The organism is Shewanella sp. VK101 (assembly GCF_056497865.1).
The window spans coordinates 2,524,117-2,754,802 of record NZ_CM151402.1 but is presented as its reverse complement, the minus strand read 5'-3'; the positions used below and the strand labels follow the sequence as shown (position 1 = coordinate 2,754,802).

The following is a 230,686-nucleotide window of genomic DNA, read 5'->3' as shown; positions in this document are numbered from 1 at the left end:
GGGGCTCCCTGTATTTCCCTGCACAGGCCACCTTAGGGTGGCCTTTTTTTTATTCACGAGCTTATCCATTGCATAGGACAAGGGAAACTAGATGCCATCAAGGACATGAGTCCAGGGTGTGAAGGAGACTCTGATTGAACAAGGAAAAGATGAAACTCAATAGTAAAATAATCGGGTTGGCCGTTACCTTGCTTGGCGGTTTTGGCATGACTGATGCCGGCGCATCGACTCAAATAGAAGCCGGATATCTGGGCTTTACGAGTGCTACCCGTGACGATAATCCCGGAGCTTTCAACCAAAGCTTTGCGGCGCTCAGTCATTTCAGTCGTGACGAGCGCAACACTTTTTATCAGATGCTCAAGGTGGAAAACCCCGGTAAATGGGTAGCGGATAAACGGGTCGCCTTCAAGTCATTGACGGTTTGGCATTATCGGCTCAACGAAGAGCGTACCGCCCTGTGGCTGCAAAACTTTCTCGGCACCCATAAGCACCTGACCGAGGGCAATTTTTATCTCGGCTTGAAGCAGCATTTTGACTGCGGCGCGCTGCGTTTCAACCTGGGATTGGCGGGGCATTATACTGTGAGTCAGTCCAATCTGACCGATAAAGATTACTCAGGATTATCCGGCGTGGTGCTCAATGGCAACAGTTATTACGATTTGCCAGTGCTCCCCAAGGGCTGGAAATTAAACCTGGATTATACTGCGGCTTTTGGGCGTGACCGCGAGCATGCGGCTGTCTTTGGTTATGACGACGATTATGGTCATCAATTGTTTGCCGCTGTTTCCGGCCCATTGGCACAAGACTTGAGTCTCAAGCTGCAACTGACGCACTACAAGAGTTGGGGCACTGCTCCCAACGATGGCCTTGAGTACAGCTTCTCGCTGCGCTACGCTTTTTAACGCCACTGGTATATGCGCTTTCAAGCCCGTCGATGCGACAAGATGCAACGGCAGCAAGGTGCAATAAAAAGGCCGAAAGTGATGACTTTCGGCCTTTTATGTTATTTTTCCCCGTCGGAATGAGCTTGCTCCTGTCCAGAGTCGTTTGCTATGTCCTGTTTCTAAACGATCCCCAGTTTTTTCATCTTGCTGCGCAAAGTATTGGGGTTGATATCCAACAGCTCGGCAGCGCCGCCGGGGCCGTAGAGCTTGCCGCCGGTCACTTTAAGGGCGTGCTCTATGTATTTACGGGTCATGGTTTCCAGCGGTACCAGTTGATTGCCCGCATGGCTGGGGTCGACCACTATGGTCTGGCCGCTGGCGGTGGCCACGGCTTCGGTTTGCGGCGCCAGGAAACTGAAGTCCAGTGGTCCGGCCGGGTTTTGAATGATGGCCCGCTCCAGCACATTGATCAGCTCCCTGACATTGCCGGGCCAATTGTACTGACTGAGAATGGCCAACTGCTCAGGGCGGATACAGGGCAGTTTGATCAACTGGAATCGGGCGCTCAGCTGTTCAATAAAATGCTGCACCAACAGAGGGATATCTGTGCGCCGCTGGCGTAAAGAGGGGATGTCTATCGGGAATACCGCCAGCCGATACCAGAGATCCTCACGAAAATCCCCCTGATGCACCATGGCTTGCAGGTGCCTGTGGGTTGCCGCTATCACTCTGATGTTCAGGTGTACCTGTTCATGGCCACCGACTCGGGTAATGGTGCTGTTTTGCAGTACCCGCAGTAGTCTCACTTGAGCCGAGAGTGGCAGTTCACCAATCTCATCGAGGAAGATGGTGCCGCCGTTGGCCTGTTCAAAATAACCGGCCTTGCGCGATTCGGCGCCGGTAAAGGCGCCTTTCTCATAGCCGAACAGCTCTGAGTCGATAAGGGTCTCGGGAATGGCGCCGCAGTTGACTTTGACAAAGGGTTTGCCGGCCCTGGCCGAGAGTTCATGAATGGCGTTGGCAATCACCTCTTTTCCGCAACCGGTTTCCCCCAGCATCAGTACTGTGGTGTTGAGATGAGCAATGGATTGCACTTGTTGCATCACCTGTTTCAGCCCCGAGTTGGCACCGACCACACCGTTTTGCACATCCAGCGTGCGTTTGAGGCTAACGTTTTGTTTGGCCAGCGCCTGATTTTCCAGCAGCAGATTACGGCCTCTGAGGTTGAGGGCAGTGATCAGGGCAAAGGTACTCATCTGCGGCGCCAACATATCTGCGTGTCGGGGGCGGAAGGTGCCGGCACTCTTGGAGTAAAAGCCTACTATGCCCAAATGGGTATCTTCCATCGACATACGTAAAATGATCAGCGAGCGGATCCCGGGGATCACCTTGGGGGCAACCTGGGATGTCACGGGATCATGATCAATGTCGTTAACAATCCTCACCCTCGGCCTATCGGGATCTTCCAGCGTTTTGGCCAGTCCCTCAGGGAGGGAAACCTGGACATCAAGCGTGCTTGCCTGCGTTTCGCTGGCCTGGGCGATAAATTGTATATCATTGAATTCTTTTCGATAAATATTAATGAACAGGCCATCTAGTGGCACTGAGTCACGTACATAGTCGAAGTAGTGTTTAAGCGAGGTTTCCAACTGCAGGCTACTACAGAGCCGCCTGGTACACTCGTAATAAAAGTGTTTTTCCATTGATATTTCAAATAAACCGCGAAGTTTCGTGATTGTAGATCTTTATATTTCGTGATTCTGTGGCCGTAATCATAAATCTCCCCCTGAACACCTCTTTTGGGTTAGTTGGCATGGCCAGTGCAACTGGTTGACTGAGTTCTTTCCCTGCATGAAAGGAAAATAAGTACATGACAGAAAAACAGAAAATAGACAGTGGTCGTCGTCAGTTGCTCAAGGGCGGCGCCGCTCTGGCAGTGACCGGGGTGGGGATGGCTGTCAGCAGTGGTGCCATGGCCCAGTGCCGCGAACAGGCGCCGGAATCCTTTGATGAACTGGTAGACGTATTGGTAGTCGGCAGTGGCTTTGCCGGTATGGCAGCAGCCCTGCAGGCCCGTGAAGCCGGTGTCAGCGTAATGGTTATCGACAAGATGCCGGTTTTTGGCGGCAACTCAACCATTAATGGTGGTGCCATGGCGGTTGCCGGTTCTCCGTTGCAAAAGCAGGCCGGTATTGAAGATTCAGTGGATGCCATGGTGGCCGACATGTTGCGCGCAGGTCGTGGCATGAATGATGTTGAGATGCTCAAGCTGGTATGTAACGGCACGGCAGAATCCTGCCAGTGGCTGATTGACTACGGCGTCAAGTGGAAGCCTTTCGTACAGCATTTCGGTGGTCACAGTGTGCAGCGGGTACTGCAGACAGTAGAAAGCTCCGGCGCCGGTATCATACGTCCGCTGGTCAAGGCTGCCCGCGCCAAAGGCGTGATCATGAAAAATCAAACCAAGCTCGAATCTTTTATCCGTGATGCTGAAGGCCGCGTGATCGGGGTCGAGGTTCGTGAAGGTTATTATTTCCCACGGGAGCGGACAGGTAAGATACGCACCATAGGTGCCCGCAAAGGGGTGATCATGGCGACCGGCGGCTTTGGCCGGGATATCGAATATCGCATGATGCAGCTGCCTGAGCTGAACAATGATCTGGACTCAACCAACCATCCGGGTGCGACCTCTGAAGCACTGAAGCAGATGATGCTTCTGGGGGCCAACCCTATCCATCTGGATCAAATTCAGCTGGGCCCATGGGCATCACCCGATGAGAAAGGTTTTGGTACTGCATCCCAGTTCAACACCATTGCCACTTATCCTCACGGCATAGTGGTGGATGTACGCACCGGTGAGCGTTTCTTCAATGAGCTGGCCGACCGTAAGGCGCGTGCCGATGCCATCATGACCCGCAGAGATGAGCACAACAACCCTGTGTATCCCATTGGCTTTACCAATGCCGAAGGTGCCAAGAATGCCCAGACACTGGATTGGGGTATCAAGTACAAGGTGATCACCAAGGCCGACACGCTGGATGAACTGGCCAAGGCCTATGGTATGCCGGCCGACAAGCTCAAGGCGCAGGTGGCCCGTTGGAACGAAGCGGTCAAAAGCGGTGAAGACAAAGAGTTTGGTCGTCCAATGCAGGAAGCCATAGTGTTGGATAAGGGCCCATGGTACGCGGTGCGTATGTGGCCGAAAGTTCACTACTGCATGGGTGGTGTCAAGGTTAATACCAATTCTGAAGTCCTGCATCTGGTCAGTAACCAGCCGATTGCAGGCTTGTATGCGGCCGGCGAATCCACCGGCGGTATTCACGGTGCCAGCCGCCTCGGTGCCTGTGCTGTGGCTGAAGGTATTGTCACCGGCCGTAATGCCGGCCGTAACTGTGCCGCTGCCAAGCCGGTAGCACTGAAGCAAGCGTAACAAATTCAATAACAAGGAGTAAGATGATGAACAAATCTCTAATGCTGGCGTCGCTGACGCTGGGCCTGATGTCAGGCAGTGCTCTGGCAATGGAACAAGTGGTTCTGGATGGCAAGCACATGACTCAGGAACAAGCCTGGGCCATTGCCGATGGCGCCAAAGTCAAAGTAGCCTCTCAGGCACGCACCAAACTGGTTAAGTCTCACGAGTTGCTGATGGAAGCTGCGCGTCTGGGTAAGCCTGTCTATGGTCTGACTGTAGGTGTGGGCCTGAACAAAGACCACAAGCTGTTTGATGCCAATGGTGAGCTGAGTGCCGCCGTTATGGATGCTTCCCGTAGCTTCAACTACAGCACGCTGCGCGCTCACAGTGCCGGTGTCGGCGAGCCTATGCCAGTGCGTCTGACCCGTGTGGCTCTGGCCGTGCGTCTGAACACCATTCTGGCCGGTCAAACCGGGGTTCAGCCTGTGGTTGCCGACCTTTACGAAGCCTACCTGAACAAGGGTATTACTCCAGTTATCCCTTCACAGGGTACTGTGGGTGAAGCCGACATTCTGCTGGCCTCTCACGTCGGTCTGGCAATGATTGGTGAGTGGGAAGTGTTCTACAAGGGCAAGCGTGTCAGCAGCCGTGAAGCCATGGCCGATGCCGGAGTTCCTTTGCTGGAGCCTATGGGTAAAGATGCTCTGTCCATCCTGTCCAACAACGCAGTGGCTGTAGCCTATGCGATGAAGGGCTATCAGGATGCCAAGCACCTGCTGGAAGTGTCTCCAACCGTATTCGGTCTGAGCCTTGAAGGTTTGAATGGTAACGTGGCACCTTTCCTGCCACAAACCAATGATATCCGTCCTTTCCCTTATATTCAGGCAACCACCAAGGATATTCTGGCGCAGCTGGATGGCAGCTATCTGTGGCAACTGAATGATGAGCGTCCGCTGCAGGATCCTCTGAGCTACCGCACCACAGCCTACACTCTGGCCAGTGCCAAGAAAGCCCTGGTGGATCTGGGCGAAGTGATCGATATCCAGATCAACCACTCAGACGATAACCCTGCCGTAGTTCTGGGCGCATCCAAGGACTACAGCCAGTTCCCTCAGGTAGCCAAGTACATGGTTGAAGGCAAGGGTGGTGTGTTCCCAACCACCAACTTCGAGCCTCTGCCTGTTGCCCTGGCGGTACAGAACCTGAGCACTGCTTTGACTCACGTGTCTCACAACAGTGTAATGCGCACTATCCACCTGTCTGATGCCCACTTTACCCGTCTGAGCCGCTTCCTGGCCGGTCCGGAAAACAATGGTCATGCTTTCGGTGCAATCCAGAAAGCCTTCGTTGACATGCAGGTGCGTAACAAGCAACTGGCTAGCCCGGTTTCATTCGATGGTATCCAAATTGCCGGTAACATCGAAGACACTTTCACCAACCTGAAACTGGCTTCTGACAACCTGATCCAGATTGTTGACAACACCAACACCATCTATGGTCTGGAGCTGTTGCACTCTACTCAAGCTATCGATCTGCGTAAGATGCACGACAAGAGCCTGAAGCAGGGTAAAGCCACAGGCGCCATGTATGAAGGTTATCGTCAGAAAGTGCCTTTCGTAAGCAAAGATCGTCCTTTCACTCCTGACATTCAGGCGTCACACGACTTTATTGCCAACTACTGATAGAAGAGCGGGGCAGGTAACTGCCCCGCAACAGGAAGCCCAAGATGTTGAAGATGATATCCACTGTTCTTGTAGCCTGCGCCTTGTTGCTGCCTGGAGCGGCCAACGCTATGAAGATCAAGGACTACCACAAAGAAGTCATGACAGCTGAAAATGGTCGTGTCGATTGCGCCGCCTGCCATGGTGATGCCAAGCGCAAGACCATTCCCGATGCGACAGCCTGTGAAGCCTGCCACGGCACTCCTGAAGATGTTGCCAAGCAGACAGCACGTCCGGCCAACGCCGGTCATGATGTTGAACCCAACCCCCATGACAGCCTGCACTATGGCACGGACTTGCCATGTACTTACTGCCATCAGGAGCACAAAGAGAGCAAGGTTTATTGCAATCAGTGCCATGAGTTCACTTATCCAGCAATGAAGCGCTAAGTCGGCGGTTCGAGTCTCCCTGTATTCTTTGGATTGGACCCAGTCCGTTATTTCCACCGCAGCCTTGGCTGCGGTTTTTTTTGGATAAAAAAAGGTCTGCCAAAAGGGCAGACCGGGACGACACCGAAACAAGTGTTTAAGCAAAGCGTCAATGGATGTGGAACCAAGTTCAGTGTGCGCTTTTAAAATTAACCCAAACTGAATTCACCTGAGCGCCTGGCCGCGATTGAGCGCAATCAGCTTATCGAGGATCCGCTCACCATCCATACGTATGCCATTGTGCTCATATTCAGAGGTCAACCAATACTTGAGGTTGCCGACTCTGGCGGCGGTTTCCAGGCTGTAGGCCTGCTCGACATACATATCTTCGCTGTAGATGGCAGCGGCGACAGGTACCCGGTTATTGGCGAGAATGTTCGGGTCATAGAGTGAAGGCCAATCGGCTTTGGCGGCCAGCAATTCGGCGCAGGCTTTCAGTGGCTTGAGGTTGGCAAACTGTTCGAACATCCAGGGGTAAATCATCTCGCCGCTGAAAAGCAGCTCTTCGGCGTCCGGGGCAAAAGCCGGATATTCGCCCCGCACCCTGTGGGCGGCCCAGTTTGCGGCTTGCTGCTGGCAGTAGATGGACTCGTGCATTATGGCAAACAGCGGGTTGGTATTGTAATCCAGCAATTGACAGAACTGCGCCTCAAACAAGGGATTGAGCGCCTTGCCAATTGGGGTATCTATCAAGGCTTGCTCCAGCAGATAGTAGACGGCCTCCGGCCCTTGCTCCATGCCTAAGTTGACCCCCAAAAGTTGCAGCATTTCCTGGGTCAGCCGCTCTCCTGTGGCCAGGCGCGCCTCATGGCTATTGATAAAGCCTCTGAGCTCGGCCAATAGGGCTTTGGCATCTTTGAAGCGGGTAAAGAAATCCTGATTTTTGGCCAGCAGGCGTTGATAAGTTGCCCGGTAAACCTCGGTAGCGGGGCGCTCAAGGGAAGGGATACCGCCGGTAATAAAGGCTTCCTTGAGCCCTTGCGGCGAGGCGCTCAGGTATCTGAGTACGCAAAAGCCACCGAAACTCTGACCGAGAATGCTCCAGGGAGTATCAGGGCTCAGTTGCGCCCGAATCGCCTCGGCATCGCGGATGATATTGTCGGCGCGAAAATGGCTCAGGTGCTCAGCCTGCTCGTCAGGCGTCATGCCGTCCAGTGTCTTGAAGCTGACCGGGCTTGAAAGACCAGTACCACGCTGATCCAGCAAGAGTACCCTATACTCCTTGAGCGCTCTTTTAATCCAGCCGCCATTGGCAAGGGGGCGGGCGGCACCAAAGCCCGGGCCACCCTGAAAGAACACCAGGAGTGGCAGGGTCGCGGCGTTATCCTGGGTGCCGATAATCTCCCGGGCAAAAATTTGCAGTTGTTCCCCGGTGGGGTGCTGATAATCCAGTGGCAGAGAGAAGAAGTGTTTGCGGCTCAGGATGCCAGCAAGACGGCTGTCTGTTATCATGTAGGGCCTTGGGCTTGAAGGTTGGATGGCTCAAAATTGTATACAAAAATCCCTGCGCTGCAAACCGGCGCCAGAAAAGCCGCTTATCTGTCGCTTTCCTGCCCGGGATCAATTTTTCTGTTGCCGGGTTGGTGGATCATGCATCGAGACGATCTATCGATCATGGAACGATAACAGCCTGCGAGTGTGTGTAATGAAATACCAGATCATCCCAGTGACCCCTTTCCAGCAGAATTGCAGCCTCATCTGGTGTGAGAAGAGTGGCAAAGCCGCTGTGATAGATCCAGGCGGTAACCATGAGCGCATCATGGATGCCCTGGCGCAGCACGGCCTGCAGTTGCAATATATTCTTTTGACTCACGGACACATAGATCATGTTGGTGCCGCCAAGGCTTTGGCCACCGAGTGTGACGTGCAGATTATTGGCCCGCATATCGACGATAAATTCTGGCTGGAGAACCTGCCACGCCAAAGCCAGAACTTTGGTTTCCCGGCCTGTGAAGCTTTCGAGGCAGACCGTTATCTCGAAGATGGTGAAGAGATTACATTGGGAGAGCAGGCATTGCAGGTGTTTCACTGTCCGGGGCATACACCCGGGCATGTGATCTTCTTTGACCGCGAAGAGAACCTGGCCTGGGTGGGAGATGTCCTCTTCCGTGGCTCTATAGGCCGTACTGACTTTCCCGGCTCCAACTATCAGCAGTTGATTGACTCCATTCGTTACAAACTCTGGCCCTTGGGCGAGCAGGTCAACTTCATTCCCGGCCATGGCCCTATGTCGAGCTTTGGTGAAGAGCGGCGAAACAACCCTTTCGTTGCCGATCAGCTACTGGCCGATTGAGGCTATCCCTGTTGCAACTGACCCGGGCATGCCCGGGTTTTTATTTGGCTGAAATTCACTCCATTATTGTTTTTTTACTACTAAATGTTTGCAAAGTGAGCCAGGTCTCGGCATTAATAGGCCCTTTTTTGGTGTAGATCCGGTTTTTGTTATCAAAAACGGGGTAATTTAACCAATAGTTACATTTTGTGGAGATACTCCTATGCAACAGCGTTGGCATGCAGCAATATCTGCCGGCCTCTTGGCCACTGTATGGTGTGGGGTTGCCGACACCTTTGGTCTGATCACCTGGATAGGGTTTCTGGGGTGCAGTACTTTCTTTGCTCAAGGACGCAGTGGGTTCGCCGGTTTGCTTCAGGCCTGGTGCACCAATACATCGGGAGTATTCTGGGCCTGGCTTATCATCAGCGGCAGCAGTTTCTTTGTCTCGCCGGTATTTGGCTGGATCTTCACCGGCATAGCCACCAGTGCCATGTGCCTGCAGGCCTGCTTCGGTAAACTTAACTTTATTCCCGGTGCCTTTATTGGTTGTTGCATCACCTTTGCCATGTCGGCGGATATTGCGGCTATTATGCCGCCGCTGCTGATTGGTGCCGTATTCGGTTATGCCATGAGTCGCTTGACCGATCTCATGGGCTATTGCCAAACCAGCCGCAGTCGTCAAACTCAAACAAAACCTCTGCCGGTCGAAAGGGTGGTGGAGTAATAGATTATACTGCCAGGGTCCTGTCCCGGCTTTTAGCTTCGCGCTGAGGAGCACTGATGAAGCAGATCCAATTTAGAAAAGTTGATGCCATGCTGATTAAGTTCAGTCTCAACGGTAAATTCTGGCTTGTGTGTTCGCTGGTTACCGCCATAACCGCCGCTATCGCACTGGCCAACTGGTGGCAGTTGGATGCCAGTGTAACCCAGGGCGCTGAGGCGCGTTTACAAGCCAAAGCCGAGACCCTGCTCCAGCTGGCGCCCGAGCCGGAGCGCGATCTTTGGCTACAGCAGCAAGGCCTTAGCCGCAATGAACCGCGCGCCGAGGTGAAAGTCATGCTCAGTAGCCGTGACGGCAACTACTGGCTCGGTGACAGCTTAACACTGCAGGAGCAAGAGATGCTCAGCCGGGCGAACTGGATGCTGCTGTGGGCTTTTGTCGGGCTGTTGCCACTGTTTCAGCTTAGCTATTGGATCTCCACCTCACTCGGCGGCGGACTCTGGGATATGTATATGGCAATCAAACGCCTGGCTGACGGCGATTTGAGCTTTAGGCTCAATTTCTTCGGCACAGATGATTTCAGCCTGATAGCCCGCGAGATTGACCGCTGCGCCGATAACATGAGCGAAATGGTCACCGCCATCAGCAGCAATGCCGAAACCTTGTCGATGGCGGCTTCCGAATTTGCCGAGCAAGCCGCCGCCGGTGATGAGATGGGCAAAATTCAGTGGCAGTTTCTCGATACTGTGGCCACGGCGATGGAGCAGATGAGCAATGCCATTACCGAAGTGTCCCATAACGCCGCCGAAACCTCTTCCCAGACCCGGGACAACGCCTCTCAGATGGGCCAGGGCGCCAGACACATAGCAGAAACGGTTGCCAGTATAGGAGAGTTGTCGGGCCGGATTGCCGAGGCTTTCTCTTCGGTATCGCAACTGTCGCGGGATGCCACCGAGATTGGCGCCGTGGTGACCACTATTGATGGTATTTCCGAGCAGACCAATCTGCTGGCGCTCAATGCCGCCATCGAGGCTGCCAGAGCCGGAGAACAGGGGCGCGGCTTTGCCGTGGTTGCCGACGAGGTGCGGACCCTGGCGGGGCGAACCCAGGAAGCGACAGTGGAAATTCAACGTATGATTGAGGGTTTGCAGGCGGGCAGCCGCAATTTGTCTCAGTTGACCGAGGCGATAGTGTCGCAGGCTGATGAAAGCCGCCAGGCGATCATTCAGGTGGGTACGGATGTTGAGGGGATGCGTGGCTCAGTGGATGCGGTATTTGATCGCAGCAGCCAAATCGCAGCCTCGGCCGAAGAGCAAAGCGTGTCGGCCCGGGAGATCAGCTCGCAGCTTGGCGATATCCGCAGCCACTCGGATCAGATGCGCCAGGCCAGCGAAAGGGCGATAGAGCTGAGTCAAAAACTGGCCCAGGCTTCTGCCGCTCTGACCCGGCTGTTGGCACAGTATAAAACCAGTTGAACTGCTAGAAGCTGAGCCATAAAAAAACGCCGGCATCATCAGATGTCGGCGTTTTGCGTTATAGCGTTTCCTGAGCTTTGTTTCTTGCTTCAGGCGTGCCGCTTGCTGTGGTCAGCATCAGCAGCGCCATCAGCGTTAGCGACAATGTCAGCGAAAACAGCTCCAGATAGGCGCGTGATCCGAGGGCTTGTCGATGCCGCGAAGCGCGTAATCCACATCGGCCTCACTCAAACGGCTTGCCAGCGACTCGGTTGCCAGGATCACATCGATACGCAGGCCGCGGTTATCATCAAAGCCACGGCTGCGATAATCAAACCAGGAGTAGCGTTCGCTACGCTGTGGATGCAACTGGCGGAAGGTATCCACCAAACCCCAATCCAGCAGGGTTTGCAACCATTCACGCTCTTCCGGCTGGAAGCTGCATTTACCTGTCTTCAGCCAACGTTTGGCATTGGCATCGCCGATGCCGATATCCAGATCCAGCGGCGAGATATTGATATCCCCTATGATGGCAATATCCTGATCCGGGCTGAATGAGTTTTGCAGATACTGCATCAGGTCGGCGTAAAACTTACGCTTGGCCGGGTACTTGGTCTCGTGATTGATATTCTCCCCCTGGGGGAAGTAGCCGTTGATCACTGTCAGCACGCGGCCGTTGTCCTGGATGAACTTTCCGGCGATAAGCCGGCGCTGGGCATCTTCATCGTCGGTGGGAAAGCCTTTTTGAACCTCAATGGGGGCCTGTTTGGATAACAGAGCCACGCCATAGTGGGCCTTGCCACCGTGGAAATGTACCTGATAACCCATGGCTTCCACTTCGGCCAGAGGGAAGGCTTCGTCGTGCACCTTGGTTTCCTGCAGCCCTATGATGTCCGGCTGGTGACTGTCTATCAACTGTTGCAGTTGATGCAGACGAGCTCTCAGTCCGTTGATATTGAAGGAAACGATTTTCATCAGGGCAGCACTCGCTTGAAGGGTTTAACGATAACACTCAGATAAACGCCGGCGGCAACATAAGGATCGGCATTGGCCCAGGCCTGGGCGGCTTCCAGCGATTCAAACTCGGCCACCACCAAAGAGCCGCTGAATCCGGCGTCCCCCGGGTTTTCACTGTCCACGGTGGGATGTGGACCGGCCAGCATCAATCGTCCTTCATCGGCCAGCAGTTGCAGGCGCTGTAGATGGGCCGGACGAGCGGCAAGACGTTTTTCCAGGCTGTTTTCAACATCTTGAGATGAGATCATATACCACATTATTTGAGTTCCTTGCGTTGCTCTTCGGGGATGTGTTTAAAGAGATAAACCACGGTTGCTATGGTGTTCAGTAGCGTCACTGCGGTCAAGCCAAAGACCTTGAAGTTGACCCAGGTTTCCTGACTCAGACTGAAGGCGACATAGATATTGATAAGGCCGCAGATAATAAAGAAACTGACCCAGTACCAGGTGACTCTGGCCCATATCTTGTCGGCGACCTTGAGTTCCTGCCCCAGCATGCCCTTGAGTACAGGCTTATTCAGCAATTGGCTGACACCCAGACCCAAGGCGAACAGGGCATAGACTATGGTGACTTTCCATTTGATAAAGGCATCGTCGTGAAACACCAAGGTCAGGGTACCGAATACGGCCACCATGGCAAAGGTGATGAGATGCATTTTCTCAAGCTTGCGGTACAGCAGGTAGGTCACCACGAGTTGCAGCGCCGTTGCGGCTATCAAGGCGCCACTGGCGACATAGATATCGTAAAACTTATAAACGGCAAAGAAGATGACCAGCGGCAGGAAATCCAACAGTTGTTTCATAGTAATCAGACTGAGTGAAAATTGCCTGTGAGTTTAGCACGGCGGGCTTTGAGGGATAAACCTCTTCGGCCCTTGCGTGGGTCAGTGCACAATTATTACAGGGAACCTGAGTTGATCTTGCCGGTTTCCGGGAGAATTTCCACTATCACCCAGGCCCGGCCCCGTTTATGCAGGCGAATGGTTCTGTCATCGACCCAGGGGCGGCCACCTCTACGGCCGGTAAATTTGACCACGACAGTCACGTCATCGGTGAACTTGCGAAAGAAGTCGATATCTATCTCTTCAATCTCCAGGGTGACATCTGTCATCTGTAGATTGAGCATATGGCGCTGTACAGAGGCGGCGATATAGTAACTTTTCAGCACCTCCTTCATCGGATCATCGACATAATGGGTTGCCTTCTCGACATCCTTATCTACGTAGATGGCCTGAAAGAATCCCAGGGCGACTTGTTCCGGGCTGTCTATGGTGGCTTTACTCGGGTCATCATTGCAGCCAAATAGGCCTAGCAGACAAAGAAAAAGTAAATATCTCATAGTGTTGACCCTAATGATTGGTGCCAAACAGTATCGGTTTTTTTAGTATTGATCGCAAGCCGATGCCGCACGCTTGACGGGATCGGCGATCCTGTGGCATATAAAGAGGATAGCGCAGAGATTCTTATCCACAGAATCTGTGGACAAGTGTGTTGAAGACTCGATAGATACTTCCTAAGCGATTGATATCGTCGTTAAATTGTCGCTGGTTATTTTTTGACGTTTGGCGCTTTTCCCTATCCGTTTCTCTCCTGATGACTCATTCCTGACTGAATCATAACTGGCGTAAAGGATCCTTTGCGTTGATTTTGTACAGCTTTTGCTGATAAAAGCCGCAGTCAGTATCCAATATCAGTTCTTATAGAGGTTTGAGCTGCCAGCTCCAAAGGGTAGGTTGAAAAGACGCGCAGGTGCGCAGGCCGGCATCGATTTATCCTGATAAACCTTTCATTACCCAATCTGTTCCCCGGCTTTTGATGCTCGCTGAGTGAGTACACTCCTATGTGAAATAGACCACAAAAAAGCGCCTGCCGGAGCAGACGCTTTTCTTGAATTGGCTATCGGACCATTAATTACTCTGAGTGGCCTGAATGGCGGTCAGGGCGATGGTGTAGACTATGTCATCCACCAAGGCGCCACGGGACAGATCGTTCACCGGCTTACGCATACCTTGCAGCATAGGGCCTATGCTGATCAGATCGGCGCTTCGTTGAACCGCCTTATAAGTGGTGTTACCCGTGTTGAGATCCGGGAACACAAACACGGTCGCCTTACCGGCAACCGGGCTGTCCGGCGCCTTGGAGCGAGCCACGTTGGGCATTACTGCGGCGTCGTACTGCAGTGGGCCGTCAATCACCAGATCCGGACGCTTCTCTTTGGCAATCCGGGTGGCTTCGCGTACCTTATCCACATCCGAGCCTGTCCCTGAGTCACCGGTTGAGTAGCTGATCATCGCCACTCTGGGCTCAATGCCGAAGGCTTTGGCCGACTCGGCCGATTGAATGGCGATATCGGCCAACTGTTCGGCATTGGGATCCGGGTTGATGGCGCAGTCACCATATACCAGCACTTGATCCGGCATCAGCATGAAGAAGATGGAAGAGACCAGGCTGGAGCCGGGCGCTGTTTTAATCAGCTGTAGTGGCGGACGAATGGTGTTGGCCGTGGTGTTGACCGCACCGGAAACGATACCGTCCACTTCATTCTGGGCCAGCATCATGGTGCCCAGCACCATGTTGTCTTCCAACTGTTCACGGGCAACCACTTCGGTCAGGCCCTTGTGACGGCGAAGATCCAGCATAGGTTCGACATAGCGCTCACGCACTTCATCGGGATCGATAATCTCGACATCCTCTCCCAGAATGACATCCTGCTGGGCTGCGATACGCAGAATTTCGTCACGTTTGCCTAGCAGTACGCAGCGGGCAATACCGCGCTCGGCGCAGATGGCGGCGGCTTTGATGGTGCGCGGCTCATCGCCTTCAGGCAGCACCACAGTCTTACGGGCGGCGCGGGCCAGCTCGGTAAGTTTGTAGCGGAAAGCCGGTGGCGACAGGCGGTGCTCGCGGGGCGAGTTTTCGGTGACGCTTTCAATCCAGCTCTGATCGATATGACCGGCAACATATTCCTGTACCAATTCAATGCGCACTGCATCGTCCACAGGTACTTCGTGGTCAAAGCGTTGAATATTGAGTGAGGTCTGCCAGGTATTGGTGTCGATAAGGAACACAGGCAGGCCGGTTTCAAAGGCCTGCTCACACAAGGCCATGATCTCAGGCTCAGGTTCATAACCGCCGCTCAGCAGCAAGGCACCAATCTTGACGCCGTTCATCGCTGCCAGACAGGCAGAAACGATAACGTCGGAGCGATCGCCAGAGGTGACCAGCAGCGAGTCTGTCTTAATGTGCTGCACCATGTTGGGAATAGAGCGGGCACAGAAGGTTACCTTGCGCAGACGGCGAGTGTTCATCTCACCGGCATTGATGATGCGGGCACGCAGGTGCTTGGCCAAGTCGGATGCTCTGGGGGACACCAGATCCAGGTTGTAAGGCACGCTGCCGAGGATCCTCAGTGGGCTCTTGCCCGGCAACTGGAACATACCGGCAGTATCGCTGCGCTGAACGTCCTGATGGTCGAATACTTCAGACAGATCCGGGCGGGCACGGCCTTCGTCGTCCACCGGCGCGCCAATCTTGTTAATGATGGCACCGATAAGACGTTTGTTCTTGTTACCACCCCAAGAGTTAAAGGCGATTTCGAGGCGGTTCATCAGCCCGGTCGGACTGTCGTTGCCTGGGGTTGCGACAAAAATCACATCGGCGTCGAGCGCCTTGGCAATGGCATAATTGACATCATCGGCAAACGGATGGCTACGGGTGTGCACCAGGCCTTCGATGATCAGGGTTTCAGTGTTGTCGGCAATTTCACTGGCGCGGGCGATGATTTGCTCCATCAGCACATCCGTCTGATCGGCACGGATCAGCGCTTCGGCGTGGGCCATTTCAAACGGCTCAAGCGGGTTGACCGTGGGGGACTTGCTGAGGATGGTAGTTGAACGCTCAGGGCCGTGATCCTGCGGGCGCAACTGGGAAATGGGTTTAAAGAATTGCACTTTAACGCCGTGGCGTTCCAATGCACGAACCATCCCCAGGCTGATAGACGTCAGACCGACGCCAGTGCCTATGGGGATCAACATAATGTTACGGGACATAAAAACCTCTTCGGAGTCGATGGTTTTCCGGTGAATCTTGTAAAGTCAAAAAACATGAAAGCCGCCAGGCTAACCAGGCGGCTGATTGGTCATATTATTCTTCTATCAAACTAATAGCGTCTTCGGCGATGACCCACTCTTCATTGGTGGGAATGACCATGGCCAGAGTGCCTTCATCTTTAGTGATAATTCCGCCATTGCCGAAGCGGGCGGCCAGGTTGCGTTCATCATCGACCTGGAAGTTGAAGATGGACAGTAGTTCCAGCACTTTCTTGCGGATAATGTCGGAGTTTTCACCTATGCCGCCGGTAAAGACCACGGCATCCAGACGGCCCAATGGCACAGTGTAGGAGGCGATGTATTTTGCCAGACGATAGCAGAAGATTTCCAGTGCCAGTGTCGCACCTTTGTGACCTTCGGCGTATCCTTCCTCAATACCACGGCAATCATTGGTCAATTCGCTGATCCCCAAAAGGCCGCTCTGCTTGTTCAGCAGGTTGTTGACCTCCTCCAGGGTGTAACCCAGTTGGTGCACCAGATGATAGATGATGGAGGGGTCGATATCGCCGCAGCGGGTTCCCATCACCAAACCTTCCAGTGGTGTCAGGCCCATGGAAGTATCCATGCTCTTGCCGCCTTTAACCGCCGTGACCGAAGCGCCGTTGCCCAGGTGAGCACAGATTACATTGGTATCGGCCAGCTCTTTACCCAGCACCTTGGCTGCTTCACGGCTGACAAACAGATGGCTGGTGCCGTGCATGCCGTAACGACGAATGCCGTGCTCACGGTAAAGCTTGTAGGGCAGGGCATAGACAAAAGCGTGCTCAGGCATACTCTGGTGGAAGGCGGTGTCAAACACGGCAACCTGAGGCAGGCTTGGGAACGAGGCCATGGCAGCGCGAATACCTATCAGGTGCGCCGGATTGTGCAGCGGTGCCAGTGAGGCACAGTCTTCGATACCTTTGATCACCTGGTCGTCAATGATAACCGAGCGGGTGAATTTTTCGCCGCCATGCACGATACGGTGACCCACCGCCAGGATCTGTGACGCCAGTTCAGGCAGGGGAGCCAGGATCTGGTTTACAATAAACTCCACGGCTTCACGGTGCGCAGTAAATGCGCCCAGTGCGGCTTCATGCTTTTCGCCATTGTGTTTCCATTTGATGCGGGAGTTTTCCAGACCAAAGCACTCGGCCAGACCTGAGATCTGATCATCGCCCGTGAGTGCATCCATGACTGCAAATTTCAAAGAAGAACTGCCGCAATTTAGAACCAATACCAGTTTTTTAGACATGTTAAAAACCTTTCGCCGTTTTTAATTAATGAGTTACGGGTGAACTGGACTCGCCTGTAACCTGTTTCACTGCGTTCCTGCCGTCAAGCCGTTGTTGGGGCCGAATAGGGAACTGTGCTAAGGTAAAAGCAATATTATGCTTGTTTCAGGTGCCTTGATTGAGCCTTAACTTTCTCAAAACCGTGAGGGAAGGTCATCGTTATATGAAGACCTGGCCCATGGTCAGACAACTGGGTTTCTTTTTTCCTGAGTTTCGCGTTATTCGTGCCACTCAGTTGGCGTTGCAGTTGATGCCTGTGTTGGCCATGCTATCGGCTGCCGCGCCACTCTATTTCTATGGTTGGGACTATCTTCCCCAGGCCATAGCTATCTTTCTGTTCTTTCTCAGCCTGCCTTTGCAGGGCTATCTGTGGCTGGGTTGGCGTGCTCGCCATCCCTTGCCGCTGTCCTTGCTCGATTGGGGAAATCAACTCAATGCCAAGCTTTCCGGGCTTGGGGTGAGCAGTCGCCCTTTAGGGGCCAAGGCCTGCTATATGGATATGGCGCAGATCCTTAAATTGGCCTTTGAACGTCTCGATGCCGGATTTTGGGAAGAGCTCTGAATCAGTAACCGGCATTGATCCCTTTCTGGATAAATATAGCCTTTATTCGCTCCATGGTTTCGCGATCCGGCGGCGACACGCCGTCGAGTTCATAGTGTTCACCCATGGCTTCCCACTTGTGTTTGCCCAGTTCGTGGTAGGGCAGTAACTCCACTTTTTCCACATTGGTCATTGGCTTGATAAATTCAGCCAGTTTTTCGGCCGAGGCTTCATCGTCTGTATAGCCGCCGACAACCACGTAACGGATCCAGGTTTTCTGGCCTCGTTTTGCCAGATATTCGGCAAACTGCAATGTTCGCTGGTTGCTGACCTTGGTGAGATCTATGTGCTTGGCATCATCCATCTGTTTGATGTCCAGCAGTACCAGATCAGTGTTGTCCAGCAACTGGTCGATCACCTCTGTGTATTTACGGACAAAGCCGTTGGTGTCCAAACAGGTGTGAATGCCTTCGGCCTTGCAGGCCTTGAATAGCTCGGCAACGAATTCAGCCTGTAACACAGCTTCACCACCGCTGGCGGTCACGCCACCACAGCTGGCTTCCAAAAAAGGTCGGTAGCTGACTATCTGTTCCATCAGCTCCGCGACCGTAACTTCCTTGCCGCCATCCAGATCCCAGGTGTCGCGGTTGTGACAGTATTTACAGCGCATCAGGCAACCCTGCATAAAGGCAATAAAGCGAATGCCGGGACCATCTACTGTGCCAAAGGATTCCACCGAGTGGATCCGTCCTTTTACTGTCATGTGCTCTCCTTGGAATGGCTGCAGCGGCGGCCGCTGCAGCCTGGTTTCAAACGCGGATTACAGTGCTTTGGTGAAAGTACGGGTAATCACGTCTTGCTGTTGCTCAGGGGTCAGTGAGTTGAAGCGCACTGCATAGCCTGAAACACGTATGGTCAGCTGTGGATACTTGTCAGGGTTGACGACAGCATCTTCCAGCATTTCACGGTTCATCACGTTGACGTTCAGGTGCTGACCACCTTCATGGCCTGGCTTGTGGGAGAAGTATCCATCCATCAGCGCAGCCAGGTTGGTGCGGCGGGCATCTTCATCTTTACCCAGTGCATTGGGCACAATGGAGAAGGTGTAAGAGATACCGTCCTGAGCGTGAGCGAAGGGCAGCTTGGCCACTGAGGTCAATGAAGCGATAGCGCCTTTTTCGTCACGGCCGTGCATTGGGTTGGCACCCGGGGCAAATGGTGCACCGGCGCGGCGACCATCCGGAGTGTTACCTGTCTTCTTACCATACACCACGTTGGAAGTAATGGTCAGGATTGACTGGGTTGGGATGGCGTTGCGGTACATCTTCTTGTCACGAATTTTGGCCATAAAGCCTTCAACCAGCATACAGGCGATGTCGTCAACACGGGCGTCGTTGTTACCGAACTTGGGATAATCACCCTCGATTTCGAAGTCTACGGCAATACCGTTTTCATCGCGAACCGGTTTCACCTTGGCATACTTGATGGCAGACAGTGAGTCGGCAGCAATAGACAGACCGGCGATACCACAGGCCATGGTGCGACGTACGTCTCTGTCGTGCAGCGCCATCAGCGCGGCTTCGTAAGAGTACTTGTCGTGCATGTAGTGGATGGTGTTCAACGCAGTGACATACTGAGTTGCCAACCAGTCCATCAGGCCATCGAGACGGCTCATGACGTCATCATAGTTGAGCACTTCGTCTGTGATAGGATCTGCCTTAGGAGCAACCTGAATTTTCAGCTTTTCATCCACACCACCGTTGATGGCGTACAGCATGGTCTTGGCCAGGTTGGCACGGGCACCAAAGAACTGCATGTGCTTGCCCACAACCATGGGGCTCACGCAGCAGGCGATGGCGTAGTCATCGGACTCGAAGTCAGGGCGCATCAGGTCATCGTTTTCATACTGGATGGAACTGGTGTCGATAGACACTTTGGCGCAGTATTTTTTGAATGGCTGAGGCAGCTGCTCGGACCAAAGCACAGTGATGTTTGGCTCTGGGCTTGGACCCATGTTGTATAGGGTGTGCAGGAAGCGGAAGCTGGTCTTGCTCACCAGTGGACGACCGTCCAGACCCATACCACCGATAGATTCGGTAGCCCAGATTGGGTCGCCGGAGAACAGCTCATCGTATTCAGGGGTACGCAGGAAGCGCACCATACGCAGTTTCATCACGAAATGGTCGATCATTTCCTGAGCCTGCTCTTCGGTGAGCACGCCATTTTTCAGATCGCGTTCGATATAAACGTCGATGAAGGTTGAAGTACGGCCCAGAGACATGGCAGCGCCGTTTTGGCTCTTCACCGCGGCCAGATAGCCGAAGTAGGTCCACTGGATGGCTTCTTTGGCATTCTTGGCAGGGCCGGAGATGTCATAACCGTATTTGGCTGCCATCTTCTTCATCTTGCCCAGCGCTCTGTGCTGCTCGGCAATCTCTTCACGCAACTGGATAACGTTGCTCAGATCTTCACCGGCTTCCATCTGAGCCTGCAGTGAAGTGAACTGGGCAACCTTGTCCTTCATCAGGTAGTCGATACCGTAGAGGGCTACGCGACGGTAGTCACCAATGATACGGCCACGACCGTAGGCATCGGGCAAACCTGTCAGTACACCTGACTTGCGGCAAGCGAGAATTTCCGGAGTGTAAACATCGAACACACCCTGGTTATGGGTCTTACGCAGTTCGGAGTAGACATACTTGATTTCAGGATCCAGCTCGCGATCATAGGCGGCGCAGGAGCCTTCAACCATGCGGATACCACCGTTGGGCAGCATGGCGCGTTTGAGTGGCGCATCGGTCTGCAAACCAACAATGGTTTCCAGTTCCTGATTGATGTAGCCGGCATCATGGGAATCTATGGTAGAGACTTTGTCTGTATCAAAGTCGACCGGAGCGTGGGTGCGGTTTTCCTGCTTGATGCCTTCCATGACTTTGTCCCACAGGGCTGTGGTCGCAGTGGTGGGGCCAGCCAGGAAAGACTCATCACCTTCATAGGGGGTGTAGTTCTTCTGGATAAAGTCACGTACATTGACTTCGGTCTTCCAATCGCCGGGAACAAAGCCTTCCCATGCGCTTGCAAACAGCTCAGTTTTCTCGGTCATAGTACTCATACCTTCTAGTTGAGATAAAGTTACTTGCTGGCCTCGCTGCCTTGCTTGGCCAGCAAGGGACGGCGATACACAAACCAGTAAGTCAACCCTACAAATAAAGCTCCCCCCACGATATTACCCAGAGTGACGGGAACCAGATTATGGAACACGAATTGGCTCCATGTGAGATCGGCAAACTGCTCGGGGCTGACCCCGGCGCTTGTCCAGAATTCAGTGCCGGCCATATTTTTGCTGATAATGGCCATGGGAATAAGGAACATGTTGGCAATGCAATGCTCAAAGCCTGCGGCGACAAACATGGCGACCGGCAACACCACGGCCAGCAGCTTGTCAGTGACCGAGCGACCGGCATAGGCCATCCATACCGCCAGACACACCATGATGTTACACATGATCCCGAGGGCGATGGCCTGGAAAAAGTCATGGTGCAGTTTGGCTTGAGCTGTCTTCATGTAACCAAGGCCTATCAAACCGTGGCCGGCATCATAGTGTTTGGCGGTGATCATCAGGCCTACCAGTAGCATGGCGCCGATAAAGTTGCCCAGATAGACCAGCCCCCAGTTGCGCAGTAAGGCCTTGGTGGTGACCCGTTTGCTGGCTCTGGCAGTAATGGTTAATACAGTAGAGGTGAAGAGTTCGCCGCCCAGAACCACCACCAACATCAGGCCCAGGCTGAAGCACAGGCCGCCGATGAGTTTGTTGAGACCGTAGGGAAGGGCGCTGCCACCGGCAGTGGCGACAACATAGAAGATAAACGCGAGGCCAATAAACACCCCCGCAGTCATGGCCAGCAACAGGGTCGACTGGGTATCGCGGCCGATTTTGACGACGGCCGCATCCTCGACCTTCTGCGCAGTATTGGCAGGGGTTGATGCATCAAATGGGCTAGGACTGTTGTTCATAGCTGCCTTCTTTCGCTCATTTGGTGGCTGGCCACCGGTTTAGGTTATGAAATTCATTTATCGCTTGTTCTGTGTGATGACCCTTGAGCCATCGAATTCGTTAACTATAAGCAAAATGTAATTAAATTACGTGATTCAGATCAATTTAATCGCCGTACAATCTGAATTATGAAATTAAACTACCTTTCGCCATTCTTTTTTGCCTGAAAAACCGTCTTGAAACAATTAACCGCAATCTTAATTATCTTGCAGTGTTATCTACCGCATCCTGTGCTTTCTATTTGGTGTTTAACCCAAGCATAAGCTTGTAACACGTTATAAAAGTCCAATCTGTGCTGTTGCTCGCGATGAATGGCTGCAAACTGGAAATGTTTACATCTCCCATGTTGCCGCAATCTCCATCTTCTTTACTTACAGAGCCCAGGTTGAGGTTTTAGCTACCCCGAGAAAGTCTGTTCAAAGAATCGCTCGTTACGCATCCAACCTTAAAATTGGTCTTACCAATTTACCACAAAAATATTAACACAGAGCCGCGCTGTCGGCATCTGATATCGGCCTTTCCCCACAGGGAAAAGCTAAATTTTGCGAGCAGGTTAACAATTGTATGCCATAGCACCGACACTGGGGGATCCGCCGACAGTCTATTTAAGTAAATCCTTATTCCTGCAGCCTCACAAACTGGTGTCAAAGTTTGAGTCAGGTCTTGAATTTTGGGCCGTTGTGACCTGTTCGGGAGCAGGCTCAGGGCTGTGAGTCCTGTCATGGTTAATTCGGCATGCAGTCAAAAAGTTAACGGAATATCATCAGGTAACCGGGTGATAACTTTATCCCACAACCAAAGCGTAACTTGAGTCATGCCTTGGCACTCGGGGGAAGAGTTGATTAGAATCAACGCTTTCTTTTTGCTGTCACGCTCCAACCCCAGGAGCAATCCAAGGAGGCCGTTATGCCATCCATGGCACGTCTGGCCATCATACTTACCCTGATCTACGCCCTGTTGTGGGCTTTGGGGCCCCTGTTGACCGATATGGGTGTCTGGGACTCAAAACCTGACTATTACGGCCTGCCATTGTGGTTTTGGCTGTCCTGTATCCTGACCCCGCTGTTTTTCATTATGGGACTCTTCTACCTGTTTGGCCGGGGAGGGCATAAAGAGTGACCACTCTTATCCCGGTATTACTTTATCTGTTGCTCAGCCTGGTGTTGACCCGCTTTATTGCCGCCAGACAAGACAAGGCCAGCCTCTATCAGGATAAGGCGGCGCGCTTTTTTATCGGTGGCCGTTTTCTCAATGGCCCCATGTTGGCCTTGACGCTGGTGGCCACCTATACCAGCGCCAGCTCTTTTATCGGTGGTCCGGGCGCCGCCTACAAGATAGGTTTGGGCTGGGTATGGCTTGCCTTGATCCAGGTGCCGGTTGCCATGCTGACCCTGGGAGTGCTGGGGCCGAAGATCCTCGCGGCCAAGGCGCCTTACGCCACCTTGATTGAGTGGTTGGACGCTCGCTTCGAACATAAAGGAGTCAGCATGTTGGCGCTGGGTTCCTTGGTGCTTGGATTTATCGCCATGATAACGGTGCAGTTTATCGGCGGCGCCAGGTTGTTTGCCGGGGTCAGCGGTATCGACTACAGCCTGGGGCTGGCACTGTTTGTGGTGACAGTGTTGGCTTACACCCTGAGCGGTGGTTTTAGGGCGGTGACCATCACAGATGCCTTTCAGGGAATAGTAATGCTACTGGGGCTCTTGCTGCTGTTTTTCACCCTGCTTGGCCATGGTGGGATGACAGAGTTGATGTCCAAGGTGGCCAGCGAAGATCCTGCCTTGTTGCAGCCCCACGGCAATGAAGGGCAACTGGGCTGGCCCATGATGCTGTCGTTTTGGGTGCTTATCTGTTTCGGCACCTTGGGGCTGCCACATACTGTGGTGCGTTTATTGGCGGTTAAAGATACCCAGGCGCTCAAGAAAGGCATTATTTGGGGCACCCTTATCAGTGTTTTGATGACACTGTTACCGCATCTTATCGGTTTGATGGGCAGGGCACTTTATCCCGATTTGCAGGTACCGGATGAAATCATGCCTACCTTGATCTCCGGACTGTTTTCGCCACTTTTGGCCGGGGTGTTGCTGGCGGCGCCCATCGCCGCCGTGATGTCGTCGGTGGACTCCATGTTGCTGCAGGCGGCGGTCAGTCTGGTGCGGGATGCCTGGGTTAAGGTGAGGCCACAAACCTCGGCGCAAAGCCAGCTGCGTTTGAGCCGCATTACCATGTTGATGATTGCTGCGCTCGCCTGTTACTGGGCGCTAGAGCCGCCGGCCATGATAGTCTGGCTCAATCTGGCGGCTTTCGGCGCGCTGCAGGCGGTGTTTCTCTGGCCAATATTGGCGGCGGTATTCTGGCCTTCATTGACTGGCAACTCGGTGTTTGCCGCGATGATTTCCGGATTGCTGAGTTATGGAATGCTGCAATGGCTGGCCTTGCCTTTGCCGCTTCATATTCACCCTGTGGTACCGGCCTTGCTGGTTTCCCTCTTGGCCATGTTGGGCTGTCAGGCATGGTGGCCGGTAAGGGAAGTTTTGGTTACCACACAGGACAAAGCGGAATGAAGCTCCATGCTTGATTGTTGAGGATGGAATTAAACAAAAAAAAGCGCAGTCAATGACTGCGCTTTTGGCTATTAAAGCGTTTATCAGAAGCGGATCTGATAACCCGCGTAGACTACGCGACCGATAATGTTGTGGGTATCGGCGTCATAACCTGGGTAGGACAGCTCATAGTTCACCGCAGGCATGGCATCGAACAGGTTACGGGCACCGACTGTGACTTTACCGAACTTGTCAAAGTCATAGTTCATGGCCAGATCCCAAGTGGTGAAGGAACCGAAGTCCTGCTTGTCGATGTTGGCAGCTTGCTGCTGTGGCGTTTCACCGGCATAGGAGTCTATGTACTTGGCGATCAGCGAGGCGCTGAAGGCATCGTACTCATAGCTGAAGGTGGAGTTGAAACGCAGCTCAGGATATCCCTTGGTACCCAGCACGTCGTAACGTGGGTCGACCGGGCTGGCCTGCTCTGTGTATTCCAGTGCATAGGTGCCTTCCAGTGCGAACTTCAGGTTGCCGTAGTTACCCAGCTCGAAGCGCGAGCTGAAAGAGACGTCCAGACCCGAGGTTTGTACCCCGTCCATGTTGATGTAGCCGGCGCCAATCTCTTCAATCTTGCCGTCGGTATCACGCTTCACATAGACATATTTAGGATCGTACGCACCGAGGCCGGTTGTGGCTTCCAGATCCAGAATAGTCTGGGCACCGACGTAGCTGACCTGGTTGCTGATCTCTATGTTGTAGTAGTCCACAACCAGAGAGATATCATCAGTGATGTTCCACACTGCACCGAAGGCATACTGATCAGACTCTTCAGGTTTCAGCTCCGGATTACCTGAACTCTTGCGCAGATACTGAGTTGATTCACACACATCAGCGCCTTCGCGTTGGTCAGCCGGCAGCATCTGACAGCCTTTGGTGTCGATCACTCTGTCATAACTGGTAGCGGCTTCGCCCAGCAGATCATCCAGTGACGGAGCACGGAAACCCTGGCCGTAAGAGGCGCGCAGTACCAGGTTATCCAACAACTGGTAACGCAGGTTGATAGAGCTGGACAGCTGGCCTTCGTCCGGCAGGCTGTATTGGTCATAACGGCTGGCCAGTTTGATGTTCAGATCGTCAGTGACCGGCAGTTCCAGCTCAACAAAGGCAGCCTTGTAGTTACGCTCACCGGCGGAGTCACCACCGTAAGTACCCAGTACTTTGCCGGCAGCTTGCTGCGCGTCGCGGCGATCGCTGAATTCCATCTTCTGGTACTCGGCACCCACGGCATAACCTATGTCACCGCCTGGCAGTGCGATAGGCGCCAGCGCAGCCCAGGAAATGGCAGTCGCTGTGGTCTTGGAGTCAGCTTGACGGGTGGCGGTGTGCAGGAAGCTGTCCAGGGTTGCCTGAGTCGCATTGCCGCCCAGAACAAATGGGTTGTACAGGCCGGCATCTACGGCTTGTTGCAGGTTGTCTTCAAACACATAGGAGTCAGTGCTTATGTCTACTTGCTGATCTGAGTACTGTACATACCAGTTCAGTGAACCGGCATCCAGCTCCAGGTTCAGACCGGTAACCACATCAATCACATCGGACTTGAACGTCGTGCTGCGATCGGCCACACCGGTAAGACGGTGATAAGCCTGTACTTCGCTGGCGTTGGCCGTGCCATAAGTTGGGTTCAGTGGGTTGTCGGCAGCTATGTACAGGTTAGGGGTCCATAGCGCGGTAGAGGAAGTCGTGGACTTGTCACGCATCACAATCGCCTGACCGAACCACTCCAGGTTGTCGGTAATTCTGTAAGTCAGGTTGCTGAACAAAGAGTCTTTGGTCTGATCCGGCAGGTAATCGGTGCCTTCATACATGCTATAGCCACAACGTGGACCATCTTTGCTCTGAACGATTTGATCGGCCGGACAGTCTTTACCCGGTACATAGTTACCTGTGTAGGTTGGCGTCTCAAAGGTTCCGTCTTCTTTTTTGCCTGGGCGGGCAGCCACAGGGCGCCAGGTACCTTCCGGTGCATACAGAGAGCTGCGGCCATAGGCCTCATCCCAGTTGGCGGTCAAATGATCACGCTGACCACCCTTGAGAGGATCAAACTTCTTGTGCTCTATGATTACCAGGCTGGTGCTCTTATCGCCTGTGTTACCGAAGGTCATCGACGCCGACATTTCATCACGGCCACCCTGAGTTGGGTTAGCGTATTTCAGATCGAATCCAAGACCGTCATAGTTCTTCTTCAGAATGATGTTGATTACACCACCAATGGCATCGGAACCATAGATGGCAGAAGCGCCGTCACGAAGGATCTCAATGCGCTCGATGGCGTCCATAGGGATCAGGTTAAGGTTGGTTGCATCGGCACCAAAAGTGGCTGATGGTGCGATACGGCGGCCGTTGATCAGGGTCAGGGTGCGGTTTGAACCCAGACCACGCATGCCCGAGCTGGCATGGTTACTGGCAGAGCTGCCGGCGTCGCTGATGAAGCTGCCCGCAGTGTTATATGGCATTTGTGCCAGTACCGCAGAAACATCTGTCAGGCCGGTTTTGGCTATGTCTTCAGAACTCATCACAGTTACCGGCAGTGCCGATTCCATGTCGGTACGCTTGATACGTGAACCGGTAACTTCGATGCGCTCCAGTTGTTCGTTTTCGTTGGCTTGAACTGCAGGTAGGCTAAGAGTGGCCGCTGCTGCGCCGCCAAAGAGGGCGAAGCGCACAGCTTTGCTGACACTGAGATTCATCATTTATATCCTTTTATGATATTTATTTTGTCTTTTTGTATTTATTCGAGCCGGCATAGAACAATTCGGCGACAAAATGTAACCATTAAGATACAAATAATACAAGCGGTTAAATGCTTGTTACCCGATTATTTATTGTAATAAAGATGTAATCAGATGTTTTGAAACTATTAAAAAACATCAGCAACCACATTTAAAAACATGATAAAAACATTTGATTAACATTTGCGGGGTTGGTTGAATAAATAATAAGCGGCGCAAAATGCGCCGCTTATTTACCGAATAATATTCAGTTTAAATGAGCTTAGAAGGAATAGCTCAGACTTGTGTAGTAGAAGCGACCGACGTTATCGTACGCTGCAGAACCTGCTGTGGTACCGGTCGTACCATAAGGCAAGTCTTTATCGAACAGGTTATCGATACCGAACTTAAGCGTTATACCGGAATCAAACTGATAACCCACGGCGACATCACTGATGAAGTAATCGTCGTACTGCATGTTTGAACTTGGGTTTGCGTTGCGGGCCAGTTCCTTATCTGTGTACAAGCTGACGTCATTGACGAAACGGGTACGCCAGTAGCTGAGCCAGTTTTCATACTTGTAGTTCAGGGTCAGGTTGGCCTGCCAATCTGCATATCCCAAAGTGCCGGCCAATTCTTCGTAATCGCTGGGATTATCCTGGAAGGAGAAGTTCCGGCGCTTAAGCAGGTGAGTCGCAATCAGGTTGGCACTGAAATCACCACCCAGAATGTCAGTCTTATAAGCCAGATCCAGGTCAACACCAGAGGCCTCCAAGGCTGCAACGTTCAGAGAGTGACTCTGAATCAACGTTATCTGGTGTGAAGATGGGTCACGGGTGATCAGCGCGCAATACTGGTTATCTATACCACTGGTCGAATCCAGGCAGCGATCTATGATGTCCTGAGCCGCAATAGAACTGATGGCATCATCAATCTTGATATTCCAGTAATCGAGTGTCATAGATAGACCTTCGATAAACTCAGGTTGATAGATAAGCCCTACAGTGTAGCTGGTGGACTCTTCAGGTTTCAGTTCCCGGTTACCACTGCTCTTGCCTTCTATGCTTTTGGCATCGTACTGATCATTGAAATCAGTAGGTACACCCAGCGCGGCACAGTTCTTGCGGCGAGTGGAAGAATCGGCCAGGTTATTGAGGTTATCAATACGGCATGAATCATCAACCCGGAAGAAAGTTTGACTTGGGGCACCAAACAGCTCGCTGATATTAGGCGCTCGAATGGCTTCAGCATAGGTACTGCGCATTCTCAACTCGTCGTTGATTTCCCAGCTCAGACCGGCTTTCCAGGTGGTCGCATTGCCAATGGTGCTGTAATCGGCGAACCGTACGGCCAGATCCATATCCAACTGACGGATCAGCGGCAAGTCGGCCAGCAGAGGTATTGATACCTCGGCAAATACTTCCTTGACATCGAAATCACCTTTGTCTTCACCCAAGGCGTTGAAGAATGTGCCTGCAGCATTCTCAGGCTCTTTGATCTCACTCTCTTCTTTGCGGTACTCAACACCGGTAGACAGGCCTACATAACCGGCTGGCAGTTCGAATAGCCCGGAATTGGTGATAGTGCCACCCAAAACGGTTTGCTTGATCACTGCGGTGCCAACAGAAGTGGTATTGATGTAGTCAATGGCTTCCTGGCTTGGGTTACCTGCACCAAAAATGTTGACCGGCACACAACCTTCAGCACGGGCGGTTTCGCTGCGACAGACTATGTTACCGTCGAGCATGACAGCATCGAGGGCATTTTGGTAGTTGGCATAGATGAGGTTATTTTTGTTCACCCGTTCCAGATCTGTCTGGCCATAGATGGCGTACAGGTCATAATCCCAGTCATCAGCCAAGACGCCTTCTAGACCCAGTACGTAGCGCTGGGTTTCACGGGTGTCGTCCTCGACACGTTGGCCCAGGTCGGCCATGAAACGGTTGATGACGATTGAATCCAGTGGCTGAGGGTTACCGTCCGCATCCTTGTTGCTCTTCATCAGAGCAACAAGGTTGGGATCCAGATAAGGGTTATCAACCTTAATTGTGTTTACCTTGTTGCCAAAGAAGAAGGCAGGCTGACCATAATCACTGGCCTGACTGTTGACATATTTGGCCTCAAAGTAGAGGTTCATATCGTCATTCAGCTGATAATTGCTCTTCAGGTTGAGGTTATAACGCTTGAATTCTGGTTGCAGATCTTCAAACTGTCTCAAGTTGGTGAAGTCACAGTCGACACAATAGTTCCCATCAACTTTAGGGCCGATGTAGACATCACGGATAGTCCCGTCTGGATTGAAGGTCTTCCAACCATCCAGGAAGAAGGTACCGGCGTTGCTGATCTTATAATGTCCGCCGTTTGGCAGGAAATACTTGTCTGGATCAGACGGATCATTGGAATCGATATAGTTACCGTCGGCATCCTTGGGTCTGTTGGTATTTTTCAGACTGGTAAATGAGGTTTTGGTTTGATCACGATCGAAAGCTCTGAGTCTATCTTGAGCGCTGTATTCTGCGGCGAAGGCGATATTACCGCGACCATCATTGATATCTGTACCGTAAGAAAGCGAAACTCTGTCTTTACCAAAACCACTGTCATCGGCCCGACCTTTGATAGCGGAAATATCCAAGCCGACAATGTCTTTTTTCAGAATGAAGTTAACTACGCCTGTTACTGCATCTGCACCATAAATAGCAGATGCACCACCCGTAATGACTTCCACTTTTTCGACCCAGGCACTCGGAATCGTGTTTACGTCAACCGAAGAGCTTCCCGCTGAGCTGGCAACATGGCGTTTACCGTTAACCAGCACCAAGGTTCTGTCGGTACCCATGGTACGCAGATCCAACAGGTTGGCTCCGGCAGTACCAATGTAACGTCCAGAGTTGGCAAGAGAATAGGTGTTACCTAGAGCAGGCAACTGGTTGAGGGCTTCACCTATGTTGGTAACACCGGTAGACAGAAGTTCTTCACCCGAAATTACTGTCACCGGGGTAGGGGCCACGGCACCTTCACGTACGATACGTGAGCCAGTGATAGAGATACGCTCAACGGCAGAATTAGCCGTTTGCTGATCTTGTTCTGCCGACAATGCTGGTGCGGAATAAGCTGCAGTTGCAACACCACCAATTAACGCAAAGCGCACTGCTTTGGCTAATTTAGAATTAGCTTGCATTATTTTCTCCCTGATACTTATGTGTGTTTTTATTTTTTTCATCCGAATTAATTAAAAAATGTTTCCGGATGTATCAGGAATATAACCTTAGTGAAATAAAAAGTGCAACAAGGATAATGCAGATGTAATTAAATTATACTGAAACCAAATATGCCCATCTTGTTATCATAAATATAACGTACAGCGTTTATTTGTTGTGGCTCTCGATCTTGCTGACTAATTAGTCACATTAATTAGCAAACTATTCTATGTTGTAAATTTATGTGGAGCTAAATGTTTTATTAATGTTTAAACTTGTTCGTAGTGAAGAGTTGAATTTGCTTTGTCTAGGAGCTTGAGTAGATTTCAATGGACCATTGAAGATCCAATAAATCGCAAAAGCGTGATTTGCGTCACGCTTTTGCGGGTTTATGTGTATGGGAATTTCAGTTTCCCAGAGACCAGGGGCGGTAGTGTCTGAGGTAACTGATAGCGACGAAGCCGACAATAGCACTGGCTATCACAAGCTCAATATTGCCAAGTAGCGCCAGTGGCCGGTGCAGCGATTGCAGCATGGGTTGGCTGTTGCACCAGGCGGCTGTTTTCAGTAGGGCTGTGGCTCCTATCACCATGGGGAAGGTGTAGGCAGCAAACCCAGGGCTGAAAGGGAGGCGCAGCAAGTGCAGGAAGGCCAGATAGATGACCAGGGTCATCAGCAGGGCCAGACTCAGCAGCAGTGCGACCAACCAAAGCTCAGGCTCCGGGGTCAGGGTCAGATAGCCGGCCAGAGACAGGCTGGCCGGTGCTGCCAGAATCGCTATGGTCGGCTTGGCTGCATCAGCGACCGGATTGCAGAAGATCAAGCGATAGAGCATCACAGGCAGCATCACCAAGTAACTGACCAAGCCGAACATCAGAATGATGTGAGCGATTTGGGCGCCTACCTCGCCGGCTTCGGCGCCGGGAAAGGTCACGGCGGCCACCACCATGCCGATAGGGGGCACAAACCAACTGGGCACCATATGCTCCAGGTTGAAGTCCATTGCTCTATGCAGCACAAAGGCCGCCAGTAAACAGCAGTGAATGGCGATAGCCGTCAACCAGATCAGGAAGCCACACAAAGGAAGATGGATCCCTACGGCTTTGGAGATCACCATCAGTGCCATGGCAAAGGTGGGCAGCACACTGCCGACCACAGGGTGGCGCAGTTCTTCATTCAGTAATTCAGGATGCAGAATGAATTTGACTGTCAGCAGAGACAGTAATATGCCGGCAATCGCCGCGCCCAATGCCAGGCCGGGAAATTCTGCTGACACGTTTTCCCAGGCCCAGCCCAGGCTGGCGATAGCCAGCGCCAATCCGGCCAGTGGGCTTGGCAGCCGCCTGAAGGCGGCTTTACTGAATTTGGACTCGCGAGTGCTGAGTTCTTCAGTGGTAGTGGCAACGAGTTTCATACTGTGACCTCTAGATTCCGATTTGATGGTCCTAGTCTAAAACCGGCCTTTGATTAATAAAATTGAAATTAAATTATTCATCGATTCAAATTTATTTAAGCTTGCAGCGTAGCAGAGTATGCCCAAGCCCTATGTCATCGATATCTTCATCGACATAGAAACCTGCCTGTTGCAGTAGTTTCAGCAGTATCTTGGAGTGATACATGCGACTGTTGCCATTGGCCATGGCGGTGAAGTAGAGCGAGGTGGCATTGACACAGTAGGCGGAGGCGGCATTGGGCTGCCTGTCCCAGAAGGTTTCCAGAATGCAGAGCTCGGCTGTCGCCGGCATGGCTTTGGCACAAGCCTGCAGGATGGCCAGGATTTGTGCCTCGCTGAAACAGTCGAGGAATTGGCTCATCCAATAGAGATCGCCGTCGGTCACAAAGGGGCCGTCCGGGGCTAGCAGATCGCACGCCAGGCCGGATATCCGCCCGCTCAAACCTGCGGCTTTTGCTGCCTCGGCGGCCAGCTCAAGCTGGGGAGCAAGATCCATTATGGTTACCCGGCACTGTGTGTTGTAGCCAGCACATTTCAAGGCCCATTTGCCGGTATTGCCACCGATATCCACCAAATGAGCCGGCCCTTTGGCAAATATGCGCGGCATCAGGCTGTCAAAGGCGTGATCTGAATAATAGTGATCGAAGGCGAACCAGCTGTGTTTGGCTTCTGTCGGTAACTGGCTCAGGGCTGGGTAAATAGTTGGCCAATCGCCGAATACTTTCAGTCCCTCGGGAGAGCCTTGCTCCAGCGCCTGTTGCAGATGAAACAGGCCTTGGTAACAGATGTCGTGGATAAAATTGAGGTTGGTGGCGGCCATATCGTCATGCAGCAGAAACCAGCCTGTCTTGTCGAGAATGTAATTGTCTCCCTTGTGCCAAACTAGCCCCATGGAGAGCGCCATATCGAGCAGAACGCCCAGGGCATATTCTGTCAGCCCGGTTTGTTCTTTGAGTATCTCAAGGCGTATGCCCTCATCGCCTGCGGCATCTATATGCTTGAGGATGTCGAACTGCAGCAGGCAGCGGGTCACCTGAAAACTGACCGGAGCGAAGGCGATTTTTTGTGCTTCAAATTTGGCTTCGAAGGCACTGAGTTTGGCGGGTTCACTGAAAAAGGGCATTGTCTTGGGAGCCGTGGGAAAGGTTCAAAAAAAGCCTTTATGGCCCAAAGCCCAAGTCAAGTACAGGCCAGTTGCATAAAACTTTGATCAAGAGGGCAAATATGTGGTTATTACCGCTTTTGATTTCAGGACGAGACGTTGGCATAAAAAAGCCCTCGTCATTAGACAGGGCTTTCAAGTTGCGGTTTATGCTTACTTATTGCACGTTTTCCTGATCGCCGAATTGGCCGACAAACAGGGCCGAGGACAGATAACGCTCGGCGGCAGATGGCAGGATCACCACTATATTTTTGTCTGCAAATTCTGGCAGGGCGGCGATGCGGTTGGCGGCAACGACGGCGGCACCGGAGGAGATCCCCACCAAAATGCCTTCTTCTTTCATCAGCCTGTGAGCCATCTCTATCGCTTCGTCATTGGTGACCAGCTCTACCTTGTCAATCAGCTCCAGATCCAGGTTACCCGGAATAAAGCCGGCGCCTATGCCCTGGATCTTGTGCGGACCCGGCTGCACAGGTTGGCCCGCCAGAGTCTGGCTGATCACTGGTGAGTCGGCTGGTTCAACGGCCACAGCAGTGATCGCCTTGCCTTGAGTGTTCTTGATATAACGGCTCACCCCTGTAATGGTGCCGCCGGTACCGACACCGGCAACAAATACATCGATTTGACCATCGGTATCGTTCCAGATCTCAGGACCTGTGGTTTTTTCGTGGATCTCAGGATTGGCCGGGTTGTCAAACTGCTGCAGCAGCAGATATTTATCCGGCGCCGATTGGCGGATTTCCTCGGCCTTTTCGATGGCCCCTTTCATGCCCTTGGCACCATCAGTCAGTACCAGGTTGGCGCCCAGTGCCTTGAGCAGCTTGCGGCGCTCGAGACTCATGGTGTTGGGCATGGTCAGAGTCAACTTGTAACCTCGGGCGGCGGCAACATAGGCCAGCGCAATACCCGTATTTCCCGAGGTGGGCTCAATCAGCTCTTTGTCTTTGGTCAACAGGCCTTTTTTCTCGGCGTCCCAAATCATATTGGCACCAATACGGCATTTGACACTGAAGCTTGGGTTACGGGCTTCTACCTTGGCCAGCACCTTGCCGTTGCTGACGCGGTTAAGACGAACTAGTGGAGTGTTACCAATGGTGTAGGAATTGTCTTCGAAAATTTTGCTCATGGCTTGCTGGCCTCCTTTGATTGCATCCCTAAAGCATAATCTCCATGAGATCAAAGAGAAGTGAATCTTTGTTCTTCTTTATTCTTTTTAGTTATTACATGAATCTCTGTTATTCGTAACTTCGGAGTAAGCCAGTTTAGCTTTATGTTAATCTCAACGCCAATTCGACGTTAACCAAAAATCAACATTCTATTCCAAATAGGAGAGCAGGCTTGGATCATAACTTCAATGCCGAGGAGGCAAATCCGAATCGAGCCGGGGAACAGAGCGGCTTTAAGCTGTATCCGGGCAAAGATCCCCGCAGCATAGTGACACCGGCCGCATTCAGTGTGGCGCCGGAGCTACTCTACACCCCCTTGGCAAAGCCTTGGAAACGGGCACTGGCTATCACGATAGACGGTTTGTTGATAGCAGTACTGGCCGAACAGGCCGGCCCGCTGTTTGTGCTTTTGGTCTGCGGTGCCGCAGATGATAAAAGTCAACGGCCTGCAAGAGCGTCGCGATAATGAAATTCAGGGGCAGACACTGCTGACCTTGACGCCGCAGCTGTTGCGTTTGAGTTTGTGTGAGGACAAGGCCTGTGCCCAACATGAAGCGGGTTTGCTGGTCAATGCCGCGGCTGAGGCAGGGCTGTCACGTACCCAGGCCGAGACCATGCTGCAAGGTGCATTGGATAACTTGCCGCTTGCTTCAGCCGATATTGCGGCGATAAATGCAGACTTGATGCCGCAGTTGGCTTCAATGAGGCCCGAGTCTGTAGCGGCACTCAATGCACAGACTAACGCACAAACCGATGCAAAAAACGATGCGAAAATCGACACACAAACCAAGCCGGCATCTGCCGAAGACGACTCAAGACAGGGAGCTGAAGAGGACGAGCAGGAGGAAGAAACACAATACAGTTTGCTCGCTTGGGCCAAGGGGATGCTCAATGACCTCGGGTTTGGATTTGGCTGGGCGGCATTCTATTTTACCTTGTTCACTGCCTGGTTCGATGGTCAGACTTTAGGCAAAAAAATCATGCGGTGCGGGTGATTGCCCTCGGAGGTGGTAAGCTTTCCCTATGGGACGCCTTTGGCCGTTACGGGGGATACGGTGCAGGCTTTGCCACTGGACTGCTGGGTTTCTTGCAGATTTTTTGGGATGCCAACAGGCAAGCCATCCAGGATAAGATCTCAGCAACAGTTGTTATCGATCTGAGTAAGCCACGCATGAGTCCAACAGAGACTGTGCTGCAGGCGGATCCGGTCACAAAACAATAAGAAGGTAGTTTATGAAGGATGCGATTGTCATTTCCGGTACCGGGCTGTTTACCCCTCCGGAAGGAATAACCAATCAAGAACTGGTGGACAGCTTCAATCAGTATGTTGACCTGTTCAATACCGAGAACCGTGCCCAGATAGATCTTGGCCATGTGGCGGCGCTGAATTACTCATCGAGTGAATTTATCGAGAAAGCGTCAGGCATCAAACACAGATTTGTGATGGTCAAAGAGGGGATCTTGGATCCTGAAGTCATGATGCCGCTGATCCCTGAGCGTGCCAGCGACAGCCTGTCACTGCAGGCTGAAATGGGCTTGCATGCGGCCAAGCAAGCGCTTGATAATTCCGGCCTCAAGGCGGATGACATTGACTTGGTGATAGTCGCCTGTGCCTACACCCAGCGGGCCTATCCGGCGATGGCGATTGAAATTCAACAAGCCCTCGGTACCCGGGGTTATGGCTTTGACATGCAGGTCGCCTGTTCCTCAGCGACTTTTGCCCTGGTAACAGCGGCCAATGCCATTCGCAGTGGTAGCGCCGGGCGCGTGTTGGTCATCAATCCTGAGATATGTTCGGCTCAGGTTAATTATCGAGACCGCGATAGCCATTTTATTTTCGGTGATGTGGCCACAGCCTTGGTATTGGAGCCGGCCGCGACTTGCCGCGCCCAGCAAGCCTTTGAAATTCTGTCGAGCCGCTGCTTTACCCATTACTCGAACAATATCCGCAGCAACTTTGGTTTCCTTAACCGTTGTGATCCGGCTACTTCCGGCGAGGCAGATAAGCTGTTTCATCAACAGGGGCGCAAGGTCTTTAAAGAGCTGCTGCCCATGATATACCAGCATTTGGATGCGCAGCTCGAAGAAGCAGGTATCACGCCGGAGCAGTTCAAGCGTCTGTGGCTGCATCAGGCCAATATCAATATGAACCAGTTTGTGGTGAAAAAGCTCCTGGGTGAAACACCCGAGCCTTTGAAGGCGCCCGTGGTGCTGGATCAATACGCCAACACGGCATCGGCCGGCTCGGTAATCGCTTTCCATAAATATCACCAGGACTTCAAACAGGGGGAGTTGGGCCTGTTGAGCTCCTTCGGTGCGGGTTACTCCATCGGCAGTTTAATTCTGCGTGCCTGTTAAGACAGAGCTTTCCTCAGCAATAAAAATGCCTGCAACTGCAGGCATTTTTGTGTCTCAATTGGCCTTATGGAGCTTAATCTGGTGCTATGGCCGGATTGCGATAGGCTTCGCGATACTTGTCGACCCACATGGAGGTGGCACCGCAAATGGCAACCGGCATTACGATAAAGTTGACAATAGGGATCATGGAAAACAGGGTGACGGCGGCGCCGAAGCTCATACTGCTGCCCTTGGTATTTTTCAGGGCAAACTTCATCTCTTTGAACGCCACCTTGTGGTTATCGAAAGGATAGTCACAGTATTGGATGCTCATCATCCAGGCACTGAAGATAAACCAGACCACAGGGAAAACGGTTTGGCCAATCACAGGAATAAAAAACAGCAGTAAGATCAGTATGGCTCGCGGCAGGTAATACACCAGCTTTTGCCATTCGCGGCCGAGGATCCGCGGCAGATCCTTGATTAAATCCAAGGTGCCGCCGGTATTGAGCGGCTTGCCGGTCAGTAGTTGCTCCACCTTTTCGGCCAACAGGCCGTTAAATGGCGCTGCCAGCCAGTTCATCACAGAGCTGAAGATAAACGACAGCAGCACCAGCAGGGTGATAATCGCCAGTGGCCAGAGGATCACATTAAGCCAGCTGAGGTAGTCGGGCAGTTGGCCTTCGAGCCAGGCAAACACATTCCCCAGTTGGCCTATGGCAAAATAGATGACTCCGGCAAACAACAGCAGGTTGATCATCAGCGGAGTAAACACAAAGCTGCGCAAGCCCGGACGTTTGATTAGGCTAAAGCCTTCGAGAAAATAGTTGACGCCGCTCTTGGCGGGTCTTGAAGATGCGGACATGTACCACTTACTCTCAATAAAAGAACACTTAGGGCCGATTTTGAGCAACCAAGGCCACGAAAACAAGGGAAAAACGCAGCCAAGGGAATAAAAAGCGTTACAAAATGCGGCCCGCTTTGCTAAAGTGACAGCGCTTATACAGCTTATTGGGCCAGGACGGCGGCGTTTCAATCAGGCTATTGAATTCCCTTCAGGATTGGCCCGCAAAACAAAAACAATCGGCACTGACATCCAACGGCAAATATGAGACTCAAACAGATAAAACTCGCTGGCTTCAAGTCATTTGTCGATGCTACCAAAATCCCTTTTCTCAATCCGCTGACGGCCATTATCGGCCCCAATGGCTGCGGTAAATCCAATGTGATTGATGCCGTGCGCTGGGTGCTGGGTGAAAGCTCGGCCAAACACCTGCGCGGTGACTCCATGGCCGATGTTATCTTTAACGGCTCCAGTGCCCGTAAGCCTGTTTCTGTCGCCGGCGTTGAGCTGGTATTCGACAACGCCCTTGGGCGTATCGGCGGCCAGTATGCCAACTACGGCGAAATTTCCGTCAAGCGCCAGGTCTCCCGCGATGGCGAAGCCCTTTATTTTCTCAACGGTCAAAAATGCCGCCGCAAGGATATTACGGATATCTTTATGGGCACCGGCCTTGGGCCGCGCAGCTACGCCATCATAGGCCAGGGCACCATCTCCCGCTTGATAGAATGCAAACCGCAGGAACTCAGGGTCTTTATCGAAGAGGCCGCAGGCATCTCCCGTTATAAAGAGCGGCGCAAGGACACGGAAAACCGTATTCGCCATACCCGTGAAAACCTTGAGCGCCTGGGGGATATTCGCTCCGAGCTTGGTAAGCAACTGGATAAGTTGACGATTCAGGCTCAGGCCGCCAAACGCTATCGGGAATACAAGCAAAGTGAGCGGCGCTTGCATGCCGAACTCTTGGTGATGCGTTTTTTGGAGCTCAATGATCAGGCCGAGGCGCAAAACAGCGAGATAGAAAGGCTGGAGACCGAGCTGGCCCAGCAACAGGCGCAGAAACAAGAGTTGGAGTTGAGCCTGACTCGGCAAAAGCTGGCTCAGGATGAACTCAGTGAAAAGGAGCAGCGCCAGGTTGCCGATTTTTATCACAACAACACTGAAATCGCCCGTATCGAGCAGCAGCTCAAGTATCTCAAAGAGCGGGATAAACAGCAGGCATCTGAATTGGGTGCGCTGCAACAGCAAATCGCCACATTGAATGAACAGTTGACTCAGGCCAAGCAGCAGGAGCAAACCCTGGATGACAGTTTGCAGCAACATTTGCCGCGCCAGGAAGAACTGGAAGAGCAGCAGTTTGAACTGAGCCAGCAGTATGAATCGGCGCTCTCGCAAAGTGAAAGCCTTGCCGGCGAGTTGCAACAGGCGGTGACTGCGGTCAGAGATATCAAGCATCAACAGGAGCTGGCCGCCACCCGGGAGCAGCATCTTAAGCAGCAACATGCCCAGCGCAGCGAGCAGCTTGATAAGCTCAGTGCAAGATTGCAGCAACCTGAGGCCGATAGCAGGGCAAACCCGGCTGAGCTTCAGCAGCAGGTCAGCTTGTGTGAGTCACAATTGGTGGAAGCTAAAGCCGATGTCGAACGGCATGGCGCAGAGTTGACCAAGGCCCAGAACGCGTTGGAGCAGGCAAGACAAGCGGAGCAGCAGTTGGTGCAGCGCCGCTCGGGGCTAACTGGCCGCCTGGAGCTGATAAGTCAGTGGCTCGAAGGCGCCGCTCAAGCAACGCAAGAAACACAAACTGCCTTGACTCAGCTTTGGCAGGAAATTCAGGTTGAGGCCGGTTGGGAGCAGGTGGTTGAGGCCTGGCTTGGCCCCTTGATGCGTGCCGCTGTCTATCCTGACTCCAAACCATTTGATGGCAAAGGTTTTGCTCATACTCGTCGCCAAAGTTGGGGGCCGGTCAGCGCTGGTGTCAACTTAAGTCCCTGGCTTAACAGGGTGCGCTGGGCCGAGTCGGCGCAGCAGGCATCGAACTTGCTCGAGCAGGGGCTGGCAGAGGGGGAGCTAATCCTCTGCCGCGATGGCAACCTTTTTGCGCATGATGTAAAGCTGACGCTCGCCGAGGATGGCCAGTCATTGGTGAAGCTGACCGCCGAGCAGGGCGCCATTCAGGCTGAGCTCGATAAGCTTGCAAGCGAGAGCCGGCAGGCGCAGCAACAAACCACTGCGGCTCAGGATAGGTTCAACGAATTAAGGCAGGCTCAGCAGCTCAAGTCCGAGGCGCTACAGCAACAGCAACTGGCGTTGACCCGCGCTGTGATGGCTTGTGAGGCGGCCACCGAGCAGGCGGCACGCGAACTCAGACAAAGGCAACAGATAGAAGCGGAAATCGCCGAGTTGAAAGAGCGACTCGAGCAGGAGCAGTTTGAGCTGGAGACGCTGATTGAGAGTCAGTTTGCTGCCGATGATACTCTGTATGAGCGCCAACGGCAGGAGCGATTGCTGAGTGAGCGCCACAATGAGGCCAATCAGCAAAAAAACAGCCTTAAAGTCAGCCTGAGCGAACTCGAGCGCCAGTTAAAAACCTTGAATGGGACTCTGGCGGAGCAGAAAACCGCCTTGGCGTTGGCATCGCAGCGGCGTAAACAGTTGACCGAGCAGTTGCAGCAGGCCGAGCACAAGCGCAGGGAATTGCTGGATAAACCGCAGCAAGATGCAGATAGTGCCGAGCTGCAACCGCTGGAGCAACGCCTGGAAGGATTGCTTGCGCAGCAACACGGGATGCAGACGGAGCTTGAGCGCACCCGGGCCCAACTTGCCGAGCAGCAACAGCAGTTGGATAGTACAGCTTTAAAGCAAAAACAACAGCTTGGACAACTGGAGCACTTGACTCAGACAATCAGCACGTTAAAGTTACGTCGCGAGGGATTGAAAGGTCAGGCCGACAGCCAATTGGCGCAGCTCAGCGAGCAACAGATCAAGCTGCATGAAGTGGCGGCAAACCTGCCGGATGAGGCGGAAATAACGCCCTGGCAGGACCAGCTGGAATCGGTTCGGCGCAAGATAAGTCGCCTCGGCGCCATTAACTTGGCGGCCATTGAAGAGTATGAGCAGCAAAAAGAGCGGAAGGCTTATCTCGATGCCCAGGATGAAGATCTCAACAAGGCGCTGGCCAGTCTCGAAGAGGCGATCCGCAAGATAGACAGGGAAACCCGCAGTCGCTTCAAGGCGACTTTTGAGCAGGTCAATGCCGGACTGGGCGAGTTGTTTCCCAAGGTATTTGGTGGCGGCAGTGCCTATTTGGCACTGACAGATGATGATTTGCTCGATACCGGAGTGACCATCATGGCCCGGCCACCGGGTAAGAAGAACAGCACGATTCATCTACTTTCGGGTGGAGAAAAGGCACTGACGGCTTTATCATTGGTGTTTGCGATTTTCAGGCTCAATCCGGCGCCTTTTTGTATGCTGGATGAGGTCGATGCACCCTTGGATGACGCCAACGTCGACAGATTCTGCCGCCTTTTGCAGGAGATGTCGGACAGCGTACAGTTTATCTATATCAGCCACAATAAACTCACCATGGAGATGGCTGATCAGTTGATAGGTGTCACTATGCATGAGCCGGGTGTCTCTCGCATAGTCGCAGTCGATATTGAAGAAGCGGTGGCTATGGCCGACGCCGGATAACCATAGGAAAACAGGTAACCAATGGAAAATTTGCAACTGGTATTGTTTGTGTTGGGTGCGATTGCCATCATCGCCGTGCTGGTTCACGGTTTCTGGTCTATCCGCAAACAACAGCCCAAGTCGCTGAAAGAAAATCCGCTGACAGGTTTCTACAAGGACCAGGCCCGGCGTGACAGCGAAGGTTTCGATGCCGATGGAATTGGTGAGGTGAGGGTGCGTAAAGTTTCGCCGGACGAGAAGCCACCCAAGCTCAAGAGCAGCAAGTTGCGTAAACCTGGTTTCCAGCCGCCTCAGCAGGATGAAGTTGAAGGCGAACAGTCGTTTTCCCTCTCAGGCGCCAAACCCGAGCCGAGAGTGAACAGCAAGCCACAACGGCAAGAGCCTGTGTTGCATATCGATGATGAAGAAGATACTGCCGAAATGCAGATGGAGCTTGGGCTGGGCGCGGATAATCACAGCGACACTCAAACCACAGCCCAGGCCGGTCATCAGGTAAACAGCCAGCCAGAGCCACAACTTGCCACTGAACAACAGACCCGCGAGCAGGCCAAGGAAGAATCGCGCCACGATGAGTTGCCCGATCCCACAGATGTTTTGGTACTGCATGTGGTTGCCAAAGAGGGCGAGAGCCTCAGCGGCGCTGAGCTGCTGCCTTGCCTGTTGGCACTGAACTTCAAGTTTGGTGACATGAACATTTTCCATCGCCATGAAGACAACGCCGGCACAGGTCGGGTGCTGTTTTCCCTGGCCAACATGGTTAAGCCCGGGGTGTTTGACCCGGACAACATGGAGCAGTTCAACACTCAAGGGATAGTTCTGTTTATGACCTTGCCTTGTCACGGCGATCCACTGATGAACTTTTCCATCATGCTCAATTCCGCCCATCAATTGGCGGATGATCTTGGTGCCGATCTGCTGGACGGCCAGCGTCAGCCATGGCATCAGGACACCAAACAAGCTTACCTGGGCCGTATTCGGGCTCAGGGCTGATATCCATCAGGGAGCCTGTGTGAGTCTCTCTATCCAAGGCCGCCTCTGCGGCCTTTGTTTTGTGCGGAATTTTTATGCAAGCCATTGAAAACGAAATTGATCAGCTGATAAGTACCATTAACGAGCACAACATTCGCTACTATGTGGATGACAACCCCAGCATTCCCGACGCTGAATATGACCGCCTGATGCAGCGGCTCAAGACGCTGGAGGCCGAGCACCCTGAACTGCAACGCAGCGACTCTCCAAGCCTCAGAGTCGGTGGTCTGGCGCTGGCCAAGTTTGAACAGGTGACTCACCTCAAACCTATGCTCAGTCTGGACAACGCCTTCAGTGAAGAAGACTTTGCCGCCTTCCATAAGCGGGTGACTGACAGAGTCGGCGAATTCAGCTATTGCTGCGAGCCCAAGCTCGATGGTCTGGCGGTCAGTATCCTCTATCGCGATGGCGTGCTGGAGCGCGCCGCCACCCGGGGCGATGGCGCGGTCGGTGAAGATATTACCGAAAACGTTCGTACCATTCGGGCGGTGCCGCTGAAACTCAGGGGCGATGATTATCCGCCGCTGTTGGAAGTGCGCGGTGAAGTATTCATGCCCAAGGCGGCCTTCGAGGCGCTCAACGAGCGCAACCGGGTCAAGGGAGACAAGCTGTTTGTCAATCCGCGTAATGCCGCCGCCGGCAGTTTGCGGCAGCTGGACTCCAAGATCACTGCCTCTCGGGCACTGGCGTTTTACGCTTATGCATTGGGTGTGGTTGAGCCGGAATCTTTCCCGCTGGCGGACACCCATCTTGGGCAGTTACAGCAGCTTAAAACCTGGGGATTGCCGGTCAGCAGTGAGATCCGCCTTGCCAAGGACCTCAGCGAAGTGGATGACTACTACCGGGATATTATGGCGCGCCGCAGTGCTTTGGCTTATGAAATCGATGGTGTGGTATTCAAGGTCAACAGCATAGAAGCGCAGCAGACACTGGGATTTGTCTCCCGAGCACCGCGCTGGGCTATCGCCTATAAGTTTCCGGCCCAGGAAGAGATGACTCTGCTCGAAGGGGTCGACTTTCAGGTAGGCCGCACCGGCGCCGTGACACCGGTCGCCAGGCTCAAGCCTGTGTTTGTCGGTGGGGTGACAGTTTCCAACGCCACTTTGCACAACGCCGACGAAATCGCCCGCCTTGGGGTCAAAGTTGGCGATACTGTGATCATTCGCCGCGCCGGTGATGTTATCCCGCAAGTGGTTGCCGTGGTGCCGGAAAAAAGACCTGAGGATGCCAAAGAGATCAGTTTCCCGGAGCAATGCCCGGTTTGTGGCTCTCAGGTGGAACGCCTCGAGGGGGAAGCCGTGGCCCGCTGCACCGGTGGCCTGTTCTGCGAAGCGCAGCGCAAGGAAGCCATCAAACACTTTGCCTCCCGCAAGGCGCTGGATATAGACGGCATGGGCGACAAGATAGTCGAGCAGCTGATCGATAAGGAGCTGGTGGAGAGCCCGGCGGATCTGTTCTCACTCACGGCTTCGGCCTTGACCATGCTGGAGCGGATGGGGCTCAAGTCGGCCACCAATCTGGTGCAGGCCATAGAAGCAGCCAAACAAACAACCCTGGCCAAGTTTCTCTACGCTTTGGGGATCCGTGAGGTGGGTGAATCCACCGCTGCCAACCTGGCACGGCACTTCAAAGAGCTGGATGCCCTGAAGCAAGCGAGTGTCGAGCAGCTTATTGAAGTGGAAGATGTCGGTGCCATAGTGGCTCAGCATGTGGCGCACTTCTTTGCTCAGCCCCACAACCTTGAAGTGATAGATAAACTGCTGGCCGCCGGGGTGACCTGGCCGGCCATCGAAGCGCCGTCTGAAGACGAGCAACCGCTCAAGGGGCAGACCTGGGTATTGACCGGCACCCTGAGTCAGATGAGCCGCACTGACGCCAAGGCGCAGCTGGAGGCGCTCGGCGCCAAAGTGTCCGGCAGTGTTTCCAAGAAGACAGACTGCGTGGTGGCCGGCGAGGCCGCTGGATCCAAATTGACCAAGGCCAATGAGCTGGGGGTCAAGGTGTTGGATGAAGCCGGCCTGCTGGCGCTGCTGCAGCCCTGAGCTTTATTTCTCTGTTTAAGCCCCGCCAAGCTGCGCAACGTAGATCAGATAAGGATCGGTTGACCGAACCTCCTGATGAGAGACAATCGGAAACCTGTTTGTAGGTTTCCGATTTTTTATGTCTATTCAAAACTGCTTTGCCGACTTTGGTTATAACTTGGTGTGACGAGAAGCGAGCCAAGCGGCAGTAGAGCATGGTCGAATGCCCAATGAAATCAGCTTTAAGTACGCTTGTCAGTTCATCGCAAGTCAGCTCAAAGTCATGAGCAAAGCGGTGTCACCAGGTAATACGCCGAAGCGTCTAAACAGTCTGCGAGGAGACTTGTCCATCCTTTTTATAGACAAACGCCCTAAGCCAAATCGGCCTAGGGCGGTAAAAATATCAAAGACCCGATATCCTGTTAATCACAAGGCAGCTCCGCTTATCTGATCTACGTTGCGCCAAGCTGCGGGGCTTTTTTATGTTCACTTAGCATCAACTGACCCGAGTTGATAAGGACTCTTAACATTTCAGACTCAAAAAAGCCAAACAGTCTGTTCAGGCCCCCCTTATTTAGCTTATTTGCCTTACACAACTTGAATTGCGCCGCCGCAGGACCCACCTCATTGTTTTGGAAGATGCTTCGGACTCAAGGCCTGTAGGTTCATCTGCCTAGAAGCCGGAGTCAGTCACAAGCGTGAGTGCTTTCGGTTATTTTTTATGATGGCTGCGCCAGGCCCTGTCTGGGTGAGTCACAATGATGGAATTCTGCCCTTGCTTAAATTTGAACATGTACGCTGGCTCGACAATAACGGTCATATCAAGCCGCCGTTACTGCTTTACATCATAGTGCTGTTTCTGGCCCGTGGCTGGTGTGTGTTTGCCGCGTCCCTTACCCAGGCCAGCGACAGGGCCGCTTTGGTGCGGCTATTTTATCCGGAAAAGAGCGACTTCCTATTGGCTCTGGCCGCCGGCGCCGGCGCCTTGCTGGTCTATGGTTTGATCGTGGCGGAACGTAAACGGGTATTTGAGGTGGTGATCCCACTATTTCGGCAAATTCGTTGGTGGTTGGCGCTGTTGCTGGGGATAGACGGCATGTTGCTTATTCAGCGTCTTGGTCACAGCGACTGGCTGTTCAGTTGGAATCTGGCGCTGGATGCTTTGCTGCTGTTCTGGTCTTTGCTGTACCTCGCCAAGTCGGCTCATTTGCGCCACTATTTGAACGACTGGCAAAAACAAGACAAGTTGGAGTGACATACAAGGCAAGGTTGGCGGTTTTTTGCTATATAAAACAGAGACCCATTGGCATATTTCGGCTTAAAGAGTTATCAATTGCAGCCATTTTGGATGAAATATGAACAGAAAAGGGCTTCAGCAGCCGTTTAGGAACTAAAACACTGTCAAATATGCTGTTTTTGTCATAAATTTGGCGCTGAAGTCTTACGCTTGGTTTTCAATGGTCTATAGTTAAGACTCTTGGGTATTGGTTTTTTAAAACCTTGTTTATCAAGTTGTTCTCTGGAGAAACTTTGAGTGGCCAAAGCTGAAAGGATCCATCTCCCGCTGTCACGCCTGCAAACCGGCATTACAGTCAAGTTGCCTCTGTCCTGGACAGATCATCCCTTTTTGTTCAATCGTATAGAAATCAAAGATGCCAGCCAGATAGAGATGATCCGTAATCTCGGGGTGCCCTATGTCATCTTGCTCTCCGACGAGGAGCTGCTCAATGATGTGATTGAAGAGGGAGACGAGGCGCAGCAGGCAACAGAGCAAACAAAGGACAATAAACCGGATCCCAAAGCCTCTGCCCGCAAGGCGATACGCAAGAGCCAGGGGCGTTTTTTGAATGCCATTAATGACAGTCGTACCGTGGTCAGTAAGTTGGTGTCCGATCCCGAAGGCGCCGTTCGTGAAGCCTCAGCTCTGGTAGAGCTGATGCTGGAGCATCTGTTGGAATCCGATAATCCCAAGTTGGCCTTGGTGTCCAGTGGTGAAGGTGCTCCCAGCGTGACTCAGCACGGGATATCGGTGGCGGTACTGGCCTTGATGATCGGTCATTCGCTTGAGTTGTCCAAGGACAAGCTGAGGGACATCGCTCTGGGGGCACTGCTGCACGATATAGGCAAACTCAAGGTGCCCGATGCCATCAGGCGCAAGCGCGGCCCCTTGAGCCCCCATGAAAGCAATTTTCTCTCCATGCATCCCAATTTTGGCTATGACATGCTCAAGCGCAGTGGCCTGTTCGGCAATGAGGTACTGCATATAGTGATGCATCACCATGAGTTTATCGATGGCTCAGGCTACCCCGATGGGCTCAAGCTGGCCAAGCTGCCCCTGACCACTCAGATAGTGGCACTGGCCAATGACTATGACAGCCAATTGGCGCGTCAGGAGATGGTGTCACCGCAAATTGCCCTGGGTTATCTGTTTAAAAATAGGGTCGGCCAACATCAGGAGCAGTTGATTTCGGCGCTGGTCAAGGTGCTGGGTATATATCCGCCTGGCACCCTGGTGAGTCTGTCTGACAACAGTGTCGGCAAGGTGATGATGACGACTGCAGAGGTGCGACAACCCCAGGTCTGGGCCTGTAAACGCGATGGCAGCGAGCCGAAGTTGCGCTTTCTGATGGATGAGGAGGTCAGCGTGGAGGCCGTGCTCAAGTCTGATGAACTGACCGAAGGCGCCTCAAAAACCCTGCAAACCGGTGCCAGCATCAGTTTCTATTTCAGCGCCCTGGAATAGCTTGCAACCCGCTTTCTCTTGCCGTGAGCGGCCAAAGTTTGGCCACTCATAGGCCCACCTCTGGTTTTTATTGTTATTTGTCTTATGCTTGAGCTCGGTTTACAACGGAGTAGGGCGATGAAACATATTGCGGTTTGGGGCTGCGGCTGGTTTGGTTTGCCACTGGCGAAGGAACTGCAGACCAGAGGCGTTAAGGTTTGCGGCAGTAAGCGTACCGAGGAGGGCGCGGATCTGTTGAGAAAAGAGGGGATGGATGCCGTAACCCTCAATCTTGCTGAGCCTGCACCTTTACCTTCGTTACCGGATGGCTGTGATGCCTTGGTGCTCAATATCCCCCCCGGCCTCAGGCGTGGCGCCAATGATTATCTGTCCTCTCTCGAGCGTTTATTGCCTGTGATTGCAGCAAGTTCCATCAAACGTCTGTTGTTTATAAGCAGTTCAGGGGTTTACCCACAGTCTCAGGGCGTGGTCACAGAGGCGACATCTGTTGATGCTCCGGCGGACAGCTATTCCGGCACCTTGGCGATGGCTGAGCAGAAGATACTGGCGCTTGCCAACGAAGGTCTCAAAGTCACTGTCATCCGATTTGCTGGCTTGGTCGGACCTGGCCGTCACCCCGGGCGCTTCCTGGCCGGCAAGAAAGGGCTGCCCGGAGCAAACGCCGTGGTGAATCTGGTGCATCTCGATGATTGCATAAATGCCTGCCTGCAGTTATTGACCGCCGCTAACCCCAGGGCCATCTATAACCTTTGTGCGCCGTGTCATCCAACCAGGCAAGAATTCTATCCGCTTGCCGCCAAGGCGCTTGGCCTGGCATCGCCTGAGTTTGCAACAGAGAGTGAAACCGGTAAGTGGGTGGATGGCTCTCTCATCTGCCGCGAGCTTGACTTTGAATACAGTTACCCCGAGGCTGATAGCCTTATTGCCGCTTGCCAATAAAAAGCGTGACTAAAAACAGAACAAGAGGAAACCCTATGTCTTTTTTATCCAGAATGGTGAGAGCCTTGCCGCTGATACTCTTGGCCTTCGGCAGTTTCAGTGCCAGTGCGGCCGATTTTCAGGAAGGGCGCGATTATGTCAAGGTGCCAGGGATCCCGGAAGCCAAGAGTGGCATAGTCAGAGAGTTTTTCTCCTATAACTGCCCCCATTGCTATCACAAGGATCCCTTGATGCAGCAAACTGCTGCCCTGCTGAAGGGGAAACTGGATTTTGAACGAACCCCGGTCGGTGCCGGGCGTCCCTCCTGGATCCTCAGTCAGGAAGCCTATTATCTGGCGCAAAAATTCAGGATAACCGATCAGGTGCATGGCAATATTTTCAACAGGATCCATGAGAAACATCAGGCCTTCGATCGGCCGCAGCAGTTGAAGGATTTCTTCTTGGCGCAGGGGGTCAATGAGCGAGAGCTTAACCAAACCTTGGGCTCGGCCGACAGCAAGCTGGCGTTGGCCAATTATGATACCCAGACTCAGCTCTCAGGGATCCGTGGTGTGCCTTCACTCTTGGTCAATGGCAAGTATTTGATCACCTCCCAAAGCTCAGATCCCAAGGAGCTGGCAGCGCTTGTCCTCTATTTGAACCAGGAAGCGCCATAGCGACCACTTTGCAAATGCAGTCAAGAAAATGCAATCAAGAGGCCGAATGGCCTCTTTTTTTTACGCTTTTTGGCATTAATCTGCCGAACAAATTCAGACAAGAGCCTGAATGGTCATAAGAGTTTATTCCTCCTCGGTTCGATAAAAGCGTTTATGGCAGCTTTGGGTTCTTGTTCGACCCTTCCCATGGCGGAGAAGGGCCGCTTCCTGATGCAAACCATCCTGAAAATCACTTCGACATTGGTCTAATAATAAGCGCCAATTAAACGAGCGTTTTATTGGCGTGTTTTGTTTTAACCAGCTGATAAATATTGGATTTTCACAATTGTTATTAATGTGTAAATTTGGGGTTAGACTAAGGTCTTGATTGTGGCACTCCCGGCGGTTGCTAGATTAACTGTGACTTAATAATTATTACCACAGGGGAGTCGCTATGGGTTTTGAAAACAATGACAAGGCAAAGGGGTACTGGCGCGAAAACTTGCGCTTGGTACTGGCACTACTGGCCATCTGGTTCGTGGTTTCCTACGGTTGTGGGATTTTGCTGGTGGATGTTCTCAATGAAATTCATTTTATGGGATTCAAGCTTGGCTTCTGGTTTGCCCAGCAAGGTTCCATGTATGTATTCGTAGTGCTGATTTTCGTATATGCGGCCAAAGCGAATGCCTTAGATAAAAAATATAACGTACACGAAGACTAAGGAGCGGGCCGTATGGATGTTCAAGCATTAACGTTTTTGATTGTGGGGCTCTCGTTTGCCCTTTATATAGGGATTGCCATCTGGTCAAGAGCCGGCTCTACCAAAGATTTCTATGTTGCCGGTGGCGGGGTTCACCCAGTGATGAACGGTATGGCGACGGCCGCAGACTGGATGTCGGCCGCTTCCTTTATCTCGCTGGCGGGGATTGTCTCTTTCGTCGGATACGATGGCAGTGTGTACTTGATGGGCTGGACCGGCGGCTATGTGTTGCTGGCTTTGTGCATGGCGCCTTACCTTCGTAAGTTCGGCAAGTTCACTGTGCCTGACTTTATTGGTGAGCGTTATTACTCCCAGGCGGCCCGAGTGGTGGCTGTGATTTGCGCCATCTTTATCTGCTTTACCTATATTGCCGGGCAGATGCGCGGTGTTGGGGTGGTGTTCTCCCGCTTCCTGGAAGTGGATGTCGATACCGGGGTGTATATAGGTATGGCGGTAGTGTTCTTCTACGCCGTACTCGGTGGCATGAAGGGGATCACTTACACTCAGGTGGCCCAATATTGCGTACTTATTTTCGCCTTTATGGTTCCGGCCATCTTTATCTCTGTGATGATGACAGGCCATATCATTCCACAAATCGGTTTTGGCGCTGAACTGATAGACGCCGCCGGGAATAATACCGGGGTGTATCTGCTGCAAAAACTCGACGGCCTGCAAACCCAGCTGGGTTTCACTGAATACACAGAAGGCGCCAAGAGCACCATAGATGTATTCGCCATCACTGCTGCGCTTATGGTAGGTACTGCCGGTTTGCCACACGTTATTGTGCGTTTCTTTACCGTACCTAAGGTGAAAGATGCCCGTATCAGTGCCGGTTGGGCGCTGGTGTTTATTGCCATTATGTACACCACTGTGCCTGCCTTGGCGGCGTTCTCCCGGGTGAACATGATAGAAACCATCAATGGTCCTGAATCGACAGGTGTTGCCTATGAGTCGGCGCCGCAGTGGATCAAAAACTGGGAAACCACCGGGCTTATCAAGTGGAATGATAAAAATGGCGACGGCAAGATGTACTACGCCAAGGGTAATCTCACCGACGACAGCAGCAATGAGATGAATATCGACCGCGATATCATGGTGCTGGCGACCCCTGAAATCGCCGATCTGCCGGCTTGGGTGATTGCTCTGGTTGCAGCCGGTGGTCTGGCGGCGGCGCTGTCGACTTCTGCGGGCTTGCTGCTGGTTATCTCAACCTCGGTATCCCATGACTTGTTGAAGAAAAACTTTATGCCGGACATCTCAGACAAGAAGGAGTTGTTCTATGCCCGAACCGCGGCGGCTGTTGGTATAGTGATTGCCGGTTACTTCGGGATTAATCCGCCAGGGTTTGTGGCGGCAGTGGTGGCCTTTGCCTTTGGCTTGGCGGCATCGTCACTGTTCCCGGCAATCGTGATGGGTATTTTCTCCAAGTCGATGAACAAGGAAGGAGCCATAGCCGGTATGGTGGTGGGGCTTGGCTTTACCGCGGCTTATATCATCTACTTCAAGTTCATTAATCCTGCCGATAACAGCGCTGAAAACTGGCTGTTTGGTATTTCGCCTGAAGGAATAGGCATGATTGGCATGATACTCAACTTTGTTGTGGCGATTATTGTTGCCAAGATGACAGCCGCTGTTCCGGAGCATGTACAGGAAATGGTTGAATCCATCCGTTTCCCCAAAGGTGCAGGCACGGCGCAGGAACACTGATAGTCTGATGCTGCATAAATGGAAGATCCCCCGCTTGGCCGGGGGATTTTTTTATCAGTGCAGTTTGGGTTGGATACTCAACTTTCTATTTTTCTTTGGTTTGGGCTTTCTGTTTCGGGCTTTCTGTTTCGGGCTTTCTGCCTTGGTTCTGGCTGTATTCGACTAAAGCCAGATAGCCAGCATGATACAGAGTGGGCAATATTGAGATTAGTCAGTCCAACTCTAAAGGCCGCCCATGGATGAGAGTGAACTGCTGCCTATTCGCAGCTTTCTGCAACAGACGGTTCCTTTCGATGAACTGCCGCAACCCTTGCTGGAGCAATGTTGCCGCGCCATCGGCATAGGTTATTACAGCAAGTCGATGAAAGCCGTGCCGCTGGATTCGGCCAACCCCATGCTCTATATCGTTCGCAGCGGTGCCTTTGAAGTGCGCGATGCCGAAGGCGAGTTGCTGGACCGTTTGGGGGAGGGCGATTGCTTTGGCTTTCCCTCTCTGCTGTCGGGCGAGGAGATCAGTAACAAGGTGCTGATCCTCGAAGATGGCTTGGTCTATCATGTGCCACCGGCGCTGTTTGACACTCTGCGCCTGGAGTGTCGCAGCTTCGACCGCTTCTTCAACCGCGCCTATGCCAAACGGTTGCGCCACCAAGGTCGTTTTCGGGCCAGGGATTTGACCACCACCAGCCGTATCAGCACCCTGATGACCCATGAGCCTGTCAGTGTCGATCACCGCCTTTGTATCACGGATGCGGCCAAGCTGATGCGCAAGCACAGGGTGTCGTCTGTCTTGGTTCTGGATAATCACAAACTGGTGGGGATCCTCACCGACAGGGATCTGCGTAATCGGGTGCTGGCCGAGGGGCTTACCGGCAATGAAGCCGTGTTTCAAGCCATGACCCGCCAGCCCGTATACATAGATGCCCAGGCCCTGGTATTTGAAGCCATGCTGCTGATGAGCGAGCACAACATTCACCATCTGCCGGTCATGGAGCGAGAGCAGCCGGTCGGGATGATCACCAGCACAGACATATTGCGAAGTCAGGCATCCCAACCTTTGCTGCTGATAGGCGAGATAGAGCGGCAAAAAGATTTGCAAAGCCTTATCGGGGTCAGTCGCCAAATACCGCTTTTGTTGCAAAACCTTATCAGCGCAGATGCCCGTGCCGAGGAGATTGGCCGAGTACTGACCTCAGTTACCGATGCGCTTACCCGCAGACTTATCCAGCTCCATCAGGCGCTGCTCGGGGAGGCGCCGATGGCGTTTTGCTGGTTGGCATTTGGCTCACAGGGGCGGCAGGATCAGGCCGCCTGCTCGGATCAGGACAATGGTTTATTGCTGGCCGAAGAGCCGGATGAGTATGCCAGAGGTTACTTTCAGGCCTTGGCCAAGGGGGTGTGCGCCGGGCTCAACGAATGCGGTTATGTATACTGCCCCGGGGATATCATGGCGCAAAACCCCAACTGGTGTTTGTCGCTGGCAAGTTGGCAACAGAAGTTTGCCTCTTGGGTCAATATCCCTGAGCCCAAGGCCTTGATGCATGCCAGCATCTTTTTCGATATGCGTTCCGTATATGGGCCGGACAGCCTGTTCGATGCGCTGCAAGACAAAGTGCTGGCGCAGACCAAAGACAAGGATATCTTTCTGGCGGCCCTGACCGGCAATGCCTTAAGTGAGTCGCCGCCATTGGGATTCTTCCGCCAATTCGTGCTCGACAGGGATGGCAGTGAGGTCAAGGGGATGGATCTTAAACACAGGGGCAGCGCCCTTATCAATGACATCGCCCGGGTATATGCCTTGGCCACTGGTATCAAAGAGGTCAATACCGCCAAACGGATCCGCGCCTTGATGGAGAGCAAGCTGTTGAGCCGCAAAGACGCCCTCAACCTTGCCGATGCCCATGAATTTATTGCCCATATGCGGCTGGCCAATCAGGGGCGTCAGTTTGAGCAAGGCCAGAAGATAAGCAATTTTCTGATGCCGCAGGCACTCTCTTCACTGATGCGTCATCAACTCAGGGATGCCTTCAAAGTGGTGCATGATGCCCAGGCGGCGCTGAGACTCAAGTTTACCCGGAGTTTCTAGGATGCCTTTGCTGCACAAAGCCCGCCTGGCCTGGCATTGTTGGCAGGCTAAGGAGCCACTCAAATCTTTTTACCAGGCCTTGAGTCCTGTGTTATCCAAACCTGTGGCAGAGGCGCCTTTGATGGCGCTGGACCTGGAAATGACCGGCCTAGAGCCGGGTTGCGATCAGATACTCTCCATCGGTGTGGTGCCCATCAACAAAGGCAGACTGGAGCTCAGCGGCGCCCGCCACAAATTGGTGAGTATTGCCGGCAGCGTCGGTCAGAGCGCCACCATTCACGGCATTATGGATCGCCATCTTGAACAGGGGGCGCTGGCGCCCGAACAGCTCTTGCCTTGGCTGTTACGGCAAAGTCAGGGGCGCATTTTACTGATGCATCATGCTCCTTTGGACTGCGCTTTTCTCAGCAGGCTTTGTCAGCAGGCATACGGTACTAAGCTGCATCTTCCCGTGATAGATACCCTGCTGCTGGAAAAGACCCGCCTGCAGCGGCAACAGGAGGTGCTGCCAAGCGGTAGTCTGCGCCTCGGCGCTTGCCGCAGCCGCTATCATCTGCCGCCGTATTCGGCCCACAATGCCCTGACTGACGCGCTGGCCTGTGGTGAGCTGTTTCTGGCGCAAAGCTGTGATGCTGCCAAAGAGCCTGTGGCCGATTTCCTCTCCTGGGTATAGCAGTCGGTGAGCACTTCCTGGGTGTATTCCCTTGGTTTGATACTGATCAGAGCGTTGTCAGAACTGAGCTTGGTCGAATTGAACTTTGCCAAGCGGCCCGAATTCGATTAATTTCAAAGTGCCACTCAAGGCGTTAAGGAGCAAAGCTATGGCACTTCCGTTACTCTGGCTCGGCTCTGCCGCACTCGGCGCCGTGTGGCTTGCCGATGAAGGGCAGAAGCGTAAGAAAGTCGCCCGCAATCGAGTACTCAAGGATATGCCGACAAAGGGGGCCAAGGGTCAGGCGCGGCTGACACCCAGTGAATGGTTTCACAGTCAGAGTGTCAAACGAGTGCAGCCCGGGATGCTGGTGTGCTGCCACGTATTCGGAGTCATTGAACACACAGGTATCTGGCTCGGTGACGGTATGTTGGCCGAACTCCACGGCAGCGGCCTGGTGCGGCCAGTATCGGTGAAGCGTTTCCTGGCCGGTCGCAGCGGCAGCAATGTGTTTGTTGCCTGCGATCATCAAAGAATGCCCTTGGTCAGTGAACAGGCGCTGGCCCGCGCCGGCGAGAGCCTGTTTCAGTATCGGGATTACGATCTGTTTGACAATAACTGCCACAGGTACGTGTGGCACTGTATCAGCGGTAAGCCGCAAAGGGTGAGCAGTTTTTCGCGGCTCAATCAACTGTTGGAAGACTTCTTCGGTCAGGGCATCTATTGGGATCAACTGCCGCTGGAACCCTTTTGGTACGAGTGAAGATGATTGTCGTCGCAAGGGCCTTAAATATTAACCATGAATTATCTTGGGTGGTTTGCCATTCATGCAACTCAATCGCTTTGAAAAATCGATAGTCAGGCATCCGCTGCGTTTGTGGCTGCAAAGACAGCTGGAGCGGCGGATGTTGTTGAAGCTGTTTGCCAAGCCTTTACCGGCTTTTAGTCGCGCCTTGGAGATAGGCTGCGGCTTTGGTGAGGGAATAGCGCTTGTGCGTCAGGACCTGGGGGCGGAAGAAGTGTGGGCGCTCGATTTTGATTTCGACATGGTCAGCCACTGCGCCGGGCGGTATTCGGATCAAAACTGGTTGCATCTGTGCCAGGGCGATGGCAGCGCCTTGCCTTTTGCCGATAGCCAGTTTGACCTTGTGGTTGATTTTGCCGCCTTTCATCATATTCCGGATTGGCAACAGGCGGTGGCCGAAGTACACAGAGTATTGCGCCCTGGCGGCTATTTCGTCATGGAAGAGCTTTATCGCGTTGCTATCTGTAATCCCTTGAGTCGGCGTCTGTTTGAACATCCCCAGGAAAACCGTTTCAATCACGCTGAACTCTTGGCTGTTCTTGAAGATACCGGCAATTTTGAGATTATCCGCCAACACCAGTTGCCGGCGCTGGCGGGTATCATCCTGGCCCGTAAAACCGTCGGCAAAACTTGAGCAGGATAATGACGGGTCAAGCCGGGCCTTGTTGTGCTTGGCGGTTTGGTTTTGCCCAGCTCCACTCTATAAGCATTTATGCGTTTAATCCTATGGAAGGTGCGAATCAGTCCTCGCGGCACTCTGGCTTACACAGCAATTGGCGTTCAAGGCATCTGACTGAAGGCATGCCGGGGCCTGTCGAAGTCGGATAACGCAGAGAGCCCGTTGCTGTGAAAGCCCCAAAGGGCGTGGCTTACCTGCCTGCTGTGTTATGCCTCTTGCAAAGGACTAGGGCCATTTGCTGCGAACCACGCCTTGCATCCAGGCCTGTAAGCCGACGCAGAGCACGCATGGGACTTGTTCGCACCTTCCCTATCTTTTGCAACCGATATAACAGCATCCAAGTGCGTATCATTTAAGACAATTTAGCCTAAATTTGCCCTGAAGCATGGTTTGTTGTGCCGCTTTACCACTATAATTTGCTCAATACTCCGAAGTTAAATTGGAAACGCAGTCGTTATGGCAAAAGTATTGGAATCCGTAGATCAACGTACCCAACTCGTGGGTGAGAACCGTCTGGAACTGCTGCTGTTCAGGATCAGTTCGACCCAGCTGTTTGCCATCAATGTATTCAAGGTCAAAGAGGTAGTTAAACTGCCGGAACTGTCTGCCATGCCCGGCAGTCATCCCGCCATCAGTGGCGTCGCCAATATCCGCGGTACGTCCATCCCTGTCATTAACCTGCGCAGTGCCATAGGTTTTTCGCCCATGCCGGTGGGCGAAGACGCTAACCTTATCATCACAGAATACAACCGCAGTGTGCAGGGTTTTCTGGTGGGCAAGGTTGAGCATATCGTCAACATGACCTGGGGCGATATCATGCCACCGCCGAAGACTGCCGGCCGTAATCATTACCTTACCGCCATTACCCGTATTGAGACTCAGGGTAAAACTGAGTTGGTGTCAATTATCGATGTGGAAAAGGTGTTGGCGGAGATCATCCACTATGACGTGCGTCTCTCTGAAGGTGTGCTGGATGAGACCTTGGTGGCCAAGATGCCGGGGCACAAGATTTTAATTGTCGACGATTCGCCCACCGCCAGACGCCAGGTTCGCGATACTTTGGGGCAGTTGGGGCTTGAAGTGATTGAACGCAGCGATGGGCGCGAGGCGCTGACGCTGCTCAAGTCATGGTGCGATCAGGGGCTCAAGGTGACAGATCAGATTTTGATGATGATCACCGACGCTGAGATGCCTGAAATGGACGGTTACCGTTTGACTTATGAGGTGCGCAACGACAAGCGGATGGCCGATCTCTATATCACCCTCAATACCTCACTCAGTGGCAGTTTCAATAAAGCGATGGTGGAAAAGGTGGGGTGCGATCGCTTTATTTCCAAGTTCCAGCCGGATCTGCTGGTGGAAGCCGTGCAGGACAGAATTCGTCAGCTGAGCTGATTAGCGGCTGTTTTCCTGCTCCAGTTCGCGGATAAGTTGCTTCTTGGTGCGTTTGTCCGCGGCTATGTTGAGTCTGGCCAGGCGCACGGCAAAGGCAAATCTGTCGCGGCCGCAGATGGCAGTCAAGGCCTGCAGAAAGTCTTTATCCAGTGCAAAGTTTTTGGCGTAGTGCTCTATGGCGGCAAACACCGAACTGTAGTGCAAACCGTCGAAGTCAAACCCGGTATTTGGCGTCTCGTCGCTCAGCGGAACCCCATCAATACACAGGGGCCAGCCCTTGGCATTGATCCTGTCTCTGGCCACTTCATACATAAACCAGGCGCTGCGTTTAAAGCCGCCAAGAATTTTGCAGGAAAACTCCGATTCTTCCAGCTCTTCACGGGTCCAATTCAGCCCTATGGCCAGATGTTTGGCGTAGCGCTTCATCAACGCATCTTTAACCGCAATACGGCACTCGTATATCGAGGTGAGAGTATGTTGGCGGGCCAGCGTCAGGCACTCCTTACAGGCGGGCACGCTCATTGAGGCATGCTCTGCATGGGGCGAGGCCTTAAAGGCAAAAATGTGCTCGCAGGGCTCGGCACAAAACCAGCAGCTGTGACGGCAATTAAAGGGGATGTCGACCAAGGGACAGGGCATAGGGTTGTGCAGATGCTGCTCTGAGTCTTAAAAGAAGTCGGGAGCCTTGGTGACTCCCGACCGGGTAAAGCTTATTCGGCTTCTACGTCTACCAGGAACTTGGCCAGCTCTACCGGCTCAACTTCGGGACATTCCTGCTCGGCGCGCCAATCGATACCAATCAATACGCCATCTTCGTTGAGATCTTCAATCCAGAACTCCAGTAACTCTTCCAGTGAAATAGCTACCGGTGCGAAGTTGACCCACTCCTCGGTGCAATGGCTCTGGGCCACTGCTTGATCAGACCAAAGAGGCATGACATCTGTGTCTTCATATTCACTGGAGTCACACACCACCCAGCCTTCGCCGGAGTCGTCCTGCAAGCCCCACACCTGCTGGTGCTCTTTGACGTTATCGATAAATTGGCTCAGTGCCGGCGCTAAATCAGTCATGATCTCTCTCTTGAGCAAGGGTTAGTGGCGCCATTATACGGCATAAGCACTGGAGTCCAAGTGAATCTTAACCTCAGATGAACAAACAGGAATAAATGCTTAAAAATCGGCTCAACGACAGGGAATTATGCCTGCGGGGCTTAAAAAACGCTGTGCGACTGGTTAGGATGGAGCTCGATGGGGTGTTTAATCTTTTAAGGAGTCGGAAGGTGTTCAGAGTATTATCCTGGTTTCCCCTGCTGCTGGCCACGCAAACGCTGGCAGCCCCCCAGAATGAGGATCCTGTAGAAGCCCTGATAAAGGCCGGAGAAGCGGCTTTTCCTCAGTGTATTGTGGAGTTGCAGGACAAGGCCCTTAACGAGGGCATCAGTCAACAGACCATCGACTCACATCTTAAGCCACTCAAGTTTGTCCCCAGAGTGATAGAGCTGGATCGCAGTCAGCCCGAGTTTACCCAGACATTTGCCAACTATTTCGATAAACGGGTAACAGATTGGCGGGTTTCCAAGGGCCGGGAGTTGCTGGTTGAGCACAAGGCGCTGCTGGACAAGCTCAAGCGCGAGTATGGCGTGCCGCCGCAATATCTCTTATCTTTCTGGGGCATGGAGACCAATTTCGGAGGCTACAAGGGTAAGATGCCGGTCCTGGACTCGCTGGCGACTCTGGCCTGTGACTCCCGGCGCTCGGGCTTTTTTACCCAGGAGTTGATGACAGCGCTGAAGCTGAGCCAGAAATATGGTTTTGCTGCCGCCGATATGCAAGGCTCCTGGGCCGGTGCCATGGGACACACCCAGTTTATGCCCAGTGCCTACGCCAGTTATGCCGTCGATGGTGACGGTGACGGCAAGGCGGATCTCTGGAACAGCATAGATGATGCCCTGACCTCGGCGGCAAACTTTCTTGCTCACCTGGGGTGGCAGCGCAACGAACGTTGGGGCAGGGAGGTTCGCTTACCTGAGGCGTTTGATTATCAGCACCTGGGGCAGAAAAAGTCTCTCGCCGACTGGCAGGCGCTGGGATTGACCCAGAGCAATGGCGAGGTGCTGCCACAGGCCCAGATGGAAGCCAGACTCTATCTGCCCGCCGGGCACGAGGGACCTGCGTTTCTCGGCTACGATAACTTCCAGGTGATCCAGCGTTGGAACCGTTCTGAGTTTTATGCCATCTCAGTAGGCCATTTGGCCGACAGAATAAGTGGCGCCGGACGGCTGGCCAAAGCACCGCCGCAGCAAACCCGCTTGAGCCGCGCCCAGATAAAGGCGCTGCAGCAAAAGCTCAATGAGCAGGGGTTTGATGCCGGAAAGCCGGACGGTATTCTCGGGCGTAATTCTCGCGCCAGTTTACAGGCGTTTCAGCTCAGCAAAGGCTTGGTGGCCGACGGTTTCCCCTCTGCCGAAACCTTTAAAGCTCTGGGACTCTAGTTCTGCTAATCAAAATGATTGCCAGCAGCCAAGGGATTGGCTAATGTTAGCTCATAAAGGCGCCAAGAAGCTGCCCGGATAATGCCGGCAGCAGAAATTGGCGTTCTCCCTCACCTATTTGAACTCAGGGAATGATATGAGCAGCGAGATGAGCAACATAGATAAGTTGAGTCACGGCCAGCGTCAGCGTCTGGCCTTTATCGATTTCAGTCTGCAGTATTTTGGCCAGGTCAGTCGTCAGGATCTGATTGCCAAGTTTGCCACCGGATTGGCGGCCGCCACCCGCGACTTCAGCCTCTATCGTGAATTGGCGCCGCAGAACCTCAAGCTGATGCACCCCAGCCGTCATTATCAGCGCCAGCATGAATTCAAGCCGCTGTTTCATCACGATCCCGAAGCCATTCTCTCGGGTCTGGCCCGTGGCTTTGGAGATGGTTTGTCACAGCCCCTGGTTCCCAGCCAGGTCTGTTTCGATGCGGTGCGGCTTATTCATCCGGATACCGAGATTATCGCGGCGCTGATGCGTTCAATTCAGCAAGGGCAGGCGCTGGCACTGCAATATGTTTCCACCTCAAGCGGTGAAACCCTCCGTGAAATTGTGCCCCATGCCCTGGTCAACAACGGCCAGCGCTGGCATGTACGGGCATTTGACAGACAGCATGGCAAGTTCAACGACTTTGTGGTGACCCGTATCAAGCAGGCCAGAGAACTTGAGGGCTCTCCCTTGCCCAAGGAGCAACCGGCAGCCGACAACAACTGGTTGACGCCGGTGGAACTGGTGTTGGTACCCCATCCGAGCCTGAAGCATCCGGAGGCGATTATGCTCGACTATCGTATGGAGGATGGTGAACTCAAGGTGGCCAGCAACGCAGCCTTGGCCGGATATCTGCTGCGCAGCTGGAGTGTGGATTGCTCCGCCAAGCATCAAATCGATGGTGGTGTTTGTCAGTTGGCACTTAAAAACCACCAGGTGCTGGAGCGACTCGAGCATCTGGCGATAGTGCCTGGCGCCGGGCGCTAATCCAAAGCAGTGGAGTGCAGGCGACAGTTTTGTTAAGCTGCGCCGGAATCATGAATACTGAGGACTCAGAATGAGCGTTAAAGAAGATATGGTGGTGCAGTTCAATTACACACTGCGCGATGAAAAGGGTGAAGTGCTGGAAACCAACGAGGGGCACGATCCCATCGCCTATCTGCATGGCCATGACAACATGATGCCTGGAGTCGAGAAAGCCATCGAAGGCAAAGAGATAGGTGCCAAGTTCAGTGTGACCTTGCCTGCCTCTGAAACTTACGGTGAGCGGGTTGAAGGCGCCGAGCAGCGTGTATCGGTAAAACACCTGATGGGCGCCAAAGTATGGAAGCCAGGCATGCGCGCGGTCGTCAATACAGATCAAGGCCAGCGTCAGGTGACTGTGGTCAAGGTGGGCAAGTTTATGGCCACAGTGGACATCAATCACCCATTGGCCGGTCGCGAGCTGACCTTTGATATCGAAGTGGTCTCAGCCCGTGAAGCCACCCATGAAGAGATAGCCCATGGTCATGCCCATGGCGTCGGAGGCCATCACCACTGAGTTTGGCTTTAACTGAATACGCCCGCTTTAGCGGGCGTTTTTGATTGAAAAACCATTGAGAGGAGAGGGGATGAAAATTGACTGCGAGCAGGGGCGATTGCTGCTGAGTCCCAATGAGCTGCAGGTACGCTTGCCGGCCATGCAGACAGTGTTGATGGCGCTGAGCGACGATATCCGTTTGCTCAAAGGCCCTTGCATTCTGCTGGCCGATGCCGGCGCCGTGCGTTGGCAGCTGCGGCTCGACTCAGATGAACAGCTCGAGCAACTGGCAGACTTTTACGGCCTGACGCCCGAGTGATTTACTATTCCAGTCTGTGGCGTTGATGGCTGCGCTGATAGTCTAACTCGGGGCCCTTGGGTACGATGCGACTGGGATTTATCTGCCCATGGCTGTAGTAATAGTGCTGTTTGATATGTTCAAAGTTGACCGTGGCGGCAATGCCGGGGTACTGATACAGATCGCGCAGGTATTGGCTCAGCGCCGGGTAATCTTCAATGCGGCGTTTATTGGTCTTGAAGTGGCCCACATAGACGGCATCGAAACGGATTAAGGTGGTAAACAAGCGCCAGTCTGCCTCAGTGACTTGTGAACCGGTGAGAAAGCGGCGTTCACTCAATTGCAACTCCAATCTGTCAAGGGCACTGAACAGCTGCTCAAAGGCCTCTTCATAGGCTTGTTGTGAGGTGGCAAAACCGGCCCGGTAAACCCCGTTATTGATATTGGGATAGATGAACTCGTTGAGCGTATCTATCTCCTCTCTCAGATGGGGCGGGTAAAAGTCCAGGTTATTGCCGGTCAGATGATCGAAGGCGGAGTTGAACATACGGATGATTTCCGACGATTCATTGCTGACTATGGTCTGATGATGTTTGTCCCACAGCACAGGTACTGTCACCCGACCGCTGTAATCGGCCGCGGCGAGCTGGTAAATTTGGTAGAGGAATGCTTTGCCAAACAAAGGGTCTTGCTCGGCGCCCTGGATATGGTGGCCGCCCTTTGGGCCCGCCGCCTCTGTGGCAAATTCCCAGCCGTTTTCCAACATGTGGGGCTCGACCACAGTGACAGGGATCAGCGCTTCCAATCCCTTCAAGGCGCGAAATATCAAGGTTCTGTGGGCCCAGGGGCAAGCGAGTGAAACATAGAGATGATAGCGGCCCGGCTCGGCCTTGAATCCGCCTTGGCCACTGGGGCCCGGACTGCCGTCCGGGGTGATCCAGTTTCGCAGCTTTGCATCTTCACGGACGAACTTGCCGCCGCTTTTGTCTGTCTGATACCACTGATCAACCCATTTGCCCTGCTGCAATAATCCCATCTGTCGCTCCTTTAACGGCTTTGCTTTCATGGCTCGCATCTCAGTCTAGGTGGTGGTTATTTATGGGTAAAGCGCGAAATACATGTGTTTTTATTCGAATTTTTAGAATGGTACTGGCAAGGAATCTTCAGCCTGATATGATGTCGGTCACATTTTTTGCCTATCAAGAAGGATGTTGTTATGTCGTCAGCCACCCTGGATGCCGTTGTTGTTGAACCCCGGGAGCCGGCCACGGCCTGTGTTATCTGGTTGCATGGTTTGGGTGACTCGGGTGACGGCTTTGCCCCTGTGGTGCCGGCATTGGGACTGCCTGCCGATCACTCGATACGCTTTGTGTTTCCACATGCGCCTGAGCAGGCTGTTACTGTCAATGGTGGCTATGTGATGCGCGCCTGGTATGACATCAAGAGCCTCAATCTCCATGACAGAGCCGATATGCCAGGGGTGTTGCAATCCGAGCGTTTGGTTCGACAACTCATAGAGCAGCAAGTCGCTCAGGGCATTGCCGCCAACCGTATTGTGCTTGCCGGTTTCAGCCAAGGTGGGGTGATGAGCCTCTTTACCGCACTGCGCTATCCCGAAGCCTTGGCTGGCATTATGGCGCTGTCCTGTTATTTGCCAGGGGGTGAGCAACTGCCGGAAGACTTGAGCAGCGCCAACCGTGATACACCTATTTTGCAATGCCACGGCGAGCAGGATGATGTGGTTGCCCTCAGTGCCGGGCTTATGGCTAAAGAGGCGCTCGAGCAGCGGGGATATCGGCTTGAATGGCACACTTTCCCAATGGCGCACGGCGTGGTACCGCAGGAGCTTAATCTCATTAGTCAGTGGCTGCAGGCGTGTTTGAGCTAAGTGGCCGTTAAGGGTTGAGCGCCTGAAAACTAAGCAGCCTGGGGCAAGAAAATTATCACCCGGGCTGTTTGTTTTGCCAAACAATGGCCATGTCTCATGGCAAGCTTTAGTTATTATCTTAAATAACAGCAAGATAACTATGGTTGGTTAGAGTTCTTAAATCCTGGTCCTGCAGCATATCCCGCTTTGATATCCCCCTCGTTTAGGGGGTTATTTGGTAACGTAAACAAACTGTATTATTTCCCGCCTTAAAATCACACATTTAGCTCACTTTTATTAATAAAAATGACACATGTTCGACTTAATCTTGCTAGTATGTCGGGCGCGGGAAGTTCGCTTCACCGCTTATTAATGATGATGGTAAAAATAAATAAAAACATGGGGTTGATTTAATTATGTCTAATAAACTGATGAAAGGACTTTTGGCGACAGCCATTCTGGCTGCTCTCGCCGGTTGTAACAGTGATGACAAGGATCCGGCACCGGAAGTCTGCGGCGCCGATAACTGCACCAAGTTCACCATTTTACACACCAATGACAACCATGGCCGCTTCTGGGAAAACAGTGACGGTGAGTATGGTATGGCAGCCCGTAAGACGCTGGTTGAGCGCTTACGCAACGAAGTGGAAAGCAACGGCGGCCAGACTCTGTTGCTCTCCGGTGGTGATATCAACACAGGTGTGCCTGAGTCGGATCTGCAAAACGCCGAGCCTGACTTTATCGGCATGAACCTGATTGGCTATGACGCCATGGCCGTGGGTAACCACGAGTTTGATAACCCACTGAGCGTGTTGGATATGCAGCGTGAGCTCGCCGAGTTTCCTATGCTGGCTGCCAACATCTACAAAAAAGATGGCACCCGTTACTTCGAGCCTTACAAGGTTTTCGATGTTAAAGGTCTTAAAGTGGCTGTCATAGGTTTGACCACAGAAGATACCGCCAAGATAGGTAACCCTGAGTTTATCGGCGAGCTTGAGTTTACTGATCCCAAAGAAGAGATCAAAAAGGTCATCAAAGAGATCAATGATAAGAAAGCCGCCGACATCATAGTGGCGACCACTCACATGGGTCACTATGCCGATGGCCAAAATGGCAGCAACGCCCCGGGTGACGTGGCCATGGCTCGCGCCCTGGAAGAGGGACAGCTGCAGGTTATCATAGGTGGCCACTCACAGAACCCGGTTTGTATGGAACCCGGTACCCAGAGCTATGCCGATTTCAACCCAGGTGATGATTGTCGCCCTGATCAGCAAAACGGCACCTGGATCATGCAGGCCCATGAATGGGGTAAATATGTTGGCCGCGCCGATTTTGAATATTATGGCGGTAAACTACACCTGGCCAGCTACAAGCTGATCCCGGTCAACCTGAGGAAACTGGATGCCGAAGGCAAGAAGACAGAGGAACTGGCCGGTGAGCCTATCCCTGCCGATACCACAGTGAAGGCTGTGCTGCAGCAATATCAGGACAAGGGTAGTGAAAAACTGGGCGAAATCATCGCCACTACCGATGGAAAACTGGAAGGCGATCGCGCCGTGGTTCGTGGTCAGCAGACCAACCTGGGCCGTTTGCTCGCCATGGCGCAGGCCACCAAGGTTAATGCCGATATTGGCGTGATGAACTCGGGGGGTGTACGTGACTCTATCGCCGCCGGTGATATCAGCTACCGTGATGTACTGACAGTGCAGCCTTTCGGTAACATGATCACCCTGAGCACTATGACAGGTGCCGAGCTCAGCGATTATCTGGGTGTAGTGGCGACCATGCAGCGCGGTTCAGGGGCTTATGCCCAGATCACAGGTGTGAAAATGACAGTTGACTGTCAGGCCAAGTCGGTCGCTATCAGCGAAGTCAACGGCAAGGATTACAGTGCAACAGACAGCTACACCTTCACTGTACCCAGCTTCAACGCCGCGGGCGGTGACGGCTATCCCAAGCTGGATCCTGTACAAACCGGCTATGTTGATGCCGAAGTCTTCTACAGCTTCCTGAAAGAGAAGCAAAGCATCAAGGCCGTTGATTACGAGCCGGTAGGCGATATCGTTTATGAAAACTCCAACAGCCCACTGGGTTGTGAAGTGCCTCAGTAAATAACATTTTAAGTCACTTTACAGGCAGCCCTTCGGGGCTGCTTTTTTGTGGCAAAAGAGCAGGGTGGTTATGTGGTTTTGTGTAAATTTTAACCAATTAATTCTACCGGGACTTGAAATACCATTGCCCGACCCTATCTATTGAGTGTCGGCAGGGGAAGCGCCTTGACCGATAAATTAAAGGCCGTGCCATTGGGCGGCCGTTTGAACCTAGGGTGCGATGATTCGGCCCGACACTACATATTGCTTAATTTATGAGGATATGACTATGCGTAACTATGATTTGACTCCCCTTTACCGCAGCGCTATCGGTTTTGATCGTTTGGCCCGTTTGGCCGAACATGCCGCCGCCAACAATGGCAATGCCGGTTACCCTCCATACAATATCGAACTCTTGGGTGAGAACCGTTACCGGATCACCATGGCGGTTGCAGGCTTTGCCATGGATGAGCTGGAGATCACCAGCGAGGGCGAAAAGCTGTTGGTGAAAGGCACCAAGGGCGAACAGGCTCCGGAGCGTAAATACCTGTATCAGGGCATTGCCGAGCGCGGCTTTGAACGTACCTTCCAGTTGGCCGATTATGTGACCGTCGAAGGCGCCCATCTGGAACACGGCCTGCTCAATATAGATTTGGTGCGCGAGATCCCTGAAGCCATGAAACCGCGCAAAATAGAGATAGGCTCAGGTAACCGCCTGATAGAAGAAACTCAGGCCTGAAACAGCGCTGATAAGCTCGGCCCCGGCTTGTAAAGCAGGCCGCTAAAGCAAAAAAGCCAGTCTGATACAGACTGGCTTTTTGTATTCAGGGTTATCACTCCCCAAGGCAGTGCTTAGAGTACCATGGCGGCAATCCAGCCGAAGAGCAGCAGCGGGATATTGTAGTGAATAAAGGTTGGGATCACGCTATCGCGGATATGGTCGTGTTGACCATCGGCATTCAGGCCGGCGGTGGGGCCGAGCGTTGAGTCCGATGCCGGTGAACCTGCATCCCCAAGCGCTGCGGCGGTGCCGACCAAGGCGATAACCGCAGGCACAGAGAAACCAAAGTTCAGTGCCAGTGGCACATAGATGGTGGCAATAATAGGGATAGTCGAGAAAGATGAGCCAATACCCATGGTGATTAACAGGCCCACCACCAGCATCAACAGCGCGCCCAGGCCCTTGTTGTCACCAATCAACTCACCTATGGCACTCACCAGAGTCAGCACTTCACCGGTTTGTTTGACCACGGCGGCGAAACCGGCGGCAGCTATCATGATAAAGCCTATGTTGGCCATCATGCGCACGCCTTGGTTAAAGATATCTTCATCGGCCACATGTTTGAGCGCGCCGCTGAATGAGAAGATCATAAAGCCGACCAGCGCGCCGAAGATCATCGAATCTGTCTGCAGTTGCACCAGCAGAGTCGCCAGAATGGCCAGCACGGCAATGATGATGTTGCGCTTGCTGAGTCCGGTTTCCTGCTCGGCGGCGAGGATCTGCTCTTCCCGGTACTCTCTTGGCTTGCGATAGCTGATAAACACGGCCGTCAACAGTCCGGCCAACATGCCGGCGGCCGGAATAAGCATGGCTTGGGGAATATCCCCTGACTGGGCCTCTAAGCCGTTGGACTGCAGGTTTGCCAGCAGTATGTCGTTTAGAAATATGCCGCCAAAGCCCACAGGCAACACCATATAAGTGGTGACCAGGCCGAAGGTGATAACACAGGCGACCAAACGCCTGTCCAGCTTGAGTTTGGACATCAGATGCAAGAGTGGCGGCACCAGAATGGGGATAAAGGCGATATGGATCGGCAGAATGTTTTGTGAGCTGATAGCCATGGCTAACAGGGACAGCAGCAACAGGCTGCGAACCCACTTGAGGTTTTGACTATCGGGATCTTTGCCAAGGGCCTTGATCACAGAGGTGGAGATCAAAGTGGTCAGCCCGGAATGGGACAGGGCCACGGCAAAGGCGCCGAGCAGGGCATAACTCAGGGCTATCTTGGCTCCACCGCCCAGGCCGGTATTGAATGCCTCTATGGTCTGGTGGATGTCCAGTCCTCCCATCAAGCCGGCGACCAGGGCGCTGATCGTCAAGGCGATCACCACATTGACCCGGGCCAGGCTGAGAGCGAGCATCAGACAGACGGCAATCACAACTGCGTTCATAGTAAAGTCTTATTCGCTAAACAAAGGGGCTATTTTTGACTGGGGGGGCTTGGATGTCCAGCTGCAATCAGTGTTTGCGGGAAAAAATCTCTCTTTGTGAACTGGATCCTAAGGTTATTGAGTCGCTTTGTGAGCCAGGTAATTGCGGTGGCCGCACACTTGCCGATTTCTTACCCAGACAAGCCTTAAAATGCAGCAAAAGCGTGATATTGATCCTAAATAGGTTGTCAGGTGCATGGCACCTCTTATAATGGCTTGTAGTTAAAACGGATTCTGTTTTATTCACAACTCAATCCATAGATGGAGGTATAAAATGAGCGTATTAGTAGGCCGTCCGGCTCCGGACTTTACTGCAGCAGCTGTTCTGGGTTCTGGTGAAATTGTTGACAGCTTCAACCTGACTGCAGCAATCAAAGGCAAGCCTGCGGTAGTGTTCTTCTACCCACTGGATTTCACCTTCGTGTGCCCATCTGAGCTGATCGCCTTCGATCACCGCATGGAAGAGTTCAAGAAGCGTGGCGTTGAAGTGATCGGTGTTTCTATCGATTCTCAGTTTACTCACAATGCATGGCGTAACACCCCAGTGGAAAAAGGCGGTATCGGCCAGGTTCAATACACTCTGGTAGCCGACGTTCGCCACGATATCTGTAAGGCTTACGATGTTGAGCACCCAGAAGCCGGTGTGGCTTTCCGCGGTTCTTTCCTGATCGACAAAGAAGGCATGGTGCGTCACCAGGTCGTTAACGATCTGCCTCTTGGCCGTAACGTCGATGAAATGCTGCGTATGATTGATGCGCTGCAATTCCACGAAGAGCACGGTGAAGTTTGTCCTGCAGGTTGGGAAAAAGGCAAGAAAGGCATGAAAGACAGCCCAGACGGTGTTGCTGCCTACCTGTCTGAGAACGCTGAAGAGCTGTAATTGCTTGTATAGCTTTATAAAGCTGCCCTCGGGCAGCTTTTTTTATACCTATCTAAACCTTTATTGCCCATTCCAGAGCTAAGAGCTTGACGAAAGGTTCTAGATAGTTGCTAATTGAACCGGAAAAATAGCAAGGAAAACAGGATGAATTCAATGGAGTTTGCTATTCCGGAGCAAGACAAGCAGGCCTTCGACCAATATTATGCGCAAAAGATTGCACCCAAGTGTCGGCGTTATGAGTCGGTTCGAGAGGCCGCTGCTGCCAGGTATAAAGAGCGTAGAAAGATAGTTGCGCCTCTCACCTTTATCGGCATTCCGGCATTTTTGCTGTTTTTTGCCATGGGTTTCTACGGCGCCTTGATGTTGAATTTTAAAGAAGGGGTGTTTTTTATCGGCTTTGGCGGCGCCGTGCTATCTCTGGCTGTGGTGGTGTTGGCCAACATCTGGGCTGGCAGTGAGATAAGTGAACTGCGTACCCAGATAGTCGAGGAGATCTATCCTCTGCTGCTGGGGTATTTCGGTAAAAGCTTTGCGTTCAACCCCTCGGGATTGCCTGAACTGGAAAGCTATAAAGACTATGGTCTCTTTCCCGACTATGACAAAGGTTATTTTCAAAACTCGGTCAGAGGCAAATATCTTAATGTGCCTTTTCTGCTTAGGGAACTGACGTTACTCGAACGCACAGGCAAGAACGATAATGGTCCCCAATATAAGACGCTGTTCGATGGCATAGTGATAGAGTTTGACTTGCCGAAGACATTTTCCGCGACCATCCAAGTGCGCCGCGATAAAGGTTTTATGGCCAATGGCTTGGCGCAGTTCAGAAACAAGCTCTCGAGGGTAAAGCTGGAAGACCCGGACTTTGAGCGTAGATTTGAGGTCTACAGTGACGATCAGCTCGAAGCCAGATATGTGCTCAATACAGCGACTATGGAACGTTTGTTGTCACTATCAGGATTTTATCAAGGCGAGCTGGAAGCCTGTTTTAAACAGGGGCGATTGTTTGTCAAAATAGCCTGTCAGCACAGCTATTTTGAGCCGCAACTGGATCTTCTCAAGCCGCTGGATCTCAGCGCAGACATAGAGCAAGTGTTCAAAGAAATCCATGAAGTATTCGACTTGATTAAAGCCCTGAAACTCGATAATCGCACCGGGCTTTAAACATGAGGCTCAAGACCTTGGTTTTGAGCCAGGCTATCTTTGGTTTCCGGTCACTGGCTTCTGGTTTCTGAACGGGTTTCTGAACGCTGGTCTTTGGTCGCTGGGTTTTGATGCGCCCTCACGTCAGATGCTCAAAGGATTTGGCGTGAGGACGGGACACTCTTTAGTTTGAGTCGGCTATATGTCTGAGCCGAGTTACTATGTTTGAGCGTATCTTTGAGCGGGTTTAGACCGCATCCTGTGGGGTTTCGGTTTCGGTTTCGGCAGCGGCAGGCAAAGGCCAGCCGCCAAGGGCTTTCCAGCGGTTGACTATGTAGCAGAACAGCTCGGCGGTGCGCTCTGTATCATAAAGCGCCGAATGGGCTTCTTTGTTGTCGAAGGGGATCCCGGCCAAGGCGCAGGCCTTGGCCAGCACTGTGTGGCCTATGGCCAATCCGGCCAGAGTGGCGGTATCGAAGGTGGCAAAGGGATGAAACGGCGAGCGCTTGATATCATTGCGCTCAATTGCCTTACTGACAAAGCCGTGATCGAAGGCGGCATTGTGAGCCACTATGATAGATCTGTGGCAATCGGCCGCCTTCTGCGCCTTCTTCACCGCCTTGAATATTTCCAGAAAAGCTTCTTTCTCGCTGACGGCGCCCCTGAGAGGGTTGTTGGGATCTATGCCGTTGAATGCCAGTGCCTCCGGCTCGAGATTGGCGCCTTCAAAAGGCTCGATATGGAAGTGCAGGGTTCTGTCTATTCCCAGATTGCCATCGGTATCCATCTTCAGCAGGGTGACGGCAATCTCCAGCAGCGCGTCGGTCTGCGCATTGAAGCCAGCGGTCTCCACGTCGATCACCACAGGGAAATAGCCCCTGAATCTGTGCTTGAGTTGGTTGGCTAGGCTTGGCTGAGTCATGCATTTCCCCTGGAAAATAACGAAGCGGCTATTATGCTAAAACATCAACAGGGTGTCATGTTCGATTGTTGTTTTTATAGGCTAAAGGAATGAATTTCTTTGCCGATAGAGACAACATGGTATGCGAAAAGAGAGATTTCTATGTGGCGTAAACTGTTCCTGCTGTCGACTCTTTGTCTGCCGCTGTCGGCGATGGCGGATCTCAGGCACTATGTGGCGTCACTTGACGACTCTCATTGGCGCGTGGCGCAAAATACCCCCATAGGTTGCAGCCTGGAGCACGACATTCCCGCCTACGGCAAGGCGGTGTTTTCCAGTCATGCGGGTAAAGAGCTGAATCTGCAGTTTACTCTGGATATGTGGCAAAAGCCTGATGCCGTGACCCATGCCCGCTTGATGAGCAAGGCGCCGGCTTGGCGTCCCGGGGTGACATCCAAGGCGATTACCGAGTTGAGCTACCAGAAATACTTCAATGGTGAAGTGCCGAAAAAGGCCGCCTGGTCGATGCTGGCAGAGCTGGATCGCGGTATGGAACCCACTTTCTACTACAGCGATTGGTACAATCAAAGCAACAAGGTGGCGGTCGGCCTTTCTGCGGCCAACTTTGCCCAGAAATACCGCGAGTTCAAGCAGTGCCTGGCCAATCTATTGCCTTACAGTTTCGATGATATCGCCTTTACCGTGCTTACCTATGAGATGGGCGGTACCGAGTTGACCCGTTATTCCAAGGCGCAGCTGGCGCGGGTGCAAGAGTATCTGGCCTATGATCCCGAAGTGGAACTGGTGCTGATAGACGCCTATACCGACAGCTATGGTGGTCGCAGTATCAACCAGAAGGTGTCTCAGCAGCGCGCCGGTTCAGTCAAAGAGTTCTTCGTGGCGCGGGGTATCCCGGGTGACAGGATCCACACCGAAGGGCACGGCGAGCGCCGCCATGTGGCTTCAAACGACTCCAGTGACGAGCGGGCCCGCAACCGCCGGGTGGTTATCCGGATAAGCAAACCGCTCCAGTAACGCCAGAGTACGCTTTAACAGACAGTAAAAAACCAGGTTCAAGCCTGGTTTTTTCATGCGTGGAATTTGGGGGGAGACTCAGGCGCGCATCGCCTTGTCGCCTCTGGCAAGCCCCACGACTCCGGAGCGGGACACTTCCACCACCTTGGTGACCTCGGTCAGCGCGGCAATAAAGGCGTCCAGTTTATCGCTGGTTCCCGCCATCTGTACTGTGTAGAGATTGGCTGTCACATCAACGATTTGGCCGCGGAAGATATCGGCGGTGCGTTTCACTTCTTCCCGCAATGCGCCGCTTGCCTTGACCTTGACCAAGGCAAGTTCCCGCTCCACATGGGTGGACTCTGTGATATTGGACACCTTGAGCACATCGATAAGCTTGTGCAGCTGCTTCTCTATCTGCTCCAGAATGCTCTCATCGGCGGCGACAGTGACCGTCAGCCGGGACAGGGTAGGGTCATCGGTGGGCGCAACCGTAAGAGTTTCAATGTTGTAGCCGCGTTGGGAGAAGAGACCGACAACTCTTGACAGGGCGCCGGGCTGGTTTTCCATCAATACAGATATGATTCGACGTCTCATCAGCTTTTCTCCGTCTTGCTCAGCCACATTTCATTCATAGCGCCACCACGAATTTGCATCGGGTAGACGTGCTCGGTTTCATCGACACTGATATCCACAAACACCAGCCTGTCTTTCATGGCCAGGGCTTGTGCCAGTTTGCTCTCCAGTTCATCCACATGGTCGATATTGATCCCCACATGGCCGTAGGCTTCGGCGATTTTGGCAAAATCAGGGACTGAGTCCATATAGGAGTGGGAGTGGCGGCCCGAGTAGATCATGTCCTGCCACTGTTTCACCATCCCGAGGAAACGGTTGTTGAGGTTGATGATTTTCACCGGCACATCGTATTGCAGTGCGGTGGAAAGCTCTTGAATATTCATCTGAATCGAACCGTCGCCGGTGACACACACAACGGTTTCATCCGGCATCGCCATCTTGACCCCCATGGCGGCCGGCAAGCCGAATCCCATGGTGCCCAGGCCTCCTGAGTTGATCCAGCGCCGCGGTTTGTCGAAAGGATAATAGAGAGCGGCAAACATCTGGTGCTGGCCAACATCCGAGGCCACATAGGCATCACCGTTTGTCAGGCGATAGAGGGTTTCTATCACTTGCTGAGGCTTGATCCGTTCGGCATTGCGCTGATACTCGAGGCAGTTGCGGCTGCGCCAGGAAGCAATTTGCTGCCACCAGTGTTGCAGCGCCTCGTCATCCTGAGGCGTTACCTTGTCTTCATCCAGCAATTGCAGCATCTCGTTCAGCACCTTATCGGCCGAGCCCACAATCGGAATATCCACCTTGATGGTCTTGGAGATGGATGAAGGGTCGATATCTATGTGCAGTATGGTGGCATCCGGGCAATATTTGGCGACATTATTGGTGGTTCTGTCATCGAACCTCACGCCAATGCCGAAGATTAAATCTGAATGGTGCATGGCCATATTGGCTTCGTACAGGCCGTGCATCCCCAGCATGCCCAGGTTGTTGTGATGAGAGCCGGGAAAGGCGCCCAGCCCCATAAGCGTATTGACCACAGGCAGTTTCAGTCGTTCGGCCAGTGTCAACAGTTGCTGGTGGCAGCCGGAGATAATGGCGCCTCCGCCCACATACAGCACAGGTTTTTGGGCGGCCATCAAGGCCTGCAAACCCCGGCGGATCTGGCCCTTGTGACCCGAAAGCGTCGGGTTGTAGGAGCGCATCTTAATCTCTTCCGGGTATTGATACTCGTGCAGTATCGCCGGGTTGAGGCTGTCTTTGGGCAGATCCACTACCACAGGGCCTGGGCGGCCGCTGGCCGCGATATAGAAGGCTTTCTTGATAATGGTGGGAATTTCGGTGGGATCTGTCACCAAAAAGCTGTGTTTCACCACAGGGCGGGAGATCCCTATCATGTCGCATTCCTGGAAGGCATCATTGCCGATCAGGTTACTGGGCACCTGGCCAGAAAGCACCACCAGAGGGACTGAATCCATGTAGGCGGTGGCGATGCCGGTAATGGCATTGGTCGCTCCCGGGCCGGATGTCACCAATACCACGCCGACCTTGCCCGTGGCTCTGGCGTAACCATCGGCCATGTGCACAGCCGCCTGTTCATGGCGGACAAGAATATGTTCGATATCGGATTTTTGATGCAGGGCATCGTAGATGTCGAGAACTGAGCCACCCGGGTAGCCGAATATATGTTTTACGCCTTCGTCAATTAACGAACGCACTATCATGCTGGCGCCTGAAAGCATCTCCATTTGGTACTCCTTGATAAGATACCGTTACGGTAAACAGTAACTTTTACAGCGACGGTTATCGCTCTAATTCGGGCCGGAAGGGTAGTTCCGGCCAGCTGTCGACCCGGCCTTGGGGCTCACTTCCCTGTAGGGAAGGGGTCTCTGTCACCAATGGACAGAATTTCATCATATTGGAAAGAGAGAAGTTTTCAAGACCCAGGGAGCGGCTTTTTTATGAGCATGAATAAATTTCATTTTTGCCGCCGAAAAGCGGCCCTGATTGCGGTAGGCTTTTGCTAAAGTGCTATTTATTAAGTATTGAATTTATTATATTTTATTCCTAATAGAGGATCTTTTTAGACTTTGGTCTAAAGCGCCGCTAATTCCTGGTGTATGAACCCAGTCTTTGAAAATTGTGGTTCTTGGGGTTGCGGAAATCGACAAACGGCGCTTTTCGCTCAAGCGGTTTCAAACGCTTGAGCATGCTTTATCGCCAGCTTTATTTTAGGAACCGGTACTGCGGCATTCGGGCACAGGGCGGCGACTGACAGCGAACTGGCACAGACCCACCAGTAGTACAGAGGCCAGCATCAGCGCGGCAAAGGGCACGGCAGTACCCGTGTAAAACAGCGCCAGCAGCGGTCCTGCCAGAGCACCAAAGCCAAACCTCAGGGTGCCGATAACCGCAGTGGCTGTGCCTGTTTCCTGCTGAAACTTCATCAGTACTATGGCATCGGCGTTAACCGACATTATCCCCAGACATCCCATCAGGGGGATCAGCATGGCCACGGTAAAGTGGTAACTCAAGTCGAGCAGGTTCACCAGTAACAGCCCGGTAGCGGCGATACTGCCGAGCATAGTGGCGGCAACCAACATGCGTCTTGAACCATAGCGACCAACAATGCGTGAGTTGATAATATTGGCCAGCATCAAGGCGCCTACGTTGGTACTGAATAGTATGGCAAACAGTGACTTATCCAAGTTAAATACCGACATATAGACAAACGGCGAGGCTGTCAGATAGCAGAAAAAGGCGAATGAAGTCAGCACGCCGCTGCCGATATGCAGCTTAACGCCTGGCCGGGTAAAGACGGTGGCATAGGCGCCAAAGAATGACTTGCGGCTGCGCTCGGCGCCTTGCATATCCGAAGGCAAACGTAGTTTCAGCAATACCAGCATGAGCAGCAGCAGGGCATAGAAGGCGAGAATAAAGAAAATCAAATGCCATTCACCCAGCTCCAGAATTAAGCTGCCTATGGATGGAGCCAGCAGTGGCGCCAGCATCATTATTAGGCTGACATAGGACATGCCCTTGGCCGTATTGTCACCATAGACCTCCTTGATATAGCCGGGGATCACCACGGTAGCGGCGGCGCCGATAAAGGCCTGGACAAATCTGAGGCTTAAAAACATTTCTATCGTTTGCGACAGCGCCAATCCCAGGCTGACCAACATAAATCCCGATAGGCCAATGATCACCAAAGGACGACGGCCGAAGCGATCGGCCAAAGGCCCAAAGGTAAGCATACCCAGAGAATACCCGGCCAGATACAGGCTCAGAGACTGCTGCACTGTAGTGATATCGGAATGGAAACTTTCGGCTATGGTAGCCATGGCCGGCAGATACATGTCGATAGCCAAAGGCGTTATCGCCACGATGGCCGACAGCATGGGAATAAGCAAGGCCAGATGCAGCCCTTGGGGCGTGCGCCTGGTTATCTGGGGTTGGGTATCCAATTTAACCTCATTATATTGGCCAAAAAGCATTGGATGCTTGGTCAGGAGTGTGATTCATGCCACGAAAAAGGGCTTGGGGTTTATGTTAAGTCGCGGCGGCCAATAAGGGAAGGTGCAAATAAGTCCTCGTGGCACTCTGGTTTACACAACAATTGGCATTCAAGGCATCTGACTGAAGGCATGCCGGGGCCTGTCGAAGTCGGATAACGCAGAAAGCCGGTTGCTGTGAAAGCCCCGAAGGGCGTGGCTTACAGGTCTGCCTGCTGTGTTGTGCTTCTTGCAAAGGACTAGGCCATTTGCTGCGAACCACGCCTTGCATCCAGGCCCGTAAGCCGACGCAGAGCACACATGGGACTTGTTCGCGCCTTCCTTAGCCAATCCCCCAAGTCGTTTCTTTACATTACTGACAAACAAAAGCGGAAATGTGAATAGTGAGAATATTTTATTTAGCCCTGGATGACTTCTTGGCATAAGCTCACTACATTATCCACTCAGGACAGTATGCGCTTAAATTGATGGAGTTGAGTGCTGAATATGCGAGTTAATTTTCCACAATGGAACACCAAGGAGTTGCTGACTCAATCACTTCCCGGGCTGGCAGGATTGCTGCATTACCAAAAAGAATGGTTGCGGGATGATCTGCGTGCCGCCTTGTCGGTAACCGCGGTGGCCTTGCCTGTGGCCATCGCCTATGCCCAGCTTACCGGGGTCAGCGCCGTGGCCGGGCTTTATTCCTGTATTTTACCAATGTTGATTTATGCCTTGTTTGGTACATCGAGGCAACTGATAGTGGGTCCGGATGCCGCGACCTGTGCCGTGATAGCCGCTGTGGTGACGCCACTGGCCGCCGGCGATGCCAAGGTGCACTGGCAGTTGGTGATGACCATGACCCTGATGACGGGCATTTGGTGCCTGCTGGCCAGTCGCTTTCGGCTCGGGGTGCTTGCCGAGTTTCTCTCGCGGCCGATTTTGATGGGGCTGCTCAACGGGGTGGCGATAACCATTATCGTCGGCCAGTTCTCGAAGATTTTTGGCTTTAGCTTCGACTCCCGCTATTTGCTGGAACGCCTGGCAGGCGGCGCCGAGTATCTGTCGCGCACTCACTGGCCAACATTGGGCATGAGTCTGGCCACCTTGCTGGTGTTCCTGCTGGTCAAGCGTCTGCGGCCGCAACTTCCTGCCTCCATGGTGGCGATTGCGGTGGCAGGATTATTGGTATGGCTGTTTGATTTGCAGCAGTATCAACTGGCGGTGGTCGGTACTATCGAAGGCGGTCTGCCGGAGTTTCAGGCACCGGTATTTGATTTGGGGCTCAGCCGTGAACTGGTGATGCCGGCGCTGAACCTTGCCATGGTGAGCTTCGTTTCCATGATGCTGACGGCGCGCAGCTTTGCCGCCAAAAACGGCTACGACATAGATCCTGATAAGGAGTTTCGCGCGCTTGGGGTAGCCAATATCGCCTCGGCGCTGTCTCAGGGTTTTGCCATCAGCGGCGCCGATTCGCGCACCGCGGTTAATGATGCCAATGGCGGCAAGTCGCAGTTGGTTTCTGTGATAGCGGCGCTGCTGATAGCCCTGGTGGCCCTGTTCCTGACTGCGCCGCTGCAATATATCCCTTCGGCGGCGCTCGGGGTGGTGCTGGTTATCGCATCGCTCTCTTTGATTGATATCAAGGGTATCTGGAAGCTGAGAAAGCGTGACAACGGCGCCTTTACCCTGGCGTTGATCACCCTGTTGGCCGTGCTCTTTATCGGGGTGATCCCGGGGATCACCCTGGCGGTGCTGCTGGGCTTGTTCCAATTTATCCGGGTAGTGATGAAACCCTCTGAGCAGCTGCTCGGTGTCGATCGCAAAGGGGTGCTGCGCAGTATCGACCGCAGTGACAAGGCCACGGCGATCCCGGGGATCATGATCTACCGTTTCAACTCACCTTTGACCTATTTCAACGCAGGTTATTTCAAACGCCAGCTGCTGGCCAGGTTAAAAGAGCAGCCCGAGCCGGTGGATTGCGTGATAGTCGATGCTGTGGCCTGTTTCAGTCATCTGGATATCAGTGTGATGGCCATGATTGCCGATTTGGCGCACCTGTTGAAGCGCCGCGGCGTCAGCCTGGTGCTGGCGGGCCGTAAACGTCAACTGCTCAGCTGGTGTGAAGCCAGTGGCATAGATGTGGCGGAGGATGGTTTGATCATCAGGCCTGATTTGGCCTTGGCGGTGCGTATGCATCAAAACTACAAACAAGCGGTCGCTGAAGGCCAAGCCCCCGAAGTGCGGCGTTTGGCCGGCGATGATACCAGCGCCCCCAGACCGTCCCATCTGTAAAACCTGGCGGGATCCCGATAGCACGCAAACGCTTGCCAAGATTGCTCGGCAGGCGCTAAAGCGGCTGTTGCTCGCCGCTTTCCAGCCACAGAGGCTTGGGTTTCATGGCGCGGATAAACCAGGGGTGCTCGAGCCAGGCCTGCAGCCATTGAGTCAGACAGGGCAGGGGGGCTGCATTGAACCTGGCTCTATCCACATGGGCAAATTGGCGCACAAAAGGGAAGATGGCGAGGTCCGCCGCGCTCATACGCCCGAGCAACATGGCTTGCTCTTGCAGCCCTTGAGCCTCAGCCAGTCTCTGCTCCAGTGGCAGCAAGTACTCGAGCGCTTGTTCGAAATAGCTTTGCTGGCTGAACTCAGGATAACGGTCAAAGTATTTGTATCTGTCCAGCAAAGGCTTGAATGCCCTGTCATTGGTTGCAATCAGGGCTGAGGTAAGGTTTTCTTCCTCAGGATTTTGCGGCAGCAATGAGTGGGGATCGGCTTGCGCCAATGCCCAGAAGAGGATATCCAGACTCTCGTCAAGCACCCTTCCATCGGCGAGTTGCATCACAGGCACTGTGCCCTTCGGCGATAGGGCCAGCATCTCCTGCGGCTTATTTTTCAGCAGAATTTCCCGCACCACGACAGACTGGTCGGCGGCAATCAAGCCCAGTCTGGCGCGCATGGCATAGGGGCAGCGGCGAAAGCTGTACAGCACAGTTTGACGGCTTACTTGAGTCACAAGATTCCCTTGGCATTTCAATAAAACAGCCATTGTAGGAATGACTCGGGTGACAGGCAAGGTCGCCTGCCCAAAGACGTGTATAGGATTAAGTCGTTACAATACGGCTACTTGATTCAGAAATCGCCTAATAACCCTACTTTTTCTGTCTATTTGCGCTACTGTGATTGGGGTAGAATGGCGCCCCCATTTTGGGAGGCCGATCACCTAAGGAAGGTTCCAGAAGGTGAGGCTGTTATGCACTGGAAATTAGGTTCCAGCCAGCAGAAGTTGAGGTGATGATGTCCAAAATAGTTGTATGCGCTTTATATAAGTTTGTTTCCCTGCCGGATTATGAGGCTTTGCGTCAGCCGTTGCTCGAGACCATGGAAGACAATGGCATTCGCGGCACCTTGCTGCTGGCTGCCGAAGGCATTAATGGCACAGTGGCTGGCTCGGAAAGCGGCATCAATACCCTGATGGCCTGGTTGGATGCCCAGAATGGCCTGGATAATATCGTCTCCAAGCGCTCATTTGATGATGAGATGCCGTTTTACCGCACCAAGGTCAAACTCAAGAAAGAGATAGTCACCATGGGGGTGGAAGGCATAGATCCCAGAGAAGTGGTCGGCACCTATGTCAAACCCCAAGATTGGAATGCGCTGATCTCCGAACCCGATGTGCTGCTGGTTGATACCCGCAACGACTATGAAGTGCAAATTGGTACCTTCAAGAATGCCGTCAATCCTGAGACCGAGACTTTCCGCGAGTTCCCAGAATATGTGAAGCAGCAGCTGGATCCGGCCAAGCACAAGAAGGTAGCCATGTTTTGCACCGGCGGGATCCGCTGTGAAAAGTCCACCGCCTACCTTAAGCAACAAGGCTTTGATGAGGTGTATCACCTCGAAGGCGGGATCCTCAAATATCTGGAAGAAGTGCCCGAAGAGCAGAGTCTGTGGCAAGGAGAGTGTTTTGTCTTCGACAACCGGGTTTCTGTGGATCACCAGTTGCAAAAAGGTCAGTACGATCAATGTAATGCCTGCCGGATGCCGATAACCGAGGCCGATATGCAGAGCCCGGCCTATGAGCAGGGTGTCAGCTGTCCCCATTGCATAGATAAGCTGGATGAAAAGCAGCGCCGGCGCTTTATCGAGCGTGAGCGGCAGATGCAACTGGCCAAGCGCCGCGGTGAGGCTCACATAGGCGCCGATGTCAAAGAAGTGATCCATAAGCGCCGTGAGCAAAAACAGCGTCAGAAAGAGCAGGCCAAGCAAACCTCTTGATAGCGGTAAAAGTTGAAGCAGGAAATGAGCAGTAGCTACTGAATTCTGTCGCTCGACTGTGAGTTCGGGCAAATAGTTTGGTCTGAGCTACTACAGCGAATGCGGTTTACTGCTCGTTTCCACGTTTCTAATATTGTCGCAGGCGCTGAATATCTTTTTGGGGCGGTAATCCAAATAAACGACTGTATTCGCGACTAAATTGAGAGGCACTTTCATAGCCCACCAGATTACTGGCTTGCGTCGCATCAAGACCATTTAACAGCATCTGCTCCCGCGCCTCTTGCAGCCTTAGGTTTTTCATGTATTGCAGCGGGCTGCTGCCAGTTAAGGCTTTAAAGTGCACTCGAAAGCTTGAAGCGCTCATGTGCGCCTGCCCCGCTAGCTCATTCATGCCGACGGTTTCGGTGAAGTTCTTCTTCATCCACGTCACGATTTTCAGAATGTGATTGCTGGGCGAACCGACAGAGGCAATATGGCGCAGTTGCGTGCCATGCGGCCCATGAAGCAAGCGAATCACGAGTTCCTTTTTTATCAGTGGCACCACACTCGCGAGATATTCAGGCTCTTGCTCCAACGCCAACAAACGGCTCATCGTCCGGTATATGCCATCGTCCATGTTTTGAATAGAAATCGATTGATACTCCATCTGACGATCGGGCTTGTCGAGCTGCAACTCCGTGCACGTTTGCATGATCAGGTCATAATCTAATTTCAGGGCGAGCGCCAAAAATGGCTGATGACGTGTTGCTTTTGTCACATGCGATACAATCGGAGTGTCAAAGGTGGTCAACATTGACTGCCCGGCTTCGACAGGGACTTGCCTGTCATCAATCGCCAGTTGCTTGCTCCCTTGTAAGATCAGCGAAAATCCAAGGCTATAAATGCAATGCAGCGGCGCTGTCGGCGTATTTCGAATATGCACTTCAAGCCCGGGGATATCGGTGACGTAACTGCCCTCTTTACTGTTGTAGGCACGTACTTGATCCACCAGCGCTTGATTGGCGTTATTGCTGTTCATCACGTTCACCTGCTCTGTCGGTGATTCTTTTCATATTGTATTTTTCATCGAATCGTTGGATTAACTCTTGCGAGGACATCTGGCTTCCCATTCTTCCCCGCTTCACGTATTGATGAGCAAAACTGATCGCGCCTTTCGAACGCACGAGTGCTTCAAATTCATCAATAAAATGCTGCTTAAATTGACTGTTAAACGTATTCACCAACACCACGTGCTTGTTGGTGAAATCGGTATTGTTCGCAAATTGCCAGATCGGTGGCGCTGGGCTGTATAACCAGATGGGCGAACCCAGATACACGGTGTCATAGCGCGAAACATCGATATGATTCGGCGTGATGTCCGCGAAATCGTTCCGTGCATCGCTCAATGCGTTTATCCAGCCAACCATCCCAAGCTGGTAGTCGTTTGCCACTAATTCATGGACATCCGCATCCAAGGTTTCAGCGATGTGATCGGCTAAAACGCCCGTATTTCCTGAACGAGAAAAGACCACAACGGCCACATTTCGAGGTTTTTCCGAAGCGCTGTGATGTTTTAACGTATCATGCTTGAAATCATCGTGCTTTAACGCGTGATTTCTTAACGCATGATTGGCCGCATCTTGTGCATTTTCAATACGCGTGACCACAAATGCAACCACGAACAAGATGAGAGCGAATGCCAACAGCAACATCAGGAACAAACGGATCATCAGTGCCATCCCTTACGATTTCAAACAAAGTGAATGATGCGTTCTTCACTCTCGCGAAGAACGCATTGAAGTCATTTATTGGAGATATTTCGCCAAGAATGGTGCCACGCGTTCCATGGCCAAACCCACCGCTTCCGGATGGTCATACAGCTCGTAGTGCGACCAATTCTCCAGATCCACCAATTGACGATCTTTCGAAGCCACCGCTCGACCATAAATTTCTTGCCCATCACGGAACGCGCCAAACGCGCCCACTTTCTGGCCAACCACCGCCATCATAGGTTGTGTCATCAAGGTTTCTGCAAATGCGAAGGCATCCCAGCTTAATGTTTTTTGAGCGTGAGAAAAGACCATGCGCGTTGCGCCGCCTTCCGACTGTCCCCGTGGTGTTTTGTAGTACTCTGTGGCTTCAAACACATCGCGATCGGTCAAACCGTTTTCTTTTGCAAATTCGAGGCTTGGTGGCAACAGTTCATTCACTTGTAACTCAGCACCACGAGCTTCAGCCGTGCGTTGCGTCGCCATGGCTTCCAATGTGCCGATGGGGTTGTACAAGCTAAACCCTTCGCGGAACAAACGACCCACATTAACCGGTGTAATGCCCACAACGGCTTTCAGACGTTTCTCGGTCAGGGCAGAATTGAGAATGTAACCGCCACCACCACAGATGCCCAATCCACCAATGCGGGTCTCATCCACATACGGTAAGGTCACGGCATAATCGATCACGCGGCTGATGTCTTCGACGCGTTGGGTAGGATCTTCCACATAACGGGGCATACCGCCCGACTCACCTTGAAAACTCGCATCAAAGGCAATCACGACATAGCCTAATTCAGCCAACGCCTTCCCATAAACTGCGCTGGAGGTTTGCTCTTTGCAGCTCCCAAATGGATGAACACTAACCATGGTCGGATAGCGTTTTGCTGCATCAAAGCCGTCTGGCAACAAGATGAATGCGGCCATATCCCAAGCCATATCGGCGTTTCGGAACGAGACTTTTTTAATATCCATCGTTTTATCCTCGCAGAAGGCTCAATGCATTGAGCCTTCGTTGACATTCATCGTGCGTGTTACAACGTGCGTTGGAAGAATGGTGCAAGTACGCCAATAGCTTCAGCAATCGGTGACTCGCCATCGTAGAGGTCCATGTGGTTAGCACCATCGACAATGTACATCTGTTTGTCGTTGCTCGCTGCACGCGCCATCAGATCATCACTCATCCACTTGCTGCCCGCATTGCTGCCCACCACGGTTAAAAGAGGCTGCGTGAGGAACGCTTCCGCTTTAAAGAATGCATCATACGAGATGATTTGAGTCAGGCTGCGAGCCGTCGCAAAACCCGGTGCGGTGCAATACGCCGCACGATCGGTATGGTAATACTCCCAAGCCTGACGCAGCTCTTCATTCGGTGCATCTTCTTCGTTCATCGGCGCCATTGGCATGGTTGCAGGCTCCGCGCCACTCGCATCAGCAGTGCGCGCACCAGAACCGGCTTCAAGGTAAGGAATCGCATCGCGGTCTTTCACGTTGTTATCCCAACCGTTGCGGAACATTTGGCCGATGTTCACCATGCTGACCGTTCCCACCGCTTTGATGCGACGATCATTGATGGCGGCATTGGCGGTATAACCCGCACCAGCACAGATCCCCATCGCACCAATGCGGTCGTTGTCGACGTAATCCAGCGTGGTGAGGTAATCAATCACGGCACTCACATCTTCCGTACGTACGTGTGGGTTTTCCAACTGGCGCGGATTGCCGGTACTTTCACCTTGATATGAGGCATCATAAGCAATGGCAACAAACCCGTGCTCTGCAAGTTTTTTTGCGTATGTGCCCGCGGTTTGTTCTTTCACACCACCACCCGGGTGCGACACCACAATCGCGGGGTAACGCTTGGTCGCATCAAAATTTTCTGGGAAGTTGATCAGCCCAGCGAGCGTAATGTCCAGACCGTTGGTATTAGGGAAGTAGACTTTGTTCATTTGGGTTGCTCCTAACTAGAATTGGTCGTTATCAGGAAGTATTGCTGAAACAGTGTTTGTCATTTGCTCCTGAATTAGCACCAGTATAGGCAGGGGATGCCGAGTAAGTTTGCCTAAAATGACGAGTTGCTTGCCTGATTTGCCTTAATGCCTGAAATAACGAATTGAAATGCTTTTGTGAAACGTTTCCTAATGATGAAATCTATTAATGCACTGATAAATAATGCATATTTTTATATATTTGAAGAGGGTGCCTTTGCGGGATCCAACAGGTTTTAGTGTTGGTTAAGTGCTTGCTCTGTCATTGTTTTCCCAAATTGCCAAACAGTTGCAACCAGTCGGTGACAAACACATAAGAACCAAATGGCTCTTTTATCATAGCTTTCCTGAGCTTTTTTTAGCGCTTATCTGGTGAATATTTAAGCTGTGGCCTGGTGGGTGCGACCACTGTTTTTCGATAGTCAGAACAAACACGTGTCTCCTTTAATGTATTTCCCATCCAATCCCCATTCAGGTTTCTTGGCCAAAAAGCCAGCTTTTCCTTTGATTTGTGTCGTTTAAACGCAGAGCTTCACATAACTGCAATCTTGATTAATCAAATCTGTCATCTGGATCCCTGACAATCAGGCCGCTTTATTTTTAATAGCGAACAATTTACTTCAACCCAATACGGATGATGAAAGTGATGAAAAATAGATTAGCTGCGTTGATCTCTTGCAGCCTGGTAACCATGGCGGCCAACAGCGCCGTGTTACCCAGTGTTCAAACTGACAGCCATTGGTATAAGGAAAGCGCCCAGCGGGTGTCAGACAAGGCTACATTAGAATCAAAAGCAAAAGCCAAAAACGTCATTTTGTTTGTCGGTGACGGTATGGGGATCTCCACCTTGACTGCTGCGCGTATCTACCAAGGACAGCAGCTGGCCGGTAACCAGGGTGGTGAAGAGAACTTCTTGAGTTTTGAGAAGTTTGACCATACCGCATTGATCAAGACCTATAACACCAACCAGCAAACACCGGACAGCGCAGGCACCATGACGGCCATTGCGACCGGGGTAAAGTCCAAAGCGGGGGTGATTTCGGTATCCGAACAGAGCCTTCGTGGCAACTGCCTGTCATCCAAAGGTAATGAGCTGGTGACTCTGGTGGATCTGGCCAATGCCAAAGGCTTATCTACCGGTGTGGTGAGTACTGCACGTATCACCCACGCCACTCCGGCAGCAACCTATGCCAATAGCCCGGAGCGTGACTGGGAATCTGACGCCAACCTGCCTGCCGAGGCGGTAGCCAACGAGTGTAAAGATATCGCCTACCAGATGGTGATGCGCGATAAAGACAATGCCCTGTCAGTCGCCCTGGGCGGCGGTCGGCGTGCCTTTATCCCTGAAACAGTGACTGATGGCGAGAACAAGAAAGGGCAGCGTAAGGATGGCCTGGACTTGACCATGGCTTGGGTCGACAACCTGGACAACGCCGCCTATGTATGGAATAGCGCAGAGTTTGATGCCATAGATGCCGGCACTACAGATCACCTGCTGGGCTTGTTCAACTCCTCCCACATGGAATATGAAGCGGACCGCGCCGATGATGTGGGCGGCGAACCTTCATTGACTGAGATGACAGCGAAATCTATCGAGATTTTGCAGAAGAACGACAAGGGCTATCTGCTGATTGTCGAGTCGGGTCGTATCGACCATGGTCACCACGCCGGTAACGCCAAGCGCGCCCTGGCCGATGCGGTGGAACTCTCCAACGCCGTTAAGGCGGCGGTCGAAAACACCAACCCGGAAGAGACGCTCATTCTGGTCACCGCCGACCACAGCCACGTGTTCACCATCGCAGGTTATCCGAAGCGGGGTAACCCCATTCTTGGTCTGGTACACGGCATAGATGGAAACCTTTCTACTGCCCTCGATGGTAAGCCATACACCACCTTGGGTTATACCAATGGCCCGGGCGCAGTTGTGGGGAACCGTGACGACCTGACCTCAGTGGACACTCAAGACAAAGACTTTATGCAACAAGCTCTTATTCCTATGGGAAGTGAAACCCACGCCGGTGAAGACATTAGTCTGCATGCCACAGGCCCCGGTGCCAACCTGGTGCAGGGTGTAATGGAGCAGAACGTGATTTTCCACATTATCAATCAAGCCCAAGAGCTTGGCGGTACTAAGTATTAATTGGGAGCAAGGAAATGAATAAGAAATTACTGGTACTGTCTTTGGCCGCGATTCTCGGTTTGGCGGCCTGTGGAAGTGACGGTGACAACGGCAAGGACGGCACCGCAGGTACCCCGGGCACGGATGGAAGCAACGGCAGTGACGGAAAAGACTGGACCGCCGTTAATCAATGGTATGTCGATGGTCAAAACCGCGTCACCAAGGCGTCCAATATGAGCAATAACACCCAGGCGGGGGCGGCGAAAAACATCATCTTGTTTGTCGGCGATGGCATGGGCGTTTCAACTGTGACGGCGGCGCGGATCCTCGATGGTCAACTCAAGGGGCAAACCGGAGAGGAAAACTCACTCTCCTTTGAGACTCTGCCTTATCTTGGACTGGCCAAGACATATAACGTTGATGGTCAAACCCCGGATTCGGCCGGCACCATGACGGCCATGGTCACCGGGGTGAAGACGGACGTTGGCGTGATCTCACAGGCTGAAGGTGTCGAGCGCGGTGTTTGTTCCTCCGCCAGCGGTCAAAACCTGGTGACTTCGCTGGAGCTGGCCGCCATGGCGGGTATGGCTACCGGTGTGGTTTCAACTGCACGTATCACTCACGCTACCCCGGCGGCCACTTATGCCCATGTGCCGGATCGCGACTGGGAAGCGGACAGCAACTTGCCGGCCGAAGCCGTCACCAACGGCTGTAAAGATATTGCCGCCCAGATGCTGGACTTCAATAACGGCAAAGGGATCAATGTGGTTATGGGCGGTGGTCGCCGCGCGTTTATTCCCAACACCACTATCGATCCTGAAGGCAAAGCAGGTAAGCGTAACGATGGTCGCGATCTGACCGCCGAGTGGCTGTCCCAGTACCCCAACGCCAGTTACGTTACCGACCGTGACAGCTTCCTGGCGATGGATACCGGCAGCACAGAGCATGCGCTGGGGCTGTTTAACTCCTCTCATATGGAATATGACTACGACAGAGTCGAGACCGGTGTTACCGGCGAGCCTTCCCTGGCAGAGATGACGGCCAAGAGTATCGATATTCTGAAAAAGAACGACAAAGGCTTTGTCCTGATCGTTGAAGCCGGTCGTATCGACCATGCTCACCATGCCGGTAATGCGGCCCGTGCCCTGCACGACACCATAGCCTTGTCTGAGGCGGTACGTGTCGCCATGGAGAAGACTTCGGCCAATGACACCTTGCTGATGGTTACCGCCGACCACAGCCATGTGTTCACCATCGCCGGCTATCCGACCCGAGGTAATCCTATCCTGGGCCTGGTGAAGAGTAACGATGCCAACGGTCAGCCGTCGGTCACCAACTCTACCGATGCCAACGGCATGCCTTATACCACGGTTGGTTATGCCAATGGCCTGGGCTTTGGCTCGTTGGCGACCGGTGGCGATGAGCGTTACAACTATGCCGCCGAGCCTGGTCGGGTGGATCTAAATTACATAGACACCCAGAGTGTGGGGTTCCATCAGGAGGCATTGGTGCCGCTGGAAAGTGAAACCCATGCCGGTGAAGATGTGGCAATCTTCGCTCGCGGCCCGGGTGCCAGTCTGGTTCAGGGGACGGTTGAGCAGAACCACATCTTCCATGTGATGAACTTTGCCGGTGATTTGGTCAATAAGGCCGAGGCCGCCGCGGCGCAATAAGGTTTAGCGTTTCGCAGCCTGATGCCCCTGCCTGCCCCTAGTTTCAGGCAGGGTGTCAGGCTGCTTCTTTGGTTTTAGAGTAATATCAGTAGGTTTATTATGTCCCGTGTAACATTCAAGCCAGCGTTACCCTTTTTTTCCCGCGTAGCGCTTCATATCGCTCCTCGTATAGCTCTTTGCACAGCTCATTGCACAGCCCCTCGCGTTCTTGGTCGCCCACTCGCATTGTCAATCACATTGTCACTCACGCTGTCACTCGCTTTGGGGATCACAGCTTCTCTGGGGCAGTTTGCCATGGCCAATACTCAGTCTGTCAGCAACCAGCCTGGCAGCCAGGAGCACGTCCATGTCAAAGCGGGCGGCTCAATTGGCGATGATGCTAATGTTTGTGCCGCCAAACCCGGTCGTTTTCAAGCCAGCTATCAGATCACTGTTGGCAGCGGTGAGCAGGCCAGGCAGCAGCAACTGACCCTGACGCGCTTTGACGATACCATCATCTATCAGCGCAGCCCTGTCAGCTATGAGGCTTGGCATAAAAATGGTGAGTATGTGCGTTATTTCCCCCAGGAGAAACGCTCTATCAGCTATCGCCGCGGCGATCTCTTGGCGCTGAATATTCACACCGATCTCGATAGGCAGTTTCACCTGATATCGCCCGCTGCCTTGAGTCAATTTGAAAAGGGCCAAAGCCTGCAGGATAGCTGCTTCACCCGTCAGAGCTATTCTTTTAAGAGCAAGAGTCATGGAGAAAGTCATGAGGAAAATCATAGTCACGCGAACAAAAGTGCCACCGAGTCGCAGTCTTTGCAACTGAGCTGGATAAGCGAGCTGGAACTGCCAGCCGAGATGACCATCACTCAAGGTGAGCAGCGTATTGTTTATCGGCTCAGCAAACTGACGCCTGTGAGCCAGGAGAGTTTCAAGCGGCTTACCTCAGGTTTCCAGGACCTCGACTTTGCCGATGTGGGCGACAGTGAGTCTGACCCTTTTATTGCCAAGATGATCACCCAGGGCTTTATTCAACATGGCAGCTCAGGCTTCTACTCGGCAGATGGTCAGCAGCTTGAAGGCGGGCATCACAGCCACTGATTAACCCCAGTTACCGATATAACAAGGGCCTAGTCACAGGACGTCAGTTGTCGGCATAACTTATCTGCAGCTCAAAACCCAACTGGGCGAGCTGCTTTTGCTCCCGCTGCAGGTCTTTGGCAAACAGGCTGATGCGTTGACGCGGCTCGGGCAGGCTTATCTGCATGCCTGTTGCCGTGGGTTTTACCCGGGTGATTTTCAAGCTGCGGGCGATACGGCCGAGATTCAGCAACACGGCGAGGCGCAGCAGCGCCATTAGGCGGATTAGGCGTAATTTCTGAGCGGGCTCCAGTTGTGCCAGCGCCTCCAGGTTGGGTTTCTTGCGCTGGTTGCCAATCAGCAGTGCCAGCAGCTGTTGCTGCTCTTGGCTGAAACCGGGCAGATCGCTATTGGCTATGATGTAGGCGCCGTGTTTGTGGTGAGCGCGGGAATTGATATGGATCCCTATCTCATGCAGTTTCACCGCATGTTCCAGCAGGGAGCGCCAGGGCTCGAGTTGCCAACCGTCGGCAACGGCATCAAACAGTTGTTTGGCGGAAGTGGCCACCTTGGCGGCATGGTTCAAGTCCACATGATAGAGTTTGGCCATGCTCTCGACAGTGCGGCCGCTGACATCACCGAATTGGCTGATCCCGGCAAGTTCGTATAGTACGCCTTCGCGCAGAGCCCCTTGCGCAAACTGCAACTCGGTGATCGGCAGCCTCTTGAAGAAGCTGATCAGGATAGCCAGCCCCGCCGGTAGCAAAGGTGCACGTTTACTGTCCACCTGCGGCAGTTCAATTTGATCCACATGCCCCCAGTCCAGCAACTGCTGTTTCAACTGCTTGAGCCTGGGCAGAGTGATGGTTTCATCGTTGAAGAAGTGCTGCATCGCTTCGCAGATGGCCTTGACACTGCCTGAGCTGCCGAGAGTGAGATCCCACTGGCCACTGAAATATTCCTTGGCCAGCGAGGCAAACTGTTTATCGGCCGCAGCCTGGGCGGCGCGAAAGTTCTCCAACGTCAGCTTGCCGTCGACAAAGTATTTCTGGTTGTAACTGACACAGCCACAGCGCAGGCTGGAGAGTATCTGCGCCTGAGTCTTGTGGCCAAGCACCACTTCGGTGGAGCCTCCGCCGATATCTATGATGAGGTTGCGCTCTGCCAGCTCCTGGCTGTGGGCTATGCCCTTGTAGATAAGGCGCGCCTCTTCATGGCCGGATACCACTTCGACCGGGTAGGGCATAATGGCCCTGGCAGCCTCGATAAAGGCCTCACGGTTACGGGCGACTCTCAGAGTGTGGGTGGCCACCAGTCTGACTCTGGCCTGATCCAGAGTGGAAAACCTGAGGTTGAAATCCTTGAGGCAGGCGAGACCGCGCGCTATGGCGTCATTATCCAGCCTGTTGTCCTGATCCAGCCCCTCGGCCAACTGTACCAGACGTTTCTCTTTATGCAGGATCTGAATGCTGCCATCCTGCTCGCGGGCTATCACTAGATGAAAGCTGTTGGAGCCCATATCCACAGCGACAAAATGCTTGGGTGTTGCAGTCAAGGTGGTCCTCATTTTGCTATTGCGTCGGTTCCTGGGGCTTGGCCAGATCCAGTTGCCGCTGTTTTTCGTAGTTGCCCAGATACTGATGTATGGCTATCTGGGATCTTACCTTACGCTTGTTGCCCCGCTTACGGTAGGGGTTGGATTGATCTTTGTTGATCACCCGCGCCTTGATGTTGTCGGTAAATTGCAGCGCCAGGGTATCGAGGATCATCTGCTTCAAGCCGGGATCATATACCGGGGTGCTGACTTCAATACGGTTATCGATATTACGCCCCATCCAGTCGGCGGAGCAGAGAAAGAGTTTGTTTTCACCGCCTGAGTGGAACAGCATCACTCGCGAGTGCTCGAGGAATCGGTCCACTATGCTGAAGACCTCAATATTGTTGCTGATCCCGGGAATATCGGGAATAAGCGCGCACATACCGCGAATAAGCAGACGGATTTTGACGCCGGCGCTGGAAGCTTCATACAGCTTTTGGATCATCGCCTCATCCACCAGATTATTGAGCTTGAGGGTGATGGCGGCCTTGATGCCGCTTTGGGCATTGATGATCTCCTGCTCGATAAGGCCGGTCAGCTTCTGGCGCGCATCATAGGGGGAAACTATCAGATGCTGGAAGTTATCCCGTCTGTAAGGGTGCTCAATCAACTCAAATACCTGCTCTATTTCGGCGGCAATTTCCTGATTGGCGGTAAACAGCGAAAGGTCGGTGTACACCCTGGCCGTGCCCTCGTTGAAGTTACCCGAGCCAATGTGGCCATAGAGGCGCATTGCACCGGCTTCCTCGCGGCCGATAAGGCACATCTTGGCATGGACCTTCAAGCTTGGGATCCCATGGTGCACCTTGACGCCGGCCTCGGCCAGCACCCGGCTCCACTCGATATTGGCCTGCTCATCGAAACGGGCCCTGAGTTCAATCACAGTGGTGACCAGTTTGCCGTTTTTCACCGCATCTATCAGCGACTGGATGATATGGGACTTTCTCGCCACCCGATAGAGGCTGATTTTGATGAACTTGACGGCAGGATCATAGGCCGCCTGGCGCACCAGCTCGGTAAAGTGGGAAAACTTGTGATAGGGGTAATAAAGCATGATGTCGCCGCGGCGAATGGCGTCAAACTTGTTGGCACAGACACTGAATCCGGCCGAGTCCAGTGCCGGAAGCTTGTCGTTTTCCAGGTATTTGCGTCCCGGATTGGGAAAGCCGATAAAGTCCTTGAAGCTGTGGTAACGGCCGCCGGGGATCAGGCACTCGGTATTGGAGATATTCAGCTGCGCCGTGAGCATACTCAGCATATGCTCCGGCATCTCTTTGTCATACACCAGACGTACCGGCTCGGCGGTGAGGCGCTTTTTCAGGCCCTTGGTGAGCTTTTCCAGTTGGCTCTGTTCCAGCTCATCGGTGAGATCGAAGTCGGCATCGCGGGTCAGCTTCATGGAGAAGACTTCAATCTCTTCATATTCGAAGAAAGGGGCGAATAGCTCATCGACACAGTGCCTGATTATGTTATCTAGCAAAATCAAATGCTTGCGGCGCTTCGAGGTTTCTGCCGGCAGTTGGATGAAACGCGGTACATTCTTGGTGGGTACTTCCACCAGGGCGTACTGACGCTTTTCCCGGCTGTAGAGGCACACTGCCAGATAGGTGGTGTCATCGTTGAGTTGTTTGAACAGCTCGGAGCGGTTGCTGAGGATAAGCGGCGTGATGTGACGCTTGAGCTGATCCTTGAAATGCTTTTTCAGCCACTGGCTATGAAAATCGCTCAACTGCTTCTCATTGATGAGAAAGATGCTGTGTCTTGCCAGTTCCCGCATTAACTCGCCGTAAATGGCGTCGAAACGCTCTTGCAGTATTAATACCTTGGTCTGGATCTTGGCCATCAAATGGCGGCTGGAGTTGCGACCTTCCTGCAGACTGGATAACAGAATCGAGCGGCGCACCGCAGCAACCCTGACCCGGAAGAACTCATCCATGTTGTTGGAAAATATGCCCAGAAAGCGAACCCGTTCCACCAGAGGAACCAGAGGATCGGCTGCTTCCTGCAAGACTCTTTCATTGAAAGACAGCCAGGAAAGCTCCTTATCCAGAGAAAATTTTTCGACGGACGGTGACACGGCAAAGACTCCTCGTGAGCAGACGCCGGACATAGAGAAAGACCGGCAGATATACAATAACACTCCGATATCCGCTTGTAATCAGAGAATAAAGGCGGGGCGCAGTTTCTTGGTTTGACGCTATTTCGGCCCGGCTCAGGTTTGAATTCGGGGTTGCGCCGGCGCTAAGGAAGGTGCGAACAAGTCCCATATGTGCTCTGCGTTGGAATATAGACCTGGATACAAGGCGCGGTTTGCAGCAAATGGCCTTAGCCCTTTGTCCTTTGCAAGAACGCAAGAAGCATTCCTTAAAGGTAGAGCGAATTTATGTCGAAAGAATGACAATACCCCCACTTTGGTCAAAGAGAGCGATATTGGCGATTGGGCTTTCTGCCAGGCTTATGCTATGTTGCGCTCTTTTTCTCGGCCGGTTTCCTGGCCGGGAGAGGGGCGCTGAGGCTTTGTCTTCAAAGCAAAAAGCGGCGCCCGGGCCACTTCGAGCCAGCGAAAGCAGGAGGACGGAATGTTTGCAGGTTTTGACTATGGCAGTGCCAACTGCGCCATTGGTGTGATGGATGGGGGCAAGACCCGGCTCTTGCCTCTGGCCGAGGATGGAAACTATATGCCGTCGACCATTTATGCCATGGAGCGGGAACTCATTTCCGAATCTGTGCTGCAGCGCTTGCCTTTGGCGGCCCAGGCTGATTTCAAACCCAAACGCGCCGCCGAGCTGAGTCGCGCCCGAATGGCACGCCTGGAGCTGGATTTGCTTGCCAACGAGCAAGCGGTATTCATCGGCAATCAGGCGATTGAAACCTATATGGAGATGCCGGAAGAGGGCTTCTATGTTCGCTCGCCCAAGTCCTTCCTCGGAGCTTCGGGCCTGCTCAGCAATCAGATGGCGCTGTTTGAAGATATCGTCACCCTGATGATGCAGGAAATTCATACCCGGGCGCAGCAGAGCCTGAAACAGGCTATTTCCCAGGTGGTGATAGGGCGACCGGTTAACTTTCAGGGCATTGGCGGCGAGCAGAGCAACAAGCAAGCCGAGGCCATTTTGACTCTGGGGGCCCGGCGCGCCGGGTTCACCGATGTGGCTTTTCTGTATGAGCCTATGGCGGCTGCCCTTGAGTTTGAGTCGACACTCACCCGGGAGCAGCGGGTGCTGGTGGTGGATATTGGCGGCGGTACCAGTGACTGCTCCTTTGTGCGCATGGGGCCTGAGCTTAAGGACAAGAAAGATCGCAGTGATGACTGCCTGGGCCACAGTGGTCAAAGGGTAGGGGGCAACGATCTGGATATCGCCTTGGCGATGGCCGGTTTTATGCCGCACTTGGGGCTCGGCAGCGCGCTGAGCACAGGCAAGCCTATGCCAAGGCAACCCTTCTGGAACGCGGTCGCCGTCAACGATGTCAGTGCCCAGCGGGAATTCTCTGCCTTGAGTAGTCGCAAGCTGATTGAAGAGCTGCTGCGGGATGCCAAAGAGCAGGCGAAACTTGCGCGCTTATTGAAGATGCAAAAAGATCAGCTGGGTTATCGTTTGGTGCGTAGTGCAGAGCAGCTTAAAATCGCCCTGAGCGACAGTAAGCAAGCCGCTATGGATATAGGTTTTGTCGAAGCGCCCAAACCGCAGCCCTTGACTGTGAATGTCGATGCCGCCACCTTTGTGGCCGCCATCGATGAATCGCTCGAAACGGTGCACAAGCTTATCACCCAGGCTTTGACGGAAGGGGGATGTCAGCCGGATGTCATTTATCTCACAGGTGGCAGTGCCAAGAGCCCGTATATTACCGAGCAGATCCGCGCGCGTTTCCCGGATGTGGCTTTAGTCAGTGGCGATCACTTCGGCTCAGTGGTGGCCGGCTTGACCCGCTGGGCCGAGCGCCTGTACCGTTAAATTGCACTTTAATTGAAAGAGGACTCTTCATGGCACTGAAAAAAACGCCACTCTTGGCCACCTTAGTCGTGACTGCGGCAACAGGCTTGCTCGCCGGGTGCGGCGATGATGTGGGCAAGGTCAGCCTGGGCGTATTTACCACCAAAGATGTGATCATAGATGCCAAGACAGATCCCAAACTGCCCGGTGTTACCTGTCATATCAGTCGCATAGAGGCCAATCTGGATTTTGCCGACCCATCGGATATGAGTATCAGCTGTCGCCAGACAGGACCGATAACCAAGGCGCAACTGGCCAGTATCGAACTGGGGAAGAAGGGCGAGATAGTGTTTACCGAGTCCTTGAGCATCTTGTTCAAGAGCCTCAAGGTGAGACGTATCTATGACAGTGAACACCAGACACTCCTGTATCTGTCCTATTCCACCAAAGAAACCAACGGCAGCCACAAGCACGCTCTGTCCACTGTGCCGCTGTGGGGAACCGATGCCTATGAGCCAAGGCCCCAGGCGGTAAACTGATAGGTCAAGATATAAAAAAGAAAAGCCTCGAAATCGAGGCTTTTTTGGGGTTGCTACTGGATTAGAACTTGTAATTCACACCCAGGGTGATGCGCTGACTAGTGAAACATCTTTTCTTTATATCAAGCACCTGAGTTTTTCCTGAACGGGATTAAAATAAGGGAACTTTCCGATAGGAACGGGCTCTTTAATAAGGCATGATGTGAGGGTTGCCGGTGTGTTTAATACCGGATGTGTCGTTTTTAACTCCGGGTTACCGGCTTTGCCCCAAGTGAGCAGGAAGCGCTCTTGAGACAGCTGGAGAGAACCGGCGTGAAGTTAAGGGAAGAACATGTCATTTAATCAATCTGTGAGTAGAGGCAAGAGCGAAGCGGCCCAAGAGGGAACACTGACATCCAATAACCGGGTCAGTAAAAAAGACATACGGATAAGCGCTGCACGCAGGCGAATAGAGGATATTCGTGAGCAGATGGCCTTATCCCGTGAATTGGGCGTAGGAGTGTCGGCAGATGAGCTGGACTTTGACTGACGCTAACAGCGATAAGCTTAAAAAGCCCGCATTCAAGCGGGCTTTTTGCTGATTAAGCCTGCATTGCGGCGTGATAACGTTCGAAGGCTCGCTCGAGGTCGGCAATCAAATCGTCCGGATCTTCCAAACCTATATGCAGTCTCACCAGGGGCTTGCTGCTGTCCCACTGGGTTGCCGTGCGCAATTTCTCTATACCGGATATCGCCAGAATAAGGCTCTCGAAGCCACCCCATGAAAATCCCATCTTGAAGTGCTCCATCCCTTCGACGAAGGCGGTCATCGCCTGGCGGTTACCCTCTTTGAGCACAAAGGAAAACAAGCCGTTGGCGGCGCTGAAGTCACGCTGGAAAAACTCGTGACCCGGGCAACTGGCAAACGCCGGGTGACGCAGGTGATCCACTTCCGGGCGCTGCGCCAGGAAATTGGCCACTTTGAGAGCATTTTTTTCATGTTGCGCCATTCTTACCCCCAGGGTTCTCAGCCCCCTGGCCGCCAGAAAGATATCGTCTGCAGAGGTGCATTGGCCCATGAGATAGCTGTTCTCCCTCAGGGTATCCCAGTGTGCTTCATTGGCGGTCGCCGTACCCAGCATCACATCCGAGTGACCCACTATGTACTTGGTGGCGGCCTGAATCGAGATATCGACGCCCATCTCAAACGGGCGACAATTGATGGGGGAGGCCCAGGTGTTGTCCAGCATGGTGACCAATTGATGCTCATGCGCGATACGGCACAGGGTCGGCACATCCTGGACTTCCATGGTGATGGAGCCGGGAGATTCCAGAAACAGCACTTTGGTATTGGGGCGGATAAGCTCGCGGATACCGGTGCCAATCAAGGGGTCATAGTAACTGGTTTCAATCCCCAGCCCCTTGAGCAGCTTGTCGCACAGATCCCGGGTGGGCTCGTAGACACTGTCTACCATCAGCAAGTGATCACCGGCCTTCAGAAAAGACAGCAGGGCGCCACTGATGGCCGCAGAGCCTGAAGGGTAGAGCGCAGTGCCAACACCACCTTCGAGTTCGGCAATGGCCGCCTGAAAGGCAAAGTGAGTCGGGGTGCCGCGGCGGCCATAGAACATCTCCCCTTTGGCGCGATTGGCCGTGGCGTGGCGCATCTGTTCCATGCTGTCAAATACAACGGTTGATGCTCGAAACACGGGAGGATTGATCACTCCCTTGCTCCACTTTTTGTCCCGGCCGAGTGAGACCAGCTTGGTGGCTTTCTTCATGGATGCAACTCTTGTTTGTGATAGCGGGGCGGGCGCCCCTTTGAGGCATATTAACATTGAATCTTGTCATTGCCAGTGCGGCGGGCTTGAGACTTGTTCAAGTTGTCCGCGGCTTAAAGCAGCGGCAGGCTGACCCGAATTTCGACACCTGAGCCGTCGCTCAGGTTGCTGGCACTGATATGGCCGCCATGGAAGGCGGTGATAAGCCTGGCGATATAAAGTCCCAGTCCCAGATGAGGTTTGGACTGCATCGTTTGTGGCCGCACTGAGACCATGGACTCGAAGATCTGCTCGGTCATGTTTTCCGGCAACAGTGGCCCTTGGTTTTCCACCCTGAGCAGTGCCTGTTTGCCCTGCACCTTGAGGCTGATGCGGATATCGGTATCGCCTTTGCTGAACTCAATGGCGTTGGTGACCAGCTTATCCATCAGCTGGGCGATATATTCAGGCACGCCGCGCATGGTCAAAGGTTCATCCGGCAACACCAGCACGAAACCTTGTTCCTTGTAAGTCATCTGATACCCGGCGACGCAGCCTGCCACTACCTTGGTCAGCGGGAATTCATCTATCTCGGCCTGGGACAGGGACTCCTCGAGCCGGGTGGCTTCGCTCATGTTGGCGAGGATCAGCCACAAGCGGTTGACCCCTTCCTGGGCGCGGTCGACGTACTTGGCCGTGTCTTTATCCAGTTGCTGCAGACTCAAGTGCTCCAATGAGCTGCGCACCACGGCCACCGGGGTTCTCAATTCGTGGGATAGCCGCGAGGACATGTTTTCCAGATAGTGGGTATATTGCCCCAATCGGTTGACGATATTGGCAAAACTGCGCGACAGATCGCCAATTTCATCGCGCACTTTTGAAGGAGGAATGGTGTCGCGAACCCGCCCCTGGCTGTCGATGGCGCGTTCAGCCTGATCCCTGAGTTTGCGAATGCGGCTGGAGATCCCGGAGGCAAACACAAACAGTGCCAGGGTTCCCATGGCCATCACGGTCAGGATCACATTGAACAGCTTCTCCAGTGCCCGGTTACGCAGGGTACGGATACCATGGGTGGTTTCCTCGGCAACCACGGCGCCCATCACCTTATCGTCAATCCAGATGGGGCTGGCCGCCGCCAACACCACCGCCTTGTTATCCGGTGTCAGGCGCCAGGTGGAGGCCATCTGGCCATTCAACGCCCGGCGAATATGGCTGCCGCCGAGTTCGGTCGAGTCCTGCAGTGAGTCGATAAAATCCATAGGCGGCTTGGTCAGCACTGTGTAGTAGATGGGGTGTAGATAGTCGTGTTCCAGTTTGCCAAAGAAGCTTTCCGGTTGCCGCTCCTCCTCGACCGAGCGGGTCCAGACACTGGAATCGGCGCGAATATCGCCCGACTTGGCCAGCACCCGGCCATGGACATCCACCACCCAGATCCGCGAGCTGTTATGCCCCATACCTTTGATAATACTTTCAATTTCCGGTGATGGTACCAGAACCGTCCCCAGCTTGTCGGCGCGGTCAGTGGCCGAGGTACCAACTATGGCTTCCAGCCTGCGGCTCTTTTTGTCGTTGACATCATGAATGGCGAAACTGAGTTTACTGCCCACCATCTCCAGCGGCATTCTGAGTTCAATATTGTAACCCTTATCGGTTTTCAACCACTGGCCCTGAATGCGGACCTCTGGTGTCACCGGGGCACTGAGCGCTGGATTTTCAGGCAACTCGAAGGCGCTGAGCCAGCCATCGTGCTTGTTGGCTATGGTGTAGCGGCGAAAACGGCCATCCGGGGCCAGGGTGGCGATAGCCAGATAGTCGTTGCGATCCACACTCAGGCTGTTGCGGCCGCGGTAAATCACCTTTGGATCCGTTACCTCGAAAAAGCCGTAAAGGTAGCCGCCATATTTACCGACCATATGGGTAAAGCTCAGCGTTGACTGGCTGTCACTCAAGCGCATCAGGGTGTGTTCTTCGCCATAGGTCATGGCGCGATGGCGGTAAGCTTCCCAATCATTGAGGCGGCCATCCAGCTGAATGGGGCCGTTGAGCGGGTAGGCGTAGAGATCGCGGCCCTTTTCCACTTGATTGAGGAAACTGGCCTGGCTGTCGAACAGCCTGGGTCTTTCATGCAGCGCCGTAGCCAGGGCCTGAGTGGTTCCTTCCAGGGTTTTCTCCTGGCCGTGACGCAGATATTTCTCCATCTCCCACACATACTGATAGCCAAGCCAGGGCAGGCACAGCAAAAACAGCGACAGTACCAGAGTCTTGGTTCTGAGGCCTATTGGCGGGTGATAGGAGGGAAACTTCAAGATTCGGGATCCCAGCGATAACCCATGCCATAGACGGTATCTATACAGTCAAAGGCCGGATCGGCGGCGATAAACTTGCGCCTGATCCGCTTTACATGGGAGGTAATGGTGCTGTCATCGACATAAATCTTGGCTTCTTGCATCAATTCGGTGCGGCTGCGCACATGGCCGGGATGTTTGGCCAGGGCGTACACCATCCAGAATTCGGTCACTGTCAATTCAATCGGCTGCTGTTGCCAATATACCTGAATTCGGTTGGCATCTATGGTGAGGGCGCCGCGCTCCATCAGAGTGTCGGCCGGAGCGCTGCTGCCGGCGAGTTCGCAGCGGCGAAACAGCGCCGCCAACCGCGCCAGTAAATGGGGAAAACTGACATCTTTGCTCAGGTAGTCATCGGCACCCAGACGCAGGCCACAAACCGTATCGAAGTCGCTGTCTCTGGCGGTGAGAAAAATAATCGGCAGGGTGCCCGACATCGCCCGCAGCGACTGGCACAAGGTAAAGCCACCATCGATTTCATGCTCCAGACCTATGTCAATAATGGCCAAATCCGGTAAGCGGGTGTTGAAGGCCTGCATGGCCTCGGGGCGGTTGGCGTAAGTCTGCACAGAGTAACCCTGTGATTGCAGCACATCTTTGTAGTTTTCTCTTATTGCAGCTTCATCTTCCACTATGGCAATGCGTTTCATCTGCCTCTTGTTCCTGCCGAGCCGTGAATAGCCGTGACTATACAGGATTTTAGCCGTGAAAAAAGCGATCGCTTCCAATTGCCATTTTGTTGCCACAATTGATAGCCAAAGTGCCATTTTTGCTCCCCAGACTTGCCATTTCAATGGGGTTTAATCATCTCAACGACGAGGAACGCTGCCAACTGGGCAGCAGGCTCTACAAGACAAAAGGAATCGAGATGATGAAAAAGACCCCCATAGCCTCCCTGATCATGGCATCACTGTTGCTGACTTCTTCTCTGGCGCACGCCGACAGCCAGCCAAACTTACCGACTCAGGAGAGAGACCACAACGAAGAGTTGGTTGGCTTTGGCACAGGCGCACTGCTGGGCGCCGTGGTTGGGGGACCTGTGGGGGCGGTTATCGGCGCCTTCACCGGCGGCATAGTGGGTAAGTCTGTGGGCGATGACGAGCAGCTCAAGAGTCAGCAGCAACAGCTGGCCGAGCAAACCGAACAACTGGCGAGTCTCAGTGAGAAGCAGCGAGCGCTGAAGGAGTTATCGTTGCAATACGCCGATGCCCAGAGTCGCCTCAATGCGCTTTCCCGCGACCGAGCTGACCAGCTCGAAGAGTTAATCGTGGGTATGAATGTGCAGTTTCGTACCGGCACCGCCGAAATCGAACCCCACTTTGCCCGCCAGCTGGACGATTTGGCCTATGCCATGAGCCTGTCGCCTGAGCTGATGTTGGATCTGACCGGTTATGCCGATCGCCGTGGTAATTCTGATTACAACCAGACGCTGTCCGAGCAGCGAGTTGAGGCGGTGAAAAGTTATTTGGTTAGCCAAGGCGTTGCCGAAGAGCGTTTGCAAACCCAGGCTTTTGGCGCCAGTTCTCCCCTCAGTGCCAAACAGAGCCGCGAGAGCGACTTCTTTGACCGTCGGGTCACGCTGAAATTGCAGACTCAGGGAGCTGCTCTGGCAGCCAATCAACAAAGCGGTAATTGAGAGGGAGCGGCAAAATGAATATGGATATTCCTCGGCAGGAAAACGAGCAGTTTCAGAGAATGCCCGCCGCCAGTCACAGCGATTCTGATACTTATTTATGCAGGGCCGTCAACGCCCTGCAATTTTCAGGCTTTGCCCTGCTGGCACTGCTGGTGTTCAATCTGGTGAGCTCGGTTGAAGCCTGGGCCGAGAATGGCCCCCAACTTGCCGAAGAGCCTGCAAGTGCCCAGGCTCAGGAAGGTACCCTTCAACTGATTGATAACCCGCAGTGGCCAGGTGCCGGGGTGCTCGCCTTCGGCGACACCCAGGCCCCGGCACTGGCAACCGAAGTCAGCATGAGCATCAGTGGCTGGAGTAACAGAGTCAGCGTCACCCAGTCATTCACCAATGATAGCCAGGAGTGGATCCACGGCCGTTACCTGTTCCCGCTGCCCAATGAGGCGGCGGTGGACAGCATGCAGCTGAGAATAGGTGAGCGGATCATCGAGGGGGTTATTCAACCAAAGGAAGAGGCCAAGCGCACTTTTGAGCAGGCCAAGGCTCAGGGCAAGCGCGCCAGTTTACTGAGTCAGGAGCGGCCCAACCTGTTCACCACTCAGGTGGCTAATTTGGCCCCGGGGGAAACCCTTAAAGTCAGCTTCAGCTACCAGCAAGCATTGGATTACCGTGATGGTCAGTTCAGCCTGCGCTTTCCCATGACCCACACGCCCCGTTATCTGCCTCAAAGCATGCTGCAAAGCTTCAAGGGCGTGGAAGAGGCGGCGCGGTTGTTGAGCCCTGTGATTGAAGCCGCGGGCCTTGAAAAGATGTTCACCGGCGCTGATAGCGAAAGCTCTGAGCCTATAAGCACCCAAGCGCAAAGCGGTGGCCAGGAGAATCGTCTCAGTTTGGATATTATCCTGGATGCTGGTTTTCCCTTGCTGTCGCTGGAATCCCCTTATCATGCTATTTCTCAACAAACCCTGAGTGATGGCCGTATTCGGGTGCAGCTGCAACAAGACAATACCAAGGCCGACAGCGACTTTGTGTTGCAATGGCAAGCGGATACGGGCGCCAAGCCCGCAGCGGCGCTGTTCAGCCAGCAAGGCCAGACCCATACCCCAGCACCTTCTTTAGCGCAGGCCGAAGGCCAAGCTGCCAGGGATGAATACAGTCTATTGATGTTGATGCCTCCACAGAGCAAAGAGGTGGCCAAGCCCTTGCCCAGGGAGCTTATTCTGGTGATAGATACTTCGGGCTCCATGGGGGGAGATGCAATAGTTCAGGCCAAACAGGCATTGCTGTATGCATTGAGCAGTCTCAAATCGGAGGACAGTTTCAATGTTGTTGAATTCAATTCTGCAGTGCAGACCATGGCGGCCAACTCTTTGCCGGCGACGGCCCACAATATAGGTCGGGCACAGCAGTTTATTCGTGCCCTGGAAGCCAACGGTGGTACCGAGATGGCCAAGGCGCTTGAGTTGGCATTGAACAATGATTTTGCCGCTCAAAATAAAGTCGGCACGCAAGGTGAGATTAAGGCGCTCAGGCAAGTGATTTTCATGACAGATGGCGCCGTAGGCAATGAACAGGCGCTATTTGAACTGATTAAAGACAGGCTCGGCGACAACCGTCTGTTTACCATAGGTATAGGCAGTGCGCCCAACTCCCACTTTATGCAGCGCGCTGCCGAGCTGGGGCGGGGCAGCTTTACCTATATTGGCAAGATGCAGGAGGTGGAGCAAAAGGTGGTTGCCTTGCTGGAAAAAATCTCTGCTCCCAGGATCACAGATGTGTCGCTGCGCTACCCTGACGGCACTGTGCCGGATTACTGGCCGGCACAAATTCCGGATCTCTATCAGGGTGAGCCGGTATTGGTGAGCATCAAACAGCGTAGCAATGCCCACAAGGCAGTTATCGTATCCGGTCTTATCGATGGCCAATTCTGGCAGCAGGAGCTGGCGCTCAATGCCAAGGCTGAGCCCAAAGGGCTGGATCTTATCTGGGCCAGAAAACAGATAGCCGCGCTGGAGTTGGCCAAAGATGCAGCCAACAGTGAACGCATTGAACGCCAGGTCACAGCGCTGTCGCTGAAGTACCACTTGGTCAGTCCGTACACCAGCCTGGTGGCAGTGGATGTCACCCCGGTCAATCCGGACGCCGCGGCGACCCGGGAAGGGCAAGTGGCCAGTCATGCGCCCAAGGGCTGGCAGGGTAAGTTGCCGCAGACCGCCACCGACAGCCGGCTGATGTTGCTGCTGGGGTTGGCAAGTTTGCTGGCGGCGCTGATGCTGGCGGCTTTCCCCAGGGCCTTTGGCCGCCGTGCTTGTGAGGAGGCGGGGCGATGAGCCAGGCTCATCAGGCCCTGACAGCAGGCGCTATGCTCTCGGTCAATAGGGGGCGCTTTGGTGATATCTGCTCAATAGTGATAGTTGTTCTGGTTGTGGCAGGTTCGGCCATGCTGTTTAAAGGAGGATATATGCAAGCCAAAGCCATGTTCGCCCAGTTCTTGATTGAAAAGGCCTGGGCCAAGAGTCTGACTGACGGCCAGGCGCACAAACCCTGGTCCTGGGCCGATACCCACCCCACGGCCAAATTGTGGATAGGCAAGCATGAGCCACTCTATGTGCTGGCCGGGGCCAGTGGCCGTAATCTGGCCTTTGGACCGGCGCAGATGCTCTCGGGAGCCGGCGCCGGAGAGACAGGCAATACCGTGATTGCCGGTCACAGGGATACCCATTTCGCGATTCTGGCCGGGGCCAGGGTGGGGCAGGAGATCCGCTTGCAGGGCATGGATGGCCAGATCCATTTTTATCGAATACGGGCTACCGCAGTTGTGCATGAATCTGAGACCCGTTGGTTGATGGGCAGTGATGAGCGGCTATTGACGCTCATCACCTGTTATCCCTTCGACAGCCTGAGCGGCGGCGCCGAGCTTAGATTTGTGGTGCAGGCAGAAGCCTTGCAAACGCTGGCGGTTTCAGCCTGATATCGGCATCACCCGATTGCGGCCCAAACGCTTGGCGTCATAGAGCAAGGTGTCGGCGCGTTCGGTAAGGGATTGGCGGGTATCCATTTGCTGCCACTCGGCAACCCCGAAGGAGGCGCTGATATTGCTGATGAGCTGGCCCTTGCGCCTGTCTCTTACGCTAACCTTCTCCAGTGCCCGTCTCATGGCTTCGGCCAGTTGGCGGGCCACTCTCAGCTGACTGGTCGGCACCAGAATAGCGAACTCTTCACCACCGAAACGATACAACTTGGTGCCGTCACGGCAACTATCCTGCAGACGCTTGGCCACCGCCTTGAGCACCTGGTCCCCCAAAAGATGCCCATATTCATCGTTGAAACGCTTGAAGTGATCCACATCCACCAGAATAAGGCAGCAGCCCTTCGGCGACTGACTCAACAAGCTATCGAAGTCGGCATCGAAGGCACGGCGGTTAAGGCAGCCGGTGAGGGCATCAAACAATATGTCTTTTTCGGTGTTTTGCAGCTGTAGCCGCAGACTGTCTATCTCCTGCTGGGCCTTGCTCAGTTGCGAGCTCAAATAATCCGTGCTGCTGCGAATATCATCCGAGTCTTTCACCAGGGCTCGGACCATGCCCATCACCTGCTCAAGATCCATGGCGTCCTGATCCAAGCGGCTGATACGGCCAAAGTTACGCTCGATTTTGGCGCGAAAACTGTCGGCATCGCAGCTGGTATCCTTGAGTGACTGAGACAGCTCGGTCGCTATCGCCTCCATACTCTGGCGCATATCTCTGACATCCAGTTCATCTTCCGGGGCCAGATGATGACGGTAGAGGAGTTCCGCCGTGGAGGGCGGACAGGTGTTGTACTGGCTGACGGCTTCATCCAGGCTGGCATTGAGTACCGGGTTGCGCTCGCTGACATAGGCATACCAGAGCGCATAGTTGACCGGCGTTGTCGGTATCTGATGTTTTAACATCAACGGCAAGGCTTTTTTCAGGTATTGGGCGGCTTGTTGAAGCAGAGTCATGGCCATAGGGGAACTCATTGTCAATGCAATTACCTATTCAGCTTGACATAAATTAAGCCGCTTGTGGATCCAAAGGCTCACAGAATGTCACCTTGATGCGCTGATTGCCGAATGCTGCCCCGCTGTTACAATGGCTGAACAAAATAGATAATAGCAAGGAATGAAGTCGTGAAATTTACCTCTGTGTGTGGCCTGTTGGCCACACTGTTAACGCCCGCTCTGGCGTTGGCCGCCCCCTTTGAACTGGATGAATCCAGCTATCGCCAGGATGTGAAAACCCTTGCCAGTGACGCGTTTGGAGGCCGTGCGCCTCTGTCGGCCGGTGAACAGCTGACCTTGGATTACCTTACCGAGGCCTTCAAGGAGATGGGGCTTGAGCCAGGGTTTGGCAACAGTTATCTGCAAGCCGTTCCCATGGCCAGGATTACCGCAGATCAGAATATGCAGTTAAAGCTGGGCTCAATGAGTTTCAGCAACGGCGAGGAGTTCACTGCCCGCACTCAAAGAGTGACACCCAAGGTGGAGCTGCAAGACAGCGAGGTGGTATTTGTCGGCTACGGTATCAATGCTCCGGAATACGGCTGGAATGACTTTGAAGGCCTGGATGTTCGTGGTAAGACCCTGATTGTGCTGGTCAATGATCCCGGCTTTGCCACTCAGGATCCCCAGGTATTCAAGGGCAATGCCATGACCTATTACGGTCGCTGGACCTATAAATATGAAGAAGCGGCCCGTCAGGGCGCCGAAGCCGTGTTTATTGTGCATGAAACTGCGCCCGCCGCTTACGGTTGGGGGGTGGTGCGTAACAGCAACACCAATACCAAGTACACCCTGGTGGATAAAGATAACAACGCATCATCGGTTGGCGTGATGGGGTGGATCCAGCACGATAGCGCCAAGAAGCTGTTCAGCCAGGCGGGTCTGGACTTTGATACCTTGAAGCAACAGGCGGTCAATAAAGGCTTCAAGGCGGTGCCGTTGAAACTCAAGGCCAATCTGACCTTGAACAACAAGATAGAGCTGGCGCAATCCCACAATGTGGCGGCCTTGTTGCCTGGAACCGAGCATAAAAATGAATACTTGGTGATGCACGCTCACTGGGATCACCTGGGAAAAACCATTGAAGATGGCAAGGAAGTGGTGCTCAACGGCGCTGTGGATAACGCCTCAGGTGTGGCCGGTGTTCTGGCACTGGCAAAGCACTTCAAACAGCAAAAGGGTATTGATGCCCCGAAACGCTCGATTCTGTTCAGCGCCTTTACTGCCGAGGAAACCGGACTCATTGGCGCCCAGTACTTTGCCGAAAATCCCCCGGTTCCCACCAAGCAGCTGGTGGCATTTCTCAATATAGACGGCATGAATATGGGTAAAGGCGTGGATTACATCCTGCGTTATGGTGAGGGTGTGTCAGAGCTGGAGCAGTATTTGAATGATGCCGCCAAAGGGCAGGGACGCAGCGTCAAGGCCGATCCCCGACCGCAAAATGGCTTGATGTTCCGCTCGGATCATTTCGCTCTGGCCAAGGAAGGGGTACCCGGCTTGCTGTTTATGAGTTTGGGGGATACAGACCCGGATTATATTGCCCACAAATATCATAAGGCAGCCGATGATTATGACCCAAGCTGGAGTCTGGATGGGGTTCGGCAGGATTTGGCCTTGATAAGCGATATCCTGGCGCGGTTGGCCAATAACAATGACTGGCCCAAATGGCTTGAAGATTCGGACTTCAAGAAGCGCCGGGCTCAGGATCAGCGCTGAGTTTGGTGGCAGGTGTGACTCAAAAAGGGTTACACCTGTCCATGCTTCTTGTCACTTGAAAGCGTAATTAATGGAATGCCTTGGTTTTTCATGGCTGCTCGACACAGGCATGCACCAGAAAACTGGAGTGGAAGTATTTGGGTATGTATTTGGACAGCAGATAATTGAAGAAACCTACTCGTTTCCACTCTTTGAAATCGGCGTAATGCGCGACTGAAATCACCTTTAGCTTTCCATGCCATTGCTCAATCTCCCGTGGCGAGTCGAGTGCCAACTTAAAACCGGCACCGGCATATTTTACGCTGTCGTGGTTATCTGAATTGTCCCTCATCCAGCGACTGATACCGTCGAATAGAATATGGCAACCAGGAAAGCGGTTGGCCAGTTCTTGAAGCAACTGTTGTACCTGACAATTGTCGAAGTACATCAGCAGGCCTTCGGCAATAAAAACAAAGGTTGCGCCCTGATGACGGGCATTGAGTTCATCCATCCAATCGCTATCAAATACAGAAGCACTGATGCATGTCTCACAACTGTCCGAAGGAAGGAGCTGCTCTCTGAGGGCAATCACTTCAGGCAGATCCAGGTTGTAAAACCAGGCCTTGTCCTCCATCGTGTTTCCCATCAGCTTTTGAATCCTCTGAAAGCGGGTATCGAGCCCGGCTCCGAGGTTGACTACAACACAGGACTGCGCCGCAGCGATAATATCCGCCGTGAGTCTGTCAAAGTAACCCGCGCGGATGGCAACCCCTACTGAGCTCAATACAGATTGGTCAAAACTTGAGAAGTCATAATCAAATTGTTCGATAAGCGCGCAGGCCCAAGGATCTGAGAAGAAGGCATCTTTCAGTTTGGATTGGCACGACTTCATATAGAGCGGGATAAAAAGTGTTTGGGCGATAGGATCATTTAGCCCTGTGACTGCCAGCTTGTTACTCATCTTTGCCTCCTCCCTCATTCTCCCTGTTAAATGATAACCATTATCATATGCGTGACTGTGAGCAAGAGTGGATTTTTATCAAACTCACTTTTTGAGAGGCTTGGCAGGCGAGAGGGCAGGAATACTTGGTGATTGTCGACAAAAGAATAGTGGATGACAGCTTTGACTCGATCTGCCAATAAGCGACTATGGTCAGGGAAAGGGGGCAGGAAAAAGCGTGATTGTATCGTCAAGCGGAGAACAAGTTCAGAAACGGTAGCTGATCGATAACATGGGGCCGATGAAACTATAGTAGAGGTTGTAGTCGGCCACTTTTACCGCGGCGTCCGATGCGCTCTGACGCACATCCACATCCACTTTGTAATAGTTGTAGGCCAAGGTGATGTCCCAACGATCACTCAGGGTGGTTTTCATGCCGGCTCTGATATCGACCAGTGAGCCCTTGAGATCATCGAGGCGCACGGAAAAATATTGGGCATGTAGATTAAATTGCCAACCGGGTGCCAGCTCATAGTCACCAAAGAGGCCAATATTCGGCAAAGGTGCGGTAACGCTTTCATCCACCAGTCTGGGAATGGGCTGAGCGCTGCAGATATTGCCGCTGAGCTCTGAGGTGGCACAGGCCCCGATTGAACCTTCGAAGCTGCTTTCAATGAACATAGTGTGCAGCCCTACACTGACCCCTATGTTATAGCCGTTGCCTTGAAACAGATCATAGCCATAGCCGATGCGGGCGATATCGATATTGAGCGTGGTGCCCAGCTGGCCACCGGCCTTGACATCATAGACGGTATCGTCAATCTGGACCTGAAATGGTCGACTGACCGCTTGAGTTTCGGCACTGCGGTGCAGTTGTTTCCAGTCAAAATAGATGTGGTGCCTATCGTTGAAACGGTATCCCAATTCAAACAGAGGCAGAAACTCGTTTTCCGCCAACTGCAGATCAGACTCAAAATCCAGATCGAAATCGTTGCCGACCAAGGGATCGGTAACTTGCATATTAGTGTCGGACTGAGAGTAGAAACCACCAATATTCAAGCTCCACTCGCCGGCTTGGGTTTGGGTAGTGGCGCAGCAGAGCAGGGCGAGTGTCAGCGACAGTCTCAAACCTGAATTGTTAATAGAGTGTGGTGTCAACAATGGGTAATCTCTTTTCGTTACTCAGATAATCCAAGTGCCTTCTCAGAGATTCCTTTTCCGGGATAAATCGGCACGTGCGCGGTTTGAGTGCTTGCCGGCTGTAGTTTGCAGGATGACACTTCTTGTATTTTCGAATGCTGAAAATCCGCGCGACTGCAGAGAGTCTAAACCAGAATGATGGTTTTTGTGAATAGAATGTTTACAAATGTGTGGTTTTTTATGATCTACCACAAAAAAGCGCCCCATAAAGGAGCGCTTCAGTCTGATATTAAAGCTTGTGTTCGGATCAGGCCTCGGACTCGCTGCTGTCGTTTTTCTTGGAGTCCTTGTTGAACATGCCCAAACGGATACGGATAAAGTGCAGTATTTGTGCTGCTATATCCAGGTGGAGACAGGACTCCAGTCCTTCAAAGCCCGGCGAGGAGTTGGCCTCGCAAATCTTGTAGTGACCGTTGTCAAACAGCAGATCTATCCCGGCAACATCCAGATCCAGTATGTTGGCTGTCTGGGTTGCCAGCCACTCGATTTCAGGTGTGACCGCAAAGGGGCTGGCTGAGCCACCGGCGCTGACATTGGCTTTGAAACTGTCCTCTTGGCCGCGTCTCTCGTAGCAACCCGCTACCCGGCCTCCTATGGTGAAGACTCGCAAGTCCCGGCCATGACTGTTGGAGATAAACTCCTGCAGAATGATGTTGGCATTCTTGTTGGTGGCCTCGATAAGCTGCATCAGATCATCGAACTCACGTGCCTTGTGTGACAGAAACACGCCGCTGCCTTGCGAGCCGGACAGTGTCTTGATCACCACAGGGAAACCCAAGTGGCGTTCAACCAAGTCAACATCAACCGGGAATTTCACCAGCATGGTCTTGGGCGTTGGCAGATTCTTTTCGGCCAACAGTTGCTGGGAAAACAGCTTGTCCTTAACGGTTTCTATCGCCTTGGAAGAGTTAAGGCAATAAACGCCAAGACGCTCCAGATGGCGGATAATCGCCAAGGCAAAATAGGTGGTACCCGAGCCCATACGAGGAATAATAAAATCGGGCAACTCTACTGGTTGCCCGTTCAGTAAAATACTCTTGTTGTCCTCTCGGGTCACTGTAAGGTCAAACTCGTCGGGAGCATAGACCTCAAGTTCGATATTGTCGGCCTTGGCGGCCTCCAACAATCGGTTAATCTCATACAATTCAGGTTTTAGCTGAGTCGCGGTCTCTTTATATAAAATCCAACCACGCATTTAGTCGCAAACCCTAATTTTCATTGGTCATCCTCAAGTTCAGGCTCATCCTGAACATCGTCATCTATCATATCGTCAAGATACTCAGTATCGGCCTTTTTCACCAAAGTGGTGCCGACAACTGCGTAGAAAGGCTTCCCTGAAGCCAACTTGACATACTTTACCCAGATCTTTTCCAACAAGCTACCGGGAGCGGAATTTCCGCGGACAACTTCAACAAAATGACTCTCCTCCGGATTTCGGGGGGCTTGGCGTCCCTCCGCCAGAGCCTGCATGGCAACGCCATGTTTTTCGAGTAATTCTGCTTCGTTGTAAGTAAAATCCCCGCTGCGGCGAAAGCCTTTGGGGAAGTTCTTGTCGTCATAGAAACGGCGTTCGCTGACGAAACTCTCATTGGCGGCTTGTTGCACAGATGCACTCTGCAGTGCCGATGGTGAAGGAGTCGTGGTCAACATGGCGATATTCCTTACAAAATGGTTCTTGAGGAGATTTGCAAGCAGAGTATTGGCTAGTATGATTGATTTATAAATCAAAAAAATTTGTCTATGACGATAAAGAATTTTTTATGGACACGGATTTACTCAAGACATTTCTGGAAGTTTCCCATACCCGCCATTTTGGGAAGGCCGCCGAGAACCTCTATCTGACCCGCAGTGCCGTATCTTTCAGGGTTAAGCAGCTGGAGAGCATTCTCGGGGTCGAGTTGTTTGAACGGCAGCGAAACAACATACAACCGACCCCGGCCGGGGTGCGGATGCTGGCGCATGCCGAAGCGGTACTGACCGCCTGGGAGCGGGCCAAACAGGATATCTCCCTGAGTGAACACCAATCGGTGCAATTGGTTATCGGCGCGGCGCCCAATATCTGGGACGCTTATCTGCAGGGATATATGCAAGGCTTACATCAGGGGCTTGCCGGAGTGGCGCTGCGCACCGAAATTCTGGCACCGGCGGCGATGACCAAACAGTTGATGGACCGAACGCTGGATCTGGCCATTGCCTTCGATCCCCCTAAGCTGGAAGAGTTTGAGTTGTTGCAGATAGGGGAGGTGTCGCTGCATCTGGTGAGCACAGAGGCGGCTTCCTCCGTCGATGAACTGACGGACAGGCATTACATCAAGGTCGATTGGGGCACGGCATTCAATATCCAACATGCCAGAGACTATGCCGAGTTACCCATTCCTGTACTGCATACCGGCTCGGCTCGTATTGCGCTGGACTTTCTGCTCAATAATGGTGGCAGTGCATTTTTGCCGCAAAACATGATTGAACCTTATCTGGCGAAAGGGGAGCTGTTTGTGATTGATGATAAGACACCGCTCAGGCGCAATGTTTACGTAGCCTACTTGCCGGGCAACGACCGCCTGGAGCAGATACTGCAAGCGGTCAACTACCTCAGAAGTCAGTTCTAAATTTGGCCGGGCATTGAGCGTTTTGCCTTGATGCCCGGTTGCCTCACTGAAACATTCAAAATACCAAAGCGTGCATTCAACATACCAAAGCGCTTTAGAGCACCAAAGGCCAGATAACCACGGCCCAGGTCAGGCCGCATAAACACAGGCTGATAAAGACCGCCGCCGAGGCAATATCTTTGGCCTGGCCGCTCAAGGGGTGAATTTCATCGCCCACTCTGTCGACCACGGCTTCAATGGCTGAATTCAACAGCTCGGTAATAATGACAATAAATACCGTCGCTATCAGCAGTATTTTTTCTGTCTTGGCCACATCCAGATATAACGCCAGCGGGATCATTAACAATGCCAGTACGGCTTCCTGACGAAAGGCGGCTTCATGTTTCCAGGCTGAGCATAAGCCCTTGATGGAAAAGCCGGTGGCGCGGAAAATGCGTTTCAGTCCGTGATTGTTGGCGGGTTTCATATTCTCTCAATTCTTGATCTGTGGCTATGGCCGGTTGCTGTATAAAGACCTGCTGAACCGTGAAAGGTTCCTGGGTTAATGGGGTTGTAACTTGTCGCTTCCTTTATTGACCTCGCGTTGGTCACTAGTGACTAATTTGACTATTAGTGCAGTGGCGCTGAGGTTTCCAAGGTGCGGCGGCATTATAGCAGCTCATCTTGCCGCTGATATAACAGTTACTGCATCTACCACGGGTGTTTGGCCGTTATTATGGGATGGCGGGAGGTTTGGCAAAGGGGGAGGGCCGTTTCGATAATCGTTACACTAGTTGTCACCATAACCGCCACAACTTTCTATACTCTTTGTAGTTTTGATCTTTGTAGTTTTGGTCTCTGCTATAGGATGTAGCAGGCAATTGGTCGATAGCCAGGGAGGGCTTATGCAATATCCGCAATCTTTACCGACAACAGCATACCTTAAACGTTTTCCGGCCATGCTGTTACTGCTGCAAACTTTTCTGCTGGCCTTGTCTTTTATGCTCTCGTTTCCGGCGGCCGGTGATAGAGAATTACCGGCCCCGGAGCTGGCCGGTCGTTGGCAACAACATAAGGCCGAAATCAAGGATTTTCTTGTCAGTGAAAAACTCGATGGTGTCCGCGCCAGATGGGACGGCAGGCGTTTGCTGAGCCGCTCGGGCAGAGTGATTCCTGCACCAATTTGGTTTGTGAAGGACTTTCCTGCCGTGGCACTCGAAGGAGAGCTTTGGGGCGGCTATCACAGCTTTAATACTGCATCGCTGCTGGCCAGAGGTTTAGGCGAAGCAGACTCCTGGCGCCAGCTGGGTTTTTATCTGTTCGATGCCCCTGGGCTGAAAATGGCTTTTGCTGAACGTTATCAGGCGTTCAAGCAGTATCACCAACTGACCCCTTATCTCTATGTCATCGAGCAGCGGCGTCTGAGCAGCACGCAAGAGTTACATCTGTGGTTACAACAGGTGGTGGCCAAAGGGGGCGAAGGCCTGATGGCGCACCGCATCGATGCCATGTATCTGGCGGGGCGCAGTGATGCCTTGTTAAAACTCAAACCAGTGGAAGATGCCGAGGCGCGAGTACTGGCGATACTTCCGGGAAAGGGCAAGTATCAAGGCATGATGGGCGCCTTGCTGGTGCAAACCGAGGCTGGGGTAAGTTTTCGTCTGGGAACAGGTTTCACCGATGCCGAGAGGGCTTCACCGCCACTTCCCGGAACCTGGGTGACCTTTGCTTTCTCCGGGCTGACCTCGGGCGGCAAGCCTAGGTTTGCCCGCTTCCTTAGGGTAAGATCCGACTATCGGCTCAGTTTCCCGGCAGGGGTTATCGAGGCAAAAGTCTCTGCCGCCGACCCGGCTGCGGAACGCAATCCTGCCGAGTCAGCCAATAAGGAACCTTAAGGTGGAATTTCAAAGCGTACCAAGTGTCAGTGAGGGTGAAATCAACCGTATCTTGATGGTTTGTATGGGCAATATCTGCCGCTCACCAACTGCTGAAGCTGTGGCCCGGGCCAAGGCTCAGGCCATGGGACTGACACTGGAGTTGGCTTCTGCCGGCACCATAGGTTATCACTCAGGGGAGTCGCCGGACAGGCGCGCCCGCGCCGCAGGTGAGCGGCGCGGGCTGGACTTTTCAGGGATCAAAGCCAGGCAGGTGTGTACGCGGGACTTTGCCCATTTCGATCTTATTCTGGCGGCCGATCGTGAGAATCTTCAGGCCCTACATGAGGCTTGTCCCCAGATTTACAAACACAAGCTGGCCTTGATGCTGGACTTTGCCGATACTCCCATCAGGGAAGTTCCGGATCCTTACTATGGTGGCGACAGCGGATTTGAGCAGGTTTTGGATCTGTTGGAGTTGAGTATTGCCGGACTGTTTGCCCGGATCCAGGCCGCCAGGCCCAGGAGTATCCTGCCGGCGCGGTGAGCTGTTCTGCAAGGACTAAAGTCATAGAGCTTATGCGGAATTTAGTAGGATAAGTGACAAACAAAAACAGGCCACAAATGGTGGCCTGTTTTCGCTAAGCTTGTTTCTTGAGGGTAACTTAACCCTGATGGCGTTTGCCGGAGCGCTTCAGCTTATCGGCTTCTTTCTTTGCCTGTTTGAGGGCTTCTTTCTCCGCCAGCAGCTTGGCCACTTCGACCTCTTCTGCCTGGGCCATTTCCGGCGTTTCCAGGGACAGCTGGCCGATTTTCCCTGAGCGGAACTCATGTAGTAGCAGTTCCGAGGCCTTGTGCAAATCGATATTACCGCCGCTTCTGAGGGCGCCACGCCTGCGGCCTATCTCTTCGAGCAGTTCGATATCTGTGGCGGGCAGGGAGGTCAGCTTATAACGCTCCATCATCGCCTCCGGGTAGGCATGCAGGAAGTAAGCTGCGGCAAACAGGGCCACATCCTCATATTCCATGGCGGTATCCTTGATGGCACCTGTGACCGCCAGGCGATAACCCGAGGCTTCATTGTCCACCTTGGGCCAAAGGATCCCCGGCGTGTCGGACAGCACTATGCCGTTTTTAAGGTTGATCCTTTGCTGCGCCTTGGTCACCGCAGGTTCATTACCTGTCTTGGCAATCACCCGGCCAGCCAGGGTGTTGATGATGGTGGATTTGCCCACATTGGGGATGCCCATGATCATGGTGCGAATATCCTTGAGCGCACCTTCGCTCACGGGGACCAGTTTGCGGCACAGCTCGGGGATCTTTCTGACCATGGCAGGTTGCAGCGTAGTGATGGCTTGTGCCCGCACCCCTTGTTCCTGCTCCAGGTACTCAATCCAGCGATTGGTTATCTCGGGATCGGCCAGATCAGACTTATTCAGCAACTTGATACAAGGCTTGTCCTGGCGCAGCTTTGCCACCATGGGATTTTCACTGCTGTAAGGTATTCGGGCGTCCAGCACTTCGATCACCAGATCTATCTGAGGCATCACCTCTTCTATCTCTTTGCGGGCCTTGTGCATGTGTCCCGGATACCATTGAATCGCCATCTATTGCTTATCCTGCTGAAAACTGAAAAAAGAGCGCTATTGTAGCATTCCGAACTGAAAAAAGCGCCCGCAGGCGCTAGATAACCCCAAGTTCGCGCAGGCGCTCCATCAGGTAGCTGTCGGCGGTATAGCGCTCTGACAGCACTACGTCGGGGCGAGGGTGCAGGAACAGCGGCAGTGAGATCCGCGACTTGCTCATATCGGCACCTTCCGGATTGATCACCCTATGAGTGGTCGATGGGAAGTAACCGGCGGAAGCCTCCTGGAGCATATCGCCTATGTTAATGATAAGGTTGCCAAAATCGCTGGGAACATCCAGCCATTCTCCATCGAGGCTTTTCACCTGTAGCCCGGGCTCGTTGGCGGCTGGCAATACGGTAAGCAGGTTGATATCCTCATGGGCGGCGGCGCGAATGGCGCCCGGGGTCTCATCACCTGTCATTGGCGGATAATGCAGCACCCGCAGCAGCGTCTTGTGGCTGTTGGCTATCATTTGCGACAGCGCAGTGCGGTAGTTGGCTGCCACCTCGGCAGGCGAGTGCGCCTCGACCCAGTCCAGAAGCTCGGCGGCCAGCGCATTGGCTTCTTGGTAGTAGGTGAGGATATTGTCCTGCAATTGCTCAGGAATGCGGCCCCAGGGGTAGACGTGAAAGTACTCTTTGATGTCTTTGACCGTATGGCCTTTGGCGGTTTCTGAAATGCTCGCCGGAAAGAAACCATCCTGGGTTTCCGGCTTGAACATGAAGGCCTGTTTTTCTTCACTGTTGAAGAAGTTCTGCCAGTCGCGGTAGATATCCTGCACCAACTGTTGTGAAATAGGGTGGTTGCGCAACACGCCAAAGCCGGTGCTGCGCAGGGACTCTACAAAGCGCTCGGCAGCATCTGCGGCGCGATAGTCTATGGTTTCCAGTTTCATCATCATCTTTCTTGGTTATTTTTTATTGACCCGATACTCGTGTCTCTAAGGACATTTTGTTGGCAGTCGGGTGACCCGGCGCAAGTCTACCTTGATGTCTTTATAGGGGCAACGTAAAGTGATCCAAGTCACTTTTATGGCTCTGTGTAACTTGAGTGAACGGTAACCGTTGCAATTCGGGTCCTATGGGTTACGCAGAGTAATCGAGGAGCGTTAAATGAAACCCCTGAACGAGTTTGAGCGTTATGTCATAGAGGAAAAAGGCACAGAGCGCCCTTTCAGTGGAGAGCTGTATCAACACAATGCCAAGGGGCGATATCTGTGCCGCAAATGCGGCGCCCCCTTGTATTTGTCCGAGCATAAATTCAATGCCCATTGTGGCTGGCCCGCCTTTGACGATGAAATCTTTGGTGCCGTCACCCGGATACCCGACGTCGATGGTCGCAGAACCGAAATCGTCTGCAGTCAATGTGGTGGTCATCTGGGACATGTGTTTGAAGGAGAGGGATTAACGGCCAAGAACTTGCGACATTGCGTCAATTCTGTCTCCATGGTCTTTGAGGCCATAGATGATGCCGAGGCTCAGCAGCCGGCAACTGAAAAGCGTTTGGAGACGGCCACCCTGGGCGGTGGCTGTTTCTGGTGCTCAGAGGCGGTATTTTTAAGCTTGGCCGGGGTTACGCAAGTGACTTCCGGCTATGCCGGCGGCGCGGCAAAAGATGCCAACTACAAGGCGGTATGCAGCGGCGCAACCGGCCATGCCGAAGTGGTGCAGATAGTTTTTGACCCCACTGTCATCAGCTATTCCGAGCTGTTGGAGGTGTTCTTTGCCAGTCATGATCCCACCACCTTGAATCGCCAAGGCAACGACGTGGGGCCTCAGTATCGTTCGGTGATTTTCGCGCACTCGGATAAGCAGATTGAGACGGCGTCCTCCATGATTAAGGCGCTGGATGAGGAAGGCGTCTTTAGTGCACCGATAGTGACAGAGTTGACCGCCTTTGATGGTTTCTATCCGGCGGAGAACTATCATAACGACTATTTTGCGCTCCATGGTGAGCAGCCTTATTGTGCCTTGGTGATCAAACCCAAGCTGGATAAGGTGCGGGAACGTTTCAGTGCCAAGCTGAAGTAGAATAGAAAAACGGCAAGCCTCATCTTGCCGTTTTTTATGGTCTGGACAGTGTTAATTTACGAGTCTAACTTGTCGTCGGCAATCTTGTATCTGGGATCTTCAATCAGATTGACTTCCACCAGATCGCCGGCCTTGTGCAGCAACTGCTTGCAGTCGTTGGAAAGATGACGAAGATGCAGGCGTTTACCTTGGTTCACATAGCGCTCGGCCAAGGTGTCTATGGCATCGAGAGCCGAGTGGTCACAGACCCGGGATGACTGGAAGTCGACCACGACATCCTTGGGGTCATTGTTGGCATCAAACAACTCAAGGAACGAAGCCGCCGAGCCGAAAAACAGTGGGCCATTGAGGCGGTAAACCGCCCAACCGTTGGCATCTATACTCTTTTGAGCACTGATCTGTTTGGCATGCTCCCAGGCAAATACCAGCGCAGATACTATCACCCCGACAAATACCGCAATCGCCAAATCGGTAAATACCGTCACCACAGTCACCAGCACGATAACAAAGGCATCGTGCTTGGGCACCTTGCGCATCACTTTAAAGCTGGCCCATTCAAAGGTCCCCAGCACCACCATAAACATGACCCCGACCAAGGCGGCCAGCGGGATCATCTCGATAAAGGCGGCGGCAAACAGAATAAAGCACAGCAAGGTGAGGGCGGCGGTGATCCCGGAAAGACGACCGCGGCCCCCTGAGTTGATGTTAATCATCGACTGACCAATCATGGCGCAGCCACCCATGGCACCGAAAAAGCCACTGGTGACGTTACCCACGCCTTGGCCGACACATTCCTTGTTGCCACGGCCGCGGGTCTGGGTCATCTCATCGACCACAGTCAGGGTCAGCAGAGATTCAATCAGGCCAACAGCTGCCAGGATAACGGCATAGGGCGCTATGATATAAAGGGTTTCCAGATTGAAGGGCACGGCCGGAATGGCAAAGCTTGGCAGTGTGCCGGCGATAGTAGCCTCAGGATTACCGCTCATATTGCGCAAATAATCGAGCACGTTGCGGGTATCCAGATCCAGGCCCACCACCAGAGCGGTTACTGCCAGTATGGCCACCAGGGATGAAGGCACGGCTGTGGTCAGCTTAGGCAGAAAATGTATGATAGCCATGGTCATGGCTATCAGCGCCAGCATCAGCCAGATATCTGCACCGGGTAGCCAGGCCATCTCCTCTTCGCCGACTTTGACTTGAAATTGCCCCAGTTGCGCCAGGAATATTACTATGGCCAGGCCGTTGACGAAGCCTATCATCACAGGATAAGGCACTATGCGAATGAACTTGCCAAGACGCAGTGCTCCGGCGGTAATTTGAATTATTCCGGCCAGCACCACGGCGGCAAACAGATAGCTGACTCCGTGGGACACCACCAGACTGGTCATGACCACGGCCATCGCGCCGGTGGCGCCTGAGATCATGCCGGGACGGCCGCCGATGAGGGCTGTGATCAGTCCCATAATAAAGGCGGCATAAAGGCCCACCATAGGCTCTACTTTAGCAACGAAGGCAAAGGCTACCGCTTCGGGCACCAGCGCCATAGCAACCGTTAGGCCGGAGAGTATATCCGCCTTGTGACTGCTGGTTTTATGGCGTATCAGTTCAAACATTCAGCTTGGGATCCCATCTTGAGGGTTAAAAACAAAGTTGCGCATACTAGCAAAATTTCTGTTGTGACAGAAGTGTGAAGCAGATCAAAATAAAAAACCATGCCCGAGGGCATGGTTTTTTCTCAGCAACACTTAGGTTCAGGGACGGGCCATATCTGACTCGGCGCTGTTACCATGGCTCTTGCGTGGCGCGCTTTCGCCATTGGCCTGATACTCACGGCCTTTGGGCACTTCAACGTGAGCACGTTGATCCACCTGTGGCTTGGTTGTATCTGAGCCAACCATAGTGCTGAAGCGACTGACTCTTGGTGCGGCGCTTGCCTGGGTTGTTGCAGGTGTTGCTGCCGGGCTTTCCTTGGCTTCATTGCTTGCCTGACGCGCAGGGCGGCTGATAGCAGCCGGCTTGGCCATAGGGGCAGAGGCGGCGACGCTTGCCGATGCAGTTTCTGCCTTGGGCTTGGATGCAATCTCTTCAGCAGCTTTTGCCTTGGGCGCTTCGCTCGCTTTCCCTGCCGTTTTTGATGGCGCAGCTTCTTTTGCAACTTCAGCTTTTTCAGCTTGGGCTTCAGGCGCTGTCACTGGCTCGGCTTCTGCTGTTTTTGGCTCAGTTTTTACCTCGACTTCGGCGGCTTTTGCATCGGCAACGACTTCTACCTTGGCAGCGACCTCGGCTTGAGGCTTGGTCTCAACCTGAGCTTCGGCTGTTGCTTCAGCTTTGGCTTCAACCTGAGGAGCCGGCTTGGCAACAACTTGAGGTTCAGCTTGCTCTTGAGCTTTGTCGGCAGGCTTTGCTTGCTCAGCGGCGACTTCAACGGCAGCGGCAGGCGCTGATGCCTCGGCGACAACCGCTTCTTTAGCGTTATTTGCTACTTCAGAGGCTGCTTTTTCAGTGCTTGCCTTTTCAGTGCTTTCAGACTCTTCGCCTTCCTGTTCAGTACGGCGACGACGCTGACCGGCTGCGCGCAAATGACGAGGGCTGCGGCGGCTACGGCGTTGGCCTTCGCGCTTGGGCTTATCGTCTTCTTCAGCACCCTCAATGGCTTCGGCATCACTTTGAACACCATTAGCTTGAACACTGGTTTCAGCGATTTGCTCGGCATTGGCAACAGGGCTGACGTCGGCGCTTGCCTGAATGTCTTGTGACACCTCTGCACCTTGGGCTTTAGTGGCAACCTGAGTTGACTCTTCACCCTTCAGCTCGGTAGCGGTTTCGCTCTTGGCTTCTGACTTGGCTTCAACTTCGGCCTGAACTTCCATTTCCTTGGACTCAGCCTGAGCTGCAGCAGGCTTACGACGGCTGCGACGCGGCTTGTCGGTTTGCTCGGCGTTATCCTTGGCATCGCTTTCTTTGGTGCGAGCTGGCTTGGCCTCGGTTTTTGCCTCAACCTTTACTTCAGGTTTGGCCTGGGCGCTGGCTTTCACTTCGGCGCTGGTTGCCTCTGCTGTATTGTCAACGGCTTCCTGTGCATCGCTGGCCTCAATGCGCACCTTACGACGCAGGTTGCGACGTTGGCGACGCTCACGGGCGGCTTCCTGTTTTGGTTCCTGCTCGCTTTCGTCACGGGCCTTGCTGCGGCTCTTGCGTTCATCCACAGCTTCAGACTTGGGAGCCTTGTCGTTACGGTCACCACGGGTTGGCTTGCCGGTATCGTTTGCCTGACGCTTGTTGCCTTGCTCGTCTTTATCACGGGCAGGGCGCTCATTGGCGGACGATTTACGGTTGCGGCTGCGTGAATCGCGGTTACCGTCTTTGTCATCACCACTCTTGCGACGTCTGTCGTTGCGGTCATTGCGACGGTTACGGCGGTTGTTCTGGCCGCTGCCTTCCTGATTGTCTTTAGTGCTCTTTTCCTGCTTCTTGTCGGCTTGTGGCTCGGAAGAGGAGAAGATGGCACCCAGGGCGGCGAAGAAACGGGAAATTATTCCGGGCTTGGCCGCTTCAGTCGTTGCGGCTTTGGCCGCCGGTTTGGCTGTCTGTGGTGCTTCGGCAGTTTCCTGCTTGAGAGGTGTAGCAAAACCACTCAAGGCTGGCTTGGGTGCAGCAGCACGTTCCAGTTTACGTGGCTCATACAGTTTGTTTTCCGGCTCTTCCACACGCTGGTAGCTGACTTCAGAGATCTGGTCGTCCTTGCGATGACGTACCACGCGGTAGTTCGGGGTCATCATGTGTGGATCCGGGATCACATAGACTTCAACATCATGGCGCTGCTCAGTGATGCGTATGGCCTTGCGCTTTTCGTTCAGCAGGTAAGCCGCGACATCCACAGGCACTATGGCCTCAATCTGAGAGGTGTTTTCCTTGATGGCTTCTTCTTCCATCAGGCGCAGAATCGACAGTGCCAGCGACTCGGTACCACGAATGGTGCCTTGGCCGTTACAGCGTGGGCAGATGTGAGCGGCGGACTCTTCCAGAGACGGACGCAGACGCTGACGGGACATTTCCATCAGACCGAAGCGGGAAATACGGCCCAATTGCACACGGGCACGGTCATGGTGAACTGCGTCACGCAGACGGTTTTCCACTTCACGTTGGTGTCTGACCGGAGTCATATCGATGAAGTCGATAACCACCAGGCCGCCCAAGTCGCGCAGACGCAACTGACGGGCAATCTCGTCGGCGGCTTCCAGGTTGGTGTTCAGTGCGGTTTCTTCGATATCGCCGCCCTTGGTGGCTCTGGCGGAGTTGATATCGATAGAGGTCAGTGCTTCGGTGGGATCGATAACGATAGAGCCGCCGGAAGGCAGTCTAACTTCGCGCTGGAATGCGGATTCTATCTGTGACTCAATCTGATAGTGGGTAAAGAGCGGCACTTCAGATGAGTAGGGTTTGACTCTGTCGACAAAATCAGGACGTACCAGGGAGATATGCTGTTTGGCATCGGCATAAATTTGTGGGTGGTCGATTAGAATTTCGCCTACATCACGGCGCAGGTAATCACGGATGGCGCGAACGATAACATTGCTTTCCTGATGAATCAGGAAAGGAGCAGGGCGACTCTCGGCCGCTTCCTGAATCGCTGTCCAATGGTGCAGCAATACCTTCAAGTCCCACTGCAGATCGGCGGCAGCCTTGCCAACACCTGCGGTGCGGACAATCAGCCCCATGCCGTTAGGCACTTCCAGGTTTTCCATGGCCTCTTTCAGCTCAGTGCGCTCATCACCTTCTATCCGACGGGAGATACCACCGGCGCGAGGGTTGTTGGGCATGAGTACCAGGTAAGAGCCGGCCAGACTGATAAAGGTGGTCAGGGCGGCGCCCTTGTTGCCACGTTCTTCTTTATCTATCTGAACTATGACTTCCTGGCCTTCACTGACCACTTCTTTAATGCTGGGACGACCCTGGAAGGAGTAACCTTTGGGGAAGTACTCGCGGGCGATCTCTTTCAGTGGCAGAAAGCCATGGCGTTCGGCACCATAGTCAACAAAAGCCGCTTCCAGAGAGGGTTCTACGCGGGTGATTTTACCTTTATAAATATTGGCTTTCTTCTGCTCATGGCCTGGGCTTTCGATATCCAGATCATAGAGCTGTTGCCCATCAACCAGGGCAACGCGCAACTCCTCGGATTGAGTCGCATTGATTAACATCCGTTTCATGATGACGTCATTCTTCTTAATAAGAGGTCATCAAACGTACTGGTCGCTGCATTACGGGCCTGGTCTCATTCGGGCGACGCCTCTCGGCGTTCCTCCAGGCTGGGAGGTGCGCATTGCTGTTAGACGCATTCGCTGCGTGTCGCATCCTATTTATGGCTTATTTTTCAATGATTACAAAAACAAGGAATTCGTTGTAAAACATCAACCAACCCCATAAATTCTTCAATAATAATCCGGTAATGCCGAAGTCGAGCCTTGTCGTTTGATGACGAGTTAACATTAACTTTCGAAAACAGCATAGTGGCGGCTTGAAAGTGGTCTGAATTTCGTGTTTCCGTCCAGGTTTAACCGTAAAAACAATTTTTCAGTAGTGTTCTTTTATGTACGGTTTGCAAATCAACTATTTGCGACCTCGGAGGTCAGACATCGCTCAAGCGCTTTCCACTGTTCGAACCGTTCATAGATTGAGCAATGGCTCATCAATACGCAGGGTTCGCCGCTGAAATATAGCTGAATTCAAAAAAATCGGCAATCAAAAGCCTCAACATGTTGTACAATAGCGCGCCCCGAACCGCAACATAAGTGTTATGAATACCGAGACGCCATCACCCAATCAGCAAGTTCGCCTGGTGACCATTGACGAAGACAATGTTGGCCAGCGCATTGACAATTTTCTGCTCAGCAAGCTCAAAGGCGTGCCCAAGAGCATGATCTATCGCATAGTGCGCAAGGGCGAAGTCAGGGTCAACAAGAAAAGGATAAAGCCTGAATACAAGTTGGCTGAAGGGGACCAGGTACGCATTCCGCCGGTTCGGGTCAGTGAAGAAAACTACCGCACGGCGCCTTCCGCCAACCTGGAGCGGGTATCGCGCCTAGAGGACAGAATTCTTTTTGAAGACAAGCATATTCTGGTACTGAACAAACCGGCCGGCATCGCCGTACACGGTGGCAGTGGTGTGGATTACGGCGTGATTGAAGCGCTGAGATCCCTGCGACCGCAACAAAAGTTTCTCGAGTTGGTGCACCGTCTGGATAAAGACACTTCCGGAGTGCTTTTGGTTGCCAAGAAGCGCAGCGCGCTAAAACACTTGCATGACCAGCTCAGGCACAAGCAGATGCAAAAAGACTATCAGGCGCTGGTTCGCGGTGAGTGGCAAAAGCACGACAAGGTGGTTAAGGCGCCATTGCTGAAGCTGACGCTCAAATCGGGAGAACGCATTGTGCGGGTAAATACCGAAGGCAAGGCCTCGGAAACCCGCTTCAAAATTTTGCAGCGTTATGACGGTGCCACACTGGTGCAGGCCAGCCCGGTTACCGGTCGTACTCATCAGATCCGGGTACACTGCCAGTATGCCGGTCATCCTATTGCCTGTGACGAAAAGTACAGTGAGCAAAAGTTTGATGACAGTATGCGGGCACTCGGGTTGAATCGCCTGTTTCTACATGCGGCGCAACTTAAGTTCATTCACCCTGACACAGAGACTGAAATGACAGTGCAGGCTCCTTTGGATCCTGCGTTGCTTGAGTTGTTGGATAAACTCACTCGGGTATAGCAAAGAATAAGGAAACAGGCCATGAAGGCATACGAGCTGCTGATATTCGATTGGGACGGCACCCTGATGGACTCAATAGGCAAGATTGTCCGCTGTATGGAAAATACGGCAAGGGTAATGGCCTTGCCTATACCCTCGGAGCAGGCAGTACGTGACATTATTGGCCTATCTATGACAGAGGCCTTGCAATGCCTCTATCCAGCGGGAAGCGTTGGCGAATATCAGGCGCTCAGGGAGGAATATAAGCAGCAGTTCCTGCAGCTTGATACCACGCCTAGCCCACTTTTCAGTGAAACTCCGGCACTGCTGTCACAGCTGCGCAATGAGAAGTATCTGCTGGCGGTGGCGACAGGTAAGGCAAGGGCAGGTCTTGAACGTGTACTGCGGGAAACTGGGCTTGGAGAGTTTTTTCATGCCAGTCGCAGCGCCGATGAGGCGAGAAGTAAACCACACCCGGATATGCTGCAGCAGCTATTGGCTGAATTAAAGATAGCGCCTGAGAGAGCTTTGATGGTGGGTGATTCGGTACACGATCTCAATATGGCTGCCAGTGCCGGTATGGATGCCATAGGGGTCAGTTATGGCGCCCATAGTCGCGAACGCTTACATGAAGCAGCGCCCAAAGCTATTATCGACACGCCATTGGGGCTTTTACATCACCTATGATGCTTACGGGAATACAGTCCCTAGTGCACAGTGAAAAGGCCTGCAGATGCAGGCCTTTTACTTTCTGTATTCTGCTAAGGAAGGTGCGAATAAGTCCTCGTGGCACTCTGGCTTGCACAACAATTGGCGTTCAAGGCATCTGACTGAAGGCATGCCGGGGCCTGTCGAAGTCGGATAACGCAGAAAGCCGGTTGCTGTGAAAGCCCCGAAGGGCGTGGCTTACAAGCCTGCCTGCTGTGTTGTGCTTCTTGCAAAGGACTAGGGCCATTTGCTGCGAACCACGCCTTGCATCCAGGCCAGTAAGCCGACGCAGAGCACACATGGGACTTGTTCGCACCTTCCCTAAATAAAGTGAAGTGCAAGTTCAGGAATTGGCGGTTTTCAACTCCTGGCCCAATTGGGGACTCAGGTTATTCGCGTTTGGGGGCTCTGCGCTCAAGTTCTCTTTGCTCAGGTTCTTTGTGCTCAAGTCCTTTGCACCAAGGCTCCCGCTATTAAGATCCAATGGCTCAGTGCCCAGGCTGGACAAGGCCAGCGCCGACAGACGGGTGATGTCGTGGGACGAGACTATGACGCCGCAAATTTCGCCGGCATCATTGATGCAGGGTGAATGTCGTACACTCATCAGTATCGGCGCGGCCAGATGCGGTGGATGCAACCACTGATTGGCTTCCAGCGTTTCGCCGTTAAAGGCCCGCTCAAGTAGCGGCCGGATCTTCTTCTCAAACGCGCTTACACCGTGCAGTTCAGCAATATGCTTACCTATGATCTCCTCTTGAACGCGGTTGAAAAGCTGCTCATACCCTTTGGAGACCATACGGTAACAGTAATCGGTACCGATAAATGCCAACAGATGATCTGTGGTGGCTATCATCTGCTTGTGCATGGCGAGCTCGCGACTGACCAACATTCTGTGATATTCGAGACCGATACGCTGGGCCAAGATCCGGAAAAACTCTTTTGACTTGGCGCTTTCGGCCTGGGGGAGGGTGTCGAGTACAAAAATATGGCCGACCGGTTTGCCATCACTGCCGAGGATCAACTCGGCCTGATAACTCTGGGCGCCTATCTCGCGGATCATGGCAAAATGGGGAAATCGTTTCTGCAGATCACGGGCGTGGAGTATGTGAGTGCTGGTTTCCTGTTGTTGATAGAGGGACTCACAGGGAGAGCCAGCCAATTCAAACTCAAAAGCAGGCAGAGACTGTTTGTTGTCACAAAAGGCGATGATCTCGCCTTGGAAATCGTTTTTGAGTCGGCCAAAGCCGGCCCAGCGACATTGGGTCACCAAGGCGAGTGCGCGCAGTGCCCGTTGAAAAAAGCGTTTATCTGTGCAGGGAGCAGCCAGTAGAGCCAAGGCTTCTTCGGTATCTGTCATCTTTTCACTCTACAAGGGATCATCAAAAGAGATATGTTGATTAATTGTTATTAGTGTAGAGCGAAAGCCGCGCTGACGCACTTCAATTTACCTTGTTGAGATAAGATTCGGACCCATCCGACACCCGTATCATCTTGCATCACAGTGCCACATGTGCTTTGGCAAGTCTGTAGGAGAGAATAGGTACAGGTAAGAGGCAGCGCCTGAGCCTTCAGCTTCCTGGCGCCGCAGCATCTCCCAATACTTTTATACCTTGACGGGAGAGCATTTCGATGAGCAGGATTAAGGGTAAACCTATTAGTGTGTTGGGATCCCGTCCTTCAAGGGCCCGAAACAGGGCGATGCCCAAGCCTTCACACTTAAAGCTGCCGGCACACCAGAGCGGTTGCTCGCGGCGAACATAGTCGGCGATTTCATCTTGGCTCAGGTTTCTGAAATGCACAGTGAAGGGTTCGACTTCCACCTGAGTTTGGCCGCTGCGGCTGTCAAAGAGCGCCAGCCCGGTATAAAAGGTGATGCTTTTCCCCGAGGCAGCCTGTAATTGTTTGCAGGCTTTCTCTTCAGTCAGTGGCTTGCCGACGATTTGACCATCAATCACAGCGACCTGATCAGAACCTATCACCAGTGCGTTGCTTAGCTGCTTTGCCCCAGCCTGCGCTTTGGCTGCCGCCAGACGCTTGACCAAATCAAAGGCGGTTTCTTCAGGCTGGGGCGTTTCATCCACTTCGGGAGCTACACACTCAAACGCCAAATCCAATTTTGCCAATAGTGCCTTTCGATAGCTGGAGGTTGAGGCTAAAATCAACTGAGGTTCTGTGGGTGATACCGCAGCCTTGGTGCTATCATCTTGGTGGGTCATATCTTGGGTTCCAAAGCGATGTGGGAGCCGGATATTGTCGCCAAGTTTGCCAATGCCTGGCAAGAGTGGCTTTGGGATGAGATGACTGGCTTTATTTTGCGCGGCAACGGCTTGTGAAGAGCCCTATGCTTGGGTAGAATTCTGCGTCCGTCAATTTCGAACCCGTTGGAACAGGCCTATGATGGCTGGGAGCGCACAGGTTTTGTTTCCTTTGCGAGCCTCATCATCATTTTTCCTTTGACTCCGGCGGTTTCAAACTATAATATGCGCGCCTTATGCAAACAGTAAAGATACCGGTTTCAATTGATCCCATTCGTGCTGCGACCAGCCGCCTTAGCTATCAAGGTGTTGTTCCTGGTACGCAACTGAAGCGATTGAATGAATTATGTGCCGGCGACTGTTCCGATGTGACAGTGTCAATTGAGTGTGGTGTGGATTTACAGGGGATAGTCTACCTGAAAGGGAAGGCTGTGACGGAGCTCACTCTGCTATGTCAACGCTGCATGACACTATTTACCACAGAGGTTACGGTCGAGTTTAGTTTCAGTCCTTGCCGGAATGAAGCTGAAATCGATGAGCTCCCGGATGCGTATGACCCTATTGAGTGTAATGAAATTGGCGAAGTTCGTCTGCATCAATTGATTGAAGATGAATTGATACTGGCTATGCCCTTGATACCTACCCATGACGTAGATGAATGTCATACAGGTTCCAAGGATGTGGCTATAGGCGAGATTGAAGCCGCTCAAGAGGAGCGTCCAAATCCGTTTGCAGTGTTAGAAAAACTGAAGAGCAAGTAATCCAGGAGACAGATCAATGGCTGTACAACAGAATAAAAAATCTCGTTCAAAGCGCGGTATGCGCCGTTCACACGATGCACTGAGCACTGCTCAGCTGTCTGTAGACGCTACCAGCGGTGAACTGCATCGTCGTCACAATGTGACTGCTGACGGTTTCTACCGTGGCAAAAAGGTAATCAACAAGTAAGTTGTTGATTGTCTTATGACGAGTCTGACGCTTGCGTTAGATGCGATGGGTGGCGACCATGGCCCCCACGTGACTGTGCCTGCAGCCCTGCAGGCACTTAAATTATATCCAGATCTCAGGTTTATTCTGGTTGGTGACCAAGACCAGATACAGCCATATCTCGCCCAATCCGGGCAAGACATTACAGATAGAATAGAACTCAGGCATACCACTGAAGTGGTCAGTATGTCCGACAGGCCAGTGCATGCTTTGCGTTGCCGGCGTGACAGCTCAATGCGTCAGGCGCTGGATGCTGTGCATAGAGGCGAGGCCCAGGCGTGTGTCAGTGCGGGAAATACCGGCGCGCTGATGGCGATGGCCAAGGTTGTACTAAAGACGCTGCCGGGTATAGACAGACCCGCTTTGGTCAGTTGTCTTCCCACCATCAATCATAAGCCAGTCTATCTGCTGGATCTCGGGGCTAATGTTTCCTGTGATTCAGATACTCTGTTCCAGTTTTCCGTCATGGGTTCAGTACTCTGCGAAGCAGTGACCAAACAACCCAGACCCAAGGTTGCACTGCTCAATGTCGGTAGCGAAGAGATCAAAGGCAACGATCAGGTGCAGCAGGCTGCCCAGTTGTTGCAACATACTCCTCAAATCAATTATCAAGGTTTTATCGAAGGGGATGAGATTTACCGAGGCAAAGTCGATGTGATTGTCTGCGACGGTTTTGTCGGTAATATTACCCTGAAAACTTCAGAAGGCATTGCCAGACTGTTGATCCATCAGCTTAAGGAAGGGCTGACCCGAGGCTTTTTTGTACGCATGTTGGCCAAATTATTGGCTCCCAGTATTCAAAGCGTGCTCAAACAGATGAACCCCGACCACTATAACGGAGCAAGTCTGATAGGATTGCGCGGAATAGTCGTCAAGAGCCATGGGAATGCGGATGAAACTGCCTATTTACAAGCGATTAGCTTGGCAGTCACTGAAGCAAGACGTCGACTCCCTGAGATGATCAAGCAGCGTCTCGAGTCGATACTTTTAGATATAAACAGCTGATTTCTCCTTATGCATACAAAAATTCTTGGAACTGGCAGTTATCTGCCGGCGCAGGTGCGTAGCAATCAGGATCTGGAAAAAATGGTGGAAACCAGTGACCAGTGGATTGTTGAGCGCACGGGTATTTCTGAGCGTCGGATCGCTGATGCCAGTGAAACGGTTGCCACTATGGGTTATCAGGCGGCGTTGAAGGCCATTGAAATGGCAGGCATCGAAGCCGGTGAACTCGATATGATTATCTGCGGCACCACAAGTGCGGCAAACGCCTTTCCGGCAGCTGCTTGTGAAGTGCAGGCCATGTTGGGGGTTCATACCATCCCGGCATTTGATGTCGCTGCGGCTTGTTCCGGCTTTGTCTATGCGCTGTCGGTTGCCGATCAGTTCGTGAAAACCGGTGCGGCCAAGAAAGTGCTGGTAATAGGCGCCGATGTGCTTTCCAGACTCTGTGAGCCGGAAGACAGGACCACCATTATTCTCTTTGGTGATGGTGCCGGTGCCGCCGTGGTGGGCGCCAGTGAAGAGCCGGGGATCATCTCTACCCATATCTACGCCGATGGCCGTCAGGGCGATCTGCTCAAATGTGCCTTTCCACCCAGAGCCGGAGAAACCTCCGAAGCCGTGGGCTTTATGACCATGAAGGGCAACGATGTCTTCAAGGTCGCCGTGACTCAGTTGTCCCATGTGGTGACAGAAACCCTGAGATTGAATAACGTCGACAAGTCAGAAATAGATTGGCTGGTGCCACATCAGGCCAATTTCCGCATTATTAATGCTACAGCCAAGAAATTGGACATGAGTCTTGATAAAGTGGTGCTGACGCTGGCCAAACATGGCAATACTTCAGCTGCCTCAGTGCCGATTGCACTGGACGAAGCGGTGCGCGATGGCCGCATCAAGCGCGGGCAACTCTTGCTGCTTGAAGCCTTCGGTGCCGGTTTTGCCTGGGGTAGCGCCTTGGTTCGCTTCTGATATTCAGTGCCTGCTTTCTTCGCGTAAGTGAGCGGGACGTCTCAATGCATACAAGTTGATCTGCCGGGCAGATCAGTGGACTCGGGCAGCGGCATTAGCTTTGCTGCCTGCAATCATAGGTAAATGAATATGGAAAACTTCGCTTTCGTGTTCCCGGGACAAGGTTCTCAGGCTGTTGGCATGCTTGCCGATCTTGCCGAAGGCTATCCGGTCGTGACCGAGACTTTTCGTGAAGCCAGTGAAGTACTGGGTTACGACTTGTGGCAACTGGTGCAGCAGGGACCGGCCGAAACTCTTAACGAGACTGACAAGACCCAGCCTGCCTTGCTGAGCGCCAGTGTCGCCCTGTATCGCGCCTGGCAAGCGGCCGGCAAATCCGCGCCCAGCGTGATGGCAGGCCACAGTTTGGGTGAATACTCGGCGCTGGTGTGTGCCGGGGTGCTCAAGTTTACCGATGCAGTTAAGTTGGTTGAACTGCGTGGTCAATTGATGCAGCAAGCGGTTCCTGCCGGAACCGGCGCCATGTTTGCCATCATAGGCCTGGATAACGACGCCATTGCCAAGGCCTGTGAAGACAGCGCCGAAGGCGCTGTGGTTAGCCCGGTTAACTACAATAGCCCAGGCCAGGTCGTGATTGCCGGTGAAAAAGCCGCGGTTGAGCGCGCCGCCGCAACCTGTAAGGCAGCAGGCGCCAAAATGGCGGTTGCCTTGCCTGTGAGCGTGCCTTCCCATTGCGCTTTGATGAAGCCTGCCGCCGATAAACTGGCCAGTGCACTGGGTAACATCGAATTTAGCCAGCCGCAAATTCCCGTGATTAACAATGCGGATGTCGCCCAGCCACAAGCTGCCGCTGATATCCGTGATGCCTTGGTACGTCAGCTTTACAGCCCGGTGCGCTGGACTGAAACCGTTGAAGCCATGGCGGCCATGGGGGTCACTGAGCTCTATGAAGTGGGTCCGGGTAAAGTGTTGACCGGGCTTTGCAAGCGCATTAATAAATCCCTTACTGCCAAGGCAGTCAACGATGCCGCTTCTCTGGCTGCATTGATCGAATAAGGAGCTTTTCATGAGCGTAACATTAGACTTAAGCGGCAAGATTGCCCTGGTTACCGGCGCCAGTCGTGGCATTGGCAAGTCGATTGCCACTACTCTGGCCGAGGCCGGTGCCACAGTATTCGGTACCGCAACCAGTGAGCGTGGCGCTGAAGCCATCTCGGCTTATCTGGGCGATAAGGGCCATGGTTTGGTGCTGAATGTCACAGATCCACAATCTGTTGAAAATTTATTTGCCTCGATCAAAGAAAAAGCCGGTGATGTTGATATTCTGGTAAACAATGCTGGCATCACCCGTGACAATTTATTGATGCTGATGAAAGAGGATGAGTGGCAGGATATCCTGGACACCAACCTGACATCTCTTTTCAGGTTATCCAAGCCAGTGATGCGCTCAATGATGAAGAAACGTCATGGTCGTATCATCAATATCGGCTCTGTGGTAGGTACCATGGGCAATGCGGGCCAAGTGAACTACTCTGCGGCCAAAGCGGGTTTGATCGGATTTACAAAATCTCTCGCCAGAGAGGTTGCATCTCGTCAAATTACAGTTAATGCTATTGCTCCTGGTTTTATCCAGACAGATATGACGGATGAGCTGACAGAAGATCAGCAACAGGCCATCATGTCCCAGGTTCCAATGAGACGCTTGGGTCAGGCACAGGAAATTGCCAACGCCGTGCTCTTTTTGGCCTCGGATGCCGCCGCTTACATCACAGGGGAAACCTTGCATGTAAATGGCGGGATGTATATGGTTTAAGGGCGAATGGCAGGGATACTGTCGCAATTGGGTGGTGATCTGCAGCAATTGAGGGCCTAAAATCGTGGTTAGACCACGAATTCTAGGCTTGCAATGTTGGTCAAATCTAATAAACTACTCGCAATCTTACGCAAGTGCGTAATTTGAATAGGAAAGAAAACTAATGAGCAACATCGAAGAACGTGTAAAGAAAATCATCGTAGAGCAACTGGGCGTTAAAGAAGAAGACGTTAAGCCAGCAGCTTCTTTCGTAGACGATCTGGGTGCAGATTCTCTGGACACTGTTGAGTTGGTTATGGCTCTGGAAGAAGAGTTTGATACCGAGATCCCTGATGAGGAAGCTGAGAAAATCACTACCGTTCAGGCAGCGATCGATTACGTTTCCAAGAATCAGTAATCCAGAATTCCAGAAAACAGGCGGCATAATTGCCGCCTGTTTTTGTTTTCGCCCCGTCAGTTTCTGGTTGTACCAGTATCAGCCGATGCATTATCGTGTCTTGTGACCATTCGGCTGCTGGCCGGCGGCAATGGTAGGCTGCAACAGCCTGGCCTATCATGGTAACTCACCCGTTAATCTAAGGTGGACACAGTGACTAAACGTCGAGTCGTTATCACTGGCCTGGGTCTGGTGACCCCGGTCGGCAACACAGTGGACAGCACCTGGCAAGCCTTGCTGGCAGGTCAGAGCGGTATCGCGCCTATCACCAAGTTTGATGCCAGCGAATTCAGCACCCGTTTTTCAGGCTCAGTCAAAGATTTTGACGTAGAGCAGTACCTGTCCCGTAAAGACGCCCGCAAGATGGACCTCTTTATTCAGTACGGTATGGCTGCCGGCATTCAGGCCATGCGTGATTCCGGATTGGAGATGGATAAAGAAGATCCGACCCGAGTCGGAACCGCTATCGGCGCTGGTATGGGCGGCATGTGGTTGATTGAGCAAAACCACAGCGCCTTGATGGCCGGTGGCCCACGTAAAATTTCCCCTTTCTTTGTGCCCAGCACCATCATCAATATGATTGCCGGTCATCTGTCCATCATGTACGGCATGACCGGCCCTAACTTTGCGGTGACAACTGCCTGTACCACCGGGGTTCACAACATAGGTTTCGCAGCCCGTACCATAGCTTATGGCGATGCCGATGTGATGGTTGCCGGTGGCGCAGAAGATGTGACTTGTCCTCTGGGCGTGGGTGGCTTTGCCGCGGCCAAGGCCTTGTCTACCCGTAATGATGACCCTCAGGCGGCCAGCCGCCCATGGGATAAAGACAGAGACGGTTTTGTTATCGGCGACGGCGCCGGGGTACTGGTGCTGGAAGAGTATGAGCGCGCCAAGGCTCGCGGTGCCAAGATTTATGCCGAGCTGGTTGGTTTCGGTATGAGCGGCGATGCCTTCCATATGACCTCGCCGCCAGCCGATGGCGCCGGCGCTGCGGCAGCCATGAAAAATGCGCTGAGAGATGCAAGCCTGGCTCCCGAAAGCATAGATTATATTAACGCTCACGGTACTTCTACGCCGGCAGGCGATAAGGCCGAAGCGGCGGCAGTGAAGTCCATCTTTGGCGATCATGCCTATAAGCTGATGGTGAGCTCCACCAAGTCGATGACGGGTCATTTGCTCGGGGCTGCCGGTGCAGTGGAAACCATTTTCTCTGTGTTGGCCCTTAAAGATCAGGTAGTTCCACCTACCATCAACCTGGACAATCCGGACGAAGGTTGCGATCTGGACTTTGTTGCCCATACCGCACGTCAGACCAAAGTAGAGCATGTGCTATGTAACTCTTTCGGGTTCGGTGGCACCAATGGCTCTTTGTTGCTGAAGCGAGTTTAAGATTCAACCTCTTGAAAAAGCGCCAGATGGCGCTTTTTTTATCTTTAAAATCAGTTAGTCATATTCTCAAGCTAAACCCAGAATTAACCTTTGTTCATCTCTATTGGCATTCCCTGAATATAGCGCCAGAATCCCGCCAAATGATTCTGGAGTTTTCACTATGCTCAATCCTGCAATGTTTCCTGTTATGGCCGTAGTCGGAGCGATTGCTGCCAATTTAACCGAGTTGGTGCGCGGCGAAAACAGCCGCTGGCAACCGGCGATGGAAATTGGTGTTCGCACTTTTAGTTTGGCCATAGCTGCCTATACAGTGCTCTGGTTTGCCTTGTTGACAGCAGCGGTTTATGCCGGCGGCGATGCCGATGTGATAGCCGGGGTAGAGGTGCTTGGCATCTTCCTGCTGGCGATGGGCATTTACTCACTGTTTCATCTGTCCCGTTTTATCAGCAGCAAATTGCAGCTTTGGATCTATCGGCTGGCCTTACCTCTGGTGATTGGCGGAAGTTTCCTGGTATGTAAGTTTGGGTGATTGCGAAATTTTCGCGTACACTCTCAGCCAGGTGCGGTCAGCAGATCGCCAAGCCTGATGAGAGGATCCCATGGCAGGAACAGAGAGACAGATAACCCTGAGGTTTTTGGCCGAGCCCGCTGACGTCAACTTTGGCGGCAAGGTACACGGCGGCGCAGTAATGAAGTGGATTGACTTGGCGGCCTATGCTTGTGCGGCCGGTTGGAGCGGTAAATACTGCATCACGGTTTATGCCGGTGGGATCAGATTTGTCAAACCTATTCATGTGGGCAATATAGTGGAGGTGAGCGCCAAGGTGATCTATACCGGCAGCACCTCCATGCACATAGGTTTGGACGTAAAGGCCGGCGATCCCAAGGATTCCGAGCGCCATCTGACCACTCACTGTATTGTCATCATGGTGGCGGTAGACGATGAAGGTAAACCTACGCCTGTACCTGAATGGCAGCCGACATCGGCAAGAGACATAGAGCTCAGGGATTCGGCAATCAAGTTGATGGAGATGCGCAAGAAAATCGGCGCGGAAATGGAAGCACACGTTCATCCTTAAGTGTTGATTTCAAGAGCCACATTGGTGGCTCTTTTCTGTATGCGGGATGCTGAGTTTGCCCGTATCAACTTCTCCTTTACGCTGCCCCATGGCAAAATGCGGCTTAAACATCGGCTCGAATTGTCACTCTCGGCTTTGGTTTAAACTAAGAATTTTGCTTTAAACCAAAACCTTGGCTTTACGCCAAAGGTTTTGAAGCATGGTCGGCAATCGGGCCAGCCTGTTCCCGCACTTAAAACAATCAAGGAAATATCATGGCGAATGTCGCATTTCTCGGTCTAGGTGTTATGGGGTATCCCATGGCTGGGCATCTGCAAAAACAGGGGCACCAGGTCACTGTTTACAACCGTACTTTCTCCAAGGCTGAAGCCTGGGCGGCAGAGTTTGGTGGGCGCTGCTGCGCGACTCCGGCCCAAGCCGCCGAGGGACAGGATATTGTCTTTGCCTGTGTCGGCAATGATGATGACTTACGCCAGGTCGTACTGGGTGAAGAGGGCGCAGTACATGGTATGGCTCCGGGAAGTATCTTTGTCGATCACACCACTGCCTCATGCGACGTGGCGCGGGAGTTGGCCGCTTTGCTGGCCGAGAAGGACATCGCTTTTATGGACGCGCCGGTTTCCGGCGGTCAGGCCGGTGCCGAGAATGGGGTATTGACCATTATGGCCGGCGGCTCAGAGGCGGTATTTGCGCGGGTAAAACCTGTGATGGCTGCCTATGCCCGCTGCGCCGAACTATTGGGAGATGTTGGCGCCGGGCAGTTGACCAAGATGGTCAATCAAATCTGCATTGCCGGTGTGGTACAAGGTTTGGCCGAAGCCATGCATTTTGCCAAGAGCGCCGGGCTCGATGGCGAGAAGGTAGTTGAGGTGATCAGCAAAGGCGCGGCCCAGAGCTGGCAAATGGAAAATCGTCACAAGACCATGTTGAAGGGTGAGTATGATTTTGGATTTGCGGTGGACTGGATGCGCAAAGACTTAGGCATAGCCCTCAATGAAGCCAGACGCAATGGCTCGCATTTGCCGCTGACCGCCATGGTCGATCAATTTTACGGTGAAGTACAGGCCATGGGCGGTAACCGCTGGGATACTTCCAGTCTGATGGCTCGCCAGGAGAAGTGCCGTAGCAAGTAAGGCAGGCGATTGGAGATAATAAAAGGACAGCTTCTGCTGTCCTTTTTGGGTTTTGAGTCTGCTATCAATTGGGCTCAGGGCTGACCACTATATGTTCCAGCTCTACAGGCGCCACTGCGTGCAGGGCGTCCATGCTGGCTCCCACCAGAGAGATTTTGCCAGTGGCCGATTCCAGCAGCAGTGCCCGTTTGATTTCACTGAAGCTGCGGTTATGGCGCAGCAGGGTCGACAGTGCCATCTGCATTGGCATCATGGATGGGTTAAATGCGGCGTTCTCGGCGTAACGGCCACAGAAGGTGGCGCCATCAGCCGTTTCCAGTACTACCGCACAATGGCTCTTGCTGTACGGGGCATAGCTGAGGCTGGCGTGATCCAGCGCCTCAATCACCATGGGATCGGAGCTCTCTAACGCCAGGTTTACCTGTTGTTTACTCAGCAAAGGCGTGGTGACATTGAGATCTTTGGGACCAAAGGCGTAGGGCAGGTAATGACTCAAAGGCGCTGTAGGCTGCTTGGGCAGATGAATGCGGATCTCTTGCCCGGCCACCAGCTCATTCATAAACTGACGGCAGTGGCCGCAGGGACTCTCGTTGACTATGATATCGACTATCTGGCTTTCACCGCTCAGCCAGGCATGACTGATGGCGCTTTGCTCGGCGTGAACCGAGTGACACAAGGCTTCACCCGGTAGTTCGATATTGGCGCCCATATAGATATCACCGCTCTTGCCTTTGGCGATGGCGCCGACATAGAACTCACTGATTGGCGGATTGGCCAGTGCCGCAGCAATAGGCAAGAGCGCCAGCAGTAATTCATCATCACCAAGGCCGCTGACCTTGGCCAACTCACTCAGCTGCTGTGCATCCAGATGACCGGCGAACTCATCGTTGAGCAGTGGCACCAATTGCTCGGTAAGTGTCTTGGGCAACTGGTTCAGGCTGTTTACAAATCTGTCTTGCATTGGCCATTCCTTGTTAAATGTTAAGCTAATGGTTATCCAGTTTAGTCAGGAAGTTACAGTGGAAACGGGACTGGCTTCGCAAAATTCCGTTAAAGCGCTTGTAAGTATTGCACCAGAGCCTTGAGAAGTCGCTGGTGACTTTCATTTTCGGCAGTTTCTTCCAACAGATTTTCTAAGCGAATGACATAATCCGGATCGTTGAGCCTTTGCTGACAGAACTCATGCCAGCGCAGTGTTTCTTTGTCCGTAAGTGTCGAGGGATAGTTGCGGGCACGGTAACGAAACAGCATCTCCTTGAGCCTGGGGTCGTCAAAGCTGAGATCCAGCGCCGCCAGGTTATCGGGGGCGGTATGGCGGATCATCTCCATCTTGGCCTTATCCGCCGGAGAGAAGAATCCTCCGCTGTAGAGCATAAGATCCGGATCTGTACTCTGGTTGTCTCTTGGGGTATCAAACAGGCTTGCCAGCTTGGCGCGGATCTGCGGATGCTGGCGCAGGCGCTTGTATTGCTCGCGGGCAAAGGCCTTGTCAAATCCAATCCGCTCGGCGGCTTCATCGGTCAGTGTCTTGGCGGTGGCAATAAAGGGGCACTTATTGATATGCACCTGTTTGACAGGTATGGGTAATTCATCTTCTGCCAATTCGCTTCTTGGCGTATAGAGGCGCTCGCGAATGCTGTCTACATCCAATTCAATCAGCGGGCTGATATCCATATGCAGGTTAACGCAGACAATGGCATTCTTGTTCTCCGGATGATGGGCCACAGGGGCAATGAGAGTGGCACAGCCCTGAGTCGCCGGGATCTTGGAGCTGATATGCACCAAGGGTTGCATATTGAGTACATCGATTTGCTCAGAAACTGCCTGCTTGCGTCTGAGTTTGAAATAGTAGTCAAACAGCCTTGGTTGTTTCTCTTTTATCAGTTTGGCCAAGGCTATGGTGGCGTAAACATCTGACATGGCATCGTGAGCCTTTTCATGGCCGAGTCCGTTGGCCTGGGTCAGATGTTCGAGCTTGAAACTGGGAGAGCCGTCCTCTTTGGTTGGCCAGTTGATCCCGTCCGGGCGCAGGGCATAGCAGGCCCGAACCAGATCGATAATGTCCCAGCGGGAATTGCCTTGCTGCCATTCTCTGGCATAGGGATCGATAAAGTTACGGTAAAAACCATAACGGCTGACCTCATCATCAAATCGCAGCGAGTTGTAGCCGGCGACGCAGGTATTGGCTTGGCTGAACAGGGCATTGATCCGCCCCATAAACTCGGTTTCCGGTAGCCCTTTGCCATTGGCCAGTTGCGGCGTGATCCCTGTGATGAGGATCGCCTCGGGAGAGGGCAGGTAATCGCTGGCTATCTGACAGTAAAAGGTCTCGGGCTCGCCAATGATGTTCAGCTCCAGATCGGTACGTATCCCGGCAAACTGCGCCGGCCTGTCTTTCGCCGGATTAGCACCGAATGTTTCATAATCATGCCAGAATATGGAAGGCTGAGGTTGGGCTTGACTCATGCTGATGACTTTGGCTCTGTAGACAAAAGCTTATCTTAACATTTTTTTACGGAAATGGGATTTTGCCGGCATTATCGCTGGTATTTCGGTTAAAAACCGCCCTTGGTGAATCGATGGTCTCTGGTTACAATAAGCGGCCTGCCGGCAGGGACAACGAGGTTCAGATTACCCGAAGGGATGCAGATGTACAGTCAGTTTTTCAGTTCACCCACCATAGTCAATCTTTCAATGCCGACCAGGTTGTGCCTCAGCCTGCAGGACAGTGTCAGTGATTTTGTGTTGTCGGAGGCCTTGCGCTCGCCGCTGCTTGAATGGGTAATGCTTGAAGGAGAAGACAAGGCTTCGCAGGGGCAGTTTATTTTGAGGCTGCAACCTTTTCTGACTCAGCAGTTGCTACCCTTGGAATCCGTCAGGAAGGATGGAGTGTCGCGCACGGCAGGTCAGGGCTTTAGACTCTACTCTGAAGTTGGAACCAGTACTTCAAATTGCATCGCTGCCCTGAGGCAGGGAGTGTGTCTCGATTTATGGCCGGGGCAGACATTTCTCTGCTCGTTACAAACCGGCAGATTCGAGCTGCTGCCCCTGGAGCAGGATTTGCGTTTGTCCCAGGAGCCAAGAGAGATCATTCTGGCCAAGACAGCGTTGGCCGAAGCTCAGGATTATCAAGCCAGTAGTGAAAAGTTGGCGGTGCAACTCAGTGAAGTGACTCAGGCTCGAATCAGGCTGGAACGATACCAGCAGGCGCATGGGGCTAAATTGCCCGAAGGCCTGCTCAACGAAGTCTGGCATCTGCTCACAGGTCTATCCCAGAAACGTCAATGGCTGCTGCGATGTTATAATCAGTCGCTTGAGCGTCCCAATTACCGCCAGAGTGCCAACCATGATGGCACCGAAGAAAAGCTCAGGCGCGCGCTTGAGTGCTATGAACTCTTGTCATCGCCGGAGCTCAATGCCATGGTCAGGCAGTTGACCGACGAAGAGTAAAACCACCTTGGGCTGCAAAGCCCGATTCTGATGGAAGTAATGCATGACTTATATTTGTCCCCTGTGCCGCAGCGAGTTGGTGCAGGACGGAAAACAATGGCGTTGTGGCCAAAACCACAGTTTTGATCAGGCAAAGGAAGGCTATATCAATCTGTTGCCGGTGCAGAAGAAAAACTCCCGCGATCCCGGTGACAACAAGCAGATGATGCAGGCCAGGCGCGCTTTTTTGAACGCCGGCTATTATCAGGCTCTCAGCGACAGGGTCAACGAGCTGGCGCTGGAGTATGGCAAGGGAAAACCCGAGATTTTGGATCTGGGCTGCGGTGAAGGCTACTACAGCGAGCGTTTGCAACAAGCTGTTGGCGGCGAACTCTATGGATTGGATATTTCCAGAACTGCGATTCGCTACGCCGCCAAGGCACATCCCCAGATGCGCTTTTGTGTGGCCAGCGCCTACGACATGCCTTATGCCGATGCTGCTTTTGATCTCATGTTGCGTATCTATGCACCATCAAAAGATAAGGAGTTGGCGCGGGTGTGTAGGCCAGGCGGCATTTTTATCTGTGTATCCCCAGGCCCCAGACATCACTTTCAGTTGAAAGAGATCATCTACAGTGAGCCAAGAGAGCATGAGCCGACCAAGTCAGAGCTACCGGGTTTTGGTCTGCTGCATGATGAGCGATTGCAGTGGCCGCTGGTTTTACCGGCCGGGCAGGTTTGCAATGACTTTTTGGAGATGACTCCCTATGCCTGGAAGCTCAGCGCCGAACAAAAACAGCAGCTGCAGGCTGAGGGATTGGGTTGTGAGCTGGATTTTTACATTCAGGTTTACCGGCGTAATACATAAGACGTAGAACTATAAGATAGGTTTCAACTTGTTACGGCAAATACTCGAAATTTAAGTAAAAAAAACCTCAAGGGCTCAATTAAGTTTGTTGACTTATCTCCAGAATGATTTATAGTCTACTTAGCTTGAAAGTTGGGCTTATTTTTATGTCTTCAATACGACCAGTTCGTCCTGTAAACATAAGTAATACCGGCATTTTCAGCTCCACCGCCGTTAAGGCTTAAAAGATAGTTTTATTTACAGGATTTATATCATGTCACAAGTAACTGGTGTAGTTAAGTGGTTCAACTCTGACAAAGGTTTCGGTTTCATCGAGCAAGAGTCTGGTCCAGACGTGTTTGTACACTTCCGCGCCATCAACTCTGACGGCTTCAAGACTCTGGACGAAGGTCAGAAAGTATCCTTCACTGTTACTCAGGGCCAGAAAGGTCCTCAAGCTGAAAACGTTTCTGTTATCGGCTAATCGCTTTTCGGGGTAACCCGAGCGATACAGTAATAAACCGCGCTAGCCTACACTTTTGTGTGTAAGGAAGCGCGGTTTTTTTATGCCTTGATTTTCATGTATTGGTTGTTCATGTCTTCATAGTTAAGCCAGCTCAATTTCTATCTCTTCAGTCTTTTATCTCTTCAACAAGTGGTCTCTGGCTAGAGCTTTTATTCTAATTTGTAGTGATCTCTCAAATTAAGATTAACTTATTTCAAGCTATTACTCTGTTTTAAAAAATATACCTTCATTTATCCCGATAACCGCAATTGAGTCTCTGATTTATCCGATTTTGGCAGGCCCCCGGTACGACTTCTGTCAGGCCCAAGCCACTCCTTACGAAAAATAACGCACTTGTGCCTTTCCCAAGACTTTGTTGGTGAAAATAGCAGGCATAAAGTAGAAAGGGATGTGATTAAGCTGCTGCAAACTGATTTTGATACAAATTGATATGAATGAGTGTAAATAGCGGGGCTAGGTGAAAATACCCTGGGTGGTTCGATTAAAAAAGTAAAAGCGTGACACTAACCTGCTGTAGACGAAAGAAAAAACCTATGCCAAGGCATAGGTTTTTGCGTGTCAGGGCTCGACAGGTATAGACGAGTGGCTGAGATTCAGGCTGCGCCGTCGAACAGTGTATCTTCCAGTGTGCGGCCTCGCATCAGGCTGCGATATTGCCAGCCATTTTGCTTGAGTAGCTGCAGCAGCTCGATATCCAAGGTGTCCTTCTCCGGTTGGTAACGGATAAGGTAGTTTTGTTTGCCCTTGGCCGAGACCTCGTAAACACCTTCAAGGGCGTAGAGTGCCTCCAGCAGTTTTTCCTGATCACAGTGTTGCATCTGCAACGTCAGATAGGCTTCGGCGCTGCTCTGCTGCATGGTGACCGACTGGCTCAGTTTACCTTTGTCCAGATACAGCACTCTATCACAGAGCTTTTCCAGCTCATCCAGATTGTGGGAGCTGATAATAAAGGTGGTGTCTGCGCTCAGGGATTCTACCAACTCGCGAATTTTGCGGGCGTTGGCGGGATCCAGTCCGGCCGTGGGTTCATCCAGCAGCACCAACTTGGGGTTGCCTATCAGCGCCTGAGCAATCGCGGCGCGTTTCCCCATACCATGACTCAGAGAGTTGGGTTTTTGATTGGCGACGTCCTCAAGGCCTACCAGCGCCAGCACCCGCATGGATTCAGCCTTGGCAGCTTCGGCGCCCATACCTTGCATGCGGGCAAACAGGCTGAATTGAGTCAGCAGGCTGAAGCCGGGATCCAGGGCGGCGTCCTGGGGCAGGGCAGAGATCTGTCCCAAAAGTTCGCTACTACCCGGGCGCTGTCCCATCACAGTGATTTCACCACTACTTGGACGTATATAACCCAGCAGCAGGCTCATCAATGTAGTCTTGCCGGCACCGTTTGGGCCGACCAGGGCGATGGGACTACCGGGCTCCAGTTGCAAGTCGACGCTATCCAATGCCCGCTTGCTGCCGTAGAGTTTGCTCAGGCCTTTACAGTTAATCAGACTCATAGATCACCTCGCTGCATCATGGTGCGGCCTATTGCCAATAACCCAATGGTTTGCAGCAGTGGCAACCAAGCACTTGACAGTGCCGTTAGCGGTTGGGCATTGAGCATGGCATCTATCTGTGCTCCGGGCACCAGATAACCGATGAAAGAGAGCATGGGCAGCTGAGCATTGATAACCGCCATTACTATCATCATGGCGGCAAAGAAAAGCACCGCAAAAACACTGGCTAATCTGGCCGAGCTGGCCCAGAGTGAGAACAGCGCCATCAGGGCGGTGTAGGGCAGCAGGATCAATACCAGATTGAGTGTCATCATCAAGCCGGAAGTCAGCGCGGGTAGCACCAACGCCATATCCCGGCTCATGGCCAAAAATACGGTTGCTATGACTGTGATGGCAACCAACAGCAATTGGATCAACATCATGCCGAGGAAGCGGCCGAAGAAGAGGGCATCGCGGCCCGAACGCAGGCTGAGGAAGCGCAGTGTGCCGCGGTTTTTGTCCGAGGCGAACTGATCGCCGCAGATAAGAATGCTGAACATGGGGAACAGGTAGAGACTGATGACCCAATAGACGGCTTGCTCGGCAACCGGCCAGGCAAATAGTTGATCCATAGTGCCTTCACCGAAGGCACCGGTAACAAAATGCTTGAAGTCCGGGTTCAACAGAAAGCTGGCGGCACCTCGGACCGGATAGGCGAGGATCAGCAGCCACACCAGGGCGAAAGCTATCATCGCCAGGGTGCCACGGCGGTGGAAAATGAGTTTATAGAGTTCAAATCCCGCGAGTTGCAGGGCGTTTTTCAGCCCTCCGGGATGAGTGCTGTGAGTTGCAGTTGTCATGTGGTTCCTTGTTTTGCTCCAAATATGGAGTCCTTGCAGCGACCGGAGCAAGCACTGGGTTGCCGATAAGACGCCAGCCTAACACCATGAGGCCAGGCAGGCCAACGCCTGGCCGCTATTTCAAGCGGTAGCTGTCGTTTTTACGGTCAATTATGCCAGTTGCGCCTTAAGCTCGGCCAATTCCTGTTTTAGTAAAGCCAGCTCTTGCTTGATTGTCGTCAGCTCTAGCTCAAGCAAGGCTATCCGGCTTTGGCTCGCCGTTTCTGGCTCACTTTCGCACTTTCTTTCGCGTTCACCTTCACGGTGAGCTGCAGCTTGATTGGCAATCTGAGAGGTATCTGCGCCGCCGGAACTTTCAGATACACCATCATGCTCGGTGAAGTTCTCGGCAAAGCGTATCTCACGTTTGCCCGGCTCCCTGGCCAGTTGGCGGATAAAGCCTTTGTCTTTCAACGCTAGCAGGGTTTGCTCCACTTGTGGCAGGCCGTCAAATTCAAACAACCGCTGAGCCCGGCTTCTGAGTTCACCAGCGGTTTGGGCGCCGCGCAGCAGCAACAAACACACTATCGCCAGCTCTGCGGGGGAAAACTGCAGCTCGCCAAATTCTGTGTTACAGAATCTGTGGCGGTATTTAATGACCCGGCTGCCAAAGCCGGATTGCTCACTCAGCAGACGTTTTTTACTCAGGCTGTCCAAGGCTTGCTGCACTTCAGATTCGTTCAGTTCCATCACGGGATCGCGGCTGGTCTTTTGATTGCAGGCTTGGGTCAGTGAGTTGAGAGACAAGGGATAAAGATCCGGAGTAGTGACTTCTTTTTCCAGCAGGCAGCCAATCACTCTGGCTTCGATGGCATTGAGTTGCAACATAATTGACAGTTCCATTCAAGGCAGATGTCGGCCAACTGACCGACATTTTACTCAGTGTTTTTGAGTTATATCAGAGCCTTGAGCAGATGTCGCGGTTTTCCTCGGCTGCGCCTTTCCTGAATAGGGCAGGCGCGTTATTTTTGCTCAATTCTTTGCCAGTGCTTTGTCAGTTCTTTGTTCAATTACTGGCGTGGATACCGTCATCTTCGATGCGCAGTTTTCCGGCCTTGAACAGGCCGCCGATGGCTTTCTTGAAGGCCTTCTTGCTCATGCCAAGTTCGGCGTAGATCACCTCGGGCGAGGTCTTGTCGCTGTAGGGCAGGAAACCGCCGGCCTGGGCCAGCTTCTTCATGATCCGCTGTGATTGCTGATCCAACTCCTGACGGTCAGCCTTTTGCAGGGTCAGATCCAGTTTGTTGTCGTGACGCACTTGCTTGATATAACCCTTGAGCTTTTGGCCAAACTTCAGCTTACGGAACACTTCATTTTGATAGATGACGCCCCAATGCTTGTTGTTGACTATCGCCTTGTAGCCGAGATCTGTGGTACCTGCAATGATAAGGTCAACCTGTTGACCATTCTTGTACCAAGCCGGGCTCTTATCGACAAACTTATCGATTTTGGACGAAGCGACAATCCGTTCGTCGGCGCGGTTACGGTGAACATAGACCAGGTAACTGCGGCCTTCTTCTGCCTGCTTGTGCTGCTCACCGAAGGGCAGCAGCAGATCTTTTTCCAGTCCCCAATCGAGGAAGGCACCGACCCGGCCAATGGAAACCACCTTGAGATAAGCAAACTCACCCACCTGAGCCAGGGGCTTTTTAGTGGTTGCGATAGGCATGTCGTTGGAGTCCAGATAGAGGAACACCTTCAACTTGTCGCCAACCTGACAACCCTTGGGCACCACTTTATTGGGTAATAACACCTGTCCCAACTCATGAGCGTTGAGGTAAACCCCGAAATCAACCTGTTTGACCACTTCCAGGGTGCAACTTTGACCTATTTCTGCCATCTGTTTTTGAACCTGATTAACTTTGTTTCAGCTGCGGCGGATTATAACGGATTGCGCCCACCTATGCCCGTGCCTTTTTTTAGGGGAGGTACGAATAAGTCCTCGTGGCCTTCTCTTTTGTAGGGCGTGGCTTGCACAGCAATTGGCGTTCAAGGCATCTGACTGAAGGCATGCCGGGGCCTGTCGAAGTCAGACTTCCCTAAGTTTGAATAAGACTAAAGTTAGCGCTGCTTTTTGCAGCAGAACTGGTTAAGCTGAAAATAAAAACCTTTGCCTATGTTCTCTATCTGGTCCGTCAGCCTGCTGGCGCTCTTGTATCTCGCGCTGTTGTTTATCATCGCCTGGTGGGCGGATAAATATAAACCCAAACGTTTTCGGGCGCTGTTTTACAGCCTGACACTCGGCGTCTACTGCACCTCCTGGGCTTTTTTCGGTACCACAGCCCAGGCTGCCAATCATGGTTGGTGGCTGGCGCCCACCTATGCCGGTACCTTGATCCTGTTTCTATTTGGCTGGCGGCTTTACTGCCGGGTGGCGCAAATCTGCCGCGATGAAAAACTCACATCCCTGGCCGACTTTATCTCCAGCCGCTATGGCCAGTCTTCCAGCCTCTCCGGGCTGGTGTCTTTTATTTCCGTGATTGCCATAGTGCCCTATATTTCGTTGCAGCTGTCGGCCACCTCGGAAAGTATCGCCATGCTCACGGGTGAAGAGGTTTCCTCCGGCGGATTCTGGCAAGACAGTACCTTTTATATCATGTTGCTGCTGGCGCTGTTTGCCGTGCTGTTCGGTGCCCGGCGTCCAAGACCCAGCGAGCACAACCCGGGGCTGGTGGCCAGTATGGCGTTTGAATCGCTGGTGAAGCTGGCTGCCTTTATCTCGGTCGGGCTGTTTGTCTGTTTCGGTTTGTTCGACAGCCCGCTGGCACTCTGGCAACAGGCTCAGAGCGCCAAGGCTGAAGGGCGCTTGAGCTTTGAGGCCGACTCCGGCTACATCTATGCCACCCATACCCTGCTTGGGGTGTTGGCCATGTTCTGTTTGCCGCGTCAGTTTCATATGCAGTTTATTGAACCGGGCGGCGAGGGCCATCTCAGTACGGCGCGCTGGCTGTTTCCGCTGTATCTCATTCTTATCAATCTGTTTATTTTGCCTATCGCGGTAGCCGGCCTGTTATGGTTCGGTAAGGAGCAGGTGGCGCCGGACTCCTTCGTACTGGCCTTGCCGATGGCGGTAGAGAATCACGCCGTTTCCCTGATGGTGTTTCTCGGCGGGTTTTCGGCGGCCACCAGCATGGTGATTGTCTCGGCGATAGTGCTGTCAATCATGATCACCAACGACTTTATCAATCAGTTTATTCTGCGGCGCTCATCGCTGGCCTCCGGCAGTCGCGGCCTCAGCCAAAACGCCTTGCTGCAGGCCAGAAGGGCGGTGATCTTCGCGCTGTTGCTGCTGAGTTACTTCACCCACAGAATACTGGCCGATACCAACTCCCTGGCCATGGTGGGCTTGATGTCTTTTTCCCTGGTGGCGCAGTTTGCACCTGCGTTGATCATAGGTTTGTGGTGGCGTCAGGCCTCTTGTCTCGGGGCACAACTGGGGATCGCCTCTGGCTCGCTGGTGTGGTTTTATACCTTGCTGCTGCCGAACCTGGTGATAGGCGCAGTCGGTTACCAGCCCTGGCTCGACAATGGCCCATTCGGTGTTCAGGCTTTGGCGCCGCGGGATCTACTTGGGCTAGGGCTGGATGATATTACCCAGTCCATGCTGCTGTCGCTTGGGCTCAATTTAATGGTGTATATCTTGCTGCCTGTACTGCGCCCGGCGGGGCTCGCGGAGCGGCTGCAGAGCAGCAAGTTTGTTATCAGCCGGGATGACAGACGGGAAGGTGTGCCCAAGGCCAGTTTGAGTTTTCATGATCTGGCGGCCTTGCTGAAACGCTTCGGCGAAGCCGACTCGGCCAGTCAGTTGGTTGCCAGCGAGTTCCCGCTGGATCCCAATCACTGGAAAGTGGATGCGCCGGTGCGAACCGAACAGTTGGTCGAGAGAGAGCTCGCCGCCATGGTCGGCGGCGCTTCGGCCAGGTTGATTATCGATGCCGCCAAAGATGAGAAACATCAGGGGCTGGAGCAGGTGGCCGAATTTGTCGATGAGGCCCGCGAAGTGCTTCGCTTTAATCGCGACTTGCTGCAATCGACCATAGAAAATATCCAACAAGGGATCAGTGTGGTGGACTCCCAGCTGAGGCTGGTGGCCTGGAATCAGGGCTACAAGGATATGTTTCTCTACCCGGATGAGGCGCTCTATATAGGTCGGCCGGTGGAAGAGATCATTCGCCTCAACGCCCACAGAGGCATGTTTCGCGGCGAAGACCCCGAGCAGGAAATTGCCAAGCGTCTAGACTATCTGCGTCAGGGAAGCGCCTATAAGTATCAGCGCACCCACAGCAATGGCCGGGTGTATGAGATGCAGGGTAACCCCTTACCCGGTGGCGGCTTTGTGACCACCTATACGGACGTGACCGACTTTGTCAGCCAGCAGCGCCAGCTGGAATACGTCAATGCCTCGCTGGAAGAAAAGGTCAACCAGCGCACTCGGGCGTTGACCCAGGCCAACCGTGAACTGTCCAATGCCAAACGGGTGGCCGAGCAGGCAACCGAGAGCAAGACCCGCTTTTTTGCCGCCGCCAGTCACGATCTATTGCAACCCTTCAATGCCGCCAGCCTGTTCTGCTCCTTGATGAGTGACAAGGCCAGGGGCAGTGAGCTGGAAACCCTGGCCGACAATATCCGCAGCTCCCTTGGCAATGCCGAAGAGCTGCTCAGCAGTATTCTGGAATTGACCAAGCTCAACGCCGGAGCCTTCAAGGTGAATGTCAGCGAATTTCCATTGCGGCAAATCATAGATCCCCTCAGGCACGAGTATCAGGCACTTGCGGCGCAAAAAGGCATTGGCTTCCATCTCGAGAGTCAGGAAGTGCTGCTCAATACCGACAAGGCGCTGCTCAAACGTGTGCTGCGTAATCTGCTCAGCAACGCCATTCGTTATACCGAGCAGGGCGAAGTGCGGCTGAAGACCTATCTTGAAAACGGACTCTTGTCATTGATAGTGGAAGACACTGGCATTGGCATCGCCAAGGAAGATCAACTGACCATATTTGAAGAGTTCAAGCAGCTCGGCAGCCGCGGTAACGCCGAAGGACTGGGGCTTGGGCTGGCGATTACCAAGCGTATCTGCGATCTGTTGGACATCCCCTTGCTACTGGGTTCCCAGGTAGGAACCGGTACTCAGTTTACTTTGTTGCTGCAGTGCAAGTCGCTGCCGGGGGCTGTGGCCGCGGTCAAACCCAAGACTTTGGAGAGTGAGTCCGATTTTGCCGGGTTACGGGTTTGGCTGGTGGATAATGATCAAACCGTGCTCGAAGCCCTGGGGCAGGTCATGGGCAGTTGGGGCTGTGAGATAGAAAAGGCCACCGGCGCCGAACAGTTGGCTGAACTGCAAGCGCGTTTGCCCTTGCCGCAACTTTTGATAGTCGATTATCAGTTGGATGCCGGTCTCACCGGGGTTGAGCTGTTGGCCTCCCAGGGGGTGTCCGGATTACCTGTGATTATCAATACTGCCAATCAGGCCGAAAGCATTCGCGAGCAGGTCAGTGATGCCGGTTTCCCTTTGCTTTACAAGCCACTGAAGTTGCCGGCGCTCAGGCGCAGTATCAAGCGTTTGCTCAATTGAGGCGCGCTTTTAAATAAAGCGCTTTGTGGGGAAGGGGAAACCGTTATTCGGGGCGGCTGAGCTGGTTATAGCGGATGCCGGCCTGGGTTCGGTTGTTGAGGCCGAGCTTGCGCAGAATGGCCGATACATGCTGCTTGACCGTGGTTTCCTGCACCTGCATTTCATAGGCTATCTGCTTATTGAGCAGGCCATCGGCAATCATCGCCAGCACCTTGTATTGTTGCGGCGTCAGTTTTTCCAGATTTCTGGCAAAGTCCGTCTGCTCGTCATCGGCATCCAGAGTTTCCAGCGCCAAATCCGCCGGTAGCCAGGTTTCGCCATTGAGCACCTCGGCGATGGCTTCGGATATCCGCTCCAGCGGCGAGGACTTGGGCACATAGGCCGAAGCGCCCAGGGCGATGGCTTGCTGCATAATCGCCGGTGCTTCAGTGGCCGACACCATGATGATCAACACATCCGGGTATTGATTGCGCAGTTGCGACAGTCCCTGCAAACCATTGGCTCCTGGAATGCCGAGGTCGAGAAACACCAGCTCAGTTTCACTGTGTCGCCCGAGCAGCTCAAACAACCCCTCGAGATCGGCGCATTCGCGTATCTGTGCTTCATCCAATACGCAGGCGGCGGCTTGCTTGAGGGCGCTGCGAAACAGCGGGTGATCATCGGCAATTATGGCTTTCACCAGACTCATCCTAAGGGCTCCGGGTTTCAAATTTTATACGGGAAAGTATCAATAAAAACAAGGCTTACACTAGGGTAAGCCTTGTTCGGGGTACGGATTAAAAACGGTAGCCGACCGTCAGGGTCACTGTGCGTGGATCGCCGTAATAACCAATCAGGGTGTTGTCGCCACCGAGTCCCGGAGTGTACTTGCTGACATCTGTTGGATCGCTCGGATCCGAGGTGACAAACTGATAGCCGCCGATAAGGTACTCTTCATCGGTGAGGTTTTTGCCATAGAGGCCGGCATACCAGCTGCCGTCATTGCTATACCAGGTGATCCCCAGATTCAGCAGGCCGTAGGCGTCCTGGGTTAGCAGGCTGTCTTCCTCAAACAGCACATAATCACCGCGATAGTAATAGTTGCCGTTAAAGACAAACTCACCGATATCGGCGTAGAGACGATAGGTGAAACCCAGGTTAAAGGTGAGATCCGGGGTATTGGCTATGGTAAACCTGTCCGACTTGTCGAAGGTTTCACCTGTGACAGGGTCGGTATCGAACACTTCACTGAATTCCGCATCGATATAGCCCACCGCCAGGTCAAAGTTCAGCGCATCTGTGGCCACCCAGGTCATCTCAAGCTCTGCGCCACGGGCCTCCGAAGAGCCTATGTTGCCCAGGCGCTGATTGAGATCGGCAGCCGTGTCGCCCGGCAAAACAGAGATATACTGCCTGTCCTTATGATCCAGGCTGAACAGGGTTAGGTTGGCCCTTAAGTTGCGGCCCCATTCGCTCTTCATCCCCAGCTCGAAGCTGTCAACGGTTTCTGGATCTGCCGCCGGCTCGGCGCTTTCGGCCCTGGGGTTAAAGGTGCCGGACTTGAATCCCTGGGCGTAACTGGCAAAGAACATGATGTCATCCGAGTACTGGTATTCCACCCCGACTCTTGGGGTCAGCTTGGACCAGTCTTCACTGTCGTCCAATACCAAGGGCACCAAGTCGCCTTCGGGGCGGACATAGCCAGGTACCCAGCCGGATTCGGGATAGACGGTATCGAATATCAGGCCGTTGCGGACATAGGCCTGCTTTTCATCCTGGGTATATCTCAGCCCCAGGGTCATGGACCAGTTGTCACTCATATCTACGCTGCCCTGAATATAGGCCGCCTTGCTGGTGGAGTTGGAGCAGCCGCTCACTTCACGGGTCAGCCCAGGGGCGTTAAGCGCCTTTCCAAGTTCTTCGAGAATCGCCTGAAACTGGCCGCAGGACTCGGCATCATAGTAGTAAAGACCTGACACCAGCTTGTAGTTGTCGCCGCTGTGATGCAGTTGCAACTCATGGGTGGTTTGCTCGTCGTCATAGATGGCCGGTACGTCGAAAATCTGCAGTGAGGTGTTGTCGAAATCTATGTTGGTGGGTGAGTAACTCTCTCTTCTGGCCGCAATATATTTCAGCTGCGTTGAGTGGTTTATGTCCCAGCTGCCGGTGAAGCTCCAACCTTCGAGGTCCACCTCGTTCCAGGTGGGCAGACTGGTGTAGGAGTCGAACTTGCTGTCCGGTACCGGGGCATCGGTCAGCAGACTCGGCAGCAGGCGGTAACCCCCCTTGGCGTTGGACTTATCGTCTGTTTTATCCCAGGCGAAGCGGAAAAACAGTGAGTCTGTCGGGTGATACTCCAGGGTGAGCCGCATGGCACTGAGATCTTTGTTGTAATTCTCTTTGTCCTGGTTCGGCTCGGCCGAGGTCAAAAACTCACCGAAACCATCGCGGTTGAGGTTGGCATAGCCAAAGCCCAGATACAGCTGTTCGTCTATCAGCGGATACTGGCCGGTGATCTTGAGATCTTTCTGATTAAAGCTGCCGTAGGAGCCCTGAATATTCAGTTGGGGATCGCCGGACATCACCTTGGTTACATACTTGACCGCACCGCCTATGGTGTTCTTGCCGTAAAGCGTGCCCTGAGGGCCGCGCAGTATCTCTATCTGCTGCACGTCCAGCAGATCCAGTACCGCCCCCTGTGGGCGGGCGATATAGATATCATCCACATAGATACCGACGCCGGGCTCATAACCCCAGAGCGGGTCCTGCTGGCCCACGCCGCGAATAAAGGCGGTCATGGTGGAGTTGGTTCCCCGACTCGCCTGCAGCGTGGTATTGGGGGAGAACTGCTGCACTTCGGTCACCACGGTAATACCGCGTTCATTAAGCTCGGCCTCACTGACTGAGGTGACGGCGACCGGTACTTCCTGCAGGTTTTCCACTGTGCGTCTGGCGGTGACTTCAATACGTTCCAGCTCGCCCTTATTGTTGGTTTCTTCTGCCTGAGCCGCTATCGGCGTCAGTGCCGAAGCTATGGCCAGTGCCAGCAGAGAGTAGGGGATCTTGGCTTGACTCATGATTAAGTCCTTTTGCTGTTTTGTTTGTTTTGTTTTTGTTAATACTTCGGCGTTTACTCTAGAGCAAAGGAAGCGGAAGGGAATTAGCACCTTAGTACAGTGTTGTTTAATGATTTGAAATTTATTGGTTATTTTTTGTATAGCACTATGGTGTTATGTTCAATCCGGCTTTTGCTTGTCACTCTCTTGGTTGCAAAAATTGGTTGCAAAAAATTAACAATGGCGCCTGTTCAATCGCTGCAAATTTGCGGCGCCGGAACAGGGCGACCAACAACAAGAGATGGGCTTATGTTGAGTATGCTGGGACTCTTCGGTGGCTTACTGCTGCTGATCATTTTGACACTCAGAGGTGTCAACCTGTTTGTCGCCGCGCCACTGTGCGCGGCCTTGGTGGCACTGAGCAACCATATTCCGTTATTTGATGCCTCGGGGGCTGACTTTGTCAGTGCCTATATGGGCGGTTTTTCCAGCTTTCTGGCGTCCTGGTTCTTTATGTTTTTGCTGGGCTCTTTGTTTGGCAAGTTTATGGAAGATACCGGCGCCGCCGATGCGGTGGCGCATTTTATTGTGGGGAAACTCGGGATCCGCTATGCGGTGCTGGCCGTGGTAGCCGCCTGTGCCGTGTTGACCTATGGCGGCGTCAGCGTATTTATTGTGGCATTTTCCGTCTATCCCATGGCGCTGGGGCTGTTCAAGGACGCCAATCTGCCGCGGCGCTTTATTCCGGCGGCGCTGGCATTGGGCTCGGTGACCTTTACCATGACCTCGGCCGGTTCGCCTGAGATCCAGAACTGGATCCCGATCAAATACCTCAATACCTCTCCCTGGGCCGCCTGGGAAGTGAGCCTGGTGGTGGCCCTGTTTATGGCGGTCAGCGGTTATTTCTGGCTCAAGTGGATGATTAACCGAGCCATCGCCAGAGGCGAGCGTTTCGAGGCGCGCAGTGATGACCCTGAAGTGCCGGAGCGGGATCTGCCCCATCCCATCACAGGGGTGATCCCTCTCATTGTGGTGCTGGTTATCTCCTTTTGGCTGCACGATACCCTGGCACAAAATGCCCTGATAGTTGCCTTGCTCGGTGGGGTGCTGACGCTGATGTTAATCAACTTCCGCCATTTTCATCATCTGGGACGGGCGGTCAATGACGGCACCACAGGCGCACTGGTGGCCATAGGCAATACCAGCGCCGTGGTCGGCTTTGGCGCCGTCGCCAAATCATCGGCTGCCTTTGCCACTGCGGTTGAGGTGATGACCAATATGCCGGGCAATGAGCTGTTGGGGGCTGCGGTGGCGGTGAGCGTGATTGCCGGCCTTACCGGCTCTGCCAGTGGCGGCCAGGCGATAGCCCTGCCTTTGGTAGCGCCCCATTATCTGGATATGGGGGTGAACCCGGATCAGTTGCATCGAGTGGTGGCCATTTCTTCCGGTGCTTTGGATACCTTGCCCCATAACGGTTATGTGGTTACCACCATTCGCGCCATCTGTAAGGAAACCCACAAGCGCGCCTATTGGGCGATGGCGGCGCTGACGACCCTGCTGCCCCTTATCGGTGTCGTGCTGGCACTGGCTCTGTTTATTTGGTTTTAAGAGGTGAATATGAAGTTATTTGCATCCTGCATGTTTGCGGCGCTGCTTGGGGTTGCCCAAGCCAGTGCTCCGGCTTCGGCCGAGTCTGTTTCTGCCACGGTTGCTTCGTCCTTGAAAGCGCCTGCCCAGCCTATGCTGGTGGAGAAAAAGTCGTTTACCACCACTGAATTTCGCACAGTATCGGGCAAAGTGTTGCCCAGTGTGACCGTCGGCTGGGAAAGCTACGGCAGTCTCAATGCGGCCAAGGACAATGTCATACTGATCACTCATTTCTTTTCCGGTAATTCCCACGCTGCCGGCAAGTACGCCGAGTCTGATCCCCAGAGTGGCTATTGGGACGCCATCATAGGGCCGGGCAAGGCGATAGATACCAATCGCTTCTTTGTTGTCAGCGCCGACACTCTGGTCAACGCCAATGTGCACGACGGTCATACCATCACCACAGGGCCTGCCAGTATCAACCCTGAAACCGGCAAATCCTGGGGATTGGATTTCCCCGTGGTGACCATTCATGACTTCGTCGAGGTGCAGCGCTTGCTGCTGGAGAGTCTCGGCATTGAAAAACTCCATGCGGTGATGGGTGCCTCCATGGGGTCATTTCAGGCGCTAGATTGGGCGGTGAGTTACCCGGACAGAGTCGAGCGGCTCATTCATGTTATCGGCGCCGACAGCATGGATGCCTGGAGCGTACCGGCACTGGAAAAATGGGCCCTGCCTATCCGGCTGGATCCCAACTGGCGCGGCGGCGACTACTACGGCAAGACGCCCCCGGTGGCAGGGCTGACCGCGGCGCTGCTCAATATCACCCAGGATGCAATGGCGCCGGAGGCTTATCTGGCCAGCTTCAAGGATTTCACTGTGGCCGACAAAGGCGCGCTGGCGGATATTCGCACGCTGCCGCAAATCAGCCAGATCTTGCAACAGCGCGCCGGGGCCAGGGCGGCATTGCAGGATGCCAACCATGTACTGTATCTGGTACGGGCCTCGCAACTGTTCAGTGCCGATTGGCAAGGGGGCGAGCTGAAAATCGCCTTGGCCAAGATAAAGGCCAAGAGCCTGTTGCTGCCCGCCAGTGGCGATCTGCTGCTGCGGCCCCAGAGGGTGAGGAAGATGGCCGCCACCCTGAAGGAACTGGGTAAAGAGGTAGAGATAAGTGAAATTAAAGGCCCCTGGGGGCATCTCGATGGCTTGTTCTCCATTCAGAGCAAGAGTGATGAAATCCGTGCATTTCTGGCGGACTGAGTCAAGCCGCCGCAGGGCGTAATTTAAGGAGCCTGTATGAAAGACCCTAAAACCGTATTGATCACCGGCGCGGCCAGCGGTATCGGCCTGGCAATTGCCACTGAGCTGGCGGCCTTTGGCCACAGGATATTGCTGAGCGATCTCGACCCTGAGCGGGCGATACTGGCTGCCAACACGCTTAATCAAGCCGGCGGCAACTGCTTGGGCCTTGGGCTCAATGTCGCCGACTCCCGGGCCATTGAAGCGCTGACAGAGCAACTGGCTGGCATTGAAGTGGATGTGCTCATCAACAATGCCGGACTGCAGCATGTGGCGCGCCTCGATGCCTTTCCGGCCGAGAAATGGCAACTGCTGCAACAGGTGATGCTCACCGGCCCGGCGATGCTTTGCAAGGCATTGCTGCCGGGAATGCGGGAGCGCAACTTTGGCCGCATCATCAATATCGGCTCTATCCATGCATTGGTGGCATCCAGGTACAAGTCGGCCTATGTGGCCGCCAAACACGGTTTACTGGGACTGAGCAAGGTCGTGGCGCTGGAAAACGCCGACTGGGACATTACCGTCAACACTATCTGCCCGGCTTATGTGAAAACACCGCTGGTGGAGGCGCAGATAGCGTCTCAGGCAAGGGAGCACGGCATGAGTGAGCAAGAGGTTATCGACAACATCATGCTGTCCCCCATGCCGAAGAAGGCGTTTATCGGCGTCGATGAAATCGTGCATTCGGTAGCGTTTTTGATGGCACCGGCGGCGCGCAATATTACCGCCCAGACGCTGGTGCTGGACGGTGGCTGGACCGCGCAATAAGGCAAGACAGGCTGACACAGGAGAATCACTATGGCCGGGTTGGATAAAAGGGTTGCCAGTCATGAACAGGCATTGGAGGGGATAACCCATGAGATGCGGATCATTGCCGGAGGCTTTGGCCTTTGTGGCATTCCCGAGGGCTTGATAGCCGAGTTGGTGCGCAGAGAGGTGCGTGATCTGGAGCTGGTGTCCAACAACTGTGGCGTCGACGACTTCGGTCTTGGGCTCTTGCTGCAAAACCGCCAAATTCGCAAGATGGTGGCGTCATACGTGGGTGAAAATGCCCTGTTTGAGCAATTGATGATGAGTGGTGAACTGGAGGTGGAGCTGGTGCCTCAGGGCACTCTGGCCGAGCGGATCCGCGCCGGCGGCGCCGGGATCCCGGCGTTTTACACGGCCACGGGAGTCGGTACTCCGGTGGCCGAGGGCAAACCCAGTGAACATTTCGAAGGTCGGGAGTATCTGCTGGAGCGCGGCATAGTCGCCGACTTTGCGCTGGTTCGCGCCTGGAAGGCCGATTGGCAGGGCAACTGCATCTATCGCCACACCGCGATGAACTTCAATCCCTTGGCAGCGATGGCGGGCAAGATAACCGTGGTAGAGGCCGAAGAGATAGTCGAGCCTGGCAGCCTGCTGCCATCACAAATTCATACACCGGGAATTTTTGTCGATCGCTTGGTGCAGGGACAGTTTGAAAAACGCATCGAAAAGCGCACCTTTCGGCCCAGCTAACAGGAGAACAGCATTATGGCGTTGAGTCGCGAACAGATGGCTATGCGGGTCGCCAGAGAGATCCGTGACGGTGATTATGTCAATCTGGGCATAGGCATTCCCACTCTGGTAGCCAACTACCTGCCACCGGGGATAGAGGTGATGCTGCACTCGGAAAATGGTCTGTTGGGAATGGGTCCGTTTCCGCAGGAGGAAAAGATAGATGCCGACATGATCAATGCCGGTAAGGAGACGGTCACTGCGGTCAAAGGCGCGGCGATTTTCGACTCGGCCCTGAGCTTTGCCATGATAAGGGGCGGGCATGTGGATCTCACTGTGTTGGGGGCGATGGAGGTGGATCAACAGGGCAATATTGCCAGTTGGATGATCCCGGGCAAGATGGTCAAAGGGATGGGCGGCGCCATGGATCTGGTGGCCGGCGCGGCCAACATCATATGTACCATGATGCACTGCAGCAAACAGGGTGAGTCCAAGTTGCTTGAGCGTTGCACGTTGCCGCTGACCGGGGTTAACTGTATCAAGCGGGTGCTGACGGACTTGGCACTGCTGGAAATCCGTGACGGCGGTTTTCATCTGCTGGAGCGCGCGCCGGGGGTAACTGTTGAGGAGATCCGCGCCAAGACGGCGGGCAGACTGCATTGCGGCGAGTCTGTGCCGGAAATGACCTTTGATTAATTCGCTAAATTGGGTGGCGTTTTTAGCTGCCGCGATTTTTGCTTGAATCGCCAGGTTTCAAGATAACAAACCTTTGTTTGAGGGTGAGTTTTCACCCTCGTGTTCCCCAAGGGGGCTGCATTGAATCAAACTAGGTACCCAAAGCGGTATCTGACGATCAAAATAGGGAGCCTGAGTATTTAAAAAATCTTGAACAGATAAAATCAGCTTTCAAAGCTCAATTTATTGATATAAATCGAAAAAAGCTCGCTTAAATGGCATAGGTGAACATAGCAACTGTAGTTTATATTTCAAAGCCTTGGATAAACTGTGATTCGTGCTTGCATTATGGGGCACAGCAAGGTTTAATTGCGCCGTTTTGAAGGTACATTCAGTCCTGACAGGCAAACGTGAGTAACAGGGTTATTATGGTTCACGAGTCATTAACCGTGTAAATGAACAAAGCACCATTTACACGGGGTTAAGAGGGTTTTAGCTAATGCACAGCCATTCATTTGCCGCACTGGTTCGCCAAGTGCCACAACACAGGTTTTCAACCATTGTCAGCTATGACAATACCGGCTTGAAACATCTCACGTTAATTCGCATCAATTCCGGCCGCGAACAGGCCAATAGTCCCAACTGAGCCCGTCGTCCATCTACGACGATACATTCACTCGGCATTCATTTTCGAATCGCCGAGGACGGGTTATTTGTCCACCCTTACATTCAACACCAAGAGTTTTAGGTTAAATGCAAGCCAAGAATATTTACTACGAGACACTGCATCCAGCATATGGGCAGTATTTTGAGGTGGAAAAGGTGCTGTTCGAGCAAAAGACCGAACAGTGGCACCTGAGCATTTTTGAAAATGCCACTATGGGACGGGTCATGGCGCTTAATGGTGCCATCCAGACCACTGAGAAAGATGAGTTTGTCTATCACGAAATGTTGACCCATGTGCCTATTCTGGCCCACGGCGACGTCAAGCGGGTGCTTATCATAGGCGGCGGTGACGGCGGCATGCTGCGGGAAGTGGTCAAACATAAACAGATTGAATCCATTACCATGGTGGAGATTGATGCCGCCGTGGTGGAAATGTGTAAAAGCTATTTTCCAAACCATTCCCAAGGTGCCTATGATGACCCCAGAGTCAACTTGGTGATCAGCGACGGGATGGATTATGTTAGGCAATCACAGCAAAAATTTGATGTGATTATCTCTGACTGCACAGATCCCCTTGGTCCGGGAGAAGTACTGTTCAGTTCCGACTTTTACGAGGGCTGTAAGCGTTGTCTCAATGAAAATGGGATTTTTGTCGCTCAGAACGGCGTGCCTTTTATGCAGCTGGATGAAGTGCAAAATACCGTCAGACGCATGAGCTCTTATGTGAAAGAGTGTCGGTTCTATATGGCGGCCGTGCCTACCTATGTGGGTGGCAGCATGGCCTTTGCCTGGGCAACCGATGATCTTGAGGCGCGTCAGCATAGCCTGGCGACTCTCGAAGAGCGTTTTGAACGGGCCGGTATTACCACCCGTTATTACACGCCGGCTATCCATCAGGCAAGCTTTGCGCTGCCGGCGTTTGTCGAACAGGCGGTCGCGTCAGCGATGACGGTTACCGCATAACCCATTTTTTGATAACAGGCTAACGAACATGAGTGATTGGTCTATTGACGATGCCCGCGTCGGCTACAACGTCGCATACTGGAGCCAGGGATTTTACGGGATCAGCGATCAGGGTGAGGTGACAGTGTCACCGGATCCTTTGAATCCGGACAGCAAAATCGGCCTGAACGAACTGGCCAAGGACATGGTGAAGGCCGGTGTTAACCTGCCTGTGCTGGTCCGTTTTCCGCAGATTTTGCACCACAGGGTCGATAGCCTGTGCCAGGCCTTTAATCAGGCGATTCAAAAGTATGAGTACAGCGAAGACTATCTGCTGGTTTATCCCATCAAGGTGAACCAGCAGCAGACAGTGGTTGAAGAAATCCTCGCCAGCCAAGTCAGTAAAGAAGCACCGCAACTTGGGCTTGAGGCCGGCAGTAAGCCTGAGCTGATGGCGGTACTGGCGATGGCGCAAAAGGCCAGCTCAGTCATAGTCTGTAATGGCTACAAGGATAAAGAATATATCCGCCTGGCACTGATAGGCGAAAAGCTGGGCCACAAGGTCTACATAGTGCTGGAGAAGATGTCCGAGCTTAAGATGGTACTGCAGGAATCCCGCGAGCTTGGGGTTACTCCGCGTCTGGGTCTGCGCGCACGCCTGGCGTTCCAGGGCAAGGGCAAGTGGCAGGCCAGTGGCGGTGAAAAGTCCAAGTTTGGTCTGTCTGCTGCGCAGGTGCTGCGGGTGGTCAACGAGCTTAAGAGTGCCGACATGCTGGATTCGCTGCAGTTGCTGCACTTTCACCTGGGTTCGCAAATCGCCAATATCCGCGATATTCGTCATGGTGTGGGTGAAGCGGCGCGCTTCTACTGTGAGCTGAGAAAACTGGGTGCCAAGGTCAACTGTTTCGACGTGGGCGGCGGCCTGGCGGTGGACTATGACGGTACCCGCAGCCAAAGCAACAACTCTATGAACTATGGCCTGAGCGAGTACGCCAACAATATCGTCAGCGCTCTGAGTGATGTCTGCGCCGAGTACGAGCAGCCGGTGCCGAGGATTATCTCTGAGTCCGGCCGCTTCCTGACGGCGCACCACGCCGTACTTATCACGGATGTTATCGGTACCGAGGCCTATTCCCCTGAGAATATCCAGCCACCGGCAGAGGATGCCCCACAGCTGCTGCACAACATGTGGCAGTCCTGGAGCGATATCCGCGGCCGCGCCGATTCCCGTGCCCTGATTGAGATTTTCCACGATACCCAATCGGATCTGGCCGAAGCTCACGCTCTGTTTGCTCTTGGGCAACTTAGCCTGGAAGAGCGCGCCTGGGCGGAGCAGACCAACCTGCGTGTCTGTCACGAGCTACAGGGCTTGATGAACAACAAGAACCGTTATCACAGACCCATCATTGATGAACTCAATGAGAAACTGGCCGACAAGTTCTTCGTCAATTTCTCGCTGTTCCAATCGCTGCCGGATGCCTGGGGTATAGATCAGGTGTTCCCTGTGTTGCCGCTGACCGGGCTGGATACCGCGCCAGAGCGCCGTGCCGTGATGCTGGATATCACCTGTGACTCGGACGGCATGGTGGATCAGTATGTGGACGGGCAGGGGATTGAAACCACACTGCCGGTTCCTGCCTGGAGTGCCGAGAGCCCGTATCTTATCGGTTTCTTCCTGGTTGGGGCTTATCAGGAGATCCTCGGTGACATGCACAACCTGTTTGGTGATACCAACTCGGCTGTGGTGCGTCTCGATGAAAGCGGCCTGGCCAACATAGAGTCTGTGCTGTCCGGTGACACTGTGGCCGATGTGCTGCGCTATGTGAACCTGGATGCTGTGTCCTTTATGCGCACCTACGAAGAGCTGGTGAATCAGCATATTGCCGAAGACGAACGCACCTCGATCCTTGAAGAGCTGCAATTGGGTCTTAAGGGTTATACCTATCTGGAAGATTTTTCATAAGGTCGGTGCATTCAGCAGGCCCTTCGGGGCCTGCAACAAGTAGAGATAAAAGATGTTTTTTGAAGGTTCAGAAAAAAAAATTGAAGTGATAGTGACGCCGGCTACGCCTTCGCTGCGCTCACTGGGAAAGCCCTTCTGGGAAGAGATGGTGGCCAAGGCCAATGCAGAAATCCTCTCTTCCGTCAGCAATGATTATTGCGATGCCTATCTGCTCAGCGAGTCGAGTCTGTTTGTTTGGGACGACAGGTTTTTAATGTTGACCTGTGGTACCACCACACTGGCGCGCTCGACCCTGCATTTTATCGACTCCCTCGGCGAAGAGGCGATAGCCTTTGCGACTTTTCAGCGCAAAAACGAATATCTGTCGCACCTGCAGGCCAGCTCTTTTGAGCAGGACTTACAGGCACTGAGAGAGAAACTGTCCGGCGTGGCGTACCGTATTGGTCATCTGGATTCCCATCACCATTATCTGTTTTGCAGCGACAAGGCCTTCAGCGCCGAGAGCAGTGATGCCACCAGTGAGCTGTTGATGTATCACATTCGCGGTGAGGCGGCCGACTATCTGCGCTCCGATAACCAAAGCTGCGCCGGGGTGCGCCAACTGCTGGCACTGGAAGAGATGCTGCCAGGATTCCAGTTTGATGACTTCCTGTTTGAGCCCTTTGGTTATTCCATCAACGGCATTCGCGGCAAAGAGTATATGACTATTCATATCACGCCCCAGGAAAGCAGCTCTTATGTCAGCTTCGAGACCAACTTGGATCTCGCCGCACAACCGATAGATATCTTCGCCCGTTTGCTGGCCATTCTCAATCCCGGCAGCTGGGATGTCATCGGCTTCAACGCCCAGTTGGACACCCGTGGTTACCCTGAACATTTATGTCTGGGAAGTTGCTCTTTGTCCCTGGAGCAGGGTTATAATGTTGGCTTCAGTCACTATCAGCAGATGTGCCACGAAGTGCTGATCCCTGAGTCCATGTAAATATCGGCATTAGCCAAGTTTTGGAGTATTTATGACCACTTTAGCAGATAAACCTGATTACTCGCTTTATTCAAATGCGTTTGGTTATTTGCGTCAGCCACTGGATTTCAAACCGCTAGAAAGCGATGCGGATGTGGTGGTAATAGGTTTGCCTTTCGATATGGCCGTTACCGGTCGCAGCGGTGGCCGTTTGGGGCCCGGAGCTATCCGCAATGCCTCGACCAATTTGGCCTGGGAAGAGAAGCGTTGGCCTTGGGATTTCAGCCTCAGCGAATATATCAAGATAGTGGACGCCGGCGATCTGGTGTTCAACTGTGGTGATGCCGCCGACTTTACCGAGCGCACCGAAAACTTTGCCAGTAAAGTTCTGGCCTCTGGCAAGACACTGCTGAGCTTTGGCGGCGATCACTTTGTGACCCTGCCGCTGCTGCGCGCGCACCACAAACAGTTTGGCAAGATGGCGCTGCTGCACTTCGATGCTCACACCGACACCTACAGTCAGGGCAGCAAGTTTGACCATGGCACCATGTTCTATCATGCTCCCAACGAAGGCTTGATTGATCCGGCTCATTCTGTGCAGGTGGGGATCCGCACCGAATACACCAAAGAAGGCCACGGTTTTCAGGTGATTGATGCCGCCATGGCCAATGAAATGACCGCCGATGAAATTGTGGCGCAGATCAAGGCGCGGGTTGGCGATATGCCTTTGTATGTGACTTTCGATATCGATTGCCTGGATCCTGCCTTCGCGCCGGGAACCGGTACTCCGGTATGCGGCGGCCTCACCAGCGACAAGGCGCTGAAGATTATCCGCGGTCTCAAGGGCCTCAACATAGTGGGTATGGATGTGGTTGAAGTGGCACCTGCTTACGATAGCGCCGACATTACCGCGCTGGCGGGCGCGACGCTGGGCCTGGAAATGCTGCATGTCTGGGCGCTGGGGCAGGGCAAAGTCAAGTAAGCCGCTTCACTTTAAGCCAACGCTTGTCGTTGGCTTTCCTTCTTGTATAGAGCCCCCAGCCTAGGCTGGGGGTTCCGTTTCGCTGGGGCTTTGCGCCCGGCTCAGGGACAAGGATAGACAATGACAGATTTGAGTGATGTTCGCCGCGAATACACCCAAGGCGGCCTCAGGCGCGCCGATCTGGCCGCCGAGCCCATGGCGCAGTTTGAGCGCTGGATGGCGCAGGCCAAGGATGCACCTTTGACGGACCCTACCGCCATGGTGGTGGCCACAGTGGACGAAACCGGCCAGCCGTTTCAGCGGATAGTCTTGCTGAAGCGTTTTGATCAGCAGGGTTTTGTATTCTTTACCAATCTGGAAAGCCGTAAGGCGCAGCAGATTGCCGTCAACGCCAAGGTCAGTTTGCTGTTCCCCTGGCATCCGCTGGAGCGCCAGGTGGCCGTGACAGGTATAGCCGAAGCCCTGTCTGCTACAGAGGTATTCAAGTACTTTGTCAGCCGTCCGAAAGACAGCCAGATAGCGGCCTGGGTCTCGAAACAGTCGAGCAAGCTTAGCGCCCGTCAGGCACTCGAGAGTAAGTTTGCCGAGATGAAGGCCAAGTTTGCCAAGGGCGAAGTCCCCTTACCCAAGTTTTGGGGCGGCTACCGCATAGTGCCTTCCAGTGTGGAATTCTGGCAGGGCGGTGAGCACAGGCTGCATGACAGATTCCTCTACAGCCGCACAGATGACGGATGGGAGATCAATCGCCTCGCACCTTGATGGCGCTATGGCATAACAAGAGGGACGGCATCTGCCGTCCCTTTACTTTTATCCGTCAGCTATTTTAACCGCACTACGTTTTCCGCTTGCAGTCCCTTTTGGCCTTCAGTCACACTGAAGCTGACCTTCTCACCCTCTTTCAGGGTGCGGCGGCCGCTGCCTTGAATGGCGCGGTAGTGGACGAACACATCGGCGGCGTTTTCCTGGGTTAGAAAACCAAAGCCCTTTTCATCGTTGAACCATTTAACGGTTCCTGTCACTTGTTGCTCTGACATAGTTTCCTCGTTACCTAATCTTGGCTGCTGGTCTGTATCAGCGTTTGTAGCATAAAAGGTTTTTGTTTCATTGGCTTGACAGCCTGATGACGCTGAGAGAAATGGCTGCAGGCGGCCGTGGTGGTCCGTGAGCAAAAGTTCACTCAATAGCGGCAAAGGTTTTCTTGAAGTGAACAATATGCTTTAGTAATGAGTAATCTACAAAAAGCGCTTGCTTTTACCCGGGTGAAATCCGGCGCAGTTCAATTCACACCCTACAAGGAACAAGAATATGCAGAAATGGATCCCCTTGCTGGCGCTCGGCGCCTTCAGTAACTTGGCCCTGGCGGCTGACTGGCAGTTGGACAATGCCGACTCCAAGGTTAGTTTTGTATCGGTCAAGAAAGGTGATATCGCCGAGGTACATGAGTTCAACCAGGTGAGTGGCACACTTGCCGAGAGTGGCGAATTCAAGTTGGAGATCCCGCTCAACGGCGTTAATACCGGCATTGAAATCCGCGACAAGCGGATGCAAACCATGTTGTTTGAGGTGGCTAACTTTCCTAGCCTGACGCTGACAGCGCAAGTGCCTGCGGATCTATTGGACAAGCTCAAACCCGGCGAGTTGCTGACCACTGAGATTGATGGCGTGTTGTCGCTGCATGGCAAGAATCAGAATAAGCGCTTTGGTGTGGTGGTGGCCAGACTCGGTGAGTCGAGCCTTTTGGTAACCTCACAAAAAGCCGTCATAGTGAACGCCGAAGAGTTTGGTTTGACCGATGGGGTTGAAAAATTACGTGAAATTGCCGGTCTATCCAGCATCAGTAAGGCTGTTCCTGTCTCTTTTGTTCTAAGATTAAACAAGTAACAAACGACGGCTTGATTTGAGGCAAGACTCAAGGCGGATTTTGTTTCATAATGTGACTCTCTGATCGCCGCATTGGCGGCGTTCGGAAGTTTGCCCCTTATGGGTTGGCCTGAGACGTTGCACGCGGGAAGAAAGATGGTTACAGACAAAGACGGCTATATGCACCTCATACAATTCCTGACCGAACACCTTGGATTGTTTGAGACTCCCGAAGGGGAATCTTTGGGCGACAGCAGCGTCATGGAACAGTTTGAAGAGCAGCTGTCGGCGCAGATTATTATGGTCTGTGGCCAGAATCCGCAACTGTCCTTCGCCCAGCGTAACACTGTTATCCGTGAGATAGATGCCATAGTGTACGATTTGGAAGAGATCCTGGCCAAGGTGGCCAATCATAAGGCTACGGCAAAGCAAACCTTGTTTATCAGCGAGTTTGCCGGTTTGATCAAGAATCTGTTTGATCAGGAAATCGCCAAGCTCCTGTCTCAATAACGCACACAGGTGGAGGCGCTCGATGCTGACACTGCTTTCCGGGTTTGATGACAATACAGTGGCAGTTCGCGCCAGCGGTGTGATCAGCGGTGATGATTACGATGCTGTTTTGCTGCCGGCGGTCGAGTCCAAACTCAGGGAACATGTGCTCATTAAACTCTGGTATGAATACGGCGCCGACTTCGAGGGCATCTCTTTGCAAGCGGTGTGGGATGATGCCTGCCTTGGACTGTTTCATCTGCAGGACTTTTCCCGTATAGCTGTGATCACCGATAGCCCTGCCATCGAGGGCATGGCTCAAACCTTGGCGCTGATGCTCCCTTGCCCGGTGGCCGTGTTTCCCAGAGCGGAAATGGCCAAGGGCCGAGCCTGGCTCTCGGGAACCTGAAGCGTTAACATCTGTCTTATCTGTAAGTTCCGGCATTTCAGCCGGATTTTCATCTTGTTAAGTGAAATGAATGGAATAGTCCTATGCTTAAAAAACTTGGTCTTTGTTTTATGTTGCTTTCGACATCAGTGTTTGCCCAGGAAAAAACAGTCATAGGTCAGACTGAAATTATGACGGTCGCCGAAGCCGGGCTCAGTTTTGAGGCCCGTATCGATACCGGGGCGGCCAACACCTCCATGCATGCGATGGATCTCAAGGTCATTGGCGGCAGTGCCAAGAAGATGCAGGATAACGTGGGCAAAATGCTCAGCTTTACCACAGAAAACGAACGTGGTGAGAAAAAGCAGCTCAAGGCCAAAATCGTCAAGACATCTACGGTCAGTAACTCTCAGGGACGAGAGACGCGTTACATGGTGGAGTTGAACGTCGCGTTTGGCGATCACAAACGTAAGGTCAAGGTTAATCTCAGAGACCGCAGCCACATGGATTATAAACTGCTTATCGGCCGCAACTGGCTGTCCGATGACTTTCTGGTCGATGTGGCTGAAAAGCGCATCATAGGGCCGGTCGCTCCCATCAGTGTGCGGGAATCAGGACTGATTTTCCAAACCCGTATCGATACCGGCGCGGTGGAAAATTCACTGCATGCTACGGATCTGAAAGTGGAAAACGGCGATGAGGATATGGAAAAGAATATCGGTAAGCAGCTGAGCTTCACCACAGAAAACGAAAAGGGCGAAAAGCAACGCCTGCATGCCATGATCACCAATACCTCGCTTATCCGTAATGCCCAAGGCAGTGAAATTCGTTATATGGTGGAACTCAACATTGGCGAGCCGGGAAGAGAGTATCCGGTCAAGGTTAACCTTAAAGACAGAAGCAAGATGACCCATAAACTGTTGATTGGCCGAAATTGGCTGCAGGGTCACTATCTGGTGGATGTCAGCCTGAAAGAAAGCGACTAAAAGCTAAGCGCTTCTAAACATACCCCCGGGAAAGCCGCCTATTATGGCGGCTTTTGTCATTCAGAGGTGAAACTCATTAATATTATAGTGATATTTTTCAATGGCATGGAATGGCAGCTCTTTGCTTAGAGTCAGGTTATTTTGAAATCCCGGCCCATGTGAAATCGTCTAGCTGAAAGAGTTTTGCAAAGGTTTGATAAATCCAAGTGCTTGAGTCTTCTCTCGCCTCAGAGGAAGCCGGGGTAAGTTACTCAATGGACTCAAGCGGCAGCAGCAGGCGGACGCAGCAGCCGTCTCCCTCTTGGGAGCTGATGGTCATTTCTCCAAGCAGTTTTAGCCTCACATAGCTCTGTAACCGTGACAGAGTACCGGTTCCGCTTTGTGACGCGGCCTGTTCAATACGGGCCAGCATCTCCTGACTTATTCCGCTGCCATTGTCTGTTACTGTAACCTCCAGATGGCGCTCGTCCAGCTTGTCCGCCTCAATAGTTATCATGGCATTGGCAGATTGATGAGTAAATGCATGATGCAGGATATTGCTCAGCAAAGGGTAGAAGAGCAATAAAAGCTGCCAGGGTTTTGCACCAGGCAACAGCTTGTCCGCAATCGCCAATTTCATTTCAACGTTTGCGGCGGCAAACTGTGGCGCCATCAGAGCCTGCAGGTGAGTCGCGAATTCATCGAAATGAAGCGTCTTGACCTCTGTCTGTGGATAATTGACCAGCGCCAACAGGTGACGCAATCTGGCGGAACCAAGCAGAATAAGTTCCTTGGACTGATTCAAAACTTCGGTGCTTTCGGCTTCAAACAAGCTCGCGCCGAGCTGATCGAAGTCGGTAGACAAGTCAGCAACCAGCTGGGCAAGTAGTCTTGGCAGCTGCAGCTCCTGCTCTTTCATCAAGGTGCTGCTGAGACTGAGCAACTGAGACTTGCTTTGTGCCTGCTGCAACTGACCTTCCAATTGAGCTATCTGTTGCTGCTGTTGTTGCAGGGTACGGCTGTTGCGTTTATTGATATCGGCCTGTAACTCCAGGGCTTGCCCCAACTGCTGTTCCTGGCGTTTGTGACTGGAAAGATCGAATGCAATTGCCCCTATGCCACACAGTTCGCCAAATTCGTCGCGGATGGGGAAGCGGGTTACCTGATACAGGACATCCCCCAGAGGGGTGGCAATGGGTTCTTCGGAGCAGAAGGGGCTTTGGTTACTGACAACCCTTTGATCGTTGGCTTGGTAAATTTGTGCCAGGCCGAGAGGGAAGACCTGATCGTCATCCGCACCGATAAACTGCGCCCGTTCGTGGGCGGTAATTTCGCAATACTTGTCGTTGACCAGCGTATATTGCCCGGTTAAATCTTTGATGTAGATGATGTTCTGTGAATGATTCATCAATGCATTGAGCTGCTCGGTACGTGTTTTGAGAATTTGTTGGGCGTTATGTTGCACCTCCAGTTGCTGCTCCAGCGCCAGGTTACTGGCATCCAGGCTGGCCATCGCCGTTTCCAACTGACGGGTGCGGGAGATAAAACTGCCGGCCAGCATCCCCAGTTCATCTTCTCTGTCTCTGGCGTCCAACTCCAGCCGGGCAGGATTGTTTTCCCTGAGCGCTGCCACCATGCGGCTGATAGGTTTGATAAACAATCTGTGCTGCACTAGAAATAACAGCAGCAGTGCCAGCAACTGGATCGCCACCAGGTAGATGCCGACTTTGCCTGCAATCAATGTCGCGTCCTCTTTGAGGGATGACAGCGGTGTGACTATCACTATTTTCCAATAGGTCTTGGGCATCAAAAATACCGAAACCAGCGCTGGCTCGTTGAGCAAGGGATCCCGGGTCAGTTCTTGGGTCAGCAGCAGCTTGGCATTGGCCGGCCATTCTCTGGCAGAGTTGTTGATTATGGTGGCAAGCAGTGCCGCCTCGATTTCATCACGCTCGCCCATCAGGCTTTTGAGCTGTTGACTGCTGAAGGCCTTATGTTGATTGGCCTCCTGAATAAGCACCTGATCGGCGCTGCGCAGTGCTTCACCAACAGATTGAAACTCGGGGAACAGGCGTTCAAGGCGTTGAAAATTATCCAGACTCAGCGGCTTTTCCAGCGTGCTGTCCTGCAACTCATCTTCCCAGGGAGAGGCGAGCAGATGGTTGCGGTAGTCGAGGGCAAACACATAACCGCTGAGATCTTTGAGTGCGCCTCTGAAGAAACGGTTAAGGCCGCCAAGGCTGATGTCCACTGTGGCGGCACCGATAAACTCATGATCCTGCCAGATAGGGACAGAGGCAGTGACCATGGCTTCGGCCGTGTAGGGATCGCGATAGGCGCTGGACCAGAAGGTTCGGTCGGCCGGGAAAAAGCGGGTGGGTTTATACCAGTCTTCGTTGTGGTAGCGTTGCTGTGGCTGCTCGTTATAGCTGTTGAGTTGCTGCAGTTTGCCGTAGCTGTCGCGATACCAAAAGAGGCTGTCGAGGATCCGCCCGGGTTCAAAGGCTCGGGGCTCAGGCCAGATCCCGCCTCCGGTGATCATCTCTTTCTGGGTTTCCAATTCCAGCACCGACTCGATACTGGCCTTGAGCGCTGTGCCATTGCTGCGGTAAAGGGCACCAAGATTCGCCATGGTACTGACCAGGCTTTCTATCTGAGAGGTCACTTCCTGCAGTCTTGCGGTAACGACTTGACCATAGCTTTGGTTCAATGCTCTTTGTTGACTGAGCAACTGGTTACGTTGAATGCTGAGCAATACCAGCACAGTGCTGATGACAATGAGGGCGCTGATGAGTAACTGACTGAGGGCAAACTTGACCGGCAAGCGTTTCAGCCAGCTTGGAAGCCAAGGTAATCGGTTGGATTGTTGCTTTGCCTGGTTCCCTTGCATATATCCTCAGTAATAAGCTTTTCAAGCTGTTACATAATACAACCTCTTGAGAAAAGCCGCCATTTTTCTAAGGGCACCTAATAATTAGTGGGGCACTCGTGCTGAATGAGAGCGCAGGGTTTGCAGTTGGGCTGAGCGCGAAGCCGGGCAGAGATATGCAATCCGGACTGGGGATATAAGAAAAGGCACCCTTTGGGTGCCTTAGCGTTGAGAAGGAGGCTTGCTTCAGAGCAGGTTGTTTTCTCTGACATAAGCTTCAAATTCAGTGCAGCCGCCGACGTGCTCTTTGTCGACGAAAATTTGCGGCACTGTTTCAACCGGCTTGCCTACGGTTTTTTCCAGATCGGCCTTGGTGATGCCTTCGGCGTGAATATCGACATACTTAAATTTGAAATCATCACGCTTTTCAGCCAGTTGCTCAGAAAGCTGCACTGCACGCACACAATATGGGCAACCTGGACGACCGAAAATAACTACAAACATATTGACTCCCATGGACTTGATTTGCAGCAGTTATACCACAGCTTAAAGACCTATGCTAAGTCGCTTGATCCCAGGAATGATTTTTCGGTTTGAAACCTGCCTTGATAATCAAAGAAAGTTTGCAATAAATCCCAGCGCCGCGCCTGTTTTTTCAGCAGCAGCATATCCGGCGCCCGAAACCGCGCAGCATCGTCGACCAGTTGTTGTGGTTGACTGTATTTCGGCAGTTTCAGCCCAGGTGTTTTGCTATGGGGATGAATAAAACAAGCAAACAGTGCCCGGCGTTGAGCACTGGTCTCCATTTTAAAATACTGGTTGAAGTCATTGCCGTCATAATCCAGATACTGAACTCTGAGGCGCCCCTCTTCGGCGTGCAGCAACATTTGCTGTACCTTGAACAGATGATGATGTTGTTTTGACAACACCTCTTTGAGGCGTTTGTCCGGGTCGACCAGAGTCGATTGGCATTGATGGCAAATCTTGGCTGCGATATCGTTTTCGGCGCCGCAATCCGGGCATGACTTGGCGCGATAGCGATAACTGCATTGACTATTGTCCTGCAACAGTCCCTGGCAGCGGCGGCCGAAGTGCTCGATGATGTCGCCATCCTCATCCGTCTTGCCCCAGAAGATATTGGCAAAACCACACTCGGGGCAGGGAACCTGTACCGGCACCGAGTTTGCCGCGGGCTTGGGAGTGCCGACCTCGGGATAGAACAGGTCAAAGCCGCTGGCGGCATAATCTATGACCAGACAGTCCTGTTTGCCTTCGGCCAGTCTCAGGCCGCGGCCAACCATCTGTTGAAACAGGCTCACAGATGCCGTGGGCCGCATGATGGCAATAAGGTCTACATGGGGCGCATCAAACCCTGTTGTGAGTACGGCCACATTGACCAGAAACTTAAGTTCCTGGGCTTTAAAGGCGCGGATGACGGTATCCCTCTGTTGGATCTCTGTGGTCGCTGTGATGAGCGCTGCCTGTTCGTCAGCCAGTAGCGTTAGCACTTCTTCGGCGTGACGCACAGTGGCGGCAAAAATAATCACTCCCTTGCGGGTGTTGGCCAGTTGCCTTAGCTGGTTAACAATGGCCTTGGTCGCACGGCCACTGTGACTGAGCAGGGCATCGACCTTAGCCTCATCATATTCCCCATTGCTGTTTTGGCTGCTGCTGAAGTCATACTGAGCGCTCAGGCCATCGTAAAGCCTGGGCGGCGTCAGATAGCCTTGTTTAATTAGGGGCCTTAAGGGCAACTCAAAGATGCAGTCATCGAAAATCCCTCGGTCGGGATTACCAACCCGGCCGTGATAGTGGCGGCGATAAATAAAACCCAGTCCAAGGCGATAAGGGGTGGCCGTCAAACCCAGCAGCTTAAGTTTGGGGTTGTGGGATTTGAGGTGTTCAAGCAGTTGCTGATACTGGCTGTCCTGCTCAAGGCTCACTCTGTGGCACTCGTCTATGACCACCAGGGAGTAGTGGCTGTCAAAGGCTTCCAGGTTGCGCCCGGCGGATTGCACGCTGGCGACAACGGTTTTGCCTTGGGTGAGCTTTTGCCTCAGGCCGGCCGAGTAGATACTGGCTTCATCAGTCAACAGGGCAACTTTTTCGGCGTTTTGGGCGACCAGCTCTTTAACATGGGTCAGTACCAGTACCTTGCCTTTGGCGATACGGGCCAGTTCAGCAATCACCAAACTCTTGCCGGCACCCGTGGGCAGCACTATCACTGCCGAGCCTGATTGAGTGCGGAAATAGCGCACAGCGGCATCCACAGCTTGTTGCTGATAATCACGTAGGCGAATGCCGGCCTTGGCGGTATCTTCTGCCTGAGTTTTTGTCGTCGCTTTCTGAGCTACTGGCTTTTTACTATCTGTTGACACTGACTTGCAAAGAGGAATTGACCGTGGGGTGAGCTTATCACAGACGTGCTAGGGTACTGTGCTTTTCCTGCATTGTTGCCCACTTTCTATCCTCGGACACCACAACTCGTCTTGCTCAGGGCATCAATGGTTAAAAAAAGCACTTTTTGTAGGCAATTCATTTGCTAAAATGCCTCACACCACTGGTCAAAGACCTGTAGCTAACGTAAAATTTCACTCTTTTACTGTTTTAATTCAAACAGACACCAAAATCGCCGCCTACGGGCCGGCATGCACTGGAAGAGAAGATGCAGCAGTTAACTGAGATCGTAGAACAGGCCTTAGCCGCCATCGAAGGGGCCAGTGATCTGAAAATCCTCGATGACATCCGCGTCGATTATCTTGGCAAGAAGGGCAAGATCACCGACATGATGAAATTGATGGCGACCCTGAGTCCACAAGAAAAGCCCGCCTTCGGCCAGAAGGTCAATGAAGCCAAGCAAAAGGTACAGCAGTTCCTCAGTCAGCGAATTGAAGGGCTGAAAGCAGCCGAGTTGGAGCAGAAGCTCCAGGCTGAGAAAATCGATGTCACCCTGCCGGGGCGTCGCTTGGACAATGGTGGTTTGCATCCGGTAACCCGAACCATTGAACGGATTGAGAGCTTCTTTGGTGAGTTGGGCTTCAGTGTCAAACAGGGGCCGGAAGTTGAAGACGACTATCATAACTTCGATGCCTTGAATATTCCCGAGCATCATCCTGCTCGGGCCGATCACGATACTTTCTACTTCAATCCCAAAGTAGTGCTGCGTACCCAGACTTCAGGGGTGCAAATTCGCACCATGGAAGTGGAAAAGCCACCTTTGCGGATTATCTCTCCCGGTCGTGTCTATCGTAATGACTACGATATGACTCACACGCCTATGTTCCATCAGGTGGAAGGCCTGCTGGTCGATGAGAATGTTAACTTTGCCGAACTGAAAGGCATTTTGCACGACTTCCTGCGTAACTTCTTTGAAGAGGATCTGGAGATACGTTTCCGTCCTTCTTACTTCCCCTTTACCGAGCCTTCTGCCGAAGTGGATGTGAAAGGCAAGAACGGCTGGCTGGAAGTACTCGGCTGCGGCATGGTTCACCCTAATGTGCTGCGCGGTGTGGGAATCGATCCTGATAAATACTCCGGTTTTGCTTTTGGTATGGGCGTCGAGCGTCTGGCCATGTTGCGTTATGGTGTCAACGACCTGCGCGCCTTCTTCGAAAACGATTTACGTTTTCTCAAGCAATTCAAATAACGGAGCTTTAGTATTATGAAATTCAGTGAATCCTGGCTTCGTGAGTGGGTTAACCCTGCGATTAGCCGTGACGAATTAACTCACCAAATCACCATGGCCGGCCTGGAAGTGGACGACGTCATTGCCGTTGCCGGTGACTTTTCCGGCGTGGTAGTGGGTGAAGTGGTTGAATGTGGTCAACACCCCGATGCCGACAAGCTAAGGGTCACCAAGGTCAATGTCGGCAGCGAAGAGCTGTTGGATATCGTCTGCGGTGCACCTAACTGCCGTCAGGGACTCAAGGTTGCCGTGGCCGTTGTCGGTGCAGTGCTGCCCGGTGACTTCAAAATCAAGAAAGCCAAACTGCGTGGACAGCCTTCACACGGCATGCTGTGCTCTTATGGCGAGCTGGGCATAGAGATTGAAAGCGACGGCATTATTGAGCTGCCGCTGGATGCTCCTATCGGTACCGATATTCGTGAGTATCTACAGCTTAATGATGTGATTATCGATGTGGATCTGACCGCCAACCGTGCAGATTGCCTGGGTATGGTGGGGCTGGCCCGCGAAGTGGGCGTGCTCAACCGTCTTAACGTGACCGAGCCAAGCTGGGAAGCTGCCAACGTCAGTAGTGAGCGTAGAGTTGAAATTGACGTGGTCAACCCGGAAGCCTGCCCGAGATATCTGGGCCGGGTGGTCAGCAATGTCAATGTCAAGGCGCAAACGCCTGACTGGATGGTGGAAAAACTGCGCCGCAGCGGTATTCGCTCAATAGATCCTATCGTGGACATCACCAACTATGTATTGGTTGAATTCGGTCAACCTATGCATGCTTTTGATCTGGACAAGATTGACGGCGGCATCAAGGTGCGTCTGGGTAATGGTGAAGAGAAGCTGACTCTGCTCGATGGCAACGAAATTATTGTGCCAGCCGATACCCTGGTGATTGCCGATAACAGCCAGGCATTGGCCCTGGCTGGTGTATTCGGTGGTGAGGCTTCCGGCGTCAGTGAGCATACCCGCGATATTATGCTGGAGTGTGCGTTCTTCGCGCCTTTGGCCATCATGGGTAAGGCCCGTCGCCTTGGACTGCACACCGACTCTTCGCATCGTTTTGAGCGCGGCGTTGACCCAGAGCTGCAGCATAAGGCTATGGACAGAGCTACCCGCCTGGTGCTGGATATCTGTGGCGGCGAAGCCGGCCCTGTGGTTGAGGCCAAGAGCGAAGCGCATCTGCCAAAGGCTGCCGACATTAAACTGCGCCGCAGCAAGCTGGACAAACTGCTTGGTCATCAGATTAGTGATGCCGATGTGGAAGAGATCCTGACCCGTTTGGGCTTCCAGGTTGAAAAGCAGGGCAGCGACTGGCAGGTGAAAACCGCCACTTACCGCTTCGACATGGCAATTGAAGAAGATCTTATCGAAGAAGTTGCCCGAATTTACGGCTATAACAACATCCCGAACACAGCCCCGCTGGCGCACCTCTCTATGACAGATCATAAAGAGTCGGATCTGAAGCTTAGCCGGGTGAGGGCTATGTTGGTGGCCCGAGGTTTCCAGGAAGCTGTCACCTATAGTTTTGTCGATCCCAAGCTGCAAAAACTGGTGCATCCTGATAGCGAAGCCATGGTGCTGCCTAACCCGATTTCCAGTGAAATGTCGGCTATGCGCCTGTCTATGTTCACCGGATTGCTGAATGCGGTGGGTTACAACCAGGCCCGTCAACAGACTCGTGTACGCCTGTTTGAGACTGGTTTACGCTTTATTCCTGATGCACAAGCAGAATCCGGCGTAAGACAACAAGCCATGCTGGGTGCGGTGATCGCCGGTCCCCAGAGTGACGAGCACTGGAGCATGGAGTCGAAAACCGTTGATTTCTTCGATCTTAAAGGTGATTTAGAGGCCATTATTGGCTTGACAGTTTCCGAAGCTGAATTTAGTTTTAAAGGAGCGCAGCATCCGGCTATGCATCCGGGGCAATGTGCTGAAATATTGAGAAATGATCGGGTCATAGGGTATATAGGTGCAGTCCATCCCAGCCTCGAGAAGCCTTTTGGGCTGAATGGCAAAACCATAGTTTTTGAACTGGAATTGGACGCCTTGCTGCAGGCTAAATTACCGCAAGCCCAGGCTGTGTCTAAGTTTCCAGCCAATCGCCGCGATATCGCCATAGTGGTTGATGAAGAAGTCGCCGCAGGTGACGTGATGACGCTGATAAGAAAAGTTGGCGAAAATCAGTTGGTTGGCTTAAACTTGTTCGATGTATACCGAGGTAAAGGTGTAGAGCAGGGCAAAAAGAGTCTGGCGATCGCACTTACGTTACAAGATAACACTCGTACACTTGAGGAAAAAGAGATAGCTGAGATGGTTGATACAGTGGTTTCTGCACTCAAGTCCGAGTTCAACGCATCGTTGAGGGATTAAAGTATGGCACTTACCAAGGCCGAAATGGCAGAGCATCTTTTTGAAACGCTTGGCATTAACAAGCGGGTAGCCAAAGAGATGGTTGAAGCGTTTTTCGAAGAGATCCGAACTGCGCTTGAAAATGGTGAGCAGGTCAAGTTATCTGGCTTTGGCAACTTTGATCTTAGGGATAAGAATCAAAGACCGGGAAGGAATCCCAAAACAGGTCAGGACATTCCAATTTCTGCCCGTCGGGTGGTGACATTCCGTCCGGGACAGAAGCTGAAGAGTCGCGTAGAAGCCGCTAACAAAGGCAAATAACTGCTCGGTCAGTAATTCAGAACAGGGAAGCCGCTCCTGTGAGTGGCTTCCCTGTTTGTGTCTGTAGAAAACACTTCTACTATGCTGTATCGCATTTTTAATGCCTGGTTTGGCATTGCATTGGAATTACACCCAGGGGTTAAACCTTGTCAAATACACCTTCCAAGCCTAAGAAAGGCAAATACTTCGATAGGCGCTTCCGTTGCTCATTGTTGCATCCCAGATTTTGGGGCAGTTGGTTGGCGATAGGCGTACTGGTTCTCTTTGGTCTCTTGCCCGCCATTATTCGCGATCCTATCGCTCGCGGCTTGTCACGTTTGGTCAGGCGTATAGCCCATAAGCCCATTAAGGTGGCCAGAGCCAATCTCAAAGCCTGTTTCCCCGATAAGAGTGAATCGGAAATCGAGCAGTTGCTGGAGCGCAACACCGAAGCTTTTGTGATGACCTTGCTGGCCCAATCTGAGCTTATCTTGATGCCGAGCTCCTATATACGCAAAAGAGTCAAGGTTGAGGGAGAAGAGCATATTGCCGCTGCCCGTGAAGCAGGGCAGCCGATTATCTTTATCATGCCCCATGTGTGGGGCATAGAGTATGCCGGTTTGAGGCTGAATTTGGACTTGCCCATGGTCTCCATGGCCAAGGCGCATCGAAATGAATTGTTCAACTGGTTCAATAACCGGATGCGCAGCTCTCAAGGCGGCAATATCTATATGCGTGAAGCCGGGATCCGGGCCTTGTTGGCTGAGCTGAAACAGGGTAACAGTTTCTTCTATTTGCCGGATGAAGACTTGGGACCGGAACAGAGCGTATTTGCGCCATTTTTAGGAACAGTCAAGGCTACTTTACCTGTGGTTGGCCGTTTGGCACAGGCTGGTAACGCTCAGGTAATGCCGGTGAAGATTGGCTACGACGAGCAAGCCAGGTACTTTCGTTTGACTGTTATGCCGGCAATTGATCCCGAGTCGATGCAGGGCAAGGAAAATGAAGCCAAGGCGCTGAATAAGGCGGTGGAGCAGGTGATCAACGCCTATCCTGAGCAGTACATGTGGTTTCTTAAGGTACTACGCACTCGTCCGGAAGGTATGCCGCCGATTTATTGAAATAGAACACAGATAAAGCCACTCACAGAGTGGCTTTTCTTTTATGTACTATCGGCAAAGTGCTGCCTGTTGCTTGCAGGCTTGGGGAAGAATCATGTGCCCAAGGAATTGGTGGTTATGGCAAAGGCTGTAATCTGGTTGATGTGTTGAGCTTGAAGCAAGAGGAGGGGAAGTATTTACAATTTCCTGCGACACGAGAACAAGCCGATCGCGATAAGCTCTTGCTATGCTCATCATTCAAATTTAGTTAATAAGAGGAGTTGGTTCTTTAGAAAGGAATTGGTTGCGGGAGCCGGATTTGAACCGACGACCTTCGGGTTATGAGCCCGACGAGCTACCATGCTGCTCCATCCCGCGTCCGAATTGTGCTAATCAGTTTGAATTCATAATTAAGGAATTGGTTGCGGCGCTGGATTTGAACCGAAGACCTTCGAGGCTCTTATAAAGAACTGAGCCCGACGAGCTACCATGCTGCTCCATCCCGCGTCCGAATTGTACTAATCAGTTTGAATTCATAATTAAGGAATTGGTTGCGGGAGCCGGATTTGAACCGACGACCTTCGGGTTATGAGCCCGACGAGCTACCATGCTGCTCCATCCCGCGTCCGTTAAAGCGGGGTGGACTATAACGACCAAGGGGCGGCAATGCAAGGACAAATCATCAAAATGCCATTGAGTGTTCAAATTTAATTCATCCGTGCGCGGAGATTAAACGTATCGGTCACAACTCCAACAATTCGGCAGGATTGACCAAGAAAAGCGGTCCTGAAAACGGAAGTTTTTATCTTTTACCTTAATCAAAGGGTATAATGCGCCATTCATTTTTTTTGCTTTGCTATCTGGTTTGTTCATGTTGAATTTTTTTGCGGCGGCCCCCAAGGGGTTTGAATATGCTTTGGCGCAGGAACTGCGCGAGTTTGGTGCGCTTGAGGTCAAGGAAAGCTTGGCCGGGGTTTATTTCTCCTGTCCTCTGGAGCTGGCATACCGCATTACCCTTTGGACCAGACTGGCAAGCCGTATTTTGCTTATATTGCATCGCGGTCCCTGTGATTCCGCCGAACAGCTTTATAATGCGGCCTTCTGTATCGATTGGCCGAGCCACTTTGATAACCGTTGTACCTTTAGTATCGACTTTCACGGCATGGGCGGTTTTATCAAGAACACCCAGTTTGGCGCCCTCAAGATTAAAGATGCTGTAGTGGATCGCTTCCGCGAAGACGATCTCAACCGCCCCAATGTGCAACGTGTCGATGCTGACTTCAAAATCGATGCCCACTACCGTAACGGTCAGGTAACCATAGCGCTGAACTTCTCCGGTCCGGCGCTGCATCAACGTGGCTATCGCAGTGCTACCGGTGAGGCGCCATTAAAAGAGAACCTTGCCGCCAACATGTTGGCCAGGGCCCAATGGGATAAACAAACGCCTTTGCTGGACCCATTTTGTGGCAGTGGCACAGTGTTGATTGAGGCGGCCATGATCGCGGCCGATATGGCCCCGGGGCTGCAACGCAGTCGCTTTGGCTTTGAGCACTGGTATCGCCATGACGCCAAGCTTTGGCAAAGCATAGTCGAGGAAGCCAAGGCGCGGGCCAGCATAGGCAAGAACCGTTGTGATGTGAAGTTCTTCGGCTCGGACATGGACTCGCGCATGGTGGCGCTGGCCAAACGTAATGCCAAGAGCGCCGGTGTCAGTGACCTGATTGAGTTCAGTGTGGCCAATGCTCTCAATATCACGCCACCGCTGGACAAAGGCTTATTGATCTCCAACCCGCCCTATGGTGAGCGTTTGGGTAATGTCTCCTCTTTGTTGCAGCTTTACTATCAGTTTGGCGACAAGCTCAAGCGTGAGTTCGGTGGCTGGCAAGTGGCCTTGCTTTGCAGTGATATCGAATTGATCTCATCGCTTAAGCTCAAGGCCGATAAGCAGATGAAGATGTTCAACGGGGCACTGGAGTGCGCCTTTAATCTCTATACCCTGCATGCCAACTCTACCCGCAGGGCGGCTGTAGCGGCCGAGCAGTCAGGGGCTGAGGTCAGTGACATCGCCAGTGCATTTGCCAACCGGGTGAAAAAGAATCTGAAACAGCTGGATAAGTGGGCCCGTAAAGAGGGAATCGACAGTTATCGCCTCTATGATGCAGATATCCCCGAGTACAATGTCGCCATCGACAAGTATCTGGATTATGTGGTGATCCAAGAGTATGCAGCGCCCGCCAGCATACCTGAAGCCGTCAGCAAGCGACGTTTGACCGATGTGCTTCTGTCTTTGCCCGGTGCCATAGGTGTTGAGCCGGACAAGATCATCCTCAAGACCCGCGAGCGGCAGAAGGGTACAAATCAGTATCAGCGGCTCGACAAAGAAAAGCTGGAGCTGGTTACCCAGGAGTACGGTGCCCGTTTCAAACTCAACCTGACCGATTATCTGGATACCGGGTTGTTTCTCGATCACAGGCTTATTCGCAAACTGGTGGGCAGTAAAGCTAATGGCCGTGACGTACTCAACCTGTTCGCCTATACGGGAACTGCGTCGGTTCACGCCGGGCTTGGCGGTGCCAAGTCGGTCACGACTGTGGATATGTCCAACACTTACCTTAACTGGGCCAAGGATAACTTTGTGCTCAATGGTTTGATTGGCAAACAGTATCGTTTCGAGCAGGACGACTGCCTGCAATGGATCCGCGATTGTGACCGTAAGTTCGATCTTATCTTTATCGATCCGCCAACCTTCTCCAACTCCAAGCGGATGGAAGACTCATTCGATGTGCAGCGCGATCACGTCAAGTTGTTGTCTGATCTATTCAAGCTGCTCAATCCGGGCGGAGAGATAATCTTTTCCAACAATAAACGTAAGTTCAAAATGGATAGCGAGGCCATGGCGGCTCAGGACATGTCAGTCACCAATATGGATGCCCAGATGCTGCCAATGGATTACAAGCGCAATCCGCATATTCATAATACCTGGTTGATCACCCATGCCTGAGGCGCCATTGACCCTATACCACACAGATGGTTGCCATCTGTGTGAGTTGGCCATGACCTTGCTCGATGGCCTGAATATTCGTTATCGCACCCAGGATATTTGCGAGCAAGAAACGCTTGCCGAGCGCTATGGCGTGCTTATTCCTGTGCTGGCCAACTGCCAGGGTGAGGAGCTCTGTTGGCCCTTCGATGAACAGCAAGTAAAACGCTTTACAGGAGCATAATGTGAGTCTGGTTCGTATCAATAATGGCTCGCTTGCCTATGGTTATACCCCTCTGCTACAGCAGGCAGATTTCAGTATTGAAGCCGGCGAGCGGGTCTGTATTGTCGGCCGTAATGGCGCCGGCAAGTCCAGCCTATTGAAGGTATTGGCAGGAGAAGTCCTGCTTGATGATGGTGAGTTCAATATCGCCACCGATGTTAAAGTCAGTCGCCTGCAACAGGACCCACCCAAAGCGGAACAGGGCACTGTCTATTCCTATATTGCCGCCGGTCTGGCCGATGTGGGCCAACTGCTCGAAGAATACCATCAACTGTCGCAGTCTATGGCCAAGGCCCAGGGCGAAGCGCTCGACAAAATGCTGAAAAACCTTGAGCGGTTGCAATCCAAGTTGGATCACTTCGATGGTTGGCAGCTCGACAACCGTATTCAGCAAAACTGTCGGCTGCTGGGGTTGTACCCGGATAAACCTCTGTCTGAACTCTCCGGCGGCTGGCAACGTAAAGTCGCCCTGGCCAGAGCCTTGGTGAGCGAGCCGGATTTGTTACTGCTTGATGAGCCTACCAACCACCTGGATATCGACACCATAGAATGGCTGGAACAGTTTCTGTTGGGATATAAGGGCGCCATCGCCTTTATCAGTCACGACCGTGGCTTTATTCAGAAGATAGCCACCCGCATAGTGGATCTGGACCGCGGAGTGGTTACCTCCTGGCCCGGTGATTACCAGAGTTATCTCGATGGTAAGCAGGAGTGGCTCAGGGTTGAGGCCGAGCAAAATGCGCACTTCGACAAGAAACTCGCCGAGGAAGAGGTGTGGATCCGTCAAGGGATCAAGGCTCGCCGTACCCGTAATGAAGGCCGGGTGAGGGCTCTCAAGGCCTTGAGAATGGAGCGCCGGGCTCGCCTGGAGCGCCAGGGCAATGCCAGAATGCAGGTGTCTGAAGCCGATCGCAGCGGCAAGTTGGTATTTGAGGTGCAGGATCTCAATTACAACTTGGCAGATAAGGACCTGGTGCGGGACTTTTCCACCAATGTGATGCGCGGCGATCGCATCGCACTGATTGGCCCCAACGGTTGCGGTAAATCCACGCTTATCAAGTTGTTGATAGGTCAGTTGGCGCCGCAGAGTGGTGAAATCAAGACGGGCACCAAGCTGGAAGTTGCCTACTTTGACCAATACCGCGAAGCCTTGGATCCGGAAAAGACAGTTGAAGAAAACGTCGGCGAGGGTAAGAGCACAGTTACTGTTAACGGCAAAGACAGGCATATCCTCAGTTATCTGCAGGACTTCTTGTTTTCACCCATGCGGGCCCGGACTCCGGTCAAGGCGCTCAGTGGCGGTGAGAAAAACCGTTTGCTACTGGCCAGACTGCTGCTCAGGCCGGCCAACCTTATCATTCTCGATGAACCGACAAATGATCTTGATATAGAGACACTGGAATTGCTAGAGTCTCTGCTCACTGAATATGAAGGCACTCTGCTGCTTGTCAGTCATGACCGGGCCTTTATTGATAATACAGTCACCAGTTCCTGGTGGTTCAGTGGCAACGGCCGTTGGAGTGAATATGTCGGCGGCTATCAGGATGCGGTTGCCCAAGGGGCACGTTTCTATCGCGACGCTGAGGAACCTGAGGCGGCTAAGCCTGTCAAACAGGAGGTTGCGCCGCAAAAAGCCGCAGAACCCAAGACAGCCAAAAAGCTTTCCTATAAGCTTCAACGTGAGTTGGATGCTTTACCTGCCTTGATGGAAACTCTGGAGCAGGAGTTGGAACAGCTGCAGGAGCGCGTCAATCAGCCGGACTTTTATTCGCAGGATCAAGCTATTGTGAGCAGCGAATTGCAACAGTTGGCAGAGAAAGAACAGCAACTGGAGGCTTACTTCGAGCGTTGGGAAGAACTCGAGTCAATGAAGTAAGCTCAAAAATTTAAATGGGAATCAAATTAATGAAGTTGAATAGTGCGCTGTCATTGGTGGCCATGGGGGTTATCAGTGTATTACAGGTATCGCAGGCGGCTCCTGTCTATGAAGTCGTCAACCTGGATGAATATGATCTCAAAGGTAACCTGACCGATACTCGTACTGGTTATGGTATGGGCGTTAATGCCAATAATGAAGCCATAGGTGTAGCCAAGGGCAAGAAAAAGCTCAGCACCTCGGATGTGGATAATGATGACGGCATTATCGACATTGAAGATGGTATCGCCCCAGAGGAAAAGATCACCTATTCCATCAATGATCCCATCATTGCCAATAACTTCACCTTCAACTCTCAGGAAAACGATCCTGCCAGTCCCTGGACACCCAATTTCGAGAGTGTAAACGGTAGCACGCCGCCTGCGGATACCGACCCTGCCGATCCGGCCAGTGTCAATTCGGTCGATAGTTTCTTCTACGACGTCAATGACGCCGGTATTCGTGTCGGTGCCATGACAGGTAAAGAGAAGAAAGTCGACTACACCGGGGAAACCGAAGGGCAGGAGTACTGGTATTACCGTGACTTCGAGCAGCGCGGCTTTGTTAAAGACGGCAGTACTGAAGTGCCGCTGTTGCCGCCTTATACTACTTATACCAAGGACAACAAGACGGCCGAGCTCGGCGGTTGGTCCATGGCATCTGCCATCAACAGCAACAACCTGGTTGCCGGCTATGCCAGTACCGCCATCAGTAACTATGGCGCCGAACGGGCCGCGGCTTGTCTCAGTGACGACAACACGCTGCCGCTGGATGTGTGCTTGCAGCGGGAAAAATATCCCAACGCCAACAACACCCGCAATATTCAGTACCAGATGCGTGCCTATGTCTGGCAGTACGAAAATGGCGCGGTTACCGGCACTGAGCTGCCACTTGGTCTGACTCCCGGTGATTCAGACTATACCTTTACCGCTCAAGGGCTGGGGCTGAACAACTCTGGAGTTGTTGCCGGACGCTCCCATGTTTATCGTTATAACGATTCAGACAACCTGAGAATGGATGCGGCCTACTGGAGTAAAGATGCCAATGGTGAATACAAGTACCATTGGATCCCGGTTGTCGATGATGATGTGCGCAACTCCATTGCCTATGATGTCAATGATGCAGGGATCTTGGTCGGTAGCTACAACAAGTACATTCAGGGTTATATCCGCGATAAGTTCTTTATCTATGATACCAATACCCCTGAGACCAAGCCGGTTACCCCCAATGATTTCTACAACACCATGTCAGATCTCTCCAGCAAGCCCAGAGATATCAACAACAAAGGTCAGGTCGTGGGTTATATCGAGTCTACCCATGACAAGGATAAACCAAGACCTAAGGTGGGTTTCCTGTTTGACAAAGAGTCCGGTGAGTTCAGTAATCTCAATAAGCTGCTGACCTGTGAGTCCAAAGGCTATGAGAAAGATGCCGAAGGCAACTGGAAACGTCATGAAGTGAGTGTTGAAGATGGCTCAGGCAAAACCCTGACCTACAACACTGACATAGTGGTAGTGGAAGCCAACAGCATCAATGAGGAAGGCACCATAGTAGGTACTGCCTTTATCCGTAAGCCTTCTTACCAGTTTGATGAAAAAGGTAATTTGGTGATTGGTGAAAACGGCAAGCCGCTGTTTGAGCTTAACGGTAACGGTCAGCCAGTGACTTCTTATCTGCCGCGTATGGTTGTTCTTAAGCCCAGTGGCAGTGGGGAAGCTTGTACTCAGGTGGACGACGGTGATATCGATAAGCCGTTTGAGCGTTCCGGTGCGGCCAGTTTGGGTTGGTTGGCATTGCTGCCGCTGATCTGGTGGCGCAGACGCAAAATTTAAGCTTAGTTTAAGCCTGTGAGATCGGCGCCCAAAAGGCGCCGATTTTTTTTAATCAGGATCTCAATAGTTTAAAATTTCTTCGCTATAATTGGCGATTTTTTGATTGATCTCGGCGTTGAAAAGTTCTATTCATAGCAAGTGAAGCTGATGCTTCTATGTAAAATAGTACAGAGGACGCTTGCATGAAGAGACAAAAACGAGATCGTTTAGACCGAGCCTTTTCGAAGGGATTCCAAGCCGGTGTCGGCGGCCGCTCCAAGGAGCTTTGTCCTTATTCGAATCTTGATTCTCGCTCCCAGTGGCTAGGAGGCTGGCGCGAAGGGGTAGAAGGCCGAATAAACGGCCTGTTCAATAAGTAATTCAGCAAGACTGCCCTCCCAGATGAGGGCATTTTTATAGCGCTCTGAAAACAACAAGGTCGGCAATTGCCGACCTTGTTACTTGTATTCGATGGCTTTAGAAGGTTGAGGTATCGCTGAATACACCCACTTTCAGATCCGTGGCCGAGTAGATCTCGCGGCCATCTACTTCCAAAGTCGCATCGGCAATACCCATCACCAGTTTGCGGTGTATGGTGCGCTTGATATTAAGCTTATAAGTCACCTTTTTGGCGCCTGGCAGCACCTGGCCGGTAAATTTGACCTCGCCTACACCAAGTGCACGGCCTTTACCCACGGCGCCCTCCCAGGCAAGGAAAAAGCCAACCAGTTGCCACATGGCATCCAGCCCTAGACAACCTGGCATAACAGGGTCATCAACAAAGTGACAGCCAAAGAACCAGAGATCCGGGTTGATATCCAGTTCCGCAACAATTTCACCTTTACCGAAGGCTCCGCCGTTGTCGTTGATGGTGACGACTCTGTCGATCATCAACATGTTGTCCACGGGCAGGCGAGGGGAGTTCTTGCCAAATATCTCACCATGGCCGCAGGCGATGAGCTCTTCTTTGTTGAAACTGTTTGCTTTAGTCATTGTTGTTACCACATCCTTCATCAAGTGCCGCCAAGATTAGCGAACAGGTGTAAGCCAAACAACTCCGATCAGCTACTTATTGGCGAAAAAATGGCAATCTTGCCAGCAAGCTCGCAAAATAGCCCGGTTCTTCATCAAGATTGCCTGCCAACTTGTCCAGTCGTTGTTGCACCATGCCGTATAAAGTGTCTTCGGGGAAGTTGTTGTCTTCGTCTGCTTCCCCGGCCTCTATCCCCATCAACAGAGTGACAGCTTGGTCGACATGAGTGATTTCGTAGAGCAGAAATTGACCTTGCTCTACCGCCGCTATGATCTCGGGTGCAAGGTTGAGTTGCTGCACATTGGACTTGGGCATAATCACCCCTTGGCTGCCGGTCAAGCCACGCCTGGCACAGAGTTTGAAGAACCCCTCAATCTTCTCATTGACACCGCCGATGGCCTGCACGTTGCCGAACTGATCAAGCGCACCTGTCACCGCCAGCCCTTGGTCTATCGGCTGTTCGGTTATCGCCGAGATCAGGCTGCAATATTCGGCCAAGGAGGCACTGTCGCCGTCAATTTCCTGATAGGACTGCTCAAATACAATATTGGCATTGAGGTGCAAGGGCGCGTCGCGGCCAAATACCCGATAGAGACATGCGGACAGGATCATCATTCCCTTGGCGTGGATATTGCCCGCCAACTCAGATTTCCGCTCAATGTCGGCCACTTCACCATCACCATAATGCACTGATGCCGTGATCCTGGCTGGCTCGCCGTAGCAATAATCCAAGGTATCTATCACTGTCAGGCCATTGATTTGCCCCACCATAGCACCCTCAGTTGGCAAATAGATGAAGGCGTCATCAAGATTTTGTGCCGACTGCTGTTCTTGGGCGTTATGTCGCTGCTGACGTTGTGCCAGGGCATGTTCAATGGCGTTGGCATCCAGCGCTTGCCCCTGGCTGTAAAAAGCAGCTTCAGCGAACACTTGTGCCAAATCTGCGCTGGCGAGGCTCAAACGCTGCTGATGCTCTGTCAGGCGACTGCTGTATCTGAGCAGAGGTAGTAAGGCCGACTCGGTCAGTTGACAATCACTGAGCTTGGCCAGCTCTGCCAGCCAGGCTACATAGGCGTTGACAGTAACCTTTTGCAAATCAATTTCAAATACCAGCTCGCCAAGCAGGGCGAACAACTCGCTGAATCTGCGCTCATGGTACCTGAGCTCGCTGTAGAGCAGACTCGAGCCCACCAATACAACTTTGGCTTGCAGTGGCTGCCATTGTCCCTGAAGCTCGAAGCCACCTTTTTCGATGGCATCCAACAATAGCTCCCACAAAGGCTCACGTTTCCACAAGGACTCGGCGCAGATAAAAAGTAGTCCGGGCTTTGTGAGGGCACCCGGTTGCCTTGATGGTTGACTATCCGGATAGCCGAGTAGCTGCGCCCGGGTGATGCGACCGCTTAAATATTGCATCGGCATTTTGCTTTGGGCGCTCAGGGCTTCAAACAGCCAAGTGCGGTGGATACCCTGGAAGTCTGCCAGGAAGAGCTGTTGTCCTGATAAGGTTTGCAGCAGACCAAAGGCGTCTATGACTCTTTCTTGTCCAAGTAATAGATCTGTCAGTTGGCTCGATGTGGGAAGCTGCAGATTGGAGTATTGAGGGGTAAGGGCCCCGGCCGGGATCAAGCTAGGCTTCATTGTGGCTCAAAGTCATTTAAAGATAAGCTGATTTTACCACAGGGGTGACGGAGCGGCATGGTAAATCTCCATTCTGGAGCGGCTTTTATTGTTCGATATGAGTTCCGTTTGAATCTTTCGGATGGCTGAGATTTAGGCATATGAACATATTTTTAGAAATAAGGGTTTACAACGGCTTAGTGAGCTTATAATATTTGCGCCGTTCCGGAGGGGTGGCAGAGTGGTTGAATGCACCGGTCTTGAAAACCGGCATGGGTTTATAGCCCATCCAGGGTTCAAATCCCTGCTCCTCCGCCATATTCAGATAGGCCCGCTTGTGCAAACAGGCGGGCTTTTTCGTATTTGGTTTTGATGATTGCTATTGGCCAGGTACCACTTAGAGTATTGCTGGGTTTATAGCGCCGTTATGCAGGGTGTAAATCTCTGCTCCTCCGCCATATTCAGAGAAGCCCGCTTGTGCAAACAGGCGGGCTTTTTCGTATTTGGTTTTGATGATTGCTATTGGACTGGCCCCACTCAGAGTATTGAGGGTTTATAGCGCCGTTATGCAGGGTTCAAATCCCTGCTTCTCCGCCATATTCAGAGAAGCCCGCTTGTGCAAACAGGCGGGCCTTTTCGTATTTGGTTTTGATGATTGCTATTGGCTAGGTACCACTTGGAGAATTGCTGGGTTTATAGCGCCGTTATGCAGGGTTCAAATCCCTGCTCCTCCGCCACATTCAGATACGCCCGCTTGTGCAAACAGACGGGCTTTTCGTATTTGGTTTTGATGATTGCGATTGGCCAGGCCCCACTTAGAGTATTGCTGGGTTTATAGCGCCGTTATGCAGGGTTCAATCCCTGCTCATCCGCCGCATTCAGATAGGCTCGCTTGTGCAAACAGGCGGGCCTTTTCGTATTTCCGTTCCTATGCCAGTCATAGACTTAAAGTCGCCAATAGAGTAGGGGTTCTCAACCCAATCCACTTGTTTGTCCAACGACTACATCAACGATACTCAGATCTATCTGACGGGGTTGGGACAGTTTATAGCCCTGAAATGCTTAACTAAAAGCCGCTTTGTTTAACGAATAAGCAGTTGGAATAAAATGATTTATTAAAGGTTTACACGCTTTTTTGTTGGATATACTATTTGCGTCGTTCCGGAGGGGTGGCAGAGTGGTTGAATGCACCGGTCTTGAAAACCGGCATGGGTTTATAGCCCATCCAGGGTTCAAATCCCTGCTCCTCCGCCATATTCAGAGAAGCCCGCTTGTGCAAACAGGCGGGCTTTTTCGTTTCTTGGTTTTGATAATAGCGATTAGCCTGGTCTCGGTTAGCGGATTGCTGGGGTTATCGCGCCGTCATGCAGGGTACCAATCCCGGTTCCTCCGCCATATTTAGAGAAGACCGCTTGTGTAAACAGGCGGGCTTTTTTGTATGATGTTTCAAAAATTTCGGCAACAACACCTCGCTAATGACGTACTAGTAGCCTGATGTGATTATTACCTGCTTGCCAAGACAGAATTTTCTGCTGTTACTGGCGTTTATTCTGTGCGTTTTCAGCGTTTGCTGGCGGCTTAACTGTAAGTCGGGTCTAAAAGCGATTTTTATGAGGGCCATCAAGCTGCTCTGCTGGTCAGTTCAAACCAATATATGGCACAATCACCCTCCATATCTTGGGCGGTTTACTGGTATTACCGCCGCTAATCCTAAAGATAAGGAAGCTGGATCCTGTCTTTTGCACCACCAGGTGCTCTGCTTCCTTTTCTGTCACAGCTTAAGTACCGCTTTGCCGCAGTTTATGCAACATGGTAGAGCGCAGAGAAGAGAATCAATCATTATGGCGAAAAGCCCATCGGCTAAAGGCGCTGCAAACGTATCCAAAGGTTTTGAAGAATCCCTGTGGGACAGTGCCAACAAGCTGCGTGGCAGCGTTGAGTCTGCCGAGTACAAACATGTGGTGCTCAGTCTTATCTTCCTCAAGTTTATCTCCGACAAGTTTGAAATGCGCCGAGCCCAAATCCTCAAAGAGCATGCAGAAATGGGCGCGACTTTTGCCGATATGGTGGACTTCTACACCATGGAGAATGTCTTCTACCTGCCGCAGGAGGCGCGCTGGAGCCATGTGATCGCCAATGCCAAGCAGGATGATCTGGCGCTGATTATCGACACTGCCATGAAGACAGTGGAGAAGAACAACAAATCATTGGCTGGCGCCTTGCCGGAAAACTACTTTTCCCGACTGAATCTGGAGCCCAGCAAGCTGGCATCCCTGGTGGACACCATCAATAACATAGATCTGATTGTTGAGCAGCAGTCCAATGAGTGCCAGCTGTCGGAGCAGGATGTTGTCGGCCGGGTGTATGAATACTTTCTGGGTAAGTTTGCCGCCAGTGAAGGCCAGCGCGGCGGTGAGTTCTACACTCCCAAGTGTGTGGTTACCCTGATTGCCGAAATGCTCGAGCCCTACAAGGGCAAAATTTACGATCCTTGCTGCGGCTCAGGGGGGATGTTCGTGCAATCGCTCAAGTTTATTCAGGCCCATCAGGGCAACCAGAAGGATGTCTCCATTTACGGCCAGGAGTACGCTAACACCACCCGTAAGCTGGCCAAGATGAACCTGGCGATTCGTGGCATTGCGGCCAACCTGGGCGAAGTGGCCGGTGATACTTTCTTTAAAGATCAGCACCCGGACTTGAAAGCCGACTTTATTATGGCCAACCCGCCGTTTAACCAGAGTCAGTGGCGTCAGGAAGCCGAGCTGACCACAGATCCGCGCTGGGCCGACTATCAGGTGCCACCAACCGGCAACGCCAACTATGGCTGGATCATGCACATGATCTCCAAGCTCTCAACCCAAGGCAGCGCAGGCTTTGTGCTGGCCAATGGCTCCATGAGTTCCAACACTAGCGGCGAAGGAGTTATCCGCCAGCAGATTATTGAAGACGATCTGGTGGAGTGCATGATTGCCCTGCCGGGGCAGCTGTTTTACACCACCCAAATCCCCGTGTGTCTGTGGTTCCTCACCAAAGATAAGTCAGCCAATGAAGAGAAGGGCTATCGCAAGCGTAGCGGCGAGACCCTGTTTATTGATGCCCGTAATATGGGCTCGATGATCTCCCGCAAGCAGAAAGAGCTCACGCTTGATGATATCGCCCACATCGCCGCCACCTTCCACACCTGGCGCGGTCAAAAGGTGCTTGATGCGGAAGGTAAGGAAGTGGTGTATCAGGACATCGCCGGTTTCTGTAAATCGGCCAGTTTCGATGACATCAAGGCCAACGACTTTGTGCTCACCCCGGGCCGCTATGTCGGCGCTGCCGACGTAGAAGATGACGGTATCCCGTTTGAGACCAAGATGTTCGATCTCACCGCCAAGCTGGCCGAGCAGTTCAGTGAGTCCGCCAAGCTGGAAGCCCAAATCAAGGCCAACCTGAAGGGGCTGGGTTATGAGTTCTAATGAGATATTCCCGTTAGTCCCCGCTGGATGGCGCTCCACTACCTTGGGTGAGCTCGCAAAGGAGTCTGGGGGCAGTATTCAAACGGGGCCATTCGGTAGTCAGCTTCATGCAGCGGATTATGTGGATGAAGGTATACCATCTATCATGCCCAAAAATATCCGTATTGATGGGGTTGATACTTCAGATATTGCACGTGTAAGCCCAAAGGATGTTGAACGTCTTGCTAAGCATAAAGTTTTGGCAGGGGACGTTGTATATAGTCGGCGTGGTGATGTTGAAAAGTGTTGTTTGATCACTTCCGGAGAAGAAGGCTGGTTATGTGGAACCGGATGTCTACGTGTTCGTATTCCATCATCGGTGTTATCACCAGTTTTTCTGCACGCTTATTTATGCCATCCAGCGGTAAGAGAGTGGATCGTTAGGCATGCAATCGGCGCGACAATGCCTAACCTAAATACTTCTATTCTCTCTGCTCTTCCCATTCTAGTTCCTCCTATCAATGAGGCGGAAAGCGTCGCAGATATTTGGGCGTTAGTTTCAAGAAAAATCTCACTAAACACCCAAACCAACCAGACCTTGGAGCAGATGGTGCAGGCGCTGTTTAAGAGCTGGTTTGTCGATTTTGACCCGGTGTTCGATAACGCCCTGGATAGTGGCTTCTTTGAGCGAGAGTTTCAAGGCGAGGGCATCCCCGAGCCGCTGGCCGCGCGGGTTGCTGTTCGACGAGCTATTCGACAAGCTGGTCGTGAAGGGATGCGCCAAGCTGCTCCTGAAGAGATGCGACCCGCTATTGAACCAGCGCAGGGCGCTCATTCTGGCACTGCGATTAGCGCTGCCCCGGGCACAGCCTCACAAGACACCGCGGCCGTCAACGCCAGCCACAGCCTGCCCGCCGAGATCCGCGCGCTGTTCCCCTCAAGCTTTGTCGAGCACCCCGACCTCGGCTGGATACCGGAGGGGTGGGAGGTGAAAGCTGTGTCTGAGGCAATGGATATCAACCCTAAGGTAAAACTGACTAAAGGCACTGTTGCTAAGTTTGCCGATATGAAGGCTGCTCCGACGTCCGGCTTTATGATTGATGGCGTGATGGAAAAAGAATTTAGTGGTGGTTCCAAATTCATGGCTGATGACGTCTTGTTGGCTCGAATTACCCCATGTTTGGAAAATGGTAAAACGGCACTTGTTGATTTTCTTAGTGAAGATGAAGCTGGTTTCGGCTCAACAGAGTTTATTGTGATGAGAGGCAAGGGCGCTGTTTCAATGCCTTTTGTAGCATGTCTTTCTAGGCTTTCTGAATTTCGTGCTCATTGTATTCAAAGCATGGTTGGTTCTTCAGGCCGTCAACGTGTCCAGAATGCTTGCTTTGATAGCTTCTATCTTACTTTACCGCCTAAAGCCGACCTATTGGAGAGGTTTGGTGAAACCTGTTTGCCCAGTTTCAGACAGATGACAGTTTCAAGACTTGAGTCAGAGGCATTGGCCAATCTCCGCGACACGCTACTGCCTAAGCTGTTATCCGGCGAGCTTGCGCTGGCTGAAGATGGGCCAGAAGCGGATTGGGTGGATGAAGACTTGGCACCCACAAAAACACAGACGGTGCAGGTGTAGATAGCGTCATTGCTGGTTATCAAGGGGTACCGGAAAAACAGCGTGCTGCTCTGCGGTATGTGATGGTAAGTTTTTGTGGCATAGACAATCACGTCAGGAAAAAGGATTTAAGGACAACAGATGCAACAGTCAATCAAGGCGCAGGATCGCTCTCTGGGGGATTGGTATAACGCCATTGAAAATGGGCGGGTGAAACTGCCCCGTTTTCAGCGATACGAGGCGTGGGATAAACGGCGTATTCAAAGCCTGTTCGATACGGCACTGAATAACCTGCCCATTGGCGTGGCGCTTATCTTACAGGTTGAAGGCAGCACAGAGCCTTTTGTTTCTCGGTATATCAGCCATGCTGAGCCGGAGCACCCAGAGCCGGTGACACAGCATCTGCTGGATGGTCAACAGCGTTTGACTGCTTTTTGGCGAGCACTACATAACAGTTATGAGTGGGATACTTACTTTGCCTACATTGCTGAGTTCGATCAGTCAGCGGATGAAGAGGTTGAGACACAGTTCTCCTGCCGTGTAGTCGGGCGTTGGCAGCAAAAGGGCAACGACCGGCTTTATCCTTTGTGGGCAAACTCTGCCCGTGACAGCCTGAGCCGTGGTTTGGTGCCGCTTTCCTTGCTTAAGCCCATTAATACGATTCAGGGCGAAGTTGACCAGTGGCTTAATGATGCCATTGGTGAGGAAAAGCCGGATATTAGTGTTTACCTGGCCGATGGCGCTGAGCCTGCAGAAGCGATCGAGCGATTTAAAGCCGATGAGGAGGCTTTCAGTCGCAAGGAGAAGCGTTTACGTGAAGTGATCACTCAGCTGAGAGAAAGGCTAACTCACTACAATATGCCTTATCTGGCACTGCCGGTGTCCACTCCCAAAGATGTTGCGCTGCAGGTATTTATTAATATGAATACCAACAGTAAACCTTTGTCTATTTACGACATCATAGTAGCCGAAGTGGAGTCGGTGAAAGAAAAGTCACTGCATGACGCGCAGACCGAGTTGCTGGCTAAGTACCCGGACGTAGAGCACTATCAGGATGCTGGTTGGCTGATGCTGACCACTGCAGCGCTATTGCAGGATAAAACTCCGAATCAACGCGGCGCGCTGGATATGTGCAAAGAGACCATGGTTGCACATTGGGACAAAATAGAGCTGGGCCTGGGTCGTATGGCTGCTTTCTTGGCCGGACAGGGGGTTTTTGATGAGCAAAGGTTGCCAACCAATGCGGTGTTAGCCGTGATTGCAGCTTGTCTTGCAGAAGCACCTGAGTCAGGTGACCGGTTAGGATTTATTAAAGGGGTATTGTCTCGCTACATGTGGCGAGCGTTTTTCACTTCTCGTTATGAAAACTCCACTGCAAGCCGCGCGTTTGCTGACTACAAGGTGATCCGGCAAGTGTGCGCTGACGGCTTCAGTGCCGAGTCAAGGCTTAAAGAAGCACCTGTGTTTACCGAAGAGATGGTGACCAAAGAGCAACTGCTGGTAGAGGGCTGGCCAAAGAAAGCCGGCTCCTTGCGCCGGGGTATTTTGGCCTTAACTACCCGCCTTGGTGCGCTGGACTTTGCCGATAATGAAAAGGCGAGTTACGACTCTTTGCAAAAACGCCATTACCATCATATTTTCCCGGATGCTTTGTTGCAGGAAGCGGGCTTGGATGAAAACCAAAGCTATTTGGCACTGAACTGCTCGCTGATTTCTGGCCGTACCAATATGCAAATTGGCCGTAAAGACCCCTGGGCTTATTTGGAAGAGCGGGTCGGACATGTGAACCGCGATATGGCGGAATATCGGCTGAAGACCCATCTGATCGACCCGAAAATGCTGATTGAGGCCACCTATGAGGGGCTTAGCGGTGAAGAGTTTGCTACGAAGGTTGCCCAGGACTACGCCGCATTTTTGGAAAATAGGGTCGCATTGGTAATGGCGGCAGCAAAAGCCTTGTGTCAGGGAAAAGAGATTAGCGTTGAGGGGCTGTTTACTGCGACTTCGGACGCAGAAGAAAACTGATTGCTGTGATTTGCCTAATCCAGCCGGAATGCTGCAATTGGATTATGGTCTTGGCAGCAGGTTGGGCCAGGCGGCAAAGCGGTTCAACTCATGCCAGCCTCAGTATTGAAGGTGATTGGGGTTTAGCTGAATTTAAATTTCCAAAGTGGTGAGCCAGGACAAGGAGATTCGATGCCAACAGTAGGATGGGTTCAAGAGTCGGCAACAGACAGATATTACGAAGGGCGCTTAACTTCACGTGGTGTGGATCTTAGCCCGCAGTTCTTTTGTCGTGAGTGCAGTGCGGCATTTTTTTCCATCGCAGAGCGTGACAGACATGAATTGGTCCATCCTGTTGCTAATCCTGTGCTGAAGATATTGGGGCGAGAAGTGATAGGCGGTACTTTCAGGCTCACCGATGCGGTTGCCCCTGATGACATTGAGCTTGCGTTTGTTGAGCAGGTGAGAGTAAACGATGTTGTGCTTTCCACTCCGTCCGAATTAGCTCATGTTATCTGCGAAACACCGCGGGGATTTTTTGATATTGAGCTGTTGCGTCAAGGGCAACCTGCAAAAAAGTTAAAGCTTGATCTATGCCACGTATCTGAAGCTCAATTGCAGGCAGTCGATGACAGCTTCGTGAGATGTTTTGCATCAGAACTCATTGATGGCAATGCTATTAGTCGATTCAAGCAAGAAACAGATTCATACAGTGACGCGCTTTGGTACAAAGAGGGGCTGGTTCAGTACCTCTTGGGGGTGTTAGCGAAAGACCATCGGACTGAACAATTAACCTACGGCGAATTCAATGAGTGTTTTAATCGTGCATTGCAGAATTTGCAGCCTTACAACACCCCGTTGGCCAATTCATTGATAAGGCTTATTGAGTTCAATGCAAACGATTTTAGTGTGGGTAGGGGAACGCAAATTCCGTTATTGGATGTGGCTTTTGCCTTATTCAGGGGCGAGTCACATCAAGAAGTTCGTCATGATGGAAAACTCAACAATGTACTTCCCGTTGATCAAACGACCAGTGAAATTTTAAATGATTTGGTACCACATTTTTCGGTTTATACCCTGAATGAATTGGAGCGGAGAACACGGGTTATTAACCCCAGAAGTAGTTCATTACAAGACCGACAGAAATTACATTATCTGTGTTATCGCAAGGCTTTGGCAGAAGGTGACGTGATTGCTAAGAAAGCTTATGCCAGAAAATTAAAGCATGATGATGCATTTAGCCACATGGTGCAGGAGTCAGAAGAAATTGAGTAATAACCAAGATAAACACCAAAGCGGAACATTGTCGCTGAAACGAACACCAGAGCAGAGTATGAGTAGCTTAACCTCTGAGCAAAAAGTATCTGTATCTGGAGCTCGGGCGAGTGAGCCAGTCGTGAATTCAATGGCGCAAAACACGAAAACAGTGAAAGCGGATAAAAAAGACAAGCAGAAAGAAGAGCTAAGTTCTTTAGGAAAGCTGCTGTTGCTTGTTTTTGTTCCAGAAAAAAAAGATGGCAAAGAAAAAGTCGCTGTGTTCACGCAAAAGTTGCAGTCGGCTCTGCGACAGCTGAAAACTGCGGATGATTTGACGAAGGCAGTTGTTGATGAATGTACCAAGTCGATTCCTATCAGTGATCCTGATTTTTCGAGACTGCTGCTGGTGTTACTGCTTACTCAGGATGCTGATGCGAACGTTCGGCAGAAAGTTGTCGGGTTTTGCGTTGAAGCCGTAAGCGCTAACTGGGTTGAAAGCCATAGAGGAAGCACAAACCTTTTTATAGATGTCGCCAGCAGCATTGACCTGACGAATCCGGGGCTACTGGCATTATTAACTCATACAATTACAGAACGCTATAAGAAACGAATCGATCTACTCAAGCAGAGCCAGAAAGATGATGCTCGCGATGGACAGGAATTCAGGTCGTTCACTCCAGCCCAGTTACAGAATCAGTGTGAAAACCTTATCACAATGGGTTATTTGTGGGCTGTAGAGACAGGCAAGTGTTCGCCGGAGAAAGCCATCTATCAATTTGAAAAGCGGTTAACAATAAAGGTCAGCGAATTGAACGCTGATAAGCGTGTCTGTTTCTTTTTAGCTGCGCAGATGAGTGATATCAAAAGCGGCATTGCAGAAACCATTCGTTTCTTTCAGCGACAAATTGAAGAACTGAAGGATAAGTCTCAGTTTTATGAAGGTTCGCGGGACGCTTTGCAAAGAGAATTGACTACACTTTCCGCGCAAAATCGAGAGTTACAGTCTCATGTTGTTGATTTGCAGAGTCAGCTTGATGACTTAAAGCAACAACTTGATAAAGAAAAGATGCTTGCTCATGAGCAGCAGTTGGATGAGAAAGCCGAGAGAGTTCATCTAAGAGATGATGTCGGCAAGGCCAAGGCAAAGGCTTACAACCTGTTGCATGAAGAAGTTGTGATGCCGTTGCAATTATCTTTGAAAGCGTTGCAACGGGAAGTACCTAAAGTCGCTAACGCTGAGCACCAAATCGAGCTGGTATTGGAGAGTATTGAGAGGGAAATCGAATGGTTCAAAAAATAGGAATTGATTTTGGTACCACCAATAGCTTGATATCAGTAATTACCAGGAAGAATCAGGTTCGTTCATTTGATACATTAGCTAGGCCTCATCCATCAGTGGTTCGCTATGAGGGTGAAAAGGTAATTTGCGGTAGACGTGCCAAGGAAAAGCTTGAACAGGCGGGCGTGGGTATTTTAGGCAATACGGTGCGTGGCCCGAAAAAGCTACTGGGACAAGAGTCTATTAATATAGAAGGTCGATTGATGAGCCCTCGGGAAGTGGTAACAGATTATATTCGCTACCTTGTCCAGCATGCCAGGGATGAGATGCTCAATGATCCGGATATCAGTGCCGATCTGCAGAATGCAGTAGTGACTATCCCCGTGGCGATGGACGGGCGGCAGCGCCAAGTGCTGCGAGAGGCTTGTCTTAATGCAGGTGTCTACATAGAGACGTTTGTCCAGGAACCCTTGGCTGCATTGTATGGTTATTTCAGAGGGTACGCTGATCCTGAAGAGGCTTTACGACGCTATGAAGGCCAGATGCTGCTGGTATTTGATTGGGGAGGCGGGACTCTCGACCTTACTCTATGCAAGGTGGTCAACGGTGTCATCATGCAGATATTGAACAGAGGGAATAATCAGGTTGGTGGTGATTATCTTGATGACATTATTCTCAAGTACGTAGAACAAAAGCACGCTGAGACCCATCACTGGAACGATGAAAGTATCTTGGAAGTAAACCCTGGGATGCGTGCCAGGCTGCTTGAACAATGCGAAAAGGCTAAGATTACACTCTCCAGCCGAGATGAGACCAACATATTCCTTCCCGATTACTATCACGGTGAGGGCGAGCAAACAGAAATCGACTATTGGCTTACTCGCAGCGAATTGGAGGACATTACCAAGCAATTGGTTCGTCAGGGGATCAATCAGATTGATGTGTTGTTGGATACCAATCATGCGGATATTGACCGACAGACCATAGCCTTGTGTTTAGCTACAGGTGGCATGGTGAATATGCCAACAATTAAACATCAGTTAACCGAACTGTTCGGTATTGCCTCTTTAAAAATTGCCGAAAATGGTGATCGCATCATTTCGGAAGGTGCGGCATGGGTTGCAGCGGATAATCTTGATTTAACTCTCGCAAAACCGATTGAATTATTGGAAGCAAGAAACTCGCTCATTAACGTGTTGCATGAAGGGACTGTGCTACCTCGGCGGGGCAAGAGTATAGGTACAAGCCAATCTTTATACTGTACCGACCCAAGAGATGGAAAAGTGAACATAGTGTTCAAACGCCCACAAATGGTAGGTAAAAGTGGTGCTGCAGATCCTAGGACCAGCTTTGGTGCATTATCAATCGAGGTGAACCCGGAATTTCCTCCCTTACAGGAGCGGATAGAGCTCAAGGTGAGTATTGATCAGAATCTCATTGTTCATGTGAGTGCTGTTGCAACTGACAAAGGCAGGGAGCGGCAGACAGAATTCTACGACTTAGAGTTTGGACTAGCCGTAAAAAACCAAAGTGTTGTGGAAAAAAAAAAGCGCCTTACGTTAAGAAAGAATGACCAAATGCCTCCAGGGTTAATGGTTCGAGCAAATATTGCCATTGATAGCGATGCTTGGGATTTGGTGCCCGGAGAGGTTTTAAAGGATTACAACGACAAGTATGTATACCACCGTAAAACGATGACGGATGTTCAACGAGAAGAGTACGTTCGCTATATGCCTTGTTCAGAATGCGGGTCACGATGGAGCAAGAATTGCTGTGGGAACCCAGTGAGATAATCGCGCCTACAAACGTGTATTCGTAGGTGAAGCAACTCGATATGGTGGTTTTTGAACCCTTTCAGGGCAAAGCCGTTAGCAACATTGTGAGTATCGATGACAAAATTTACAGAAGCCAGCCTGGAAGCGGCGATTATTCAGTTATTAGGTGAGCAGGGCTACCCCCACCTTGATGGCGCCAGCATAGCGCGCACGCCGGAGCAGGTGCTGCTGGTGGATGACCTCGTGAGCTATCTGACTAATCGCTATGCCGAGCCCGATGCCGAGGAGGCTCTGACTCCGGCCGAGATTAAGCGGATTATCGGGATGCTGGAGAGCCTGCCCGCCGGTGACCTGTATGAGTCAAATAAGCAGTTTTGCCGCTACTTTGCCGATGGTTTTACCTTCAGGCGGAATGACCCCAGCGCAAAGGATTTGCGCATTCAGCTGCTGGACTACAGTGCTTTGGAACATCTGGGTTTAGAGCATCTGGGCTTAGAGCATTTGGGCCTAGAATCAGTCGGTTCAAATGAGCTTGCTGCCGGTGTTGCTGAAGCCACTGCGAACTATGATGTGACTTCATCGCATGTAAGGCGGCATGTATCGCCGCCTTACGTTGAGCAAAAGATGGATACCAATATCTACAAGCTGGTGAGCCAGTTGGAGATTGAGGGTATTGACGGTAAGCGCATTCCGGATCTCATTTTGTACGTAAACGGCCTGCCGCTGGTAGTGTTTGAGTTCAAGAGCGCCATTCGTGAAGAGCAGGCCAATATCTATCAGGCCTGGCATCAACTGACCTCCTACTATCGCCGTGATATCCCACAGCTGTTTGTGTTTAACGCCCTTTGCGTGATAAGCGACGGCGTCAATAACAAGATGGGCAGTTTGTTTGCGCCCTATGAGTTCTTTTATGGCTGGCGCAAGATAAGCGGCATGGAGTCGGTAGAGAAAGACGGCATCGATTCGCTGCATACCCTGCTGCAGGGGCTGTTTGATAAAGCGCGGCTTAGGCTGGTTTTGCGAGACTTTATCTTTTTCCCCGATGTGTCCAACCGTGAAGAGAAGCTGGTGTGCCGCTATCCACAGTTTTACGCGGTAAATAAGCTGTACCACAGTGTGCTGCGGGCGCAAAAGCGCTTCAGCCCAGAAGGTAACCTTATCCATGGTGATGGCAAGGGCGGCACTTACTTTGGTGCTACCGGCTGCGGTAAGAGCTACACCATGCAGTTTTTAGCCAGGCGTTTGATGAAGAGCCAGGCGCTGGCCAGCCCGACCATTATTCTGATCACTGACCGGACCGATCTGGACGATCAGCTCTCCAAGCAGTTCACCAATGCCAAACAGTATCTGAAAGATCAAACCGTAGTGACTGTGACCAGCCGTGAAGATTTGCGCACTCAGCTTAAAGGGCGCAGCAGTGGCGGGGTGTTCCTTACCACCATTCATAAGTTCACTGAAGATACTGAACTGCTGACCGACCGCAGCAATGTGATTTGTATTTCCGATGAAGCTCATCGCAGCCAGATTAACCTGCAGCAGAAGGTGGTGATTGATAGCGACAAGGGCACAGTGCGCAAGAGCTATGGCTTTGCCTATCACCTGCATCAATCGCTGCCCAATGCCACCTTTGTGGGTTTCACCGGCACGCCTATAGATGCCACCCTGGATGTGTTTGGTGCTGTGGTAGACAGCTACACCATGAGCGAGTCGGTGAATGATGAAATCACAGTGCGCATTGTGTATGAAGGTCGAGCCGCCAAAGTGCTGCTTGATGATGCCAAGCTTCAGGAGATTGAGCGTTACTATGATGACTGCGCCGAGCAGGGCGCCAATGAGCACCAGATAGAAGAGAGCAAAAAGAGCATGGCCTCTATGGGCTCGATTCTGGGGGACAAAGACCGCCTTGCGGCGCTGGCCAGAGACTTTGCCAAACACTACCAGCAGCGAGTGGATGAAGGCTCAACCATCAAGGGCAAGGCGATGTTTGTCTCCAGCAGCCGCGAGATTGCCTTTAAGTTTTACAAGGCGCTGAAAGCGATTAAGCCAGAATGGTTTGAAATAAAATCGGTGGCTGATGGTGAGACGCTTACCGACAAAGACAGCGTTAAGCCGCTTGCCATGGTCAATATGGTGATGACCTGCAACAAAGAAGACAGCAATGAGCTGCGCGATCTCCTTGGCAACAAGGAGCAGCGCAAAGAGCTGGACCGGCAGTTTAAGCAGGCCAAATCCAACTTTAAAATTGCCATTGTGGTGGATATGTGGCTCACCGGCTTTGATGTGCCATTTCTGGATACCATTTATATCGACAAGCCGGTGCAGCGTCATAACCTTATTCAGACTATCTCGCGGGTGAACCGTAAGTTTGAGGGTAAGGATAAGGGGCTGGTGGTAGATTACATCGGCATCAAGCGGCAGATGAATCAGGCGCTGGCCATGTTCTCCAAGGCCGATGAAGCCAACTTTGAAGACATTAGTGCTTCTGTGGCTGTGGTGAAAGATCACTTGGATTTACTTGGTCAATTGATGCATGGCTTTGATGCCGGAGATTACTTTGAGGGTAACCCGGTGGCTCAGCTTAACTGCCTCAATCGCGCCGCCGACTTTGTGCTGTCCAAAGTATCGATGGAAAAGCGCTTTATGGCGCTGATGAAGCGGTTGAAGGCGGCTTATGATGTGTGCTGTGGAGCCGAGCGTTTGTCTCAGGGTGAGCGTGACCGTATTCACTTTTATCTGGCGGTGCGCTCTATCGTCTACAAGCTGACCAAAGGTGATGCACCGGATACGGCGCAGATGAACACTAAGGTCAGGCAGATGATTGAAGAGGCTATCCGCGCCGATGGGGTCGAGGAGATCTTCCATCTGGGTGAAGATGGCGCAGAGCAGATAGATATCTTCGATGAGGATTATCTGGCCAGGCTCGATAAACTCAAGCTGCCTAATACCAAGATTGAACTGCTCAAGAAGATGCTGGCCAAGGCGCTGGGGGAGTTCAAAAAGACCAACCAGCTTAAAGCGGTGGAGTTCTCGAAGAAGCTGAGATCTCTGGTAGATCATTACAACGAGCGCAAAGAGGAAGATGCCTTTACCACAGAGGTGCATCAGGAAGCGGTAGACAGTCTGTTGGCGCTGATGGCCGACATCAAGGTGGAGATGGGGTCGTTTGCTGACCTTGGGATCAGCGTGGAGGAAAAGGCGTTTTACGACATCCTCAAACACGTGGCGAGCAAGTATCAGTTTGCCTATGAGGAAGCGCGCCTGCTGGAGCTCGCCGCCAAGGTGAAAGCCGTGGTGGATGACAAGGCCAGCTACCCTGACTGGAATAACCGCGACGACATTAAATCGGCACTCAAAGTAGAGCTGATTATGCTGCTGTCGAAAAACGGCTACCCGCCCGTGACCTACAACGAGGTGTACCAGGACGTGTTCGCCCAGGCCGAGAACTTTAAGGCCAATAGGGTGTAGTTAGTGACACAATAACCAAGTGGTGAATCCACTAACAAATTCCCAGAATGTGTCGCTAAGGCTCGCCTCAATAGTGAATATTTCGTCAAGACAGCTAAGAATGCAGTGCGAAAGCGTGTTTTTTATTAAGGAATTTGAATGGAGCTCAAATCGATTTTAGCGTTAGAAGAAACCTCTATGTATCGTCAACAACTACAAGGGTATGACGAATACTATGAAAGCAGAATTTCGCTGCTAGAGAAAGCGCAGGTTGTTTTTCAAACGGGTCGAAAACTCAGTGACATGTCTCCAAATGAGCGCAGCCTTTTCTTGGGTGTAAATACCCAAAAGCAGCACACTCATGATTTTGATCCAAATCTGTTTGGCGCTCCTGGCGGCAATGGTGAGGTTGGGAGAATTGTCACGTCTGAGTTTAAACAATTAGATGATTTTTTTTCAGCAATACCTCGACAAGGGGAAATTTCAGAGCAGCAGTATCAGCATTTAGTTGAGCTCTTTCGTGCTGGCGTTAAAGCTTCGGGCGCTGTTAAGTTTCCTTTTGTTTTCTTCACACGAATATTAACCGTTTGTCGACCGGACTATTTTGTATCGGCAGCAGCAGAGGCATTAAAGCCTTTATGCAAAGCATTAAGCCTTACACAAGTTAACGAACCGGAAAAATATTGGCGCAAGCTTTTACCCGCGTTACACCAAAACATCCTTTTCAGGGATGGAGTTGGCTCGCCCAATAACCATCTGCTTGCCCTAATCGATGGCATCATTTGGATTGATAATAACAAAAATAGCGGAAAACAAAGCGTGAATGAAAGCCGTCCCGGCTATTCGCTACCAGAGGAAGAAACAATGGCTGGTGAGTTAAGCAATCCTTTAAATCAAATCCTCTTTGGCCCGCCAGGCACTGGCAAAACTTATGAAACCGTGCGTGCAGCGCTCGAAATTCTGGATCCTACTGCTGTGGTTGAATTTGACTCTGCCAACCAAGCGGCTGAGAGTTGGGATGATAAATCCCAGGCTCGTGAGCAGCTTAAAGCCCGTTTCGATGAACTCAAGCAGCAAGAGCGCGTTCGTTTTGTGACCTTTCACCAAAGCTTCAGCTATGAGGACTTTGTCGAAGGGCTCAGGGCGGAAACTGTGGATACCGATGAGCAACAAGGCCAGCTGCGCTATCAGGTGGTTGATGGGGTTTTCAAGAGTTTGTGTGAAGCAGCTGAAGCCAAAGTAACCAAGAGTGCAGAAGGAATCATCTCATTGGAGGGGCGCAGAGTTTGGAAAATGTCGCTCGGCAACACTCAAGGCTCTGATGCGGGTATTTATGATGACTGCATTGCAGAAAACAGCATCAGGCTGGGATATGGCGGCGATTTGGATTTCAGTGGCAGTCAGAATAGGCAGGATATTGAAGCCCGCTTTGCCGCTCAAAATATTAAGCTTAGTGGACCCTATGATTATCAGGCTACCAGTGTAACTGCTTTTGTCACTCAAATGAAAAAGGGGGATTTGGTTATTGTCAGTGATGGTAATTTTAAATTCCGTGCCATAGGTGAAATAACCGGTGACTACCAGTACATGCCTAACGCAGAGTATGACGGTGACTACTCACAGCTGCGGCCTGTGAAGTGGTTGCGCCAATATAGCCCATCATTGCCCCACACAGAGTTGTTAACTGGACAATTCAGCCAGATGACTTTGTATGGGCTGCGGGCGCCAACACTGGATAAAGCAAAGCTTGGGCGTTTGTTGGCACCTGCAGCGGTAGAGGATAAAACTATAGGGTCTGACAAGAGGGTGCTCATCATAGATGAAATCAACCGGGGCAATATCTCACGCATTTTTGGAGAGCTGATTACCCTGATTGAACCCTCCAAACGTGCCGGGGCTGTAGAAGCATTGGAAGTGACGCTTCCCTACTCGAAAAAGCCGTTCAAAGTGCCGGGCAATCTGTATCTGATTGGAACCATGAACACCGCCGACCGATCTCTTGCGGGGCTGGATATTGCGCTGCGCCGCCGCTTTACCTTTAAAGAGATGCCGCCCAAGCCTGAACTGTTTAAAGCGCTCGTTATCGAAGGTATTCATATCCAGGCGCTGCTCGAGGTGATGAACCAGCGAATAGCTGTGCTACTGGACCGTGACCATTGCATAGGCCACGCCTATTTTACGCCGCTGTTCGAGACGCCTACACTGCAAAAGCTGGCGGATATCTTTAAGCAGAACATTATTCCGCTGCTGCAAGAATACTTCTTTGAGGACTGGGAACGTATTCGCTGGGTGCTCAGCGATCAGAGTAAGGCAAAAGACGATGCTTTTATTGTGGAGGACAGCACCAATCTTACCGAGCTGTTCCCCGACGTAAGCAACAGACTCAGGCAAAGTCAGCGCTGGCGTGTGAATGATGCAGCCTTTGGCCGCCGAGGTGCCTACCTTGGGATCCTTGCCAAAACTGTCACTCAAGTGAATACCTCTGAAAATACCGAAGCAGCCACAGTGGAGGCTGTTTGATGCCAACTGTGGTGGTGCGTGAATATGCGCGGCTGACATCATCGCACTTGGCTCATTCCACCCTGGATGAGGCGCAGATCTCCGAAATGGCCTTTGAATGGCTGTGCGAACTGTCGTCCGGATTTTCTCGTTCAGGCGCCAGACTATTACAACTTGAAAACCAGCGTTGGTTAAGGCTAGACAGCTTTGTTGGTGTGCTGGAGAGCCCCTGTGGGCAGGTGATTGAGATTTTGCCTAAGCATTTCGACGAGGGGGATTGTGAGCAGCAATCCCGCGCGCTTCTTAAAAAGCTGATAGCCAGTAGCCTGGAGCTCAACTGCCGTGAAGCCGAAGAAGCCGGACTTGAGCTGTACGATGCGCCTCTGGCCGAGTGGGTCATGGAGCAGTTTTTACATCAGTTGGAGCGGTTGCTGAAACGAGGTCTGCAGTTTGATTATCAACGGTTAGAGGAAGAACAGCGCTATTTACGTGGCCAATTGGACGTAGTGCGTCAAATGCGTCAGCCACCTGGGCGGGCACACTTCTTTCAAATTCGACATGACGTATTTTTGCCAGACAAGCCGGAAAACAGGCTGCTGAAACGGGCATTGCTGGTGGTGCTTGACCATGCCAAGGAGTCAGCTAACTGGCGTCTGGCCCATGAACTTGCGGCCATGCTGCATGAACTACCAGAAAGCCGCGATATTGGAGCGGATTTTGAGCGCTGGCAGCATGACCGCCTGATGGCACATTATGAGGCCATCAAGCCCTGGTGTGAGCTAATTTTGTATCGGCATATGCCACTTGCGGTGCGTGGAGAGTACCGGGGGATCAGCTTACTTTTCCCAATGGAGAAGCTGTTTGAGCAATATGTGGCGCAAATGCTGCCGCTTCAACTGATGCCTGAGGCTAAGTTACGGACGCAGGCGAAATCCAAATACCTGTGCCGGCAGGGTAGTAAGGAGCTGTTTCAGCTAAGGCCGGATCTGCTGCTTGAGCAGGGCAAGGGAGTTTGGGTACTTGATACCAAGTGGAAACGGGTAAACAGCAAAAGCCTTGATACTAAATACGATCTGCGCGAGAGTGATTTTTACCAGATGCTGGCCTATGCCAGACAATACTTACCAGAGGGTAAAGGCGAGATGGTGCTGATTTACCCCAAGTCGCAAACCTTCACAGAGCCATTGCCGCCTTTTGATTTGCATTATGATTTAACACTGCACGTCTGGCCTTTTGATTTGGAACGTGATGAATTGATCGTGAACAACTCTTCACTGCCGTTAAGGCCACAAGTTGCAAAGGTTTTGCGAAAAGACGTTGCCTGAAAGAGCTGAGTGTTGACGGTACAGATTATTAACGCATAAAAAACCAGAAATTAAGTGTTTGTTCCTCTACAACAGAGAAGTTATCTCGTTCCAATAGGCTTTAAGTGGACATTTAGGTATGCTATTAAGCGCTTTTATGTCTATTTGATTGGATTATGGATATCAGTACTGCTTTGCAACGGCTGCACAGTTTTGATCGTAAAGGTATTTATGTTTATACCAAGGGGAATCTCAGGCGGCTATTTTTTGATGATACGGCAGACGCGTTTAAGCAGAGCCTGCCTAGGTTGATAAAGCAGGGGATCCTGGAAAGGCCCTGCCGCGGCGTATACCTGTTTGCACTGAGCCGGCGAGATAGTTACGCGGTGGAGCATATCGCCTGTGCACTGCGGCGCGGTGAGTATAACTATGTTTCGCTGGAATCGGCCCTGTCTGAATACGGTGCGATTTCGCAGATCCCTATCAGCTACATTACCGTGATGACCACAGGTCGAAAGGGGGTTTTTAAGACACCCTATGGCACTATCGAATTTACCCATACCCAGCGCGATGACATGGATATTTTGCACAATACCATCAAAATTCCGCAAAGGCCGCTGCGTATGGCTACAGAAGCGGCTGCCCTGAGAGATCTGAAACGGGTTGGCCGGAACTTGCATATGTTAGTTGAATCCTAACCGGCTCAATGTTTACCCGAACCTATTTATCTTTCGACCAAGGCATTGTTGACTGACTTTGGCATTTTATTGCCTTGGCAAGAGAATTTTTATGCAACAAAAGGGAAGATTGTTGCACTTTATCCCTTATCCAAGTCAACATAAGAATGAGTTTCTTTTATAATCATAAAGTTAACTTGAGCTTTTCTATTGTCGGCAGATGGGCTAAATTATCCCAAAGGCTTCGAAGAATCAGGGCTACACGAAAAGGCCGACAATAATAAGGTGGGTTGAAGTTGATATCCGTATATTTGGTGGATGACCATGAGTTGGTCAGGACCGGGATCCGCCGGATCCTCGAAGATGAGAAAGGCATTAAAGTTGTAGGGGAAGCCGGTGATGGCGAAGCTGCTGTGCAGTGGAGCAGGCAGAATGAAGCCGATGTGATTTTGATGGATATGAATATGCCCGGAATAGGGGGGCTTGAGGCCACCCGTAAAATTCTGCGTTACCAACCTCATGCCAGAATCATAGTATTGACTATTCACTCAGAGGATCCTTTCCCGACCAAGGTGATGCAGGCCGGTGCTTCCGGTTATTTGACCAAGGGCGCCAAGCCGCCGGAGGTGATCCAAGCCATTCGGCAGGTCGCTCACGGGCAGCGATATCTGTCACCGGAAATTGCCCAGCAGATGGCCTTGAGTCAGTTTGATCAGACTGATGAGAACCCCTTCAAGTCGCTGTCTGAGCGGGAATTGCAGATCATGATGATGATCACCAATGGTGAGAAGGTCAATGATATCTCCGAGCAGCTGAACCTCAGCCCCAAGACGGTTAACAGCTACCGCTATCGCTTGTTTGCCAAACTGGGGATCAGCGGCGATGTAGAGCTGACCCGATTGGCGATTCGATATAAAATGCTCGACACCGGGCAGTTCTGATTTACACAGGGAGCCATGGCTCCCTCTTTCTTTGTTGTTTTCTGTCCCTGAAATCTTTATCTCCTCAGCCGTTATTCATAGAGTGGGTTCATGCCGCAGGAATTCAATCCCAAGCTTTTTCTTAAAAATCTGACCTCAGCACCGGGCGTCTATCGTATGTATGACAGCGGCGGTAGCGTGATTTACGTGGGCAAGGCCAAAGATCTCAAGAAACGGCTCTCGTCTTATTTTCGCAAGAATCTGCCCAATGTGAAGACTCAGGCGCTGGTGTCCCATATCGCCAATATCGATGTGACACTGACTCACAGTGAAACCGAAGCACTGATCCTGGAAAACGATTACATCAAGCAGTACTTGCCGAAATACAATGTGCTGCTCAGGGATGACAAGTCTTACCCCTTTATTTTGCTGAGCCAGCACAGGCACCCCAGGCTTGCCTACCACAGGGGGCCGCAACGGGAGAAGGGGCAGTATTTCGGGCCTTATCCCAATGGCGGTGCGGTGCGTGAAAGCCTGCATTTGATGCAGAAACTGTTTCCTATTCGTCAATGTGACGATCTCTACTACAAGGCGCGCTCGCGTCCCTGTTTGCAGTACCAGCTCAAGCGTTGCAGCGCCCCTTGTGTCGGCAAGGTCTCGGACGAGGAATATCTGGAGCAGGTCAAGTTGGCGACCCTGTTTCTCAAGGGCAAGGATCAACAGGTGCTCAGCGCCTTGGTCAAGAAAATGGAGCAGGCGGCCGAGTCCATGGCCTACGAGCAGGCGGCCCGCTATCGGGATCAGATCATGGCGCTCAGACGAGTGGCCGAGCAGCAGGAAGTGTCATCCAGCCATGGTGATCTTGATGTTATTGGGGTTCACTACGCCTCAGGGGTGGCCTGTTTCCACCTGTTGTTTATTCGCGAGGGCAAGATTTTCGGTAGCCGCAGCTACTATCCCAGCGTGCCGGCGCAGACCGAAATGGCTGAGGTACTCAGAGCCTTTATGCTGCAGTTTTATCTCAATGTCGATATTCAGCGTACTATCCCGCGGGAAATTCTCCTGAGTGACGGCTATGAGGAGCTGGAAGAGCTGGAGCAGGTGTTAATGGACGCACTGAACAAGAAAGTGGCCATCCGCACTCGGGTCAGGGGGGACAGAGCAGGTTATCTGCGCCTGGCCAAGACCAATGCTACCAATGCCGTCAATACCAAGCTGGCCCACCGCAATACGGTGGAGCAGAGATTCCTGCTGCTTGAAGAGGCGCTTGAACAAAGCACCCCGATTAAGCGTATGGAGTGCTTCGATATCAGTCATACCATGGGGGAGAGCACTGTGGCCTCCTGCGTGGTGTTCAATCGTGAAGGGCCGGACAAGAGCGAATATCGGCGCTACAACATCAAGGGCATTACTCCCGGTGATGATTATGCGGCGATGAAGCAGGCCTTGACTCGCAGGTTTGATAAAGTCAATGCACAGGGCAAGATCCCGGATATTGTCTTTATCGATGGCGGCCTTGGGCAACTCAGAATGGCTCAGGAAGTGGTCAACGAAAAGTTTGTCGGCATAGAGGCCGTACCCACGCTTATCGGGGTCGCCAAAGGTGAAAGCCGCAAACCCGGGTTGGAAACCCTGATCTTCGGTGATACCGAAGAGAGCTTTTCACTGCCGGATGACTCACCGGCGCTGCATCTTATTCAACATATTCGTGATGAATCCCACAGGTTTGCGATTACCGGTCATAGAAATAAACGCCAAAAGACCCGCAACACCTCAAGCCTTGAGTCTATCCCGGGGATTGGCCCGAAAAGACGCAAGGCTTTGCTGCAATATCTGGGGGGATTGCAACAGGTGAAGGGGGCAAGTGTGGCGGAATTGGCAAAAGTGCCCGGGATTAGTCCAGAAATGGCTCAAACGATACACGATGCATTGCGGGGGTAGTAAAAATCAGGCAAGATTGGCGCTGCTTTTGATTATTTGGTTTTATCATGCCGTTTAATATACCCATCGCCCTTACCTGGTTTAGGCTGTTCTTACTGCCTGTTTTTGTTCTGGTATTTTACTTACCGTACAGTTGGGCGCCGTTTATGGCTGCATTTGTTTTCTGGCTCGCAGCCATTACCGACGCCTTGGATGGGTATGCGGCCCGTAAACTGGAGCAGTCCACTCGTTTTGGTGCCTTCCTGGATCCTGTGGCCGATAAGCTGATGGTGACCACGGCCCTGGTGCTGCTGGTTGAAGACTACAACACCATCTGGCTGACCTTGCCGGCGCTGTTTATGATAGGGCGTGAGCTGGTGATATCGGCGCTGCGTGAGTGGATGGCCGAGATAGGTAAACGCGGCGCTGTGGCGGTATCCTGGATTGGCAAGTACAAGACGGCAGCCCAGATGGTGGCAATTATTGGCCTTATCTGGAAGCAGGGCGACTGGATGATCTATACCGCCTATGCCTTGCTGTATGTGGCGGCTTTCTTAACCTTCTGGTCGATGATCAGTTATATCAAGGCCGCCTGGAAGGATCTGATAGCAGGTTAAACGGTGCTAGTTTGTGCCCGATTGCACAATAATGTTTCGATAAGATTATTTAGTGTCCAAGCAAACAGTTAAGCACTAATTCTTCGTTGACAGTCGGGGTTAAAAGCGTAAAATGCCAATCCGTGGTCAGGGCTGGCTCTGAATACGAAGCAAGAAAAGTGATGCGACATTAGCTCAGTTGGTAGAGCGGTACCTTGCCAAGGTACAGGTCATCGGTTCGAACCCGATATGTCGCTCCAATCTCACACAGCACCTCAATGCTGTGACCCCAAAAAGGCGCGATGGCAGAATGGCTATGCTGCGGATTGCAAATCCGTCGATCTCGGTTCGACTCCGGGTCGCGCCTCCAAATTTAATCCCCCTAAATTGAATTCCCTTAAAGTCACTAGAAGCAGACTTAGCCCTTGTTTTCATACCAAGTTTACGTTCGTTAATAGCTGCTGACTTTTATCACATCAAATCCCGGTTCAACTGTCAGATACAAGCGTCAGTATTGATATCTTTGGCCAGCAACAAGCATGACTATTGATGCAGGGGGCAGAGAGCCTGCCCCGAGAACGTATTACTCTGGCTGCAGAGCCTGTTTCAGCGAAGGGGAAGCCTTAAAGCTAGGCTGATTGCTGCCGGCAATCTCCAAAGGTTCACCGGTTTGTGGGTTACGGCCGTTGCGGGGAAGGTGGTATCTGAGCTCGAAAGTGCCAAACTGCGGCAGATAAACCTTCTCGCCTTCACTGAGTGCCTGGGTAAGGCTAGCCAGAATATGCTGCAGTTGCACTTTGGCTTGAGCCTTTGAGATCTGTTGTCTTTCGGCCATCTGCCGAATGAGCATTTGTCTGTTCATTATATTGCCTGTTACTGCTTTGGCAGGATTTTATATCAGAATAATCTCCATGATCACAGGCTTGTGCTGATAAGTGGTTAATTATCAATCGCTAATAATCATTTACTTGCCAATGTATTATGTTAATCAATGGTCGTTCAGCCAATTGTCAGCAAAATATCATCGAATCACGGCGCATATTTGCCATAATTGAGCTTATGTCCCGGGAGGCCGATATGACAAAGCGCGTGTTAATGCCTTTACTGATCATTCTGCTCCTCAGCGGCGCGGCATATGCAGTTAAAGCCGATGATGCCGCTATCAGGATCCTGAATAATCAGCTGCAGTTGCTGGCTCTGCTGCCTGAAGGGCAGGAGTTTGCCGATGATTTACGTTCCATGAGCCGCGGCGATCTTAACCTTCAACTGGAGTTGCGTGAGGGGATTGAACAGGATATTGCAGCCTTCTGGAAGCGTCGTGGCGTTCCTTTGGCCTTCAACACGCTACCCCTTGACGCCAATTCGCTCAGCCGGGCGCTGGCGCTGGAGCCTCAGGAAGACGACTATCTGGCAACCAGCAGCCGGATCCGCTATCTGATTTGGCTCGCTGAGCGGCATCAATGGCCCAGGTTGGATCCCGGTGGTTGGTTACGCCCTGGCGACAGTCATCTGCTGATCCCAACAATTGCGAAGCGTCTATATTGGCTTGGCGATCTCAGCAGCGAGCCGGGCGATAACAAGGTTTATTCACCGCAGCTGGCCTCGGCGGTAGAAGCGTTTCAATCCCGTCATGGGCTTAAAACCGATGCCATCATAGGCCCTGATACGCTGCGTTGGCTCAATACTGAACCATTGCAACGTGCCCGCATGCTGGCCGGCAACTTCGTCGCCCGCACCGTCTACAAGCAGCAATTGGGAAAGCGCTATCTGTTGGTGAATATCCCGGCGTTTGAGTTGACTCTCGTGGATGACAACCAGGTGCAGTTACGCTCCAGGGTCATAGTCGGCAAACCCTATCGGCAAACACCACTGCTCAGCAGTGAGGTATCCAATATCGTTTTAAATCCTACCTGGACTGTGCCAAGGGGTATACTGAGGCGCGACTTACTGCCGCAGATCCGCAAGGATGGTGAATATCTGCAGCAGCGGCATTTCAATGTCTATGACTATCAGGGCAATAGAGTGGAAGAGAGCGCCGAAGCCTGGCAAAAAGAGGCGAGTGGCCGTTTCCCTTATCGTTTGGTACAACAACCGGGCGCCGATAATGCCTTGGGACGCTACAAGTTCCATTTCAGCAATGGTTTTAATGTTTATCTGCATGACACACCGGACAAGCATCTGTTTGCCAAAGCCAATCGAGCCCTGTCTTCCGGTTGTATCCGGGTCGACAAGGTGGAAGAGTTGGCGTCCTGGATGGCCAATAATCTGGTGCGGGACAAGAGAACCTGGCAGCGGATGCAAAGTGACTATCAAACCACTCAATGGTTTGCCTTTGAGCAGCGCCTGCCTGTTCACCTGGTTTATTGGACTGCGTGGATGGATGAGCGGGAAAGAGCGCAATTTCGCAGTGACATCTATCAATTGAGCCCGGGAGTTAAGGTGGCACTTGCGGCGCAGACAATAAGGAATACTGAATTGGCCCACAAGGCAGAGCAGCGTCAGGGACGTGAAGAGCATTTGCTGCGTCCTTGAGAAACAGTTTCTTTGGGGCGCCTAACCCAAGCTTTACTAAGGAAGGTGCGAACAAGTCCCATGTGTGCTCTGCGTCGGCTTACAGGCCTGGATGCAAGGCGTGGTTCGCAGCAAATGGCCCTAGTCCTTTGCAAGAAGCACAACACAGCAGGCAGGCCTGTAAGCCACGCCCTTCGGGGCTTGCACAGCAACCGGCTCTCTGCGTTATCTGACTTTGACAGGCCCCGGCATGCCTTCAGTCAGATGCCTTGAACGCCAATTGTTGTGCAAGCCAGAGTGCCACGAGGACTTATTCGCACCTTCCCTAACTTAATGTGGTGCAAGGAATTATCTCGATTTCTGTCTATTTCATCTCAAAAGGCCGCGGCGCTGCCTCTAAATCGGCGCTTGACCTTGGCGTTAATCCCGTATAATTTGCCGCCTTGTGGTTGTTTTTTGTGCAAGGTGAGTAAGTGTCAGTAGTATGTCCTGCCCGTAGGCAGTTGTTGATGGGCCTTGGCGGCGCGGCAATGGTTTCTATGCTTCCTTCAAAAGCGATGGCGAGTCGGTCTACTAAAGGTAGTCGATATCTGAGTTTTTATAACCGGCATACAGGGGAGCGTGGCGATGGGACTTATTGGAAAGACGGTCATTATCAGAGTAACACTCTGTCGCAGTTCAGCCATCTGCTGAGAGATCATCGGCTGAATTTGGCGGCCCCTATGGATAAACGCCTGTTCGATCTCCTGTTCAGCCTACAGCAGACGCTGTCGGTTTCTGAAGAGATCCATGTGATTTCAGGTTATCGCTCGCCTAAAACCAACGCCATGTTGGCCGGCAAGAGTAACGGCGTAGCCAAGAAGAGTTACCATATGCGGGGTATGGCAATGGATATCGCGATCCCCGGAGTTAAGCTTGAGACTTTGCGTGAGGCTGCCCTGTCATTAAAACTAGGGGGAGTCGGCTATTATCCGAAGTCGGGATTTGTCCACGTTGACTGCGGGCCGGTGCGCAGCTGGTAGGTTTTTCCGGCACAGAGAGATTGGTTTCCGCCCTGCGGATAAAGCCCTGTTCGCGGGGCTTTCTATCTTCAAGCAGTGCCATCAGCTCGCTGAACTGCAATCTGAGACGTAACAGCTCGCGGGTTTGCTGCCAGTCGGCGACCAAGGTGTTGAGTCTGTCATAAAAGAGGGCGTCTGAGCTCAATTGCTCGATGAGATCCGGGCAGTTGCAGGCACGCATCAAATGTAACAGATGGCCGCTTTTCTGCTGATTACAGGCGAGAAACTCCAATAAAATCAGGTCGAGCTTCTCCTGTTGAAACGGAGCATGTTCGATCAAGTAATGGAGTTCCGCTGCCAGTTTATAGCACAGGCTATCATCCCGTATCAGTTGCTGCAGATTGGCGTTCATCGGCCTGCTTCATGTAATAAAACCAGATTACTGAAAGCAGGGTAGCAGCAGGGCGATGGAAAAATTGTGATCTCGATCAGGGTAAAACCTCTGCTAAGCAATGGCTTTTCTTAATGATTACAGATGTTACAGATGAGCAACAGCGGGAGAGAGAAATTGACTTCACTTTTACCTGTAAAAGGCAAATCAGCTTGTCTGCTCAGTTGCCTCTGTGCTAGTATTCGCCCGCTTTATATGAAGGCCGCTATTGGTCGAAAATAGTGGCCAGTTATTGACTATCAAAAGAGTATTATTATATGTCTTACACTATTCCAGCACAAACCCGCACTGAGATTGGGAAAGGTTCGAGCCGCCGCCTGCGTCGTGACGGGAAAGTTCCAGCCGTTATCTATGGCGCCGGCAAAGAAGCCGTTGCTATTGTGTTCGAGCACAAAGATATCATCAACATCCAAACCAACGATGACTTCTACACCAGCGATCTGACCATAGTTCTGGACGGTAAAGAAGTTAAAGTACGCGCTCAGGCTATGCAGCGTCACGCGTTCAAGCCAATGATCGAGCACGTAGACTTCGTTTACGCTTAATCGATAATTGGATGTTGAAAAGCGCCCTCAGGGCGCTTTTTTTATGTCTGCATTTTGGGTTTGGAGCTGCAGGGACAGCTAGTTAGGCTTTAAGTCGCATTTTATGTCCAGGCCGGATGGGATAAGTAGCGGATGCCCGCAAGGCTGACATCCGCTACCATGAGTGTTTACAGCTTAAAGATCAAAGCTGTAGTAGATATCCAGTGACTGGCCCAGAGTGCCGGATACACTTTCCAGATAGAGCTGCGACAACAGATAGTAGCGTACCGTCATTTCATAACCCGGATTGAATACACCGACACCGTATTTGATCATCAAATCTTTGCCAATATAGCCGCTGATGGCGACTTTACCATCATCATTGGTATCCAACTGCACATTGGAGAAGCCAAACATCTCCACCAGGCCGGCCGCCGTGTCGCCCAGGCTGGAAATGGCGCCGCCATCGACCTGGGAGCTAAGCGACAGCGCTGCGCCCATCATCAGTGAGTTGTTCTGCTCATTGCCGGAGCCAAAACCTTTACCCTGAACAATATAGGAGAGGATTTCGGCCTGCTCCTTGGCGGGGTTGGAAAACAGGGTCACTATTGGTTTGTTGGGAGTGCCTGTAATACGTACCCCGGCGGTGACATCTTCATCGCGGATCTCCCGGATAGCCTCGATATTGAGGTTGGGGATTTGCATAGGCCCAACAAACTGCACCGCACCTGTGGCAATTTTCAGCGTCTGCCCCATGAATTTATAGCTGCCGTTAACTACCTTGATATCACCAAAGAGTTGCGGCGGCTTCTGCGGCGATTGCTGCATCCGTAAGGTACCCACCAACATCCCTTTGAGACCCATACCATCGATAGCCAGCTTATCACCGACATCAATATTCAGATCGGCGCTCAAAGCCATGGGGGATGCCTTGGCCTCCTGCTCGGAAATAGAGTCGCTGAATACCACATCGGATGATACGCTCACCCCTCCGGCCGGCAGTTGCACCACCTTGATATTGCCGGAGAGCACCTTGACCTCACCCTTGATATCGAGCGCGTCCGGGCTGAAATGCAGTTGAATATCCGGGCTGACATTGACAATTGCCAGTGGTGGTTGAATGACACCGAGTTCTTGTCCCTTGAGCTGGATATCACCGCTGAATTGTCCTTCAGGCCAACGCAGTTGACCGCTGAGGTTCGCCTGGCCGCTGCCCATCATCCACTGGCCCTGGAGCTCGGCGGTTTGGCCGGCAAAGGCCATATCCAGTGATATCTGCTCCAGTCTAGTGGGGTTGACTGTACTGGCCAGGGCTCCATCGCGTAGGTTAAGTTGACCACTGAGCTCTGGGTTGTTGAGGCTGCCAGCCAACTTCAGATTGGCGCCGAGTAAACCCTCAATGGTTTCAAGTTGTGGCATGAACTGGCCAAGCAGTTGTAGATTGATTTTTTCAATATTGACGTAACCACTGAGGCTGCGATCCGGAGTGACCTTGATATCCAGCTGGCTTTCCCAGCGGGCAAGAGCATCGGAATTGAACAGAATATGGCTTCTCAGCGCATCATCATCCAGGGTGGCGTTGAGTTTCAACGCCTGATAGTCGACGCTGGCACTGGCTTGCTGTTTGCGTTTAAGGCTGACTTTCCCGGGAGCCAACTGGAAGTCGAGCTTACCCTGCGGACGTGCGCCGGGTTTCCAGGCGATGGCGGCATCCATCAAGGCATCACCCTGCCAGCTGAACTGCTCGGGTAACAGCTTGGCGAGCAGTTGCCCGGGTTGCCCCTGATAATGCAACTTGGCTTCACCCTTGTCACTGAGGCTGACATTATCGGTCAGGCAGAGTCTGCTGGATGGGTGACTCAAACAAAAGCCACTGAGTTCACCACGGTTCTGCTTGAGATCCCAGTTCAGTGACACTGTTTGTTCAAGCTGCCACAGCCCCAGAATGGATCCCAAGTTGAATTTGCTGAGTTCCACCTTGGCCTTTTGTTTGGCGAGATCCAGCTTGCTGTGGATGGCAGTATCCAGCTGCAGATCGCCCTCGGTTTCCAGCCCCAGTTTCTGTTGCTGTTCATTACCTTTGGCTCTGAGAGTGATGCCATCGAGATGAATACCTGCGCCGTCAAATTCACCTGTCTTCAGCGATAGGGCAAACTCATGCAGATCCAGCGGTGCATAGAGCGCCTTGAGTTGACTGCCGCTGAGTTTGAGATCGCCAAATCTGATGCTCTGGGTATTGGCCTTGAGCTGTACCTGCGGGTGTTTGGCATCGCCCACCACCTGGATATCTGCCGTCAAAGCACCGAAAGCCTCGGGATGCCAGAGATTGAAATCGGGCACGTCCAGCGTGGCACTGAGATCCCATTGCTCTTTGGCGCTGCCGGAAAGGTCCAGGCGGGTATTGAGCGCCCGCAGCGATAATCCCTGGCTGCTGAGCTGCAGCGAATCATCTATATCCAGATCGCCAGTCAGTTCAAAGGGCAGGCGGTCCAATGAGCCCTGAAGTTGGGTCTGCTTCAGACTCACTCGCCACTTGCTATCCTGCCAGCGACCACTGCTGGCCAGCTGTCCGCTGATATCGCTGGACGGGATCACCGGCGTATCTTCCGCCAGACTTTCTTCAGATTTGCCCTCGTCAGCTTGGCTTTGTGCACTTGTTGCCTCGTTGTCACTCTTACGCTTGTTGTGGGCAACTTGGCTATTTTGGTCTTTTTCCTTAGCAGCTTCTTCGGTAGAAGGCAGGGTTATTGCGCCGCTGTTGAAGTGTGAAAGCGCAAGATTTGCATCCCAGGCGATGCCATCGGCGTAATCCAGCGTACCCTGGAGTACAAGTTTACCGGCGCTGCTGTCACTGCTGAACTCTTCAATCTTGAGTCTTTGGCCTTGATGCGCCAGGCGGGTATTGAGGCTGAGCTCAGGGTAGAAGGGAGTGCTTATCTGAGCGACCACACTGGCGGCCTGTTGCTTGAGGCTGCCGCGGCTTTCCAACGCCAGTCCGCTGACACTGTACTGAGCCAGATCAAAGGGCCAATGCAGTTCCCCTTCTGAGATGTTTACTGAATAGGGCAGTTCAGGGTTGGCGAGATTGACGCTGGCATTGAGTGCCAGGCTCTGCTCGCCACTGAGTTTGGCCTTGAGCTGCAAGTCGCTGAAATCTCCCTTGAGGGCGAGATCCAGCTGTTGCTGCTCGAGTCCCGGTAGTTCAGGTAAACGCTGTAACTCCAGTTGTACCGTCAGTGCCATGGGCCAATGTTTATCCAGAGTCAGTTCACCTTCCAGCGACAGACTGGCATCTGTGTGTTTGGCATAAAACTCGTTGACCCGCAGCTCGGCGCCAATGTAGCTGGCGCTGAGACGCAGTTCCTCAAACCTGTCATCCCGCCCCATGATCTGCAGGCGCGAGTCCTTTAGCTCGGCATGCTTTAAATAGATGGGGAAGGGCATGGCAACGTTTGGCATCTGCGCCAGCACCCATTCATCAGTCTCACTCTTTGGTGCCGCTTTTTGTTGCTTGGCCGCTGCGGCTGATTTGTCTTTGTCTGTCGCTTGCGCTTCTGCCGCATTAGCCTCAGGGATCAGCACGCTGAGTCCGCGACTTTCAAGCTGGATGATCTGCAAACCACTTTCCTGCCAATTGGCTGCTGTATTCAATGCCGCAGCACCAAAATGCATCTCATCGACCCGCACTTGAATATCCGTGAGGCTTGCTTGCTTCAGGCTGATGCCAAAGGGCAGTACCAGTTCTCCCGAGCTTGGCGCTTCTTCCTCTGTGGCGGAATCTGAGGCAAAGGCCTGGGTGTCTATGGCGACCCGGGTTGTTGTCAACTCCAGGGCGTCGACACATAACTGCTTTTGCAAAAGGCAGGCAGGCTGCCAGGCAAGGGTAACGGCGTCTGCATCGACACTGATGCCGTCCATCTGCCAGTGTACCTGTTTGAGTTGCAGCTCCCGGTTCAGGGTGCCGGAAGCATATTCCAGCTCAAGATCCGGCACCAGAGCACTGGCAAGAAATACCGCTAAATGGCTCCCGGGTGCCGTGCCCAGCAAGAGTGCCAACAGCACCAGCAAGCCGAGCGGGATATACAAAAGTGTGCGGGTGAACCAACTCAAGGACTTGAGCCACAGGGGGCGCGTCTTTTTCGCCACTTGCTTGCTGCTTGGGTTGGGTTCCTGTGGCATTGGGGCTTGGCTCATAATTCTGTCCCCATGGTCAGGTGAATACGCCAGGGCCTGTCTTCGGCATCGGATTCGTGCAGGCCAAAGCCCACATCCAGTTTGATGGGGCCTATGGGGGATATCCAGTGAATACCACCGCCCACGGAAACCACAGGTTCAAATTGACTGACATCAAAGGCGTTACCTGCGTCGACAAAGGTACCGAGCCGCCAGCTTGGGGTTAGGTAGTATTGATACTCCAGGCTACCGACCGCCAGATAGCGGCCACCGACCACTTCCCGTGAAAGGCCACCCTGATCATTGGTGTAATCCAAGTGAGGCCCAAGTTCCTGATAGCTGTAACCACGAATACTCTGATCGCCACCGGCGAAGTAACGCAGCGACGGCGGGATCAAGGCCAGATCGCCTTCGGCCGCCAGGTTGACCCCGAGATCGAGACGGGAAACAAATCTGTGCTTTTCAAAGAAAGTCTCAATCCATTTGAATTTGGCCTGCATCCGAGTCAGGCGGATTTCTGAACCCAGTGAAGGATCGGCATATTCAATACTGTAAAGTTGCCGGAAACCCGACTTGGGATCCAGGCTGTTATCGCCGCGTATGGTCTTGGACAGCGTGGTACCAAACAGCAAAAATCCAGGATCATAATCAATATCCGACTGGGTGTAGCTTTCCTGAATCGCTTCCAGCGAGTAGCTCAGTAGCCAACCGTTATGCAGGCGTTTGCTGCGGCCAACCCCGAGAAGCTTCTTGGTCGATTCCAACTGACCTGTATTGCTAAAGTCCCTGTCCTCAGGAACATAGTCCTGAGTTACGCCGTATTTGTCCCTCAGCAGACCGACGCGGATCTTGAGCTGATCATCCAAAGGATGAGTCAGGGGAATAGTATAGGTAGAGAGGAATTTGGGTCTGTCTCTCGACCACTCTATGCTGGTCTCCTGGGAATGGCCGTAACTGTTAATCTGCGGGGTGCGCCAGGTCACCCGGACCCTGGGATCCAGGCTGCTGTCTGTGCTGGAGCCGATGTCGGCACCCAGACCCAGCTCAATGGAGTGATCCGGTCTTGGGGTCAATTCGACCCGTACCGGGATGCTGTCTTCTGTCAACTTGTCGATTTGGGGCAACACCTTGATATTGGCAAAATAGCCGGTATCCAGCAGCTCCTGATTGAGCCGCGTGAGCTTGCGGGTACTGTAGGGCGCGCCGGGCTTGAACGGCAACAAGTCATCGAGCAACTGCGGCTGCAGGCTGTGGCCTTCAAAGCTTACTTCGCCAAATTGGTAACGCTTGCCCGAGTCAAAATACAGGTTGAACTGTGCCAGATTGAGGTCGCGATTAACGCGGATCTCTGATTTTTGATAATGGCCATCAAAATAGCCCCGGGCCAGCGCCAGCGAAATAAGCTGCGACTTTATCTGTTCATAATCGCCGTGGTTGAGGGGATCGCCGGGTTTGACCTTGACCTGACTGAGCCAGCGGTTGATCCAGGGGTCGTTGAGTACTTCGCCTTCGAGGCGGATATCGACCCACTGCAGACGGGTAACTTCTCCCGGAGTGATAGTGAGCTTGAGCTCCCACGGCCCTTGTTCGCTTTCCTTGAGCTCTTGTTCCAACTTGCCATGGTAATAACCCATGGATTCCAGCGCGGCCTCAACGCTGTCGCTGACATTAAATAGATAGGCACGGCGCTGCACCTTGGACTCCGGAAAGTTGCCCAAGTGTGCGCGGATATTTTTCTCAAGCTCGCCCGAAACCCCTTCAATGCGGAGATTAAGCAGAGGATCATCGGCGGCCACTACCTGGGGGCTTGCCAGCATGATCGACGCAAAACTCAGGATATACGCGGGAAAGCGACTGTATTTGGTCAAGGAAATCAGAACTTTTGCTTAGCGTAACATTGCTGCTATTGTCGCCTCTGATCTTGGCTCAGGCAAGTAACAGATTGCCATCCAGGCATAAAATGGTTACAAAGGCAGCAGTCGTTAATATGGAAGCAATACAATGAAAACAAAAATAAAAACTCTTGCCCTGAGCCTGGGACTCCTGTTACCTGGGTTGCTGCCGGCCTGGGCGGCCGAGGCTCCTTTTGCGATTGCCATTCATGGTGGCGCCGGCACTATTTCCAAGGCGGCCTTGACTGAAGAGCAGCAAAAAGCCTACCGCGACAAGCTGACTGAAGCCGTCAATGCCGGTTATAAGGTGCTGGATAAGGGCGGCGCCAGCATGGAGGCGGTGCAGGCTGCCATCAGAGTGCTGGAAGACAGTCCCTTGTTTAATGCCGGAGTCGGCGCAGTGTATACCTTTGATGGTGCTCATGAACTGGATGCCTCCATTATGGACGGCAAGAGCATGAATGCCGGTGCAGTGGCCGGGGTTAAACATATACGTCATCCAATCGATCTCGCCAGAGCCGTGATGGACAAGTCAGAGCATGTGATGCTCTCGGGGGCGGGCGCCGAGGAGTTCGCCCTGACGTTGGGAATGGAGCTGGTGCCCGGCAATCGCTTTGACAGCGAAGCGCGCTATCAGCAGCTTCTCGATGCTAAGGCCAAAATCAACGCCGCCGAAGCCAATAAAGACTTTCAGGCGCGTCTTAGTCCTCTGGATCTTGATTACAAGTTCGGTACCGTTGGCGCAGTGGCATTGGATAAGCAGGGCAACCTGGCAGCCGGGACCTCGACCGGCGGCATGACAGCCAAACGTTATGGCCGCATCGGTGATTCACCTGTAATAGGTGCCGGCACTTATGCCGAGAACGGTGTCTGCGCCGTTTCGGCGACCGGCCACGGTGAGTACTTTATCCGTTTCCATGTGGCCGGCGATATCTGCGCCAGGGCCAAGTATCAGCAAAAATCGATTTTGCAGGCTGCCGATGAAGTGATCAACCAGCGGCTGATCTCTGCCGGCGGCAGTGGCGGGGTGATTGCCATTGACCAAAGGGGCAATGTGGCAACGCCGTTCAATACGGAAGGTATGTACCGTGCCTGGCGCAAGAGCAATCAAGCGGCGGAAGTGATGATCTGGCGGGATAACTAAAATTTTGGATTGAGGCAATCGCTGCTGCCTTGAACCCCAAGGGCAAAATATTGGCTACACTGAACAATGAAGCCGTTTTGAACTTGGGGAAAGCTATGGATTCGATAAAAATACGTGATCATATGGACCGTCAGCCTGTGCTGCTGAAGGCGGATATGTCGATAGCCACTGCGGTGGAAAAACTGCTTGAGGCCAATAAGGGCGGGGCTCCCGTGGTGGATGCAGCAGGAAGCCTGGTGGGCTTTTTGTCACAGCAAGACTGCATGGCCGCCATGCTCAAGAGCAGTTATCACTGCGATTTGACCGCCGTGGTGCGCGACTGCATGCGCGCCGATGTTCTTTGGGTCAGGCCGGATGACAGCATATTACAGCTGGCCGAGCAGATGCTGGGGCAGAAACCGAAAATATACCCAGTGGTGGAAGATGGCCGGGTGGTGGGAACCATCAACCGTACCAATGTGCTCAAGGCCATGAACATCTATATGCAGCAGTGTTATTTGACTCCGGCCTGACAACAACGCTTGATTTGACTGAAATTTGGGCGTTATCAGTCAGTAAGCATACCCAAGACGGCGTATCCTTGTTAGGATCGCCGTTTTTGATCCCAATGGACACAGGTTTTGAACGCTAAGCTGCACCCACTCTCCCGCGAATATCTGGATCTCTGCTTTCAGGCCGATGCGGCGCGCATTCGCCGCAGCCTGTTCCGCTTGAAAAAAAGCCCCGATACAGAAGCCAAACAGCAAAAACTCGCCGAGCTCAGTGAAGCTGCGGTACAGGCTTATGAAAGGGCGCAGCAAAGGCTGGCAGACAGACCTGTCATCGAGTATCCGGATGAGCTGCCGGTGTCACAAAAGCGCGATGAAATCGCCTCGGCCATCATCAATCATCAGGTGGTGATAGTGGCCGGTGAGACCGGCTCGGGCAAGACCACTCAGCTGCCCAAAATCTGCCTCGACTTGGGGCTTGGCAGCCGTGGTCTGATTGGCCACACTCAGCCCAGGCGGCTGGCGGCCCGCAGTGTGGCCAGCCGGGTTGCCGATGAACTCAAGACAGAGCTGGGTCAGGCGGTGGGTTTTAAGGTTCGTTTCGCCGATGCGGTTTCCCAGGACTCCTATATCAAGTTGATGACAGACGGTATCCTGCTGGCAGAACTGGCATCGGATAAATGGCTCAGTCAGTATGATTGCCTCATCATAGACGAGGCCCATGAGCGCAGTCTCAACATCGACTTTATTCTGGGTTATCTGAAGCAAATTTTGCAAAAACGCCCGGAACTCAAGTTGATCATCACCTCGGCCACCATAGATGTGGAGCGCTTTTCCAGGCATTTTGACAATGCGCCCGTGGTGGAAGTGTCCGGCCGCACCTATCCGGTGGAAACCCGCTATCGCCCCTTGCTGCAGGATGACGACGCCGACTTGGATCTGATGGACGGCATCTTTGCCGCCGTCGATGAACTCTGTCGCGAAGGCCCGGGGGACATTCTGATTTTCATGAACGGCGAGCGCGAAATCCGCGATACCGCCGAGCAGCTGAAAAAGCGTAACCTGCGCGATACCGAGATCTTGCCGCTTTATGCCCGTTTGTCATACGGCGAGCAGTCCAAGGTATTCAAGTCGCATCCAGGGCGGCGCATTGTATTGGCCACCAACGTGGCCGAAACCTCGCTGACTGTGCCCGGGATCCGCTATGTTATCGACCCGGGTACCGCCAGAATAAGTCGCTACAGCTATCGCACCAAGGTGCAGCGTTTGCCGATTGAGCCCATCTCCCAGGCCAGTGCCAATCAACGCCAGGGACGTTGCGGCCGGGTTGGACCGGGGATCTGTATTCGCCTCTATGACGAACAGGACTTTATCAATCGGCCGGAGTTTACCGATCCTGAAATTCTGCGCACCAACCTGGCATCCGTGATCCTGCAGATGTTGGCTATAGGCCTGGGTGACATTGAGGGCTTCCCCTTCATTCAGCCACCGGATCCGCGCCATATCCGCGACGGTTTCCTGCTGCTAGAAGAGTTGCAGGCGGTGAGCAAGCACAAAGGGGCGCTGAAACTGACCCCGCTCGGGCGCAATCTGGCGAAGATCCCGGTCGATCCCCGCTTGGCCCGCATGGTGCTTGAGGCCAACAAGCTGGGTTGTTTGCATGAGGTGATGGTGATTGTCGCCGGGTTATCGATTCAGGATCCCCGCGAGCGGCCACATGAGAAGAAACAGGCCGCCGATGAGGCCCATCGCCGTTTTGCCGATAAAGACTCCGACTTTGTTGCCTGGCTCAATCTGTGGCAGTACCTCAAAGAGCAACAGAAGAGTCTGTCATCCAGCCAGTTCCGCAAGCAGGTGAAGGCCGAGTATCTGGCCTATTTGCGTATTCGCGAATGGCAGGACCTCTATGCCCAGCTGCGTCAGAGTGTGCACGACCTCAAGTGGCGCCTCAATAGTCAGGCCGCCGAATATGAACCACTGCATCAGGCGCTGCTCTCGGGGCTGCTGAGCCATATCGGCTTCAAGGATAAAGACAACGAGTATCTGGGGGCCCGCAACCGGCGCTTCTTTGTGTTTCCCGGCTCGCCGCTGGCCAAGAAGGGCCCCAAGTGGATTATGGCGGCCGAGCTTACCGAAACATCACGCCTGTTCGCCCGTACCTGCGCCCGTATCGATCCTGTATGGCTCGAGTCTCTGGCGGCGCATCTGGTCAAGAAGCAGCACAACGAGCCCCATTTCGAAGCCAAACAGGGCAGTGTGATCGCCCTGGAAAATCAGGTGCTCTATGGCCTCACCATAGTCAACCGCCGCCGGGTACAGTTTGGCCCACTGGAGCCGGTTAAGGCTCGGGAAATCTTTATTCGCTCGGCTCTGGCCGAGGGTGAGCTGCGCTGCTATGAAGCCTTCTTCAAGGCCAACCAGGCGTTGCTCGAAGAGGTGGAAGATCTCGAACACAAATCGCGGCGGCGCGACATTCTGGTGGATATTGATGCCTTATTCGCCTTCTACGATGAACGCATTCCACAAGGGATATACAACCAGCCCAAATTCAACACCTGGTGGAAACAGGCCAAAAAAGAGACCCCTGAGCTGCTCAATTTCAGCCGCGAACTCTTGATGCAAAGGGATGACACCCATGTATCGGCATTGGACTTCCCCGACAGCTGGCTGCGGGGCAATCTCAGCCTCAAGCTGAGTTACCATTTTGAACCGGCAGCCGAGGATGACGGCGTCTCTGTGCTTATTCCGGTGGCGCTGCTCAATCAGTTGGATGAAACCGATTTTGACTGGCAGGTGCCGGGACTCAGAGAGGAGAAGTGTGTTGCGCTGATCAAGTCCTTGCCCAAACCGCTGCGGCGCAATTTTGTGCCGGCGCCGGATTATGCCCGCGCCTGTGTGCAGGCGATGGAACCTTTTGCCCAGCCCCTGTTACCCTCCCTGTGCAAACAGCTGCTGAGAATGAGTGGCACCCGTGTCAATCCGGAGGATTTCGATCTCAACGCCATTGCCGACCATCTGAAGATGAACTTCAAGGTGGAAGACGATAAGGGCAAACTCCTGGCTCAGAGCCGGGATCTCGACAGCCTCAAGGCATCATTGCAGGGGCAGGTGAACCAAGCGATACGCAAGGTTGCCGACAAGGGTATAGAGCAAAACGCCCTGACCGAATGGAGCTTTGGCGACCTGCCAAAAGAATATCAAAGCCGCAAAGGCAGCTATGAGGTGAAGGCGTTCTCCGCCTTGGTGGATGCCGGCGATACAGTTTCTATCAAATTATTTGATGACGAACAGCAGGCGCTTTCCCAACACAGACAAGGGCTGAGAAAGCTGCTGCTTATCAATATTCCGTCGCCGGTGAAACATCTACAGCAGGCCTTGCCCAACAAGGCCAAACTGGCGATGTATTTCAATCCGTTCGGCCAGGTGCAGATACTGATAGATGACATTATTGCCGCGGCAATTCAGCAGCTTTTAGATGAGCAGCAGTTGGATGTCCGAAGCGCCGATGATTTTGTCAAAGCCAAGGAGATAGTCAGGGCCGAGCTCAATGAAACCGCAGCGGCCATCGCCCTTAAGGTGGAGCAGATTTTGACTTTGCACCAGAAGATCCGTAAGCGTCTCAAGGGCAAAATCAGCCTGGATATCGCCTTTGCCATGAGTGATATTCAAAGCCAATTGGACGCCCTGGTGTTCAAGGGATTTGTTGAAGCTTCCGGTTGGCGCCGTCTTGGCGATCTGATCCGCTATCTCAAGGCGATTGAGCTGCGCCTGGACAAGCTGCCGGTGGAGCCCAACCGTGACCGTTTGCACCTGCACAGCATTCACAACGCCGAGACAGAGTTCAAGGCCGCGCTTGCCAAGGCGCCGCGTAGCCAGGCGGTACCGGAGGCGCTGGCCGAGGTGCGCTGGATGCTGGAAGAGTACAGGGTCAGCTGTTTTGCCCAGAGTCTGGGCACTGCTTATCCGATATCGGAAAAGCGCATCCTCAACCAGTTGCAGCAGTTTTAACTGGACAGCTGCAGCTGGCTCCTAAAGTGGATGCGATAAAAACCAGGCGGGCCCAGAGCACAGCCAGAGTACACACAGTGCCTGCTGGTGCCCGCCTGGTAAACGGCCATATTTCCCACCGCGGCTATTGTTCACCTTGCTGCTCAATAGCCGAAGTTTGCAGCCTTGGACCAATGTTTTTTCACTTCAGTCTCGATGAAGGCTTGCTTCTCCTCGGTCAGCTTCTCCAGCTCTACGCCTATGGCAGCCTGCGCCTTGGCCTTGGTACTGTAGTCCGGATAATCGACTCGGGTGACGCCAAGTTCGGCATTCAGCTTGCTCAATATCTCTCTGGCAGCGCGGATCTGCTCTAAGCCCTTCTCCAGCAAGGCTTCACCCTCTTTGGCGTTGTGGGCGTGAATACCGTGGGATGACATGGCAAAGTCCCAGCGCCACTGTGCATGTCGTATCCCCATGATGGCATAGCCTATCTGTTGCCATTGGGCCCCTGCCTTCCAGGCGGCGCCGGCTTCATAATGGGCCTTGATAAGCAGTTCCTGCAACTGCTGCGCCTTGGCTTCCAGCAGCGCCTTGTTGTCGGTAATCAGCTGGGTAATTTGCTGCTGACTCTGGTGACAACTGCTGCATTTGGCCGCTTCAAAGTCCGGCAGATGGTTGGTTATCTTGTGGTTGGTGAAAGATTTGCCGTCGGCGCTGGTTTCCTGGGTCATATGACAGGTGACACAACTGATACCAGCCTTGGCGTGGGCGCTGCGATTCCAATGTTCAAACTCGGGATGGCGCGCCTTCACCAGCGGCGTTCTCGATACCGGGTGCACCCACTCGAAAAACTGCCGGGCATCATAATACTTTTCTATCTCATCGGCGCTGTTGCCGAAGATCCAGGGGATATTGACCTTGTCCTGACGCTCAGGCTGGAAGTAATAAGTGACATGGCATTGGCCGCAAACCTGTGATTGCTGCATCGACTGATTTTGTTCACCAAAGGGTTTGTGCACTTTGGCCATGGCGTCCTGGGCATGAGGTCTTGGCAGTGTCAGTTCAGCTGAGCCCTGGGTATGGCAATCGGAGCAGTACACAGGGTTTTGGATTTCCGGACCCAGCTCGGCAAAGCTCTTGGCCGAGAAGCCTTCGACGCCCAGCTCTTTCATCAGCCTGGGCGCATCCGGCGTCTTGCAGGTCCAACAGCTGGCCGACAGGGCTGTTTCACCAGCCTTGGGGCTAACACCACTGCGCAGACTGTGACTGACATCGGCGACGGCAAAGTGGTGCCCTCTGGGGCTATGGTACTCCTTGGCATAAGCCGAGCCGGCCCAGAGGATGACGCTGGCGGGGTTTTTCTCAAGCATATCTTCCCGCTGCAGTTCTTCGGCGGTTTGGGCCCAGGTCTGATATTGCAGGCTCGATGTTTTGTCTGCTGCGACAACAGAAAATGACAGGCTCAGGCTGAGCAAAATGGGGAGTGTGGCAGCAGAGTGGGGGAAGGGATTCACTAAAGGCTCTCCTTGGTTGGGCGACGTACAATCAGGCGTGTGAAATCTGCCCTGAAATTAAAAGATTTAACTAAAATGCATGATAATGCTAAGGTTCCAAACCAGTTGCTGCAACTGCAAGATACTGTTTTTACTGAGTTCTGTGACATAGAACAGGATTCTGTTTCGCCCTTGATTGCCGATCTATGCTTTTAAAGCCTGCCCCGGCTGGGCTCTACTCCCTAATGGATATTTTGCTCATTTCGTTGGTTTTTTGACCGCTATTTATTGGCGAAATAGCCACTTCTTTGCTGTATTTCATGTAAGCCTGAATAGCTAAAAACGGAAAATGTCGAAATTACAATCGATTGAGACGGTTGAAAGCTGTGATATCCGTCTTTTGCTGGCTATTTATATGATCCAGATCAACGGCATCAGGTGTTTACCAACTTGGGGGTATACAGTTTGTTAACACTTTGCCTTTATGATCGAAACCGAAAAACAAGTTGCATTTCAAAGGCGGCTTTAATCTGCCTGGCTTGGCGGCCGTTGCCCTGGAACAGCACAGCAGCAAGCCATCTTCATAGCGCCTAGGGAGGAGCCATGAGCGAGACACCGAGTACTGATGAAAAACGTCTGGAGCTGAAGATATTTATCTTCCTGACGGTTTTTTTGGCACCCCTGCTGTCGGTTTTACTGGTCAGCGGTCTGGGCTTTGCCATCTGGTTCAGCCAAATTTTAACCGGTCCACCGGGAGCCGGTTAACGCCAGCATAACGAGAGTCCTTAAAACAGGGGAACGAGATGAGTAGGGAACTGCATGTCAGCAGCCTGATCCTTCAGGTGATGCCACCCAAGATGGCCAGCGTTCGTCAGCAAATTCTGTCATTCGGCAATGCCGAGTTGTCGGTTAACGATGAAAGCAAGCTGGTTGTGGTGCTGGAAGGCCCGACCGAACAGGCGATCCTCGCCACCATGGACAAGATCAATGCCCTCAAGGGCGTGATCTCCACCGCTATGGTGTATCACCAGTGTGAACAGCTCGAAGAGGAAGAGCAATGAAAATGAACAGACGCGAATTCATGAAGGCCAATGCCGCCATGGCGGCAGCCGGGGTCGCCGGATTGGCTTTACCTGCCACCGCCAGCAACCTGATCACCAGTTCAGAACACACCCAGTTAGATTGGAACAAGGCGCCGTGCCGCTTTTGCGGTACTGGCTGCTCTGTGATGGTGGCCACCCGCGAAGGCCGGGTCGTGGCGACCCATGGCGATGCCAACAGTGAGGTCAACCGCGGCCTCAACTGCATTAAAGGCTACTTCCTGTCGAAGATCATGTATGGCCATGACAGGCTGCAGACTCCCATGCTGCGGATGACAGACGGCAAATACGACAAGCATGGTGAATTTACCCCTATCAGTTGGGATCAGGCCTTTGACATTATGGCCGAGAAGTGGAAGCACACCATCAAGACCAAAGGGCCGACGGCGGTGGGCATGTTTGGTTCAGGTCAGTGGACGGTTTGGGAAGGTTATGCCGCTTCCAAGCTGATGAAGGCGGGTTTCGGCTCCAATAATATCGATCCTAACGCCCGTCACTGTATGGCCTCGGCCGTGGGCGGTTTTATGCGTACCTTTGGCATGGACGAGCCCATGGGCTGCTACAACGATATTGAAGCTGCCGACGCCTTTGTGCTTTGGGGCTCCAACATGGCCGAGATGCACCCAATCCTCTGGAGCCGGGTCACAGACAGACGCCTTAGCGCGCCACATGTAAAAGTCTCTGTGATGTCCACCTTCGAGCACAGAAGCTTTGATTTGGCCGACTTGCCGATTGTCTTCACGCCGCAAACCGATCTGGCCATTCTCAACTATGTCGCCAACTACATCATCAGTAATGACAAGGTTAATTGGGACTTCGTCAACAAGCATGTGAACTTCCGCAGAGGTACAACCGATATCGGCTATGGCCTGCGGCCCTCACATCCGTTGCAGCAAAAAGCCAAGAACGTGGCCACCGCCGGTGAATCGACCCCAATGGACTTCGATCAGTTCAAGGCGTTTGTCGCCGATTACAGCCTGGAGAAGGTCAGCAAGCTCTCGGGCGTACCCGAACATAAATTGCTGGAGCTGGCGAAACTCTACGCCGATCCCGAGGTGAAGGTGACCTCCTTCTGGACCATGGGCTTTAACCAGCATACCCGCGGGGTTTGGTGTAACAACCTTATCTACAATATCCATTTGCTGACCGGCAAAATAGCCACCCCGGGCAACAGTCCGTTTTCACTCACAGGTCAACCTTCAGCCTGCGGTACTGCGCGGGAAGTGGGCACCTTCTCCCATCGCTTGCCGGCGGATCTGGTGGTGAATAATCCAGAGCACCGCAAGATTGCCGAGACCATCTGGAAAATCCCTTCCGGGATTATTCCGCCCAAGCCAGGCTACCACGCGGTAGAGCAGAACCGGCGCCTGAAAGATGGCGATCTCAACTGCTACTGGGTGCAGGTGAATAACAATATGCAGGCCGGCCCCAATATCAACGAAGAAGGCTTGCCCGGATACCGTAACCCGGAAAACTTTATTGTGGTGTCCGATGCTTACCCAACGGTTACCACCCAGGCCGCGGATCTCATTTTGCCCACTGCCATGTGGGTGGAGAAAGAGGGCGCCTATGGTAACGCCGAGCGCCGCACCCAGTTCTGGCACCAGTTGGTGACAGCGCCCGGACAGTCGCGCTCTGATCTCTGGCAGTTGCTGGAGTTCTCCAAGCGCTTTACCACAGACGAAGTCTGGTCCGAGGCTGTGTTGGCGGCCAATCCTGAATACAAGGGCAAGACCTTGTATGAAGTGCTGTACCAGAACGGCAATGTTGACAAGTTTCCTCTCAGTGAAAGCGATAACAAGTACCTGAACGACGAGGCCAAGCACTTTGGTTTCTATATACAAAAGGGGCTTTTTGAAGAATACGCCACCTTTGGCCGTGGTCACGGTCACGACTTGGCTCCCTTTGAAATGTACCACCAGGCCCATGGTTTGCGCTGGCCTGTGGTTGACGGCAAAGAAACCCTCTGGCGCTACCGTGAGGGCTCGGATCCCTACGTTAAACCCGGCAAGGGCTTTGAGTTTTATGGCAAAAAAGACGGCAAGGCGGTTATCTTCGCGCTGCCATACGAGCCGGCGGCAGAATCCCCGGATGCAGAATATGATCTCTGGCTCTCTACCGGGCGGGTGCTGGAACATTGGCACTCAGGCTCCATGACCCAGAGGGTACCCGAGCTCTATCGCGCCTTCCCGGATGCCGTGTGCTTTATGCATCCGGATGATGCCAAAAAACGCGGCCTGCGCCGAGGTGATGAGGTCAAGGTAGTATCCCGTCGCGGCGAGATACTGACCCGGGTGGAAACCCGCGGCCGCAACAAGCCGCCGGTGGGTTTGGTGTTTGTCCCCTGGTTCGATGCCAGTCAGTTGATCAACAAGGTGACTCTGGATGCCACGGATCCGCTGTCCAAGCAGACTGATTTCAAGAAGTGTGCCGTGAAAGTGATGAAGGCCTGAGGAGGATAAGAAGATGAAATCGAATCATACCCTGTTGGCCTTTGCTGCACTGCTGACTGCGCTGTCCGTCAATGCTGCCGGCATTCCCGAGGATAAGGTGGCGACTTTGCGTCAGGCGCCGCTCAATAGCCAGCCGACACCGCCTGTGATGCAGAAGGTGAGAAATACGGACATCAAACAGACCCGTAACTACCCGATGCAACCGCCGGTTATACCGCACAAGATAGACGGCTACCAGCTGGATCTTAAGGTCAACAAGTGCATGTCCTGTCATGCTCGCAGTCGCACCGGCGAATCGCAGGCACCTATGGTGAGCGTGACTCACTATATGGACAGAGACAACAACTTCCTGGCCGAGCTGTCACCCAGACGTTATTTCTGTACCCAGTGCCATGTGCCGCAACTGGACGCCAGATTGATGGTGGAGAATGACTTTGTCGATATGGATCACTTGCTCAAGTCCGGGGCTGAGAACCCATCCAGCCATTAGGAGTCGCTATGTTTGAGAAACTGAAACAGATATGGCGGGTGCTGAACCGGCCCAGTGTTCACTTCAGTCTGGGTTTTCTGACCCTGGGAGGCTTTGTCGCCGGGATCATCTTCTGGGGTGGTTTCAACACTGCCCTGGAAGCCACCAACCAGGAGGCCTTTTGTATCGGTTGCCATGAAATGGAGAACAACGTCTATCAGGAGCTGAAGACCACCATACATTTCACTAACCGCAGCGGGGTGCGGGCGACCTGTCCGGACTGCCACGTTCCCCATAATTGGACCGACAAAATAGCCCGTAAGATGCAGGCTTCCAAGGAGGTTTGGGGCAAGGTGTTCGGCACCATCAATACCCGGGAGAAGTTCGAGTCCAAGCGGCGTGAACTGGCCGAGCATGAGTGGGCCAGACTCAAGGCCAACGACTCGCTGGAGTGTCGAAACTGCCATAACTTCCAGTACATGGACTTCACCCGTCAGTCACAGCGGGCGGCCAATATGCACTCCACCTCGCTGGCAAGCGGAGAGAAGACCTGTATCGACTGCCACAAGGGGATAGCCCATCACCTGCCGGATATGCAGGGAGTGGAAGGCTTCTAAGCCCAAAACTTTGGGCAGAGCCTATTGCTTCATGGAAAAAGCGCACTGGATCCTTCCGGCGCGCTTTTTTATCTGTTAAATCGCCAGTCAAAAACCATGATTAAGCAACGCCTTATTGGCCGCTCTCCTGTTGCCGACTCAGGAGTTTAAGCTCCACTTGATTGCCGTCCGGATCGTAAATATAGATAGAGCGGCTGTATCCCCGGGCGCCATATTTTTCCGAAAAGCCTTCGTGATGCACGCCGTGTTGCTCCAGGTGTTGCAGCACAGAGGCTTCATCCTTGGCGGCAATATTGAGGCAGAAGTGCGCCATATTGAGGCCTAAAGGTTGATCGCTTCTTGGCACCAGATCGATAAGGGCGCTGCCGAATCTCAGTTGCAGCAGGCTAGGGGAATCGAGTCGCCGCTCGGGATGAGCCCCCAGCACTTGGGTATAGAATGCTTCGCTGGTTTCCAGACTGCTGCAGATCAACACCAGATGATCTATATCTATCGCACTGAACATAAGCTCTCCTGCATGCCGTCACGCCCGTTTTCAGCTTAGCAGGATAAAGAACACCCGCGCGAGTGGCGGGTGTAGTTTTGCGTTTGTTTCAGTCCGGCTTGTGCTTGGCTCAACCTGGAACTTTACTGCTGCTTTACTTGAGCGGTTCGCTCAGCTGGCGTCTTATGTTACTCACCAACCACTCGCTGACATCATGGCCATTGTTGCTGAGCATCTTGGGGAACATGGAGATGGGCGTCATGCCCGGGAAGGTATTGATCTCGTTGAGCAGTATCTCGCCTTCATCGGTAAGGAAGAAGTCGATACGCGACAGGTGGGACAGCTTCATGCCCTTAAAGGCGCGAATGGCATAATCGCGTATGGTATCGATTTGCGCTTGGCTCAACTCGGCCTCGACCTTGGTCACCGCATTGCTCTTGGCATCATACTTCTCATCGAAGCTGTAAAAGGTGTTGTTGGCACAGATGATTTCACCCGGCACTGTGGCAATCACTTCACCTTGGTATTCATATACGGCCACTTCCAGCTCCCTGGCTTTGATGGTCTTTTCCACCACCACGTAGGGGGAGTAACTGAAGGCCTGCTCCAGCACAGAAGGGATATCATCGCCGTTGTCCACCCGGTAGCAGCCGACGGATGAACCTTGGGATGCCGCCTTGATAAACAGTGAGCCCCATTCATTCAAGGCCTCACGGCAGCGGGTGTTGGCCGCTTCACCGGCTTCACTGAGAAACAGATAAGGGGTATTGGGGATACCGAGCGCACTGAACCACATCTTGGCTGTGACCTTGTTGAAGCAGTTGCTGCTGGGTTCGGAGCCGCAACCGAAATAGGGCAGGTTGATCAGATTGAAATAGGACTGAATATCACCGGTCTCACCCGGATAGCCGTGAATGCAAGGGATCACATAGTCCACCGGCCAGCTGGGCTCGGCCTCATCGAAGCGCACTTCACGGCGATTAGTCAGCTCGCAAACCTGGCCCTGCTTGGTGTGGTAGTGGCCGTCGGCGTCC

The 230,686-nt window shown here is 52.7% G+C and carries 184 protein-coding genes, 7 tRNA genes and 3 pseudogenes (1 of these 194 cut by a window edge); 123 read left to right on the top strand and 71 right to left on the bottom strand.

Annotated features, from left to right (window positions below):
* The first annotated feature begins 134 nt into the window (after positions 1 to 134).
* Positions 135 to 902, top strand: coding sequence for a nucleoside-specific channel-forming Tsx family protein (locus ACSHSR_RS12390; protein ID WP_479630797.1), 768 nt, complete (start codon positions 135 to 137; stop codon positions 900 to 902).
* A 161-nt stretch (positions 903 to 1,063) separates the two neighbouring features.
* On the opposite strand, the gene ACSHSR_RS12385 is transcribed toward ACSHSR_RS12390, so the two are convergent.
* Positions 1,064 to 2,587 carry a sigma-54-dependent Fis family transcriptional regulator gene (locus ACSHSR_RS12385; RefSeq protein ID WP_025010506.1) on the bottom strand — a complete coding sequence of 508 codons (1,524 nt, stop codon included), beginning with the start codon at positions 2,585 to 2,587 and terminating at the stop codon, positions 1,064 to 1,066.
* 167 nt (positions 2,588 to 2,754) lie between these two features.
* Between ACSHSR_RS12385 and ACSHSR_RS12380 the strand changes: the two genes are divergently transcribed.
* Genes ACSHSR_RS12380 through ACSHSR_RS12370 form a run of 3 tightly spaced genes read left to right on the top strand, consistent with a single transcriptional unit; the run spans position 2,755 to position 6,406 of the window.
* Positions 2,755 to 4,314: a flavocytochrome c gene (locus ACSHSR_RS12380; protein ID WP_025010507.1), complete on the top strand. Its 1,560-nt coding sequence runs from the start codon at positions 2,755 to 2,757 to the stop codon at positions 4,312 to 4,314.
* Positions 4,315 to 4,340: 26 nt separating this feature from the next.
* Entirely contained in the window at positions 4,341 to 5,978 is a 1,638-nt protein-coding gene (locus ACSHSR_RS12375; protein WP_025010508.1) for an HAL/PAL/TAL family ammonia-lyase, read from the top strand.
* Positions 5,979 to 6,022: 44 nt separating this feature from the next.
* Positions 6,023 to 6,406 (top strand): cytochrome c3 family protein, encoded by a 384-nt coding sequence (locus tag ACSHSR_RS12370; protein ID WP_025010509.1) that lies wholly within the window; start codon positions 6,023 to 6,025, stop codon positions 6,404 to 6,406.
* Between the two features lie 204 nt (positions 6,407 to 6,610).
* Here the strand turns inward: ACSHSR_RS12370 and ACSHSR_RS12365 are convergent, their stop codons facing one another.
* Complete coding sequence (locus tag ACSHSR_RS12365) at positions 6,611 to 7,897, bottom strand: alpha/beta fold hydrolase (RefSeq protein ID WP_479630796.1); 1,287 nt, start codon at positions 7,895 to 7,897, stop codon at positions 6,611 to 6,613.
* A gap of 193 nt (positions 7,898 to 8,090) precedes the next feature.
* Between ACSHSR_RS12365 and ACSHSR_RS12360 the strand changes: the two genes are divergently transcribed.
* From ACSHSR_RS12360 to ACSHSR_RS12350, 3 genes are all read left to right on the top strand, one after another.
* Positions 8,091 to 8,738, top strand: coding sequence for an MBL fold metallo-hydrolase (locus ACSHSR_RS12360; RefSeq protein WP_115390484.1), 648 nt, complete (start codon positions 8,091 to 8,093; stop codon positions 8,736 to 8,738).
* Between the two features lie 202 nt (positions 8,739 to 8,940).
* Complete coding sequence (locus tag ACSHSR_RS12355; RefSeq protein ID WP_025889517.1) at positions 8,941 to 9,444, top strand: DUF1097 domain-containing protein; 504 nt, start codon at positions 8,941 to 8,943, stop codon at positions 9,442 to 9,444.
* Positions 9,445 to 9,500: 56 nt separating this feature from the next.
* The gene (locus tag ACSHSR_RS12350; RefSeq protein ID WP_044734322.1) at positions 9,501 to 10,916 is read left to right on the top strand and encodes a methyl-accepting chemotaxis protein; all 1,416 of its coding nucleotides are present in this window, start codon (positions 9,501 to 9,503) and stop codon (positions 10,914 to 10,916) included.
* 147 nt (positions 10,917 to 11,063) lie between these two features.
* On the opposite strand, the gene xthA is transcribed toward ACSHSR_RS12350, so the two are convergent.
* The 6 genes from xthA to ackA form a co-directional block, all read right to left on the bottom strand.
* Positions 11,064 to 11,870 carry an exodeoxyribonuclease III gene (xthA, locus tag ACSHSR_RS12345; RefSeq protein ID WP_025011773.1) on the bottom strand — a complete coding sequence of 269 codons (807 nt, stop codon included), beginning with the start codon at positions 11,868 to 11,870 and terminating at the stop codon, positions 11,064 to 11,066.
* Positions 11,870 to 12,169, bottom strand: coding sequence for a YciI family protein (locus ACSHSR_RS12340; protein ID WP_479630795.1), 300 nt, complete (start codon positions 12,167 to 12,169; stop codon positions 11,870 to 11,872). The genes xthA and ACSHSR_RS12340 overlap by 1 nt, the downstream gene beginning before the upstream one ends.
* The gene (locus ACSHSR_RS12335) at positions 12,169 to 12,714 is read right to left on the bottom strand and encodes a septation protein A (protein ID WP_025011775.1); all 546 of its coding nucleotides are present in this window, start codon (positions 12,712 to 12,714) and stop codon (positions 12,169 to 12,171) included. The genes ACSHSR_RS12340 and ACSHSR_RS12335 overlap by 1 nt, the downstream gene beginning before the upstream one ends.
* A 95-nt stretch (positions 12,715 to 12,809) precedes the next feature.
* Complete coding sequence (locus ACSHSR_RS12330) at positions 12,810 to 13,250, bottom strand: hypothetical protein (protein WP_025011776.1); 441 nt, start codon at positions 13,248 to 13,250, stop codon at positions 12,810 to 12,812.
* 568 nt (positions 13,251 to 13,818) lie between these two features.
* The gene (gene pta, locus ACSHSR_RS12325; protein ID WP_107004683.1) at positions 13,819 to 15,960 is read right to left on the bottom strand and encodes a phosphate acetyltransferase; all 2,142 of its coding nucleotides are present in this window, start codon (positions 15,958 to 15,960) and stop codon (positions 13,819 to 13,821) included.
* 94 nt (positions 15,961 to 16,054) lie between these two features.
* Positions 16,055 to 17,254 carry an acetate kinase gene (gene ackA, locus ACSHSR_RS12320; RefSeq protein WP_025011777.1) on the bottom strand — a complete coding sequence of 400 codons (1,200 nt, stop codon included), beginning with the start codon at positions 17,252 to 17,254 and terminating at the stop codon, positions 16,055 to 16,057.
* A 158-nt stretch (positions 17,255 to 17,412) separates the two neighbouring features.
* On the opposite strand from ackA, the gene yfbV reads away from it, so the two are divergent.
* Positions 17,413 to 17,856, top strand: a complete 444-nt coding sequence (gene yfbV, locus ACSHSR_RS12315) for a terminus macrodomain insulation protein YfbV (protein WP_028779375.1) — start codon at positions 17,413 to 17,415, stop codon at positions 17,854 to 17,856.
* 1 nt (position 17,857) lies between these two features.
* Here yfbV and pflA read toward each other — a convergent pair whose 3' ends face one another.
* Genes pflA through focA form a run of 3 tightly spaced genes read right to left on the bottom strand, consistent with a single transcriptional unit; the run spans position 17,858 to position 21,849 of the window.
* Positions 17,858 to 18,598, bottom strand: a complete 741-nt coding sequence (gene pflA / locus ACSHSR_RS12310) for a pyruvate formate lyase 1-activating protein (protein WP_025011778.1) — start codon at positions 18,596 to 18,598, stop codon at positions 17,858 to 17,860.
* A 57-nt stretch (positions 18,599 to 18,655) separates the two neighbouring features.
* The gene (gene pflB, locus ACSHSR_RS12305; protein ID WP_028779374.1) at positions 18,656 to 20,938 is read right to left on the bottom strand and encodes a formate C-acetyltransferase; all 2,283 of its coding nucleotides are present in this window, start codon (positions 20,936 to 20,938) and stop codon (positions 18,656 to 18,658) included.
* 29 nt (positions 20,939 to 20,967) lie between these two features.
* Positions 20,968 to 21,849, bottom strand: coding sequence for a formate transporter FocA (gene focA / locus ACSHSR_RS12300; protein WP_025889524.1), 882 nt, complete (start codon positions 21,847 to 21,849; stop codon positions 20,968 to 20,970).
* A gap of 946 nt (positions 21,850 to 22,795) precedes the next feature.
* Between focA and ACSHSR_RS12295 the strand changes: the two genes are divergently transcribed.
* Together ACSHSR_RS12295 and panF are read left to right on the top strand one after the other, a co-directional pair.
* Positions 22,796 to 23,008, top strand: coding sequence for a DUF997 family protein (locus ACSHSR_RS12295; protein WP_025011781.1), 213 nt, complete (start codon positions 22,796 to 22,798; stop codon positions 23,006 to 23,008).
* Positions 23,005 to 24,453: a sodium/pantothenate symporter gene (panF, locus tag ACSHSR_RS12290; protein WP_479630794.1), complete on the top strand. Its 1,449-nt coding sequence runs from the start codon at positions 23,005 to 23,007 to the stop codon at positions 24,451 to 24,453. The genes ACSHSR_RS12295 and panF overlap by 4 nt, the downstream gene beginning before the upstream one ends.
* 83 nt (positions 24,454 to 24,536) lie before the next feature.
* Here panF and ACSHSR_RS12285 read toward each other — a convergent pair whose 3' ends face one another.
* From ACSHSR_RS12285 to cysK, 5 genes are all read right to left on the bottom strand, one after another.
* The gene (locus ACSHSR_RS12285) at positions 24,537 to 27,182 is read right to left on the bottom strand and encodes a TonB-dependent receptor plug domain-containing protein (protein ID WP_028779373.1); all 2,646 of its coding nucleotides are present in this window, start codon (positions 27,180 to 27,182) and stop codon (positions 24,537 to 24,539) included.
* Between the two features lie 301 nt (positions 27,183 to 27,483).
* Positions 27,484 to 30,378 carry a TonB-dependent receptor gene (locus ACSHSR_RS12280; RefSeq protein WP_044734326.1) on the bottom strand — a complete coding sequence of 965 codons (2,895 nt, stop codon included), beginning with the start codon at positions 30,376 to 30,378 and terminating at the stop codon, positions 27,484 to 27,486.
* Positions 30,379 to 30,803: 425 nt separating this feature from the next.
* Positions 30,804 to 31,811 carry a TDT family transporter gene (locus tag ACSHSR_RS12275; protein WP_025011784.1) on the bottom strand — a complete coding sequence of 336 codons (1,008 nt, stop codon included), beginning with the start codon at positions 31,809 to 31,811 and terminating at the stop codon, positions 30,804 to 30,806.
* 91 nt (positions 31,812 to 31,902) lie between these two features.
* Positions 31,903 to 32,973 (bottom strand): methyltransferase, encoded by a 1,071-nt coding sequence (locus tag ACSHSR_RS12270; RefSeq protein WP_144379857.1) that lies wholly within the window; start codon positions 32,971 to 32,973, stop codon positions 31,903 to 31,905.
* A gap of 196 nt (positions 32,974 to 33,169) precedes the next feature.
* Positions 33,170 to 34,138 carry a cysteine synthase A gene (cysK, locus tag ACSHSR_RS12265; RefSeq protein ID WP_025011786.1) on the bottom strand — a complete coding sequence of 323 codons (969 nt, stop codon included), beginning with the start codon at positions 34,136 to 34,138 and terminating at the stop codon, positions 33,170 to 33,172.
* A gap of 212 nt (positions 34,139 to 34,350) precedes the next feature.
* On the opposite strand from cysK, the gene ACSHSR_RS12260 reads away from it, so the two are divergent.
* The 3 genes and pseudogenes from ACSHSR_RS12260 to ACSHSR_RS12250 all read left to right on the top strand — a co-directional run bounded on the left by ACSHSR_RS12260 (position 34,351) and on the right by ACSHSR_RS12250 (position 36,536).
* Positions 34,351 to 34,644, top strand: coding sequence for an RDD family protein (locus ACSHSR_RS12260; RefSeq protein ID WP_109248373.1), 294 nt, complete (start codon positions 34,351 to 34,353; stop codon positions 34,642 to 34,644).
* A gap of 394 nt (positions 34,645 to 35,038) precedes the next feature.
* Positions 35,039 to 35,400 (top strand): annotated as a pseudogene (locus ACSHSR_RS12255) (RDD family protein); the annotation flags it as partial.
* Positions 35,401 to 35,411: 11 nt separating this feature from the next.
* Complete coding sequence (locus ACSHSR_RS12250) at positions 35,412 to 36,536, top strand: beta-ketoacyl-ACP synthase III (RefSeq protein ID WP_190535625.1); 1,125 nt, start codon at positions 35,412 to 35,414, stop codon at positions 36,534 to 36,536.
* 73 nt (positions 36,537 to 36,609) lie between these two features.
* On the opposite strand, the gene cysZ is transcribed toward ACSHSR_RS12250, so the two are convergent.
* Positions 36,610 to 37,380 (bottom strand): sulfate transporter CysZ, encoded by a 771-nt coding sequence (cysZ, locus tag ACSHSR_RS12245; RefSeq protein WP_479630793.1) that lies wholly within the window; start codon positions 37,378 to 37,380, stop codon positions 36,610 to 36,612.
* 243 nt (positions 37,381 to 37,623) lie between these two features.
* Between cysZ and ACSHSR_RS12240 the strand changes: the two genes are divergently transcribed.
* The 15 genes and pseudogenes from ACSHSR_RS12240 (at position 37,624) to ACSHSR_RS12170 (ending at position 56,497) form a co-directional block, all read left to right on the top strand.
* Positions 37,624 to 41,049, top strand: coding sequence for a chromosome segregation protein SMC (locus ACSHSR_RS12240; RefSeq protein WP_479630792.1), 3,426 nt, complete (start codon positions 37,624 to 37,626; stop codon positions 41,047 to 41,049).
* 21 nt (positions 41,050 to 41,070) lie between these two features.
* Positions 41,071 to 42,039 carry a cell division protein ZipA gene (gene zipA / locus ACSHSR_RS12235; protein WP_071239057.1) on the top strand — a complete coding sequence of 323 codons (969 nt, stop codon included), beginning with the start codon at positions 41,071 to 41,073 and terminating at the stop codon, positions 42,037 to 42,039.
* A 74-nt stretch (positions 42,040 to 42,113) separates the two neighbouring features.
* Positions 42,114 to 44,120: an NAD-dependent DNA ligase LigA gene (gene ligA, locus ACSHSR_RS12230; RefSeq protein WP_071239056.1), complete on the top strand. Its 2,007-nt coding sequence runs from the start codon at positions 42,114 to 42,116 to the stop codon at positions 44,118 to 44,120.
* Between the two features lie 148 nt (positions 44,121 to 44,268).
* Positions 44,269 to 44,550: pseudogene (locus ACSHSR_RS12225) on the top strand (IS4 family transposase); the annotation flags it as partial.
* Positions 44,551 to 44,820: 270 nt separating this feature from the next.
* A complete protein-coding gene (locus tag ACSHSR_RS12220; protein WP_232786026.1) occupies positions 44,821 to 45,354 on the top strand; it encodes a DUF2919 domain-containing protein in 534 nt (177 codons plus the stop codon).
* A 279-nt stretch (positions 45,355 to 45,633) separates the two neighbouring features.
* Complete coding sequence (locus ACSHSR_RS12215; RefSeq protein ID WP_479630791.1) at positions 45,634 to 46,842, top strand: HD-GYP domain-containing protein; 1,209 nt, start codon at positions 45,634 to 45,636, stop codon at positions 46,840 to 46,842.
* A gap of 117 nt (positions 46,843 to 46,959) precedes the next feature.
* Positions 46,960 to 47,781, top strand: coding sequence for an SDR family oxidoreductase (locus tag ACSHSR_RS12210; protein ID WP_479630790.1), 822 nt, complete (start codon positions 46,960 to 46,962; stop codon positions 47,779 to 47,781).
* A 35-nt stretch (positions 47,782 to 47,816) separates the two neighbouring features.
* Entirely contained in the window at positions 47,817 to 48,437 is a 621-nt protein-coding gene (locus ACSHSR_RS12205; RefSeq protein ID WP_025009489.1) for a thiol:disulfide interchange protein DsbA/DsbL, read from the top strand.
* A 433-nt stretch (positions 48,438 to 48,870) separates the two neighbouring features.
* The gene (locus tag ACSHSR_RS12200) at positions 48,871 to 49,137 is read left to right on the top strand and encodes a DUF4212 domain-containing protein (protein ID WP_025009490.1); all 267 of its coding nucleotides are present in this window, start codon (positions 48,871 to 48,873) and stop codon (positions 49,135 to 49,137) included.
* Positions 49,138 to 49,149: 12 nt separating this feature from the next.
* Positions 49,150 to 50,883 carry a sodium:solute symporter family protein gene (locus ACSHSR_RS12195; protein ID WP_025009491.1) on the top strand — a complete coding sequence of 578 codons (1,734 nt, stop codon included), beginning with the start codon at positions 49,150 to 49,152 and terminating at the stop codon, positions 50,881 to 50,883.
* Between the two features lie 235 nt (positions 50,884 to 51,118).
* Positions 51,119 to 52,966 carry a DUF294 nucleotidyltransferase-like domain-containing protein gene (locus ACSHSR_RS12190; RefSeq protein WP_208135686.1) on the top strand — a complete coding sequence of 616 codons (1,848 nt, stop codon included), beginning with the start codon at positions 51,119 to 51,121 and terminating at the stop codon, positions 52,964 to 52,966.
* Position 52,967: 1 nt separating this feature from the next.
* Entirely contained in the window at positions 52,968 to 53,639 is a 672-nt protein-coding gene (locus ACSHSR_RS12185; protein WP_144159556.1) for an exonuclease domain-containing protein, read from the top strand.
* Between the two features lie 148 nt (positions 53,640 to 53,787).
* Complete coding sequence (locus ACSHSR_RS12180) at positions 53,788 to 54,381, top strand: C40 family peptidase (RefSeq protein ID WP_475625634.1); 594 nt, start codon at positions 53,788 to 53,790, stop codon at positions 54,379 to 54,381.
* 64 nt (positions 54,382 to 54,445) lie between these two features.
* On the top strand, positions 54,446 to 55,057 hold the full coding sequence (locus ACSHSR_RS12175) for a class I SAM-dependent methyltransferase (protein WP_368872940.1): 612 nt from the start codon (positions 54,446 to 54,448) through the stop codon (positions 55,055 to 55,057).
* 501 nt (positions 55,058 to 55,558) lie between these two features.
* Positions 55,559 to 56,497: a chemotaxis protein CheV gene (locus ACSHSR_RS12170; RefSeq protein ID WP_129979022.1), complete on the top strand. Its 939-nt coding sequence runs from the start codon at positions 55,559 to 55,561 to the stop codon at positions 56,495 to 56,497.
* Here ACSHSR_RS12170 and ACSHSR_RS12165 read toward each other — a convergent pair whose 3' ends face one another.
* Both ACSHSR_RS12165 and ACSHSR_RS12160 read right to left on the bottom strand, forming a co-directional pair.
* Positions 56,498 to 57,136 carry a hypothetical protein gene (locus ACSHSR_RS12165; RefSeq protein WP_345877442.1) on the bottom strand — a complete coding sequence of 213 codons (639 nt, stop codon included), beginning with the start codon at positions 57,134 to 57,136 and terminating at the stop codon, positions 56,498 to 56,500. It lies immediately after the preceding gene.
* 71 nt (positions 57,137 to 57,207) lie between these two features.
* Positions 57,208 to 57,567, bottom strand: coding sequence for a DUF2750 domain-containing protein (locus tag ACSHSR_RS12160; RefSeq protein WP_025009498.1), 360 nt, complete (start codon positions 57,565 to 57,567; stop codon positions 57,208 to 57,210).
* A gap of 209 nt (positions 57,568 to 57,776) precedes the next feature.
* Here ACSHSR_RS12160 and ACSHSR_RS12155 point away from each other — a divergent pair, with 209 nt between their 5' ends.
* The 4 genes from ACSHSR_RS12155 to ACSHSR_RS12140 all read left to right on the top strand — a co-directional run bounded on the left by ACSHSR_RS12155 (position 57,777) and on the right by ACSHSR_RS12140 (position 60,860).
* A complete protein-coding gene (locus ACSHSR_RS12155; protein ID WP_391564263.1) occupies positions 57,777 to 58,988 on the top strand; it encodes a lytic murein transglycosylase in 1,212 nt (403 codons plus the stop codon).
* A 136-nt stretch (positions 58,989 to 59,124) separates the two neighbouring features.
* A complete protein-coding gene (locus ACSHSR_RS12150; protein ID WP_234503005.1) occupies positions 59,125 to 60,009 on the top strand; it encodes a WYL domain-containing protein in 885 nt (294 codons plus the stop codon).
* A gap of 70 nt (positions 60,010 to 60,079) precedes the next feature.
* A complete protein-coding gene (locus ACSHSR_RS12145; RefSeq protein ID WP_071239052.1) occupies positions 60,080 to 60,562 on the top strand; it encodes an FKBP-type peptidyl-prolyl cis-trans isomerase in 483 nt (160 codons plus the stop codon).
* Positions 60,563 to 60,632: 70 nt separating this feature from the next.
* Complete coding sequence (locus ACSHSR_RS12140) at positions 60,633 to 60,860, top strand: DUF3389 family protein (RefSeq protein WP_025009501.1); 228 nt, start codon at positions 60,633 to 60,635, stop codon at positions 60,858 to 60,860.
* A 4-nt stretch (positions 60,861 to 60,864) separates the two neighbouring features.
* On the opposite strand, the gene ACSHSR_RS12135 is transcribed toward ACSHSR_RS12140, so the two are convergent.
* Positions 60,865 to 61,875, bottom strand: a complete 1,011-nt coding sequence (locus ACSHSR_RS12135; RefSeq protein WP_117200628.1) for a glutathione S-transferase family protein — start codon at positions 61,873 to 61,875, stop codon at positions 60,865 to 60,867.
* Between the two features lie 180 nt (positions 61,876 to 62,055).
* Between ACSHSR_RS12135 and ACSHSR_RS12130 the strand changes: the two genes are divergently transcribed.
* The 3 genes from ACSHSR_RS12130 (at position 62,056) to ACSHSR_RS12120 (ending at position 65,535) form a co-directional block, all read left to right on the top strand.
* The gene (locus ACSHSR_RS12130; RefSeq protein ID WP_144168502.1) at positions 62,056 to 62,727 is read left to right on the top strand and encodes an alpha/beta hydrolase; all 672 of its coding nucleotides are present in this window, start codon (positions 62,056 to 62,058) and stop codon (positions 62,725 to 62,727) included.
* A gap of 395 nt (positions 62,728 to 63,122) precedes the next feature.
* Positions 63,123 to 64,817, top strand: a complete 1,695-nt coding sequence (ushA, locus tag ACSHSR_RS12125; RefSeq protein ID WP_093982861.1) for a bifunctional UDP-sugar hydrolase/5'-nucleotidase UshA — start codon at positions 63,123 to 63,125, stop codon at positions 64,815 to 64,817.
* 268 nt (positions 64,818 to 65,085) lie between these two features.
* Positions 65,086 to 65,535: an Hsp20 family protein gene (locus ACSHSR_RS12120; protein ID WP_028779347.1), complete on the top strand. Its 450-nt coding sequence runs from the start codon at positions 65,086 to 65,088 to the stop codon at positions 65,533 to 65,535.
* Positions 65,536 to 65,648: 113 nt separating this feature from the next.
* Here ACSHSR_RS12120 and ACSHSR_RS12115 read toward each other — a convergent pair whose 3' ends face one another.
* A complete protein-coding gene (locus tag ACSHSR_RS12115) occupies positions 65,649 to 66,968 on the bottom strand; it encodes a Na+/H+ antiporter family protein (protein ID WP_479630789.1) in 1,320 nt (439 codons plus the stop codon).
* A gap of 313 nt (positions 66,969 to 67,281) precedes the next feature.
* Between ACSHSR_RS12115 and ACSHSR_RS12110 the strand changes: the two genes are divergently transcribed.
* Together ACSHSR_RS12110 and ACSHSR_RS12105 are read left to right on the top strand one after the other, a co-directional pair.
* Positions 67,282 to 67,887 carry a peroxiredoxin gene (locus tag ACSHSR_RS12110; protein ID WP_025009505.1) on the top strand — a complete coding sequence of 202 codons (606 nt, stop codon included), beginning with the start codon at positions 67,282 to 67,284 and terminating at the stop codon, positions 67,885 to 67,887.
* A 144-nt stretch (positions 67,888 to 68,031) separates the two neighbouring features.
* On the top strand, positions 68,032 to 69,048 hold the full coding sequence (locus ACSHSR_RS12105) for a DUF3137 domain-containing protein (protein ID WP_107004703.1): 1,017 nt from the start codon (positions 68,032 to 68,034) through the stop codon (positions 69,046 to 69,048).
* 226 nt (positions 69,049 to 69,274) lie between these two features.
* Here the strand turns inward: ACSHSR_RS12105 and rnt are convergent, their stop codons facing one another.
* On the bottom strand, positions 69,275 to 69,949 hold the full coding sequence (rnt, locus tag ACSHSR_RS12100) for a ribonuclease T (protein WP_208142729.1): 675 nt from the start codon (positions 69,947 to 69,949) through the stop codon (positions 69,275 to 69,277).
* Between the two features lie 141 nt (positions 69,950 to 70,090).
* On the opposite strand from rnt, the gene ACSHSR_RS12095 reads away from it, so the two are divergent.
* Positions 70,091 to 70,963, top strand: coding sequence for a flagellar protein MotY (locus ACSHSR_RS12095; RefSeq protein ID WP_025009508.1), 873 nt, complete (start codon positions 70,091 to 70,093; stop codon positions 70,961 to 70,963).
* A gap of 78 nt (positions 70,964 to 71,041) precedes the next feature.
* Here the strand turns inward: ACSHSR_RS12095 and ilvN are convergent, their stop codons facing one another.
* The 3 genes from ilvN to ACSHSR_RS12080 all read right to left on the bottom strand — a co-directional run bounded on the left by ilvN (position 71,042) and on the right by ACSHSR_RS12080 (position 74,976).
* Positions 71,042 to 71,539 carry an acetolactate synthase small subunit gene (gene ilvN / locus ACSHSR_RS12090; protein ID WP_037473968.1) on the bottom strand — a complete coding sequence of 166 codons (498 nt, stop codon included), beginning with the start codon at positions 71,537 to 71,539 and terminating at the stop codon, positions 71,042 to 71,044.
* Positions 71,539 to 73,260: an acetolactate synthase 3 large subunit gene (locus ACSHSR_RS12085; RefSeq protein ID WP_208142730.1), complete on the bottom strand. Its 1,722-nt coding sequence runs from the start codon at positions 73,258 to 73,260 to the stop codon at positions 71,539 to 71,541. The genes ilvN and ACSHSR_RS12085 overlap by 1 nt, the downstream gene beginning before the upstream one ends.
* A gap of 483 nt (positions 73,261 to 73,743) precedes the next feature.
* Positions 73,744 to 74,976 carry a multidrug effflux MFS transporter gene (locus ACSHSR_RS12080; RefSeq protein WP_443096452.1) on the bottom strand — a complete coding sequence of 411 codons (1,233 nt, stop codon included), beginning with the start codon at positions 74,974 to 74,976 and terminating at the stop codon, positions 73,744 to 73,746.
* Positions 74,977 to 75,510: 534 nt separating this feature from the next.
* Here ACSHSR_RS12080 and ACSHSR_RS12075 point away from each other — a divergent pair.
* Complete coding sequence (locus tag ACSHSR_RS12075; protein WP_342189090.1) at positions 75,511 to 77,298, top strand: SulP family inorganic anion transporter; 1,788 nt, start codon at positions 75,511 to 75,513, stop codon at positions 77,296 to 77,298.
* A 55-nt stretch (positions 77,299 to 77,353) separates the two neighbouring features.
* Here ACSHSR_RS12075 and ACSHSR_RS12070 read toward each other — a convergent pair whose 3' ends face one another.
* The gene (locus ACSHSR_RS12070; protein WP_232786027.1) at positions 77,354 to 78,022 is read right to left on the bottom strand and encodes a glutathione S-transferase; all 669 of its coding nucleotides are present in this window, start codon (positions 78,020 to 78,022) and stop codon (positions 77,354 to 77,356) included.
* Positions 78,023 to 78,303: 281 nt separating this feature from the next.
* Between ACSHSR_RS12070 and trhO the strand changes: the two genes are divergently transcribed.
* Positions 78,304 to 79,284 (top strand): oxygen-dependent tRNA uridine(34) hydroxylase TrhO, encoded by a 981-nt coding sequence (gene trhO / locus ACSHSR_RS12065; RefSeq protein ID WP_144168505.1) that lies wholly within the window; start codon positions 78,304 to 78,306, stop codon positions 79,282 to 79,284.
* A gap of 127 nt (positions 79,285 to 79,411) precedes the next feature.
* Here trhO and ACSHSR_RS12060 read toward each other — a convergent pair whose 3' ends face one another.
* From ACSHSR_RS12060 to ACSHSR_RS12045, 4 genes are all read right to left on the bottom strand, one after another.
* Positions 79,412 to 80,302, bottom strand: coding sequence for an AraC family transcriptional regulator (locus ACSHSR_RS12060; RefSeq protein ID WP_208134387.1), 891 nt, complete (start codon positions 80,300 to 80,302; stop codon positions 79,412 to 79,414).
* Positions 80,289 to 80,993, bottom strand: a complete 705-nt coding sequence (locus ACSHSR_RS12055; protein WP_208134388.1) for a flavodoxin family protein — start codon at positions 80,991 to 80,993, stop codon at positions 80,289 to 80,291. The genes ACSHSR_RS12060 and ACSHSR_RS12055 overlap by 14 nt, the downstream gene beginning before the upstream one ends.
* Before the next feature lie 75 nt (positions 80,994 to 81,068).
* Positions 81,069 to 82,007 carry an alpha/beta hydrolase gene (locus ACSHSR_RS12050; RefSeq protein WP_208140265.1) on the bottom strand — a complete coding sequence of 313 codons (939 nt, stop codon included), beginning with the start codon at positions 82,005 to 82,007 and terminating at the stop codon, positions 81,069 to 81,071.
* A 59-nt stretch (positions 82,008 to 82,066) separates the two neighbouring features.
* Positions 82,067 to 82,981 carry an alpha/beta hydrolase gene (locus ACSHSR_RS12045; protein ID WP_115390467.1) on the bottom strand — a complete coding sequence of 305 codons (915 nt, stop codon included), beginning with the start codon at positions 82,979 to 82,981 and terminating at the stop codon, positions 82,067 to 82,069.
* Positions 82,982 to 83,657: 676 nt separating this feature from the next.
* On the opposite strand from ACSHSR_RS12045, the gene ACSHSR_RS12040 reads away from it, so the two are divergent.
* The 3 genes from ACSHSR_RS12040 (at position 83,658) to ACSHSR_RS12030 (ending at position 87,901) form a co-directional block, all read left to right on the top strand.
* On the top strand, positions 83,658 to 85,160 hold the full coding sequence (locus ACSHSR_RS12040; protein WP_479631520.1) for an alkaline phosphatase: 1,503 nt from the start codon (positions 83,658 to 83,660) through the stop codon (positions 85,158 to 85,160).
* A 14-nt stretch (positions 85,161 to 85,174) separates the two neighbouring features.
* Positions 85,175 to 86,812 carry an alkaline phosphatase family protein gene (locus tag ACSHSR_RS12035; RefSeq protein ID WP_096141667.1) on the top strand — a complete coding sequence of 546 codons (1,638 nt, stop codon included), beginning with the start codon at positions 85,175 to 85,177 and terminating at the stop codon, positions 86,810 to 86,812.
* Between the two features lie 225 nt (positions 86,813 to 87,037).
* Positions 87,038 to 87,901, top strand: coding sequence for a hypothetical protein (locus tag ACSHSR_RS12030; RefSeq protein WP_208140269.1), 864 nt, complete (start codon positions 87,038 to 87,040; stop codon positions 87,899 to 87,901).
* A 43-nt stretch (positions 87,902 to 87,944) separates the two neighbouring features.
* Here ACSHSR_RS12030 and ppx read toward each other — a convergent pair whose 3' ends face one another.
* Both ppx and ppk1 read right to left on the bottom strand, forming a co-directional pair.
* A complete protein-coding gene (gene ppx, locus ACSHSR_RS12025; protein WP_345857485.1) occupies positions 87,945 to 89,435 on the bottom strand; it encodes an exopolyphosphatase in 1,491 nt (496 codons plus the stop codon).
* Positions 89,436 to 89,451: 16 nt separating this feature from the next.
* Positions 89,452 to 91,587: a polyphosphate kinase 1 gene (gene ppk1, locus ACSHSR_RS12020; RefSeq protein WP_479631519.1), complete on the bottom strand. Its 2,136-nt coding sequence runs from the start codon at positions 91,585 to 91,587 to the stop codon at positions 89,452 to 89,454.
* A 469-nt stretch (positions 91,588 to 92,056) separates the two neighbouring features.
* Here ppk1 and yegD point away from each other — a divergent pair, with 469 nt between their 5' ends.
* The 3 genes from yegD (at position 92,057) to ACSHSR_RS12005 (ending at position 94,477) form a co-directional block, all read left to right on the top strand.
* On the top strand, positions 92,057 to 93,430 hold the full coding sequence (yegD, locus tag ACSHSR_RS12015; protein WP_479630788.1) for a molecular chaperone: 1,374 nt from the start codon (positions 92,057 to 92,059) through the stop codon (positions 93,428 to 93,430).
* A gap of 29 nt (positions 93,431 to 93,459) precedes the next feature.
* Positions 93,460 to 93,948 (top strand): CreA family protein, encoded by a 489-nt coding sequence (locus ACSHSR_RS12010; protein ID WP_051541651.1) that lies wholly within the window; start codon positions 93,460 to 93,462, stop codon positions 93,946 to 93,948.
* Between the two features lie 331 nt (positions 93,949 to 94,279).
* Positions 94,280 to 94,477: a PA3496 family putative envelope integrity protein gene (locus ACSHSR_RS12005; RefSeq protein WP_025009524.1), complete on the top strand. Its 198-nt coding sequence runs from the start codon at positions 94,280 to 94,282 to the stop codon at positions 94,475 to 94,477.
* Positions 94,478 to 94,529: 52 nt separating this feature from the next.
* On the opposite strand, the gene ACSHSR_RS12000 is transcribed toward ACSHSR_RS12005, so the two are convergent.
* The 3 genes from ACSHSR_RS12000 to pdsR form a co-directional block, all read right to left on the bottom strand.
* Positions 94,530 to 95,708, bottom strand: a complete 1,179-nt coding sequence (locus ACSHSR_RS12000; RefSeq protein ID WP_144216359.1) for a cystathionine beta-lyase — start codon at positions 95,706 to 95,708, stop codon at positions 94,530 to 94,532.
* 113 nt (positions 95,709 to 95,821) lie between these two features.
* Positions 95,822 to 97,993, bottom strand: a complete 2,172-nt coding sequence (gene pdsS / locus ACSHSR_RS11995; protein ID WP_144164933.1) for a proteobacterial dedicated sortase system histidine kinase — start codon at positions 97,991 to 97,993, stop codon at positions 95,822 to 95,824.
* Entirely contained in the window at positions 97,990 to 98,682 is a 693-nt protein-coding gene (pdsR, locus tag ACSHSR_RS11990) for a proteobacterial dedicated sortase system response regulator (RefSeq protein ID WP_025009526.1), read from the bottom strand. Before pdsR ends, pdsS begins: the two co-directional genes overlap by 4 nt.
* A gap of 218 nt (positions 98,683 to 98,900) precedes the next feature.
* Here pdsR and pdsO point away from each other — a divergent pair, with 218 nt between their 5' ends.
* From pdsO to ACSHSR_RS11975, 3 genes are read left to right on the top strand one after another with little or no spacing between them, the layout of a single operon-like run.
* Entirely contained in the window at positions 98,901 to 99,668 is a 768-nt protein-coding gene (gene pdsO, locus ACSHSR_RS11985; RefSeq protein ID WP_096141672.1) for a sortase-associated OmpA-like protein PdsO, read from the top strand.
* Positions 99,669 to 99,682: 14 nt separating this feature from the next.
* Positions 99,683 to 101,995, top strand: a complete 2,313-nt coding sequence (locus ACSHSR_RS11980; protein ID WP_479630787.1) for a marine proteobacterial sortase target protein — start codon at positions 99,683 to 99,685, stop codon at positions 101,993 to 101,995.
* Between the two features lie 32 nt (positions 101,996 to 102,027).
* Positions 102,028 to 102,636, top strand: a complete 609-nt coding sequence (locus ACSHSR_RS11975) for a class GN sortase (RefSeq protein WP_144164966.1) — start codon at positions 102,028 to 102,030, stop codon at positions 102,634 to 102,636.
* Here ACSHSR_RS11975 and ACSHSR_RS11970 read toward each other — a convergent pair.
* Positions 102,628 to 103,653, bottom strand: coding sequence for a diguanylate cyclase domain-containing protein (locus ACSHSR_RS11970; RefSeq protein WP_475627974.1), 1,026 nt, complete (start codon positions 103,651 to 103,653; stop codon positions 102,628 to 102,630). The two genes, ACSHSR_RS11975 and ACSHSR_RS11970, sit on opposite strands and share 9 nt — an antisense overlap.
* Before the next feature lie 162 nt (positions 103,654 to 103,815).
* Here ACSHSR_RS11970 and ACSHSR_RS11965 point away from each other — a divergent pair, with 162 nt between their 5' ends.
* A complete protein-coding gene (locus ACSHSR_RS11965) occupies positions 103,816 to 105,405 on the top strand; it encodes a M28 family peptidase (protein ID WP_208141593.1) in 1,590 nt (529 codons plus the stop codon).
* A gap of 88 nt (positions 105,406 to 105,493) precedes the next feature.
* Here the strand turns inward: ACSHSR_RS11965 and ACSHSR_RS11960 are convergent, their stop codons facing one another.
* The 4 genes from ACSHSR_RS11960 to ACSHSR_RS11945 all read right to left on the bottom strand — a co-directional run bounded on the left by ACSHSR_RS11960 (position 105,494) and on the right by ACSHSR_RS11945 (position 109,174).
* Complete coding sequence (locus ACSHSR_RS11960; protein WP_219001222.1) at positions 105,494 to 106,345, bottom strand: class I SAM-dependent methyltransferase; 852 nt, start codon at positions 106,343 to 106,345, stop codon at positions 105,494 to 105,496.
* Between the two features lie 246 nt (positions 106,346 to 106,591).
* Positions 106,592 to 107,485: a hypothetical protein gene (locus ACSHSR_RS11955; protein WP_479630786.1), complete on the bottom strand. Its 894-nt coding sequence runs from the start codon at positions 107,483 to 107,485 to the stop codon at positions 106,592 to 106,594.
* 286 nt (positions 107,486 to 107,771) lie between these two features.
* Complete coding sequence (locus ACSHSR_RS11950) at positions 107,772 to 108,719, bottom strand: ATP-grasp domain-containing protein (protein ID WP_071239033.1); 948 nt, start codon at positions 108,717 to 108,719, stop codon at positions 107,772 to 107,774.
* Positions 108,720 to 108,739: 20 nt separating this feature from the next.
* Positions 108,740 to 109,174, bottom strand: coding sequence for a MaoP family protein (locus ACSHSR_RS11945; RefSeq protein WP_479630785.1), 435 nt, complete (start codon positions 109,172 to 109,174; stop codon positions 108,740 to 108,742).
* A 110-nt stretch (positions 109,175 to 109,284) separates the two neighbouring features.
* Between ACSHSR_RS11945 and hdfR the strand changes: the two genes are divergently transcribed.
* Complete coding sequence (gene hdfR, locus ACSHSR_RS11940; RefSeq protein ID WP_025009534.1) at positions 109,285 to 110,130, top strand: HTH-type transcriptional regulator HdfR; 846 nt, start codon at positions 109,285 to 109,287, stop codon at positions 110,128 to 110,130.
* Between the two features lie 94 nt (positions 110,131 to 110,224).
* On the opposite strand, the gene ACSHSR_RS11935 is transcribed toward hdfR, so the two are convergent.
* Entirely contained in the window at positions 110,225 to 110,596 is a 372-nt protein-coding gene (locus ACSHSR_RS11935; RefSeq protein ID WP_045283749.1) for a diacylglycerol kinase, read from the bottom strand.
* Between the two features lie 418 nt (positions 110,597 to 111,014).
* Here ACSHSR_RS11935 and ACSHSR_RS11930 point away from each other — a divergent pair, with 418 nt between their 5' ends.
* Together ACSHSR_RS11930 and ACSHSR_RS11925 are read left to right on the top strand one after the other, a co-directional pair.
* A complete protein-coding gene (locus ACSHSR_RS11930; protein ID WP_479630784.1) occupies positions 111,015 to 112,004 on the top strand; it encodes a DNA ligase in 990 nt (329 codons plus the stop codon).
* A gap of 55 nt (positions 112,005 to 112,059) precedes the next feature.
* Positions 112,060 to 112,530, top strand: coding sequence for a low molecular weight protein-tyrosine-phosphatase (locus ACSHSR_RS11925; RefSeq protein WP_479631518.1), 471 nt, complete (start codon positions 112,060 to 112,062; stop codon positions 112,528 to 112,530).
* 118 nt (positions 112,531 to 112,648) lie between these two features.
* Here ACSHSR_RS11925 and ylqF read toward each other — a convergent pair whose 3' ends face one another.
* Positions 112,649 to 113,590, bottom strand: a complete 942-nt coding sequence (ylqF, locus tag ACSHSR_RS11920; RefSeq protein ID WP_479630783.1) for a ribosome biogenesis GTPase YlqF — start codon at positions 113,588 to 113,590, stop codon at positions 112,649 to 112,651.
* A gap of 76 nt (positions 113,591 to 113,666) precedes the next feature.
* Complete coding sequence (locus tag ACSHSR_RS11915) at positions 113,667 to 114,506, bottom strand: isopenicillin N synthase family dioxygenase (RefSeq protein WP_144164960.1); 840 nt, start codon at positions 114,504 to 114,506, stop codon at positions 113,667 to 113,669.
* A 217-nt stretch (positions 114,507 to 114,723) separates the two neighbouring features.
* Between ACSHSR_RS11915 and ACSHSR_RS11910 the strand changes: the two genes are divergently transcribed.
* Positions 114,724 to 115,641, top strand: a complete 918-nt coding sequence (locus ACSHSR_RS11910) for a bifunctional methionine sulfoxide reductase B/A protein (RefSeq protein ID WP_208136975.1) — start codon at positions 114,724 to 114,726, stop codon at positions 115,639 to 115,641.
* A 56-nt stretch (positions 115,642 to 115,697) separates the two neighbouring features.
* On the opposite strand, the gene ACSHSR_RS11905 is transcribed toward ACSHSR_RS11910, so the two are convergent.
* A complete protein-coding gene (locus tag ACSHSR_RS11905; protein WP_028779322.1) occupies positions 115,698 to 117,257 on the bottom strand; it encodes a SulP family inorganic anion transporter in 1,560 nt (519 codons plus the stop codon).
* Positions 117,258 to 117,395: 138 nt separating this feature from the next.
* Complete coding sequence (gene rne / locus ACSHSR_RS11900; RefSeq protein ID WP_479630782.1) at positions 117,396 to 120,851, bottom strand: ribonuclease E; 3,456 nt, start codon at positions 120,849 to 120,851, stop codon at positions 117,396 to 117,398.
* 587 nt (positions 120,852 to 121,438) lie between these two features.
* On the opposite strand from rne, the gene rluC reads away from it, so the two are divergent.
* Both rluC and ACSHSR_RS11890 read left to right on the top strand, forming a co-directional pair.
* Positions 121,439 to 122,404 carry a 23S rRNA pseudouridine(955/2504/2580) synthase RluC gene (gene rluC / locus ACSHSR_RS11895; RefSeq protein WP_144168484.1) on the top strand — a complete coding sequence of 322 codons (966 nt, stop codon included), beginning with the start codon at positions 121,439 to 121,441 and terminating at the stop codon, positions 122,402 to 122,404.
* 21 nt (positions 122,405 to 122,425) lie between these two features.
* Positions 122,426 to 123,070: an HAD-IA family hydrolase gene (locus tag ACSHSR_RS11890; protein WP_025888407.1), complete on the top strand. Its 645-nt coding sequence runs from the start codon at positions 122,426 to 122,428 to the stop codon at positions 123,068 to 123,070.
* A 364-nt stretch (positions 123,071 to 123,434) separates the two neighbouring features.
* Here the strand turns inward: ACSHSR_RS11890 and ACSHSR_RS11885 are convergent, their stop codons facing one another.
* Complete coding sequence (locus tag ACSHSR_RS11885; RefSeq protein ID WP_107111103.1) at positions 123,435 to 124,448, bottom strand: PAS domain-containing protein; 1,014 nt, start codon at positions 124,446 to 124,448, stop codon at positions 123,435 to 123,437.
* 211 nt (positions 124,449 to 124,659) lie between these two features.
* Complete coding sequence (locus ACSHSR_RS11880) at positions 124,660 to 125,307, bottom strand: Maf family protein (RefSeq protein WP_045283751.1); 648 nt, start codon at positions 125,305 to 125,307, stop codon at positions 124,660 to 124,662.
* 275 nt (positions 125,308 to 125,582) lie between these two features.
* Here ACSHSR_RS11880 and yceD point away from each other — a divergent pair, with 275 nt between their 5' ends.
* The 11 genes from yceD to ACSHSR_RS11825 all read left to right on the top strand — a co-directional run bounded on the left by yceD (position 125,583) and on the right by ACSHSR_RS11825 (position 134,160).
* Positions 125,583 to 126,107, top strand: coding sequence for a 23S rRNA accumulation protein YceD (gene yceD / locus ACSHSR_RS11875; RefSeq protein ID WP_025009545.1), 525 nt, complete (start codon positions 125,583 to 125,585; stop codon positions 126,105 to 126,107).
* 16 nt (positions 126,108 to 126,123) lie between these two features.
* Entirely contained in the window at positions 126,124 to 126,294 is a 171-nt protein-coding gene (gene rpmF, locus ACSHSR_RS11870; RefSeq protein WP_025009546.1) for a 50S ribosomal protein L32, read from the top strand.
* Between the two features lie 15 nt (positions 126,295 to 126,309).
* Positions 126,310 to 127,338 (top strand): phosphate acyltransferase PlsX, encoded by a 1,029-nt coding sequence (plsX, locus tag ACSHSR_RS11865; RefSeq protein WP_025009547.1) that lies wholly within the window; start codon positions 126,310 to 126,312, stop codon positions 127,336 to 127,338.
* Between the two features lie 9 nt (positions 127,339 to 127,347).
* A complete protein-coding gene (locus ACSHSR_RS11860) occupies positions 127,348 to 128,307 on the top strand; it encodes a beta-ketoacyl-ACP synthase III (protein WP_025009548.1) in 960 nt (319 codons plus the stop codon).
* Between the two features lie 129 nt (positions 128,308 to 128,436).
* Entirely contained in the window at positions 128,437 to 129,363 is a 927-nt protein-coding gene (fabD, locus tag ACSHSR_RS11855) for an ACP S-malonyltransferase (RefSeq protein ID WP_219160058.1), read from the top strand.
* A gap of 10 nt (positions 129,364 to 129,373) precedes the next feature.
* The gene (gene fabG, locus ACSHSR_RS11850) at positions 129,374 to 130,120 is read left to right on the top strand and encodes a 3-oxoacyl-ACP reductase FabG (protein WP_025009550.1); all 747 of its coding nucleotides are present in this window, start codon (positions 129,374 to 129,376) and stop codon (positions 130,118 to 130,120) included.
* Between the two features lie 163 nt (positions 130,121 to 130,283).
* Entirely contained in the window at positions 130,284 to 130,517 is a 234-nt protein-coding gene (gene acpP / locus ACSHSR_RS11845; RefSeq protein WP_006081231.1) for an acyl carrier protein, read from the top strand.
* Positions 130,518 to 130,709: 192 nt separating this feature from the next.
* Positions 130,710 to 131,948, top strand: a complete 1,239-nt coding sequence (gene fabF, locus ACSHSR_RS11840) for a beta-ketoacyl-ACP synthase II (RefSeq protein ID WP_028779317.1) — start codon at positions 130,710 to 130,712, stop codon at positions 131,946 to 131,948.
* A gap of 160 nt (positions 131,949 to 132,108) precedes the next feature.
* The gene (locus tag ACSHSR_RS11835; protein ID WP_025888946.1) at positions 132,109 to 132,477 is read left to right on the top strand and encodes a hypothetical protein; all 369 of its coding nucleotides are present in this window, start codon (positions 132,109 to 132,111) and stop codon (positions 132,475 to 132,477) included.
* A 70-nt stretch (positions 132,478 to 132,547) separates the two neighbouring features.
* Complete coding sequence (locus ACSHSR_RS11830; RefSeq protein WP_025009552.1) at positions 132,548 to 133,027, top strand: acyl-CoA thioesterase; 480 nt, start codon at positions 132,548 to 132,550, stop codon at positions 133,025 to 133,027.
* Positions 133,028 to 133,281: 254 nt separating this feature from the next.
* Positions 133,282 to 134,160, top strand: coding sequence for an NAD(P)-dependent oxidoreductase (locus ACSHSR_RS11825; RefSeq protein WP_144221098.1), 879 nt, complete (start codon positions 133,282 to 133,284; stop codon positions 134,158 to 134,160).
* A gap of 64 nt (positions 134,161 to 134,224) precedes the next feature.
* On the opposite strand, the gene cdd is transcribed toward ACSHSR_RS11825, so the two are convergent.
* Together cdd and sbcB are read right to left on the bottom strand one after the other, a co-directional pair.
* Positions 134,225 to 135,121, bottom strand: a complete 897-nt coding sequence (gene cdd, locus ACSHSR_RS11820; RefSeq protein WP_208124574.1) for a cytidine deaminase — start codon at positions 135,119 to 135,121, stop codon at positions 134,225 to 134,227.
* 89 nt (positions 135,122 to 135,210) lie between these two features.
* The gene (gene sbcB, locus ACSHSR_RS11815; protein ID WP_096141683.1) at positions 135,211 to 136,626 is read right to left on the bottom strand and encodes an exodeoxyribonuclease I; all 1,416 of its coding nucleotides are present in this window, start codon (positions 136,624 to 136,626) and stop codon (positions 135,211 to 135,213) included.
* A gap of 183 nt (positions 136,627 to 136,809) precedes the next feature.
* On the opposite strand from sbcB, the gene ACSHSR_RS11810 reads away from it, so the two are divergent.
* The 3 genes from ACSHSR_RS11810 to ACSHSR_RS11800 all read left to right on the top strand — a co-directional run bounded on the left by ACSHSR_RS11810 (position 136,810) and on the right by ACSHSR_RS11800 (position 138,920).
* Positions 136,810 to 137,610: a hypothetical protein gene (locus ACSHSR_RS11810; RefSeq protein ID WP_335901299.1), complete on the top strand. Its 801-nt coding sequence runs from the start codon at positions 136,810 to 136,812 to the stop codon at positions 137,608 to 137,610.
* Between the two features lie 43 nt (positions 137,611 to 137,653).
* The gene (rlmA, locus tag ACSHSR_RS11805; protein WP_144130848.1) at positions 137,654 to 138,457 is read left to right on the top strand and encodes a 23S rRNA (guanine(745)-N(1))-methyltransferase; all 804 of its coding nucleotides are present in this window, start codon (positions 137,654 to 137,656) and stop codon (positions 138,455 to 138,457) included.
* Positions 138,458 to 138,710: 253 nt separating this feature from the next.
* Entirely contained in the window at positions 138,711 to 138,920 is a 210-nt protein-coding gene (locus ACSHSR_RS11800) for a cold-shock protein (RefSeq protein WP_025009607.1), read from the top strand.
* A gap of 635 nt (positions 138,921 to 139,555) precedes the next feature.
* Here the strand turns inward: ACSHSR_RS11800 and ACSHSR_RS11795 are convergent.
* The 4 genes from ACSHSR_RS11795 to ACSHSR_RS11780 form a co-directional block, all read right to left on the bottom strand.
* Positions 139,556 to 140,461 carry an ABC transporter ATP-binding protein gene (locus tag ACSHSR_RS11795; protein WP_044734370.1) on the bottom strand — a complete coding sequence of 302 codons (906 nt, stop codon included), beginning with the start codon at positions 140,459 to 140,461 and terminating at the stop codon, positions 139,556 to 139,558.
* On the bottom strand, positions 140,458 to 141,300 hold the full coding sequence (locus ACSHSR_RS11790; protein WP_273642703.1) for an ABC transporter permease subunit: 843 nt from the start codon (positions 141,298 to 141,300) through the stop codon (positions 140,458 to 140,460). The genes ACSHSR_RS11795 and ACSHSR_RS11790 overlap by 4 nt, the downstream gene beginning before the upstream one ends.
* 150 nt (positions 141,301 to 141,450) lie before the next feature.
* Complete coding sequence (locus ACSHSR_RS11785) at positions 141,451 to 142,167, bottom strand: YceH family protein (protein WP_371872573.1); 717 nt, start codon at positions 142,165 to 142,167, stop codon at positions 141,451 to 141,453.
* A 178-nt stretch (positions 142,168 to 142,345) separates the two neighbouring features.
* Positions 142,346 to 143,179 carry a CvfB family protein gene (locus ACSHSR_RS11780; RefSeq protein ID WP_115390450.1) on the bottom strand — a complete coding sequence of 278 codons (834 nt, stop codon included), beginning with the start codon at positions 143,177 to 143,179 and terminating at the stop codon, positions 142,346 to 142,348.
* Positions 143,180 to 143,455: 276 nt separating this feature from the next.
* Between ACSHSR_RS11780 and ACSHSR_RS11775 the strand changes: the two genes are divergently transcribed.
* Entirely contained in the window at positions 143,456 to 146,908 is a 3,453-nt protein-coding gene (locus ACSHSR_RS11775) for a PAS domain-containing hybrid sensor histidine kinase/response regulator (RefSeq protein WP_479630781.1), read from the top strand.
* 43 nt (positions 146,909 to 146,951) lie between these two features.
* On the opposite strand, the gene ACSHSR_RS11770 is transcribed toward ACSHSR_RS11775, so the two are convergent.
* A complete protein-coding gene (locus tag ACSHSR_RS11770; protein ID WP_025888960.1) occupies positions 146,952 to 147,596 on the bottom strand; it encodes a response regulator in 645 nt (214 codons plus the stop codon).
* An 88-nt stretch (positions 147,597 to 147,684) separates the two neighbouring features.
* Entirely contained in the window at positions 147,685 to 149,964 is a 2,280-nt protein-coding gene (locus ACSHSR_RS11765; protein WP_115390448.1) for a TonB-dependent receptor, read from the bottom strand.
* A 288-nt stretch (positions 149,965 to 150,252) separates the two neighbouring features.
* Between ACSHSR_RS11765 and ACSHSR_RS11760 the strand changes: the two genes are divergently transcribed.
* The 11 genes from ACSHSR_RS11760 (at position 150,253) to pdxH (ending at position 161,259) form a co-directional block, all read left to right on the top strand.
* A complete protein-coding gene (locus tag ACSHSR_RS11760) occupies positions 150,253 to 151,551 on the top strand; it encodes a GntP family permease (RefSeq protein WP_115390447.1) in 1,299 nt (432 codons plus the stop codon).
* A gap of 30 nt (positions 151,552 to 151,581) precedes the next feature.
* Positions 151,582 to 152,793 carry an E22 family MetX-like putative esterase gene (locus ACSHSR_RS11755; protein ID WP_243880141.1) on the top strand — a complete coding sequence of 404 codons (1,212 nt, stop codon included), beginning with the start codon at positions 151,582 to 151,584 and terminating at the stop codon, positions 152,791 to 152,793.
* A 36-nt stretch (positions 152,794 to 152,829) separates the two neighbouring features.
* Positions 152,830 to 153,600, top strand: a complete 771-nt coding sequence (locus ACSHSR_RS11750; protein ID WP_107352180.1) for a 3-hydroxybutyrate dehydrogenase — start codon at positions 152,830 to 152,832, stop codon at positions 153,598 to 153,600.
* 30 nt (positions 153,601 to 153,630) lie between these two features.
* Positions 153,631 to 154,332: a CoA transferase subunit A gene (locus ACSHSR_RS11745; RefSeq protein ID WP_117200642.1), complete on the top strand. Its 702-nt coding sequence runs from the start codon at positions 153,631 to 153,633 to the stop codon at positions 154,330 to 154,332.
* 15 nt (positions 154,333 to 154,347) lie between these two features.
* Complete coding sequence (locus tag ACSHSR_RS11740) at positions 154,348 to 155,007, top strand: CoA transferase subunit B (protein ID WP_144168301.1); 660 nt, start codon at positions 154,348 to 154,350, stop codon at positions 155,005 to 155,007.
* A 478-nt stretch (positions 155,008 to 155,485) separates the two neighbouring features.
* Positions 155,486 to 155,632 carry a hypothetical protein gene (locus ACSHSR_RS11735; protein ID WP_093983023.1) on the top strand — a complete coding sequence of 49 codons (147 nt, stop codon included), beginning with the start codon at positions 155,486 to 155,488 and terminating at the stop codon, positions 155,630 to 155,632.
* Positions 155,633 to 155,739: 107 nt separating this feature from the next.
* Positions 155,740 to 156,615: a polyamine aminopropyltransferase gene (speE, locus tag ACSHSR_RS11730; RefSeq protein WP_219012360.1), complete on the top strand. Its 876-nt coding sequence runs from the start codon at positions 155,740 to 155,742 to the stop codon at positions 156,613 to 156,615.
* A gap of 28 nt (positions 156,616 to 156,643) precedes the next feature.
* The gene (gene speA / locus ACSHSR_RS11725) at positions 156,644 to 158,557 is read left to right on the top strand and encodes a biosynthetic arginine decarboxylase (RefSeq protein ID WP_025888969.1); all 1,914 of its coding nucleotides are present in this window, start codon (positions 156,644 to 156,646) and stop codon (positions 158,555 to 158,557) included.
* 52 nt (positions 158,558 to 158,609) lie between these two features.
* On the top strand, positions 158,610 to 159,539 hold the full coding sequence (locus tag ACSHSR_RS11720) for an adenosylmethionine decarboxylase (protein WP_028779303.1): 930 nt from the start codon (positions 158,610 to 158,612) through the stop codon (positions 159,537 to 159,539).
* 31 nt (positions 159,540 to 159,570) lie between these two features.
* On the top strand, positions 159,571 to 160,500 hold the full coding sequence (gene speB, locus ACSHSR_RS11715) for an agmatinase (protein WP_146508143.1): 930 nt from the start codon (positions 159,571 to 159,573) through the stop codon (positions 160,498 to 160,500).
* 120 nt (positions 160,501 to 160,620) lie between these two features.
* A complete protein-coding gene (pdxH, locus tag ACSHSR_RS11710) occupies positions 160,621 to 161,259 on the top strand; it encodes a pyridoxamine 5'-phosphate oxidase (RefSeq protein WP_109248853.1) in 639 nt (212 codons plus the stop codon).
* Positions 161,260 to 161,318: 59 nt separating this feature from the next.
* Here pdxH and ACSHSR_RS11705 read toward each other — a convergent pair whose 3' ends face one another.
* A complete protein-coding gene (locus tag ACSHSR_RS11705; RefSeq protein ID WP_025009621.1) occupies positions 161,319 to 161,534 on the bottom strand; it encodes a cold-shock protein in 216 nt (71 codons plus the stop codon).
* A 271-nt stretch (positions 161,535 to 161,805) separates the two neighbouring features.
* Between ACSHSR_RS11705 and ACSHSR_RS11700 the strand changes: the two genes are divergently transcribed.
* From ACSHSR_RS11700 to ACSHSR_RS11685, 4 genes are all read left to right on the top strand, one after another.
* Positions 161,806 to 162,381 (top strand): YceI family protein, encoded by a 576-nt coding sequence (locus ACSHSR_RS11700; protein ID WP_096141693.1) that lies wholly within the window; start codon positions 161,806 to 161,808, stop codon positions 162,379 to 162,381.
* A gap of 135 nt (positions 162,382 to 162,516) precedes the next feature.
* Entirely contained in the window at positions 162,517 to 162,870 is a 354-nt protein-coding gene (locus ACSHSR_RS11695) for a DUF3802 family protein (protein ID WP_025888976.1), read from the top strand.
* Between the two features lie 22 nt (positions 162,871 to 162,892).
* Entirely contained in the window at positions 162,893 to 163,258 is a 366-nt protein-coding gene (locus ACSHSR_RS11690; RefSeq protein WP_025009623.1) for a SpoIIAA family protein, read from the top strand.
* An 83-nt stretch (positions 163,259 to 163,341) separates the two neighbouring features.
* A complete protein-coding gene (locus ACSHSR_RS11685; protein WP_025888977.1) occupies positions 163,342 to 164,223 on the top strand; it encodes a putative ATP-dependent zinc protease in 882 nt (293 codons plus the stop codon).
* 247 nt (positions 164,224 to 164,470) lie between these two features.
* Here ACSHSR_RS11685 and ACSHSR_RS11680 read toward each other — a convergent pair whose 3' ends face one another.
* The 3 genes from ACSHSR_RS11680 to radD form a co-directional block, all read right to left on the bottom strand.
* The gene (locus tag ACSHSR_RS11680) at positions 164,471 to 167,092 is read right to left on the bottom strand and encodes a PDC sensor domain-containing protein (protein WP_219013645.1); all 2,622 of its coding nucleotides are present in this window, start codon (positions 167,090 to 167,092) and stop codon (positions 164,471 to 164,473) included.
* 225 nt (positions 167,093 to 167,317) lie between these two features.
* Positions 167,318 to 167,575 carry a GrxA family glutaredoxin gene (locus ACSHSR_RS11675; protein ID WP_025009626.1) on the bottom strand — a complete coding sequence of 86 codons (258 nt, stop codon included), beginning with the start codon at positions 167,573 to 167,575 and terminating at the stop codon, positions 167,318 to 167,320.
* A gap of 50 nt (positions 167,576 to 167,625) precedes the next feature.
* Positions 167,626 to 169,371: a DNA repair helicase RadD gene (radD, locus tag ACSHSR_RS11670; protein ID WP_219012364.1), complete on the bottom strand. Its 1,746-nt coding sequence runs from the start codon at positions 169,369 to 169,371 to the stop codon at positions 167,626 to 167,628.
* A gap of 365 nt (positions 169,372 to 169,736) precedes the next feature.
* Here radD and pheS point away from each other — a divergent pair, with 365 nt between their 5' ends.
* The 4 genes from pheS (at position 169,737) to lpxM (ending at position 174,520) form a co-directional block, all read left to right on the top strand.
* Complete coding sequence (gene pheS, locus ACSHSR_RS11665) at positions 169,737 to 170,717, top strand: phenylalanine--tRNA ligase subunit alpha (protein WP_044734381.1); 981 nt, start codon at positions 169,737 to 169,739, stop codon at positions 170,715 to 170,717.
* Positions 170,718 to 170,732: 15 nt separating this feature from the next.
* On the top strand, positions 170,733 to 173,120 hold the full coding sequence (pheT, locus tag ACSHSR_RS11660) for a phenylalanine--tRNA ligase subunit beta (protein ID WP_479630780.1): 2,388 nt from the start codon (positions 170,733 to 170,735) through the stop codon (positions 173,118 to 173,120).
* A gap of 3 nt (positions 173,121 to 173,123) precedes the next feature.
* The gene (gene ihfA, locus ACSHSR_RS11655; RefSeq protein ID WP_025009628.1) at positions 173,124 to 173,420 is read left to right on the top strand and encodes an integration host factor subunit alpha; all 297 of its coding nucleotides are present in this window, start codon (positions 173,124 to 173,126) and stop codon (positions 173,418 to 173,420) included.
* 146 nt (positions 173,421 to 173,566) lie between these two features.
* Complete coding sequence (gene lpxM / locus ACSHSR_RS11650) at positions 173,567 to 174,520, top strand: lauroyl-Kdo(2)-lipid IV(A) myristoyltransferase (RefSeq protein WP_071238996.1); 954 nt, start codon at positions 173,567 to 173,569, stop codon at positions 174,518 to 174,520.
* A gap of 280 nt (positions 174,521 to 174,800) precedes the next feature.
* Here lpxM and ACSHSR_RS11645 read toward each other — a convergent pair.
* The 3 genes from ACSHSR_RS11645 to ACSHSR_RS11635 form a co-directional block, all read right to left on the bottom strand.
* Positions 174,801 to 174,877 (bottom strand) — tRNA-Met (locus ACSHSR_RS11645).
* A gap of 41 nt (positions 174,878 to 174,918) precedes the next feature.
* Positions 174,919 to 175,006: transfer RNA gene (locus ACSHSR_RS11640), tRNA-OTHER, on the bottom strand.
* A gap of 41 nt (positions 175,007 to 175,047) precedes the next feature.
* A tRNA-Met gene (locus ACSHSR_RS11635) sits at positions 175,048 to 175,124 on the bottom strand.
* A 246-nt stretch (positions 175,125 to 175,370) separates the two neighbouring features.
* On the opposite strand from ACSHSR_RS11635, the gene rlmKL reads away from it, so the two are divergent.
* The 5 genes from rlmKL to rmf all read left to right on the top strand — a co-directional run bounded on the left by rlmKL (position 175,371) and on the right by rmf (position 181,868).
* Entirely contained in the window at positions 175,371 to 177,500 is a 2,130-nt protein-coding gene (gene rlmKL, locus ACSHSR_RS11630; protein ID WP_479630779.1) for a bifunctional 23S rRNA (guanine(2069)-N(7))-methyltransferase RlmK/23S rRNA (guanine(2445)-N(2))-methyltransferase RlmL, read from the top strand.
* Entirely contained in the window at positions 177,493 to 177,723 is a 231-nt protein-coding gene (locus ACSHSR_RS11625; protein WP_208142743.1) for a glutaredoxin family protein, read from the top strand. Before rlmKL ends, ACSHSR_RS11625 begins: the two co-directional genes overlap by 8 nt.
* A gap of 1 nt (position 177,724) precedes the next feature.
* Positions 177,725 to 179,638 (top strand): ABC transporter ATP-binding protein, encoded by a 1,914-nt coding sequence (locus ACSHSR_RS11620; RefSeq protein ID WP_479630778.1) that lies wholly within the window; start codon positions 177,725 to 177,727, stop codon positions 179,636 to 179,638.
* 29 nt (positions 179,639 to 179,667) lie between these two features.
* A complete protein-coding gene (locus ACSHSR_RS11615) occupies positions 179,668 to 181,509 on the top strand; it encodes a DUF3466 family protein (protein WP_479630777.1) in 1,842 nt (613 codons plus the stop codon).
* A gap of 182 nt (positions 181,510 to 181,691) precedes the next feature.
* On the top strand, positions 181,692 to 181,868 hold the full coding sequence (gene rmf, locus ACSHSR_RS11610) for a ribosome modulation factor (protein ID WP_081737068.1): 177 nt from the start codon (positions 181,692 to 181,694) through the stop codon (positions 181,866 to 181,868).
* A gap of 97 nt (positions 181,869 to 181,965) precedes the next feature.
* On the opposite strand, the gene fabA is transcribed toward rmf, so the two are convergent.
* Positions 181,966 to 182,481 (bottom strand): bifunctional 3-hydroxydecanoyl-ACP dehydratase/trans-2-decenoyl-ACP isomerase, encoded by a 516-nt coding sequence (gene fabA, locus ACSHSR_RS11605; protein WP_025009632.1) that lies wholly within the window; start codon positions 182,479 to 182,481, stop codon positions 181,966 to 181,968.
* 76 nt (positions 182,482 to 182,557) lie between these two features.
* Positions 182,558 to 184,162, bottom strand: coding sequence for a Lon-insertion domain-containing protein (locus ACSHSR_RS11600; RefSeq protein WP_044734388.1), 1,605 nt, complete (start codon positions 184,160 to 184,162; stop codon positions 182,558 to 182,560).
* Between the two features lie 206 nt (positions 184,163 to 184,368).
* Between ACSHSR_RS11600 and ACSHSR_RS11595 the strand changes: the two genes are divergently transcribed.
* The 17 genes from ACSHSR_RS11595 (at position 184,369) to ACSHSR_RS11515 (ending at position 207,235) form a co-directional block, all read left to right on the top strand.
* Positions 184,369 to 184,459 (top strand) — tRNA-Ser (locus tag ACSHSR_RS11595).
* 845 nt (positions 184,460 to 185,304) lie between these two features.
* Positions 185,305 to 185,395 (top strand) — tRNA-Ser (locus tag ACSHSR_RS11590).
* A gap of 587 nt (positions 185,396 to 185,982) precedes the next feature.
* The gene (locus ACSHSR_RS11585; RefSeq protein WP_221056104.1) at positions 185,983 to 187,602 is read left to right on the top strand and encodes a type I restriction-modification system subunit M; all 1,620 of its coding nucleotides are present in this window, start codon (positions 185,983 to 185,985) and stop codon (positions 187,600 to 187,602) included.
* The gene (locus tag ACSHSR_RS11580) at positions 187,592 to 189,211 is read left to right on the top strand and encodes a restriction endonuclease subunit S (protein ID WP_479630776.1); all 1,620 of its coding nucleotides are present in this window, start codon (positions 187,592 to 187,594) and stop codon (positions 189,209 to 189,211) included. The genes ACSHSR_RS11585 and ACSHSR_RS11580 overlap by 11 nt, the downstream gene beginning before the upstream one ends.
* A gap of 120 nt (positions 189,212 to 189,331) precedes the next feature.
* Complete coding sequence (locus tag ACSHSR_RS11575; protein ID WP_479630775.1) at positions 189,332 to 191,215, top strand: GmrSD restriction endonuclease domain-containing protein; 1,884 nt, start codon at positions 189,332 to 189,334, stop codon at positions 191,213 to 191,215.
* A 171-nt stretch (positions 191,216 to 191,386) separates the two neighbouring features.
* Positions 191,387 to 192,469, top strand: coding sequence for a hypothetical protein (locus tag ACSHSR_RS11570; RefSeq protein ID WP_221056107.1), 1,083 nt, complete (start codon positions 191,387 to 191,389; stop codon positions 192,467 to 192,469).
* Positions 192,462 to 193,751 (top strand): hypothetical protein, encoded by a 1,290-nt coding sequence (locus ACSHSR_RS11565; protein ID WP_479630774.1) that lies wholly within the window; start codon positions 192,462 to 192,464, stop codon positions 193,749 to 193,751. Before ACSHSR_RS11570 ends, ACSHSR_RS11565 begins: the two co-directional genes overlap by 8 nt.
* On the top strand, positions 193,736 to 195,523 hold the full coding sequence (locus ACSHSR_RS11560) for an Hsp70 family protein (RefSeq protein ID WP_221056109.1): 1,788 nt from the start codon (positions 193,736 to 193,738) through the stop codon (positions 195,521 to 195,523). Before ACSHSR_RS11565 ends, ACSHSR_RS11560 begins: the two co-directional genes overlap by 16 nt.
* A 96-nt stretch (positions 195,524 to 195,619) precedes the next feature.
* On the top strand, positions 195,620 to 198,970 hold the full coding sequence (locus ACSHSR_RS11555; protein WP_479630773.1) for a type I restriction endonuclease subunit R: 3,351 nt from the start codon (positions 195,620 to 195,622) through the stop codon (positions 198,968 to 198,970).
* A gap of 138 nt (positions 198,971 to 199,108) precedes the next feature.
* Entirely contained in the window at positions 199,109 to 201,469 is a 2,361-nt protein-coding gene (locus tag ACSHSR_RS11550) for an AAA family ATPase (protein WP_244997922.1), read from the top strand.
* A complete protein-coding gene (locus ACSHSR_RS11545; RefSeq protein ID WP_208146912.1) occupies positions 201,469 to 202,773 on the top strand; it encodes an McrC family protein in 1,305 nt (434 codons plus the stop codon). Before ACSHSR_RS11550 ends, ACSHSR_RS11545 begins: the two co-directional genes overlap by 1 nt.
* Positions 202,774 to 202,928: 155 nt before the next feature.
* A complete protein-coding gene (gene abiEi / locus ACSHSR_RS11540; protein WP_045282739.1) occupies positions 202,929 to 203,450 on the top strand; it encodes a type IV toxin-antitoxin system AbiEi family antitoxin in 522 nt (173 codons plus the stop codon).
* Positions 203,451 to 203,725: 275 nt separating this feature from the next.
* Positions 203,726 to 204,370, top strand: coding sequence for a UvrY/SirA/GacA family response regulator transcription factor (uvrY, locus tag ACSHSR_RS11535; protein WP_025009635.1), 645 nt, complete (start codon positions 203,726 to 203,728; stop codon positions 204,368 to 204,370).
* Between the two features lie 90 nt (positions 204,371 to 204,460).
* Positions 204,461 to 206,290 carry an excinuclease ABC subunit UvrC gene (gene uvrC, locus ACSHSR_RS11530; protein ID WP_117200649.1) on the top strand — a complete coding sequence of 610 codons (1,830 nt, stop codon included), beginning with the start codon at positions 204,461 to 204,463 and terminating at the stop codon, positions 206,288 to 206,290.
* Between the two features lie 47 nt (positions 206,291 to 206,337).
* Positions 206,338 to 206,886, top strand: a complete 549-nt coding sequence (pgsA, locus tag ACSHSR_RS11525; RefSeq protein WP_028779289.1) for a CDP-diacylglycerol--glycerol-3-phosphate 3-phosphatidyltransferase — start codon at positions 206,338 to 206,340, stop codon at positions 206,884 to 206,886.
* A gap of 163 nt (positions 206,887 to 207,049) precedes the next feature.
* A tRNA-Gly gene (locus tag ACSHSR_RS11520) sits at positions 207,050 to 207,125 on the top strand.
* Positions 207,126 to 207,161: 36 nt separating this feature from the next.
* Positions 207,162 to 207,235: transfer RNA gene (locus ACSHSR_RS11515), tRNA-Cys, on the top strand.
* Between the two features lie 213 nt (positions 207,236 to 207,448).
* On the opposite strand, the pseudogene ACSHSR_RS11510 reads toward ACSHSR_RS11515, so the two are convergent.
* Positions 207,449 to 207,739, bottom strand: a pseudogene (locus ACSHSR_RS11510) (HU family DNA-binding protein); the annotation flags it as partial.
* 203 nt (positions 207,740 to 207,942) lie between these two features.
* On the opposite strand from ACSHSR_RS11510, the gene ACSHSR_RS11505 reads away from it, so the two are divergent.
* Both ACSHSR_RS11505 and mepK read left to right on the top strand, forming a co-directional pair.
* Positions 207,943 to 209,397 (top strand): L,D-transpeptidase family protein, encoded by a 1,455-nt coding sequence (locus tag ACSHSR_RS11505; protein WP_479630772.1) that lies wholly within the window; start codon positions 207,943 to 207,945, stop codon positions 209,395 to 209,397.
* Between the two features lie 452 nt (positions 209,398 to 209,849).
* Positions 209,850 to 210,398, top strand: coding sequence for a peptidoglycan L,D-endopeptidase MepK (gene mepK, locus ACSHSR_RS11500; protein ID WP_054744685.1), 549 nt, complete (start codon positions 209,850 to 209,852; stop codon positions 210,396 to 210,398).
* Here mepK and ACSHSR_RS11495 read toward each other — a convergent pair.
* A complete protein-coding gene (locus ACSHSR_RS11495; RefSeq protein ID WP_044734399.1) occupies positions 210,286 to 210,789 on the bottom strand; it encodes a hypothetical protein in 504 nt (167 codons plus the stop codon). The genes mepK and ACSHSR_RS11495 overlap by 113 nt on opposite strands.
* Positions 210,790 to 211,085: 296 nt before the next feature.
* Between ACSHSR_RS11495 and rplY the strand changes: the two genes are divergently transcribed.
* Positions 211,086 to 211,373, top strand: coding sequence for a 50S ribosomal protein L25 (gene rplY, locus ACSHSR_RS11490; protein ID WP_045282740.1), 288 nt, complete (start codon positions 211,086 to 211,088; stop codon positions 211,371 to 211,373).
* A gap of 174 nt (positions 211,374 to 211,547) precedes the next feature.
* Here rplY and tamB read toward each other — a convergent pair whose 3' ends face one another.
* Both tamB and ACSHSR_RS11480 read right to left on the bottom strand, forming a co-directional pair.
* Positions 211,548 to 215,546 carry an autotransporter assembly complex protein TamB gene (gene tamB, locus ACSHSR_RS11485; protein ID WP_479630771.1) on the bottom strand — a complete coding sequence of 1,333 codons (3,999 nt, stop codon included), beginning with the start codon at positions 215,544 to 215,546 and terminating at the stop codon, positions 211,548 to 211,550.
* On the bottom strand, positions 215,543 to 217,342 hold the full coding sequence (locus ACSHSR_RS11480) for an autotransporter assembly complex protein TamA (protein WP_037474016.1): 1,800 nt from the start codon (positions 217,340 to 217,342) through the stop codon (positions 215,543 to 215,545). Before ACSHSR_RS11480 ends, tamB begins: the two co-directional genes overlap by 4 nt.
* 184 nt (positions 217,343 to 217,526) lie before the next feature.
* Between ACSHSR_RS11480 and ACSHSR_RS11475 the strand changes: the two genes are divergently transcribed.
* The 3 genes from ACSHSR_RS11475 to hrpA all read left to right on the top strand — a co-directional run bounded on the left by ACSHSR_RS11475 (position 217,527) and on the right by hrpA (position 223,057).
* Positions 217,527 to 218,561 carry an isoaspartyl peptidase/L-asparaginase family protein gene (locus tag ACSHSR_RS11475; protein WP_071237610.1) on the top strand — a complete coding sequence of 345 codons (1,035 nt, stop codon included), beginning with the start codon at positions 217,527 to 217,529 and terminating at the stop codon, positions 218,559 to 218,561.
* 95 nt (positions 218,562 to 218,656) lie between these two features.
* A complete protein-coding gene (locus ACSHSR_RS11470) occupies positions 218,657 to 219,073 on the top strand; it encodes a CBS domain-containing protein (protein WP_028779284.1) in 417 nt (138 codons plus the stop codon).
* Positions 219,074 to 219,181: 108 nt separating this feature from the next.
* Positions 219,182 to 223,057 (top strand): ATP-dependent RNA helicase HrpA, encoded by a 3,876-nt coding sequence (hrpA, locus tag ACSHSR_RS11465; protein ID WP_479630770.1) that lies wholly within the window; start codon positions 219,182 to 219,184, stop codon positions 223,055 to 223,057.
* A 143-nt stretch (positions 223,058 to 223,200) separates the two neighbouring features.
* Here the strand turns inward: hrpA and ACSHSR_RS11460 are convergent, their stop codons facing one another.
* The gene (locus ACSHSR_RS11460) at positions 223,201 to 224,550 is read right to left on the bottom strand and encodes an ammonia-forming cytochrome c nitrite reductase subunit c552 (protein WP_479630769.1); all 1,350 of its coding nucleotides are present in this window, start codon (positions 224,548 to 224,550) and stop codon (positions 223,201 to 223,203) included.
* A 582-nt stretch (positions 224,551 to 225,132) separates the two neighbouring features.
* Between ACSHSR_RS11460 and ACSHSR_RS11455 the strand changes: the two genes are divergently transcribed.
* Genes ACSHSR_RS11455 through ACSHSR_RS11435 form a run of 5 tightly spaced genes read left to right on the top strand, consistent with a single transcriptional unit; the run spans position 225,133 to position 229,168 of the window.
* A complete protein-coding gene (locus tag ACSHSR_RS11455; protein WP_025009643.1) occupies positions 225,133 to 225,294 on the top strand; it encodes a nitrate reductase in 162 nt (53 codons plus the stop codon).
* Positions 225,295 to 225,332: 38 nt separating this feature from the next.
* On the top strand, positions 225,333 to 225,590 hold the full coding sequence (locus ACSHSR_RS11450) for a chaperone NapD (protein WP_025009644.1): 258 nt from the start codon (positions 225,333 to 225,335) through the stop codon (positions 225,588 to 225,590).
* A 2-nt stretch (positions 225,591 to 225,592) separates the two neighbouring features.
* The gene (gene napA / locus ACSHSR_RS11445) at positions 225,593 to 228,082 is read left to right on the top strand and encodes a nitrate reductase catalytic subunit NapA (protein ID WP_109248021.1); all 2,490 of its coding nucleotides are present in this window, start codon (positions 225,593 to 225,595) and stop codon (positions 228,080 to 228,082) included.
* A gap of 13 nt (positions 228,083 to 228,095) precedes the next feature.
* Complete coding sequence (locus ACSHSR_RS11440) at positions 228,096 to 228,572, top strand: nitrate reductase cytochrome c-type subunit (RefSeq protein ID WP_062793459.1); 477 nt, start codon at positions 228,096 to 228,098, stop codon at positions 228,570 to 228,572.
* Positions 228,573 to 228,580: 8 nt separating this feature from the next.
* Positions 228,581 to 229,168 carry a cytochrome c3 family protein gene (locus ACSHSR_RS11435; protein WP_025009645.1) on the top strand — a complete coding sequence of 196 codons (588 nt, stop codon included), beginning with the start codon at positions 228,581 to 228,583 and terminating at the stop codon, positions 229,166 to 229,168.
* Positions 229,169 to 229,280: 112 nt separating this feature from the next.
* Here ACSHSR_RS11435 and ACSHSR_RS11430 read toward each other — a convergent pair whose 3' ends face one another.
* A complete protein-coding gene (locus tag ACSHSR_RS11430) occupies positions 229,281 to 229,673 on the bottom strand; it encodes a VOC family protein (RefSeq protein WP_208124589.1) in 393 nt (130 codons plus the stop codon).
* A 133-nt stretch (positions 229,674 to 229,806) separates the two neighbouring features.
* On the bottom strand, positions 229,807 to 230,686 hold the 3' portion of the coding sequence (locus tag ACSHSR_RS11425; protein ID WP_479630768.1) for a D-alanine--D-alanine ligase. The gene runs 131 nt beyond the window's last position; the window shows 880 of its 1,011 coding nt (coding positions 132–1,011); its start codon lies off the right edge, out of view; it ends in the stop codon at positions 229,807 to 229,809.

What these genes read in the sequence shown, in the direction of transcription:
- ACSHSR_RS12105 (WP_107004703.1), top strand. Translation starts at nt 68,032, where the DNA reads ATGAATTCAATGGAGTTTGCTATTCCGGAGCAAGACAAGCAGGCCTTC.
- ACSHSR_RS11480 (WP_037474016.1), bottom strand. Translation starts at nt 217,342, where the DNA reads ATGCTGGCAAGCCCCCAGGTAGTGGCCGCCGATGATCCTCTGCTTAAT.
- ACSHSR_RS11785 (WP_371872573.1), bottom strand. Translation starts at nt 142,167, where the DNA reads ATGTTGCAACTCAATGCCATCGAAGCCAGAGTGATTGGCTGCCTGCTG.
- ACSHSR_RS11945 (WP_479630785.1), bottom strand. Translation starts at nt 109,174, where the DNA reads ATGTTGACCACGACTCCTTCACCATCGGCACTGCAGAGTGCATCTGTG.
- fabG (WP_025009550.1), top strand. Translation starts at nt 129,374, where the DNA reads ATGAGCGTAACATTAGACTTAAGCGGCAAGATTGCCCTGGTTACCGGC.
- ACSHSR_RS12150 (WP_234503005.1), top strand. Translation starts at nt 59,125, where the DNA reads ATGAGCAGCGAGATGAGCAACATAGATAAGTTGAGTCACGGCCAGCGT.
- ACSHSR_RS11780 (WP_115390450.1), bottom strand. Translation starts at nt 143,179, where the DNA reads ATGGCAGAAATAGGTCAAAGTTGCACCCTGGAAGTGGTCAAACAGGTT.
- ACSHSR_RS12275 (WP_025011784.1), bottom strand. Translation starts at nt 31,811, where the DNA reads ATGAAACTCGTTGCCACTACCACTGAAGAACTCAGCACTCGCGAGTCC.
- rlmA (WP_144130848.1), top strand. Translation starts at nt 137,654, where the DNA reads ATGACTTATATTTGTCCCCTGTGCCGCAGCGAGTTGGTGCAGGACGGA.
- ACSHSR_RS12210 (WP_479630790.1), top strand. Translation starts at nt 46,960, where the DNA reads ATGAAACATATTGCGGTTTGGGGCTGCGGCTGGTTTGGTTTGCCACTG.
- focA (WP_025889524.1), bottom strand. Translation starts at nt 21,849, where the DNA reads ATGAACAACAGTCCTAGCCCATTTGATGCATCAACCCCTGCCAATACT.
- rpmF (WP_025009546.1), top strand. Translation starts at nt 126,124, where the DNA reads ATGGCTGTACAACAGAATAAAAAATCTCGTTCAAAGCGCGGTATGCGC.
- ACSHSR_RS12200 (WP_025009490.1), top strand. Translation starts at nt 48,871, where the DNA reads ATGGGTTTTGAAAACAATGACAAGGCAAAGGGGTACTGGCGCGAAAAC.
- ACSHSR_RS12385 (WP_025010506.1), bottom strand. Translation starts at nt 2,587, where the DNA reads ATGGAAAAACACTTTTATTACGAGTGTACCAGGCGGCTCTGTAGTAGC.
- ACSHSR_RS11825 (WP_144221098.1), top strand. Translation starts at nt 133,282, where the DNA reads ATGGCGAATGTCGCATTTCTCGGTCTAGGTGTTATGGGGTATCCCATG.
- ilvN (WP_037473968.1), bottom strand. Translation starts at nt 71,539, where the DNA reads ATGAGACGTCGAATCATATCTGTATTGATGGAAAACCAGCCCGGCGCC.
- ACSHSR_RS12285 (WP_028779373.1), bottom strand. Translation starts at nt 27,182, where the DNA reads ATGATGAATCTCAGTGTCAGCAAAGCTGTGCGCTTCGCCCTCTTTGGC.
- ACSHSR_RS11830 (WP_025009552.1), top strand. Translation starts at nt 132,548, where the DNA reads ATGGCAGGAACAGAGAGACAGATAACCCTGAGGTTTTTGGCCGAGCCC.
- ACSHSR_RS11435 (WP_025009645.1), top strand. Translation starts at nt 228,581, where the DNA reads ATGTTTGAGAAACTGAAACAGATATGGCGGGTGCTGAACCGGCCCAGT.
- pheS (WP_044734381.1), top strand. Translation starts at nt 169,737, where the DNA reads ATGCAGCAGTTAACTGAGATCGTAGAACAGGCCTTAGCCGCCATCGAA.
- yceD (WP_025009545.1), top strand. Translation starts at nt 125,583, where the DNA reads ATGCAAACAGTAAAGATACCGGTTTCAATTGATCCCATTCGTGCTGCG.
- ACSHSR_RS12005 (WP_025009524.1), top strand. Translation starts at nt 94,280, where the DNA reads ATGTCATTTAATCAATCTGTGAGTAGAGGCAAGAGCGAAGCGGCCCAA.
- ACSHSR_RS12175 (WP_368872940.1), top strand. Translation starts at nt 54,446, where the DNA reads ATGCAACTCAATCGCTTTGAAAAATCGATAGTCAGGCATCCGCTGCGT.
- ACSHSR_RS11910 (WP_208136975.1), top strand. Translation starts at nt 114,724, where the DNA reads ATGAAACCCCTGAACGAGTTTGAGCGTTATGTCATAGAGGAAAAAGGC.
- ACSHSR_RS11545 (WP_208146912.1), top strand. Translation starts at nt 201,469, where the DNA reads ATGCCAACTGTGGTGGTGCGTGAATATGCGCGGCTGACATCATCGCAC.
- ACSHSR_RS11880 (WP_045283751.1), bottom strand. Translation starts at nt 125,307, where the DNA reads ATGACCCACCAAGATGATAGCACCAAGGCTGCGGTATCACCCACAGAA.
- ACSHSR_RS12075 (WP_342189090.1), top strand. Translation starts at nt 75,511, where the DNA reads ATGCGAGTTAATTTTCCACAATGGAACACCAAGGAGTTGCTGACTCAA.
- ACSHSR_RS12250 (WP_190535625.1), top strand. Translation starts at nt 35,412, where the DNA reads ATGAAGGATGCGATTGTCATTTCCGGTACCGGGCTGTTTACCCCTCCG.
- acpP (WP_006081231.1), top strand. Translation starts at nt 130,284, where the DNA reads ATGAGCAACATCGAAGAACGTGTAAAGAAAATCATCGTAGAGCAACTG.
- ACSHSR_RS12165 (WP_345877442.1), bottom strand. Translation starts at nt 57,136, where the DNA reads ATGCCCTGTCCCTTGGTCGACATCCCCTTTAATTGCCGTCACAGCTGC.
- ACSHSR_RS12185 (WP_144159556.1), top strand. Translation starts at nt 52,968, where the DNA reads ATGCCTTTGCTGCACAAAGCCCGCCTGGCCTGGCATTGTTGGCAGGCT.
- uvrC (WP_117200649.1), top strand. Translation starts at nt 204,461, where the DNA reads ATGCCGCAGGAATTCAATCCCAAGCTTTTTCTTAAAAATCTGACCTCA.
- tamB (WP_479630771.1), bottom strand. Translation starts at nt 215,546, where the DNA reads ATGAGCCAAGCCCCAATGCCACAGGAACCCAACCCAAGCAGCAAGCAA.
- ACSHSR_RS11960 (WP_219001222.1), bottom strand. Translation starts at nt 106,345, where the DNA reads ATGAGTAACAAGCTGGCAGTCACAGGGCTAAATGATCCTATCGCCCAA.
- ackA (WP_025011777.1), bottom strand. Translation starts at nt 17,254, where the DNA reads ATGTCTAAAAAACTGGTATTGGTTCTAAATTGCGGCAGTTCTTCTTTG.
- ushA (WP_093982861.1), top strand. Translation starts at nt 63,123, where the DNA reads ATGTCTAATAAACTGATGAAAGGACTTTTGGCGACAGCCATTCTGGCT.
- ACSHSR_RS12355 (WP_025889517.1), top strand. Translation starts at nt 8,941, where the DNA reads ATGCAACAGCGTTGGCATGCAGCAATATCTGCCGGCCTCTTGGCCACT.
- ACSHSR_RS12340 (WP_479630795.1), bottom strand. Translation starts at nt 12,169, where the DNA reads ATGTGGTATATGATCTCATCTCAAGATGTTGAAAACAGCCTGGAAAAA.
- ACSHSR_RS11430 (WP_208124589.1), bottom strand. Translation starts at nt 229,673, where the DNA reads ATGTTCAGTGCGATAGATATAGATCATCTGGTGTTGATCTGCAGCAGT.
- ACSHSR_RS12130 (WP_144168502.1), top strand. Translation starts at nt 62,056, where the DNA reads ATGTCGTCAGCCACCCTGGATGCCGTTGTTGTTGAACCCCGGGAGCCG.
- rne (WP_479630782.1), bottom strand. Translation starts at nt 120,851, where the DNA reads ATGAAACGGATGTTAATCAATGCGACTCAATCCGAGGAGTTGCGCGTT.
- ACSHSR_RS12145 (WP_071239052.1), top strand. Translation starts at nt 60,080, where the DNA reads ATGAGCGTTAAAGAAGATATGGTGGTGCAGTTCAATTACACACTGCGC.
- ACSHSR_RS12000 (WP_144216359.1), bottom strand. Translation starts at nt 95,708, where the DNA reads ATGAAGAAAGCCACCAAGCTGGTCTCACTCGGCCGGGACAAAAAGTGG.
- ACSHSR_RS11970 (WP_475627974.1), bottom strand. Translation starts at nt 103,653, where the DNA reads ATGGCCATGACTCTGCTTCAACAAGCCGCCCAATACCTGAAAAAAGCC.
- ACSHSR_RS11680 (WP_219013645.1), bottom strand. Translation starts at nt 167,092, where the DNA reads ATGCAAGGGAACCAGGCAAAGCAACAATCCAACCGATTACCTTGGCTT.
- ACSHSR_RS12050 (WP_208140265.1), bottom strand. Translation starts at nt 82,007, where the DNA reads ATGGATATTAAAAAAGTCTCGTTCCGAAACGCCGATATGGCTTGGGAT.
- pdsO (WP_096141672.1), top strand. Translation starts at nt 98,901, where the DNA reads ATGATGAAAAAGACCCCCATAGCCTCCCTGATCATGGCATCACTGTTG.
- fabD (WP_219160058.1), top strand. Translation starts at nt 128,437, where the DNA reads ATGGAAAACTTCGCTTTCGTGTTCCCGGGACAAGGTTCTCAGGCTGTT.
- ACSHSR_RS11735 (WP_093983023.1), top strand. Translation starts at nt 155,486, where the DNA reads ATGCACAGCCATTCATTTGCCGCACTGGTTCGCCAAGTGCCACAACAC.
- ACSHSR_RS11935 (WP_045283749.1), bottom strand. Translation starts at nt 110,596, where the DNA reads ATGAAACCCGCCAACAATCACGGACTGAAACGCATTTTCCGCGCCACC.
- ACSHSR_RS12110 (WP_025009505.1), top strand. Translation starts at nt 67,282, where the DNA reads ATGAGCGTATTAGTAGGCCGTCCGGCTCCGGACTTTACTGCAGCAGCT.
- ACSHSR_RS11810 (WP_335901299.1), top strand. Translation starts at nt 136,810, where the DNA reads ATGTACAGTCAGTTTTTCAGTTCACCCACCATAGTCAATCTTTCAATG.
- ACSHSR_RS12375 (WP_025010508.1), top strand. Translation starts at nt 4,341, where the DNA reads ATGAACAAATCTCTAATGCTGGCGTCGCTGACGCTGGGCCTGATGTCA.
- ACSHSR_RS11950 (WP_071239033.1), bottom strand. Translation starts at nt 108,719, where the DNA reads ATGCGTGGTTGGATTTTATATAAAGAGACCGCGACTCAGCTAAAACCT.
- rlmKL (WP_479630779.1), top strand. Translation starts at nt 175,371, where the DNA reads ATGTTGAATTTTTTTGCGGCGGCCCCCAAGGGGTTTGAATATGCTTTG.
- ACSHSR_RS11550 (WP_244997922.1), top strand. Translation starts at nt 199,109, where the DNA reads ATGGAGCTCAAATCGATTTTAGCGTTAGAAGAAACCTCTATGTATCGT.
- ACSHSR_RS11705 (WP_025009621.1), bottom strand. Translation starts at nt 161,534, where the DNA reads ATGTCAGAGCAACAAGTGACAGGAACCGTTAAATGGTTCAACGATGAA.
- ACSHSR_RS12040 (WP_479631520.1), top strand. Translation starts at nt 83,658, where the DNA reads ATGAAAGTGATGAAAAATAGATTAGCTGCGTTGATCTCTTGCAGCCTG.
- pdxH (WP_109248853.1), top strand. Translation starts at nt 160,621, where the DNA reads ATGACAGATTTGAGTGATGTTCGCCGCGAATACACCCAAGGCGGCCTC.
- ACSHSR_RS11570 (WP_221056107.1), top strand. Translation starts at nt 191,387, where the DNA reads ATGCCAACAGTAGGATGGGTTCAAGAGTCGGCAACAGACAGATATTAC.
- ACSHSR_RS11455 (WP_025009643.1), top strand. Translation starts at nt 225,133, where the DNA reads ATGAGCGAGACACCGAGTACTGATGAAAAACGTCTGGAGCTGAAGATA.
- abiEi (WP_045282739.1), top strand. Translation starts at nt 202,929, where the DNA reads ATGGATATCAGTACTGCTTTGCAACGGCTGCACAGTTTTGATCGTAAA.
- ACSHSR_RS12140 (WP_025009501.1), top strand. Translation starts at nt 60,633, where the DNA reads ATGAAAATTGACTGCGAGCAGGGGCGATTGCTGCTGAGTCCCAATGAG.
- yegD (WP_479630788.1), top strand. Translation starts at nt 92,057, where the DNA reads ATGTTTGCAGGTTTTGACTATGGCAGTGCCAACTGCGCCATTGGTGTG.
- cdd (WP_208124574.1), bottom strand. Translation starts at nt 135,121, where the DNA reads ATGCAAGACAGATTTGTAAACAGCCTGAACCAGTTGCCCAAGACACTT.
- speB (WP_146508143.1), top strand. Translation starts at nt 159,571, where the DNA reads ATGACCACTTTAGCAGATAAACCTGATTACTCGCTTTATTCAAATGCG.
- ACSHSR_RS11615 (WP_479630777.1), top strand. Translation starts at nt 179,668, where the DNA reads ATGAAGTTGAATAGTGCGCTGTCATTGGTGGCCATGGGGGTTATCAGT.
- ACSHSR_RS11975 (WP_144164966.1), top strand. Translation starts at nt 102,028, where the DNA reads ATGCTCTCGGTCAATAGGGGGCGCTTTGGTGATATCTGCTCAATAGTG.
- ACSHSR_RS12350 (WP_044734322.1), top strand. Translation starts at nt 9,501, where the DNA reads ATGAAGCAGATCCAATTTAGAAAAGTTGATGCCATGCTGATTAAGTTC.
- ACSHSR_RS11795 (WP_044734370.1), bottom strand. Translation starts at nt 140,461, where the DNA reads ATGAGTCTGATTAACTGTAAAGGCCTGAGCAAACTCTACGGCAGCAAG.
- ACSHSR_RS11745 (WP_117200642.1), top strand. Translation starts at nt 153,631, where the DNA reads ATGGCCGGGTTGGATAAAAGGGTTGCCAGTCATGAACAGGCATTGGAG.
- pheT (WP_479630780.1), top strand. Translation starts at nt 170,733, where the DNA reads ATGAAATTCAGTGAATCCTGGCTTCGTGAGTGGGTTAACCCTGCGATT.
- ACSHSR_RS11790 (WP_273642703.1), bottom strand. Translation starts at nt 141,300, where the DNA reads ATGACAACTGCAACTCACAGCACTCATCCCGGAGGGCTGAAAAACGCC.
- hdfR (WP_025009534.1), top strand. Translation starts at nt 109,285, where the DNA reads ATGGACACGGATTTACTCAAGACATTTCTGGAAGTTTCCCATACCCGC.
- ACSHSR_RS11675 (WP_025009626.1), bottom strand. Translation starts at nt 167,575, where the DNA reads ATGTTTGTAGTTATTTTCGGTCGTCCAGGTTGCCCATATTGTGTGCGT.
- ACSHSR_RS11685 (WP_025888977.1), top strand. Translation starts at nt 163,342, where the DNA reads ATGCTTAAAAAACTTGGTCTTTGTTTTATGTTGCTTTCGACATCAGTG.
- ACSHSR_RS11905 (WP_028779322.1), bottom strand. Translation starts at nt 117,257, where the DNA reads ATGTTTGAACTGATACGCCATAAAACCAGCAGTCACAAGGCGGATATA.
- zipA (WP_071239057.1), top strand. Translation starts at nt 41,071, where the DNA reads ATGGAAAATTTGCAACTGGTATTGTTTGTGTTGGGTGCGATTGCCATC.
- ACSHSR_RS11775 (WP_479630781.1), top strand. Translation starts at nt 143,456, where the DNA reads ATGTTCTCTATCTGGTCCGTCAGCCTGCTGGCGCTCTTGTATCTCGCG.
- speE (WP_219012360.1), top strand. Translation starts at nt 155,740, where the DNA reads ATGCAAGCCAAGAATATTTACTACGAGACACTGCATCCAGCATATGGG.
- ylqF (WP_479630783.1), bottom strand. Translation starts at nt 113,590, where the DNA reads ATGGCGATTCAATGGTATCCGGGACACATGCACAAGGCCCGCAAAGAG.
- ACSHSR_RS12170 (WP_129979022.1), top strand. Translation starts at nt 55,559, where the DNA reads ATGGCAAAAGTATTGGAATCCGTAGATCAACGTACCCAACTCGTGGGT.
- ACSHSR_RS11690 (WP_025009623.1), top strand. Translation starts at nt 162,893, where the DNA reads ATGCTGACACTGCTTTCCGGGTTTGATGACAATACAGTGGCAGTTCGC.
- rluC (WP_144168484.1), top strand. Translation starts at nt 121,439, where the DNA reads ATGAATACCGAGACGCCATCACCCAATCAGCAAGTTCGCCTGGTGACC.
- plsX (WP_025009547.1), top strand. Translation starts at nt 126,310, where the DNA reads ATGACGAGTCTGACGCTTGCGTTAGATGCGATGGGTGGCGACCATGGC.
- pgsA (WP_028779289.1), top strand. Translation starts at nt 206,338, where the DNA reads ATGCCGTTTAATATACCCATCGCCCTTACCTGGTTTAGGCTGTTCTTA.
- ACSHSR_RS11915 (WP_144164960.1), bottom strand. Translation starts at nt 114,506, where the DNA reads ATGAAACTGGAAACCATAGACTATCGCGCCGCAGATGCTGCCGAGCGC.
- ACSHSR_RS11695 (WP_025888976.1), top strand. Translation starts at nt 162,517, where the DNA reads ATGGTTACAGACAAAGACGGCTATATGCACCTCATACAATTCCTGACC.
- ACSHSR_RS12085 (WP_208142730.1), bottom strand. Translation starts at nt 73,260, where the DNA reads ATGGAGATGCTTTCAGGCGCCAGCATGATAGTGCGTTCGTTAATTGAC.
- rmf (WP_081737068.1), top strand. Translation starts at nt 181,692, where the DNA reads ATGAAGAGACAAAAACGAGATCGTTTAGACCGAGCCTTTTCGAAGGGA.
- ACSHSR_RS11700 (WP_096141693.1), top strand. Translation starts at nt 161,806, where the DNA reads ATGCAGAAATGGATCCCCTTGCTGGCGCTCGGCGCCTTCAGTAACTTG.
- ACSHSR_RS12160 (WP_025009498.1), bottom strand. Translation starts at nt 57,567, where the DNA reads ATGACTGATTTAGCGCCGGCACTGAGCCAATTTATCGATAACGTCAAA.
- pflA (WP_025011778.1), bottom strand. Translation starts at nt 18,598, where the DNA reads ATGACAGTAAAAGGACGGATCCACTCGGTGGAATCCTTTGGCACAGTA.
- ACSHSR_RS12360 (WP_115390484.1), top strand. Translation starts at nt 8,091, where the DNA reads ATGAAATACCAGATCATCCCAGTGACCCCTTTCCAGCAGAATTGCAGC.
- ACSHSR_RS11925 (WP_479631518.1), top strand. Translation starts at nt 112,060, where the DNA reads ATGGTTTGTATGGGCAATATCTGCCGCTCACCAACTGCTGAAGCTGTG.
- ACSHSR_RS11760 (WP_115390447.1), top strand. Translation starts at nt 150,253, where the DNA reads ATGTTGAGTATGCTGGGACTCTTCGGTGGCTTACTGCTGCTGATCATT.
- ACSHSR_RS11750 (WP_107352180.1), top strand. Translation starts at nt 152,830, where the DNA reads ATGAAAGACCCTAAAACCGTATTGATCACCGGCGCGGCCAGCGGTATC.
- ACSHSR_RS11585 (WP_221056104.1), top strand. Translation starts at nt 185,983, where the DNA reads ATGGCGAAAAGCCCATCGGCTAAAGGCGCTGCAAACGTATCCAAAGGT.
- ACSHSR_RS12115 (WP_479630789.1), bottom strand. Translation starts at nt 66,968, where the DNA reads ATGAACGCAGTTGTGATTGCCGTCTGTCTGATGCTCGCTCTCAGCCTG.
- ACSHSR_RS12365 (WP_479630796.1), bottom strand. Translation starts at nt 7,897, where the DNA reads ATGATAACAGACAGCCGTCTTGCTGGCATCCTGAGCCGCAAACACTTC.
- pta (WP_107004683.1), bottom strand. Translation starts at nt 15,960, where the DNA reads ATGTCCCGTAACATTATGTTGATCCCCATAGGCACTGGCGTCGGTCTG.
- ACSHSR_RS12035 (WP_096141667.1), top strand. Translation starts at nt 85,175, where the DNA reads ATGAATAAGAAATTACTGGTACTGTCTTTGGCCGCGATTCTCGGTTTG.
- ACSHSR_RS11575 (WP_479630775.1), top strand. Translation starts at nt 189,332, where the DNA reads ATGCAACAGTCAATCAAGGCGCAGGATCGCTCTCTGGGGGATTGGTAT.
- rplY (WP_045282740.1), top strand. Translation starts at nt 211,086, where the DNA reads ATGTCTTACACTATTCCAGCACAAACCCGCACTGAGATTGGGAAAGGT.
- napA (WP_109248021.1), top strand. Translation starts at nt 225,593, where the DNA reads ATGAACAGACGCGAATTCATGAAGGCCAATGCCGCCATGGCGGCAGCC.
- ACSHSR_RS11560 (WP_221056109.1), top strand. Translation starts at nt 193,736, where the DNA reads ATGGTTCAAAAAATAGGAATTGATTTTGGTACCACCAATAGCTTGATA.
- ACSHSR_RS11495 (WP_044734399.1), bottom strand. Translation starts at nt 210,789, where the DNA reads ATGAACGCCAATCTGCAGCAACTGATACGGGATGATAGCCTGTGCTAT.
- sbcB (WP_096141683.1), bottom strand. Translation starts at nt 136,626, where the DNA reads ATGAGTCAAGCCCAACCTCAGCCTTCCATATTCTGGCATGATTATGAA.
- xthA (WP_025011773.1), bottom strand. Translation starts at nt 11,870, where the DNA reads ATGAAAATCGTTTCCTTCAATATCAACGGACTGAGAGCTCGTCTGCAT.
- ACSHSR_RS11505 (WP_479630772.1), top strand. Translation starts at nt 207,943, where the DNA reads ATGACAAAGCGCGTGTTAATGCCTTTACTGATCATTCTGCTCCTCAGC.
- cysZ (WP_479630793.1), bottom strand. Translation starts at nt 37,380, where the DNA reads ATGTCCGCATCTTCAAGACCCGCCAAGAGCGGCGTCAACTATTTTCTC.
- ACSHSR_RS12190 (WP_208135686.1), top strand. Translation starts at nt 51,119, where the DNA reads ATGGATGAGAGTGAACTGCTGCCTATTCGCAGCTTTCTGCAACAGACG.
- ACSHSR_RS11930 (WP_479630784.1), top strand. Translation starts at nt 111,015, where the DNA reads ATGCAATATCCGCAATCTTTACCGACAACAGCATACCTTAAACGTTTT.
- ACSHSR_RS11475 (WP_071237610.1), top strand. Translation starts at nt 217,527, where the DNA reads ATGAAAACAAAAATAAAAACTCTTGCCCTGAGCCTGGGACTCCTGTTA.
- ACSHSR_RS11755 (WP_243880141.1), top strand. Translation starts at nt 151,582, where the DNA reads ATGTTTGCGGCGCTGCTTGGGGTTGCCCAAGCCAGTGCTCCGGCTTCG.
- ACSHSR_RS12330 (WP_025011776.1), bottom strand. Translation starts at nt 13,250, where the DNA reads ATGAGATATTTACTTTTTCTTTGTCTGCTAGGCCTATTTGGCTGCAAT.
- ACSHSR_RS11860 (WP_025009548.1), top strand. Translation starts at nt 127,348, where the DNA reads ATGCATACAAAAATTCTTGGAACTGGCAGTTATCTGCCGGCGCAGGTG.
- ACSHSR_RS12270 (WP_144379857.1), bottom strand. Translation starts at nt 32,973, where the DNA reads ATGCCCTTTTTCAGTGAACCCGCCAAACTCAGTGCCTTCGAAGCCAAA.
- ligA (WP_071239056.1), top strand. Translation starts at nt 42,114, where the DNA reads ATGCAAGCCATTGAAAACGAAATTGATCAGCTGATAAGTACCATTAAC.
- ACSHSR_RS12045 (WP_115390467.1), bottom strand. Translation starts at nt 82,981, where the DNA reads ATGAACAAAGTCTACTTCCCTAATACCAACGGTCTGGACATTACGCTC.
- ACSHSR_RS11740 (WP_144168301.1), top strand. Translation starts at nt 154,348, where the DNA reads ATGGCGTTGAGTCGCGAACAGATGGCTATGCGGGTCGCCAGAGAGATC.
- rnt (WP_208142729.1), bottom strand. Translation starts at nt 69,949, where the DNA reads ATGACTCAGCCAAGCCTAGCCAACCAACTCAAGCACAGATTCAGGGGC.
- ACSHSR_RS12380 (WP_025010507.1), top strand. Translation starts at nt 2,755, where the DNA reads ATGACAGAAAAACAGAAAATAGACAGTGGTCGTCGTCAGTTGCTCAAG.
- ACSHSR_RS12055 (WP_208134388.1), bottom strand. Translation starts at nt 80,993, where the DNA reads ATGATCCGTTTGTTCCTGATGTTGCTGTTGGCATTCGCTCTCATCTTG.
- ACSHSR_RS12135 (WP_117200628.1), bottom strand. Translation starts at nt 61,875, where the DNA reads ATGGGATTATTGCAGCAGGGCAAATGGGTTGATCAGTGGTATCAGACA.
- ihfA (WP_025009628.1), top strand. Translation starts at nt 173,124, where the DNA reads ATGGCACTTACCAAGGCCGAAATGGCAGAGCATCTTTTTGAAACGCTT.
- ACSHSR_RS11600 (WP_044734388.1), bottom strand. Translation starts at nt 184,162, where the DNA reads ATGAAGCCTAGCTTGATCCCGGCCGGGGCCCTTACCCCTCAATACTCC.
- cysK (WP_025011786.1), bottom strand. Translation starts at nt 34,138, where the DNA reads ATGAGCAAAATTTTCGAAGACAATTCCTACACCATTGGTAACACTCCA.
- ACSHSR_RS12060 (WP_208134387.1), bottom strand. Translation starts at nt 80,302, where the DNA reads ATGAACAGCAATAACGCCAATCAAGCGCTGGTGGATCAAGTACGTGCC.
- ACSHSR_RS11835 (WP_025888946.1), top strand. Translation starts at nt 132,109, where the DNA reads ATGCTCAATCCTGCAATGTTTCCTGTTATGGCCGTAGTCGGAGCGATT.
- ACSHSR_RS11800 (WP_025009607.1), top strand. Translation starts at nt 138,711, where the DNA reads ATGTCACAAGTAACTGGTGTAGTTAAGTGGTTCAACTCTGACAAAGGT.
- ACSHSR_RS12095 (WP_025009508.1), top strand. Translation starts at nt 70,091, where the DNA reads ATGTGGCGTAAACTGTTCCTGCTGTCGACTCTTTGTCTGCCGCTGTCG.
- ACSHSR_RS11980 (WP_479630787.1), top strand. Translation starts at nt 99,683, where the DNA reads ATGAATATGGATATTCCTCGGCAGGAAAACGAGCAGTTTCAGAGAATG.
- speA (WP_025888969.1), top strand. Translation starts at nt 156,644, where the DNA reads ATGAGTGATTGGTCTATTGACGATGCCCGCGTCGGCTACAACGTCGCA.
- ACSHSR_RS12295 (WP_025011781.1), top strand. Translation starts at nt 22,796, where the DNA reads ATGCCATCCATGGCACGTCTGGCCATCATACTTACCCTGATCTACGCC.
- ACSHSR_RS12240 (WP_479630792.1), top strand. Translation starts at nt 37,624, where the DNA reads ATGAGACTCAAACAGATAAAACTCGCTGGCTTCAAGTCATTTGTCGAT.
- ACSHSR_RS11720 (WP_028779303.1), top strand. Translation starts at nt 158,610, where the DNA reads ATGTTTTTTGAAGGTTCAGAAAAAAAAATTGAAGTGATAGTGACGCCG.
- pflB (WP_028779374.1), bottom strand. Translation starts at nt 20,938, where the DNA reads ATGACCGAGAAAACTGAGCTGTTTGCAAGCGCATGGGAAGGCTTTGTT.
- ACSHSR_RS12220 (WP_232786026.1), top strand. Translation starts at nt 44,821, where the DNA reads ATGATGGCTGCGCCAGGCCCTGTCTGGGTGAGTCACAATGATGGAATT.
- ACSHSR_RS12335 (WP_025011775.1), bottom strand. Translation starts at nt 12,714, where the DNA reads ATGAAACAACTGTTGGATTTCCTGCCGCTGGTCATCTTCTTTGCCGTT.
- ACSHSR_RS11765 (WP_115390448.1), bottom strand. Translation starts at nt 149,964, where the DNA reads ATGAGTCAAGCCAAGATCCCCTACTCTCTGCTGGCACTGGCCATAGCT.
- ACSHSR_RS11450 (WP_025009644.1), top strand. Translation starts at nt 225,333, where the DNA reads ATGAGTAGGGAACTGCATGTCAGCAGCCTGATCCTTCAGGTGATGCCA.
- fabA (WP_025009632.1), bottom strand. Translation starts at nt 182,481, where the DNA reads ATGACTAAAGCAAACAGTTTCAACAAAGAAGAGCTCATCGCCTGCGGC.
- ACSHSR_RS11555 (WP_479630773.1), top strand. Translation starts at nt 195,620, where the DNA reads ATGACAAAATTTACAGAAGCCAGCCTGGAAGCGGCGATTATTCAGTTA.
- ACSHSR_RS12280 (WP_044734326.1), bottom strand. Translation starts at nt 30,378, where the DNA reads ATGCAAGCTAATTCTAAATTAGCCAAAGCAGTGCGCTTTGCGTTAATT.
- ACSHSR_RS12370 (WP_025010509.1), top strand. Translation starts at nt 6,023, where the DNA reads ATGTTGAAGATGATATCCACTGTTCTTGTAGCCTGCGCCTTGTTGCTG.
- pdsR (WP_025009526.1), bottom strand. Translation starts at nt 98,682, where the DNA reads ATGAAACGCATTGCCATAGTGGAAGATGAAGCTGCAATAAGAGAAAAC.
- ACSHSR_RS11885 (WP_107111103.1), bottom strand. Translation starts at nt 124,448, where the DNA reads ATGACAGATACCGAAGAAGCCTTGGCTCTACTGGCTGCTCCCTGCACA.
- ACSHSR_RS11770 (WP_025888960.1), bottom strand. Translation starts at nt 147,596, where the DNA reads ATGAGTCTGGTGAAAGCCATAATTGCCGATGATCACCCGCTGTTTCGC.
- ACSHSR_RS12195 (WP_025009491.1), top strand. Translation starts at nt 49,150, where the DNA reads ATGGATGTTCAAGCATTAACGTTTTTGATTGTGGGGCTCTCGTTTGCC.
- trhO (WP_144168505.1), top strand. Translation starts at nt 78,304, where the DNA reads ATGTCCAAAATAGTTGTATGCGCTTTATATAAGTTTGTTTCCCTGCCG.
- ACSHSR_RS11580 (WP_479630776.1), top strand. Translation starts at nt 187,592, where the DNA reads ATGAGTTCTAATGAGATATTCCCGTTAGTCCCCGCTGGATGGCGCTCC.
- ACSHSR_RS11890 (WP_025888407.1), top strand. Translation starts at nt 122,426, where the DNA reads ATGAAGGCATACGAGCTGCTGATATTCGATTGGGACGGCACCCTGATG.
- ACSHSR_RS11440 (WP_062793459.1), top strand. Translation starts at nt 228,096, where the DNA reads ATGAAATCGAATCATACCCTGTTGGCCTTTGCTGCACTGCTGACTGCG.
- ACSHSR_RS11625 (WP_208142743.1), top strand. Translation starts at nt 177,493, where the DNA reads ATGCCTGAGGCGCCATTGACCCTATACCACACAGATGGTTGCCATCTG.
- ACSHSR_RS12205 (WP_025009489.1), top strand. Translation starts at nt 47,817, where the DNA reads ATGTCTTTTTTATCCAGAATGGTGAGAGCCTTGCCGCTGATACTCTTG.
- ACSHSR_RS11470 (WP_028779284.1), top strand. Translation starts at nt 218,657, where the DNA reads ATGGATTCGATAAAAATACGTGATCATATGGACCGTCAGCCTGTGCTG.
- ACSHSR_RS12010 (WP_051541651.1), top strand. Translation starts at nt 93,460, where the DNA reads ATGGCACTGAAAAAAACGCCACTCTTGGCCACCTTAGTCGTGACTGCG.
- ACSHSR_RS12120 (WP_028779347.1), top strand. Translation starts at nt 65,086, where the DNA reads ATGCGTAACTATGATTTGACTCCCCTTTACCGCAGCGCTATCGGTTTT.
- ppk1 (WP_479631519.1), bottom strand. Translation starts at nt 91,587, where the DNA reads ATGTCCGGCGTCTGCTCACGAGGAGTCTTTGCCGTGTCACCGTCCGTC.
- ACSHSR_RS12180 (WP_475625634.1), top strand. Translation starts at nt 53,788, where the DNA reads ATGGCACTTCCGTTACTCTGGCTCGGCTCTGCCGCACTCGGCGCCGTG.